At 69.2% G+C, this 226,195-nt stretch carries 225 protein-coding genes and 3 pseudogenes (2 of these 228 only partly in view); 123 read left to right on the top strand and 105 right to left on the bottom strand.

From position 1 onward, the window contains the following. The 5 genes from JOD27_RS14190 to JOD27_RS14170 form a co-directional block, all read right to left on the bottom strand. Positions 1-855 carry the 5' end (the start) of a glycoside hydrolase family 9 protein gene (locus tag JOD27_RS14190; protein WP_204762658.1) on the bottom strand. Its footprint begins 1,788 nt before the window's first position, so 855 of the gene's 2,643 nt are visible here — the first part of the coding sequence; it begins with the start codon at positions 853-855; its stop codon lies off the left edge, out of view. Between the two features lie 734 nt (positions 856-1,589). Beyond that, a complete protein-coding gene (locus JOD27_RS14185; protein WP_204762657.1) occupies positions 1,590-2,882 on the bottom strand; it encodes an alpha/beta hydrolase in 1,293 nt (430 codons plus the stop codon). Between the two features lie 41 nt (positions 2,883-2,923). Continuing rightward, the gene (locus JOD27_RS14180) at positions 2,924-3,895 is read right to left on the bottom strand and encodes a LacI family DNA-binding transcriptional regulator (RefSeq protein WP_307830124.1); all 972 of its coding nucleotides are present in this window, start codon (positions 3,893-3,895) and stop codon (positions 2,924-2,926) included. 236 nt (positions 3,896-4,131) lie between these two features. Continuing rightward, the gene (locus JOD27_RS14175) at positions 4,132-4,884 is read right to left on the bottom strand and encodes an MBL fold metallo-hydrolase (protein WP_204762655.1); all 753 of its coding nucleotides are present in this window, start codon (positions 4,882-4,884) and stop codon (positions 4,132-4,134) included. Positions 4,885-5,243: 359 nt separating this feature from the next. Beyond that, positions 5,244-6,404: an ABC transporter substrate-binding protein gene (locus JOD27_RS14170; protein WP_275591686.1), complete on the bottom strand. Its 1,161-nt coding sequence runs from the start codon at positions 6,402-6,404 to the stop codon at positions 5,244-5,246. Positions 6,405-6,629: 225 nt separating this feature from the next. Between JOD27_RS14170 and JOD27_RS14165 the strand changes: the two genes are divergently transcribed. The 3 genes from JOD27_RS14165 to JOD27_RS14155 all read left to right on the top strand — a co-directional run bounded on the left by JOD27_RS14165 (position 6,630) and on the right by JOD27_RS14155 (position 9,459). Beyond that, entirely contained in the window at positions 6,630-7,886 is a 1,257-nt protein-coding gene (locus JOD27_RS14165; RefSeq protein ID WP_307830123.1) for a sensor histidine kinase, read from the top strand. Next, positions 7,883-8,530 (top strand): response regulator, encoded by a 648-nt coding sequence (locus tag JOD27_RS14160; protein WP_204762653.1) that lies wholly within the window; start codon positions 7,883-7,885, stop codon positions 8,528-8,530. Before JOD27_RS14165 ends, JOD27_RS14160 begins: the two co-directional genes overlap by 4 nt. Before the next feature lie 392 nt (positions 8,531-8,922). Then, complete coding sequence (locus tag JOD27_RS14155) at positions 8,923-9,459, top strand: hypothetical protein (RefSeq protein WP_239566976.1); 537 nt, start codon at positions 8,923-8,925, stop codon at positions 9,457-9,459. A 5-nt stretch (positions 9,460-9,464) separates the two neighbouring features. On the opposite strand, the gene JOD27_RS14150 is transcribed toward JOD27_RS14155, so the two are convergent. Next, on the bottom strand, positions 9,465-10,031 hold the full coding sequence (locus JOD27_RS14150; protein ID WP_204762652.1) for a GNAT family N-acetyltransferase: 567 nt from the start codon (positions 10,029-10,031) through the stop codon (positions 9,465-9,467). Between the two features lie 10 nt (positions 10,032-10,041). Further along, positions 10,042-10,935 carry an RNA polymerase subunit sigma-70 gene (locus JOD27_RS14145; protein WP_204762651.1) on the bottom strand — a complete coding sequence of 298 codons (894 nt, stop codon included), beginning with the start codon at positions 10,933-10,935 and terminating at the stop codon, positions 10,042-10,044. Positions 10,936-10,989: 54 nt separating this feature from the next. Between JOD27_RS14145 and JOD27_RS14140 the strand changes: the two genes are divergently transcribed. The 4 genes from JOD27_RS14140 to JOD27_RS14125 all read left to right on the top strand — a co-directional run bounded on the left by JOD27_RS14140 (position 10,990) and on the right by JOD27_RS14125 (position 13,916). After that, complete coding sequence (locus tag JOD27_RS14140) at positions 10,990-11,616, top strand: maleylpyruvate isomerase family mycothiol-dependent enzyme (protein WP_204762650.1); 627 nt, start codon at positions 10,990-10,992, stop codon at positions 11,614-11,616. 9 nt (positions 11,617-11,625) lie between these two features. Then, a complete protein-coding gene (locus JOD27_RS14135) occupies positions 11,626-11,766 on the top strand; it encodes a hypothetical protein (RefSeq protein ID WP_204762649.1) in 141 nt (46 codons plus the stop codon). Between the two features lie 15 nt (positions 11,767-11,781). After that, a complete protein-coding gene (locus tag JOD27_RS14130; RefSeq protein WP_204762648.1) occupies positions 11,782-12,885 on the top strand; it encodes a winged helix DNA-binding domain-containing protein in 1,104 nt (367 codons plus the stop codon). A 68-nt stretch (positions 12,886-12,953) separates the two neighbouring features. Then, the gene (locus JOD27_RS14125; protein WP_204762647.1) at positions 12,954-13,916 is read left to right on the top strand and encodes a zinc metalloprotease; all 963 of its coding nucleotides are present in this window, start codon (positions 12,954-12,956) and stop codon (positions 13,914-13,916) included. A 1-nt stretch (position 13,917) separates the two neighbouring features. Here the strand turns inward: JOD27_RS14125 and JOD27_RS14120 are convergent, their stop codons facing one another. Continuing rightward, the gene (locus tag JOD27_RS14120; RefSeq protein WP_204762646.1) at positions 13,918-15,408 is read right to left on the bottom strand and encodes a hypothetical protein; all 1,491 of its coding nucleotides are present in this window, start codon (positions 15,406-15,408) and stop codon (positions 13,918-13,920) included. A gap of 73 nt (positions 15,409-15,481) precedes the next feature. Here JOD27_RS14120 and JOD27_RS14115 point away from each other — a divergent pair, with 73 nt between their 5' ends. Continuing rightward, positions 15,482-15,871 carry an ANTAR domain-containing protein gene (locus JOD27_RS14115; protein ID WP_204762645.1) on the top strand — a complete coding sequence of 130 codons (390 nt, stop codon included), beginning with the start codon at positions 15,482-15,484 and terminating at the stop codon, positions 15,869-15,871. Between the two features lie 43 nt (positions 15,872-15,914). After that, complete coding sequence (locus tag JOD27_RS14110) at positions 15,915-16,319, top strand: ANTAR domain-containing protein (protein ID WP_204762644.1); 405 nt, start codon at positions 15,915-15,917, stop codon at positions 16,317-16,319. Here JOD27_RS14110 and JOD27_RS46005 read toward each other — a convergent pair. The 4 genes from JOD27_RS46005 to JOD27_RS14095 form a co-directional block, all read right to left on the bottom strand. After that, positions 16,295-16,423 carry a hypothetical protein gene (locus JOD27_RS46005; protein WP_275591650.1) on the bottom strand — a complete coding sequence of 43 codons (129 nt, stop codon included), beginning with the start codon at positions 16,421-16,423 and terminating at the stop codon, positions 16,295-16,297. The two genes, JOD27_RS14110 and JOD27_RS46005, sit on opposite strands and share 25 nt — an antisense overlap. Before the next feature lie 131 nt (positions 16,424-16,554). Further along, on the bottom strand, positions 16,555-17,286 hold the full coding sequence (locus tag JOD27_RS14105; protein WP_204762643.1) for a hypothetical protein: 732 nt from the start codon (positions 17,284-17,286) through the stop codon (positions 16,555-16,557). 96 nt (positions 17,287-17,382) lie between these two features. Further along, positions 17,383-17,538, bottom strand: a complete 156-nt coding sequence (locus tag JOD27_RS14100; RefSeq protein WP_204762642.1) for a hypothetical protein — start codon at positions 17,536-17,538, stop codon at positions 17,383-17,385. 15 nt (positions 17,539-17,553) lie between these two features. Beyond that, complete coding sequence (locus JOD27_RS14095; protein WP_307830122.1) at positions 17,554-18,183, bottom strand: nucleoside/nucleotide kinase family protein; 630 nt, start codon at positions 18,181-18,183, stop codon at positions 17,554-17,556. Positions 18,184-18,356: 173 nt separating this feature from the next. On the opposite strand from JOD27_RS14095, the gene JOD27_RS14090 reads away from it, so the two are divergent. The 3 genes and pseudogenes from JOD27_RS14090 to JOD27_RS47140 form a co-directional block, all read left to right on the top strand. After that, positions 18,357-19,637 (top strand): SWIM zinc finger family protein, encoded by a 1,281-nt coding sequence (locus tag JOD27_RS14090; protein WP_204762640.1) that lies wholly within the window; start codon positions 18,357-18,359, stop codon positions 19,635-19,637. After that, the gene (locus JOD27_RS14085) at positions 19,634-22,129 is read left to right on the top strand and encodes a DUF6493 family protein (RefSeq protein ID WP_204762639.1); all 2,496 of its coding nucleotides are present in this window, start codon (positions 19,634-19,636) and stop codon (positions 22,127-22,129) included. Before JOD27_RS14090 ends, JOD27_RS14085 begins: the two co-directional genes overlap by 4 nt. 131 nt (positions 22,130-22,260) lie before the next feature. Further along, positions 22,261-22,365 (top strand): annotated as a pseudogene (locus JOD27_RS47140) (hypothetical protein); the annotation flags it as partial. Positions 22,366-22,437: 72 nt separating this feature from the next. On the opposite strand, the gene sph reads toward JOD27_RS47140, so the two are convergent. From sph to JOD27_RS14070, 3 genes are all read right to left on the bottom strand, one after another. Next, on the bottom strand, positions 22,438-23,361 hold the full coding sequence (sph, locus tag JOD27_RS14080) for a sphingomyelin phosphodiesterase (protein WP_204762638.1): 924 nt from the start codon (positions 23,359-23,361) through the stop codon (positions 22,438-22,440). Between the two features lie 76 nt (positions 23,362-23,437). Further along, positions 23,438-23,593, bottom strand: a complete 156-nt coding sequence (locus JOD27_RS14075) for an FCD domain-containing protein (RefSeq protein ID WP_204762637.1) — start codon at positions 23,591-23,593, stop codon at positions 23,438-23,440. A 29-nt stretch (positions 23,594-23,622) separates the two neighbouring features. Continuing rightward, positions 23,623-24,222 (bottom strand): bifunctional 4-hydroxy-2-oxoglutarate aldolase/2-dehydro-3-deoxy-phosphogluconate aldolase, encoded by a 600-nt coding sequence (locus JOD27_RS14070; protein WP_204762636.1) that lies wholly within the window; start codon positions 24,220-24,222, stop codon positions 23,623-23,625. 15 nt (positions 24,223-24,237) lie between these two features. On the opposite strand from JOD27_RS14070, the pseudogene JOD27_RS44905 reads away from it, so the two are divergent. The 3 genes and pseudogenes from JOD27_RS44905 to JOD27_RS14060 form a co-directional block, all read left to right on the top strand. Continuing rightward, positions 24,238-24,333 (top strand): annotated as a pseudogene (locus tag JOD27_RS44905) (enolase C-terminal domain-like protein); the annotation flags it as partial. An 85-nt stretch (positions 24,334-24,418) separates the two neighbouring features. Beyond that, the gene (locus JOD27_RS14065) at positions 24,419-25,513 is read left to right on the top strand and encodes an FAD-dependent oxidoreductase (protein WP_204762635.1); all 1,095 of its coding nucleotides are present in this window, start codon (positions 24,419-24,421) and stop codon (positions 25,511-25,513) included. Positions 25,514-25,534: 21 nt separating this feature from the next. Then, positions 25,535-26,077 carry a ribonuclease FAU-1 family protein gene (locus JOD27_RS14060; protein WP_204762634.1) on the top strand — a complete coding sequence of 181 codons (543 nt, stop codon included), beginning with the start codon at positions 25,535-25,537 and terminating at the stop codon, positions 26,075-26,077. 203 nt (positions 26,078-26,280) lie between these two features. On the opposite strand, the gene JOD27_RS14055 is transcribed toward JOD27_RS14060, so the two are convergent. From JOD27_RS14055 to JOD27_RS14030, 6 genes are read right to left on the bottom strand one after another with little or no spacing between them, the layout of a single operon-like run. Further along, the gene (locus JOD27_RS14055; protein WP_204762633.1) at positions 26,281-27,540 is read right to left on the bottom strand and encodes a sensor histidine kinase; all 1,260 of its coding nucleotides are present in this window, start codon (positions 27,538-27,540) and stop codon (positions 26,281-26,283) included. After that, positions 27,537-28,229, bottom strand: a complete 693-nt coding sequence (locus tag JOD27_RS14050) for a response regulator transcription factor (RefSeq protein WP_204762632.1) — start codon at positions 28,227-28,229, stop codon at positions 27,537-27,539. Before JOD27_RS14050 ends, JOD27_RS14055 begins: the two co-directional genes overlap by 4 nt. Then, positions 28,229-28,708: a DUF5666 domain-containing protein gene (locus JOD27_RS14045; protein ID WP_307830120.1), complete on the bottom strand. Its 480-nt coding sequence runs from the start codon at positions 28,706-28,708 to the stop codon at positions 28,229-28,231. Before JOD27_RS14045 ends, JOD27_RS14050 begins: the two co-directional genes overlap by 1 nt. Before the next feature lie 11 nt (positions 28,709-28,719). Further along, on the bottom strand, positions 28,720-29,910 hold the full coding sequence (locus JOD27_RS14040; RefSeq protein ID WP_204762631.1) for an ABC transporter permease: 1,191 nt from the start codon (positions 29,908-29,910) through the stop codon (positions 28,720-28,722). Continuing rightward, positions 29,907-30,587 carry an ABC transporter ATP-binding protein gene (locus JOD27_RS14035; protein ID WP_204762630.1) on the bottom strand — a complete coding sequence of 227 codons (681 nt, stop codon included), beginning with the start codon at positions 30,585-30,587 and terminating at the stop codon, positions 29,907-29,909. Before JOD27_RS14035 ends, JOD27_RS14040 begins: the two co-directional genes overlap by 4 nt. Further along, complete coding sequence (locus tag JOD27_RS14030) at positions 30,584-31,684, bottom strand: efflux RND transporter periplasmic adaptor subunit (protein WP_204762629.1); 1,101 nt, start codon at positions 31,682-31,684, stop codon at positions 30,584-30,586. The genes JOD27_RS14035 and JOD27_RS14030 overlap by 4 nt, the downstream gene beginning before the upstream one ends. 133 nt (positions 31,685-31,817) lie before the next feature. On the opposite strand from JOD27_RS14030, the gene JOD27_RS14025 reads away from it, so the two are divergent. Both JOD27_RS14025 and JOD27_RS14020 read left to right on the top strand, forming a co-directional pair. Then, complete coding sequence (locus JOD27_RS14025) at positions 31,818-32,666, top strand: helix-turn-helix domain-containing protein (protein ID WP_204762628.1); 849 nt, start codon at positions 31,818-31,820, stop codon at positions 32,664-32,666. Further along, the gene (locus tag JOD27_RS14020; RefSeq protein WP_307830119.1) at positions 32,581-32,814 is read left to right on the top strand and encodes a DUF397 domain-containing protein; all 234 of its coding nucleotides are present in this window, start codon (positions 32,581-32,583) and stop codon (positions 32,812-32,814) included. Before JOD27_RS14025 ends, JOD27_RS14020 begins: the two co-directional genes overlap by 86 nt. Here JOD27_RS14020 and JOD27_RS14015 read toward each other — a convergent pair. From JOD27_RS14015 to JOD27_RS13995, 5 genes are all read right to left on the bottom strand, one after another. Then, positions 32,798-33,808 carry a gamma-glutamylcyclotransferase gene (locus JOD27_RS14015; RefSeq protein ID WP_204762626.1) on the bottom strand — a complete coding sequence of 337 codons (1,011 nt, stop codon included), beginning with the start codon at positions 33,806-33,808 and terminating at the stop codon, positions 32,798-32,800. The two genes, JOD27_RS14020 and JOD27_RS14015, sit on opposite strands and share 17 nt — an antisense overlap. Next, positions 33,805-34,236: an HflX-like GTP-binding protein gene (locus JOD27_RS14010; protein WP_204762625.1), complete on the bottom strand. Its 432-nt coding sequence runs from the start codon at positions 34,234-34,236 to the stop codon at positions 33,805-33,807. Before JOD27_RS14010 ends, JOD27_RS14015 begins: the two co-directional genes overlap by 4 nt. A gap of 170 nt (positions 34,237-34,406) precedes the next feature. Continuing rightward, positions 34,407-35,990: a Na+/H+ antiporter gene (locus JOD27_RS14005; protein WP_204762624.1), complete on the bottom strand. Its 1,584-nt coding sequence runs from the start codon at positions 35,988-35,990 to the stop codon at positions 34,407-34,409. 18 nt (positions 35,991-36,008) lie between these two features. Beyond that, on the bottom strand, positions 36,009-36,317 hold the full coding sequence (gene trxA / locus JOD27_RS14000) for a thioredoxin (protein ID WP_307830118.1): 309 nt from the start codon (positions 36,315-36,317) through the stop codon (positions 36,009-36,011). Beyond that, positions 36,308-36,694, bottom strand: coding sequence for a MerR family transcriptional regulator (locus JOD27_RS13995; protein ID WP_204762622.1), 387 nt, complete (start codon positions 36,692-36,694; stop codon positions 36,308-36,310). The genes trxA and JOD27_RS13995 overlap by 10 nt, the downstream gene beginning before the upstream one ends. 146 nt (positions 36,695-36,840) lie before the next feature. Between JOD27_RS13995 and JOD27_RS13990 the strand changes: the two genes are divergently transcribed. The 14 genes from JOD27_RS13990 (at position 36,841) to JOD27_RS13925 (ending at position 58,311) form a co-directional block, all read left to right on the top strand. Then, positions 36,841-37,686: an LLM class flavin-dependent oxidoreductase gene (locus tag JOD27_RS13990; RefSeq protein WP_204762621.1), complete on the top strand. Its 846-nt coding sequence runs from the start codon at positions 36,841-36,843 to the stop codon at positions 37,684-37,686. An 11-nt stretch (positions 37,687-37,697) separates the two neighbouring features. Then, positions 37,698-38,969 carry an LLM class flavin-dependent oxidoreductase gene (locus JOD27_RS13985; protein ID WP_204762620.1) on the top strand — a complete coding sequence of 424 codons (1,272 nt, stop codon included), beginning with the start codon at positions 37,698-37,700 and terminating at the stop codon, positions 38,967-38,969. 256 nt (positions 38,970-39,225) lie between these two features. Further along, a complete protein-coding gene (locus tag JOD27_RS13980) occupies positions 39,226-40,080 on the top strand; it encodes an amino acid ABC transporter permease (RefSeq protein ID WP_307830117.1) in 855 nt (284 codons plus the stop codon). Continuing rightward, the gene (locus tag JOD27_RS13975) at positions 40,077-40,799 is read left to right on the top strand and encodes an amino acid ABC transporter ATP-binding protein (RefSeq protein WP_204762618.1); all 723 of its coding nucleotides are present in this window, start codon (positions 40,077-40,079) and stop codon (positions 40,797-40,799) included. Before JOD27_RS13980 ends, JOD27_RS13975 begins: the two co-directional genes overlap by 4 nt. A gap of 12 nt (positions 40,800-40,811) precedes the next feature. Beyond that, complete coding sequence (locus JOD27_RS13970) at positions 40,812-41,741, top strand: ABC transporter substrate-binding protein (RefSeq protein WP_204762617.1); 930 nt, start codon at positions 40,812-40,814, stop codon at positions 41,739-41,741. A 13-nt stretch (positions 41,742-41,754) separates the two neighbouring features. Then, positions 41,755-42,207, top strand: coding sequence for a winged helix-turn-helix domain-containing protein (locus JOD27_RS13965; RefSeq protein ID WP_204762616.1), 453 nt, complete (start codon positions 41,755-41,757; stop codon positions 42,205-42,207). A 51-nt stretch (positions 42,208-42,258) separates the two neighbouring features. Next, the gene (locus tag JOD27_RS13960; protein WP_204762615.1) at positions 42,259-43,128 is read left to right on the top strand and encodes an aminoglycoside phosphotransferase family protein; all 870 of its coding nucleotides are present in this window, start codon (positions 42,259-42,261) and stop codon (positions 43,126-43,128) included. Between the two features lie 328 nt (positions 43,129-43,456). Next, the gene (locus tag JOD27_RS13955; RefSeq protein ID WP_204762614.1) at positions 43,457-49,996 is read left to right on the top strand and encodes a type I polyketide synthase; all 6,540 of its coding nucleotides are present in this window, start codon (positions 43,457-43,459) and stop codon (positions 49,994-49,996) included. Then, positions 49,984-53,649, top strand: coding sequence for a beta-ketoacyl synthase N-terminal-like domain-containing protein (locus tag JOD27_RS13950; RefSeq protein ID WP_204762613.1), 3,666 nt, complete (start codon positions 49,984-49,986; stop codon positions 53,647-53,649). Before JOD27_RS13955 ends, JOD27_RS13950 begins: the two co-directional genes overlap by 13 nt. Continuing rightward, a complete protein-coding gene (locus JOD27_RS13945) occupies positions 53,649-53,909 on the top strand; it encodes an acyl carrier protein (RefSeq protein WP_189256896.1) in 261 nt (86 codons plus the stop codon). Before JOD27_RS13950 ends, JOD27_RS13945 begins: the two co-directional genes overlap by 1 nt. Then, positions 53,902-54,669, top strand: a complete 768-nt coding sequence (locus JOD27_RS13940; RefSeq protein ID WP_204762612.1) for an alpha/beta fold hydrolase — start codon at positions 53,902-53,904, stop codon at positions 54,667-54,669. Before JOD27_RS13945 ends, JOD27_RS13940 begins: the two co-directional genes overlap by 8 nt. Next, positions 54,666-55,793, top strand: a complete 1,128-nt coding sequence (locus JOD27_RS13935) for a glycosyltransferase (protein ID WP_204762611.1) — start codon at positions 54,666-54,668, stop codon at positions 55,791-55,793. Before JOD27_RS13940 ends, JOD27_RS13935 begins: the two co-directional genes overlap by 4 nt. Further along, complete coding sequence (locus tag JOD27_RS46605) at positions 55,790-57,523, top strand: methyltransferase domain-containing protein (RefSeq protein ID WP_204762610.1); 1,734 nt, start codon at positions 55,790-55,792, stop codon at positions 57,521-57,523. The genes JOD27_RS13935 and JOD27_RS46605 overlap by 4 nt, the downstream gene beginning before the upstream one ends. Beyond that, on the top strand, positions 57,520-58,311 hold the full coding sequence (locus JOD27_RS13925; RefSeq protein ID WP_204762609.1) for a hypothetical protein: 792 nt from the start codon (positions 57,520-57,522) through the stop codon (positions 58,309-58,311). Before JOD27_RS46605 ends, JOD27_RS13925 begins: the two co-directional genes overlap by 4 nt. Here the strand turns inward: JOD27_RS13925 and JOD27_RS13920 are convergent. From JOD27_RS13920 to JOD27_RS13910, 3 genes are all read right to left on the bottom strand, one after another. Further along, a complete protein-coding gene (locus JOD27_RS13920; protein ID WP_204762608.1) occupies positions 58,289-60,523 on the bottom strand; it encodes an exo-beta-d-1,3/1,6-glucosidase in 2,235 nt (744 codons plus the stop codon). The genes JOD27_RS13925 and JOD27_RS13920 overlap by 23 nt on opposite strands. A 174-nt stretch (positions 60,524-60,697) precedes the next feature. Beyond that, positions 60,698-61,264 carry a hypothetical protein gene (locus tag JOD27_RS13915; RefSeq protein WP_204762607.1) on the bottom strand — a complete coding sequence of 189 codons (567 nt, stop codon included), beginning with the start codon at positions 61,262-61,264 and terminating at the stop codon, positions 60,698-60,700. After that, positions 61,261-61,599: a hypothetical protein gene (locus JOD27_RS13910; RefSeq protein WP_204762606.1), complete on the bottom strand. Its 339-nt coding sequence runs from the start codon at positions 61,597-61,599 to the stop codon at positions 61,261-61,263. The genes JOD27_RS13915 and JOD27_RS13910 overlap by 4 nt, the downstream gene beginning before the upstream one ends. 149 nt (positions 61,600-61,748) lie before the next feature. Between JOD27_RS13910 and JOD27_RS13905 the strand changes: the two genes are divergently transcribed. Together JOD27_RS13905 and JOD27_RS13900 are read left to right on the top strand one after the other, a co-directional pair. Then, positions 61,749-63,638, top strand: coding sequence for a sensor histidine kinase (locus JOD27_RS13905; RefSeq protein ID WP_204762605.1), 1,890 nt, complete (start codon positions 61,749-61,751; stop codon positions 63,636-63,638). Then, positions 63,635-64,276, top strand: coding sequence for a response regulator transcription factor (locus JOD27_RS13900; RefSeq protein WP_189256887.1), 642 nt, complete (start codon positions 63,635-63,637; stop codon positions 64,274-64,276). The genes JOD27_RS13905 and JOD27_RS13900 overlap by 4 nt, the downstream gene beginning before the upstream one ends. Here JOD27_RS13900 and JOD27_RS46600 read toward each other — a convergent pair. From JOD27_RS46600 to JOD27_RS13880, 4 genes are all read right to left on the bottom strand, one after another. After that, positions 64,273-64,776, bottom strand: a complete 504-nt coding sequence (locus JOD27_RS46600) for a COG4315 family predicted lipoprotein (protein WP_204762604.1) — start codon at positions 64,774-64,776, stop codon at positions 64,273-64,275. The genes JOD27_RS13900 and JOD27_RS46600 overlap by 4 nt on opposite strands. Positions 64,777-64,810: 34 nt before the next feature. Further along, the gene (locus tag JOD27_RS13890) at positions 64,811-66,235 is read right to left on the bottom strand and encodes a hypothetical protein (RefSeq protein ID WP_204762603.1); all 1,425 of its coding nucleotides are present in this window, start codon (positions 66,233-66,235) and stop codon (positions 64,811-64,813) included. 10 nt (positions 66,236-66,245) lie between these two features. Beyond that, positions 66,246-66,863, bottom strand: a complete 618-nt coding sequence (locus JOD27_RS13885; protein ID WP_204762602.1) for a TetR/AcrR family transcriptional regulator — start codon at positions 66,861-66,863, stop codon at positions 66,246-66,248. Positions 66,864-66,954: 91 nt separating this feature from the next. Then, positions 66,955-67,509: a D-alanyl-D-alanine carboxypeptidase family protein gene (locus tag JOD27_RS13880; protein ID WP_307830116.1), complete on the bottom strand. Its 555-nt coding sequence runs from the start codon at positions 67,507-67,509 to the stop codon at positions 66,955-66,957. Between the two features lie 301 nt (positions 67,510-67,810). Between JOD27_RS13880 and JOD27_RS13875 the strand changes: the two genes are divergently transcribed. The 3 genes from JOD27_RS13875 to JOD27_RS13865 all read left to right on the top strand — a co-directional run bounded on the left by JOD27_RS13875 (position 67,811) and on the right by JOD27_RS13865 (position 70,609). Continuing rightward, positions 67,811-68,173 (top strand): SSI family serine proteinase inhibitor, encoded by a 363-nt coding sequence (locus tag JOD27_RS13875; RefSeq protein ID WP_204762601.1) that lies wholly within the window; start codon positions 67,811-67,813, stop codon positions 68,171-68,173. 130 nt (positions 68,174-68,303) lie between these two features. Next, positions 68,304-69,401: a calcium:cation antiporter gene (locus JOD27_RS13870; RefSeq protein WP_204762600.1), complete on the top strand. Its 1,098-nt coding sequence runs from the start codon at positions 68,304-68,306 to the stop codon at positions 69,399-69,401. A 77-nt stretch (positions 69,402-69,478) separates the two neighbouring features. Beyond that, entirely contained in the window at positions 69,479-70,609 is a 1,131-nt protein-coding gene (locus JOD27_RS13865; RefSeq protein ID WP_204762599.1) for a lipase family protein, read from the top strand. A 110-nt stretch (positions 70,610-70,719) separates the two neighbouring features. Here the strand turns inward: JOD27_RS13865 and JOD27_RS13860 are convergent, their stop codons facing one another. After that, positions 70,720-71,175: a DUF3291 domain-containing protein gene (locus JOD27_RS13860; RefSeq protein ID WP_204762598.1), complete on the bottom strand. Its 456-nt coding sequence runs from the start codon at positions 71,173-71,175 to the stop codon at positions 70,720-70,722. A 25-nt stretch (positions 71,176-71,200) separates the two neighbouring features. Here JOD27_RS13860 and JOD27_RS13855 point away from each other — a divergent pair, with 25 nt between their 5' ends. From JOD27_RS13855 to JOD27_RS13835, 5 genes are all read left to right on the top strand, one after another. Then, on the top strand, positions 71,201-72,133 hold the full coding sequence (locus JOD27_RS13855; protein ID WP_204762597.1) for a D-2-hydroxyacid dehydrogenase family protein: 933 nt from the start codon (positions 71,201-71,203) through the stop codon (positions 72,131-72,133). Between the two features lie 29 nt (positions 72,134-72,162). Next, on the top strand, positions 72,163-72,615 hold the full coding sequence (locus JOD27_RS13850) for an SRPBCC family protein (protein ID WP_204762596.1): 453 nt from the start codon (positions 72,163-72,165) through the stop codon (positions 72,613-72,615). Between the two features lie 88 nt (positions 72,616-72,703). Beyond that, on the top strand, positions 72,704-73,294 hold the full coding sequence (locus tag JOD27_RS13845; RefSeq protein ID WP_204762595.1) for a hypothetical protein: 591 nt from the start codon (positions 72,704-72,706) through the stop codon (positions 73,292-73,294). Between the two features lie 324 nt (positions 73,295-73,618). Then, positions 73,619-74,407, top strand: coding sequence for an SCO2207 family protein (locus tag JOD27_RS13840; protein ID WP_239567121.1), 789 nt, complete (start codon positions 73,619-73,621; stop codon positions 74,405-74,407). A gap of 110 nt (positions 74,408-74,517) precedes the next feature. Further along, positions 74,518-75,777 carry an MFS transporter gene (locus tag JOD27_RS13835; RefSeq protein WP_204762594.1) on the top strand — a complete coding sequence of 420 codons (1,260 nt, stop codon included), beginning with the start codon at positions 74,518-74,520 and terminating at the stop codon, positions 75,775-75,777. A 3-nt stretch (positions 75,778-75,780) separates the two neighbouring features. Here JOD27_RS13835 and JOD27_RS13830 read toward each other — a convergent pair whose 3' ends face one another. From JOD27_RS13830 to JOD27_RS13795, 8 genes are all read right to left on the bottom strand, one after another. Then, complete coding sequence (locus JOD27_RS13830) at positions 75,781-76,614, bottom strand: XRE family transcriptional regulator (protein WP_307830114.1); 834 nt, start codon at positions 76,612-76,614, stop codon at positions 75,781-75,783. Between the two features lie 172 nt (positions 76,615-76,786). Then, positions 76,787-78,730, bottom strand: a complete 1,944-nt coding sequence (locus JOD27_RS13825) for a phage tail tape measure protein (protein ID WP_204762592.1) — start codon at positions 78,728-78,730, stop codon at positions 76,787-76,789. Then, on the bottom strand, positions 78,730-79,041 hold the full coding sequence (locus tag JOD27_RS13820; protein ID WP_204762591.1) for a type VII secretion target: 312 nt from the start codon (positions 79,039-79,041) through the stop codon (positions 78,730-78,732). Before JOD27_RS13820 ends, JOD27_RS13825 begins: the two co-directional genes overlap by 1 nt. A gap of 25 nt (positions 79,042-79,066) precedes the next feature. Next, the gene (locus JOD27_RS46000) at positions 79,067-79,615 is read right to left on the bottom strand and encodes a YbaB/EbfC family nucleoid-associated protein (RefSeq protein WP_204762590.1); all 549 of its coding nucleotides are present in this window, start codon (positions 79,613-79,615) and stop codon (positions 79,067-79,069) included. A gap of 44 nt (positions 79,616-79,659) precedes the next feature. Further along, positions 79,660-80,418, bottom strand: a complete 759-nt coding sequence (locus tag JOD27_RS13810; protein ID WP_204762589.1) for an ESX secretion-associated protein EspG — start codon at positions 80,416-80,418, stop codon at positions 79,660-79,662. Then, the gene (locus JOD27_RS45995; protein WP_204762588.1) at positions 80,415-82,046 is read right to left on the bottom strand and encodes a PPE domain-containing protein; all 1,632 of its coding nucleotides are present in this window, start codon (positions 82,044-82,046) and stop codon (positions 80,415-80,417) included. Before JOD27_RS45995 ends, JOD27_RS13810 begins: the two co-directional genes overlap by 4 nt. A gap of 49 nt (positions 82,047-82,095) precedes the next feature. Beyond that, positions 82,096-82,473: a hypothetical protein gene (locus JOD27_RS13800; protein ID WP_204762587.1), complete on the bottom strand. Its 378-nt coding sequence runs from the start codon at positions 82,471-82,473 to the stop codon at positions 82,096-82,098. Positions 82,474-82,822: 349 nt separating this feature from the next. After that, a complete protein-coding gene (locus tag JOD27_RS13795; RefSeq protein WP_307830113.1) occupies positions 82,823-84,643 on the bottom strand; it encodes a hypothetical protein in 1,821 nt (606 codons plus the stop codon). 125 nt (positions 84,644-84,768) lie between these two features. Here JOD27_RS13795 and JOD27_RS13790 point away from each other — a divergent pair, with 125 nt between their 5' ends. Both JOD27_RS13790 and JOD27_RS13785 read left to right on the top strand, forming a co-directional pair. Then, the gene (locus JOD27_RS13790) at positions 84,769-86,226 is read left to right on the top strand and encodes an FG-GAP-like repeat-containing protein (RefSeq protein ID WP_204762585.1); all 1,458 of its coding nucleotides are present in this window, start codon (positions 84,769-84,771) and stop codon (positions 86,224-86,226) included. Positions 86,227-86,442: 216 nt separating this feature from the next. Beyond that, entirely contained in the window at positions 86,443-87,438 is a 996-nt protein-coding gene (locus tag JOD27_RS13785) for a hypothetical protein (protein ID WP_204762584.1), read from the top strand. Between the two features lie 46 nt (positions 87,439-87,484). Here the strand turns inward: JOD27_RS13785 and JOD27_RS46595 are convergent, their stop codons facing one another. After that, positions 87,485-90,133 carry a helix-turn-helix transcriptional regulator gene (locus tag JOD27_RS46595; protein ID WP_204762583.1) on the bottom strand — a complete coding sequence of 883 codons (2,649 nt, stop codon included), beginning with the start codon at positions 90,131-90,133 and terminating at the stop codon, positions 87,485-87,487. A gap of 299 nt (positions 90,134-90,432) precedes the next feature. Between JOD27_RS46595 and JOD27_RS44875 the strand changes: the two genes are divergently transcribed. Then, positions 90,433-91,035 (top strand): AAA family ATPase, encoded by a 603-nt coding sequence (locus JOD27_RS44875; RefSeq protein ID WP_307830112.1) that lies wholly within the window; start codon positions 90,433-90,435, stop codon positions 91,033-91,035. Positions 91,036-91,167: 132 nt separating this feature from the next. Next, positions 91,168-93,705, top strand: coding sequence for a helix-turn-helix transcriptional regulator (locus tag JOD27_RS46590; protein WP_204762582.1), 2,538 nt, complete (start codon positions 91,168-91,170; stop codon positions 93,703-93,705). Positions 93,706-94,023: 318 nt separating this feature from the next. Here JOD27_RS46590 and JOD27_RS13765 read toward each other — a convergent pair whose 3' ends face one another. Further along, the gene (locus JOD27_RS13765; RefSeq protein WP_204762581.1) at positions 94,024-95,007 is read right to left on the bottom strand and encodes a LacI family DNA-binding transcriptional regulator; all 984 of its coding nucleotides are present in this window, start codon (positions 95,005-95,007) and stop codon (positions 94,024-94,026) included. Positions 95,008-95,080: 73 nt separating this feature from the next. On the opposite strand from JOD27_RS13765, the gene JOD27_RS13760 reads away from it, so the two are divergent. The 4 genes from JOD27_RS13760 (at position 95,081) to JOD27_RS13745 (ending at position 100,695) form a co-directional block, all read left to right on the top strand. Then, a complete protein-coding gene (locus tag JOD27_RS13760; RefSeq protein ID WP_204762580.1) occupies positions 95,081-96,274 on the top strand; it encodes an MFS transporter in 1,194 nt (397 codons plus the stop codon). A gap of 39 nt (positions 96,275-96,313) precedes the next feature. Continuing rightward, positions 96,314-97,423 (top strand): sulfite oxidase, encoded by a 1,110-nt coding sequence (locus JOD27_RS13755; protein WP_204762579.1) that lies wholly within the window; start codon positions 96,314-96,316, stop codon positions 97,421-97,423. 77 nt (positions 97,424-97,500) lie between these two features. Continuing rightward, a complete protein-coding gene (locus JOD27_RS13750) occupies positions 97,501-99,078 on the top strand; it encodes an MFS transporter (protein WP_204762578.1) in 1,578 nt (525 codons plus the stop codon). A gap of 270 nt (positions 99,079-99,348) precedes the next feature. After that, positions 99,349-100,695, top strand: a complete 1,347-nt coding sequence (locus JOD27_RS13745) for a collagenase (RefSeq protein ID WP_239566972.1) — start codon at positions 99,349-99,351, stop codon at positions 100,693-100,695. Here JOD27_RS13745 and JOD27_RS13740 read toward each other — a convergent pair. Then, positions 100,682-101,623, bottom strand: a complete 942-nt coding sequence (locus tag JOD27_RS13740) for a LysR family transcriptional regulator (RefSeq protein ID WP_204762576.1) — start codon at positions 101,621-101,623, stop codon at positions 100,682-100,684. The genes JOD27_RS13745 and JOD27_RS13740 overlap by 14 nt on opposite strands. A 170-nt stretch (positions 101,624-101,793) precedes the next feature. Here JOD27_RS13740 and JOD27_RS13735 point away from each other — a divergent pair, with 170 nt between their 5' ends. After that, positions 101,794-103,170: an aminopeptidase P family protein gene (locus tag JOD27_RS13735; RefSeq protein ID WP_204762750.1), complete on the top strand. Its 1,377-nt coding sequence runs from the start codon at positions 101,794-101,796 to the stop codon at positions 103,168-103,170. A 28-nt stretch (positions 103,171-103,198) separates the two neighbouring features. Here the strand turns inward: JOD27_RS13735 and glpK (JOD27_RS13730) are convergent, their stop codons facing one another. Together glpK (JOD27_RS13730) and JOD27_RS13725 are read right to left on the bottom strand one after the other, a co-directional pair. Beyond that, the gene (gene glpK / locus JOD27_RS13730) at positions 103,199-104,749 is read right to left on the bottom strand and encodes a glycerol kinase GlpK (protein WP_204762575.1); all 1,551 of its coding nucleotides are present in this window, start codon (positions 104,747-104,749) and stop codon (positions 103,199-103,201) included. Next, positions 104,715-105,479 carry an IclR family transcriptional regulator gene (locus JOD27_RS13725; protein ID WP_204762574.1) on the bottom strand — a complete coding sequence of 255 codons (765 nt, stop codon included), beginning with the start codon at positions 105,477-105,479 and terminating at the stop codon, positions 104,715-104,717. Before JOD27_RS13725 ends, glpK (JOD27_RS13730) begins: the two co-directional genes overlap by 35 nt. 256 nt (positions 105,480-105,735) lie before the next feature. On the opposite strand from JOD27_RS13725, the gene JOD27_RS13720 reads away from it, so the two are divergent. Genes JOD27_RS13720 through JOD27_RS13700 form a run of 5 tightly spaced genes read left to right on the top strand, consistent with a single transcriptional unit; the run spans position 105,736 to position 110,970 of the window. After that, positions 105,736-106,506: an MIP/aquaporin family protein gene (locus tag JOD27_RS13720; RefSeq protein ID WP_204762573.1), complete on the top strand. Its 771-nt coding sequence runs from the start codon at positions 105,736-105,738 to the stop codon at positions 106,504-106,506. 23 nt (positions 106,507-106,529) lie between these two features. Next, positions 106,530-108,047 (top strand): glycerol kinase GlpK, encoded by a 1,518-nt coding sequence (gene glpK / locus JOD27_RS13715; RefSeq protein ID WP_204762572.1) that lies wholly within the window; start codon positions 106,530-106,532, stop codon positions 108,045-108,047. A 33-nt stretch (positions 108,048-108,080) separates the two neighbouring features. Further along, positions 108,081-109,688 carry a glycerol-3-phosphate dehydrogenase gene (gene glpD, locus JOD27_RS13710; RefSeq protein ID WP_204762571.1) on the top strand — a complete coding sequence of 536 codons (1,608 nt, stop codon included), beginning with the start codon at positions 108,081-108,083 and terminating at the stop codon, positions 109,686-109,688. Position 109,689: 1 nt separating this feature from the next. Then, positions 109,690-110,013 carry a hypothetical protein gene (locus tag JOD27_RS13705; protein ID WP_204762570.1) on the top strand — a complete coding sequence of 108 codons (324 nt, stop codon included), beginning with the start codon at positions 109,690-109,692 and terminating at the stop codon, positions 110,011-110,013. 24 nt (positions 110,014-110,037) lie between these two features. Further along, entirely contained in the window at positions 110,038-110,970 is a 933-nt protein-coding gene (locus JOD27_RS13700) for a glycoside hydrolase family 6 protein (protein ID WP_204762569.1), read from the top strand. A 44-nt stretch (positions 110,971-111,014) separates the two neighbouring features. On the opposite strand, the gene JOD27_RS13695 is transcribed toward JOD27_RS13700, so the two are convergent. Together JOD27_RS13695 and JOD27_RS13690 are read right to left on the bottom strand one after the other, a co-directional pair. After that, entirely contained in the window at positions 111,015-111,863 is an 849-nt protein-coding gene (locus JOD27_RS13695; RefSeq protein WP_204762568.1) for a helix-turn-helix domain-containing protein, read from the bottom strand. A 61-nt stretch (positions 111,864-111,924) separates the two neighbouring features. Next, on the bottom strand, positions 111,925-112,842 hold the full coding sequence (locus JOD27_RS13690; RefSeq protein WP_204762567.1) for a DUF6891 domain-containing protein: 918 nt from the start codon (positions 112,840-112,842) through the stop codon (positions 111,925-111,927). Between the two features lie 85 nt (positions 112,843-112,927). Here JOD27_RS13690 and JOD27_RS13685 point away from each other — a divergent pair, with 85 nt between their 5' ends. After that, positions 112,928-113,827, top strand: a complete 900-nt coding sequence (locus JOD27_RS13685; RefSeq protein WP_204762566.1) for a lysyl endopeptidase — start codon at positions 112,928-112,930, stop codon at positions 113,825-113,827. On the opposite strand, the gene JOD27_RS13680 is transcribed toward JOD27_RS13685, so the two are convergent. After that, positions 113,824-114,225: an SsgA family sporulation/cell division regulator gene (locus JOD27_RS13680; RefSeq protein ID WP_204762565.1), complete on the bottom strand. Its 402-nt coding sequence runs from the start codon at positions 114,223-114,225 to the stop codon at positions 113,824-113,826. The two genes, JOD27_RS13685 and JOD27_RS13680, sit on opposite strands and share 4 nt — an antisense overlap. Positions 114,226-114,757: 532 nt before the next feature. After that, on the bottom strand, positions 114,758-115,699 hold the full coding sequence (locus tag JOD27_RS13675) for a pirin family protein (protein WP_204762564.1): 942 nt from the start codon (positions 115,697-115,699) through the stop codon (positions 114,758-114,760). 32 nt (positions 115,700-115,731) lie between these two features. Here JOD27_RS13675 and zapE point away from each other — a divergent pair, with 32 nt between their 5' ends. Then, entirely contained in the window at positions 115,732-116,685 is a 954-nt protein-coding gene (zapE, locus tag JOD27_RS13670; RefSeq protein ID WP_204762563.1) for a cell division protein ZapE, read from the top strand. 97 nt (positions 116,686-116,782) lie between these two features. Further along, the gene (locus tag JOD27_RS45985; RefSeq protein ID WP_275591649.1) at positions 116,783-116,914 is read left to right on the top strand and encodes a hypothetical protein; all 132 of its coding nucleotides are present in this window, start codon (positions 116,783-116,785) and stop codon (positions 116,912-116,914) included. On the opposite strand, the gene JOD27_RS44865 is transcribed toward JOD27_RS45985, so the two are convergent. After that, on the bottom strand, positions 116,904-119,705 hold the full coding sequence (locus tag JOD27_RS44865; RefSeq protein WP_239566971.1) for a right-handed parallel beta-helix repeat-containing protein: 2,802 nt from the start codon (positions 119,703-119,705) through the stop codon (positions 116,904-116,906). The genes JOD27_RS45985 and JOD27_RS44865 overlap by 11 nt on opposite strands. 455 nt (positions 119,706-120,160) lie before the next feature. Between JOD27_RS44865 and JOD27_RS13655 the strand changes: the two genes are divergently transcribed. Together JOD27_RS13655 and JOD27_RS13650 are read left to right on the top strand one after the other, a co-directional pair. Continuing rightward, positions 120,161-121,003: a geranyl diphosphate 2-C-methyltransferase gene (locus tag JOD27_RS13655; RefSeq protein ID WP_204762562.1), complete on the top strand. Its 843-nt coding sequence runs from the start codon at positions 120,161-120,163 to the stop codon at positions 121,001-121,003. A gap of 17 nt (positions 121,004-121,020) precedes the next feature. Next, on the top strand, positions 121,021-122,085 hold the full coding sequence (locus JOD27_RS13650) for a family 2 encapsulin nanocompartment cargo protein terpene cyclase (RefSeq protein WP_239566970.1): 1,065 nt from the start codon (positions 121,021-121,023) through the stop codon (positions 122,083-122,085). On the opposite strand, the gene JOD27_RS13645 is transcribed toward JOD27_RS13650, so the two are convergent. Beyond that, a complete protein-coding gene (locus JOD27_RS13645; RefSeq protein WP_204762560.1) occupies positions 122,082-122,360 on the bottom strand; it encodes a hypothetical protein in 279 nt (92 codons plus the stop codon). The genes JOD27_RS13650 and JOD27_RS13645 overlap by 4 nt on opposite strands. Before the next feature lie 70 nt (positions 122,361-122,430). Between JOD27_RS13645 and JOD27_RS13640 the strand changes: the two genes are divergently transcribed. From JOD27_RS13640 to JOD27_RS13630, 3 genes are all read left to right on the top strand, one after another. Then, positions 122,431-123,438, top strand: coding sequence for a Ppx/GppA family phosphatase (locus JOD27_RS13640; protein WP_204762559.1), 1,008 nt, complete (start codon positions 122,431-122,433; stop codon positions 123,436-123,438). 206 nt (positions 123,439-123,644) lie between these two features. Continuing rightward, a complete protein-coding gene (locus tag JOD27_RS13635; RefSeq protein ID WP_204762762.1) occupies positions 123,645-123,812 on the top strand; it encodes a hypothetical protein in 168 nt (55 codons plus the stop codon). 80 nt (positions 123,813-123,892) lie between these two features. Further along, on the top strand, positions 123,893-124,714 hold the full coding sequence (locus JOD27_RS13630) for a mechanosensitive ion channel family protein (RefSeq protein WP_204762558.1): 822 nt from the start codon (positions 123,893-123,895) through the stop codon (positions 124,712-124,714). 43 nt (positions 124,715-124,757) lie between these two features. Here JOD27_RS13630 and JOD27_RS13625 read toward each other — a convergent pair whose 3' ends face one another. Next, entirely contained in the window at positions 124,758-125,114 is a 357-nt protein-coding gene (locus JOD27_RS13625; protein ID WP_204762557.1) for a DUF6401 family natural product biosynthesis protein, read from the bottom strand. A gap of 112 nt (positions 125,115-125,226) precedes the next feature. On the opposite strand from JOD27_RS13625, the gene JOD27_RS13620 reads away from it, so the two are divergent. Together JOD27_RS13620 and JOD27_RS13615 are read left to right on the top strand one after the other, a co-directional pair. Then, positions 125,227-125,556, top strand: coding sequence for a hypothetical protein (locus tag JOD27_RS13620; RefSeq protein ID WP_204762556.1), 330 nt, complete (start codon positions 125,227-125,229; stop codon positions 125,554-125,556). Positions 125,557-125,663: 107 nt separating this feature from the next. Then, positions 125,664-125,798, top strand: a complete 135-nt coding sequence (locus tag JOD27_RS13615) for a DUF3072 domain-containing protein (protein ID WP_229812235.1) — start codon at positions 125,664-125,666, stop codon at positions 125,796-125,798. On the opposite strand, the gene JOD27_RS13610 is transcribed toward JOD27_RS13615, so the two are convergent. After that, the gene (locus JOD27_RS13610) at positions 125,758-127,230 is read right to left on the bottom strand and encodes an aminotransferase class I/II-fold pyridoxal phosphate-dependent enzyme (protein ID WP_204762555.1); all 1,473 of its coding nucleotides are present in this window, start codon (positions 127,228-127,230) and stop codon (positions 125,758-125,760) included. The two genes, JOD27_RS13615 and JOD27_RS13610, sit on opposite strands and share 41 nt — an antisense overlap. Positions 127,231-127,266: 36 nt before the next feature. Then, the gene (locus JOD27_RS13605) at positions 127,267-127,944 is read right to left on the bottom strand and encodes an AfsR/SARP family transcriptional regulator (protein ID WP_204762554.1); all 678 of its coding nucleotides are present in this window, start codon (positions 127,942-127,944) and stop codon (positions 127,267-127,269) included. Between the two features lie 167 nt (positions 127,945-128,111). On the opposite strand from JOD27_RS13605, the gene JOD27_RS13600 reads away from it, so the two are divergent. The 4 genes from JOD27_RS13600 to JOD27_RS13585 are packed head-to-tail and all read left to right on the top strand — an operon-like array spanning position 128,112 to position 130,964. Continuing rightward, a complete protein-coding gene (locus JOD27_RS13600; RefSeq protein WP_204762553.1) occupies positions 128,112-128,867 on the top strand; it encodes a manganese catalase family protein in 756 nt (251 codons plus the stop codon). 13 nt (positions 128,868-128,880) lie between these two features. Next, positions 128,881-130,095, top strand: a complete 1,215-nt coding sequence (locus JOD27_RS13595; protein WP_204762552.1) for an Nramp family divalent metal transporter — start codon at positions 128,881-128,883, stop codon at positions 130,093-130,095. After that, positions 130,095-130,505: a DUF2243 domain-containing protein gene (locus JOD27_RS13590; RefSeq protein WP_204762551.1), complete on the top strand. Its 411-nt coding sequence runs from the start codon at positions 130,095-130,097 to the stop codon at positions 130,503-130,505. The genes JOD27_RS13595 and JOD27_RS13590 overlap by 1 nt, the downstream gene beginning before the upstream one ends. A gap of 9 nt (positions 130,506-130,514) precedes the next feature. Continuing rightward, on the top strand, positions 130,515-130,964 hold the full coding sequence (locus tag JOD27_RS13585) for a YflT domain-containing protein (protein WP_204762550.1): 450 nt from the start codon (positions 130,515-130,517) through the stop codon (positions 130,962-130,964). A gap of 59 nt (positions 130,965-131,023) precedes the next feature. Here the strand turns inward: JOD27_RS13585 and JOD27_RS13580 are convergent, their stop codons facing one another. Further along, positions 131,024-131,959 (bottom strand): anti-sigma factor RsbA family regulatory protein, encoded by a 936-nt coding sequence (locus JOD27_RS13580; protein ID WP_204762549.1) that lies wholly within the window; start codon positions 131,957-131,959, stop codon positions 131,024-131,026. A 47-nt stretch (positions 131,960-132,006) separates the two neighbouring features. Further along, on the bottom strand, positions 132,007-132,216 hold the full coding sequence (locus JOD27_RS13575; protein WP_204762548.1) for a hypothetical protein: 210 nt from the start codon (positions 132,214-132,216) through the stop codon (positions 132,007-132,009). Between the two features lie 168 nt (positions 132,217-132,384). Between JOD27_RS13575 and JOD27_RS13570 the strand changes: the two genes are divergently transcribed. After that, complete coding sequence (locus JOD27_RS13570; protein WP_204762547.1) at positions 132,385-132,762, top strand: STAS domain-containing protein; 378 nt, start codon at positions 132,385-132,387, stop codon at positions 132,760-132,762. A 51-nt stretch (positions 132,763-132,813) separates the two neighbouring features. Continuing rightward, positions 132,814-133,986 (top strand): PP2C family protein-serine/threonine phosphatase, encoded by a 1,173-nt coding sequence (locus JOD27_RS13565; protein ID WP_204762546.1) that lies wholly within the window; start codon positions 132,814-132,816, stop codon positions 133,984-133,986. On the opposite strand, the gene JOD27_RS45980 is transcribed toward JOD27_RS13565, so the two are convergent. The 3 genes from JOD27_RS45980 to JOD27_RS13555 all read right to left on the bottom strand — a co-directional run bounded on the left by JOD27_RS45980 (position 133,983) and on the right by JOD27_RS13555 (position 135,040). Continuing rightward, positions 133,983-134,111 carry a hypothetical protein gene (locus JOD27_RS45980; protein WP_275591648.1) on the bottom strand — a complete coding sequence of 43 codons (129 nt, stop codon included), beginning with the start codon at positions 134,109-134,111 and terminating at the stop codon, positions 133,983-133,985. The two genes, JOD27_RS13565 and JOD27_RS45980, sit on opposite strands and share 4 nt — an antisense overlap. A 20-nt stretch (positions 134,112-134,131) precedes the next feature. Continuing rightward, complete coding sequence (locus JOD27_RS13560) at positions 134,132-134,503, bottom strand: PRC-barrel domain containing protein (RefSeq protein ID WP_239566968.1); 372 nt, start codon at positions 134,501-134,503, stop codon at positions 134,132-134,134. Positions 134,504-134,701: 198 nt separating this feature from the next. After that, a complete protein-coding gene (locus tag JOD27_RS13555; RefSeq protein WP_239566967.1) occupies positions 134,702-135,040 on the bottom strand; it encodes a hypothetical protein in 339 nt (112 codons plus the stop codon). Positions 135,041-135,221: 181 nt separating this feature from the next. On the opposite strand from JOD27_RS13555, the gene JOD27_RS13550 reads away from it, so the two are divergent. The 7 genes from JOD27_RS13550 (at position 135,222) to JOD27_RS13520 (ending at position 139,892) form a co-directional block, all read left to right on the top strand. Beyond that, the gene (locus JOD27_RS13550) at positions 135,222-137,450 is read left to right on the top strand and encodes an ATP-binding protein (protein WP_204762545.1); all 2,229 of its coding nucleotides are present in this window, start codon (positions 135,222-135,224) and stop codon (positions 137,448-137,450) included. Further along, complete coding sequence (locus JOD27_RS13545) at positions 137,432-137,797, top strand: hypothetical protein (RefSeq protein ID WP_204762544.1); 366 nt, start codon at positions 137,432-137,434, stop codon at positions 137,795-137,797. The genes JOD27_RS13550 and JOD27_RS13545 overlap by 19 nt, the downstream gene beginning before the upstream one ends. 44 nt (positions 137,798-137,841) lie before the next feature. Continuing rightward, positions 137,842-138,267 carry a hypothetical protein gene (locus JOD27_RS13540; RefSeq protein ID WP_204762543.1) on the top strand — a complete coding sequence of 142 codons (426 nt, stop codon included), beginning with the start codon at positions 137,842-137,844 and terminating at the stop codon, positions 138,265-138,267. Next, entirely contained in the window at positions 138,267-138,692 is a 426-nt protein-coding gene (locus tag JOD27_RS13535) for a hypothetical protein (protein ID WP_204762542.1), read from the top strand. The genes JOD27_RS13540 and JOD27_RS13535 overlap by 1 nt, the downstream gene beginning before the upstream one ends. A 242-nt stretch (positions 138,693-138,934) precedes the next feature. Then, positions 138,935-139,279 (top strand): VOC family protein, encoded by a 345-nt coding sequence (locus JOD27_RS13530; protein ID WP_307830111.1) that lies wholly within the window; start codon positions 138,935-138,937, stop codon positions 139,277-139,279. 61 nt (positions 139,280-139,340) lie between these two features. Next, a complete protein-coding gene (locus JOD27_RS13525; RefSeq protein WP_204762540.1) occupies positions 139,341-139,646 on the top strand; it encodes a nuclear transport factor 2 family protein in 306 nt (101 codons plus the stop codon). After that, entirely contained in the window at positions 139,647-139,892 is a 246-nt protein-coding gene (locus tag JOD27_RS13520; RefSeq protein WP_204762539.1) for a DUF2630 family protein, read from the top strand. 2 nt (positions 139,893-139,894) lie between these two features. Here the strand turns inward: JOD27_RS13520 and JOD27_RS13515 are convergent, their stop codons facing one another. Then, positions 139,895-140,365, bottom strand: a complete 471-nt coding sequence (locus JOD27_RS13515; RefSeq protein WP_204762538.1) for a GtrA family protein — start codon at positions 140,363-140,365, stop codon at positions 139,895-139,897. Between the two features lie 75 nt (positions 140,366-140,440). Further along, positions 140,441-141,349: an AraC family transcriptional regulator gene (locus JOD27_RS13510; protein WP_204762537.1), complete on the bottom strand. Its 909-nt coding sequence runs from the start codon at positions 141,347-141,349 to the stop codon at positions 140,441-140,443. 70 nt (positions 141,350-141,419) lie between these two features. Between JOD27_RS13510 and JOD27_RS13505 the strand changes: the two genes are divergently transcribed. The 5 genes from JOD27_RS13505 (at position 141,420) to JOD27_RS46580 (ending at position 146,203) form a co-directional block, all read left to right on the top strand. Then, entirely contained in the window at positions 141,420-142,040 is a 621-nt protein-coding gene (locus tag JOD27_RS13505) for a class I SAM-dependent methyltransferase (protein ID WP_204762536.1), read from the top strand. A gap of 123 nt (positions 142,041-142,163) precedes the next feature. After that, a complete protein-coding gene (locus JOD27_RS13500) occupies positions 142,164-144,119 on the top strand; it encodes a WD40 repeat domain-containing serine/threonine protein kinase (RefSeq protein ID WP_204762535.1) in 1,956 nt (651 codons plus the stop codon). Between the two features lie 53 nt (positions 144,120-144,172). Next, complete coding sequence (locus JOD27_RS13495) at positions 144,173-144,331, top strand: PNPOx family protein (protein WP_239566966.1); 159 nt, start codon at positions 144,173-144,175, stop codon at positions 144,329-144,331. A 92-nt stretch (positions 144,332-144,423) separates the two neighbouring features. Next, positions 144,424-145,005, top strand: coding sequence for a TetR/AcrR family transcriptional regulator (locus JOD27_RS46585; RefSeq protein ID WP_204762534.1), 582 nt, complete (start codon positions 144,424-144,426; stop codon positions 145,003-145,005). Positions 145,006-145,078: 73 nt separating this feature from the next. Next, positions 145,079-146,203, top strand: coding sequence for an alpha/beta hydrolase family protein (locus JOD27_RS46580; RefSeq protein ID WP_204762533.1), 1,125 nt, complete (start codon positions 145,079-145,081; stop codon positions 146,201-146,203). 190 nt (positions 146,204-146,393) lie between these two features. Here JOD27_RS46580 and JOD27_RS13480 read toward each other — a convergent pair whose 3' ends face one another. Further along, a complete protein-coding gene (locus JOD27_RS13480; RefSeq protein WP_204762532.1) occupies positions 146,394-146,861 on the bottom strand; it encodes a hypothetical protein in 468 nt (155 codons plus the stop codon). A 79-nt stretch (positions 146,862-146,940) separates the two neighbouring features. Here JOD27_RS13480 and JOD27_RS13475 point away from each other — a divergent pair, with 79 nt between their 5' ends. Continuing rightward, positions 146,941-148,545, top strand: a complete 1,605-nt coding sequence (locus JOD27_RS13475) for a purine-cytosine permease family protein (protein ID WP_204762531.1) — start codon at positions 146,941-146,943, stop codon at positions 148,543-148,545. Positions 148,546-148,590: 45 nt separating this feature from the next. Continuing rightward, the gene (locus JOD27_RS13470; protein ID WP_204762530.1) at positions 148,591-150,291 is read left to right on the top strand and encodes a cation:proton antiporter; all 1,701 of its coding nucleotides are present in this window, start codon (positions 148,591-148,593) and stop codon (positions 150,289-150,291) included. On the opposite strand, the gene JOD27_RS13465 is transcribed toward JOD27_RS13470, so the two are convergent. The 5 genes from JOD27_RS13465 to kstR all read right to left on the bottom strand — a co-directional run bounded on the left by JOD27_RS13465 (position 150,288) and on the right by kstR (position 155,121). Beyond that, entirely contained in the window at positions 150,288-152,432 is a 2,145-nt protein-coding gene (locus JOD27_RS13465; RefSeq protein ID WP_204762529.1) for a xanthine dehydrogenase family protein molybdopterin-binding subunit, read from the bottom strand. The two genes, JOD27_RS13470 and JOD27_RS13465, sit on opposite strands and share 4 nt — an antisense overlap. Continuing rightward, positions 152,429-153,406 carry an FAD binding domain-containing protein gene (locus tag JOD27_RS13460; RefSeq protein ID WP_204762528.1) on the bottom strand — a complete coding sequence of 326 codons (978 nt, stop codon included), beginning with the start codon at positions 153,404-153,406 and terminating at the stop codon, positions 152,429-152,431. Before JOD27_RS13460 ends, JOD27_RS13465 begins: the two co-directional genes overlap by 4 nt. Then, a complete protein-coding gene (locus JOD27_RS13455) occupies positions 153,406-153,975 on the bottom strand; it encodes a (2Fe-2S)-binding protein (protein WP_372441688.1) in 570 nt (189 codons plus the stop codon). Before JOD27_RS13455 ends, JOD27_RS13460 begins: the two co-directional genes overlap by 1 nt. Positions 153,976-154,068: 93 nt before the next feature. Next, positions 154,069-154,470, bottom strand: coding sequence for a hypothetical protein (locus JOD27_RS13450; RefSeq protein WP_204762527.1), 402 nt, complete (start codon positions 154,468-154,470; stop codon positions 154,069-154,071). A gap of 75 nt (positions 154,471-154,545) precedes the next feature. Beyond that, a complete protein-coding gene (kstR, locus tag JOD27_RS13445; RefSeq protein WP_239567104.1) occupies positions 154,546-155,121 on the bottom strand; it encodes a cholesterol catabolism transcriptional regulator KstR in 576 nt (191 codons plus the stop codon). Positions 155,122-155,280: 159 nt separating this feature from the next. On the opposite strand from kstR, the gene JOD27_RS13440 reads away from it, so the two are divergent. From JOD27_RS13440 to JOD27_RS13415, 6 genes are read left to right on the top strand one after another with little or no spacing between them, the layout of a single operon-like run. Beyond that, positions 155,281-157,176, top strand: coding sequence for an acyl-CoA dehydrogenase family protein (locus JOD27_RS13440; protein ID WP_204762525.1), 1,896 nt, complete (start codon positions 155,281-155,283; stop codon positions 157,174-157,176). Between the two features lie 14 nt (positions 157,177-157,190). Further along, entirely contained in the window at positions 157,191-158,153 is a 963-nt protein-coding gene (locus JOD27_RS13435; protein ID WP_204762524.1) for an acyl-CoA dehydrogenase family protein, read from the top strand. Next, positions 158,143-159,270 carry an acyl-CoA dehydrogenase family protein gene (locus tag JOD27_RS13430; RefSeq protein WP_204762523.1) on the top strand — a complete coding sequence of 376 codons (1,128 nt, stop codon included), beginning with the start codon at positions 158,143-158,145 and terminating at the stop codon, positions 159,268-159,270. The genes JOD27_RS13435 and JOD27_RS13430 overlap by 11 nt, the downstream gene beginning before the upstream one ends. Further along, a complete protein-coding gene (locus JOD27_RS13425; RefSeq protein WP_307830130.1) occupies positions 159,270-160,154 on the top strand; it encodes a Zn-ribbon domain-containing OB-fold protein in 885 nt (294 codons plus the stop codon). Before JOD27_RS13430 ends, JOD27_RS13425 begins: the two co-directional genes overlap by 1 nt. Then, a complete protein-coding gene (locus JOD27_RS13420; protein ID WP_204762521.1) occupies positions 160,141-160,524 on the top strand; it encodes a MaoC family dehydratase in 384 nt (127 codons plus the stop codon). The genes JOD27_RS13425 and JOD27_RS13420 overlap by 14 nt, the downstream gene beginning before the upstream one ends. Next, positions 160,521-161,663, top strand: coding sequence for a lipid-transfer protein (locus tag JOD27_RS13415; RefSeq protein ID WP_204762520.1), 1,143 nt, complete (start codon positions 160,521-160,523; stop codon positions 161,661-161,663). Before JOD27_RS13420 ends, JOD27_RS13415 begins: the two co-directional genes overlap by 4 nt. Here the strand turns inward: JOD27_RS13415 and JOD27_RS44855 are convergent. Both JOD27_RS44855 and JOD27_RS44850 read right to left on the bottom strand, forming a co-directional pair. Beyond that, positions 161,649-162,173: a Clp protease N-terminal domain-containing protein gene (locus JOD27_RS44855; protein ID WP_275591675.1), complete on the bottom strand. Its 525-nt coding sequence runs from the start codon at positions 162,171-162,173 to the stop codon at positions 161,649-161,651. The genes JOD27_RS13415 and JOD27_RS44855 overlap by 15 nt on opposite strands. 6 nt (positions 162,174-162,179) lie before the next feature. Further along, positions 162,180-162,599 (bottom strand): annotated as a pseudogene (locus JOD27_RS44850) (Clp protease N-terminal domain-containing protein); the annotation flags it as partial. A gap of 65 nt (positions 162,600-162,664) precedes the next feature. Here JOD27_RS44850 and JOD27_RS13405 point away from each other — a divergent pair. Further along, positions 162,665-163,030, top strand: coding sequence for an excisionase (locus JOD27_RS13405; RefSeq protein WP_239566965.1), 366 nt, complete (start codon positions 162,665-162,667; stop codon positions 163,028-163,030). A 484-nt stretch (positions 163,031-163,514) separates the two neighbouring features. Then, on the top strand, positions 163,515-164,966 hold the full coding sequence (locus tag JOD27_RS13400; protein WP_204762517.1) for an arabinofuranosidase catalytic domain-containing protein: 1,452 nt from the start codon (positions 163,515-163,517) through the stop codon (positions 164,964-164,966). Here JOD27_RS13400 and chsH3 read toward each other — a convergent pair. The 5 genes from chsH3 to JOD27_RS13375 are packed head-to-tail and all read right to left on the bottom strand — an operon-like array spanning position 164,953 to position 169,698. Then, on the bottom strand, positions 164,953-165,780 hold the full coding sequence (gene chsH3, locus JOD27_RS13395) for an enoyl-CoA hydratase ChsH3 (RefSeq protein ID WP_204762516.1): 828 nt from the start codon (positions 165,778-165,780) through the stop codon (positions 164,953-164,955). The two genes, JOD27_RS13400 and chsH3, sit on opposite strands and share 14 nt — an antisense overlap. A 10-nt stretch (positions 165,781-165,790) precedes the next feature. Further along, positions 165,791-166,759 (bottom strand): ferredoxin--NADP reductase, encoded by a 969-nt coding sequence (locus JOD27_RS13390; RefSeq protein ID WP_204762515.1) that lies wholly within the window; start codon positions 166,757-166,759, stop codon positions 165,791-165,793. Further along, positions 166,752-166,991 (bottom strand): hypothetical protein, encoded by a 240-nt coding sequence (locus JOD27_RS13385; RefSeq protein WP_440590317.1) that lies wholly within the window; start codon positions 166,989-166,991, stop codon positions 166,752-166,754. The genes JOD27_RS13390 and JOD27_RS13385 overlap by 8 nt, the downstream gene beginning before the upstream one ends. Beyond that, positions 166,988-168,130, bottom strand: a complete 1,143-nt coding sequence (locus JOD27_RS13380) for a 3-ketosteroid-9-alpha-monooxygenase, oxygenase component (protein ID WP_204762514.1) — start codon at positions 168,128-168,130, stop codon at positions 166,988-166,990. The genes JOD27_RS13385 and JOD27_RS13380 overlap by 4 nt, the downstream gene beginning before the upstream one ends. Continuing rightward, the gene (locus tag JOD27_RS13375; protein WP_204762513.1) at positions 168,127-169,698 is read right to left on the bottom strand and encodes an FAD-dependent oxidoreductase; all 1,572 of its coding nucleotides are present in this window, start codon (positions 169,696-169,698) and stop codon (positions 168,127-168,129) included. The genes JOD27_RS13380 and JOD27_RS13375 overlap by 4 nt, the downstream gene beginning before the upstream one ends. Positions 169,699-169,812: 114 nt before the next feature. On the opposite strand from JOD27_RS13375, the gene JOD27_RS13370 reads away from it, so the two are divergent. From JOD27_RS13370 to hsaB, 8 genes are read left to right on the top strand one after another with little or no spacing between them, the layout of a single operon-like run. Further along, the gene (locus JOD27_RS13370) at positions 169,813-171,303 is read left to right on the top strand and encodes an FAD-binding protein (RefSeq protein WP_204762512.1); all 1,491 of its coding nucleotides are present in this window, start codon (positions 169,813-169,815) and stop codon (positions 171,301-171,303) included. Beyond that, the gene (locus tag JOD27_RS13365) at positions 171,297-172,067 is read left to right on the top strand and encodes a 2-keto-4-pentenoate hydratase (RefSeq protein ID WP_307830110.1); all 771 of its coding nucleotides are present in this window, start codon (positions 171,297-171,299) and stop codon (positions 172,065-172,067) included. The genes JOD27_RS13370 and JOD27_RS13365 overlap by 7 nt, the downstream gene beginning before the upstream one ends. A gap of 9 nt (positions 172,068-172,076) precedes the next feature. Continuing rightward, positions 172,077-172,955 carry an acetaldehyde dehydrogenase (acetylating) gene (locus JOD27_RS13360; RefSeq protein ID WP_204762511.1) on the top strand — a complete coding sequence of 293 codons (879 nt, stop codon included), beginning with the start codon at positions 172,077-172,079 and terminating at the stop codon, positions 172,953-172,955. Continuing rightward, positions 172,921-173,931 carry a 4-hydroxy-2-oxovalerate aldolase gene (gene dmpG / locus JOD27_RS13355; protein ID WP_204762510.1) on the top strand — a complete coding sequence of 337 codons (1,011 nt, stop codon included), beginning with the start codon at positions 172,921-172,923 and terminating at the stop codon, positions 173,929-173,931. Before JOD27_RS13360 ends, dmpG begins: the two co-directional genes overlap by 35 nt. Next, complete coding sequence (hsaA, locus tag JOD27_RS13350; protein ID WP_204762509.1) at positions 173,928-175,094, top strand: 3-hydroxy-9,10-secoandrosta-1,3,5(10)-triene-9,17-dione monooxygenase oxygenase subunit; 1,167 nt, start codon at positions 173,928-173,930, stop codon at positions 175,092-175,094. The genes dmpG and hsaA overlap by 4 nt, the downstream gene beginning before the upstream one ends. Before the next feature lie 10 nt (positions 175,095-175,104). Further along, a complete protein-coding gene (gene hsaD, locus JOD27_RS13345) occupies positions 175,105-175,914 on the top strand; it encodes a 4,5:9,10-diseco-3-hydroxy-5,9,17-trioxoandrosta-1(10),2-diene-4-oate hydrolase (protein WP_204762508.1) in 810 nt (269 codons plus the stop codon). Between the two features lie 17 nt (positions 175,915-175,931). Beyond that, a complete protein-coding gene (gene hsaC / locus JOD27_RS13340; protein WP_204762507.1) occupies positions 175,932-176,834 on the top strand; it encodes an iron-dependent extradiol dioxygenase HsaC in 903 nt (300 codons plus the stop codon). Further along, positions 176,798-177,385 (top strand): 3-hydroxy-9,10-secoandrosta-1,3,5(10)-triene-9,17-dione monooxygenase reductase subunit, encoded by a 588-nt coding sequence (gene hsaB / locus JOD27_RS13335; RefSeq protein WP_307830109.1) that lies wholly within the window; start codon positions 176,798-176,800, stop codon positions 177,383-177,385. Before hsaC ends, hsaB begins: the two co-directional genes overlap by 37 nt. Here hsaB and JOD27_RS13330 read toward each other — a convergent pair. Continuing rightward, positions 177,371-178,192, bottom strand: coding sequence for a class I SAM-dependent methyltransferase (locus tag JOD27_RS13330; RefSeq protein ID WP_204762506.1), 822 nt, complete (start codon positions 178,190-178,192; stop codon positions 177,371-177,373). The genes hsaB and JOD27_RS13330 overlap by 15 nt on opposite strands. 42 nt (positions 178,193-178,234) lie before the next feature. Here JOD27_RS13330 and JOD27_RS13325 point away from each other — a divergent pair, with 42 nt between their 5' ends. Beyond that, entirely contained in the window at positions 178,235-178,621 is a 387-nt protein-coding gene (locus tag JOD27_RS13325; RefSeq protein WP_204762505.1) for a helix-turn-helix domain-containing protein, read from the top strand. 284 nt (positions 178,622-178,905) lie between these two features. Here JOD27_RS13325 and JOD27_RS13320 read toward each other — a convergent pair whose 3' ends face one another. From JOD27_RS13320 to JOD27_RS13275, 10 genes are read right to left on the bottom strand one after another with little or no spacing between them, the layout of a single operon-like run. Beyond that, the gene (locus JOD27_RS13320; RefSeq protein WP_204762504.1) at positions 178,906-179,511 is read right to left on the bottom strand and encodes a hypothetical protein; all 606 of its coding nucleotides are present in this window, start codon (positions 179,509-179,511) and stop codon (positions 178,906-178,908) included. A 5-nt stretch (positions 179,512-179,516) separates the two neighbouring features. Beyond that, positions 179,517-180,269, bottom strand: a complete 753-nt coding sequence (locus JOD27_RS13315) for a hypothetical protein (protein WP_204762503.1) — start codon at positions 180,267-180,269, stop codon at positions 179,517-179,519. Positions 180,270-180,275: 6 nt separating this feature from the next. Further along, positions 180,276-180,977: a WXG100 family type VII secretion target gene (locus tag JOD27_RS13310; RefSeq protein ID WP_204762502.1), complete on the bottom strand. Its 702-nt coding sequence runs from the start codon at positions 180,975-180,977 to the stop codon at positions 180,276-180,278. Then, the gene (locus tag JOD27_RS13305) at positions 180,974-181,285 is read right to left on the bottom strand and encodes a type VII secretion target (protein WP_307830108.1); all 312 of its coding nucleotides are present in this window, start codon (positions 181,283-181,285) and stop codon (positions 180,974-180,976) included. The genes JOD27_RS13310 and JOD27_RS13305 overlap by 4 nt, the downstream gene beginning before the upstream one ends. Continuing rightward, positions 181,282-181,728: a YbaB/EbfC family nucleoid-associated protein gene (locus JOD27_RS13300; RefSeq protein ID WP_204762500.1), complete on the bottom strand. Its 447-nt coding sequence runs from the start codon at positions 181,726-181,728 to the stop codon at positions 181,282-181,284. The genes JOD27_RS13305 and JOD27_RS13300 overlap by 4 nt, the downstream gene beginning before the upstream one ends. A gap of 27 nt (positions 181,729-181,755) precedes the next feature. Continuing rightward, positions 181,756-182,757 carry an acyl-CoA dehydrogenase family protein gene (locus tag JOD27_RS13295; RefSeq protein ID WP_204762499.1) on the bottom strand — a complete coding sequence of 334 codons (1,002 nt, stop codon included), beginning with the start codon at positions 182,755-182,757 and terminating at the stop codon, positions 181,756-181,758. Further along, positions 182,754-183,605, bottom strand: a complete 852-nt coding sequence (locus tag JOD27_RS13290) for an acyl-CoA dehydrogenase family protein (protein WP_204762498.1) — start codon at positions 183,603-183,605, stop codon at positions 182,754-182,756. Before JOD27_RS13290 ends, JOD27_RS13295 begins: the two co-directional genes overlap by 4 nt. Further along, complete coding sequence (locus JOD27_RS13285; RefSeq protein WP_204762497.1) at positions 183,602-184,693, bottom strand: acyl-CoA dehydrogenase family protein; 1,092 nt, start codon at positions 184,691-184,693, stop codon at positions 183,602-183,604. The genes JOD27_RS13290 and JOD27_RS13285 overlap by 4 nt, the downstream gene beginning before the upstream one ends. Continuing rightward, positions 184,693-185,523, bottom strand: a complete 831-nt coding sequence (locus JOD27_RS13280; RefSeq protein ID WP_204762496.1) for an enoyl-CoA hydratase — start codon at positions 185,521-185,523, stop codon at positions 184,693-184,695. Before JOD27_RS13280 ends, JOD27_RS13285 begins: the two co-directional genes overlap by 1 nt. After that, positions 185,520-186,995: a FadD3 family acyl-CoA ligase gene (locus JOD27_RS13275; protein WP_204762495.1), complete on the bottom strand. Its 1,476-nt coding sequence runs from the start codon at positions 186,993-186,995 to the stop codon at positions 185,520-185,522. Before JOD27_RS13275 ends, JOD27_RS13280 begins: the two co-directional genes overlap by 4 nt. Before the next feature lie 43 nt (positions 186,996-187,038). Here JOD27_RS13275 and JOD27_RS13270 point away from each other — a divergent pair, with 43 nt between their 5' ends. The 4 genes from JOD27_RS13270 to JOD27_RS13255 are packed head-to-tail and all read left to right on the top strand — an operon-like array spanning position 187,039 to position 190,613. Beyond that, positions 187,039-188,118 (top strand): acyl-CoA dehydrogenase family protein, encoded by a 1,080-nt coding sequence (locus tag JOD27_RS13270; protein WP_204762494.1) that lies wholly within the window; start codon positions 187,039-187,041, stop codon positions 188,116-188,118. Continuing rightward, complete coding sequence (locus tag JOD27_RS13265; protein ID WP_204762493.1) at positions 188,115-188,858, top strand: SDR family oxidoreductase; 744 nt, start codon at positions 188,115-188,117, stop codon at positions 188,856-188,858. The genes JOD27_RS13270 and JOD27_RS13265 overlap by 4 nt, the downstream gene beginning before the upstream one ends. A gap of 14 nt (positions 188,859-188,872) precedes the next feature. Further along, positions 188,873-189,469 (top strand): TetR/AcrR family transcriptional regulator, encoded by a 597-nt coding sequence (locus JOD27_RS13260; protein ID WP_239566964.1) that lies wholly within the window; start codon positions 188,873-188,875, stop codon positions 189,467-189,469. Positions 189,470-189,482: 13 nt separating this feature from the next. After that, positions 189,483-190,613 (top strand): acetyl-CoA C-acetyltransferase, encoded by a 1,131-nt coding sequence (locus JOD27_RS13255; RefSeq protein WP_204762491.1) that lies wholly within the window; start codon positions 189,483-189,485, stop codon positions 190,611-190,613. Here the strand turns inward: JOD27_RS13255 and JOD27_RS13250 are convergent. From JOD27_RS13250 to JOD27_RS13235, 4 genes are read right to left on the bottom strand one after another with little or no spacing between them, the layout of a single operon-like run. After that, the gene (locus tag JOD27_RS13250) at positions 190,597-191,646 is read right to left on the bottom strand and encodes an NAD(P)H-dependent flavin oxidoreductase (protein ID WP_204762490.1); all 1,050 of its coding nucleotides are present in this window, start codon (positions 191,644-191,646) and stop codon (positions 190,597-190,599) included. The genes JOD27_RS13255 and JOD27_RS13250 overlap by 17 nt on opposite strands. Further along, entirely contained in the window at positions 191,643-192,356 is a 714-nt protein-coding gene (locus JOD27_RS13245; protein WP_204762489.1) for a CoA-transferase subunit beta, read from the bottom strand. Before JOD27_RS13245 ends, JOD27_RS13250 begins: the two co-directional genes overlap by 4 nt. Next, on the bottom strand, positions 192,353-193,150 hold the full coding sequence (locus JOD27_RS13240; protein WP_204762488.1) for a CoA transferase subunit A: 798 nt from the start codon (positions 193,148-193,150) through the stop codon (positions 192,353-192,355). The genes JOD27_RS13245 and JOD27_RS13240 overlap by 4 nt, the downstream gene beginning before the upstream one ends. Continuing rightward, positions 193,125-193,892 (bottom strand): enoyl-CoA hydratase family protein, encoded by a 768-nt coding sequence (locus JOD27_RS13235; RefSeq protein ID WP_204762487.1) that lies wholly within the window; start codon positions 193,890-193,892, stop codon positions 193,125-193,127. Before JOD27_RS13235 ends, JOD27_RS13240 begins: the two co-directional genes overlap by 26 nt. Positions 193,893-193,962: 70 nt before the next feature. Between JOD27_RS13235 and JOD27_RS13230 the strand changes: the two genes are divergently transcribed. Beyond that, a complete protein-coding gene (locus JOD27_RS13230; protein WP_204762486.1) occupies positions 193,963-194,712 on the top strand; it encodes an SDR family oxidoreductase in 750 nt (249 codons plus the stop codon). Continuing rightward, positions 194,709-195,572: an SDR family oxidoreductase gene (locus tag JOD27_RS13225; protein WP_204762485.1), complete on the top strand. Its 864-nt coding sequence runs from the start codon at positions 194,709-194,711 to the stop codon at positions 195,570-195,572. Before JOD27_RS13230 ends, JOD27_RS13225 begins: the two co-directional genes overlap by 4 nt. A 27-nt stretch (positions 195,573-195,599) precedes the next feature. Here the strand turns inward: JOD27_RS13225 and JOD27_RS13220 are convergent, their stop codons facing one another. Then, entirely contained in the window at positions 195,600-196,727 is a 1,128-nt protein-coding gene (locus tag JOD27_RS13220; protein WP_204762484.1) for a steroid 3-ketoacyl-CoA thiolase, read from the bottom strand. Between the two features lie 124 nt (positions 196,728-196,851). Between JOD27_RS13220 and JOD27_RS13215 the strand changes: the two genes are divergently transcribed. Beyond that, positions 196,852-198,078, top strand: a complete 1,227-nt coding sequence (locus JOD27_RS13215; RefSeq protein WP_204762483.1) for a cytochrome P450 — start codon at positions 196,852-196,854, stop codon at positions 198,076-198,078. A gap of 422 nt (positions 198,079-198,500) precedes the next feature. Here JOD27_RS13215 and JOD27_RS13210 read toward each other — a convergent pair whose 3' ends face one another. From JOD27_RS13210 to JOD27_RS13185, 6 genes are all read right to left on the bottom strand, one after another. Then, a complete protein-coding gene (locus JOD27_RS13210) occupies positions 198,501-199,712 on the bottom strand; it encodes an HNH endonuclease signature motif containing protein (protein WP_204762482.1) in 1,212 nt (403 codons plus the stop codon). 480 nt (positions 199,713-200,192) lie between these two features. Then, positions 200,193-200,633 (bottom strand): nuclear transport factor 2 family protein, encoded by a 441-nt coding sequence (locus tag JOD27_RS13205; protein WP_204762481.1) that lies wholly within the window; start codon positions 200,631-200,633, stop codon positions 200,193-200,195. After that, the gene (locus tag JOD27_RS13200) at positions 200,630-201,490 is read right to left on the bottom strand and encodes a TIGR03619 family F420-dependent LLM class oxidoreductase (RefSeq protein ID WP_204762480.1); all 861 of its coding nucleotides are present in this window, start codon (positions 201,488-201,490) and stop codon (positions 200,630-200,632) included. Before JOD27_RS13200 ends, JOD27_RS13205 begins: the two co-directional genes overlap by 4 nt. After that, positions 201,487-202,629 carry a thiolase family protein gene (locus tag JOD27_RS13195; protein WP_204762479.1) on the bottom strand — a complete coding sequence of 381 codons (1,143 nt, stop codon included), beginning with the start codon at positions 202,627-202,629 and terminating at the stop codon, positions 201,487-201,489. The genes JOD27_RS13200 and JOD27_RS13195 overlap by 4 nt, the downstream gene beginning before the upstream one ends. Beyond that, a complete protein-coding gene (locus JOD27_RS13190) occupies positions 202,630-203,685 on the bottom strand; it encodes a thiolase family protein (RefSeq protein ID WP_204762478.1) in 1,056 nt (351 codons plus the stop codon). Between the two features lie 7 nt (positions 203,686-203,692). Continuing rightward, a complete protein-coding gene (locus JOD27_RS13185) occupies positions 203,693-204,637 on the bottom strand; it encodes a Zn-ribbon domain-containing OB-fold protein (protein WP_204762477.1) in 945 nt (314 codons plus the stop codon). A 45-nt stretch (positions 204,638-204,682) separates the two neighbouring features. Here JOD27_RS13185 and JOD27_RS13180 point away from each other — a divergent pair, with 45 nt between their 5' ends. Genes JOD27_RS13180 through kstD form a run of 3 tightly spaced genes read left to right on the top strand, consistent with a single transcriptional unit; the run spans position 204,683 to position 208,954 of the window. Continuing rightward, positions 204,683-205,711, top strand: a complete 1,029-nt coding sequence (locus JOD27_RS13180) for an LLM class F420-dependent oxidoreductase (protein ID WP_204762476.1) — start codon at positions 204,683-204,685, stop codon at positions 205,709-205,711. A gap of 25 nt (positions 205,712-205,736) precedes the next feature. Then, positions 205,737-207,248, top strand: coding sequence for an acyl-CoA synthetase (locus JOD27_RS13175; RefSeq protein WP_204762475.1), 1,512 nt, complete (start codon positions 205,737-205,739; stop codon positions 207,246-207,248). Next, positions 207,245-208,954 carry a 3-oxosteroid 1-dehydrogenase gene (gene kstD, locus JOD27_RS13170; RefSeq protein WP_204762474.1) on the top strand — a complete coding sequence of 570 codons (1,710 nt, stop codon included), beginning with the start codon at positions 207,245-207,247 and terminating at the stop codon, positions 208,952-208,954. The genes JOD27_RS13175 and kstD overlap by 4 nt, the downstream gene beginning before the upstream one ends. Positions 208,955-208,993: 39 nt before the next feature. Here kstD and JOD27_RS13165 read toward each other — a convergent pair whose 3' ends face one another. The 3 genes from JOD27_RS13165 to JOD27_RS13155 form a co-directional block, all read right to left on the bottom strand. Then, the gene (locus tag JOD27_RS13165; protein WP_307830107.1) at positions 208,994-209,479 is read right to left on the bottom strand and encodes a roadblock/LC7 domain-containing protein; all 486 of its coding nucleotides are present in this window, start codon (positions 209,477-209,479) and stop codon (positions 208,994-208,996) included. Beyond that, positions 209,476-209,850, bottom strand: a complete 375-nt coding sequence (locus tag JOD27_RS13160; RefSeq protein WP_204762473.1) for a hypothetical protein — start codon at positions 209,848-209,850, stop codon at positions 209,476-209,478. Before JOD27_RS13160 ends, JOD27_RS13165 begins: the two co-directional genes overlap by 4 nt. Positions 209,851-210,338: 488 nt before the next feature. After that, on the bottom strand, positions 210,339-211,130 hold the full coding sequence (locus JOD27_RS13155; protein WP_204762472.1) for a crotonase/enoyl-CoA hydratase family protein: 792 nt from the start codon (positions 211,128-211,130) through the stop codon (positions 210,339-210,341). 74 nt (positions 211,131-211,204) lie between these two features. Between JOD27_RS13155 and JOD27_RS13150 the strand changes: the two genes are divergently transcribed. Next, positions 211,205-212,791, top strand: coding sequence for an acyl-CoA synthetase (locus JOD27_RS13150; protein WP_204762471.1), 1,587 nt, complete (start codon positions 211,205-211,207; stop codon positions 212,789-212,791). Beyond that, on the top strand, positions 212,772-213,860 hold the full coding sequence (locus tag JOD27_RS13145) for an NAD(P)H-dependent flavin oxidoreductase (protein ID WP_204762470.1): 1,089 nt from the start codon (positions 212,772-212,774) through the stop codon (positions 213,858-213,860). Before JOD27_RS13150 ends, JOD27_RS13145 begins: the two co-directional genes overlap by 20 nt. Here JOD27_RS13145 and JOD27_RS13140 read toward each other — a convergent pair. Next, positions 213,844-214,737 (bottom strand): acyl-CoA dehydrogenase family protein, encoded by an 894-nt coding sequence (locus JOD27_RS13140; protein WP_204762469.1) that lies wholly within the window; start codon positions 214,735-214,737, stop codon positions 213,844-213,846. The genes JOD27_RS13145 and JOD27_RS13140 overlap by 17 nt on opposite strands. 24 nt (positions 214,738-214,761) lie before the next feature. Then, on the bottom strand, positions 214,762-215,922 hold the full coding sequence (locus JOD27_RS13135) for an acyl-CoA dehydrogenase family protein (RefSeq protein WP_204762468.1): 1,161 nt from the start codon (positions 215,920-215,922) through the stop codon (positions 214,762-214,764). Positions 215,923-215,967: 45 nt separating this feature from the next. On the opposite strand from JOD27_RS13135, the gene JOD27_RS13130 reads away from it, so the two are divergent. From JOD27_RS13130 to JOD27_RS13105, 6 genes are all read left to right on the top strand, one after another. Next, positions 215,968-216,159 (top strand): ferredoxin, encoded by a 192-nt coding sequence (locus JOD27_RS13130; protein ID WP_204762467.1) that lies wholly within the window; start codon positions 215,968-215,970, stop codon positions 216,157-216,159. A gap of 78 nt (positions 216,160-216,237) precedes the next feature. After that, entirely contained in the window at positions 216,238-217,323 is a 1,086-nt protein-coding gene (locus JOD27_RS46575) for a Zn-dependent alcohol dehydrogenase (protein WP_204762466.1), read from the top strand. 9 nt (positions 217,324-217,332) lie between these two features. After that, positions 217,333-218,181 carry a 3-oxoacyl-ACP reductase gene (locus JOD27_RS13120; RefSeq protein ID WP_204762465.1) on the top strand — a complete coding sequence of 283 codons (849 nt, stop codon included), beginning with the start codon at positions 217,333-217,335 and terminating at the stop codon, positions 218,179-218,181. Between the two features lie 8 nt (positions 218,182-218,189). After that, positions 218,190-219,695, top strand: a complete 1,506-nt coding sequence (locus tag JOD27_RS13115; protein ID WP_204762464.1) for an aldehyde dehydrogenase family protein — start codon at positions 218,190-218,192, stop codon at positions 219,693-219,695. Next, positions 219,696-220,442, top strand: coding sequence for a glucose 1-dehydrogenase (locus JOD27_RS13110; RefSeq protein ID WP_204762463.1), 747 nt, complete (start codon positions 219,696-219,698; stop codon positions 220,440-220,442). 78 nt (positions 220,443-220,520) lie between these two features. Then, positions 220,521-222,005, top strand: coding sequence for an alpha/beta hydrolase (locus JOD27_RS13105; protein WP_204762462.1), 1,485 nt, complete (start codon positions 220,521-220,523; stop codon positions 222,003-222,005). A gap of 60 nt (positions 222,006-222,065) precedes the next feature. Here JOD27_RS13105 and JOD27_RS13100 read toward each other — a convergent pair whose 3' ends face one another. Then, entirely contained in the window at positions 222,066-222,503 is a 438-nt protein-coding gene (locus tag JOD27_RS13100) for a MarR family winged helix-turn-helix transcriptional regulator (protein WP_204762461.1), read from the bottom strand. A gap of 59 nt (positions 222,504-222,562) precedes the next feature. Here JOD27_RS13100 and JOD27_RS13095 point away from each other — a divergent pair, with 59 nt between their 5' ends. The 3 genes from JOD27_RS13095 (at position 222,563) to JOD27_RS13085 (ending at position 224,740) form a co-directional block, all read left to right on the top strand. Beyond that, complete coding sequence (locus JOD27_RS13095) at positions 222,563-222,931, top strand: VOC family protein (protein ID WP_204762460.1); 369 nt, start codon at positions 222,563-222,565, stop codon at positions 222,929-222,931. An 88-nt stretch (positions 222,932-223,019) separates the two neighbouring features. Further along, positions 223,020-223,970, top strand: coding sequence for an ATP-binding cassette domain-containing protein (locus JOD27_RS13090; protein ID WP_204762459.1), 951 nt, complete (start codon positions 223,020-223,022; stop codon positions 223,968-223,970). Then, complete coding sequence (locus JOD27_RS13085) at positions 223,967-224,740, top strand: ABC transporter permease (protein ID WP_204762458.1); 774 nt, start codon at positions 223,967-223,969, stop codon at positions 224,738-224,740. Before JOD27_RS13090 ends, JOD27_RS13085 begins: the two co-directional genes overlap by 4 nt. 13 nt (positions 224,741-224,753) lie before the next feature. On the opposite strand, the gene JOD27_RS13080 is transcribed toward JOD27_RS13085, so the two are convergent. Next, positions 224,754-226,195, bottom strand: partial view of an AfsR/SARP family transcriptional regulator gene (locus JOD27_RS13080; RefSeq protein WP_307830106.1) — the end only. It continues 1,588 nt past the right edge of the window; 1,442 of the gene's 3,030 nt are visible here — the last part of the coding sequence; the start codon falls outside the window, past its right edge; its stop codon occupies positions 224,754-224,756.

Raw genomic sequence — 226,195 nt, 5'->3', positions numbered from 1 at the left:
GGTCCACTTGTAGGAACGCTCGGAGCTCTGCGGTTCGGTGCCGAGCTTCTGGTACTCCGTCTTCGCCTTGGTCAGGTAGCTCGCGTCACCGGTCGCGCGGTGCAGCCAGATCGCGCCCCACACCAGCTCGTCCTGGTAACCGCTCCACGAGTTGTAGAAGTTCGCGGCGTCGGTGATGCAGGAGCTGTACTTGCCGCGGTAGGTGTCCGCGAACGAGTAGAGCTGCTTGGCGTGGGTGAGCAGTGTGGCCGCGTAGGTGGGATCGGTGTCCTTGAAGACCATCGAGGCCGACGCCATCGCGGCGGCGTACTCGCCCGCGAGGTCGGAGCCGGGGCAGGAAGCGTCCACTTTGTACGAAGGACGGGCCATCGGCATGACCTCGGCCGATCCCCACCACGCGTGGTCGGGATTGCCCGCGCCGACCTGGCCGTAGACGACGTTCGGTGACGGGTGCGCCTTGATGATCCAGTCCGTGCCCCACCTGAGGTTCGCGAGCAGGTGCTTGAGCTGCCCGGAGTCCGCGTAGGCCGCCCGGTTCTCCACCGCGCCCCAGGCGAGCATCGACATGCTGAACGCGAATGGCAGCCCGAACTTCACGTGGTCACCGGCGTCGTAGAACCCGCCGGACAGGTCGAGCCCGACGTCGGAGCCGTCGCGCAGCGCCGAGTCCGCACGCCAGCTCACGCGGTTGTCCGCCGGGAGCTTCCCCGACCTCTGCGCGTCGTAGAACCAGATCGACTTCTGCAGCGCCTCCGCGTAGTTGAACGCCGGCGCGGCTTCTGCTCGCGGCACCACCAGGGCGGTGAGCACCACGACGATCGCGGTGGTGAGGGCTCGTGACCTGAGACTGAGCACTTGAGCCTCCGATGGCAGGGATTCGGATGCTTATGGGAGCGCTCCCAGTTCGGGCCGACTGTAACGGTCACGAAAACATTCCGGAAGAGGCGCCCTCTGAACGCACTCGTAATGCCGACAGCTGGCCCTGGCGCGTCGGCCGAATGTCGGCGCGGTGTTGTGCCGAACGGGTTCACGATCGTTCAGGTGGCAGAAAGTATCCAGCCGCCGCGACGCTGAGCCGTTCAGCACAACGAATTGTGGCCATTTGCCGTAACTTTTCCGTCGATCATGCCACGGCCGCGGTTGATCACTTTCCGTCGCACCTCACTGGAATGGCGCAGTGAAGCGGAATCGGAGATACGGTGCGTATCGCAGCTGGGCCGTTCCGGTATTGTGCTGACCGGAATGCCGTGAAATCGACCCTTCCGGCGATCACTCCGGGTAAAACCCGAAATTCACTCGGACATCGACTCTTGTTCGACGACGCTTCCCGAAGCCTGTTTCCGGCCGTTACAGTCCGTTTTCACCTGGGAGCGCTCCCAGGTCCCTGACTCGGGGTCGGCAGGGATGCGGACTGACACGGTGCGGCGTCGTGGAGGTCACCTCGCATCCCGCGACGGCAGCGCGGCGGCCTCTCACCGTTCTGTTCCCCGGCGTCGAACGGTGTCACTGCCGCTCGGCCGTCCCGGCCCCGCCGAGCGCTCCCTCCGGACATGAGTTCCGGAGGGAGCGCTCCTGGACAAACCACCTGACTACCTCGTCAGACCCGTTTTCGCGGCCATCCACGGCAACGAGTCGTAGAGCCCCGGCCGCCACACGTTCCAGTCGTGCCCGCCCGGCAGTTCCTTCCACTGCACGTCCATCCCCGCCTTGCGGCAGGCCTCGAACACCTCGGCGTCCGCTTGGTGGTAGAGCGCGTCACCCTTGCCCGCGACGATCACACCCGCGGTCTGCGGGAACCGTTCGCGCGCAAGGATGTCCATCGGGTTGACGCGGGTGAACGCCGCTTCGTCACCACCGAACGCGGCTTTGACCGTGTCCTGGCGGGTGCCGAGCGACGGCTCACGCTGCCCGGTGAGGTCAATGAAGTTCCCGTACACGTCCGGCGCCCGCACGGCGAGCTGCAGAGCACATGTTCCACCCTGGGAGAAACCCGCGATGGTCCACGCTTCACGGCGTTCGTCGACGGTCAGCCGCCGCTTGATCCACTCGGGCACCTCGCGCGCCAGATAGGTTTCGGAGCGGCCCAGCTTCGAGTCCAGGCAGAGCGGGTTCGCCATCCGCGCACCGAGCTGGTCGGCCACGACCACGATCGGCGCAAGACCGTCGTGCTCACGCGCGAACTCGTCGAGCCGCTCGGTGAGCCTGCCCGCGTCGAACCAGTCGCGCGGCGACCCCGGTTGTCCTGGAAGCAACACGACGACGGGCAACCGCGGGCGGGGCGTCGCGGCGTAGGCGGGCGGCAGGTAGATCCACGCCGGGCGCGCCTTGAACACCCCGGGGATGTCCGCCTCCGACACCGTGCCCTTCTCCGGCAGATCGGCGGGCTTGTGCCACACGTCGGCGAGCCTGCTTCCCGCGGGCAGCACGCTGGAAGCAGGCTTCGCGGCCTCGTCCAGGTCGACCCGGTTGTTCGTGAACAGCTCGAGCACAGCACGCGACGTGGGGTAGAAACCGAAGTACGCGTTCGCCGCGGTGAGAGCGCTGGTCATGGCGACCAAGGCGAGCACCACGCTCAGCACCCGTGCGTACCACCGCCCGGCGCGGAGCCGCGCGATCGCCAGGCACCCCGCGAGCAGGGCCACACCCGTCCACACCACGAGGATCGCGGGCAGCGGTTCTGGCCACGGCTTCCACACGTGGTCGACCACGAGCTTCAGACCGATCACGGCCAGCACGCACGCCGGCACGACGGCAGGGAGGATCCGGGTCCACCAGCTCCGGCCGCGCCGGATCGCCAGGGTGAGCAGTGCGAGCGCGCCGGCGACGGTGGCGGCGGTCGGGATCGGCCCGTTCGTCAGCGACAGGTCCAGTGGGTTGAGCATGTGGTCCGTTCGTCAGGAGGTCGACGATCACCAGTATCCCTTCACGCACTCGACTCGCGGATCACCAACCGGCACGGCTGCCGCAACACCCCGGACGCCGTCGTGCCGTCCAGCGCCGCCAGCAGGTGCCGCGCCGCCGTCTCGCCGAGCTGCTGCAGGTTCAGATCAACTGTGGTGAGCGGTGGCTTGCTGTCCGCCGCGAAGATCTCCCAGTTGCCGTATCCGACGATCGCGACGTCGTCGGGCACGCGGCGACCGAGTTCCACGAGAGCCTGGGCGGCGCCGCTGGCGATCTGGTCGTTGCCGCAGAAGATGGCGTCCACTTCGGGCGTGGTGGCCACCAGCAACCGCGCGGCGTGTCTGCCCCAGTGCTGCGACCATTCGCCGTGCAGCGGCTGACCGCCGGCCAGCCGCAGGCCGTGATCGTGCAGGACGGCACGCGTCGCGGTGGCGCGGTCGCGGGCGGTGCGATAGGACTGCGGGCCGGTGATGTGGGCGATGTGCTTGCGGTGCAACGCGATCAGGTGTTCCACGGCGAGCCGCGTGCCGCCCTCGTCGTCGGACACCAGACAGAGGTCGGCCGGGTTGGTGGACCTGCAGTGGACGTACACCGCGGGCACCGGGATGTCGGCGCTGAGCGACAGGTGCGTGTCGTTGCTGTCGCCCACGATGATGAAACCGTCCACCTGGCGCGCCAGCAGGGTGCGGAGGTAGTGGTCGCGGCGGATCGCGTCGCCGCGCGTGTCGCACAGCAGCACCGACATCTCCTCGTGTGACAAGGCGTTCTCGGCGCCCAGCAGGATCGGGATGGCGAAGCGGCCGTCGAGCTCGTCGGTCAGCAGGCCGATGGCTCGGGTGCGGCCTGCCACGAGGCCCTGCGCGAGAACGTTGGGGCGGAAGGACAACTCGGCCGCCGCGCGCAGCACGCGGGCACGGGTCACGGCCGCCACCTCGTCGCGGTTGTTGATCGCTTTGGACGCGGTGGCGATCGACACGCCCGCCAGCCTCGCCACGTCCCTGAGTGTGATCGCGTCCGATCGCCGTCTCCCCATCGAAATCCTTTCGAACGAGATTCGACTGCTCATTCGACGATTTCTGCGACTTCCGGCGCATTGTCGAAATCGTTTTCGATCTCCAGAGTGGGTTAGGCGGCAAAGATGCGCAACACCCAGTCGGGCTCGCTCCATCCACTTAGGACGGACGTGGTGCGGCCGTGCGTGGACCGACGTGCCGTGGGGCATGAGCGAGATCAAGGCGTACTGAACGTGCTTCCCGGGGCCGCGTAGTCGACAGGACCCCGATAACGGGACGACGCGCGTGCGACCGCTTGCTGCGGCGACAGGAAGCGGCCCACGTGCGTCACGATCAACCTGCCCGCGTTCGCGCTCGTCGCCGTGTCGCCCGCGTCCTCCGGCGTGTGATGGGCCATGTCCTGCGTCTTCTCGGCGCTTTCGGCCTCGCACAGCAGCACGTCGGTGTCGCGGGCGAGTTCGACGAGGTTGGGGCACGGCGCGGTGTCGCCGGAATAGGTGAGGGAGACGCCGTCCGCCTCGGCGCGCACGCCGAACGCGGGAATGCCGTGGTGCACGGCCCTGCTGATGAGCCGGAGCTGCCCGATCGTGGTCTCGTGCCCGTCGTGCAGCTCGGTGATCTCGAACGCGTCCTCGACCGGGCTGCGCTGCGGGCCGTTGGTGAGGAAGCCGGCGAGGCGGTCGGCGATGCCGGGCGGGCCGAACAGCGGGATCCGGTCGCGTTCGATGTCCGCGAACAGCAGCGCGTAGTAGGCGGTGAGCAGGTCCGCGCTGTGGTCGGCGTGCAGGTGCGAGATCCAGATCGCGTCGAGGTCTTCGAGCCTCGTGTGGCGCTGGAGCGGACCGAGCGTGCCGGTGCCGGCGTCCATCCACAGTCGAGTGTCGTTGTGTTCCAGAAGATAGCCGGAGCACGGGTTGTCCGTGCTCGGGTACGGCGTCGCGCACCCGAGCACCGTCAGGCTGAGTCCCATGCGGCGACTCTAGTGGTGCGACTCGGAACGTCGGCGAGGTAATTCACGCTCAGCAGGGCACCACGATGCACCGCACCACCAGTAGAGCGGCACGGCTTGGTTGTGCTCCGCTGAGTCGGGCAGGGGGCTGGGCGGTCTGGTGCTCGTCACCGAAAGCCCGGATGGTCGCGCTCTCATGCACGTCGCTGCCGAGTTGGCGGTAGAGAAATGCCGACGCAAACGTTCGCTGATCACCCCAACTGCTGCCAACTGTGCAGTTGGCAGCCATGAGAGCGCGATCTTCATGATCGAAGCGCGGCTGCCTGCCGGCATCACTCTCACGGTCACATCCCAAGAGGTAGCTGCGACACGCTACTGGATCAACGCGCGCGGGTTCCCTTGAGCTTCACCAGTTCCGACTCGTAGAGGTCCTCGACGACCTTGAGCGTGCCCGGCACGCTCGCGTCCGGCCGCGTCATGTACGACTGGGTGCTGGAAGGCCGTCCCACCAACGAGAACTTCAACGGGCCCGTGATGCCCTTGGTGGTCAGGCCTGTCGTGTCGTGGAACGCGCGCAGCACACCGTCGCGCGTCAGATCCTTCTTGCCGCACGCCTTCTCCAGCACGGCCACGAACGCCATCGCGACCGTGTAGCCGTGCACGGTGTTGAGCGTTCCAGCCTCGCCGCGCGAGCGCTCCTGGTAGCCGTCGCGCAGCTCCTTCACGCCCTCGGCGTTGCCGCTCCACGGCGCGACGGGCGTCGGGATCAGCACCTGCTTCGCGAACACCGGCGCGACCGGCGACTGCATGATCGCGGAGTCGTAGCTGACTGCGTTGGCGAGGATCGGCACGGTCCAGCCGAGCTGCGCGGCGATTCCCACCGCGGCGGCGGCCTGCGGCGGCGTCAGGCTGAGGACGAGCACCTTGACGTTCGCGGCCTTGAGCGCGGCGATCTGCTCGGCGAAGTTCGCCGTCGACTCGGTGACCGCCTGCTCGGAGACCTTCATGCCCCAGTTCTCGGCGACGAACCGGCTGCCTTCCAGGGCGTTGTCGCCGAAGCTGCCGCGCAGGTGCACATGGCCGATGGTGTCACCGGCCGCGAGGACGCCGTTGCGCTTGTAGTGGTCGAGCCCATTGATGATGTCGAGGTCGTATGTCGTGCCGACGATCATCATGTGCGGGTTGCCGAGCAGGTCGGCCGCCCACGAGCCGGGCACGGTGAGCGCCCGCGTCTGCATCAGGTCCGGCTCGATGGCGGCGGTCATCGGCTGGCCCAGCACGTCGATGAATCCCAGCACCTGCGGTTCGAGCTCGAAATAGCCGTCGAGCGCCTTCTGCACGTCGTACGCGTGGTCCTTCTGCTTCAGCTCGATGCGCCGCCCGCACACGCCACCGTGTTTGTTGACCTGATCCAGATAGAGTTCATAGCCGCGGATCCGAAAAATCGACGACCCTTTGAACGGGCCTGTCATGTCTGTCAACACGCCGAGCGAGATCGATTCAGTCGAGACGCCAGGACCAGTGCGAACAGGCTCGGTCATCTGGTCATCGGACGCGCACGCCGTGAGCGTGCCGAGCAGCAGGGTGGCGGACAGGGACAGGTGAGGAATGCGCATTCGAGGCCTTGTCGCAGGGGGACGTTACTCGCGGGTAACGCGCAGTATTGGTTAATCCATACCGGGGCGTCCAACCATGTGGCCCGAAACACCCTCCGGGGTGAAACCTTCGATTGACGATGGAAATGTCCCGCCGGGTACCGTGATCGAGTGGAAGAGCCCGTGTGGAACGAATGGCGGCGACCCGGCCCCACTCCCGCCCAGCAACGACGCGACATCGGCATCGCCGTGCTCGTGCTGCTGTGCGCGGTCGAGTTCACCGTGCTGGTCAACAGCATCGGCGCCTTCGCCCAGGGCCGGGCTCCCGATCTGCGCGAACAACTCGCCTGGGTGCTCGCCCTCTCCGTTCCCCTCGTCGTGCGCCGGCGCTACCCGCTGGCCGTCATGCTCGTGGTGTCCGCGTTGTTCATCGCCGCGCAGTGGCGGCAGCTCGGCGACAACCTGGTCCCGTCCGGGATCCTGTTCCTCGCGATCTTCACCGTCGGCGCCTGGGAACAGAACCGCCTCGTCGCCCGCTGGTCCCGCATCGGCGTCATCGCCACGATGTTCTTCTGGCTGGGCTTCAGCCTCGTGCGCGCCCTGCTCGGCCCACCGGGAAATTTCAAGAACGCCGCGGGCCCACTGGACCCGACGCTCGCGACCGTCGTTTATGGACTGGAATTCAACATCTTCTTCTTCGTCTTCGCCTACGTGGTGGGCGAAATGGCCTGGACCGCAGCCCGCCGCCAGGCCGAGCTCTCCTTCCAGGCCGAGGAGTTGCGCCTCTCCCAGGAACAGAACACCCGCGGAGCCATCGCCGCCGAACGCATGCGCATCGCCCGCGACCTCCACGACGTGGTCGCACACCACGTGTCCGTGATGGGCATCCAGGCCGGCGCCGCCCGCCGAGTCCTCGACTCCGATCCCGCGATGGCTCGCGACACCCTGCAAACCGTGGAGGAAACCGCCCGAACTGCGATCAGTGAACTCCGCGGCCTGCTGGGCGTGCTCCGCGCCGACGCCGAACCGGACCTCCGCGCCGCCCCAGGCCTCGACGACCTCCCGGAACTGCTGGAAAACGCCCGTGCCGCAGGCCTCGAGGTCACCCACGGCGTCTACGGCGCACCACGAGAAGTGCCGTCAGCCGTTGCGCTCTCGGCCTACCGCGTAGTCCAGGAAGCCCTCACGAACGTCGTGAAACACGCGGCCGCGCAACACGTCGACGTGCGAATGCGTTACCTGGACAACACCTTGGAGGTCGAGATCACCGACGACGGCCGCGGCCCGTCCACCGCCCCTGTCCCCGGCTTCGGTCTGGTGGGCATGCGCGAACGCCTGGCCGTGCACGGCGGTTCGCTGGAGACGGGCCCACGACGCGACGCGGGCTATCTCGTACGTGCATCACTGCCAACGGGGGAGAAGCCGTGAGCTTGCGAGTAGTGCTGGCCGACGACCAGGACCTGGTCCGCGCCGGCTTCCGCGTCATCCTCGGCACGGAGCCGGGCATCGAGGTCGTGGGCGAGGCGGGCGACGGCGCCGAGGCGCTGGACCTGGCCCTGCGCCTACGTCCGGACGTCGTGCTGATGGACGTCCAAATGCCGCGCATGTCCGGCCTCGAAGCCACTCGCCAAATCCTCGCCGCCGGTCATGGCACCCGTGTGGTCATCCTGACCACCTTCGACCGCGAGGACTACCTCTTCGAGGCGCTGCAGGCGGGTGCGAGCGGGTTCCTGCTGAAAAACGCCTCGCCGGAGGACCTGGTCGAGTCCGTGCGGGTGGTTGCGCGCGGCGACGCCTTGCTGTCGCCCGAGGTGACTCGGCGGGTGATCGCGCGCTTCAGTGCCGCCGGGAAGCAGCGGACTCGGCCGCCTTCGTTGACCGATCGCGAGTTCGAGGTGTTGGTGGAGCTGGCCAAGGGTGCTTCCAACGCGGAGATCGCCGCTGCGTTGTTCCTTGGTGAGACCACTGTGAAGACCCACGTGTCGCGGGTGCTGGCCAAGCTCGGGCTGCGCGATCGGACGCATGCGGTGGTGTTCGCCTATGAGCACGGCATCGTGACGCCCGGCGGTTGAGTTACCGCTTCGCCGAGCCGAATTTCCGTGTCCCGTTTTCGTCGGCGGTTTCTAGTGGCGTCGAGAGAGATGGATGCCATACGGTGCCATAGGTGGTTTGACCTGCGATTTTCAAGAATAGAATTGGGGTATGGATGTCGTCTAGGTTCTAGATGCTCTCATCTATCCGCCTGGGAGGTCGCGCTGCCCACGGAACCGGTCTTCGACGACCCACCACCGTTCTGAACCACGCCCACGCAACCCAGCCACAGAACCCAGGTCGGCGAGCCGCCAACCCAACCACCCCGCGTACGCAATCTGACGTACGCGAGATCAGAACGTGAGCGGATGAACGATCCAGCGGAGGTGGCGAGAGTAAGACCCAACACCACGAGACAAGCGAGTGCACAGCGATGATCACGATCCGCAAGCTCAGCGGCCGCGTCCGCAAAGCAGTTCTGCTGCTGCACATCCTCTCGGCGGCGGTCTGGCTGGGCATCGACCTGGCCTTGGGGATCCTGGTCGCGGTATCTCTGTCCACCGAGGACACCGCAACCGCCGCAACAGCGATCCAGTCGATCGACATCTTCGCGATCTGGCCGATGTTCGGCGCCAGCGCGGTCTGCATGATCTCCGGCGTGGTCCTGGGCCTCGGCAGCAAGTACGGCCTGGTCAAGTACTGGTGGGTCGCGATCAAGCTGTTCATGAACATCGGCATGCCACTGCTGATCGCGTTCGCACTACGCCCAGGCGTGAACGAAGCCGCGGAGATCGGCAAGCGGATGATGGCAGGCGACCCGACCGCGGTGATCCCGTCCGGCCTGATGCATCCGGTCGTGGTCGCGCCGACGTTGCTGCTGTTCGCCTACATCCTGTCGGTGTTCAAGCCGTGGGGCAGGATCCGCAAGGCAGCGCAACCCGCGAAGAACCACGAACTCGTCGGGGTCTAGCGAAGTCAGAAGTCCACCCGCATCACCACACGCCGCTTGGTGGGGTGCGTGACCAGGCTGAACCCAGCCTCCTCGAACACCTGGCGCGTACCGACGTGCATCTCACCCCACGTGACGTACTGGCCGGGCGCGACGATCATCGGGTACGCCTCGATCGCCCGTGCACCGTTCTCACGCGCGTGCGATACCGCCGCGGCGGCCAGTTCGTAGGTGAGACCCTGGCGACGGAAGGCCTTGCGCACCACGAAACACGTCACGGCCCAGACATCGGGGTCGTGCTTGTCCTCGGACCGCCCCTTCCACGGGATGGGCATGTCCAACAACTTCGCATAGTTGCAACGGGGTTCGACGGCCACCCACCCGGCAGGCTGACCGTCCACATAGGCCACCAGGCCACTCCCGCGCGCAGACTGCGAGCAGTGTGCGGCGTAGCGTTCATCGGACGTCGTGTCGCGCCAAAACCAGCCCTTCACCTTGTACCGCTGACAGTGGCACTTCGAGGGCTCCGACCCGTCGAAGATCGCCTCGACGTCCTCCCACGGCACCTCGTCCGACGGCACGATGCGGATCACGACGACCACCCTAGGTGAACAGCGGCAGAAGCTCGTCGACGTTCAGAAACGTCGTGCTGCCCGTGACCAGCCCACCGCGCACGTCGATGAACACCAGCCCGAACGGCCGGTCCAGACCCGGCCGCATCTGCCAGTAGGCGGGCGACGCGTTTGCCTCGACCGGCACCAGCCAAGCGCCGGCACAGGCAGCGTTCGGATCGTTCAACGCGAGAGAAATCGGGCCACGGCCCCGCAGCCACCAGCTGAACGGCGGCATCGACATCGTCGCGTCCTCGTGCAGCAACGCCACCAGGGTCTGCACGTCATGCCGTGAGAACGCCTCGCAGTACCGGCTGAGCAGCGCCTTCTGCGTCGGATCTGCGGGGTTCAGCGGCTCCCCGGGATCGACCGCCTGCAACGTGGCCCGTGCCCGTTGCAACGCGCTGTTGGCCGATGCCACCGAGATCGAGAGCAACGTGGCGACCTCGCCGGCCTTCCACGCCAGCACATCGCGCAGGATCAGCACCGCGCGCTGACGAGGCGGAAGGTGCTGCAGGGCCGCCACAAAAGCGAGCCGCACGGTTTCGCGGCGAATCGCGGTGTCCTCTGGCAGGACCCGAGCATCGGGCACCGGCTGGACGAAGGCCCGCTCGGGCAGCGGCGCGCCGAAATCGCCACCCGCCGGTCGCAGGTCGATGGCCAACGCACGCCGTTGGGCGCTGCGCAGCATGTCGATGCAGATGTTGGTGGCGATGCGATACAGCCAGGTCCGCACTGACGCGCGGTTGGAGTCGAAGCTGTCGTACGCCTGCCACGCGCGCACGAGGGTCTCCTGCACGGCGTCCTCGGCCTCGAAGCCGGAGCCGAGCATGCGGTAGCAGTAGCCGGTCAGCTCGATCCGGAACGGCTCCAGCGTCTCGATCACGCGAAAACCCTACGCGGACCGATGAGTTTTCGTCGGCTGGTCCGTACAACGTGCATGACCGAAGAAATCAGGGCCGCGGTGGCGGCGGAACGACGTGACCAGGCCGAACTTCTCGCAAACCTGACCGAGGAGCAGTGGAACGCGCCCAGCCTGTGCGAAGGGTGGCGCGTCAAGGAGGTCGTCGCGCACACGGCGCTGCCGTTCCGCAGCTCGGGCTGGCGTGTGCTGCTCGAGATGCTCAAGTCGGGCGGCCGGTTCAACCACGCCGCCGACCGCATGGCACGCAAGGATGCCACGACGCTCTCCACGAACGACCTGGTCAAGACCCTGAAAGTCAACGTCGGCCACCCGTGGACCCCACCCGGCGGCGGTCCGGCCGGCGCGCTCTCGCACGACGTCATCCACGGCCTCGACATCACCGTCGCACTGGGACTCGACCGCCGGGTGCCCCACGACCGCCTGAAGCTCGTCCTCGACGGCATGACCCCGCGCAGCGTCAGGTACTTCGGCGCGGATCTCGACGGCAAGAGGCTGGAGGCGACGGACCTGGACTGGACGTTCGGCGAGGGCGAGCCGGTCAGAGGTCTCGCTCAGGAGCTCCTGCTGCTCATCTGCGGACGTCGGCTGCCGGAGGGCTCACCGCTGTATGTACCCGCGCCGTCGCCTTGGTCGCCGTCGTGAGGAACCAAAGTGGACGGCCTGGCCGAAGTCCGGGCCACCGGCACGGCCGACGGGCTCGTCCGCATCGAGGCCACTCTGAAGGACGTACCGGACTCCGACGCGGTGGTGGACGTCAGTGGCCGAATCTGGTGGCCGTCGAAGCTGGGGTGAGCCAGGATCTCGGGCATGACCTTCTCGGCACGGCAGCTCAACCGCGCGACGCTCGACCGGCAGATGTTGCTACGGCGCGAACCGGTGGACGTGCTCACGGCGATCGAGAGGGTCATGGCGATCCAGGCGCAGGAACCACCGTCGCCGTACATCGCGCTGTGGAACCGGATCGAGGGCTTCGACCCCGCCGACCTGGACGACGCGTTCACGAGCGGTGCGGTGCGCAAGGCGTCGCTGATGCGCATCACGCTGCACGCGGTGACAGCGGCCGACCACGAGGTCTTCCACCACGCGATGCTGCCAGCGCTCAGGGCGTCCAGGCTGAACGACCGACGGTTCAGGAACATGGGTCTCACGATCGAGCGGGCCGACGAGGTGCTCACGCACGTGCTGGAGTTCGCGGCACAGCCGAGGACCAAGCCGGAGCTGGAGGAGTTGCTGCACTCGCACGTCGGCGAGGTGGGGGAGCCTGGCCTGTGGTGGGCGCTGGCGACCTACGCGCCACTGGTGCGGGTGCCGACGGGCGGGCCGTGGGCGTTCGGGCCGCGGCTGTCGTTCCAGACCGCGGTGATCGAGCCGAGGGAGCGGATGGCGGCGCTGGCCGAGCTGCTGCGCCGCTACCTCACCGCGTTCGGGCCCGCGACCATTCCGGACATGAACCAGTTCACGATGCTGCCGCGCGCCACGATCCGGGAAGCACTGGAGCTGCTGGAACTGGTGCGGGAAGGTCACTACTACGACGTTCCGAACCAGACGATCCCGGACGAGGACACCCCGGCACCGCCACGGCTGATGGCCATGTGGGACAGCACGTTGCTCGCCTACGCCGACCGCAGCCGGATCATTCCGGAGCAGTACCGCAAGGTCGTCATCCGCAACAACGGCGACACGCTGCCGACACTTCTCGTCGACGGCCACGTGGCGGGAGTCTGGCGTCCGCACGAGGACGGCGGCATCGAGGCGACCGCCTTTCACGCCTTGAGCAAGCGCCAGTGGGCCGGCCTCGCCGAGGAGGCCAAGGCGTTGCACAAGTTCCTCGGCGACCGGGAACCGCAGGTCTACCGGCGTTTCGCGCGCTGGTGGACCGGTCTGCCGGCCGATCATGTTCGAATTCTGTGAATACGTCAAGATCCACAAAGGACCATGCATGAGTCACTATTCCTCCACCCTGCATGGAGGAAAGCTCAATGTTCCAAACGAAAAAGCGCTCCCACGCGGCCCTCGCGGCCGGTCTGCTCGCGGCGGGCGCGATCACCCTGCTCGGCGGTGCTCCCGCTACTGCGGTGAACACCGCTTCGGAGTGCGTTGACACGCACGCCGGCGAGCACTCCGCAGCGCGCGGCCTGCCTGGTGTGAAGGGGCACGACCGCAACGAGATCTCCGACGCTCAGGCGGAGGCGATGAACGCGGACCTGCGCAAGAAGGTGATGGAGGCCAACCAGCGCGGCGCTGTGTCCGCGTTGGCGGCGGGCGGCACGATCAACGTCGTGTTCCACGCCGTGAGCACCACGTCCGGCACGGGCAAGATGACCGATGCCACCATCGCCAAGCAGATCAAGGTCCTCAACGACGGCTTCGCCGGTGCGGAGTCCAGCGTTGCGGCCAAGACCGGGTTCACGTTCGTGCTGCAGCAGACCAAGCGCTACACGAACGACAAGTGGTTCAACAAGGGCGCGGACGACGCGGCCATCGAACGTGAGATGAAGACCCAGACCCGCGTCGGCACCGCCGCGACGCTCAACGTCTGGTCGGTCGACATCGATGGTCTCGGCTTCGCGACCTTCCCGAACTGGTACGCGGGCGAGCCGAAGCTCGACGGCGTCGTGATCGACTACTCGAGCGTCCCAGGTGGTTCGGCGACGAACTTCAACCTGGGCAAGACGCTCACGCACGAGACCGGCCACTGGATGGGCCTCTGGCACACCTTCCAGGGCGAGTGCACGAAGAAGAACGACGAGGTCGCTGACACCCCGGCGCAGTCCGGTCCCACCAGCGGCTGCCCGGAAGGCCAGGACACGTGCCCTGCCTCGGGAGTCGACCCGATCCACAACTACATGGATTACTCGTACGACTCCTGCTACAACCAGTTCACGCCCGGCCAGAACACCCGCATGCAGAACGCCTGGACGGCGTACCGCAGCGGCAAGTGATCTAGCGTGACGACGGGATCTGGGCCGCGACGCCACGAGCGCGGTCCAGGTCCCGTCGGTAGCGGCCGGCGTTGACGGCGGCGAGTTCCTGGTGCAACACAAGGGATTCGCCGATCGCGGCCTCGGCTTCCGCGCGTTCGGCCCGCAACACGCGGATCAACGCGTGATCGGTCAGCGCGTCGGCCAGCAGCGGCGCGTACTCGTACGGATCGTGCGCGAGCCACTCGCGATACTCGGCGACCGACTGCAGTGACGCCTCCAGTGCGACGTCGTACTGGCGCAAGTGAGCCGAGGCCAGCGCGAAGGTGTTGCGTGCCATGGCTTTCCCGTCCGCGGTCTGGTACAGATCGAGGCCTTTCGCCGCCGCGGCAACAGCTTCGGCGTACGAACGGCGCGAGATCAGCAGGCTGGCTCTGTTGGTCCACGCCCGCGCCAGCTCGGCGCGGCCGAGCTCGCGGTCGGCATACGTCCCGGCGAGGCCGATGGCCTCGTCGCTGGCCGCGAGCGACTCGTCGAGCCTGCCCACGTCGTGCAGGCGGCTGCCGAGACTGACGAGCACGAGCGCGAGCCGCAGCTCCATCTTCATGACCATCGCCCGGCCAGAGGCCTGAGCCGCGATCACCCGGTACCGGTCGACCGACTCCCGCGACGCCGCGAGCGCCTCCTCGTCGAGTCCCATGGCGTGCAGGCGGTTGGCCTGGTTGGTGAGGGCTGAAGCGAGGTTGGGGTCGGCGCGCTGCCGGAAGGCGTTGACAGCCTCGGCCGCGGTGTCCACGGCCTCCTCGAACCTGCCGAGGCGGATCTGCAGGACGCTCAGCTCGTCGAGCGTGGTGTAGAGACTCACACCGCTGTCGCCGGGCTGCTGCCGCCAGAACGCCACCGCCTCCGACGTGACGTCCGCCGCCTGCTCGTACGAGCCGATGGTGGTGAGGCGACGCGCGTGTTCGAGAAGGGCGTGCGCGAGCTGGTACCCCGCCGAACGGTCCTTCTTGGACGGTTTGTGCGCCCGTTGCTCCGCCACCGCCTCGCCGGCGTTCACGGCCGCTTCCTCGTGCCTGCCGAGCTTGCCGAGCAACGCGGTGATCCAGTACTTGGCGGTGTGGACGATGTCGTGCTCGCCGAGCCGCTTCGCGAGGTCGTACTCCTCGCGCGCGACCGGCAACGCCTCCTCGTACAGCTCCTGCCGGAAAAGATTGGCGCGCAATGCACTCAGGACACGCCGCAGGCTGACGTCCTGACCGGCCTCCCGGCGCAGCTGGAGTTCCTCGTAGTGCGCCCGCCGGGCGAGGTCGTACCAGCCGCACTCGTCGAACGTCTCGGCCAGGTACCCCACGGCCGTGGGCAACGCGTCACGCCGCGGCCACGTCTCGCGCGGCGTGTCCCGCAGCTCCTCCACGACGTCGAACTGGATCCGGATCACCCGCCAGGCCTGGTCCGGGTGGCCGCTCTCCGCCTTGCGATGCCATGTTTCCTCGCGGCGCACTCGCTCCATCACACGCGAGTGGATATCACGCCCGGCAGGTCCAAAGGCCCCGAACCGCGAGGACGTGGGATAGTTCCGGCGGGTGGCCCCGTTTCACCAGGCGGCCGCCGACGCCGGGTTCGCCGCCGTGCACGCACTGCCGTTGCGCCCGCGCGACCGGCGGGCTGAACCTCTTCAGCGGGCGAGCGGGGCGCGCTGCCGGCCGGAGTCCGTCCGGCTCGGGCAGGCGCTGGCCGACGTGGCCACGATCGGAATCGTGCAGCAGCGCACGGTCCGGCCCGGCGAGGTCGTGTTCGAACAGCTGCAGGCCGCGCTGAACAGCCGGATCCTGGCCGAACGGCTGCGGACGTCCGTGGAAGAGGCGTTCACGCTGCTGCGCGACTACGCCCGCGGCGCGCTCAAGCCGCTGGTCGAGGTCGCGGCCACCGTCGTCGACGGTTCGGCGGACGTGGAGGCCATCGCCCGCCGCTGAGTGGTGGTTGCTCGGAGGTCCTCCAATGGGCAAGGTGAGACAGGTGAGTGATCCCGTGCCGCACATGTCAGGGGTCGATCGGCCAGAGCTCGACGAGATGCTCGGCCAGGTCGTGCACCAGCTGTTCGCGGCGAGCCTCGACCTGCACACGGTGCTGGGTCTGTTCAGCAGGCAGCAGGGAGCAGGCCGCGACCGCGTGCACGCCGTCATCGACCGGCTGGACGACACCATCGCCGCCATCCACCACGCGGGCGCGCGCCTGCAGATCTCGCTGGCCGACCACGCCGCGATCAACCAGGCCAGGGGAGTGCTCGCCGAGCGACGGAACATCTCCGTCGCGGCCGCGTCCGAGGTGATCAGCGACCACGCCTCACAGCACGCGCTGGACGTCTCCGCCGTCGCCCGCGCGGTGCTGGCCGGTGATCAGCTGTCCGCCACCAGCTCGTAGCCGTTGACCAGCTGCGGGCTAATGCGGACGACCTGGTTCACGTCGCCTGCCGGCCACGGCGCCAGCACCTGCTCGTAGCACACGACGTCGGCGGGGTCGGCCACCCGTTCCGCGAGGCCGGATCGCCGGGAGCGCCCGCTCGGAGAACACCATGCGTCCGAACGACACGCTCGCGAGCAGCCGCATCGCCCTGTCGCCCATTCGGAGAACGCTACCGCCAGGGACGAGGGACCATTCAGACCTTCTGGTGCTCTGCCTCGGCGGGTCGCATTTCCGGAACCACCCCGTTGGGTGACGCCGCGGGCTTTCCCTCGGGTTCCGCCAGCCGGTCCGCCATGCTGCCGCCCTCGGGAACACCGGCGGGCGACGGGATCTTGCCCAGCAGGTAGCCGGCGTGGCTCACCGCGAGCAGCACGAGGAACGTGTCCGAGAACGCCGGCAGCCCACCGATGCCCGCGGGGTTGTTGACGGCCTTGAGCGCCGCCACCGCCTGCGCGACGTAGGCGAGCAACAGCAGGATGGTGATGAGGAAGTTCTGGAACTTCGACAGGTCGATCGACTTGCCGGCCGACGCACCCTCCTCGACGGTCAGCATCTCCCACAGCGGCCCGCCTTTCCGCCCCTTCGGGTAGGCAGCCACGGAACCAGGCCGCGTCGTGCTCTTCATGACCTTGATCGCGCCCGCCACCACCGCGGACCCGATCGCGATGCTCAGCAGCATGAGCACCTGACCGGGAATGGTGAACCCGGCGACGTCGACCTGCCCGGCCGCGAACCGCCCGAACGCCATGCCGCTGATCAGCGACAGCAGCACGACGGTCCACGACATCATCTGCAGCCGCGACAGGCTGTAGCGGCCACGCGCGTCCCGCAGGACGTTCTGCGTGCCCAGCCGGCTGGGAAGCACGATCGCGAGCAGCACGATGATGAGAGCGGACACGAGCCAAGCCCAGAACGTGGTCGCCATGGCGGCCTCCTCGTTACGCCTTTCGGACGCTGTGGGGAGTACGTCGTCGCGAGGCGAGCCGGCGTTATCACGCCGGGTAACGATTAGGGGGTCGATCTACCAGGTGCAGGCGGTGTCCGGCTCGCAGCACGGTGCGAGGAACCGGCAGGTCGGGCAGATCCATTTGGAACCGTTGCCGTAGGGCCGCAGGTCGTCGGACTCGCACTGCGGGCACTGGGGGAGTCGCACTGTCTTCTTGGCCGGCTCGGTCACGGCCGACACCGTACTTCAGGTCGCCAGGACGCGCGGCTCGGCGAGGTCGTCGTAGTCGATCACGAGGCTCGCCCGCGTGGCCGGGGCGCACTTCGCGATGTACAGCCGCTGGCCCTCGACGTAGCGGCGGTTGGCCGGATCGTCCGGATCGGACGGACTGCCGTCGCGGACAGCCATGCGTGCCACGGAAACCGCGAAGTCGACGTGGAGGAACACCGAGAAGTCCCAGTGGTCCACGAGCTCGTCGCGGTGCAGGAAGACGCCGTCCACCAACAGGATCGCCGGAGGCTCCACGACCTCGAAGGGCGAGTCGACGTACTCGTCCGTCTCCAGGTCGTGGCTCGCGCGCTGGAACGGCTGCCCGGTGGCGAACGGCACGAGCAGGCGGGCGGCGAAGCGTTCGTGGTCGAAGCTGTCCAGGAAGAAGCCGTCCGGCGACGTCCTGCCGCGCTGGTAACGGATCGCGCGCGGGCGGTGGAAGTCGTCCACGGAGGCACGGACGACCGTGCGGCCGCGGCCGCGCAGCACCGCCGCCAGGTCGTCGCAGAACGTAGTCTTGCCCGCCCCGTCGACCCCGTCCACCGCGACCAGCCCCTCGGTGGGGAGCAGGTCGGCGACGGCGTTCAGCACCTCGTGTCGGCTCACCCGGTCGATCATGCCCCAGCCCACCTGTGAGCCGGGGCACCGCGCTCGTCGTCGCGGTGAAGGACGGGGTGGCGCGGCTGATCGTGCGGCGTGAGACAGAGGAGGACCTGTTGCGCCGCTACGTCTGAGTCGGTTCGGCTGCGGATCGAACGTGTGTTCCCTAGCATGCGCAGATGCACTCGTACGCGTACGTGGCCGACTCACGCCTCGACGAGGCGAAGCGCGCCCTGGGCCTGCAGACTTCCGGCGGCAGGGCGCCGCACCCGCGCTTCTTCACCGGGTTCCTCGGCGACTCACAGCAGGCCGCCACCGCACTGCTCGCCGTCGCCAAGGTCGCGGGCGCGCGGTACTTCCAGCCGACCAGCGAACGCCTGCGCGACCCCGTCGTCACCTGCAACGGTGACCGGCTGCGTTTCGAGTCGTTCTCGGGCTGCTGCGGTGTCTACGCCCGGCTCGACGTCCTCTCCGGAGCGCTCGACGGCGAGGTCCACGACCGCGGCACCACGAACGTCGACGTCAACGAACCGCTCCGCCGCGCGCTCGCCCGCGTCACGAAGGGCGATCCGCTGCACCTGACCGTCGGGCCGGATCAGGTCGAGGTCGGCACTCTCGACGGCGCGGTCGTCGAGAAGAAGGTCCCGCTGCCGCCGCGCTGGCTGCGCGGGTTCGCCGAGACCCAGGTCCTGACCTCGCGCTTCGACCTGAGGGCCGAACTGTCCGCCGCCGACGCCCAGCGGTTCCTCAAGACCCTGCCCAAAGGCCGCGCGGCGGTGTGGGCGGTCCCGTCCGGCAGGTCGCTCAGGCTGAGTGGAACGGCGTCGGCCAACGCGGTGTGCCTCGCCGGACCGAACCGCCTGGAAACGCTGATCCCGTTGCTGCGCTTCGCGAAAACCGTCCGGCTGTACGGGCCACCGCCCGACGGCAAGCCCGTGGCGAGCGGCTGGGAGGTCGACCTCGGAGCGCAACGCCTCACGCTCGTGCTCTCCCCGGAGGTCACGCGCGGCCTGTCCGGTGAAGGCGCGGTCCTCGACGGACTCGCCGCCGGTGACGCCGACACCGACGCCGAACTGATCGGCGCACTGCTGGACTTCGAGCCCCGAGTGGACATCGCGGACCTCGCCGACCGGTCGGGGCTCGCCCCTCAGCGCGTGAAGGACGCGCTGGCGCAACTCGGCACCGCCGGACGGGTCGGCTACGACCTCGCGGAAGCGTCCTACTTCCACCGCGAACTGCCGTACGAGGGCACGGACGTCCAGGCGATGAACCCCCGGCTGCGCAACGCGAAGGCGCTCGTCGAGCAGGGTGCGGTCAGGTGGGACGGCGACACGGCCGTGGTCGGCGACTACCGGGTCAACGGTGACGCGTGCACCTGTCAGTGGTGGGCCGAGTACCGGGGCGGGCGCGGCAAGTGCAAGCACGTGCTGGCGGCGGACATGGTCAGGAGCAGGGCGTGACCTTCCAGAGAATCCAGGCGCTGATCGAGTCGGACGAGGTGCTGCCGCTCGGGGAGGTGCTGAACAGCCTCACGCCCGAGGAGCGCAAGGAGGCCGCGAAGGACCTGATCGCGTACGAGAAGAAGCACCGGGCGGGCGACCGGCGCTGGTTTCACGGCGAGACGCTCGCGATCGCGGGAGCCGGGTTGCTGCCGAACGCGTCGACGCTCACGCCCTGGCTGGTGCGCTACCGCATCTGGCACAACTGGACGAGCCACGCCGGCAGCACCAGCGTGGTGCTCGACGTGCTGCGGCACCGTGAGCTCACGTGGCTGCCCGACCTGGTGGCGCGGCTCGGCGCCAAGATGCCGACGCGCGATCTCTCCCGCCGGGACCTGCTGGTGATCGTCCTGGAGTTCTGCGGGGACAACCCGCCGGACTCGGACGGGTTCCTGATCCACTTCATGGACTTCGGCGGCCACACCAGGTGGCGGCCTGCCTTCGACGCGCTCATCCCGCGCCTGCTGGAGGTCGTCGGCGCCGGTGCGATCATCGCGAACACCCGGCAGTGGCGGACGTTCCTGCGCGACAGGGCAGACCGCCAGGTGCTGCTCGACGGGTGCCTCGCCCGGCTCCAGCAGGGCGGCAGCGCCAAGGAGATGGAGGGTTTCCTGGCGCTGCACGAGGTCGTGCAGGTCACGATGGACGAGGCGGCCGAGCACGCGCGGGACTACGTCGCGATGCTGCCGGACTCACGGTCCACTGTGGCCACTCTCGCGCAGGACCAGCTGAAGCGGCTCGACGAGGCGCGGCGGCTGGACTTCGACCTGCTGTGCGACGCGAGCCGCTGGGTGTTCGGCCGTACCGAGAAGAAGCTCATCCGCACCCAGCTCACCTGGCTCGGCAAGCACGCCAAGGAGAATCCGGACGAGGTCGTGCTCACGGCCGCGGAACTGTTCGCGCACGAGTCCGACGACCTGCGCGGCCACGCCGTCAAGCTGGTGACCAAGCACCTCGCGAAGATCAGCGACGCCACGAGGACCGAGCTGCTGGCGTTGGCTGAACAACTGCCGCCCGACCTCGCGGCACAACTCGGTGCCACCACGGCACAAGAGGACACCGTCGCGCTCGCGCCGTTCACGCGGCGCCCGTGGCCGGAGCCGATCGCCACGATCGACGAGCTGACGGGCGAGGTGCACGCGCTGTTCGGCCGCAACGCCGGGCACGTCGAGGCGGTCGTCGGGGAACGGATCATCGAGGCCGTGGTCCGGTTCGCGTGGCAGGACAGGGAAGCGGTCGCCAGGGCGTTCGCGCCGATCTACGACAAGTACCAATGGATCCAGAACCGCGCCTACTACGGCTACTCCGAGAACGCGGACCGTGCTCCCTGGGAGGAACTGGTCGGGATCATCGCCGCCGTGGCCGAACCCGCGACGTCGGCTGGGCCGATCGAGTCGATGCTGAGCTCCGCCCGCACCTGGCTGAAGCAGCTCAAACGCGCCCCGTCAGTTTCGGTCAGCGAGCAGCTCGCCTTGCGGCTGCGCGAGATCACGAAGGGGCTGGCGCAGTCGCCGCGCCCGGCCCTGGTCTCCTTCCCGACCGAGATGTCCGGCCTGCTCGACGCCGCCACGCTGCTCGAACGGCTCGCCAAGGCAGAGGCGGAGGGCTGGGAACCGTGGCCGCGCGACCTGCAGCAGGCCTACCACCGGCTTCCGCGTGACGTGACGCCCGAGGCGTTCACGTCGTTGTCCGGCAACACCGGCCGGCTGCTGCGCGAGTGGCTGAAGGACCGCTCGGACCCACAGGTCACACTGGTCGAACGGATCCGCACTTCAGAGAACTACGGCTACTACCGCCCGTCGATGACGGAGAAACGACTGCTCGTCACCGTCGATCCAGGGCTGCCCGAGCCGGAGAAGCACTGGTACGGCCACAACGAGTGGGGCCCGATGATCGAGTGGTGGCCCGCCGTCCTGCCCGTGCAACGCGAGGTCGTGGCCGCTCACCTCGTGCCGCACCTCGCCCACCGGCGCGACTCGAGGGGCGGCGACGGCCCGCTGCTGCCGCTGCTCGCCGAGGCGGACGGCCCGATCGGCGTCGCGATGAACCTCGCGCTCGCGTACGGGCTCGGCGCCGAGCTCACGGTCAACCGCGCCCATGCCGTCGACGCCCTGCTGATCCTCGCTTCTCGCGACCAGTTCGACGGCAAGGCGCTCGGCGAGATCATCGGCCTGCTGGTGCAGCGCGGCGAGCTCGCCCTGAACCGGATCGTGCCTGGACTGCGCGACGCCGCCCGGTCCGGTGCGTCCACCCAGGTCTGGGACATCCTGGCCACCGCGCTGCCGAAGCTGTGGACGCACAACCGGGTCGCGGACGTGATCGAGCTGGCCGTCGAACTGGCACAGCAGTGCAGGCCGCGTGGCGAGGTCGAAGGACTCGCGGAGGTCGCTGGACGCAAGGGCTCCAGCAAGGCCGTCGTGCAGGCGAAGCGGCTGGTGACGGCACTGGGCTGACGGCATGGAGCTGGGAGAGATCGTCGCGGAACGGCGGATCGGGGGCGTGGCACCGGACGGATCGCACTTCGAGGTGGTGATCAGGTTCGGTGCCCCGCGCCCCGATCCGTTGAGACCGCAACGGCGACTGGGTCTGTCCACATCGGATCGCCGGTCTCGGCGACGACGAGGTCGGTGCCGCGTACGGAGTGGACTCGCTGCAGGCGTTGCTGCTCAGGTGTACGCGGTCAGGGTGAAGCTGGCCGAGTCGGGCGGCACTCTCGACTGGCTGGGCATGCCCGAGCTCGGCCTGACCGTCGCTCCCGTGCTCAGCTAGCGAAAACGGGGTAGTGGTCGGAGAAGTCGGTGTAGGTGTACTTGCGCCCCCACGACCAGGTCGACCACTCGGGACTCTTCACCCGCCGGGTTTCGTTGCGCAGCACCGGACCCTGGATCGTGAGCACGTAGTCGAGGTGCTCGGACGCGTACTCGGGCCCGTACTGGTCTCGGCAGATGCTGTTGTCCGCGCAGTCCCACGAGAACGGGTGCCCGGTCACCTCGGGCGTGGCGGCGCCGAGATCGGCGATCATCCGCGGGAACTCGTCGCTCGCCTTCACGACGTTCATGTCGCCCACCACGTAGACCGGTTCGGACGCAGGGATGTTCCGCGCGGTCAGAAACGCCCTGATCTCGGCCCGTTGCTTCGTCCGGTAGCCGGCCGGAGCGCTCGTGCAGCTGGAGTCCTCCGCCTGCATGTGGGTGCCGATCACGTGCAGCGGGCCGGTCGGTGCCTCGATCCGCACGTACGCGAAACCCTTGTTGGAGAACCAGTCCGCGCCGCACGCGTCGCGGTAGATGTGCTGCATGCGCGTCGTGATCGGCCACCGGCTCAGCACCGCGACCCCACCGTCCTCCGGCGTCGAGTCGCGGTACGCACCCGAGGTGACGTCCCATCCAGCGGTGCTGCGGCCGAGCACCGGCGTCTGGTGCGGGTAGGTGTCGCGGAGGTTGGCGAGCAACCGGTCGGAGGCGGTGTTGTCGAACGCCTCCTGCAGCACGACGACGTCCTGACCGTTCAGCACGCCGGTGCTGTCGATCAGGTCGGCCCGCGTCACCTGGCCCCAGTTGGGATAGAGGTTGCGGGACAGCATGAACACGTTGTGGGTGGCGATCTTCGGGGCGGCCGGGGCCGCGACCGCGGGTGCGGCCGGGATCGTGAGCGCGACGGCAGCGGCGAGCGTGATCAGGCGCATGGGGCCCGATGGTGAAGGACATGAGAATCATTCACAACCGGGCGGGCGTGTCGTATCGATCAAGCGTTGACGAACATCAGCGCAACCGACCGAGATCCGCGCCCGACTTGTCGACCAGCGCCCGCATCGCGGCGTAGGCGGCCTCGGGGTCGCGGTCCGTGATCGCGTCGAGAACGGCACGGTGGGACGGCACCCGGTCGTCCCCGTGCACGAGCTTGTCCTGTTCGGCCACGCAAGAACCAGCGACCCAAACCGCCCCGCTCAAGACCGCGAAGCGCGAACCAACCCCTGAATCTCGGCAAGAGGAGTGCGAGCAAGCGCCGACCCGACTCCGCAAGCCACCGCACCCGCCGCCAGCCAGCCGGGAACATCCGCAGGCGCCACTCCGCCGGTAGGCACCAACGGCGCATGGGGCAGCACCGCCAACACATCCTTGACCCACTGCGGCGTAGGCGCCGGAAACACCTTCACCGCATCCGCTCCGGCCTCCATCGCCTGCACGATCTCGGTAACGGTCCCAGCGCCGGGGAGCACAGCTGCCCCATACCGATGCCCCGCCCGGATCACCGACAGCTCGAGGTTCGGCGCCACGAGGAACTGTGCCCCAGCCCGCACCGCGGCGACCGCGGAAGCCGAGTCCAGCACCGAGCCCGCACCGATCACGGCGTCCGGGTACTCACTTCTGAGGTGCGCGATCGCCTTCAGCGCCTCGGGGTTCGTGAGTGGCAGTTCCAGTGACGTCAGGCCGGCGTCCAGCAGCGGAACGGCGGCCGCAACGGCCGAGGACGCATCGTCGGTGCGGATGATCGCGATGATGCCCTGCCGCACGACTGCCTGGGTGATCTCGTAGCGGTAGCCCACGCGCGCCAGCCTAGGGCTTCGATCGCACCGCATTGTCCACTCGGGCCGATCTCGCTGGCGGCGGCGTTGCAGGTCGACTTCACGGCGCCGAGCTTGCTCATCCAGGAACGTCGGCGAGCGGTAGCTGACAGCGCCTGCCAGCCGCGTGCCAGCGGTGTGTGCGGCCGGTGCCAGCGGTGTTCGTCAGTGTTGCCTCATGCACAAACCAGTCACGATCATCGGCGCCGGTCTCGGCGGTCTCACCCTCGCTCGCGTGCTGCACGTCCACGGCATCCCGTCCGTCGTCTACGAGGCGGAGGAGTCGCCGTCGGCGCGGTCGCAGGGTGGAATGCTCGACATCCACGACTACAACGGCCAGCTCGCCGTCGAGGCCGCGGGGTTGACGGAGGAGTTCCGCGGCCTGGTGCTGGAAGGCCGACAGGCGATCCGGGTGTTGAGCCCCGAAGGCGAAGTCCTGTTCGAGAAGAACGACGACGGCACCGGCGGGCGTCCCGAGGTGCAGCGCGCCGACCTGCGGCGGATGCTGCTCGACTCGCTTCCAGCGGGCACCGTTCGGTGGGGCCACAAGGTGACCGGGGTCCGAGGCCGTGAGGTGACGTTCGCGAACGGCAGCACGGTGGAAGCGGAGTTGCTGGTCGGCGCGGATGGTGCGTGGTCGAAGGTCCGCGCGGTGCTGACCGACGCCAAGCCCGAGTACGCGGGCCTGACGTTCGTCGAGACCTACCTGTATCACGCCGACACCGCGCACCCCGCCGTCGCGAAGGCCGTCGGTGGCGGTTCGATGTTCGCTCCCGGCCAGGGCAAGGGAATCTTCGCCCACCGGGAGCGCGGCGACACCCTGCACGCCTACGTGGAGTTCAACCGGCCGTTGGAGTGGTTCGACGGCATCGACGTCACGGACCCCGCGCAGGTCGTGCGGGAGTTCGAGGGCTGGGCTCCCGAGCTGACCGCGCTGATCAGCGAGACCGACACGACACCGGTGTTCCGGCCGCACTACCGGCTGCCGTCCGGACTTCGCTGGGACCGGGTGCCGGGGGTGACGCTCCTCGGTGACGCCGCCCATCTGACGGTGGCGAACGGTGAAGGCGCCAACCTGGCCATGCTGGACGGCGCCGAGCTCGCCAAGGCGATCGCCGCGCGCCCCGGTGACGTCGAGCGGGCGCTGGTCGAGTACGAGGAGACCATGATCGTGCGCGCGGTGAAGACCGTCGAGGACACCGACGGCATCGCCGAGAGCCTGTTCGGGGACGAGCCGCCGGAGAAGTTGGTCGAACTGCTCGACCAGCAGTGATGAACCGGTAGAACTGATCGCGTGGAACGCATCGAGGTGTGGCGCGAGTCGTTCGGTCCGTTGCCCGGCGTGCGGGACGGCGACGCGCTGGCCTACGAGTTCCAGCTGCCCGACCGGTTCGTGCCGTGGCGGGGCGGCACGTTGCTGGAGCGGGTGTTCGTCCTGCTCGATCTCGGCGTCAGCATGTCCGTGCCCGTCTGGCAGCGCAACGACCGCACCGACCGGTCCGCCCAGGGCCCGACCACCTGGTACGTCGACCTCGTGCAGATCACTGCCGAGCCTCATGGGTTCGTCATCCGTGACCTGTACGCCGATGTCATGGTGCCCGTCGACGGCCGCCACCAGCGCTTGCTCGACCTCGACGAGTTCGCCGACGCGATCGAGTCCGGGGAGCTGTCGGTGGCGGAGGCCGTCGACGGGTTGCGGCGCTGGCAACGGTTCCAGGACCGCCACCTGCACGCCGCCCGCGAACCGCAGGGGTACTGGACCGACTTCCCGCCCCGCGCTCTGCGGGCCCTCGCCGCCCTTCCCGCCCCGCTCGGGCCTGTCGTCACGGCCCAGTGATACCGCTCCGATTGGACTAACGTGCGGTTCATGGTCAACTGAAGCTGGTCACGGCGGTGCTTCGCCGCCGCCATGACGACCGTCACCACACGGTCCGTTCACCACCTACCGCGGCTGGGTCTACCCGCGACGGTACTTCCCGAGCCAGACGCGGATCTGCGTGGAGGGCTTCAAGAGCGGCGGCAGCTACGGCCTGCTCTGCTTCACCGTGGCATAGTCCCGAACAGCACTCGGAACACCGCGCCCTCACCCGGCGCGGTGTCCACCTCCACCCGCCAGCCGTGGGCCGTGACCAGCGCCGCCACGATCGCGAGCCCCAGCCCGGTGCCGCCGGGTCCACGCGCGGGATCCACGCGGTAGAAGCGTTCGAACACCCGAGCGGCCTGCTCGGGTTCCATCCCGGGCCCGTGATCAGCCACCTCGATCACGTCCGGCGTGAGCCGCACCTCGATCGGCGATCCGGTGGGCGTGTGCGTCAACGCGTTGTCGAGCAGGTTCGTCAGCACCCGCCGCAGTCGCGCATCGTCACCGTCGACCAGCACGGGCGCACCGGGAAGTTCCAGCGACACAGTGCGTTCCGGGTCGCGCACCCGCGCCTCGTGCACCGCGTCGGTCACCAGCACCACCAGGTCCACAGTGGACAGCGTCAGCGGCTGCTCCGAGTCGAGCCTGGCCAGCTGCAGCAGGTCCTCGACGAGCACTCCCATCCGGGCGGCCTGGTCCTCGATGCGCCGCAACACCTCGCCCGCGGCCGAAGCGGCACCCTGCCGGTAAAGCTCTGCATAGCCCCGAATCGACGTCAGCGGCGTGCGCAGCTCGTGTGACGCGTCGGCGACGAACTGCCGCATCCGGTTCTCCGAGCTGACCCGCACCGCGAACGCCTGCTCGATCTGCCCGAGCATCGTGTTCAACGCCGACGCCAGCTGCCCGACCTCGCTGCCCGGCCGCCGCACCGGCACCCGCCGCGAGAGGTCGCCGGCCGCGATCTCGCCGGCGACCTGCTCGACCTCCTCCAACGCCCGCGTGGACGCCCGGACGAGCGCATACCCCGCCATTCCCACCAGGATCAGCGCGCCGAGGCTGATCAGCAGGAACGCCACCCGCAGGTCGTCGACCGCCCGGTTGACCTCCGACTGGTCCGCCACCGCGATCAGCTCGACGTCGTCGAACTTCCGCATCGCCACCCGGTGCGTGCCCACCGTGACGTGCTCGCCCGGCGTCAACGTCCCGTACGCGGGCAGGCCCTCGAACGGTGTGCCCGCGACAACGCCCTGGGCGTCGCGCAGCAGCATGTTGTCCCGCAAGGGGAACGTCCTCGGCGTCGACACCGCCCGGTCCAGCCGCGCGTCGAGCTGGCCCAGCAGGTAGTTCTCCATCACCTTCGACCCGATCAGCCATGTGCCGAACAGGCCCGCGGCCACCAGGGCGACGAGCACGACCACGAGCCGCAGGCGCAACGTCATGGGCGGATCATGTAACCCAGGCCGCGCACCGTGTGGATCAGCCGCGGCTCCACGGCGTCCACCTTGCGCCGCAGGTACGAGATGTACGACTCGACCACGCCGACGTCGCCGTCGAAGTCCTGCGACCACACCTGGTCGAGGATCTGCGCCTTGGACAGCACCCGGCCGCTGTTGCGCATCAGGTAGTGCAGCAGCCGGAACTCGGTCGGCGACAGCTCCACGACCTGCGTGCCGCGCCGCACGATGTGGCTCTCCACGTCCAGCGAGAGATCACCGCACGTCAGCTGCTCGCTCTCGTGGTCAGGCCGGGTGCGCCGCAGCACGGCCGTGACGCGGGCGATGACCTCCTCCAGGCTGAACGGCTTGGTGATGTACCCGTCGCCGCCGATCGTCAGGCCGGTGATCCGGTCGTCCGGGCTGTCGCGCGCCGTCAGGTACAGCACCGGCACCCGCACGCCATCGGCCCGCAGCCGCCTCACCACCTCGAACCCGTCGCGGTCGGGCAGCATCACGTCGAGCAGCACGAGGTCCGGCCTGTCCGCGCGGGCCGCCTGCAGGGCCTCGCCGCCGGTTGCGGCGCTGGACACGGTGAACCCCGCGAACCGCAGGCTCGCGCACAGCAGTTCGCGGATGCTGGGTTCGTCCTCGACGACGAGCAACCGGCCACGTTCCACCCGTGAATCCTGCATCAGCCGTTGGGCGGCCGCTGGGTCAGCGTCTGCGCGGTCACCGTGCCGTCCGACCCTGCCTGGCCCTGCACGACGACCTGCTGTCCCGCCTTCAGGTCGGTCAGCTTGCCGTCGGAGGTGATCTGCACCTTCGTGGAGTCCGAAGTGGACACCTTGATGACCTGGCCGTTCTGCGTCTTCACGTACACGGTGGTGCCGTCGACGTGGTCGATCGTGCCGATGGTGCCGCGGCCGAAGCCGCCGTTCGGCCGCTGCTGCGAACCGGACGGCGGGGTGCCGTTGAACTGCCGGGCGGCGTTCTGGCGGGTCGGGGTCCGCGTGGAGCCGAAGGACTTCTGCACGAACACCCCGCCGACGAACGCGACGATGGCGAGCACCGCGACCCCCAGGATGATCGTGGTCTTGCCGAAGCCGGTCTTGCGCTCCTTCAGCTGCGCCGACAGGTCGTTCTCGAGCGGCTGGTCGAGTGGGCTGGTCACTTGCTGCACTCCTATTCGTGCCTGAGAGCTTCGATGGGACGGAGCTTCGCCGCGCGCGAGGCCGGGTAGCTGCCGAAGAACAGGCCGATCAACGCCGACACCGCGAAAGCGAGCAGCACCGACGACGGCACGAGCACGGGCTTGATGCCCGCGATGGTGAACTGGGTGCCGAGCATCCCCGCGGCCACGCCCAGCGCACCGCCGAACAGGCTCAGCAGCGTCGCCTCGATCAGGAACTGGCCGAGGATCGACGAACGCGGCGCGCCGACGGCTTTGCGGATGCCGATCTCGCGGATCCGTTCGGTGACGGTCACCAGCATGATGTTCGTGATGCCGATTCCGCCCACCAGCAACGAGATCGCCGCCACCGACGCGAGCAGCACGGTGAACGTCTCCGTCGTGGCGGTCCGCGCGGTGAGCAGCTGGTCCTGGCTGAGGATCCGGTAGTCGGCGGTCTGGCTGACCTTGTGCCGTCCGTTGAGGATCGTCGTGACCTGGGCCTGCGCGTTCGGCAACGCGTCGGCGCTGCGGGCCTGCACGACGATCTGGGTGAGGCTGCCGTAGCCGGTCAACGCGTTCTGCGTGGTCGTCAGCGGTGCCACGGCCATGTCGTCGGCGTCCTGCAACCCGCTGGAGCCCTTCGCCGCGAGCACTCCGACGACGGTGAACGGGATGTTGTTGACCAGCATGGACTTCCCGACCGGATCGACGCCGGGGAAGAGCTGCGTGGCGACGGTCGCGCCGATCACGACGACCTTGCGCGCCTGCTGGATGTCGTTGTCGGAGAACAGGTTCCCTTGCGCGACACCGCTGTTCGTCGTCTCGAAGTAATGCGGGTCGGTGCCGATGAACTGGCTGATCGCGTAGCTGGTGCCGCCGTACCCCGCGGTCGCCTGCGCGGACACGACCGGCGACGCGTACTTGACGTCGGGGGAGTCGGGGCCGACCAGTGCCGCCGCGTCCGCCGTCGTCAGCGGCTTGACCGTGCTGCCCTGCTGGGCGCGCTGCGGGCTGATCGTCAGGATGTTCGTGCCGAGCCCCGCGATGCTCTGCTGCACCGCGCTCGACGCGCCGTTGCCGACCGCGATCAGCAGGATCACCGACGCGACACCGATCAGGATGCCCAGCGTCGTGAGCCCCGACCGCATCTTGTTCGCCGTCAGCCCGCGCACCGCGAACGCGGCGATTTCGACCAGTCTCACACCAGCACCCCCGCGACGCGGCCGTCAACCACGCGAATCGTGCGCATGGCGTGGGCGGCGACCTCGTCCTCGTGCGTGATCAACACGACCGTGCGGCCGCTGGCGTGCAGGCGGTCGAGGATCGCCATGACCTCGCGGCTGGAGTCGGTGTCGAGGTTTCCGGTCGGCTCGTCGGCCAGCACGATCGCGGGCGACGTGACGAGCGCGCGGGCGATGGCGACGCGTTGTTGTTGCCCGCCGGACAGTTCGTTGGGCCGGTGGTGCGTACGTTCTTTCAGACCAACGAGATCGAGCGCTGCCAACGCGCGTTCACGGCGCTGGGCACGCCGCACGCCCGCGTACACCAAGGGAAGTTCCACGTTCGCGAGCGCCGTGGTTCGCGGCACCAGGTTGAACGACTGGAAGACGAACCCGATCTTGCGGTTGCGCAGCAGGGACAGCTGCTCCTCGTCGAAGTCACCCGTGTCGATGCCGTCCAGCAGGTACGTGCCCGATGTCGGGATGTCGAGGCAGCCGAGGATGTTGAGCAACGTCGACTTGCCGGACCCGGACGCGCCCATGATCGCGATGTACTCGCCCTTCTCGACGGTGAGATCGAGGCCTCTGAGGGCGTGCACGGCCGTGTCGCCTGCTCCGTAGGTCTTGCGGAGGTTCCTGACCTCGATGACCGGGCTCATCGGCCGAACCCGCCACCGTTGCGGTTCCCGGTGCCCGGGAAGTTTCCTTGCTGCGGCTGGCGGTTCGTGCTGGTCGACGTGGTCACCGGCGGCAGCACGACCTCCTCACCCGCGGTCAGGCCTGACTTGATCTCCACGTACTGGTCGCCGCGCACCCCGACCTCGACGGTTTTGCGGGTCTCGGCGCCGTTCTCGAGCACCTGGACCGTGCTCTGGTTGTTCACGGTCTGCACGGCGGCCGCGGGGACGGCGAGCACGTTCGACACCTGGCTGACGGTGATCTCCACGCTCGCCGACTGACCGGGCCGCAGCCCGGCCGGCGGGTCGGTGAGGCTGAGCGTCACGCCGTACTGGACGACGTTGTTCGACGTGGTGGGGGTGAGGTCGACCTGGGCGACCTTGGCCTGGATCGGCTGCGTGGCCATGGCGTTGACCGTGACGGTCGCCGCCTGGTCGACCTTGAGCTTGCTGACGTCGGACTCGGAGACGTTCGCGTGCAGCACGAGGTTCTTCAGGTCGGTGACGACGACGAACCCAGATGTCGTCGTCGTGGTGGTGGTGCTTGTGGTCGACGCGGTGTTGTTGCTGCTGCCGACCTTCTGCCCGACGGACCCGGTGATCGACGTGATCGTGCCGTCGCCGGGAGCGGTCAGCGTGGTTGAGGCGAGCGTGTCCTGGGCCTGCTTGAGCGCGAGCTGCGCCTGCCGGTAGGCGGTGAGCAACGCAGTGGTGCCCGTGCCCTTCGCGGCGGCCGCGTCGAGGTTGCCCTGCGCGATGTCGACCTGCAGCTGCGCCTGCGTCGAATCCAGCCTGGCGAGCTGCTGCCCCTTGGTGACGGCGTCGCCGACCTTGACGTCGACCTCGGTGACGGTGCCGCTCGTGCCGAACGACGCCGCGGCGCTGAACGAGCTCTGCACCGTGCCCGACGCCGTGACCACCTCGCTGACGTCGCGGTTCGCGGCGGCCGCCGTGCGTGCGGCGGTGGGCTGGGCGTTGCCGGAGGAGCCGAAGAACACCAGGTAGCCGGCCACGCCGGCACCGAGGAGCACCACCACCAGCAGTCCGTTGATCAACAAGGATCTGCGACGTCGAGTCATGGAGACGGATCGTCGTCTGCCAAGCTGTAGACCGGCTGCGAGATTCCTGGCAGTTTCCTGATGATCCCGGCCAATACGTTTTCACCCGAATGAGCATCTTGTTGCTTTTCGAGCAACCCCTAGCGTCGATGGCATGGCAACGACCACTCCATCCACCGCATACAGCCGGGATCTGGGCGACGAACTGCGCCGCTTGCGCGAAACCTGCACCGGGCTGACCGGCAACGCGCTCGCCGTCAAGCTCGGCTGGGATCCGAGCAAGGTCTCGACCGTCGAGACCGGCAAGTACCGCGCCAGCGAGATCGACCTCGTGCAGTACTTGTCCATGTGCGGCAAGGACATCGACTTCTTTGAGGACTTCAAGCGGCGCTACCGGTACGCCTTCGAGGAGTACATCGTCCAGGTGTCGGACAACCTCCGCACGCTCGCGATGGCGGAGTCGACCGCCAAGACGATCATGCGGTACGACGCGCAGTCCGTGACGGGTCTCCTGCAGACGCCCGAGTATGCCGACGCCTGGTACCGGATGGGTGGGTTCGTCACCGAAGATCGCATCCCGTCGCTCGTCCAGTTCCGGACGGACAGGCAGTCGCTGTTGCGACGACACGATCGGCCGATTTGCTGGTTCTACATCCATGAGCACGCGTTGCAGCTGCAGGTCGGGGACAGCGACATCATGGCGGACCAGTACGCACGCCTGCTGTTCAGCGCGCAGCTCATCCGGATCATTCCTGCGAACGCGCCTGTGGTGGCCACGAACTGCACCCTGTGGGAGTTCGAAAAGGCGATGCCGGTGGCCTTCATCGAAGGCGACCTGGTGAACGTGTTCGTTCAGGATCCTGGTGCCATCGTGAGGGCCCGTCTGCTGTTCGACCGTTTGGCTGAGGTCGCCTTGGATGCGGAACAATCGCGGAAGAAGCTGGCTGAGTACGTCGGCCGACCGCGAGAGGACCACGATGACGCAGGAACGCGTTTGGCGTAAGAGCAGCTACAGCGGTGCGACGGAGGACGGCGACTGCGTCGAGGTGTCACTGGCCCACGACGCACTCGTCCGTGACTCGAAGAACCCCTCCGGAGGCGTTCTGATCTTCACTTCCAGCGCCTGGAAGAACTTCATCGAGAATCGCTAGCCAGGTACACCCAGGCCTCGCTGCCCGAACCGAGCCGCACCAGCGCACGCCGGTAGTCGTCGACCTCGTAGAGGTCGGCCGCAGCAAACTCCGCGGTCGTGACCTCCAGCATCGTGCCTGCGGTCGTGTCGGCGGGATCGCCGGTGTGCCGGACGATCGGGTGCCGATCCGTGCCGCTGACCTCGATCACGGCCGGATCGGTGATCGTCACCCACTCCTGCCGATAACCGGGCAGCACGTCCTCCTTGCCCACCAGCGTCCGCCCGAAGTGCTCGATCTGCACCGACGGCGTCTGCAGGGTCCCGTACGAGAAGAGGTTGACCACCGCATCGGCGGGCCCGCCGATCCGCCGCAACACGGGGTTCGCGACGTCCTCGTTGCCGATCACGACGGTGGCGCGCCGTTCGGGCCCGACCTCGTCGAGGTAACGGCGGCTGGCCGCGTGATATCGCCGGTCGAACGCACGCTGAGCCTGCTCCAGCCCGCCGAGCAACTCCGTGTCGCGGCGTGCCCCGCGCTCCCGCGCAACCTCGAACGGCGTGTCGACGAAGACCACCTCGTCCCACACCAGGTCCCGCTGCAGGAAGCTGCCGTCGACCACCAGCACCTCCGGCGCCTCGACTGGCGGCTCGTCGATCGGGGTGTCCGAGGCCAGGTCGATGATCCGCTCCCGGTACTTCCGATCCCCGCCGGGTCCGAGCGGTTCGAGCACGAGCCGGGAGAACGACGCGAAGTCGTAGGCGTCCGCGTAGTACCCGTCCGCCGAGTCACGCCCTTGCCGGTGCCGGATCGCGCGTGGGTTGTGGAACCCGTCCATCGACAGGTGCGCCGCCACGCGGCCACGTGCGGAAACCGCGGCCGCCAGCTCACGGGCCAGCGTCGTCTTGCCTGCCGCCGTGATGCCGTCGACGGCCACCCGCAGTGGATGGCCTGGAAGCTGAGCGACGAGGTGGTCGGCGATCCTGCCCAGCACGCGGTCCCGTGGAGTGATCATGAGACCGACTCTATGTCAGGAAGACCCACCGCAGGCCGGCCGAGCATGATCGTCAGCGTGCGTCGTTGCCGCTCGGTCAGCGAGGCAACGAAGATCACCGCATCGGCGTCAGCCTGCTCGCAGGCCTCGGCCACCTCGCGAACCTTCCCGTAGCTGAGCAAGGTCCGCGAGGAGAAGGGCAGGCTCATCTTCCTGACCCCGCCGTGCGAGACGCCCCGTCGTTGCACGATCTGCCTGACGACGTGAGCGCCGCGTGCCGCCAGTTCGTCGGCAGCCGACGCCATGAGCTCCGCGAGCTTCTTCTCCTTCGCGGAGAAGTAGCCCACCAGCACCACGTCGGCTCCGGCGAGGTCGAGCCGCTGACGCGGAGCGTGCCCCGGTGACACCCTGCGGGCCGGGCGCCGGTCGCGCCTTCGGGGCTGATGCACGCAACGCAGACTAGATGCCGAGTGAGCCGGGGCGAGAAGCGTTTTCACTGTTACCAGGAGATGCGGTTGGACATCGGGCTGACCCCACGCCGTCCACCTCCCCCTGTTGGTGGTAGGAAAGCGCCTGTTGATGTTGAGTTGGTGGTACTTGCAGACGCCATCAGAGCAGGTCAGTCCTCCTCGATCTCCCGCCGCGAGAGCCGCACCTCCTCGATGTCGAGCTTGCGCTGCACCGCCCGCAGCACGATGTCGTCGATGGCCTGCTCGTCCCGCAGCCGCACCACCGTCGCCCGCTTGTGCCCGATCAGCTCCAGCCGCAGCGCGTTGTATTCGACCTCGGACTGCACCACCTCGAGGTCGCCGGCTTCCTTGGCCCGCCTGACCTCCAGGTGGTGCTCGTACTCGGCGAGCACGCGTTTGTAGACGACGTCCGACACACCGACCTTGTCGGCGAGGCGTGGCAGGGCCTCGTAGGCCTCCTCGGACGCGGTCACCTGGGCCAGCCGGAGTTCCTCCTCCACCGCCGTGTCCTCTGGCAGCTGCGAGAAGCGGAGGATCGACGGCAGCATCAGCGACTGCACGACCAGCGTCAGCACGACCACGCCGGACGTGATGAGGATGATCTCCTCGCGGAACGGGAACGGCCCGCCGCCGACGACTGTCTCCGGCACGGCCAGGGCGGCGGCCAGCGACACCGCGCCGCGGAACCCGGCCGCCGACGACACCAGGCGTTGGCGGGCGCCCACCCGGCGCAGCCGTTGCTGTGGCCGGCGGTCGATCGCGCGGATGATGTACGGAGTGGTGTAGCTCCACAGCAACCGGGTGCCCGCCACCGTCAGCGCGACGAGTCCGATCGCACCGAACGACTTCCAGATCTGCGAGCCGTCCAGCGAGCGAACCGCGCTGTTGGCCTGGAGTCCGATCAGGACGAACAAGGCACCGTTGAGCACGAACGTCGCGATGCCCCAGAACGCCGTGGTCACCTGGCGGGTGTCGGCGCGCACGATGCGTGGGCCGACCCTGGCCAGCGCCAGGCCGCACGTCACCACCGCGATCACGCCGGAGCCGTGCACCAGCTCGGCCAGCAGGAACGCGGTGAACGGCGTGAGGATGCTGACGACCGTCTCATGGAGCGGGTTGTCGAGGCGCTTGCGCACCTGGACGGAAAGCCACGCGATCGCCAGACCGGCCGCCGCGCCACCCGCGTACGACAGGAGCAGCCGCAGCCCGACCAGGCCGGTGCTGAACTGCTGCTCACCGGTCGTGATGGCCACCGCGATCGCGTAGATCACGAGCGCCGTGCCGTCGTTGATCAACGATTCGGCGCGCAGGATCGTGGTGGTGCGGCGCGGCATGCCGCGGGCGATGGCCGAGACCGCGGTCGCGTCGGTGGGCGCGAGGGCCGCGCCGAGCACCCACGCGGGGCCCCAGTCGAGGCCGAGCGCGTGGGCCACCGAGGCGACCGCGGCCGCCGTCGCGAGCACCAGCAACGTGCTGAGCAGCACGATCGGGCGCAGGTTGCTGCGGATCTCCCGCAGCGAGGTGTTGAGGCTCTCCCAGTAGAGCAGGGCGGGGAGGAAGATCAGCAGCATCGCCTCCGGCGGCAGGCTGACCGACTCCAGGGTGGGCACGAAGCCGAGCAGCGCGCCGCACAGCACCAGCAACACCGGGGCCGCGAGGCGTAACCGTCCTGACACGACACTGCTCGCCAGGATGCACACGCCCAGCACCACTACGAGTTCGAGACCGAGCATGCGCTCAAGATAGGCGGCTCACGCGCTCAACGCGTCATCCAATTCGGCGAGCAACCGCGACTTGGGGCGCGCTCCCACGATCTGCCTGATCGGCACACCGTCGCGGAACAGCAGCATCGTCGGCAGCGACATGACCTGGTAGTCGCGTGCGGTGGCGGTGTTCTCGTCGGCGTTGATCTTCAGCACGGTCAGGTCGTCGCGTTCGCGGTCGATCTCGTCGAGCACGGGCGAGAGCATGTGGCACGGTCCGCACCACTGCGCCCAGAACTCGACGAGCACGGTGCCTGTCCGCGTCTTGTCGGCGAACGTGGCGTCGGTCAGCTGCACAGGAACTCCTTGGGTTCGGGCACGAGGCACGGATCTTGGAAGGCGAGTCTGGCCAGCAGGAACTCCCGGACGGTGTTCAGCCGCTCCAGGCACGCGTCCACCTCGGCGAGCTTGCGCCGGTAGACCTCGCGCGAGTCCGGGCACGAGTCGCCGGACTCGTGCCCCGCGCGCAGGCACGCCACGAACGGCCTGGTGTCCTCGAGTGACAGCCCGACCGCCTGCAGCGACTGGATCTCCTTCACCAGCCGCAGGTCGTGCTCGTCGTACTCCCGGTAGCCGTTGGACGTGCGCTGCGCGTCCAGCAGTCCCTGGGACTCGTAGAAGCGCAACGCACGCGTGGTGGTGCCGGCTCGCTTGGCCAGTTCGCCGATCCTCATGCACCGAACGCTAAACCTTGACGCGCACGTCAAGGCAAGCCGCGCGAAATATTCCCGCTCCAGCGACTTTTCCCACCCTGTGGCCGTCCCAGCACAGGTTCCCGCGGCCCGCACAGAATGCGAGAACCCGACGAGAGGGGGGACCGGTGGGATCACCACTGCACCTTGCCGTCGCCTTGCAGGCGACCGGCGACGAAACCTTCAGCGCCGAGCACTGGGTGGAACAAGTCCGCGAGGCCGAGGAGGCGACGCTCGACTTCGTCACGTTCGACGACTCACTGGCCGGTGAGCCCGGCCTCGACGCGGTGCTGACCGCCGCCCGCGTCGCGCCGCTCACCACGCACATCGGCCTGGTGCCGACAGCGGTCGTCACGCACACCGAGCCTTTCCACCTGTCGAAGGCGATCGCGACGCTCGACTACGTGAGCAAGGGCCGCGCGGGCGTCCAGCTCACGACGGATTCGTTGGCCGCCAAGCACTTCGGCCGCCGCGACGACTTCACCGACCTGTGGGAGGAGGCCGCCGACTACGCGGAGGTCCTGCGCAGGCTGTGGGACAGCTGGGAGGACGACGCCGAGATCCGCGACGTCGCCACCGGCCGGTTCATCGACCGCGAGAAGCTGCACTACATCGATTTCGAGGGGCGCTGGTTCAACGTGCGCGGCCCGTCGATCACGCCAAGGCCACCGCAGGGCCACCCGCCGATCGCCGCCACCGAACCGGGATTCGCGGACGTCGTGTTCGCGGACGACCCGTCGGTGTCCGACAAGCTCGTGTTCCGAGACGTGGACGGCACAGCTGATCCGCAACAGCTGATCACCTGGCAGGACCAGGGCTTCGCCGGGTTCCGCTTCCACGTGGCGGATCTGCGCGAGATCACCCGCGGCCTGGTTCCCGAGCTGCGCCGCGAAGGCCTGTTCCGCACGGCCTACGAGCACCCCACCCTGCGCGGGCGCCTCGGCCTCGCGAAGCCCGCTGACCAGTACGCCTGAAGGAGCGCGAGATGACCAAGCAGATCCACCTCGCCGCGCACTTCCCCGGCGTGAACAACACGACGGTGTGGAGCGATCCGCAGGCGGGCAGCCACATCGAGTTCGACTCGTTCGTCCACTTGGCACAGACGGCGGAACGGGCGAAGTTCGACTTCTTCTTCCTGGCGGAGGGGTTGCGGCTGCGCGAGCAGGGCGGCCAGATCTACGACCTCGACGTCGTCGGCAGGCCGGACACGTTCACGGTGCTCGCCGCGCTCGCCGCCGTGACCGACCGGCTCGGGCTCGCCGGCACGATCAACTCCACGTTCAACGAACCCTACGAGGTGGCCAGGCAGTTCGCCTCGCTCGACCACCTCTCGGCCGGCCGGGCCGCGTGGAACGTCGTCACCTCGTGGGACGCCTTCACCGGCGAGAACTTCCGGCGCGGCGGGTTCCTCGCGCAGGAGGACCGCTACACGCGGGCCGGGTCGTTCCTCCGCACCGCGTGGAAGCTCTTCGACACGGGCATCGGCGAGTTCGAGCACAAGGACCAGCACTTCGACATCAGCGGCAGGTTCGGCGTGCCGCGGTCTCCGCAGGGCCGCCCGGTGATCCTGCAGGCGGGGGACTCGCACGAGGGCAGGGAGTTCGCCGCCGCCACGGCCGACGCGATCTTCTCCCGGCACGGGACGCTGGAGGCGGGGCAGAAGTTCTATCACGACGTGAAGGGCAGGCTGGCGAAGTACGGCCGCACACCCGAGCAGCTCAAGGTGCTGCCCGCCGCCACGTTCATCCTCGGTGACACCGACGCGGACGCGCAGGAGAAAGCCGCGCAGGTGCGGCGGCAGCAGGTCAGCGGCGCGACCGCGATCCGTTTCCTGGAACAGGTGTGGAACCGCGACCTCAGCGGCTACGACCCGGACGGCCCGCTGCCCGACGTGGAGCCGTTGACCGGTGAGAACTCCATCGCGAAGGGACGCGCCAGCGTCCGGATGTTCAAGGATCCGGCGGCCACGGTGAAGGAGTGGCGCGAGAAGGCCGCGGCCAAGAACCTCTCCATCCGCGACCTCGTGATCGACGTCAGCGCCCGGCAGACGTTCGTCGGGTCGGCGGACAGCGTCGCCACCCAGATCGACGACCTGGTGCAGCAGGACGCGGCGGACGGGTTCATCCTCGTGCCGCACGTGACGCCGGGCGGACTCGACGAGTTCGCCGACACCGTCGTGCCGCTGCTGCAGGAACGCGGCGTGTTCCGCACCGACTACACCGGTCCGACCCTGCGCGATCACCTCGGTATCCGATAGTTGTTCAGCACGTGGACGTCCTTGCCGGGCAATCGTGTGCTCCCTAACGTGAGCCGCGTTCTGCAAGTGCTCTCATCGGAGCGCAGGGAAGGGGGGACAGGAATGGACGGCTTCGCCCTGTTCCTGTCCTCCCGCAGGCACATCGACCACGGGCGCGTGTCCACCACCGCCTGTCGCGGCTGACCTCTCTCAGCCCCTTCCTCTCCGCCTGGCCCGACAAGGACTCGCCATGCCGCCTTCCGGCACCCTCACAGTTGTGTCCACAAAGGACAGATCGGTCGTTCTGGCCTCGTTGCCGGTGGTCGCCGCCCGCCACCCGTGGCGGTGGGTCGGCGTCGCCGCGGTGCTCGTGCTCGCGGCGCAGTTCGTCCACGGCCTGGTCACCAACCCCGCCTGGGACTGGCCGACGTTCGCCCGCTACTTCACGGCACAGTCGATCCTCACCGCGGTCGGCACGACCATCTTGCTGACCGTGCTCGGCACGGTGCTGGGGTTCGCCCTGGGCATCGTCGTCGCCGTCCTGAGGCTCTCGAAGAGCCCGTTCCTGCAGGCCGTCGGCTGGACCTACGTCTGGGCGTTCCGGTCGATCCCGCTGATCGTGCAGCTGTTGTTCTGGTTCAACATCTCCTACCTGTACCAACGGCTCAGCCTCGGCATCCCGTTCGGGCCCGAGTTCGTGAGCTTCGAGACCGTCGAGCTGATCAGCCCGATGGGCGCGGCCGTGCTCGGTCTCGCGCTGCACCAGGCCGCGTACGCCGCGGAGATCGTCCGTTCCGGCGTGATCTCCGTCGACCGCGGCCAGCTGGAAGCCGCCGCCGCGCTCGGCATCCCGAAGTTCCGGCAGTTCCGCAGAATCGTGCTGCCCCAGGCGATGCGGGCGATCCTGCCGAACGCCGCGAACGAGGTGATCAGCCTCTTCAAGGGCACGTCCGTGGTGTCCGTGATGGCGATCGGCGAGCTGTTCTACCAGGTGCAGGTGATCTACGGTCGCAACGCGCGGGTCGTGGCGCTGCTGATGGTCGCCACCGTCTGGTACATCATCCTGACCACGCTGCTCTCGATCGGCCAGCACTACGTCGAGCGCTACTTCGCCCGAGGAGACCGCCGGTGATCGAGGTTCTGGGCGTGCACAAGAGCTTCGGCTCCAACGAGGTGTTGCGCGGCGTGTCGCTCGACGTCGCGGCGGGTGAGGTCGTGGTGGTGCTCGGCCCGTCGGGCTCCGGCAAGTCGACGTTGCTGCGCACCATCAACCACCTGGAGAAGGTCGACCGCGGGTTCGTCAGCATCGACGGCGACCTGGTCGGCTACCGGCAGCACAAGGGCAAGCTGCACGAGCTGAAGGAACGCGAGATCCTCAAGCAGCGCAGGCACATCGGGTTCGTGTTCCAGAACTTCAACCTGTTCCCGCACCTGACCGCGCTGGAGAACATCGCGGAGGTCGCGCCGCTCGCGGACGCACGGCAGTTCCTGGCCCGTGTTGGCCTGGCGGACAAGGAAGACTCCTATCCACGCCAGCTGTCCGGCGGTCAGCAGCAACGCGTCGCGATCGCGCGAGCCCTGGCCACGCGGCCGAAAGTCGTGCTGTTCGACGAGCCGACGTCGGCCCTCGACCCCGAACTGGTCGGCGAGGTGCTGGACGTGCTGCGCGACCTCGCCCGCACCGGCACGACGATGATCGTGGTCACCCACGAGATCGGCTTCGCCCGTGAGGTCGCCGACCGGATCGTGTTCATCGACCAGGGCGTGATCGTCGAACAGGGAACGCCCGCCGAGGTACTCGACCACCCGGCCCACGAACGCACCCGCGCGTTCCTGTCCAAGGTTCTCTAGAAGGAGTCCGTTGTGCGCAAACCACTTCTCGCCGCCCTCGCCCTGCTGCTCGCCGCCTGCGGAACGGCGGAGAGCGAGCCCGCCGCCCCCGGCGGCCTCAACGTCAACGTCGGTCCGAACCAGAACCGCGTGACGGCCCAGAAGGACGACAAGATCGCCTCGAAGGTGCCGGAGAAGTTCCGCACGAAGGGCGAGCTCGTCATCGGCGGATCCGCGGGTACAGCACCACCACTGCGTTTCTACGCCACCGACGACAAGACCGTGATCGGCGTCGAGACCGACATCGCGACGCTGGTCGCCGACGTCCTCGGCCTCAAGCCCCGCCTGGAGGTCGCGTCCTGGGAGAACCTGTTCGTCGGCCTGGACAGCGGCAGCTACGACGTGGGCCTGTCGAACATCACGGTCACCGAGGCGCGCAAGGAGAAGTACGACTTCGCGACCTACCGGCTCGACACGCTGGCGTTCGAGGCGAAGAAGGGCGGCAGCTGGCGGGTGAGGGAACCGAAGGACGTGGCGGGCAAGGTCGTCGCCGTCGGCTCCGGCACCAACCAGGAGAAGATCCTCGTCGACTGGAACACGAAGAACGTCGCCGCAGGGCTGCCGGCCACGGACATCAAGTACTACCAGAACTCCTCGGACTACTACCTCGCGCTGCAGTCCGGCCGCATCGACGCCTACCTCGGCCCGAACCCCACGTCCGCCTACCACGCGGCGACCTCGGGACAGACCGAGGTGATCGGCACCTTCTCGGGCGGCGCGTCCGTCCAGGGCAAGATCGCCGTGACCACCAAGAAGGACAACGGTCTCGTCGGTCCCGTGCAGGAGGCGTTGAACCAGCTGATCGCCAACGGCAAGTACGCGGAGGTGCTGGGGCGCTGGGGCCTGTCCGGCGAGGCCGTGCCGACGTCGGAGATCAACCCCCAGGGCCTCCCCAAGACCTGAGCGAGGGAGCATCATGCGGTTCAGCATCACCATCGACACCGAGGACGAGGAAGTCGCGCTGCGGCTGCTCGGCGCGTTGAAGGACGTGGGTCTGGTACAGGCCACGGAAGCCGTGGTCGAGGACGCTGTCGTGCGAATCCTGCCGGACACGAGGCAGGTCCTGCTCAGAGACGAGCCCGTCGAGCTCACCAGGCTGGAGTTCGAGCTGCTGCTCCACCTGTGCGAGCACCCCGACCGGGTGCACCGCCGTCGTGACCTCCTGGCGGCGGTGTGGGGAGTCAACGACGACTACAGCGGTGCCAGGACAGTCGACGTGCACGTCCGGCGGGTGCGGCAGAAGCTCGGGGACGCGGCGGACGTGATCCAGACGGTGCGCGGGGTCGGCTACCTCGTCGCGCCGAGCGGCCGGGTGCGGGTCGACCGGACGCCGAACATCGTGCAGCTGGCTGATCGACGGGCCGGGTGACGGAGGTAAAAGCGGTTGCTCCCGGCCGTCGCGCCCGTGTTGCATGCGAGCATGCACGACGGCGAGGTCGCGACGAATGTGTCCCTTGTGGACGAACTGATCCGCACGCAGTTCCCGCGGTGGCACGGCCTCCCGATAACCCACGTCCGGCACGGCGGCACCAGCCACGCGATCTACCGGCTGGGCGACGAGCTCGCCGTCCGATTGCCGCATCGCGACTGGTCGACCGGTCAGGCCGAACGCGAGACGGCCGTGCTGCGGCTGCTGACCCGCCATCTCCCGATCGCCGTGCCGGAACCGGTCGGCCTCGGTGAACCCGGCTCCGGCTTTCCGAGCCGCTGGACGGTCGTGCGCTGGCTGCCCGGCGACACAGCGACCGTCGGCGCGGTGCGAGAAGACACCCCGGTCCGCCTGGCGGAGCTGATCCACGCGTTGCAGGGCATCGAGGTGAACGGGCAGCAGTGGGTTCCGCACCGCGGCAACGCACACCAGGAGAAGGGCGACGACCGGGTGCGCGAGTGCATCGCCGAGCTCGGTGGTGATCAAAGGCTCGTCGACCTGTGGCAGGAGGCGCTCGACGCACCGCGCTGGGACGGCCCCGGCCGCTGGCTGCACGCGGATCTGCACGGGGGCAACCTGCTGTTCACCGACGGCGAGCTGACCGGGGTGGTGGACTGGGGCTGTGCCGGTGTCGGCGACCCCGCCGGTGACCTGATGCCCGCGTGGTTGTTCTTCGACGAGCCGGGGAGGCGCGCGTTCCGGCGTGAGCTGAGCTTCGACGACGCCACCTGGAGGCGTGCCCGTGGCTGGGCGCTGCACCTCGCGGTGCTCGGCCTGCCCTACTACCGCGACACCAACCCGGTGTTCGCGGACATCTGCCGGCACACGCTGCACCAGCTACTGGCGGAACGCGCCGGGTGACACGCCTGGACTGCCGGAGGTTTCCGTTCGATGAACTTGTGATCCACTCCTCGAGCGGCCGAATCGGCGGTGCGACGGGGAGGCCTGCTCGACCGGCAAACCCGTGCCGCGTATGCCATAGCACGCCGCGCCATCCGCGAACCGGCGTAATGGCCCCCGCCATTCGGGGCCATTCGTCAGGTTACGCACATGAGAAAGTTTCAGCACCCCTCTCGACGGCACCCGTGGTTTGTGCGTACGGTGAGCCCACTAACGTACTGGCCAGTAGGTAGCGAACTGAATTCCTTTCTCCCCACCCCTGCACGGTGAGGAAGCGAGCGCAGTGGACATGCTGTCGGATCGAGAACGGGTGCTGTGCCTGAGTCCCTTCGGCACCCCGAACCCGGCCCTCGTGGTCGCGGCTGAACGAGCGGGTGGACTGGGCGTGCTCGATCTCGGGCCGCGTGCTGCCCGTGATCTGGAACGCGTCGTCAAGCGGCACACCGGCTCGTTCGCGGTGCGGCTGCACGGGCCACTCGCCGTGCCGTTGCCGGACGCTGTTGACGCTGTCGTAGTCGATCTCCGCCAAAATGATCTGACACGGCATGCGCCGAACCTGGCTGAGCTGGGTGAACGCCGCGTGCTCGCCGTGATCACCTCGGTCGCAGAGGCCGTCGAAGCGATCGCGTTCGGGGCCACCGGACTGATCGCCAAGGGTGCCGAGGCGGGCGGCCGGGTGGGTGGCTCGCCCGCGTTCGTGTTGCTCCAGCAGGTGCTCGCGCTGACCGATCTGCCGGTCTGGCTGGCCGGGTCGATCGGGCCCGACACGGCCGCGGCGGCGGTCGCGGGCGGGGCGCGCGGGGTCGTGCTGGAAGGCCAGCTCACACTGGTCGCGGAGGCGCGAAAACACATTTCCGGTGAAATTGTGAACGTCGTCCGCGCGATGGACGGGGCCGACACCGTCGTGAACGACGGCGTACGCGTGCATGTTCGTCAGAACACGCTCGAAATTGGCCAGGAAGGCGCGTTCGCGGAATTCAATCGAGTCTCGTTCGGGACCGTCGGCGGCGTCGTCGGCGCGATTCGGCGGGCCATTCGCGACAATGTCGCGCTGGCGGGCGAGCATCGTTCGATCCGCGTCGGGGGGCCGTTCTGCGAGCGTGTGCCGGGCCTGCGCTACCCGATCGCGCAGGGGCCGATGACGCGCGTCAGCGACCAGCCCGCGTTCGCCGCGGCCGTCGCCGAGGGTGGTGCGCTGCCGTTCCTCGCGCTCGCGTTGACGGAGGGCCAGGCGGTCCGCGAACTCCTCGACGACACCGCCGAGAAGCTCGGCGACCGGCCGTGGGGCGTCGGACTGCTCGGGTTCGCGCCGCCGGAGCTGCGGGCGCGGCAGCTGGAGGCCGTGCTGGCGGTGCGGCCGAAGTACGCGATCGTCGCCGGTGGCACGCCCGCGCAGGCGCGCGAGCTGGAGGACGCCGGGATCGAGGCGTTCCTGCACGTGCCGTCACCGGCGTTGCTGCGCCGCTTCCTCGACGAGGGCGCGCGCAAGTTCGTCTTCGAGGGCTCGGAGTGTGGCGGTCACACGGGCCCTCGAACCAGCTTCACGTTGTGGCAGCAGCAGATCGACGTGCTGCGCGGCCGCGAGAAGGACGTCACGGCGCTCTTCGCGGGCGGCATCCACGACGCGCGGTCGGCCGCGATGATCTCCGCGCTGACCGCGCCACTCGCGGCACGCGGTGCGGCGATCGGCGTTCTGGTCGGCACGGCGTACCTGTTCACCGAGGAAGCCGTCACGCACGGCGCGATCCAGCCGGTGTTCCAGCAGGTCGCCCTGGAGTGCGAGGACACGGCACTGCTGGAGACCTCGCCTGGCCACGCGGTCCGTTGCGCGCAGACGTCCTATGTGGACACCTTCGAGCAGAAGAGGGCAGAGCTCGCCGGCCTGCCGAAGCAGGAGAGCTGGGAGCAGCTCGAACAGCTCAACCTGGGAAGGCTCCGGCTCGCGAGCCGGGGTCTCGTGCGTGCCGACGGCGGCCTCAAGGAGGTCGGCGAGGACGAACAGCGCCGCGAAGGCATGTTCATGATCGGTCAGGTCGCGACGCTGCGGTCCGAGCGCACCACGATCGCCCGGCTGCACGAGGACATCGTCTCCGGCGTGCTGCCGGAGTCCGGCGAGGACGTCGTCGAGCGGGAACCGCTGGACATCGCCATCGTCGGCATGGCCGCGATCATGCCGGGCGCGCGGGACGTGGCCGAGTTCTGGGCGAACATCCTCAAGGGCACCGACTCCGTCACCGAGATCCCGCCGGACCGCTGGTCGCCCGAACGCTACGACAGCCCGTTCAAGTGGGGCGGGTTCATCCCGCGCACGGCGTTCGACCCGCTCGCGTACGGCATCCCGCCCGCGTCGCTGACCTCGATCGAACCCGCGCAGCTGCTGGCGCTGGAAGTGTCGGCCCGCGCGCTGAAGGACGCCGGGTACGCCACGCGGGTGTTCGACCGCGAGCGTGCTTCGGTGATCTTCGGCGCCGAGGCCGGTGCCGACCTCGCGAACGCCTACACCGTCCGCTCCGCGTTGCCCGCCCTGGGAATCCGCGGCCTCGACGACCACCTGCCCGCACTCACCGAAGACTCGTTCCCCGGCGTGCTGGGCAACGTGATCTCCGGCCGCGTGGCGAACAGGCTCGACCTCGGCGGCGCGAACTACACGGTCGACGCCGCCTGTGCGTCCAGCCTCGCCGCGCTCGACGTGGCGTGCAAGGAACTCGTCGGCGGCACCAGCGACATGGTGTTGTGCGGTGCGGTCGACCTGCACAACAGCGCGCACGACTACCAGATGTTCGCCTCGGTGAAGGCGTTGTCCGCGAAAGGACGTTGCGCCACGTTCGACTCCGCCGCGGACGGCATCGCGCTCGGCGAGGGCGTGGCGTGTGTCGTGCTGAAGCGGCTCGCCGACGCCGAACGGGACGGCGACCGGGTCTACGCGGTGATCAAGGGCATCGGCGCGTCGAGCGACGGCCGGTCGCTGGGCCTCACCGCGCCGCGTCCGGAAGGCCAGCAACGCGCGCTGCGCCGGGCCTATGCCTCGGCGGGACTGCCGGTCACGTCCGTCGGCCTGGTCGAGGCGCACGGCACCGGAACCGTGGTGGGCGACCGGACCGAGCTGGCGTCGCTGACCGAGATGTTCTCCGGCGTCGAGCCCGGCACCTGCACGATCGGCTCGGTCAAGTCGCAGATCGGGCACACGAAGTGCGCGGCGGGCCTCGCGGGCGTGATCAAGGCGGCGCTGGCCGTGCACACCGGGCTGCGGCCCGGAACGTTGCACGTCAAGCAGCCCAACGCCTTCTGGGACGCGCGGACGAGCCCGTTCGCGTTCGGCCACCGCACCTGGGCCGCACCGGTCGAGCAGCGCGTCGCGGGCGTGAGCGCGTTCGGCTTCGGTGGCACCAACTTCCACACCGTCGTCGCCGGATACGCCGGTGCCGACGAGCCCCGCCACGGCCTGACCGCCTGGCCCGCCGAGCTGTTCCTGATCCGCGGTGACGATCAGGCTGCCGCACAACGGGAAGCGGCCCGGCTGAGGGCCTTGGTCGACGAACGCACACCGCTGCGCTCGCTGGCCGCGGCCTGTGGCGTCGGGACGATCCAGGCCGCGTTCGTCGTCAGTGACCACGAGAGCCTGCGGAAGGCGCTCGCGGACGTCGAGGTGTGGCGCGCATCGGACGTCGTGCGGTTGCGCGGGGGAGAGCGGCCGAAGATCGCGTTCCTCTATCCAGGACAGGGCAGCCAGCGGCCGGGCATGCTGCTCGACCTCGTGACGGCCTTCCCGCGGCTGCAGGAGTTCGTGGACGCACGGTACGAGCGGGTGATGTACCCGCCGACCGCACTGACGGCCGAGGACGTCGCAAAACAGCGCGCCGAGATCACCGACACGCGGATGGCCCAGCCGACGCTCGGCATCGCGGGCCTGATGGTCACCTCGCTGCTGGACTCCGTTGGTGTGCGGCCGGATCTGGCCGGTGGCCACAGCTACGGCGAACTGGTGGCGCTGGCGGCCGCGGGTGTCTTCGAGCCCGCTGACCTGCTCGCGCTGAGCGCCGCCCGTGCCGAGGCGATGCTGGACGCGGTCGGCGAGGACCCCGGCACGATGGCCGCGGTGTCCGCGCCGCTGGCCGACGTCGAGGCGCTGCTGCCGGCGGATGTCGTGGTGGCCAACCACAACGCGCCCGACCAGGTCGTGATCTCCGGGCCTACCAGCGCCGTCGGGAACGCCGTCGAGGTCCTCCGCGACGCCGGCCTGAGCGTGAAGACCATCCCGGTCGCCGCCGCGTTCCACAGCCCGCTGATGGCCGGTGCCCGCGACAGGTTCGCGGCTCGTCTCGCGGCCATGTCCATTGGTGAGACGGCTTTCCCGGTCTGGTCCAACGTCACCGCCGCACCCCACACCGACGTACGCGAAGGACTGTCCGCGCAGCTCGCGGGCCGGGTGCGGTTCGTCGACCAGATCGAGTCGATGTACGCGGCGGGCGCGCGGATCTTCGTCGAGGCAGGGCCGGGCGGCGTGCTGACGTCGTTGGTGGGCAAGACCCTCGGCGACCGGCCGCACCAGGCGTTGCGCTGCGACGACCACGAGACGTTCCTGCGCACGCTCGCGGAACTCGCGGTCGCCGGTGTCGAGGTCGACGCCGCACCGCTGTTCGAGGACAGGGCAGAGCCGGCGACGGCCGTGCCGCAACGACCCGGCTGGTACGTGGATGGAGGTCTCGTGCGGGACGCGAACGGCGACGCACTGCCCGGCGGGCTGCGGCCCGCCACGGAGTTCCCGACTGTCGACATCATTTCGGGCAGGATCGGCTCGGGGCCGGGGCGTGACGAGATCGTCGAGAAGTTCCTGGACGGCATGCGGGACGCGGTCAGCGCCCAGCGCGACGTCCTGCTGAGCTACCTCGGCAACGCGCCGGTGGCTCCGGCGCCGCTGCCGGTCGTCGAGCACGTGAAAGCACCCGAACCACAGGCCGAACCGCGGCAGGAGGACGTCGCCACCGTGGTGCTGCGGACGATCAGCGCCCGCACCGGCTATCCGGTGGAGATGCTGCAGCCGGGTCTGGACCTGGAAGCCGACCTCTCGATCGACTCCATCAAGCGCACCGAGATCGTCGGCGAGCTGGCCCAGAGCCTCGGCGCACCCGGTTCGATCGACGAACTCGCGCAGCTCAAGACGATCGACGGCATCGTCGGCTGGTTCGGTGCCGCACCAGCGCCCGCGCCGGCGGGCAAGGACGTCCGGGCGGTCGTGCTGCGGACGATCAGCACACGCACGGGCTATCCGGTGGAGATGCTGCAGCCGGGGCTGGACCTGGAAGCCGACCTGTCGATCGACTCCATCAAGCGGGCGGAGATCGTCGGCGAGCTCGCGCAGGAGTTGGGTGCGACCGGCTCGGTGGACGAGCTGGCTGCGCTGAAGACCATCGACGGGATCGTCGGCTGGTTCGGCGTTGGGCAAGTGGCGTCTGCAAGTACCACCAACTCGAAGGCGGTAGTACTTGCAGACGCGCCAACGACGGGCCGGCTCGTCCGGCTCGTTCCCCAGGTCGTGCCGTGCGAGCCCGCCGAACCCGCGGACCTCGCTGGCAAGACCGTCCTGATCGTCGACGACAACGGCATCGGCCTCGAACTCGCCGATCTCCTCGAACGCCACACCGCCCGCCCGCGCATCGAGCCGACGTTCCCGGACGACCTGACCGGCATCGACGTCGTCGTCCGGCTCGGCGGACGGCTCCCGGAGGCGTTCAGCGAGGTCAAAGCCTGCGTCACCAACGGGGTGAGCCTCCTCGTGGTCACCACGGGCGGTGGCACGTTCGGCTTCGACCACACCCCGGACGAGCTGCCCGCGGACATCGGCCTGCACGGCCTGATCCGCACGGCCGCTCTCGAGTACCCCGACCTCGTGGTGCGCGCGGTCGACGTCAACACCAAGGAAAGCCATCGCGACATCGCCACCGCGCTGCTCACCGAGATCGGCCCCGGCCCGGCCGTCGTCGGCTACCACGCGGGCAGGCGCCAGGTCATCGAGGCGGTGCCGGCGGAACTCGGCACCGCGGCCCTCGACCTCGACGCCGACAGCGTGGTGCTGCTGACCGGCGGCGCCCGCGGCATCACCGCGCTGGCCGCGACCGCGCTCGCCGAGCGCACCGGCTGCCACGTCGAGCTGATCGGCCGCACGCCCATCACCCCGGAAGACCATCGACTCACCCACGCCACGACCGAGCCCGAGCTCGTCAAGGCGCTGTTCGAACTGGGCGAAACCGAGGACGTACCGGCGAAAGCACGCAAGGTCCTCGCCGAACGCGAGGTCCGCCGGACCATGGAACGGTTGCGCGCCAAGGCGTCCAGCGTCCGTTACCACGAGTGCGACGTCACCGACGCTCAGGCCGTGGCCAAGGTCGTCGACGACATCAAGGCCCGGTTCGGCAGGCTCGACGGCGTCATCCACGGCGCCGGCGTGCTCGACGACAAGCTGATCGCGGACAAGACCCAGGAGTCGTTCGACCGGGTCTGGGCCACGAAGGTCAACGGCGCCAAGGCGTTCCAGGACGGCTTCCTCGTCCTGTTCGGCAGCGTCAGCGGTGTGTTCGGCAACCGCGGCCAGGCCGACTACTCGGCCGCGAACGACGCCCTCGACCGGATGGCCAGGTTCTGGGGCGTGCAACGCCGGGTCGTCGCCGTCGACTGGGGACCCTGGGCCGGTGCGGGCATGGCCGTCGGGCTCGCCGGTGAGTACGCGCGCCGCGGCATCCCGTTGATCGACCCGGAGCAGGGTGTGGACGCGCTGCTCAACGAGATCGCCAGCGGCTCGGACGTCCAGGTGGTCTACCGATGGGAGGCATAGCGATCGTCGGGATCGGCGCCGTCTTCCCCGGTGCCCCCGATGCCACGACGTTCTGGCGCAACATCGTCACCGGCGTCGACGCCATCGGCCAGATCCCGGCAGGACGCTGGGACCCGGCCACCTACTACGACCAGGGCAGCACGACCGGCGACCGGTTCTACTGCCGCAAGGGCGGGTTCGTCGACGACCTGGCGGAGTTCGACCCGACCAGGTTCGGCATCATGCCGTCCACTGTGGACGGTGCGGAGCCCGACCAGCTGCTCGCCCTCGCCACGGCCGCCGAGGCGATCGCGGACGCGGGCGGCGAGTCGGCGCTGCCTGACCGGAACCGGGTCGGTGTCGTCGTCGGCCGCGGCGGTTATCTCACGCCCGGCTGCGCCCGCCTCGACCAACGGGTGCGGCTCGCCGACGAGGTCGTGTCGGTCGTCCGCGACCTCTTCCCGAACCTCGTCGGCTCGGACCTGACCGCGGTCCGCCAGGCGATCAGGGAGAAGCTCGGGCCGGAGCAGCCGGAGTCGTCGATCGGGCTCGTGCCGAACCTCGCGGCGTCGCGGATCGCCAACCGGTTCGACCTCAAGGGCACCGCCTACACGGTCGACGCGGCCTGCGCGTCCGGGCTGGTCGCCGTCGAGCACGCCGTCCGCGAGCTCCAGGAGGGCCGCGCGGACGCCATGCTCGCCGGGGCCGTGCACGTGTGCCACCACCCGACGCTGTGGAGCGTCTTCACCCAGCTCAGGGCGTTGAGCCCGAGCGAGCGCATCCGGCCGTTCGACGCGAGCGCGGACGGAACGCTGCTGTCCGAAGGCGTCGGCATGGTCGTGCTGAAGCGGCTGGAGGACGTCGGCGACGAGCGCGTCTACGCGGTGATCCGCGGCATCGGCACCGCGAGCGACGGCCGCGCGACCAGCATGATGACGCCGAACCCCGAGGGCCAGTTGCTTGCCGTGCAACGGGCTTGGGCCAACGCCGGGCTCGACCCTCGCGTCGACGGGCTCGGCCTGATCGAGGCCCACGGCACCGCGACGCCCGCCGGTGACGCCGCCGAACTGCAGACGATGATCAACGCGTTCGGTGAGCAGGGCGACGAGATCGGCATCGGCACGGTGAAGTCGATGATCGGCCACGCGATGCCGGCGGCGGGCATGGCCGGGCTGATCAAGGCCGCGCTGGCGTTGCACCACAACACGTTGCCACCGACATTGCACGTCGAGAAGCCGCACAGCGCGTTGCGGGGAACCAGGTTCACGCCGATCCAGGAAGCCCGCGAGTGGAGCGGGCCGCACCGGGCGGTCGTGAACGCGTTCGGGTTCGGCGGGATCAACGCCCACGCCGTGCTCGACGGCCACACCGTCGCCAAGCCGCGCAAGCCGGTCGTGACGTTCGCCGCGGACACCGCGGAAGAACTGGCCAGGGCGCTGCGGGAACGCCGCACGTCGAACGCCGACCGCGCGTTCCGACTCGCCATCGGCAACCCGGACGAACGCAAGCTCAAGCTCGCCGAACGCGTGATCGCCCAGGGCAAGGCGTGGCCGGGCAGACACGACATCTGGTTCGCCCACGAACCGCTGCTGACCAGCACCGACCAGGTCGCGTTCGTGTTCCCGGGCTTCGAGCGCGAGTTCAGCGGCGAGGTCGTCGACCACGCCGTGGGGCTGCTGCGGGACGGACGGCGTGAGGCCCGCGAACTGATGGCGCTCGGCATCACGCCCGGCGCGCTCGCCGGGCACAGCATGGGCGAGTGGACGGCGATGGTCGTCGGCGGGATCTACCCGACGGTCGACGAGTTCGTCGACGCCCTCGGGCCCGGCGCGGTCGCCGTCGTCGACATCGCCTACGCCGCACTGGGTTGTTCGGCCGACGTGGCCGAGCAGCACCTGATCGACGGTGTCACGATCAGCCACGACAACTGCCCGCACCAGTCGGTCATCTGCGGCCCGATCGACCAGCTCGAACTCGTCCTGGAACGCCTCAAGGCCAACGGCGTGATGGCCCAGCTCATGCCGTTCCGCACCGGCTTCCACACCCCGGCGCTCACCCCGCATCTCGGTCGCGCCAAGGAGATGCTCGACCAGCTGCCGGTCCGCGCGTCGGACATCCCGGTGTGGTCGGCGAACTCCCTGGAACCCATGGCCGTCGACGAGGTTCGCGATCTGGTGCTGCGTCACCTCGTCGAGCCCGTGCGGTTCCGGCCGCTGCTGGAGCGCCTGCACGAGGCCGGCTTCCGCGCGTTCGTCCAAATCGGACAGGGCAGTGTCGCCGGGTTCGTCACCGACACGCTGTCCGACCGGCCGCACCTCGCGGTGAACGCCGACATCGCACCGGAAGCGCTGTGGGCGTTCGGGCTCAAGCGCGGCACCTCGCACAAGGTCAAGCTGCGGCTCGGCACCCCGAAGATCAAGGTCGACCCGCTCGGCACCGAACCCGTGCTGGTGGCCGACGACAGCCCGATGTCCGCGGCCGTCAACGCGTTGCTCGCCCACACCAACGCCGTGGCGCGCGAGGTCGTCGGCGCGCTCAGACCGAACGAGGCCGGGTTCACCCGCGAGTTCTCGTTGCGCACCATGCCCGAGCTCGTGGACCACTCGGTGTTCCCGCAGCCACCCGGCTGGCCCGACCTCGCGGACGGCTTCCCGATCGTGCCCGCGACCGGGCTGCTGGAGGTGTTCGCCGACGCCGCCCGCAGGCTCACCGGCGGCACCGTCCACGGGTTCACGCAGGTCAGAGCCAAGCGCTGGCTGACGGCGCTGCCGGCGACGACCGTGAAGATCTCCGCCCGCGCGGAGGGCCCGAACCGCGTCGTCGTGAAGGTCGGCGACTACGCCGAGGGCGTCGTGCTGATGGCACCGGTGGCCGCGCAACCGGTCGGCACGAACCTGCAAGGCGTTCGTGAGGCACCGGTCACCGCCGAGGAGCTGTACCGGGACAACTGGATGTTCCACGGACCGGCGTTCGCGGGCGTGACGAAGATCGACTGCCTGGCGGACAACGGGATCGCCGGTGTGCTGACGCCGTTGCCCGCGCCAGGAGCGCTGCTCGACAGCGCGGGGCAGCTGATCGGGCACTGGATGCAGGTCACGCACACCGTCGACCAGACGGTCCTGCCGACCGGCATCGAACAGGTGTCGTTCCACGGACCGGTGCCCGTGGGCGATGTCCAGTGCACGGCCTGGATCCGTTCGGTGACCGCCCAGGAGATGGTCGCCGACGCCGAGCTGACCGTGAACGGTGAGCTGTGGTGCCGGATCACCGGCTGGACGACCCGCCGGTTCACCACGGACGACCGGATCTGGCAGGTCAAACTCCGCCCCGGCACCGAGATGCTGTCCACAAGGGACGGTGAATGGCTGCGGGTCGAGGAGAACTGGTCCGACAGCGCGACCCGCGACCTGATCATGCGCCGCTACCTGAACTCCGCGGAGAGACAGCACTACGGCGGGCTGGACGTGCCGGCCCAACGGGCCTGGCTGCTGCGCGTGATCGCGGTGAAGGACGCCGTCCGGGCGTGGCTGTGGGACCGCGGTGCCGGGCCGATCTATCCGGCGGAACTGACGGTGACACCGGAACTGCGGGTGCGCGGTGCGTTCTCCGTGCCGCAGCTCGAAGTCGTTTCAGAACAAGGCAAAGCCGCCGCGCGCGTGCGAACGGAGAAGTGATGGACGAGGTGCTGCAGCAGGTCGCCAAGATGATCACCGAGGTGGTCGGGCCTGACTTCCTGCTGGGCGTGGAGATCACCAGGGACACCACGTTCAGCGACGACCTCGGCCTGGAGTCGATCGAGTTCGTCGCACTGGCGGACAAGCTCAACGCCCACTACGGCGTCGACCTGGTGGCGTTCCTGGCGGACATGGACATCGACGAGATCATGGCGATGTCCGTCGGCCGTCTCGTCGACCACATCACGGCTCGTGTCTGACGTTCACGCCCGAGGGCTGCGCTTCCACGTGCAACGGCTCGGGCCAGAGGACGCGCCGACCGTGGTGTTCGTGCACGGCCTGGTGATGGACAACCTGTCGAGCTTCTACTACACGCTGGCCGCGCCGCTCGCCAAGGCCGGGTTCGGTACGGTGCTGTTCGACCTGCGCGGACACGGTCTGTCCGAACGTCCGCCCTCCGGTTACACGCCGGAGGAGAGCGCGCTCGACCTCGTCGCCGTGCTGGACGAGATCGGCGTGACCGAACCGGTTTTCCTGCTGGGCAACAGTTACGGCGGGGTGGTCGCGATGCACGCGGCCGTCCAGTCCCCCGAACGGGTTGCCGGCGTCGTGCTCGTCGAGTCGGCGTGCGGGGGAGTGGTCGGCGACGCGTGGTTCGAGGACATCACCAACACGCTGACGGTCGCCGCGCTGGGCCTGGAGTTCGACCGGACGCAGGACCAGTTGATGGCCCTCGGTCAACGCAAGATCGCGCGGCTCGCCGTGAACGCCGACGCGTTGCTCAACGGGACGACGTTGATCGACGACCTCGGCTCCGGCGCGAAACTCGACCTGACCCAGGTGCAGTGCCCGGTGCTCGGCGTGTTCGGTGCCGAGTCCGAGCTGATCGGCGCGGCCGCGGAACTGCGGGAGCGGATCCCGTCGTGCCGCCTGCACATCGTGTCCGGGCTGGGGCACACGGTGTTGCGCGAAGCCACGGCCGAGCTGCTCGACGTGCTGCTGGACTGGTTGCCGTCATGAGCCGGTTCCTGTTCGTGGTGCCGCCGCTGACCGGCCACGTCAACCCGACCGCGTCCGTCGGCGGCGAGCTGCTGGCGCGTGGGCACGACGTCGCGTGGGTCGGGCATCCGGGCACTCTCCGGCCGTTGCTGCCGGACAACGCGGTCGTCTTTCCCGCGATCGACGACGTGCTGGAGGCGGATATCCGGGCCAAGCGGGAGCGGTGGCTCGCGTTGCGCGGAATGGCCGTGCTGAAGTTCTTCTGGGAGGAGTTCCTCCTCCCGCTCGGGCACTCGATGGTGCCGGGAGTCTCGGACGCGGTCAGGTTGTTCGCGCCGGACGTGATCATCGCTGATCAGCAGGCGCTCGCCGGGCCGCTGGTGGCGCGGCACGCCGGTCTGCCGTGGGTGACCTCGGCGTCGACCACGGCCGAGCTGGTCAATCCACTGAGGACGATGCCGAAGGTCGACGCGTGGGTGCGGGACCTGCTGCACGACTTCGCGGGTGGGGACATCAGGTTCTCCGATCTGCTGGTGCTGGTCTACAGCTCGGCGGCGCTGGTGGGGCAGGAGTTCGGCGAGGAAGTGGCCTTCGTCGGGCCCGCGCTCACGCACCGGGTGGAACGGGTTGACTTCCCGTGGCGACGACTCACCGGACAGCGCCGGGTTCTCGTGTCGCTGGGGACGTTGAACGGCCCGGCGGGCGAGCGTTTCCTCGGCCAGACCCTGGACGCGGTGGCGGATCTCGACCTCCAGGTGATCATGGTCGCCGAGCCGCGCCCAGCATCCCCGAACGTCCTCATGCTCCCGTCCGTGCCGCAACTCGCGTTGATGCCGCACCTCGACGCGGTCGTCAGCCACGGCGGCCACAACACGGTCTGCGAGGCGTTGGCGCATGGATTGCCGCTGGTCGTGGCCCCGATCCGGGACGACCAGCCGACTGTTGCCGGCCAGGTCGTCGCAGCGGGCGCGGGCGTGCGGCTGACCTACTCGCGGGCACGCGCCGCGGATATTCGCAGTGCACTGGAATCCGTGCTGGACGAGCCGGAGTACGCGGCCGCCGCGGAGCTGGTGCGCGAGTCGTTCTTGGCGGCAGGCGGCGCAGCGGCCGCGGCCGACCGACTGGAGAAGGTGGTGGCCGGGTGATCCTCAGCGTGTTGGTGGTGCTCGTCGTCCTGCTGGACGTGCTGCGCCTGCGTTCCCGCGCGTCCAAGCTGCGAGTGCTCGCCAAGGGCGCGGGTGGGCATTCGCTCCTCACCGCGACCGGTGTGCGTCCCGAGGGCTCGTGGGAAACCGACGCGGACCTGGTCGACCTCGTGCCGCCCGACCTGCCGACGGTGGCCGCGATCGACCTGCTCGGGTCGGTCGACCCGGCCGAGTACCGCACCGACCAGTGGGCCCGCGGGATCAGCGCCTCGCAGGCCGTCCTGGTGCGCGAGCCGTACGTCGAGAAGATCAACACGGACGACCCGACCGAGTTCGTCGCGTACGTGCGCAGGGTCAAGGACCACGTGCGGGCACAGGTCGACATCGCGGTGGCACCGGGGCTGAAGGCCGGGCCGTACGACCTCGGCTACCGCGCGGCGACGTTGCGGCAGCTCGGGAAGCGGCCGTCGCTGTGGATCGCGGGCTCGGTCATCGGGTACGCGGCGGTCGTCGCGGCTCTGGTCACGGCGTGGCCGTGGGGGCTCGTCGCGGTGGCCGCGTACTGGGCGCACCCGATCCTGGTGTTCGCCGGAACGCCGTTGCGGCCCCGCGACCTGTGGGTGCCGCGGGTCCTGCGCACCCCGTACCTGTGGGTGAAGACGGCCGGTGGCAAGAAGTCCACGGCCGAGAAGCGCCAGGCCGAACACCTCAGGCAGGCCACGCCCTGGTACGAGCAGAACCGGGACAAGAACTTCCACGAGGCCCGGCGCGACAACTGCCCGTCGTGTGGCAGCACCGACCTGCGCCGCTGGGTGACGGCAACGGACCTGGTGCAGCGCAAGCCCGGCAGGTTCACGATGGACCGCTGTGTCCGATGTGGACACGTTTGGCAGAACCCGCGGCTTTCGGAAGAGGGCCTGGGCTTCTACTACCGCGACTTCTACGACGGCCTCGGCGAAACCTCGGCGGAGGCGGTGTTCTCCGGCAAGACCGATCCGTACTACGGCCGGGCGCGCATGGTCGAGCCGTTCACGAAGCCGGAGCGGTGGCTCGACGTCGGGTCCGGGCACGCGCACTTCTGCCTGGGCGCCAAGGAAGTGCTGCCGCAGACCGTGTTCGACGGGCTGGACCAGGGCGCGGCCATCGAGGACGCGGCGCGGCTGGGCCGGATCGAGCACGCCTACCGGGGCAGCTTCAAGGAGTTCGCGGGCGAGCTCAAGGGCCGTTACGACGTGATCAGCATGCACCACTACCTGGAGCACGTGCGCGATCCGTGGGAGGAGCTCGACATCGCCGCGGACGTGCTGCCAGAGGGCGGTTACCTGCTGATCGAGCTGCCGGACCCGGAGTGGCGGCTCGGGCGGTTGTTCGGGCAGTACTGGATGCCGTGGTTCCAGCCGCAGCACCAGCACATGATGCCGATCGACAACCTGGAACACGCGCTCGCCGACCGCGGACTGACCACAGTGGCCAAGGAACGCTCGAAAGCCCACCTGTGCAACGACTTCACGCTGGCGTTGCTGCTGTTCCTCGGCAACATCGCGCCCCGCACACCGGCTCCCTGGCGTCCGGAACGGGTGCGGCTGCGCAGGACCCGCAGCTTCCTGGTGTGGTCGCTGGGAATTCCGGCGTTCTTCGTCGCGATGGCGCTGGACCAGACCGTGAACCGGTTCCTCGCCCACCGCAGCGACCGGGGCAACGCCTACCGGCTGCTGGCCCGGAAGTCATGACCGACATCGCGGATCGGCCGGAGATCGCGCCGGAGCTCAGGCTGGTGCCGCACGCGTTCCGGCGCACGTTCGGCCGCCCCGCCGAGGGCGTCTGGTACGCGCCGGGCGTGCTGAACCTGCTCGGTGGCGCCGTGAAGGTGCACGCCAAGTGGGGTGCGATCGTGGCGGGGGACCGGCGAGACGACGGCAAGCTCGAACTGGTGTCGGTGAACCGGCCGACCGAACGCGCTGTGCTGCCTTCCGACGACGTCCCAGCCTGGGCAGCCCCGCTGGCCGCCTTCCCCGGCGGCGCCACCCTGATGTGCAGCGTCGACCTGCCCCAGGGCAGCGGCCTGTCCGCCGGCGAAGCGCTACGCACAGCCGTGACCCTGGCGCTCCGCGACCTCGCACGGCCCCCCACCGCTTGCGATGAAGGGAACGTTCATCCACCTCACAAGGATGAAGGTTCCCTTCATCGTTTTCTGGTGGTTGACACGCGGGTGCGGAGGATGGAACCGCAGGTGGAGCGGCCGTACGTGTGGGACGGTGAGGATCTCGGGGCGGCTTTGACCGCGTACCACCAGACCCAGGATCCGGATCCCGTGCAGGACGCGGTGGTCCGTGCCGCGCTGGCCGCCGGCGCGCGCGGTGCGAGCATGCTGGTCGACCCGCCGGGCAGGCCCGCTGTCGCGCTGGTCGACGCGGACCTGGTCCCCGCGGTGAAGAAGGCGATCACGAAGGCGGTGGAGACCCCTCCCCGCTACCTCACGATCACCCCTGCTTCCTTCAGAACTGAGGCTTTACGGTGAACTCCGCCCGGCGGAGGTCCTTCGAGCTCGGACCCACCAGGAGGACGAACTCGCCGGGCTCGACCACGCGGCGGCCGTGCTGGTCGACGATCGTGCAGGCCGACACCGGCAGCTCCAGGGAGACCTTCGCCGACTCGCCGGGTTCCAGGTCGACCTGCTTGAACGTCTTGAGCTCCTTGTCGGCCCAGCTGACCGACGTGACGGCGTCGCTCACGTAGACCTGCACGGTCTCGCGGGCGGGCCGGGAACCGGTGTTGGCCAGCGTGATCGAGGCCCGCACGGTCTCGTCCGGCCGCAGCACTGCCGTCTCCACGTGCAGGTCGCCGTACTCGACGGTCGTGTACGACAGGCCCTCGCCGAACGCGAACGCCGGCTCCTGCGTGAGGTCGGCGTAGCGGGAGCCGTGCTGGCCGCGGATCTGGTTGTAGTACGTCGGCTGCTGCCCCGCGTGCGCCGCGAACGAGATCGGCAGGCGGCCGCTCGGCTCGATCAGGCCGTGCAGCAGCTCGGCGATCGCACGACCGCCCCGCATGCCGGGGTTCGCGACCCACAGCAGCGCGGCGGCGTTGCGGGCCGACTCCGGCAGCACCAGCGGCTTCGAGGCGAGCAGCACGACGATCATCGGCTTGCCGGTCTCCGCGAGCGCGTCCAGCAGCGCGATCTGGCCGCCGATCAGGTCGAGCGTGGCGGTGGACCGGCCCTCACCGACGAGTTCGATGCGGTCGCCGACGACGGCCACCACGTAGTCCGCCGCTTCCGCGGTCGCAACGGCTTCGGCGATCAGCGCGGCGTCCGGCGGGCACGGCTGGACGATGCGCGGCCGCGGCTGGCCGTCCGGGAACGTCTCGCCCTCGGGGTCCGGTTCGAGCGTCAGGATGTCCGCGCCGCGCGCGTACGTGACCTCCTGCGAGGAGAGCTCGCGCAGGCCGTCCAGCACCGTCGTGATCATGTCGCGCGGCTGGCCGTCGGGCAGCCAGTCGGCCTGGCCGGACGAGCCCGCCCAGTCGCCGAGCTGGGTCTGCGCGTCGTCCGCGAGAGGACCGACGACCGCGATCTTGCCCTTGCCGAGCGGCAGCACGCCCTCGTTGCGCAGCAGCACCAGTGAACGCCGCGCCACCTGGAGGTTCAGCGCCACGTGGTCCTCGTGGCCGATCACGACCTGCTGGCGTCCGAGGTCGGGCCTGCGCGGGTTCTCGAACAGGCCCAGATCGAACTTGAGCGTCAGGATCCGGCTGACCGCCTGGTCGAGGTCCTTCTCGTCGAGCAGACCCTCCTCGACGGCCTGCAGCGCGCCCTCGAAGAACTGCGGCGTCGTCATGATCATGTCGTTGCCCGCCTTCACCGCCGCCGCGGCGGCGTGCGCGTAGTCGGGCTGCAGCTTCTGCTCCCAGACCATGCGACCCACGTTGTCCCAGTCGGTGATCAACGTGCCCTGGTAGCCCCACTCGCCGCGCAGCACCTCGTCCAGCAGCCACGAGTTCACCGTGATCGGCACGCCGTCGGTCGTCTGGTAGCCGAGCATGAACGTCGCGCAGCCCTCCTTCGCGACCCGCTCGAACGGCGGCAGGAACCACGACCGCAGCTTGCGCCGCGACAGGTCGGCCTCGCTGGCGTCCCGGCCGCCCTGCGTCTCCGAGTACCCGGCGAAGTGCTTGGCGGTGGCGAGGATCGCCGTCTCGTCGGTGAGGCCGTCGCCCTGGTAGCCGCGCACCATCGCCGCCGCGAGCTCACCGATCAGCACAGGGTCCTCGCCGAACGTCTCGTCGACGCGGCCCCAGCGCAGGTCCCGCGCGATGCAGAGCACCGGCGAGAACGTCCAGTGCACACCCGTCGCCGCGGCCTCGACCGCGGTGACCCGTGCGACCTGCTCGACGAGACTCGGGTCCCACGTCGCCGCCATGCCGAGCTGGGTCGGGAAGATCGTGGCGCCCTCGTGGAACGAATGACCGTGGATGCAGTCCTCGGCGATCAGCAGCGGCACCTGGAGCCGCGTCCGCGCCGTGAGGTCGTGCGCGCGCAGCACCCGCTCCGGCGAGGTGTGCAGGATCGAGCCGACGTGCTTGCGCAACACGTGGTCGTCGAGGTCCTCCCTCGAGTCCAGCTGCATCATCTGCCCGATCTTCTCCGGCAGCGTCATGCGGCCGAGGAGGTCGGCGACCCGCATCGCGGTGGGCAGCGTGGCGTCGAGGTAGGGCACGTCGTCGCGATCCATGTGGTCTCCGAGAGGGCTCGTGCGGCGGCAGCGTCTGTGGGAGCGCTCTCACAATGTCTAGCCGAAACCGGTTCCGCGCGAAACCGGTTTCCCGGATTCCGGTACAACGGATCGGTCGAGTTGCGGCGAACGCGACAAACCGGCTGCCCGTCAGGACAGCCGGCGACATACCGGTCAGACGTGGACGCGTTGTCGCGCGGTGATCGCCAGTGCCGCGAACCCGGCGGCGTTCAGGCCCCATGCCGCGAAGTCGAGCTCGTGACTGGTGATGATGACCGCGGCTACGAAGTGCAACGGCTGGGAGACCGCCGTTGCCACCGCCGCCCAGCGGGGGAGGCCCGCCTGCCACATCGCGGCGCCCAGCAGCACCGTGCCGATCACGTGGCCCGCCACGAAAACCGCGGTGGCGGAGGTGAGAACGGGGTGCGTGATCGTGTCGCCGTTGAGCGCCGCGGCGTCCTCCGCGACGAGCAGGCCGATCGACAGATAGGCGGGGACGAGCAGGACGACGGCCGCCGTCGTGAGCTTCGGCGCGTGCTCGCGGGTGACGTTCGCGATCCAGAGCACCGCCGGCGCCAGAGTCAGCATCCCGACGAAACCCAGCCAGACCACCCAGTTCTGCGCGTCGGGTGCCGCGGCGACCTTCTGCAGGACCGTTGCCGGGTCGTCGGTCGTGTCGTACGGGAGGATCAGCCGGAGGATCGCGATCGCCGCGGGGCCGATCGGGAGCAGCCATCTCATCGCGCCACCGCCGTGCGGCCCTTGAGCACGAGTGTCGCGCCCACGGCGGTCAGCAGCACGACGACGCCGGCCGCGGCGATCGCGGGTGCGGGAACTGCGGGTTCGAAGAACGCGGGCAGGGCGGCGGCCGCGGAGAGGGCGCGGAGGAGGATCAGCGGGAGGACCGCCTTGCGGGCGCCTCGCCAGGCCGAGATCACGAGGATCAGGCTCGCGAGGCCGAGGGCGGCGGCGGCGATGGCCACGGCGATCGGTGGGGTTTCGCCGTCGGTGAGCAGCGGGAGCAGCAGGTCTGCGACGGAGAGCAGACCGAGGACGAGCAGGCCGGCGCGGTACATGGGCACCTCCAGGTTGGCTGGAGGCAACTGTCGGTGCGGGAGTGTTCCTCGGTCAGGGGTGCGTGGTCCGCTGTGGGCGGGAGGCTTCCCGGACCTGCCGGGAACACCTTCCCGGGACAGCAGGCGCCCGGCGCCCCACACTTACCGGCATGACCCTCGGTCGCGTGCTCGCGTCCGGTCTCGGCGCACTGGTGGTGGCCGGGACCGGCGCCGCCGTCGTGATCGTGTGGCGGCTGGGCTGGACGTGGCAGCACGCGCTGGACGCGTTCGTCGTCACCAACTCCGCGATGGCGCTGACGTTCGCGATCTGCGGCGCGATCCTCGCCTGGCACCGGCCGCGTAACCCGATCGGCTGGCTGTTCCTCGCCGACGGCCTCGGGCACGGCACCACCGCGCTCGGTGCGCCGTTCATGGCCGACCGGCTGATCGCCACGATCGCGGCGTACGCGTGGCCGTGGTCGATCGGGCTGTTCCTGCCGATGGCGCTCGTGCTCTTCCCGGACGGGCGGCTGCCGTCACGGCGCTGGCGGCCGGTGGCGGTCGCGATCGTGGTGACGGCGCCGTTGTTCGTGATCGAGGTGGCGGCGGATCCGGCGAACCCCGGTTACCTGACCCTGCCTGGGTTCGCCTCGCTCGGTCCACTGTGGATCGTGTCGGAGTTGCGGACGCTGGGCGCGTTGCTGTCCGGGATCGTCGCGCTCGCGGTGCGGTACCGGCGGGGCGAGGACTCGGTGCTGTGGTTGTTGCTCGCGGCTTCGGTGGCGGCGGTGTTCGTGGTGCCGTGGTCGTTCGTCGCGGGCACGCCGGTGTTCGTGTTGCTCGCCATTCCGTTGATCCCGATCGCGGTGACCATCGCGATCGTGCGGCACCAGCTGCTCGACATCCGGCTCGTGGTGTCGCGGGTGCTGGCGTGGCTGCTGCTGTCCGCTGTGGTGCTGGTCTTCTACGGTGTGCTGGTCGCGGTGCTGGACCGGTTCGTGTCCGCGCAGCTCGGCCGGTCGGTCGTCGCCACCGTCGTGGTCGCGCTGCTCGTGGCGCCGGTGTTGCCTCGTCTGCAACGGCTCGTCGACCGCGCGCTCTACGGCGATCGCGGCGATCCGGCGCGGGTGGTCTCGCGTGTCGGGGAGCATCTGGCGGGTTCCGGGTTGGACGGTGTCGTGTCCGCCGTGCGGGTCGCGTTGCGGGTGCCGCACGTGGCGCTGATGGCCGGTGATGTCTCGTTGGCCAGTGACGGCACACGGCCCGAGAACGTGGTCGTGGTGCCGTTGGAGTACGACGGCGCGGTGGTCGGTGAACTGCACGTGGGCGTGCGCACCGGCGAGAGTTCGCTCGGTACGGCCGATCGCAACGTCTTGAGCCTGGTGGCAGCTCCTCTGGCCGTAGCCGTGCATGCGACGTTGTTGTCGTCGCAGCTGCAGGCATCACGAGAACGCCTCGTCACCGCACGCGAAGAAGAACGCCGCCGCCTCCGCCGCGATCTGCACGACGGTCTGGGCCCGACGCTGACCGGCGTGGCGCTGAGCGCGGATGCCGCCACGAACCTGCTGGCCGGCGACCCCGAACGCACCCGCAGCCTGATCATGGGCGTCAGCGCGGACGTGCGTACCGCGATCGCCGACGTGCGCAGGCTCGTGGAGGACCTGCGTCCGCCCGCACTGGACGAGCTCGGCCTGCTCGGCGCCCTGCGGCAACGCGCCGAACACCTGGTCCGCTCACCGCTGCAGCTGCGGCTGGACGTTCCCGAGACGGTTCCTTCGTTGTCCGCCGCGGTCGAGGTCGCCGCCTACCGCATCGCGATCGAAGCGCTGACCAACGTGGTCCGCCACTCTCGCGCGTCCTCGGTGGTGGTGCGGCTGCGGTGTGCCGAAGAGCTGGAAGTGGAGGTCACCGACGACGGACCGCCCAACGGTCCGTGGAGTCCGGGCGTCGGGATACTGGCCATGCGCGAGAGGGCCGCCGAACTGGGCGGTGGGTTCGAGGCCGGACCGACGGCCGAAGGAGGACGGGTGCGCGTGCGCTTGCCGGTGGAGGTGCCGTGACCGACATCCGCGTCGTGATCGCCGATGACCACCCCATCGTCCGCGAGGGCATGAGCGCGTTGCTCACCTCGTTGGACGGCTTCGTCGTGGCCGGTGTCGCCGCGACGGGACGCGAGGCGGTCCGCGAGGTCGTCACCACCCGCCCCGACGTCGCGGTGCTCGACCTGCAGATGCCCGACCTCGACGGCATCGCCGCGACCAAGGAGATCGCCCGCGCCGCACCGGGCGTCGCGGTCCTGGTGCTCACGATGTTCTCCGACGACGACTCGGTCTTCGCGGCCATGCGCGCGGGCGCCCGCGGCTACCTGGTGAAGGGCGCCGAACAGGACGAGATCGCCAGGGCGATCCGCGCGGTCGCGGCCGGCGAGGCGATCTTCGGCCCGGCCGTCGCCCAGCGCGTGCTCGGCTTCCTGACCGGATCGTCCACACCGGACGTTCCGTTCCCCGAGCTCACCGCACGCGAACGGCAGATCCTCGACCTGCTCGCCGCCGGCCTGTCCAACGGCGCCATCGCGGCGAAGCTGGGCGTGGCGGCGAAGACCGTGGCCAACAACGTCTCGGCGATCTTCGCCAAACTCCAGGTGGCCGACCGCGCGGCCGCGATCATCCGCGCCCGCGACGCCGGCCTCGGTCGCTAGCGGGCCGCCTTGGCCCCGTTCGGCGCGATGGCGAACCGGCCGTCGACCCCGTGCCCCGTCGTGTCGCCAGCCTGCTCGTCGTCGACATAGCGGTAGACGGGATGACCGCCGATGGTGACCTGCTCGAGGCCGTCGGGGCGCTTGAACGTGCCGACCAGCTTCGCGTCGAGCTCGGGCGCCTCCACCTTGCCGCCTGCGGCCAGCAACGGCACCCAGACCAGCGTGCACTCGGCCTCGAGGCACGTCGACGACGACGGGTTGGTGCCGTCCTTCTCGTGGAAGTACAGCGTGTAGTGGTCGCGATCGGCGACGACGGGGCCGACCTCGGCCGACTGCTCGACCCGCAGCTTCGCGATGTCTCCCGGCAGCACCGGCGTGGGTCCGGCGGCAGGACCGGAGGCGGCCTCCAGTTCCTCCAGCGTGGCGGTCTCCTCCGGATCTGCCTTCGCAGAGCAGGCACCGAGCAGCAGGACCAGTGCGAAAACGGCGAAACGGATCACATCAAGGGACTACGGACGCGGGCACGGGTGCGGTTCACCACAGGAAGATCAGCCTGAGCAGCCCGACGACCAGGAACAGCCCGGGCACCAGCAGCAGGACCTTGCCGATCGTCGCGAGCATCCTGCTGTTGATCCGGTAGCCCATCGCCCGCCGGCGCGCCCCGATCTCCATCAGGGCTTTCTGCATAGCCCTGGCGACGTAGAAGGCCGGGGCGCCGTACTTGTTCCGCTCACCGGGAAACGGCCCGACCGGCTGCACCCGCGGCGTCCAGTCCTGGTCGAAGACGACCACGGCCGTCGTCCACTTGTCGTTGGTCACCGCCACTTTCGCCGGCGTGGGCAGGTGCGCGTCGAGCCGTTCGGCGAGATCGGGCCTGCCACCGGGCATGAGCAGCACGAGCTTGCCCGGCGGCTGTGTCGCCCGCGCCTGGTCGACCTCCCACCACAACCCGTCGCCCTCGCCGAGCCGCAACACGATCAGCTGCGACAGCTCCATCAGCTTGAGAACGCCCGGCTGCCAGTCGTCGCCCGGCAGGTAGAACCGCGCCGCGCCGAGCTGGGGAAGTTGCTCACCCGGCTGTCCCACGGCGATGACCGGCCCGAACGCCCCGAGCGCGCCGATGAGCTGCTCCTCGCGCGTGTGCACGCTGAGCAGCCCCGCTGACAGCGCGCCCGGCAGTTCGTCCACGACCGCCGAGTCCGGGTCGTCGCCGAAACCGCGCAGGTAGAGCACGGGTTTGCGGGAGTCGTCTCGGAGCGTTTCCGCCGCGCCCTTCGCCGAGCGGGGCCGTGAGTAGCGCAGGACGTAGTAGGCAATGGGCAGCGCGATGACGCCCACGGCCAGGACGACTCCTCTTGCGGCCCACGGGAGCTCATTGGCGCGCGTGGCCGCGACGACCGCGAGGAAACCGACCACCAGCAGCGTGTAGCCGATGCCGGTGACCACCATGAACACCGGACGCCGCCATGCGGGACGTGGCGGCACGTAATGGTTGACCAGTGCGACGACCTCGGCGTTGGCCTGGCGTTGTCGTCGGCGCAGGACAACTGCGATGGCGGCCAAGATTGTGCCGATGACCAGCCACGGTGTGGCGCGCCCCCACGACGCTGCTGATTCCGCGTCGAGGACCTTGCGGTCTTCCTCGATGTTCGCGTCCACGTCGGCGACGAACCGTTTGGCGAGGTCGAACTCGCCGGTCTCGGCTGAGCCGGTCGCGAGCGAGATCGAGGCGCGGGAGCTGCTGCGGGACGGAGTGCGGTCGACGAACCACCGGTATTCCTCGGAGACCTGGGTGGTGTCACCGCGGTCGAGGGCCTGGCGGAAGGCGGCCAGGTGGGCGGGAGCGTCGTCGAACTCGATGGCCTCGCGGAGATCGGTGGCTGCCGTGATCGCCAGAAGTGCTGCCACGTAACCGATGACGACCGCTACTGCTGTGACGAGCCGGGCCACCGTTCGCATCCGGTCGATGCTACGGGCGTGTGATCGCCGCCAGCATGAGTTCGCGAATCTCCGCGGCGATCTCATCCACCGCGAGCGGCGGCTCGTGCGCCTGCCACTCCCGCAGCAACCCGGTGATCGCCCCCACCAGCGCGATCGCCGTCAACCGGTACGACCGCCGCGGTGCCACTCCCGCGGCCGCCGCCCGCAGCGCCTCCGACTCGATGAACTCCGCCCACGTGTTCACCCACCGCACGTGCTGTTGCTCGATCTCCGCGTTGACCCCGACGGCTTCCACGTAGTTGAGGCGCGGCGCACGGGGGTCGGCGGTCACGGCGTGCACGAACACGTTCAGGAGCGTCGCGATCCTCGTGCGCACGTCGGCCGTCTCCAGCGACGTGAGCGCGGTGCGGACCTCCGCGAACGCCGTGGCGTTGATCAGGTCGTGCAGCTCGCGCAGCAGGTCTTCCTTGGAGGCGAACTCCTCGTAGAAGTTGCGGGTGGAGACGCCCGCTTCCGTGCACAGCTCGGAGATCTTGGTGGCCGCGAAGCCCGTGGTGGTGAAGAGCGCGAGGCCTGCCTGCAGCAACCGGGCGCGGCGCTCGGCTCTGCGCTGCTCGGGTGACACACCGGCGTAGGCACGGGCCACGGAACGGACTCCAATCCGGTAATCGACGTTGTCAGATTACGTCGGCGCAACCTCGTGCGCACCCCAGGCGTCTAGACCTTTACACGGGCACTCAGCTGCCGGTCGCGCTCTTCTCCAGCGGGGGACAGCCGCCCGTGGAGTAGGTGGCGTTGTACTCGAAATGCCACTGCTCGTTTTCGTAACGGCGGCACCAGCCGAGGGTGCTGCCGTTTTTCTCGACCCATTTCGCCGATTCGATCGGCTGAATGTCGACGGCGAATCCGCGCACGTGCATCGACCTGTCCGGCGGGTTCAGGACATAGCGCGAGGCGAGCTCCGCTGTGCCGAACTTCTGCACGGCCTCGTCGAACTCCTTCTGCTGTTGCTGCCTGCTGCGCTTGCCGTCGTTCAGGCAGAGCTGAACGCCCTGCTCAGAGGCCTTGGTGCGCAACGACTTCCAGGCCTGCAGCACCTCCGGGCGCAGGCCTTGCGGCGACTCGTCGAGGTAGCGGGCGTCGATTGCGCACTTCGGTCCGTCCGCCGGGCCGGGCACTTCCTCGAGAATCGCGAGCGGCTTTCCGGGGTGCCGGTCGAACACGAGCGTCAATCTGCCCAGGTATCCCAGCGCGCCGCCGGTTGAAACCACGAGTGTGACGATCAGCAGCACGCCGAACACGACGCGTCTGGAGGTCTTGGACATGAATCGAATAATACGTCCGCGCGCAACGGTGTCTGTCAGCGTCCCGTAACAGTCTCTCGGCAGCTGTGTCCCCGTGTGCGTGGCGGAGAACACATCCATTCGGCCCAATCACGCTTTCGGCGGAGCAGACAAATGTGATCGGTGAACGAATCCTGGCCCCTTTCGCGGCCACGAAACATGCTGGCAACATCTGCGGCGGCCGAGAACCGGCCCGTTTTTGTGAGGTCTCAGGAGGACCGCTTTCATGTTCGGCCGCATTTTTGCGATCGTGTTCGTATCAGCTCTCGCGTTCGCCGGCACCGCGCAGGCCGCCCCGGCCGCAGCCGGGAACACCGCGCTCGTGCTGACGGTGCAGTACTCGGACGTCGAGGACAACGCCTTCAAGGCGACCGTCCTGACCTGCGGACGAGGCGATTCGCACCCCCGCAGGGCCCAGGCCTGCGCCACCCTGGCGTCCGCCGGGGCCGACCTGCAGTCCATTCGGTCGGACGACCGCGCGTGCACGTTCATCTACGCGCCGGTCGAGGTCACCATGTTCGGCTTCTGGCGGGGCAAGCCCGTCTCGGAGGTCCAGACCTACCCGAACTCGTGCGTCATGCTGGCGCACACCGGTGCTGTTTTCGATTTCTAGGGTTCGATCACGGCACCGGAAATAATGTGCGGCGGGGCGCGGCAGGGGCGCTCCGCCGCACATTTTCTCGTACCGAAATCAGTTGTGAGCCGAATGGCGGAAGCGCCGCCGGACGTGCGAGGGTGTGATCATGGCCGCCACCTCGCGCTTCTCGCTGCTGTCCTGGACGACCATCGCCCCCGTGTTCGGCGTGCTGCTGCTCGCCCTGGCATGGGGACGTGACCTCGCACCGGTGCTCGTCGCGCTGGTCGCCGTCGTCCTCGCCGTCACGGTGCTCGCCGCCGTGCACCACGCGGAGGTCGTGGCGCTGCGGGTGGGGGAGCCGTTCGGATCACTGGTCCTGGCGGTCGCGGTGACGATCATCGAGGTGGCCCTGATCGTCACGCTGATGGTGTCCGGCGGCCCCGAGGCGTCGTCACTCGCACGCGACACCGTGTTCGCCGCGGTCATGATCACGACGAACGGCATCGTCGGCATCGCGTTGCTGCTCGGCGCCCTGAAGCACGGCACGACCCTCTTCAACGCCGAGGGCAGCGGCGGCGCGCTGGCCACGGTGATCACGCTCGCCACCCTCACGCTGGTGCTGCCGACGTTCACCACGACCACGCCCGGCCCCGAGTTCTCCGGCCCGCAGCTCGCGTTCGCCGCGCTCGCCTCCCTGGCCCTGTACGCGATGTTCGTGTTCACCCAGACCGTCCGCCACCGCGACTTCTTCCTGCCCGTCACCGAGGACGGCGTGATCGAGACCGAGGAACACGCCGAGGCGCCGTCCGGGAAGGCCGCGCTGGCCTCGCTCGGACTGCTGCTCGTCGCCCTCGTCGCGGTGGTCGGCCTCGCGAAGATCGAGTCACCGGCGATCGAGGCCGGTGTGCGGGCCGCCGGTTTCCCGCAGTCGTTCGTCGGCGTCGTCATCGCGCTGCTGGTGCTGCTGCCCGAGACCATCGCCGCCTCCCGAGCCGCGTTGCGCGACCGCATCCAGACCAGCCTCAACCTCGGCTACGGCTCGGCGATCGCGAGCATCGGCCTCACGATCCCGACGATCTCGCTCGCCACCGTGTGGCTCGACGGACCGTTGATGCTCGGCCTCGGCCCGATGCAGATGGTCCTGCTGCTGCTCACGGTTCTCGTCAGCGTGCTGACCGTCGTGCCCGGCCGCGCCACCCGGCTCCAGGGCGGTGTGCACCTGGTGCTGCTGGCGGCCTTCCTGTTCCTCGCTGTGAATCCGTAAACCCGAAGAGGCTCTTGCGACGTTACGACGTTCGGCCCTACATTGCGGTAACGCCGGTTACCAAAAAGGGGTCCACGATGCAGTTCCGCACCGTGCTTGCCGCCGTTCTCCTGTTATCAGCCCTGGTCACGCCCGCCGCCGCGGCCGCACCGGGCGATCTGGTCAGCAGTCGGGAGGTGGCGTGGCATCCGGAGCCCCTGGGGGTGCTGCCGGCACCCGTGAAGGCCTACGACATCCGCTACCGCTCGACGTCCGCGACGGGCACGGGCAACGTGGTGTCCGGCATGGTCCTGGTCTCGCCGCTGCCGTGGACCAACGGCCCGCGCCCGATCGTCGCGTACGCGATGGGCACGCAGGGCATGGCCGACCGTTGCGCGCCCTCGCAGCAGTTGCAGAACGGCACCGAGATCGAGATCGCGTTCCTCTCGCAGGCCATGTTCCACGGCTGGGCCGTCGCGATCACCGACTACGAAGGCCTTGGTACGCCTGGAGATCACACCTATGCCGTCGCCCGTTCGGAAGGCCGGGCGCTGCTCGACGTCGCACGGGCCGCGAGTCACATCCCCGGCCTGTCCGCGGCCGCCCCGGTCGGCGTTTTCGGTTACTCGCAAGGTGGTCAGGCCGCGTCGGCAGCTGCTGAGCAGTGGAAGGCCTATGCGCCAGAGCTGAACGTCGTCGGTGCCGCGGCCGGTGGTGTGCCGGCCGACGCCAACGCGGTCGCGAAGTTCAACGACGGCAACGCCGGTTCGGGCCTGGCTTTCGCGGCGGCGGCGGGGTACGCCGCGGCCTATCCCGAACTGCCGCTGGCCGAGGTCCTGAACGAGCGGGGCAAGCAGGTCGTCGACCGGATCCGCAACTCGTGCGTCGCCCGGATCGCTTTGGTGGCACCGTTCACGCGACTCAACTCGCTGACCACGCGGCCGGACGTGATCCAGGACGCGGTGTGGCAGAAGCGGCTGGTGGAGAACACGCTCGGGTCGGTGAAGCCTGCCGCGCCCGTATACCTCTACCACGGCACGATCGACGAGCTCATTCCGTTCGCCGTCGGGCAGAAGCTGCGTTCACAGTGGTGCTCGCTGGGTGCTGACGTGCAGTGGACCGCGCTTCCATTGCTCGCTCACATCGCCGCGGTCAGCGCGTGGGGTTCCAATGCCCTGAACTGGCTCGGTGATCGCTTCGCCGGCAAGGTCACGCACCCCAACTGCTGATCACCGCGGCGGCGAGAGCCGGCGAACCCGATCCACGCCAACACCGCGGAACCCGCTGCCGTGAAAGCGAAGTGAGGAGATCGATCCGCGGCCGCCAATGGAGATCGTCGTCAGAGAGGCTCTGGCGCCGGGAACCTCCGCTGGAACGTGAACCCCTCCGGCGTCGGGCCTTCCCGCCGGACCAGGTCGAGCTTCGCGAGCCCTTCCTCGGTCGTCGGCTGATACCCGGCGGGTACCCACCACATCACGTCGAGGGCGGTGGCCGGGTCGAACCACTTCGCGCTGCGCTGCACCGCCTCCAGGTGGATGCCGCCGAACGTGAAGGCCCACAACGACTCGACCGACTCCCACACGCTGAGGTTGAACGCCTCCAGCATCGGGTCGCGCCCCAGCCGGCGCAGGTCCTCCATCATCCGCTCCGACGTCGGCCGCCACACGAAACCGGGCGCCTGGTGCGCCAGCTCGTTGATCGGGTCGACCCTGCTCGCGAACCCGCGCATCCGCCAGTGGTCGAACGGCCAGAGCCCGGTCGAGATGTTGGCCTGTGCCAGGTGGAAGTCCCCCATGCCACCACTCTGACATGATCACCCCATGAGGTGTGTGGTGCTGGACGACTACCAGGGTGTGGCTCTCGCGAACGCGGACTGGTCGGGCCTCGACGTGACGGTGCTGCGCGAGCACCTCGACGACCCGGCGGACGCGCTGGCCGACGCCGAGTGCGTCGTGATCATGCGCGAGCGCACGCCGTTCACCGCTGAGCTGTTCGCCCGGCTGCCGAAGCTGCGACTGCTGATCACCAGCGGCATGCGCAACGCCTCGATCGACCTCGACGCCGCCAAGGCACACGGCGTCACGGTCTGCGGCACCGGCAGCGCGAAGACCCCGCCGACCGAGCTGACCTGGGCACTCATCCTCGGCCTCGCCCGGCACATCGCCGTCGAGAACGCGGCCTTCCACGACGGGGGACCGTGGCAGAGCACCGTCGGAGTCGACCTCGCCGGTGCCACCCTCGGCCTCGTCGGCTTCGGTCACCTCGGCAAGGCCGTCGGCCGCATCGGCAAGGCGTTCGGCATGGACGTCGTGGCGTGGAGCCAGAACCTGAAGGCCGAGCGCACGGAGGCCGAGGGCGTGCGCCTCGCGTCCTCCTTGCACGACCTGCTCGGCCAGTCGGACTTCGCGTCCGTCCACCTTGTACTCGGCGACCGCAGCCGGGGCCTGGTCGACGCCGCCGCGCTCGCGACGATGAAGCCCACGTCGTTCCTGATCAACACCTCGCGCGCGGCCATCGTGGACAACGCCGCACTGCTGGAGGCGTTGCGGGAACGCCGGATCGCCGGCGTGGGCCTCGACGTCTTCGAGATCGAGCCGCTGCCGCTGAACGACGAGCTCAGGACGTTGCCGAACGTGCTGGCGACCCCGCACCTCGGCTACGTCACGGCCACGAACTACCGCACGTACTTCACCGAAGCCGTCGAGGACATCCACGCCTTTCTCCGTGGCACGCCCGTCCGTGAGCTGTCGTAACGGACCCTACTCGTAGTAAGTTCTGCGGCATGACGCCTGACGCTTCCGCGCACGTTGACGTGGCGGCCTCGCCGCAGCGGGTGTTCGAGCTGATCAGCGACCTGCACAGGCTGGGTGGCGTCGCAGAGGAGTACGCGGGAGGCCGGTGGCTCGGTGCCGCCGGCCCTTCCGTGGGAGCCCGGTTCCGCGGGGTGAACCGGCGCGGATGGCGGGTGTGGCCGACGGTCTCCACGGTCACCGACTGCTCGGTTTCGCGGTTCGCGTTCGAGGTGAAGTCGCTCGGCATGGCGGTGTCGCGGTGGCAGTACGACATCGAGGAGACTCCTTCCGGCTGTCGTGTCACCGAGTCCACCTGGGACCGGCGGCCTGCCTGGTACAAGCCGATCACGGTGCTGGCGACCGGGGTGAAGGACCGCGCCGTGACGAACCAGCGCAACATCGAGGCGACGCTGGAGCGGTTGAAGCAGGCCGCGGAGGCCTGATCCGCTGTCCGCTGGACCGGATGTAGCCAGGCGATCGGCACCGTTCAACCGATTGCGGTGACCTGGGTGCTCCGGCAGTGTTCAGGACATGGTCGTCCTCGCTGATGCGGGCTCGCAGGTGTGGTTCTTCGGCCCGGTCAACGCCGACGTCTTCGCGGCGTGGGGTCAGGTGATCGGTGCCGCGGGCACGCTTTTGGCGGTCGTCGTGGCGGCCTGGATCGCGATTCGTGACGGCCGGTACCGAGATGCGGAACGCCGGGACAACGAGGCAATGCACGCGCGGCTGGTCTCCGGTTTCCGCGCGTCGAATCCACCACACCTGACCATCAGCTATTCGAATTACGGAAACTGCCCGGTGACCAGTGTGCGGGTCGTCGACGTCGTCGGACGGTTCGGCGAGACGCATTCCATCGGCTGGTCGATCGACGGCTCGGCCGAACCGTACGTGCTGGGTGCCATCGGGCCGGGGCAGACGGTGACCACCCCGCCGATTTCCCTCACCTGGCCGGAGGGGCACCAGGTCGACGAGACGGCGGCGCTGTACTACCCGACCATAGTTTTCTTCGACACCAACGGTCGCTGGTGGGAACGCCGGGCCCACGATCAGCCCCGGCGCCTGCTCAGTTCCCCGGCGGTGGTTCCCCGGCTGCCGTCGCGGAACGCGCCAGGTCACGTGTAGCTGTCGAACGGCGAAGCCGGCCCGCGTCGAACGCCGTCGAACGGCAGAGGTGCCGACCACCCCGCTCCGCCTGTCGGGGCGGCCCCGCTCGGTCTGTTCACGATTCACGAACCGAACCGCGGTCACCATCGGGAAAACCGGCTCTGACCAGCAAGATCACGAACGCCGCAAAACCTTAAACGCATTTAAAAACCCATGTGGTCTAGTCCGATTTGAACCCCGTCCGTGACCTCCCCGTAGTCATCGGTACAACACCGATCGACCCCCGAGGAGAATCGAATGGGCGCTCGACACCGCAAGCCCGCCATGATCGGCGCGGGCGCCATGCTCGCGGTCGCTGCTGTCGCCGGTGGCTTCTTCGCCTTCAGCGGCACCGACTCGAACGCGGCTGAGGACTGCGGCGGTCTGGACAAGGCCCTGCAGAACAACCTGAACTTCATCGCCGGGCAGCAGGCGAACCCCGACGCTCAGTCGGACGCTCGCATCGCCAACCGGCAGGCGGTGGTCAACCTGATCAACCAGCGGCGTCAGGCGGCCGGCTGCGGCAGCAAGGTCGAGGCGAAGGCCGAGAAGGGCCAGGCCGCCACGTCCGGAGAGGACTGCGGCGGGCTGGACAAGGCGCTGCAGAACAACCTCAACTTCATCGCGGGCCAGAAGGCCAACCCGGACGCGCAGTCCGAGGCCCGCATCGCGAACCGGCAGGCCGTGGTCGACCTCATCCAGCAGCGACGCAAGGCGGCGGGCTGCAAGGGTGACGGCGGCGCGGCGCAGGGCAACGCCAACCAGGGCAACGCCAACCAGGGCCAGAACACGGCTCAGCCCCAGAAGCCCGACGCGAACCAGGGCAACACCGGCGGCGCGTCCGGCCAGCAGGTCTGCAAGGGTTCGACGGTCACGCTGTCCGGTGAGGGCGGCGCGCCCGCCGCGTCGAGCGGCGAGTTCCCGATCGGCACCACGCTGAAGGTGACCAACCTGGACAACAACAAGTCCACCACCGTGAAGGTGGCCTCGGTGTCCGGCAGCTGCGCGCTGCTGAACAACGCCGCCTTCGAACAGGTGCGTGAGCCCGGCAAGTTCCTGATCCGCAACGCCAAGATCGAGAAGATCGGCTGACGACTGTCCACAACGGACGGGCACATCCGCGTGGCGCGGGGTGTGCCCGTCCGTTGTGTTGTGCGGACGATTCCGGCTGACGGAGAAACGGTTCCGCGGGCGACGCTTGGATGAGATCTTGGTCTTCAGGCCAGCTGTCGAACAGTGCCGGAGTGAGCCAAGTGACCGAGAAAACGCAGTCACAGTCCGTCTTCCGGAGCGTGTCGTTCGTGCGCTTGTGGACAGGCACGACCGCGTCGGGGCTCGCGATGTGGGCCCTGCCGTTCGTGCTGGGCCTGGCCGTGCTCGAACGCTCGATCACCGCCGTCGAGCTGGGTGTCGTGCTGGCCACCAGAACAGCGGGATTCCTCGCCGCGGTTCCCGTCGCCGGTGTGCTCGCTGACCGGTATCCCCGCCGTCGTGTGGTCTTCTGGTCCTGCGTGACGGCCGCGGTCACGACACCGGTCATCGCCACGGGCATGGGCAGGTCCCTGGTGCTGATGGCCGTCGCCGCCGCGATCGTCGGAGCGGGCCAGGGCGCGTGCCGGCCCGCGTTCCAGGCGCTCGTGGCCGAGGTGGTGCCGGAGTCGCAACGACAGCAGGCCAACGCGGCGACCACGCTGGCCGTGCGGGTGACGACGTTGGTCGGGCCCAGCCTCGCCGCGCTCGCCGCGGTGCTCGTGGACGCCCGCACGCTGCTGGCGGTGACGGGGGTGGTGTGGCTGTGCGCGGCGCTGGTGCCACCGGCGGGGGCGGGCAAGCCGCATCCGGGCTCCACTCGAACGGGTTTCGTCGCCGATTTCGTCGAAGGCATCAGGGAGGCCCGCCGCCACCCGTGGTTCCTCGCCGGGCTCGGCGCGTTGAGCGTGGTGATCGCCACCGGCTACTCGGCGTCTGCCGTTCTGCTGCCGGTCGTGAGCAGGGATCGGTACCACACGGAGGCGGTGCTGGCGGCCGCGACGACCGCGCACACCCTCGGCGCACTCGCGGGCGCGGTGCTGATCGCCCGCTGGCGGCCGCGTGCGGCCGGATGGGCGGCGCTGGCCGGACTCGGCTGCTACGCGCTCATCCCGTTGAGCCTGTTGCTGCCGGTGCACCTCGTCGTCGTGGTCGCCGCCTACGCCGTCGCGGGAATCGGCATCGAGCTGTTCAACGTGCCGTGGTTCACCGCGACCCAGCGCGAGGTCGAGCCTGCCAAGCTCGCCCGTGTGTCCTCTTTGGACTTCCTGCTGTCGTACGGGCTCGCGCCGGTCGGCCTGGCCCTCGTCGCGCCGGCGGTCGACCAGCTCGGTGTGGGCGTCGTGCTCGGTGGCTGTGCGCTGATCTGCCTCGCGGCTCCCGCCGCTGCCGCGCTGGTCCCGTCATCGCGCGGGTTCAGCGCCAGGACGTGACCCTCACCAGTCCCAGCGAAACCCGCGAATCCCCGGCTGCACGTCCAGTGCGACGTCCAGCAGGGTCTGGCTAGGCTCCACGCGCGAGTTGTCGGCGAGCTGGACGACCGAGGCCGGTGGCGCCCCCTCGAAGGTCACCTCCAGCACGTACTCTCGCGTGGGCAGCCGGAACTTGCGCTCGTAGCTGAAGGCTAGCGGGCTCAGCTCGGAGTTGACGAGCTCGTGCTCGACCACGATGCTCTCACCCTTGCGCAGCACGCGGTCGAACAGCAGTTCGGCGACCAGGAAACCCTGTTCCTCGTCGCGCACCAGCTGCCCGATCCGGCAGTTGCGCAACGTGCGCACCTCGGGCAGTGGCCGGTCGTACTCGTCGCTGTGCATGATCACGACCCACCGGTCGGGCCCGTCCATCGCCGCGGACAGCACCTGGCGCGACCGGAAGGACCGCTCGCTCCGGTCTGCCCCGATGGTCACGAAGTCCTGCTGGCTCACCCGGATCAGCTGGTCGTCCCACCGCGTCTCCAGGTCGAGCAGCGCGTGCTCCACGCAGGACGGCTCCGGCCAGAACTCAGGAGCCCTGCGCAGCCACCGGCCACGCGGCCGGGACGACCCGAGGAGCTCGGAGAGGTGGCCGGGCGGCACCTGCAGGATGTGTTCCAAGTGGACGACGGCCTGCAGGGACTTCTGGCGCTCCGGCCGGCTGCGGCCGGTCTGCCAGTAGCTCAGCGTCGCCATCGAGACGGACACGCCGTGCTGCGAGAGGTGTTCGCGGAGGCGCTCCAGACCGAGACCGCGATTCGTGATCGCCGTTCGGAGCGCTTCCGCGAACTCGTTCACATCCCTCAAGCTAAAGCATCACTGCCGGGGGCGGTAGGTCACCTGACCGTTCACCACGGCCAGGTCGAGCTCCACGGCGACCTGGGCCTGGGCGCCAACCAGCACTGGCCGGAGCCGGCGCGGGAGTTCCGCGCCGACTCCGACCAGCAGACCTGCCGCGAGGTGATCGACCTCAGTGCTGTGCGTTGTAGTCCCTCAGGTCACCCATGAAGCCCTCGGTCCCCTTCCGGGTGGCGGTGTCGGGTGCCAGCTCCTTCCACAACTCGTGGGCGTAGTGCAGAAGCGTGCCCGTCGCGAACGCCTTTCCGGCGATCATGAAGTGGCCACCCGGTGCGGCGAGCTCCTCGAAGTTCTTGATCCACTGGCTGATGCCGGCGGCCTCCTCGGGAGTCTTGCCGAACTTGGTCTTGAGCACGTCGTCCAGGTGGTCCTTGCCGTACTTGCTGAAGTCGTCCATGTGGTTCTTGACCTCGGCCCACGACAGCTTGTTCCACGGGGTGGAGCCACCGCCGGCGCCGCCCGCGCCGCCCGTGCCCGGCGCGTTCGGGTCCGGTGGCTTGGGCGCGGCGGGGTCCGGTGGCTTGGGCGCGGTGGCGTCCGGCGGCTTCGGTCCACCGGTCGGTGACGGGGGCAGCGGGATGTCCTGCGGCGGTCGCGGTGATCCGGCACCCGGTGACGGGGGCAGCGGGATGTCCTGCGGTGGCCGCGGTGATCCGGCACCGGGTGACGGGGGCAGCGGGATGTCCTGCGGCGGCTTGACGTTGGTGTTGATCGGCGGTGGGGTCACCCCCGACGTGCTCGTCGAGCCACCACCTCCGCCCGACGGCTTCGGTCCACCGGTCGGTGACGGGGGCAGCGGGATGTCCTGCGGCGGTCGCGGTGATCCGGCACCCGGTGACGGGGGCAGCGGGATGTCCTGCGGTGGCCGCGGTGATCCGGCACCGGGTGACGGGGGCAGCGGGATGTCCTGCGGCGGCTTGACGTTGGTGTTGATCGGCGGTGGGGTCACCCCCGACGTGCTCGTCGAGCCCCCACCGGTCTCCGGTGGTTTCGTCACCGGTGGGCCGTCGGGCGTCGTGTCCGTCTTGCCCGCGCCGCCTGCGGCACCTCCGCCATTGGGCTCCGGTGGCTTCGTCACCGGTGGGCCGTCAGGCGTGCCCGTCTTGCCGCCACCACCGGCGGCGCCCCCGCCATTGGGCTCCGGCGGCTTCGACACCGGCGGGCCGCTCGGCGGCGGCGCACCGCCGCCGGAGGGTCCGTCGCCGCCCTTGATGGTCGGCGCGTCTCCTGCCGGGCCCTTGACCGGCGGCGGGGTCGGCACGGTGGCCGAACCGCCACCCTTGCCGGCGGCGGCGGTGTTGTCGCCCATCTTCGCCAGCGCCGAACCGAGCTCGTCGGTGGACTTCGCGGCGCCGGTCAGGAACCCCTTGAGCTTGGTGATGTGGTTCAGGATCCGGCTGAGAGCCTGCAGAGCGGTGGCGACCGCGGTACCGATGAACGCGACGATCGACGCACCGAACGTGATCGGCGCCAGGCCGGCGGCCACCAGCGCGCCACCGATCAGGTTGCCGACCACCATGGCGATGATGTCGCGGACCAGGGACCTGGTCGCGGTCACGCAGGCGCCCATCGTGCCCATGATCTTGCCGGCGGCGTTCATCGCCTCGCCGACGGCCTGGAGCTCCTTGCCGACCTGGAGCATGATCTTGCGGAAGCTGTCGGCCGCCTCGCCGGCCCAGCCGTCCAGCTTCTTCAGAGCCGCCACGTGCGCGGTGGCGAACTCGTCGTACTTCTTGGCTTCGTCGGTGATCTTCGCGGTCTCCTGCCGGATGGCGATGTTGTCGCCCATCAGCAGGTCGAGCGGTTCACGCAGGAAGAAGATGTGGTCGATCAGCCAGCCGACACCGGCACCGATGACCGCGCCCAGCGGGTTCAGGGCGGCACCGACGACGTCGAACGCGAGACCGACGCTGTACGCGGCGATCGCCGCGTCGTTCTTGTCCTGCACGGCCTTCGTCAGACCGGCCACGGTGTCGACCATGCCGGCGCCGGAGAAGCCGTCCGTCCACTCGGTACCTTCGCCGAAGCCGGGAGTCAGGGTGAGTCCCCGAGCCATCACGCCCTCCCGCTGAAGGTGTTGGCGTTGCCCTCTTCAGTACCGGCGTACGTGTCCGCGGTCTGCTTCGTGTTCTTCGCGGCCTCGTGCAGACTCGCCTCGTACTTCCCGATGCACGACGAGGCGTCCCTCAAGTTCTTGTCGACGGCGATGTAGAAGAGCCCGCCGACGATGCCCCACACCGTGGGGGTGTATTTGACGCTGTCGATGACGCTCTTCGACGATCCGAGCTGGTCGGCGATCGACTGCACGTGCGTTGCGAACGTCCGGAGATCTTCCGGGGCGACCGTGAACTGCCCACCGCTGGTCATCGGCGCCTCCCTCGGTCAGTTGAGATCACCACGGGTTGTTGTCCTCGTCCATGTCGTCGTTCGCCGGGCGGGGTCGCCGGGCGGGAGGTGCGGGAGGTGCTGGAGGTGCGGGAGGCGGTGCGGCGCCCCAGGAAGGGGCCGGCGGCCGGGGCGGAGCGGGCGCGGACGGCGGCTCGTGCTCGTCCACGGCGGCCGCGTACGGGTCGTGGTCGTCCTCCTCTTCCTCCACGGCCGGCGGGAGGTAGGACATCACCAGGTTCATCGACTCGGTGCCCGCGCCGAGCGGCTGGAACGCCTCGAGCATCTTCTCCGAGGCGGCGCGCTGCGCCTTGCCGACGGCCTCCATGATCGACGCTTGCAGTCGTTGCGGACTCATGCCCGCCGCGCGCTCGGTCAGCTCGATGCCCTGCAACGCTCCGGTCGGCGCGATCGTCACCCGCACCGCGTGGTCCTTCGACATCGCGGTCGCCGACGAGTGCGCCAGGTTGTCCTGCAGTTCAGCCGTCTTCACCGAGAGGTCGGCGATCTTCGCCTGCATGTCCTGCATCCAGCGGTCCGGATCGACTCCGGCCATCCGCTGTGCGTCTATTGGTCCCAACGGGTCCACGAAATTCCCTCTCATGCCAGCACGGCGTTGATTCGAGTTGCGATGCGATCGTTGTCTGTGGGCGAGAGGCTCAGCCAGCCGTTCGCGTTCACCATCAGATAGCGGCCCTGGTGGGTGTCGAACCAGTTGATGACCACGTCGGCACGTTGCCGGCCGTGCGTCACGCCGAACTGGCCGCCCGCGACGCGGTTCGCGGTCAGCTCACCCACCTGCGCCGCGTCCTGAGGGGACAGACCAGACCGCTGCAGCGCCTTTTTGTCGTCGAGCTCGTCATCGGCCGCACCCCACGGGTCCTCCGACTCCTCGTCGTCCGCCTCCTGCAGCGCCACGGCGTCGACGAGCGCCTGCAGCCGCACGGAGAGGGCGGTGCCCGGCCCGGGCTTGCCGTCGGGCAGCACCTCGACGATCTCGCGCGCGAGGCCGGTCGGCCTGATGCCCGTCAGGCCGACGCGGCCGTCGTCGATGATCGCCAGCACGGCCAGGTCGCCGTTCGACGCGGCGAGCGCGCGGACGAGCCGGTCGAGGCCAGCGACGGCGTCCACGGACACCTCGTGGTCGTCGAGCAGGCGCAGGTAGTCCTCGAGCTGTTCGTCGTCCGCCAGACCCCGTTCGCGCAGCCCTGCAAGCGTCTGTTCCTGCAGCGCCTTGCGTTCCGACTCGGTCGCGCCCTCGGTGGGCACGTCGAGCGGGTAGGGCATGCGGCCGAGGCGCAGGGTGTGCCACAGCACGTCGAACTCGCGCGGCGACAGCAGGTACTCGGGCGTGATCAAGACTGCTCGGGCCCCTTCTGCTTCTTCGGCTTGGTGCCACCGATCACCGACGGCGGCAGGTTCTCGCCCGGCACCTCGAACAGGTCGCCGCCCATGATGTAGCTGGCGGACTTGCGTTCCTTGTCCTCGCCGCCGCGGCCGCCGGCGGCACCGGCACCCGCGCCCATCCCGGCCCCGCCCGCCGCGCTGCCCGCCGCGGCGGAGGCACCGGGCAGCGTCATGCCCGTGGGCATCGCGCGGCCACCCTGAGCCACACCTGCCGCACCACCGGACTGCATCGCGCCGCCGCCACCCGCGGCACCGGCGCCGCCGAAACCGCCACCGAAACCGCCGGCGCCGCCCTTCATGGCCGCCGCCGCGGCGGCCGCGGCACCGGCGCCACCACCAGCTGCAGCACCGCCGCCGCCACCGCCGCCGCCACCGGTGACTCCAGGAGTCATGCCCTTGGGCAGGTTCGTGTCCTTGGGGAGGTAGGTGTTCGGATCGTTGAGGCCGGGTGGGATCGTCGGTTTCGGCGTGGTCACGTTCGGCCGCGGCGTCGAGCCGGGCCTGTTGATCGGTCCTGCGCCGGGATAGGGCGTGCCACCACCGGAGAACTGCGGCTTGTAGTCGGTGCCACTGGTGTAGGTGTTGCCGCCACCACCCGAGAAGGACTGCGGCGTGTACGAGGAAGGCTGCGGCGTGTACGTCGCGGCCGCCGCGGCCGTGAGGTCCGGCCGGATCGGCGGGGGAGGCGTGGCCCAGCTACCGCCTCCGGAGCCACCGGCCGGAGTCGCGGCGGCGGCGGGTGTGTAGGAGCCACCGGTCGGCATTGCGGCGGCGTCGGGAGCGTAGGAGCCACCAGCCGGCATCGCGGCGGCAGCGGGAGTGTAGGAGCCGGCGCCCGGCGGAACGGCGCCCGGCGAGAGCGCGGTGCCGGTCGGAGCGGTCGCGGTGCCTGCACCGGCGCCCTGCGGGTGCGTGGACGTCAGCGCGTCCGCGCCCCTGAGCGTGCTCACGGGAGCCAGGCGCCGCGTCGCCAAGACCGGCTCCTCGACCTTGCCGGTGGTCGGGTTGAACGGCGGTTTGAAGGTCGGCGTCGACGTGTCGATCTGCCGGGAGTTGGCCTCCATGTTGGTCATCACGGCGATCGCCTGGTCGTGCGCCGCACGCGCCTTCGCGTTGGTGACAGCGATGTCAGCGGCCGCCATCACGAAGGCGGGCGTGCCCGGCCCGGCGAGGACCGTGGCGACCTTGGCCCAGTCGAACTGGACGGGCGCGGGCATCTGCGCCCGCGCGGCCTCCATGACGTTGCCCTGCTCGGAGACCTTCTTGCCGACGTCGACGGCCGTGCGGGCGGTCTCGTCGACCCAGTCGCCGAGCTTCTTCATCGCGTCGCGGGCGGCTTCGGCGGCACCGCCCGTCCACTTGGACTCCGACGCGGTGATGACGGCGTTGATGGTGCGAGCGGCCTCGGTCAGCTCGGAGCCGTACTTGCCCCACTCGGAGCTGATCTGGCCGGCCTGACCGGGGTCGTTGTTGGTGTGCACAGCGGCGTAGAGCTCTTGGTGTGAGCGCGACGCCCAGTTCTGGGGGTCCGTGAGGACGGGCTTGTTCTCGAACTCGCTGGGGTCGGTCTCGGGGGGCATGACCGGCTCGCCTCTCGCGTCGGTGGAGTCAGCTGGATCCGAGCCGGGATCAGCTGTTCATGATTTTCTTCAGTTCGGCTTGCTTTTCCTCGTCGAGGCGGGTGAAGTTCTCGATCGCCTCGACGATCGAGTTCTTCGTCTGCTCCAGCACTGTGCGGTACGCGGTCATGACGCTGACGAACGAGTCCTGCTCACCCTCGGCCCGCTGGGTGAACTTCTCCCGCATGGCGTCGCCGACCGGGTTGGCGCCCAGCGGCGCGGGAAGGGCGATGCTGTGGTTGGCGCGTTCGATCCACGAGTCGACTTGGTCGATCTGAGCCTGGAACTGCTTGCGGAGCTCCTCGCCCGCGGCCGGGTCGAGTTGCACCTCACCCGAGCTGACCGTGTCGCGCAGCGGGACGGCATCGTTGTCACCGACGATGTACATGTGTGCAGTATCAAGTAGCTTTAGGGAGAAATCTCGTATTCCGGTTCACGGGTGACCAATTGAGATCCACTGTTCACAATCCCTTGCCGTGCACGGAAACGGGCGCCCGGCCCAGGGGTGACCGGTGATCAGGAAGATCGTTTTCCCAGGTCGTGGAAGCGCTCTCGGCCATCTGCCCGTTCGGGCATCGGATCTTTGTTCACACCGGCGGGACGGCTCTTGACTCAAACTTTCCGTGTTCTAAATCACACCGGATTGGAGCTTGCTCTTAGGCTTGGCTTGAGGGTGTGACCGTTGTTCATCACTGACCAATATTGTGCGATTTCCGTTGCTGGAGCGGCAAAGCGGCTCACGGCGCGGGTGTGTAGCTGCACCGCCTGCCCGTTCGGACGTGGTCGCGCACGTGGTCGCCGATCATCGGGTCGGCCGACGCCAGTGCGGTCACCGCGCGCCGGATCGCCTTGCCCACAGCGATTCGGGCACGTTCCCCGGAGTCGGGGAACGACCGGGGTCTGCCGCCCAGCCCGGTGGCCGCCGCGATCTCGCCCGCGAGCCAGTCGTGCTCTGCCCGCTCGGCCTCGCCGAGATCGCGTTCACGCAGCTCCGCGAGCCTGTTCCGGTACTGCCGCAACGCTTCCGGGTCGAGCCGGTCCTGCGCCGTGACGTCTCCGGTGAGCGCGTTCGTGCCCGCGACGAGCTCCGCCGCGTCGATCTCCCTGCCGGGGTTGGCGACGAGTACCGCGAGGTGCGCCATGCCGATCCCGCCGTCGACGAGGACGCTCCGGCCGCCGAGGCGGACGAGCCATTTCCTGCCCTCGCGCCGCACCGACAGCTCCGCGTCGGGAGGTGCCGCGACACCGAGTTCCGCGGCCTCCTGGGCACAGGTGGCGAGCTGGCGGCGTGCTTCCTCGACCTCGCCCGCCCGTTCCAGCGCCTCCGCGTACTTCCGCCGTGACGACAGCACCGCGGGCCAGTGCCCGAGCGCCAGGTTGTCGCGCACCGCGGATTTGAGGTGCGCCACCGCCAGATCGACGTCGCCGAACGTCAGCGCCGCGAGCCCGAGCGGGTGCTCCGCAGAGCCGAAGCACGTGACGGCGAGGCTCGCCATCAACGGCAGCCGCGCGAACGGCAGCAGGATCTCGTAGACCTCGCGGGCGACGTCGGCGTCACCGAGCAGGTGCGCCGCGTCCGCCACCCCGCTCATCGTCACGAGCCACGTGCTGGAACGGGGCAGCGACGCGAGCCCGTGCCTGCACAGCATCGCGAGGGCGCCCTGGGCCTTGCGCCGGTCGCCGGACAACGCGGCGGCGACCGCGAGCGCGGCGAAGAACGAGTTGTCGACCGTGCTCAGGGTCGGCGAGTGCACCAGGTGGTCGAGCAGCGGGAACAGCTCCGCCGTGCGGCCCTGGTACCAGCGGATCGCGCAGAGCTGGGCTCCGTACCAGGCGGTGGCGTCCACGTCGCCGACCTCGGCACCGAGCTGGGCGCTCGCTCCCGCCAGCTGCTCGGCCTCGGCGAACCGGCCGTCGCGGATCGCGAGCATCACCTCGACCGCGCTCACCACGAACCGCACGGCGAGGTGATCCTCGTGCTTGAGCCGCTCCTGTAGATCTGTGAGACGGCGGACGGCGTGCGGGTCGGCGGCGAGGAAGTGGTCGACCACCTGCCACAGCAACGCCATCATCAGGTCGCCCTGGCGTCCGCTGCGCAGGCTCTCGGTGATCATCTCCGCGGCGAGTTCCTTGCGCAGCTCCACGTGGCCCGGCCCGAGGACGCAGTGGTGCGCGAGGCTGAGTGCCTCCACGCGGACGACCGGGTCGGCGACCTGCCGGGCCTCGTCGAGCAGTCCGAGGACGTTCGAGTGCTCGTTGGCCTGGTAGTCGCTTTCGGCGGTGAGACGCAGCCGCAGTCGCAACGCGATGGCGGACTTCGGTTCCACCAGCGTGAGCGCGTGCCTGATCCGCGACCGCACCAGCTCCGCCTCGGCGGCGGTGCGGTGCTCGTGCACCCACACGCCACCGGCGCCGAGTGCCGCCGCGACGAGCGTGTGCACGTCACCGGCGCGTTGGGCGGCCTCGTAGGCCTCGGCGAACCGTTCCCGGCTGGTGCGCAGGTCCCCGTTCTCCGCCAGCGCTCGGGTGCCTGCTGCCAACAACGACTCGGGCGTCACGCCGCACACCCAAGCAGACGCGTGGAACTGAGGTGGAACGGGGTGGAACGCCTCAGATCGTGAACCGTCGAACAGGATTTGCTTTAGGGGGCAATGCTTTGAGGCGCAATGCGTGGAGACGCGCGGTGGGTGCCGTCGCCGTGGTGCTCGCGGGTCTGCTGCCCGCGGCACCGGCGGCCGCGGCGCCCGTTCCGACCGCGAAGTACGCGCTGGCGGCGTTCGGGTACGACCAGGGGTGGCGAACCGACCGGCACATCCGCACGCTCGTGGACGTCACGCGCGACGGCAAGGCCGACATCGTCGCGTTCGGCGACGACGGCGTGTGGACGTCGATCGCACTGGGAGGCGGCGGTTTCGCCCCACCCAAGTTCGTCCTCGGGGGCTATGGCTACAACTCCGGCTGGCGGATCGGCAAGCATCCGCGCTGGGTCGCGGACATCACCGGGGACGGCTTCGCGGACCTGGTGGGGTCCGGGCCCGACGGCGTGTGGACCGCGGTGGGCAAGGGGGACGGGTCCTTCGGCCCGATGCGGTTCGTCGCGGGGATCTTCGGTTCCAACGGGCGGCCGGGCCCGCTGAGCGTGCAGCTGGGCGACGCGAACCTCGACGGACGCGCCGACCTCTACGCGTTCGCCGACGGACGGGTGGACGTCTCACTGGCCACCGGCGACGGCGGTTTCGCCCTGCCGTACCTCGCGACCGCCGAGTTCACCCTGGACCGCTTCGACTTCACCCAGTTCAAGCTCGCGAACATCGGCGGTGACAAGCGACCGGACATCCTCTCGGTCCGCTACAGCCCCTCTGTCGTGCCGATGTCGGCGATCGCCCGCCCGGACGGCACCTACGGCGTCTCGCAGACGTCGACTAGCAACGCCGACCAGTCCGCGAACGCCGTCTTCAGCGTCGCCGACATCACCGGTGACGGCTTCGCCGACGCGATCCGCTTCGGCTACGACGCCAACACCTACACCGGCCGTGCGACCGGCGGCGGCACCTTCACCACGTTCGGCGTGGGCGTCGGCTACTTCGGCTACAACAACGGCGCCGGTTACGGCACCTCGTCGCAGCCGTCGCCGTCGATCGGAGATGTCACGCACGACGGCCGCGCGGACATCGTCGGCTTCGGCTCCAACGGCGTGGTGTCCGCGGTGTCTCGCGGTGACGGCACGTTCGGCCCGGCCCGCCGGGTGAACGCGGACTTCGGTTCCGAGAGCGGGTGGACGGTCGCCCAGCATCCGAGGGTCCTGGCGGACATCACGGGTGACGGCGCCGCGGACGTCGTGGGCTTCGGCAACAAGGGCGTGTTCGTCGCGATCGCCGACGGGAGCGGCGGGTTCGGCGGTGGTCCCGCGGTTGTGGCCGTGCCGGGGTTGCGCGGCCTCACCTACGACGAGGCGCTGGCACGACTCGGCGCGGAGGGCCTGAAGGCCGGTACCACCACCGGGGTCGCGGCACCTGCCTGCGGTGACATCGACCGCGTGGTGAGCAGCAACCCGCCGGCGGGCAAGGAGGTCGCGGCCGGGTCCGTCGTGAATCTGACGATCGGCAAGCAACCGCCAGGAAGCTGCCCGGTCCCGTCGTAAGGGAGGCGGTGGGACCGGGACGAGTGGGACCCCCAGCCCGCTCGTGAGGGGGAGAGGCCGTGTACGGCTCATTTGAGCCGTACACGGCCTCTGTCGCATTGGTCCCGAGCGTGCCGTTCTGGATGGCCGACCGCCGAGATCACGGCTCGGCTGGCGCCGGTAACTGTCTCACCGCTCGCCGGAATCCCTTCCGCGCCACCGGTTCCGGTTACCACCGTGTCTGCCCCGCGTTCGAGGCCGAAGCCCGCGCCGGTATCAGCGTCGTCCACACCAGAAGCCGCACCGGCACCTTCGGCCGATGCCGTCGTGGTCGACCTGCCCGCCACCCGACCGCAACCGCTCGACGTCGTCGACCGGCCCAGCACCCCGGCGGAGCAGACGCTGTTCGGCCAGAGCGCCGGATCCGCCTACACCGAGCCGCTGGCCTCGGTGAACGTCGCCCTGTCGGCGCGGCCGATGCTGCGCACCGACGCCAAGGCAGACCTCGTCGCCGTCTGCCTGTACCTCGGCCGAGGGGCCTGCCTCGACCAGTTCGACGGCTACCTGCCGTGCCTGGTGTCCGGGTTGCGACGGCTGCCGACGCATCGCAAAGTCGTGCTGCGCCAGATGAACCAGCACGACGCGGACAAGGGCGCGATCCTGTGGGAGCCCGGCTTCCTCGACGCGAGCACCCAACTCGACATCACCACCGCGGCCGCCGGTCTCGACCTGCTGATCTGGCCGGTGTCCGCCCGGCGCACGACCGAGCTGCTCGCCGGACGTGTCGTCGAGGAGGCCGTGTTCCCGGCAGGGCCGCGATTCAAGGTGCTGGCCGTGCGCACCCGCGAGGACGAGGGTGGCCCGCAGCGGGCGTTCCTGGTGCGCGAGCTCGCCAAGGACGAGGACCCGGAGTCGGTGGAGGCGCTGGCACGGGACGCGGCCGCGTTGTCCCGCCTGGAGCGCGCGTGGGAGCAGCGGCAGCGGGCCGAGCTGCGGCTGGTCGAGGACGAGGACGTGGTGGCACGGCTGGACCGCGCCGCTGTCCGTGGCCGTGCGCGCGCAGGTGCACGAGACGTTCGAAGCGGCGTCCTAGGTGTCCCGCGCCGGAATTCCGTAGCAGAAGTCCAGTCTTGTTTCTTTTGGCACGCGGGGGCCTTTCGTCCGCTCCGAGAGTACGAAAGCTCCCCGCGTACTGTTCAGCACCGGCGTGTCGTGGCTGGACACGCCGGGTAGTGAGGAACGACTTCGTTGCCGGATTTCCAGCGCAGGACACTGGCGCTCATTCCCGGAAGCGTCCGGTGAGCATCGCCGACGCCAGCTCGACCCTCGACCGGTACCCGGTGCGGGAGAACAGCCGGGACAGACGGCCCTCGACGCTCTTCTCGCTCGCGCAGAGCAGGGTCGCGATCTGCTTGTTGCCGAGGCCGTCTGCGACCAGGACGGCCAGCAGGCGTTCGTTCTCCGCCACGGTCGCCTGGCGGCCCGGTACGGGAATGCTGTGTGCGCGCATGAGGTTGCGCAAAGCCGCACGGAACATCAACGCGTCCAACTCGCCCGCCGCGGTGTAGGCCTCCAGCAGCAGTTCCGGTGCGGCGACGGAGAAACGCACGAGGCGTTCGAGCCCGCTCGCCAGTTCCAGCGGCTGGGCGCGCTCGCGCAGCAGGGCCACAGCCTGGTCCGCCACATCCCGATCGGAGTCGACCACCGCGCGCAGCGTCAGCCGGTGCACCTCGGCCTGCTCGGTGCCCATGCGCTTGGCCACCGTCTCGACCCGTTCCAGGTAACCCGGCAGGAGATGCCGCTCGCCGAGGTCCACGGCGATGTCCGCCAGGGCCGTCCACAGTGGATCGGTCAGCGCGACGACACCGGCCTCCTCCGCGTGGCGCAGCGCCGTCTCCAGCATCTGCCTCGCTTCCAGGTCGCGCTGGTACAGCCGTTCGTGCGCGGCCTCGGCCAGCACCAGCAGGTGCGGCAGGGCGGGCGTGCGGTCACGTGCCGTGGTGACGAGTGCGAGCGCACGGGAGAGCTTGCCGCGGTGCAGCTGCAGGGTCGCCGCGACGTGGAACATCGTGGTGTGCTCGGCGTCGCAGCCGTTGTTCGGGCCGGTGGCGATGCTCTTGCGGGTGAGCGCGAGCGCCTCGGTCGCGCGGCCCTCCGCCGCCGCCAGCGTGGCCTGGCAGGCGGACGTGAGCCGGATGTGCACGCGGTTCGACAGGGCGAGCAGGCCCCGTGCCCGGCGCAGCTCGCCGAGCGTCACCAGCACGCTGGTGCGGGTGTGCAGGTCGTCGTGCGGCTTCTCGCCGGCCTCGACCCTGGTGACGAGCTCCGCGACGTCGTGGTCGAACTCCGTCGCGTCGCCCAGCCACAGGCTGATGATCGGGCTGATGGACCGGACGTACGACTCGACCAGCGCGCCGTCGGGGTCGCGCCGGATCTCCTCGAGCAGGTCGTGGGTCTGCCGCCACCGACCGAGCGTCGCCAGTGCGAACGCGCGGCCCACGGCGCGTTGCAGGTCGGTGCCCGGCCACGGCCACCAACCCTCCCGCGCCACCCGTTCGAGCGTGGTGATCTCACCGGACTCGTGCAACGCGGTGAGGTGCAACAGGCAGACGGCCATGACCTGGTCGTCGGGGATCTCCTCGACGTACTCCCGCAGCACGGCGCCGGTCGACTCCAGCGCCTGCCTGGCCTCGCCGCACATCAGGCAGGTGCGGGCGTGGGTGAGGAAGATCTGCACGCGCTCGGCCCGGCACGTCGTCAGCTCCGCGGCGGCCCGCAGCCACGACAGCGACCGGTCGGCCTCGCGCCACGCGGCACGCCCGGCGGCGGCGAGCAGCTCGGAACGGGCCCGCTCGGGGTCGACCAGCCTGCCCGCGCTGAGGAGCTGGTCGGTCAGGTAGTGCGGCTGCTCCCACCGCGCGGTTCCCTGCCAGACGGCCGTGACCGCGATCTGCGCGAGCCTGCGGCGTTCGTACGGCCCGCACGCCGACTCCAGCGACAACCCCACGAGCGGCACGCGGAACCGCCAGGTCGAGCTCGCCCTCGCGTACCGCAGCACACCCGCGCGGGCCAGGCCCGCGAGCTCCGCCTCCACCTGCGCCTCGGTCAGTCCGAGCGCGTCGCCGACCAGCCCCGGCGCGGCCGCGCCGAGCGGGCCGAGCACGGCGATCGCCTTCGCCACCTGCCACGCCGTCGGCCCCAGCGCGCGGACGTCCGCCAGCAGCTCGTCGTCCTCCACGACCCGGAACTGCCTGCGCCACGCCGTGAGGTAGGCGTGCCGGTCCACCACGGTCAACAGGTCGTGGTCGCGGCCGATCCGCAGCGCGGTCGTGAGCACGTTGGGCCAGCCCCGCGTCGTCAGCCAGAGCGCGTCGCGCAGCTCCGGCTCCGGCACCGCGCCGATCAGCGACGTGACCAGGTCGGGAATCTGCGGCAGCGGCACCGGACGCAGGGTCACGAGCCGCACCAGGCCGTCGCCGCGCAGCCGGTCGAAGCTCGCCAGGAAGGCGGCCCTGGTCTCGGGCGGCAGCGGCAGCGCCACCGCGCACACGCAGCGCGTCCCCGTGGCCGCGATCTGGCGCACCAGCGCCTCCAGCGCTCCCACTGAGTCGGCCGGCAGCCGGTGCGTGTCCTTGAAGAGCAGCAGCGTTCCCGGCGCCGCGCGTAGCACCGACAGCGGCGGAACCTGGCTCATCAGGTCGAACCCCGTGCCGGGTTCGCTGTAGGAGAGACTGACGACCCTGACCCTGCGGCCGTGCTCGGCCGTGCTCGCGGCGAGTGCGCGGCCGATCTCGTCGACGGCGGTGCGGGACTCCACGCCACTCGGTCCGGCGATGATCGTCAACGGTGGGTGATCGGCCTGGCCCATCCAGTCCAGGACGTCGGCGGCGAGAACTTCGGCGGGCGCGACAAGTCGTTCTGACGGCACGGAAGTGGCTCCGCCCTGTTCTTCTTCACGACCTCGTGAGGGAACTCCCCCATTTGGTCTCCGGCAGGGGTGGGACCGCCGTTCGGCGGTCCAGGGCCGCGCCAGACTAGCCGGACCAGCTGGGTACCGCCGTCTGGGCGCCTCGCGACGTCCCGTGGCGTGCGAACGGGACGGATCAGCGCGGAGACGGAAGGAATCCAGGTGGCCCGGGACGTGATCACCGTCAACCCCGCGACGGGGCAGGGACACAGGACCATCTCGGACGCGCTGACCTCTCCAACGCCGGTGACGGCATCACCGTGAACAGCGAGAACCAGGTTCGCGTCGTCGAGTGCCTGGTCCGCGACAACCTCGGCACCGGGCTGCGGCAGACCCGGCCGAGCAAGGACCACGGAGTCTTCACCAGCGCGCTCGGCGGTGTGCTGTTCATCGACGAGGCCTACACGCTCAGCGCGGGCCAGAGCGGCACCGGCCCGGACTTCGGCAGGGAAGCGATCGACACGCTGCTGAAGCTGATGGAGGACCACCGCGAGGACGTGGTCGTCATCGCGGCGGGCTACTCGCAACAGATGATCGAGTTCCTGCAGGCCAACCCCGGCCTGGAATCGAGGTTCAGCCGCACCATCGAGTTCGAGAACTACACGCCGGCCGAACTGGTGACGATCGTGGGCCTGCACTGCCGCCGGCACGTCTACCGGCTCGACGAGGGTGCGGCGGAGGTGCTGCACGACTACTTCGACCGCATCCCGAAGGACGGGACCTTCGGCAACGGCCGCACCGCGCGCAAGGTGTTCGAGGTGATGGCCGACCAGCAGGCGACCCGGCTCGCGATGGCCCACTCCGTGTCCGCCGCCGACATGACCCTGCTCGTGGCGGAGGACTTCGCGGAGTCGATGGCCTGAGCCGCCGTTCACCTCTCCGTGCGAACTTCATCCGCACCGGCACGACCCCGCCTCCGTCGCGTGCCTACGATCGGGCATTAGCCCGAATGGCGCAGCGGTGGAGGTCTTGTGTCGAGCGAGCGCAGACCGTTCGTGGGTCGGACCGCGGAGACGACGGCCCTCGACGAGTTCGCCGGCACACCGGCTCTCCTGGTCGTGCGAGGTCGCGGTGGCATCGGCAGGACCGCGTTTCTGCACGAACTGCGCCGCATATGGCGGGAACGCGGCATCACGGTCCTGTCCCTGCCGGTCACGGCAGGCGAGCCGCCGGATGACGTGTTCCGCGCCCAGGCCGTCGTCGACGCGGTTCGCGAGTCGTTCCACGAGTACGACGGCCCGGAGCTCGCGTGCTCCGTGGCGCTGCTCAGCAGGCTGCCGCGCAACACCGTCTTCACCGAACTGGTGCGCCTGTTCACGAGACTGCGTGCCACGAGGCCGGTGGCGGTGCTCGTCGACAACGTGGACACCGCGCCCGACCCGCTCAGGGCGATCGCCGCCGCACACCGCGCGGGCTGCACGGTCGTCGTCACGTGTCGCGACAACGGCGGTTTGGCGCCGCTGGCCGACCGGGTGCTCGACCTCGGCCCGCTGCGGGAGGCCGAGATCGGGGAGTTGCTCGCGCGCGTCGCCCTCATGCCGCTGGACGAGGCGGTCGTTCCCGCCGTGCGTGCGGCGCTCGGTCCTCTCGCGGGTCATCCGGGCACCGTGATCGCGACCTTCGAGTCGTTGTGCCGTGAAGATGCGTTCGCGGAGGTGCTCGGCCATCTGTGCCTGCGTGCCGAGGTCGCGCTGCCCCGCGACCACTTCCTCGTCCGGTACGTGGAAGGGCTCGGCGAGGTGGCTGTGCGGATCGTGGCGGTGGCGGCGGGTGCGGCGCGGCTCGACCTCGACGACGTGCTGGGGGCTGCTGCCGCGTTCGGGCGCGAGGTCGGCGGTCCTGGCGGCCCCGTGGATGCCGTCGCGCCGGGGCACGGACTCCGCCGCTGCGGCGATGTCGTGGACCGGCTCGTCGCGGCCGGTGCGCTGGCGTGCGACGAGAACGGGTCTCTCACCGTGCCGTGCCTCGCGCTGGCGACCGCGCTCGTGCGCGGGTTCGGCGCGGACCGGCTGCGCGCGGTCCACGGCGCGATCGCCGGCCAACTGCTGGGCGACATGTCGGTCGCCGCGGACCACATCGCGTTGGCGGGCAACGCTCTGCTCAACGACCCCGCGCTCGTGCCGCTGCTGGAACGCGAGGCGACCCGGATCGTCCAGGTGAACCAGGAGCTGGCCGCGCGGTGGTTCCGTGCCGCGCTACGGCACGCCGAGCCAGCCGATCGCGTCCGGCTGCTGCGGATCGTGCTGCACCTGCTGGTGCGCACCGCGCAGTACGCCGACCTGGCCGAGGTCGTCGAGGCCGAGGTCGCCGCGGGTGTCCCGGAGTGCTGCCGGTACGAGCTCGCCGCCGCGGCCGCGCTGGTGACCATCCACATCGGACAGCCGCTCTCGGGCACCGTGCGCGACGCGCTGGCGGACGACCCGCGTGCGCTGGTGCCGCTGCGGTTCGCCGCACGCTGGTTCGACGAGCACCACCCGGTGCGCGCCGCGGACGTGGCTGCCGCGTTCTCCGGTTTCCGGGTCAACCGGCTGCCCGACTGGGAGCACGACACAGCCGAGCAGGTCGCGATCGCCGAGGGGCGCTACGACGTGGTGGCGATGCTGCGACTCGTGCTTGGGCCCTGCTACGGCCTGCCCCGGACCGGTCCGCTCGGCGTCTACCACCGGCTCCTGCGCGACTACGCCGCCGGCGAGTGGTCGCGCGTCGTCTCCGGCGCCCGGCGGCTGGAACTGAGTGGGGCGCCCACCGCGATGCACCACGTCGCCCGGCTGCTGGCCGCCGAGGTGCACTCCTCGTCCGGTGACGTCCTCCCTGCCGCGCAGTGGTTCGGCCTGGTGGACGAGAACTGCCCGTTCGCGGGGCTGCGGGCGTGGGTGGATCTCGGTCTCACCGGGCCTGACCGCGGCTGGTCCGGCTACGACCTCGTCCGTGCCGCAGCCGAGAACGGCGACGACGTCGGCCTGTCCTGCCTCCTGCTGCGGCTCGGCCTCGTCGAGAACGGCCTGGGCAACGACACCGGGCTGGCGCGAGCTGCCGGTGAGGCGAGGCGGTGGTACCAGCGCTTCGGCGGTGCGAGCCTGCGTGCGACGGAACTCGTCCTGCGTGGACTGTCCGAAAGGGACTATCGAACCGCGGCCTCGGCCGTCACCCTGCTGCGCCGCACCGGCAACGCGGCCGAACTGATGCGGACCTGCCTGGCGATGGCCTCGCTCTGCGACGACCCCGCACCGTGGTACGCCGAGGCGCTGGAGTTCGCCGAACGGCTCGGAGATCTGCACACCAAGGAGACGATGCGCAAGGTCGGCGTCGCTCTGCCGCGTGCCCGCGTGGCCCGTGACGACTTCTCCGACGTCGAACTGCGGATCATCGACCTCGTCCGGCAGGGCAGGACGAACCGGCAGATCGCGTCGAAGGTGCGGATGAGCGAGAAGACCGTGGAGAACTACCTCACCCGGCTGTTCGTGCGCACCGGCTGCCGGTCGCGGCTCGACCTCGCCAAGGCGAGTCTCGAAGGCAGGCTGGCCGGCACGTGAGGGATATCCCCGCGGATCGCCCAGAGCGCGCCTGTCACGGCCTGCCCCGGCGGTCGAGTTTGTGACGATGCGGTGCCGGAGGAGTCGCGTCAGGCCCACGAACAGGAGGGCGCACCTTGGCAGCACCGGCCACCGGCGCTCCGCTACCGTCCCGGCCCCGCGAGCTGGCGGCACGTCCCAGCGCACGCAGGGCGAGTTCTTCAACACGCCACGGGCGGAAACGCGAACCCGCGTCGAAGTCCTGCACCGCGAATTCCTCGTCCATGCGGCTGATCGCGGCGACGCTGCGGGAGGTCGCCGCGAAGAACGCCTGATTGCTCAGGCGCTTTCGCGCACGACGAGCGTGGAGGGGAAGAAGGTGGCGGGGGCGCTGCCGTCGCGGTCGAGCACGGCGCGTGCCGCCGCCGTGGCGATCTCCTCCACCGGGTGAGTGGACGTGGTGAGCGCCGGGCGGCTGAGCGAGGCGAAGGCGATGTCGTCGAACCCGGCGACGGCCACGTCTCCCGGCACCGAGACGCCGAGGGCGTGCAGTCCGTCGAGGACGCCCAGCGCCGTGAGGTCACTGAGCGCGAACACCGCGTCGGTGTCCGGCCAGCGGGTCATGATCTCGGCGGCGGCCGCGGCTCCGCGGGCCGCGGTGAAGTCGCCCGGAACGACCCTGGTCTCGCCGCCGCTGTCCCGCATCACCCGCTGGTAGGCCTCGACGGCGCGGTCGCCGCACGGCAGCCACGACGGCCCGGTGACCATCGCGATCCGGCGCCGACCGGTGCTCACCAGGTGGCGCACGACGCCTTCGGTGCCGGTGCGGTTGTCCACGTCGAACGACGGCACGTCGCGCGTGCCCACCCCGATCGCGGCGACCCTGCCGCGCAGGTCACGCGGCACGGTCTCCAGTGCCGGACGTGTCGGGTTGACCACGAGCAGCCCACCCAGACCGCGGCTGCCCGCCAGCCCGGCGAGTGTCACCGGCTCGTTCAGGGGTAGCCAGTGCAGGGACACACCGACCTCGCGCTCGGCCGCGATGTGCGCGGCGGTGGTCAGGACCCGGCCCACGTAGGGGTCGTCGAGCACGGCGGCGGTGTGGCCGATGACGGCGATCGCGAGGCGGGTGCCGCTGCGGGAAGCGAGTGCGCGGGCGGCGGCGTCCGGCACGTACCCCAGTTCGATCACGGCCGCGGCGACCCGGTCGCGCGCCCGCGATGACGCCGGGCCCTGACCGGTGACCACACGTGAGGCGGTCGCCCTGGAGACCCCTGCGGCCCGTGCCACGTCGTCCAGCGTCGCGCTGCGTTGTCCCTTCATCTCCACAGTATTGCGGTGGAAGCGCTTCCATGTGTGGGGTATGTACTTTGTGTATCGAGAAAGGGGGACCGGGATGACGGTCACGTTGCCACGCAAGCAGGTCCGAGCCGCCGCGGCCGGGGTCGCGGTGACCTTCGGGCTCAACGGCGTCGCCGTGGCGACGTGGTTCGCCCGCGTGCCCGCCGCCCGCGACGCGCTCGGCCTGACCGCGGGTGCGCTGGGTCTGCTGCTGTTGTCGATGTCCCTGGGCGCGTTCCTCGCGATGCTCACCGCGGGCGAGGTCACGCACCGGCTGGGAGCCCGGCGCACGGTGTGCGTGGCGGCGATCGTGGTCTCGGCGGGTCTCGCGGTGGCGGGAGTCGGCATCGGAGCCTTCCCGTCGGTGGCGCTGACCGCGATCGGGATCTTCGTGCTCGGCTACGGGTCGGGCCTCTGCGACGTGGCGATGAACGTCGAGGCAGCGGAAGTGGAACGCGCGCTCGGGAAGACCGTCATGCCGCGCTTCCACGCGATGTGGAGCCTCGGCACCGTGGCCGCCGCCGGGCTCGCCTCCCTGGCGGCGTGGGCGGTTCTGCCGGTGACCGCGCACCTGGCCACCGTGGCGGCGGTGGTCGCGGGCGGCACGGTGCTGGCGGCGCGGACGTACCGGTTCGGCGGCGAGGCGGAGCACGGTGGCGGCAGCGGGGTCATGGCGGCGTGGAGGGAACCTCGCACGCTGATGGTCGGGTTGCTGGTGCTGGTGCTGGCGTTCACCGAGGGCACCGCGAACGACTGGGTGGCGGTCGCGTTCATCGACGGCTACGCCTTCGAGCCCGCGATGGGCGCGGTGGTGTTCGCGGTGTTCGTCACGACGATGACGTGCGGCCGGATCTTCGGCACGATCGCGCTCGACCGGTGGGGCCGTGTGCCGGTGCTGGTGGGCACCATGCTGCTGGCCGCAACCGGCGTGGCGCTGGCGGTGTTCGGCGGGTCCCCGGTGGTGGCGGTCGCCGGTGTCGCGGTGTGGGGCCTCGGGACGGCGCTGGGCTTCCCGGTCGGCATGAGCGCCGCGGCGGACGACCCCACGCACGCGGCCGCTCGGGTGAGCGTGGTCGCGGTCATCGGCTACACGGCGTTCCTCGCCGGTCCGCCGCTGGTCGGGCTGCTCGGTGATCAGGTCGGTGTGCTGCGGGCGCTGCTCGTGGTGCCGCTGTTGCTGCTCCCGGCGCTCGCGCTGGTGCCGGCCCTGCGGCCCGTGGATCGCTCTGGGGCCGACACTTCTCGCTGAGTGGGATGGCCCCTTGTGAGGGCCGATAGCGTCGAACGCATGATCTCTCGGCGCGGCGTCCTGATCGCGGCAGGACTCACGGTGCTACCGTCCCGGGCTGTGGCAGCGACGGCTTCACCGATCGTGAAGCCGTTGCCCGCCAGCGACTTCATCGTGCACGGCACCAACGCGGAGACCCGCTGGGAGGCGTTGCGCGACGTCGGTTCCCTGGTGCCGGTGTCGAAGTTCTTCGTGCGCAACCACACCTCGACGCCCGTGCTGGACGGTTCCGCGTGGCGGCTGCGGATCTTCGGGTCCGGGGTGTCGCGGCCGTTGTCGTTGTCGCTGCGGGACTTGCGGGCGCTGCCGTCCTGCACGGTCGAGGCCGTGATCGAGTGCGCGGGCAACGGCCGCAGCTTCTTCACGTCGCAGCAGGGCCAATCGGTCCCGGGCACACCGTGGAAGCTCGGCGCGGTGGGCAACGCCCGGTGGCGCGGGGTGCCGCTCGGGGTGTTGCTGCGGCTGGCCGGGGTGCGGCGGTCCGCGGTGGACGTCATGGCGGCAGGGCTGGACGACGAGTACGTGGCCGGTGGCGTGAACCACGGACGGGTGCGGCGGCCGTTGCCGGTGTCGAAAGCTCTGGACGACGTGCTGGTCGCGTACGAGATGAACGGCGTCGACCTGCCCGTGGATCACGGGTATCCGGCGCGGCTGGTGGTGCCGGGGTGGGTGGGGATCGCGAGCATCAAGTGGCTGGGGTCGCTGGAGGTGTCCGACTCGCCGCTGCACTCGCCGTGGGACACGCAGTTCTACCGGCTGCTCGGGCCTTCCTACCCGGCTGACGGGACGCTCGTGACCACGCAGGTCGCCAAGAGCGCGTTCGAGCTGCCGTGGGAGGCGACTCTGCCCGCTGGGCGGCAGGTGCTGACCGGGCGGGCGTGGGCTCCCGGTGGGGTGCGGCGGGTGTCGGTGTCCACGGACGGGCGGACGTGGCGGCGGGCCACGCCGGTGTCAGGTGGCGGGTGGACCCGGTGGCAGATCCCTTGGCGGGCAACGCCAGGTTCGCACGTGCTGCGGGTGCGGGCCGATGATCAGCCGGAGTCGTCGCCGTACAACACGCAGGGGTATCTGTTCGGGGCCGTGGTCGAGCATCCGGTGACGGTTGTGTGAACCGCTCTCAATAGCTTCAGTGTTGACCGAAGTCAAAGCGCTCGGCAGACGACCCCCGCAGGTGTGAAGATCGGGCGGTGACTGTCTCCGCGTGGGCACCCCTGCGCCGCAGTGCCTTCCGGGCGCTGTGGCTCGCCCAGTTCGCCTCCAACATCGGTACCTGGGCGCAGACCGTCGGCGCCCAGTGGCTCATGGGCGACCTCGGCGGCACGGCCCTGCAGGTCGCGCTTGTCCAGACCGCCACCACGCTGCCGGTGTTCCTGCTGGTGGTGCCGTCCGGAGCGCTCGGCGACATCCTCGACCGGCGGCACGTGCTGATGTCCGGGCAGGCCCTGATGCTGGTGGGTGCGGCGGGCCTGATGCTGCTCGCGGGTACCGGCAGGGCGACGCCGGTGAGCCTTCTCGGGTTGCTGGCGTTGATGGCCGTCGGCCAGGCGTTGTCGATGCCGTCGTTCCAGGCCATCCAGCCGGAACTGGTGGCGCGGGAGGAGATCCCGCAGGCCGCGTTGCTCAACGGCGTCAACATGAACGTCGGGCGCGCGATCGGGCCCGCGCTCGGCGGGGTGCTGATCGCCCTGGCAGGGCCCGAGGCCACGTTCGCGTTCAACACCGTGTCGTTCGTCGGCGTGATGATCGTGCTGGCGCGGTGGCGCAGGCCGTCGGACAACCGTCCACTTGGGACTGAGCACATCGCCACCGCCGTGCGGACCGGGGCGCGGTACGTGGGCAGTTCGCCGTTGTTCCGGCGGGTGCTGGTCCGGCTGTTGCTGTTCATCGTGTTCGGCAGCGGGTTGTGGGCGTTGTTGCCGGCCATCGCGCGTGGGCCGCTCGAACTGGACGCCAGCGGGTACGGCGTGCTGCTCGGAAGCGTGGGTGCCGGGGCGATCGGTGGCGCGTTCGTGGTGCCGAAGTTGTTGCAGCGCATGAGCAAGAACCGGATGGTGCTGCTCGCGACCTGGCTCTACGCGGTGGCCACCAGCACGGCGGTGCTGACGGAGAGCTTCGCGCTGGTGATCGTGGCGATGTTGCTGACGGGCGCATGCTGGATCGCGACGCTGTCGACGTTCAACGCCACGGCGCAGGTGTTGCTGCCGTCGTGGACGAGGGCTCGGGCGTTGGCCTACTACCAGCTGATTCTCATGGGCGGGCAGGCGTTGGGCGCGGTGGTGTGGGGTGCCGTCGCGGACGCGTACGACCTGCGGGCGGCCATGATCTTGCCCGCGGTGGGCATGGCGGTGGGGGTGCTCGCGGCGACGAAGTGGTTGCCATTGCTGGATCGTCCGCTCGACGTCACGCCCGCCACGTACTGGGACGCGCCGCCGGACCTCGACGACACGAACGCCGGACCGGTGCTCGTCACCGTCGAATGGCCGGTGGCCAAGGAGAACGAGGACGACTTCATCGACGCCATGCAACGGGTCGGGCGGGCGCGCCGGAGGACCGGGGCCACGATGTGGGGGTTGTTCCGCGACACCGAGAAGCCCGAGACGTTCCTGGAGACCTTCACGGTGGCGACGTGGCAGGAGCACCTGAGGCAGCACCTCGAACGCGGCACCGTCGTGGACCAGAAGAACCAGGAGGCCGCACGTGCGCTGGCCAAGGACGACCCGCACGTGCGGCACCTGATCTTCGCTGAGCCGACCAAGCCCGAGTAGGCCTCGCCGGGCAGCAGCCACAGCTGGTTGCCACGTGTTGTGACATCGTTGTCAGCTCTCACCTTGAAGGTGCGCGACACCGGCAAGATCGTGGCGGCGATGACCCGCATCGGTTGCGCGACAAACATTCCGGCGGGCGCGTACTGCCGACCCGGCACAGCAGGATGACAAGGTTGTCCATAGCGGCGGGCTATGAGCGGAAGGGATGCTCGCGCACCCGCGGACGGTGTGACGCTCCTGGGCACCTCATTCCCCTGCGGAGGACACACGATGCGATTAGCGGCACTTGTCCTGGCCCTGCTGGCCGGACTTCTCGTCCCGACCGCGGCGCAGGCCGCTCCAGGGACCGGTTCGCCGAACAGCCCTTTGCTGCCACCAGAAGTGGCGCGGAACCTGCACCACGCGACACCTGAGTCGACGATCTACGCGACCGTCACCGACTACCCGGCCGAGCTGCGCGCGTTGACCCACGTGCTGGACAACTACACCAACGCCGACGACGCCAAGGTGCACGCCGGCATGATCATGCTCTTCCAGGGGCACGGTCAGCCCGAGTTCCTGGCGGCGGTGAAGGCCGATCCCGCGATCCTGCGGGCACTGCGCCGGTTCGTGGTGCGGCACCTCGACTTCTTCGGCACCGACCGCGCCTACCTGGTCCACAACGCGACCCGCGAGCTCGGCCGGTTCCTGCAGCACCGCGACCTCGCGTCGCGCGTCCGGCCACTGCTGGTCGACCTGATCAAGCGCGGTGACGTCGTCGGCCGCCTCGCGCCGATGTGGGTGGGCGTGGCCGAGATGGCCGACTGGTACGACAAGGCCAACTGCCGCGCGTACCGCACCTGCGACTTCCGCGAGCAGATCGACCGCAGGGTGCTGGCCATCCGCTACACCTGCGGCACCACGTTGCGCATCCGCGCCCAGCAGCTGACCGCGGACGAGCTCCGCCGGACGTGCACGAGCCTCGCCGGGCAGGACGCGGTCTTCCACGGGCTCGTGCGGGATCCCGGCCCGGTCGCCGGTGACCTCAACACCGCGCTCGAGGTCGTCGTGTTCGACTCCAGCACCGACTACCGCACCTACGCCGGGGTGATGTTCGACATCGACACCAACAACGGCGGCATGTACCTCGAGGGTGACCCGTCGAAGGCGGGCAACCAGCCGAGGTTCATCGCGTACGAGGCCGAGTGGCTGCGCCCGGACTTCCAGATCTGGAACCTCAACCACGAGTACACCCACTACCTCGACGGCCGGTTCGACATGTACGGCGACTTCGAGGAGAACATGAAGACGCCCACGGTGTGGTGGGTCGAGGGCTTCGCGGAGTACGTCTCGTACCACTACCGCGGCGTGACGTACGACAAGGCGCTCGCCGAGGCGAAACTGCGCACCTACGCGTTGAGCACGCTCTTCGACACGACCTACGACCACGACACCAAGCGGGTCTACAACTGGGGTTATCTCGCGGTCCGGTATTTGGTCGACAAGCACCCGGACGACGTCACGACGGTGCTGGCGAAGTACCGCGCGGGCGACTGGGCCGGCGCGCGCGACCACCTGACGCGGATGATCGGCAGCCGCTACGACACCGACTGGTACGCGTGGCTCAGTTCGCTGTAGTGAGCACCGAGCCCCGCTCCTCCCACCACGGCCGGAACACGGGGCTCGCCAGCGCCTGGTCCGCGTAGGCGCCCAGGACCCCGGCGAACACGCGGCTGGCCTGACTCCAGGTCAGCCGCTCCCGCCGCCAGCAGAACACCAGCCGCATCCGCATCGGCGACCCCGCGAGCGGCCGCACCGCCACGCCGGGCCCGCCCTGCGAAGTCGGTTCGACCAGCTGCACGGCCTTGCCCGCCGCGATCAGCTGCCGACCGGCCCCGCTCGGCACCTCGAACCGGATCCGCGGCACGAACCCCGCCGCCCGGCACGCCGCGCGCAACGTCGTCAACGACCCGTCCTCCGCTCCCGGCGGCCCGACCCACGCCTCACCGGCCAGATCGGCAAGGTCCACTTCGGACCGCGCGGCCAGCGGGTGATCGGCGGGCAGAGCGACGTACACCGGCACCCACGGCACGACGATCCGCTGCGCGACGCCGCGCGGCAGGCCCAGGTCGCCCTCCTCGTCGACCGCGATCACCGCCGCGTCGAGATGGCCCTTGCCGAGCGCGAGCGCCAGTGCCGTCGACGACGGGTCGACGTGCAGCGTCACGTCCGGCAGCGTCTCCTCCAGCCGGGAGAACAGCGCCGCCACGCACTCCATGTGCACCGACCCGAACCGTACGGGCCCGTCGACCGGCACCGCGGCGCCGAACGCCTCCAGCTCCACCAGCAGCAGCCGGGCCCGCTGCAGCATCTGCGCACCGAGCGGGGTGGGAGCGGCGCCGGAGCGGCCGCGGTCGAAGAGCCTGCCGCCGACCAGCCGCTCGACCCGCTGCAGCAGCGTGGTGAGCGACGGCTGGGAGATGCCGAGCTGCGTCGCCGCGCGCGATACGCTGCCCGCGTCGCCGATGGCGCAGATCGCCCGCAGGTGCCGGATCTCCAGTTCCATAGCGCGAGGCTATACGCGTCCGGGCCTCAGCAGGAACGAGCGCCGAATACACGCCCGCGGTCCATAGGACGGATCTATGGCCAACTGGGATTGGCGCGGCCGTTCGGGCCGATGCAGTCTGGGCAGCAGCCGCAGCGAGAGGACGAAGAGTGGCCCGCACACGCCGTGACATGGCGAAACTGGTGGACGCGGACGGTTTCCGCACGTACATCCGCGACGGCTGGGGTGACTGGGACAGCCACATCGACCTGCCGAAAGGCACCGCCGAGGCGGCCGCTGCCCATCGCGCCAAGCTCGCCGCAGCCCTCCCCGGCAAGCGGGTCGCGCTGGCCGCCGGGCGCGCGCACGTCCGGTCCAACGACACGTTCCACGACTTCCGCGCCGACAGCGACTTCGTGTGGCTGACCGGCTGCCAGGTCGAGGGCGCGGTGCTGGTGCTGTCGGACTCCGACGCCACGCTGTTCGTGCCGGTGCCGTCGGACGCGCACAGCGTCGACTTCTTCGGTGACGCCGACCGCAGCCCGTTCTGGATCGGCGCCGCCGCCGGGCCGAAGGAGTGGGGCGAGGCGCTCGGCATCACCGCCCGTCCGCTGGAGGACCTCGCGCACGCGCTGCGCGGCCGTCACCCGGAGACGCTGACCGCCAAGGGCGTCGACCCGCTGCTGGACGCGCTCACCGGCTCGCACAGCGACGAGCTGCGCACCACGCTCGCCGAGCTGCGCCGGATCAAGGACGACTGGGAGATCGACCAGCTGCGCCAGGCCGTCGACGCTTCGGTGAAGGGCTTCGCCGATGTCGCCATGGAGCTCGGCCAGGCCGTGCGCGGCGGGGGAGAGCGCTGGCTGCAGGGCACGTTCGACCGCCGCGCTCGCACCGAGGGCAACGGCCCCGGCTACACATCGATCGTCGCCGCCGGCGCCCACGCCCCGGTCCTGCACTGGACGCGCTGCGACGGCCGCGTGAACGAGACCGACCTGCTGCTGCTCGACGCCGGTGTGGAGATGAACTCCCTCTACACCGCGGACGTCACCCGCACGTTCCCGGTCAGCGGCGAGTTCAGCGAACCCCAGCGCCAGGTCTACGACCTCGTGTACTCCTCCCACGTCGCCGCGCTCGCGGAGGTCAGGCCCGGCAACGACTACAGCGCCTTCCACCACACCGCGATGCGCGTGCTCGCGGAGGGTCTGCACGACTGGGGCCTGCTGCCGGTCAGCGTCGACAAGGCGCTCGACCCGAGCGGCCAGCACCACCGGCGCTACATCGTCTGCGGCACAGGGCACTTCCTCGGCCTCGACGTGCACGACTGCGCCGACGCGCGCCAGGAGACCTACCAGCAGGGCATCCTGGAGCGCGGCATGGCGCTGACCGTCGAGCCCGGCCTGTACTTCCACCCCAACGACGAGACGCTGCCGCCGGAGCTGCGCGGCATCGGCGTGCGCATCGAGGACGACCTCGTGGTCACCTCGACGGGCGCCGACGTCCTGTCCGACGCGCTGCCCATCGATCCCGACGACGTGTCCGCCTGGGTCCGCAAACAGCGCTCCTGACTTGCGATGAAGGTTCCCTTCATCGAGATCAGTTCGGGGTGGAGCGGGCCCAGGCGAAGGTCAGTTCCACGGCTCGCTTCCAGTTCGCGTACTCGTCCTCGCGGTGCCGGGCATCCATCACCGGGTTCCACCGCGCGGCCAGATGCCAGTTGCGGCGCAGTCCCTCCAGGTCCGGCCAATATCCGGCGGCGAGGCCTGCGGCATAGGCGGCGCCCAGTGACACGGTCTCGGCAACCAGCGGCCGTTGCACCGGGATGTCCAGCACGTCCGCGATGAACTGCATCAACAGGTGGTCGGCGGTCATCCCGCCGTCCACCTTCAAAACGGGCGTCGGCGCACCGAGGTCGGCGTTCATCGCGTCGACGACCTCCCGCGTCTGCCACCCGGTCGCCTCCAGCACGGCCCGCGCCAGGTGGCCCTTGTTGATGTACGAGGTCAGCCCGACGACGAGCCCACGTGCCTGGGCGAGCCAGTGCGGCGCGAAGAGCCCCGAGAACGCGGGCACGATGTAGCAGCCGCCGTTGTCCTTCACCGTGCGCGCCAGCGTCTCGATCTCCGGGGCGCTGTGGATCAGGCCGAGGTTGTCGCGGAACCACTGCACCAGCGAGCCGGCGACGGCGATCGAGCCTTCCAGCGCGTACGCCGGTTCGCCGCCGATCTGGTAGCCGATCGTCGTCAGCAGCCCGTGCTTGGACCGCACGAGCTCGTCACCGGTGTTCATCAGCAGGAAGCCGCCGGTGCCGTAGGTGCCCTTGATCGAGCCCTTCTCGAAGCACGTTTGGCCGAACAGCGCCGCGTGCTGGTCGCCCAGCGCCGCCGTGATCGAGATGCCCGGCACCACGCGGGTGGTCGTGCCGCGGATCTCGGTCGACGGCCGGATCTCCGGCAGCATCGTCGCGGGCACGCCGAAGAACTCCAGCAGCATCGGATCCCACTGCCGCGAACCGAGGTTCATCAGCATCGTCCGCGACGCGTTGGTCACGTCGGTGACGTGCAGGCCGCCGTTCACGCCGCCGGTGAGGTTCCAGATCAGCCAGGTGTCCATGGTGCCGAACAGGACGTCGCCGCGCTCGGCCTTCGCCCGCAACCCGGCCACGTTGTCGAGCATCCACCGCAGCGACGGCGCGGAGAAGTAAGTGGCCAAAGGCAATCCGCAGCGCTCGCGGACCTCCTCGATGCCGGGCTGTTTCCCCAGCTCCGCAACGAGTTCCTCGGTGCGGATGTCCTCCCACACGATCGCGCGCCCGACGGGGACACCGGTGTGGCGGTCCCACAGCACGAACGTCTCGCGCTGGTTCGTGATGCCCAGCGCGACGACCTGCTCGGCGGTGATCCCCGCCTGCCGCAACGCCTGCGGCATGATCCGGTCGACGTTGCGCCAGATCTCCACGGCGTCCTGCTCCACCCAGCCGGGCCTCGGGTGGTACTGCCGGTGCTCGCGCTGGGCGACCGCGACCAGGCGGGCGTTCTGGTCGAACACGATGCAGCGGGTCGACGTGGTGCCCTGGTCGATCGCCATCACAAACCGTTGCACGGCTCGCCTTTCAGTTCTCGTCGACCAGAGACGTGGTGACCGCATCCGCGGCCTGGGACACCTGACGCACCAGGGTCGCACGTGGCCTGCCCGCTGCGTCGCACAGGCGGTCCACGGGGCCGGAGATGCCGATCGCGCCGACGACCAGGCCGCCGGGGATCCGGATCGGCGCGGCGATGCTCGCCTCGCCCGGCATGTACTCCTCTGCCTCGCCGGCCCAGCCCTGCGCGCGCACCTCGGTCAGCACCCGCTCCAGCGCCTGGGTCCGCGTGATCGTCCTGCGCGTCAACGACGTCAGCTCCCGCCGGCGTGCGGCCGCCGACAGGTCCGGGTCGTAGGCGAGCAGCACCTTGCCCAGCGCGGTCGCGTGCAACGGCAGCATCGCACCGATGCCGAGGGTCTGCACGGAGTCGTCCGGCCGGAAGACGTGGTGCACGACGAGCACCGCGCCGTCGTGGTGCATGCCGATGCGCACCTCCTGGCCCGACCGCGCGGCCAGGGTGTCGGCCCAGTTGATGGAGCGGGACCGCAGCTCGTTCGCGTCGAGGTAGGAGGTGCCGAGGTGCAGCAGGGCCGCGCCGAGCCGGTAGCGGCCGGTCGCCTGGTCCTGCTCGACGAACTCGACCCGTTGCAGCGTGCGGAGAATCCCGTGCGCGGTGCCGCGCGCCAGACCGAGCGAGTCGGCGATCTCCGTGAGACCGTGGTGGCCGGAGCCACGCGCGAGAAGCCGCAGCACCGCTGCGGCGCGTTCGATCGACTGGATGGGTCCCGGCACGGCGAGAAACGTAATTCAGACGACCCGTGTCGGCAATGTCGAACTGCTTCGTCAGCCTGCTGACCTGGGCAGGCGGTGGAAACCCGCTGGAAACGTGGCCTTTGAGCACAGAGTGACCGAATGGTCACAGTTCCGCACCCCGCTGGTGTCGACATTGTCGAAACGTGCGTGTTGAGCAGGCGTGACCTGGGTCATTACGTTCCGCCTCAATCACCGACAGGGTGATCAGCCGTTCAAGGACGAATGGGAGGCCAGCGTGGGTCTCGGGTCAGTGTTCCTCAGCGAGGTGCTCGGTACGGGCGTCTTGCTGTTGCTGGGTGCGGGTGTGGTGGCCAACGTGCTGCTCGCCAAGTCGAAGGGGCTCGACGGCGGATGGCTGTTGATCAACTTCGGCTGGGGCCTCGGCGTCTTCGCCGGCGTGTACGTCGCCTACAAGTCGGGCGCGCACCTCAACCCGGCCGTGACCGTCGGCATCCTCACCAGCGGTGCGGCGGAGTACGCCCCCGGCGTTCCGGTCAGTGCGGGCTCGACGATCGTGTACTTCGCCGGTGAGTTCCTCGGCGCGTTCCTCGGTGCCGTGCTCGCGTGGCTCGCGTACAAGCCGCACTTCGACGAGACGCCCGACGAGGGCCTCAAGCTGGCCGTCTTCTCCACCGGCCCGGCGATCCGCAGCTACACCTGGAACCTCGTGTGCGAGATCATCGGCACGTTCGTCCTGGTCTTCGTGATCCTCGCGTTCGGCAAGACGCCGACCCAGATCGGCCCGCTGGCCGCGGCGCTGCTCGTTGTCGGTATCGGTGCCTCGCTCGGTGGTCCCACCGGCTACGCGATCAACCCGGCTCGCGACCTCGGCCCGCGCATCGCGCACGCCCTGCTGCCGCTGTCCTACAAGGGCACCGACGGTGAGGCCGCCAACACTGATTTGGCTGGCAAGAAGGACTCCGACTGGGGCTACTCGTGGATCCCGGTCGTCGGCCCGATCGTCGGTGGCGCGATCGCCGGTGTCGTCGCCTCGCTCGTGTTCTGACCATCCCGAAAGGACAAACTTCGATGACGCAGTACGTTCTCGCCGTCGACCAGGGCACGACCAGCACCAGGGCGATCATCTTCGACCACAGCGGCTCCATCGTCGCCGTGGGCCAGAAGGAGCACGAGCAGATCTTCCCGCGCGCGGGCTGGGTCGAGCACAACCCGGTGGAGATCTCCGAGAACACCCGGTTCGTGATCGGCCAGGCGCTCGCCGCCGCCGACCTCAACACCGGTGACCTCGCCGCCGTCGGCATCACCAACCAGCGCGAGACCGCGGTGGTGTGGGACAAGAACACGGGCGAGCCCGTCTACAACGCGATCGTCTGGCAGGACACCCGCACGCAGGCGATCGTCGAGGAGCTCGGCGCTTTGGGCGGTGGCGCTGAGCGCTACAAGGCCAAGGTCGGCCTGCCGCTGGCGACCTACTTCTCCGGCCCGAAGATCCGCTGGATCCTCGACAACGTCGAGGGCGCCCGTGAGCGTGCCGAGGCCGGCGACCTGCTGTTCGGCAACACCGACACGTGGACGCTGTGGAACCTCACCGGCGGCCCCAACGGCGGTGTGCACGCCACGGACGTCACCAACGCTTCGCGGACCATGCTGATGGACCTCGACACGCTGCAGTGGGACGCCGAGATCGCCGGTGAGATGGGCATTCCGCTGTCCATGCTGCCGGAGATCCGTTCCTCCTCGGAGGTCTACGGCAACGGCGGTCCCGGCGGGGTGCTGAAGGGCGTGCCGATCGCGGGCATCCTCGGCGACCAGCAGGCCGCGACGTTCGGCCAGGCCTGCTACGAGCCGGGCACCGCGAAGAACACCTACGGCACCGGCAACTTCATGCTCCTCAACACGGGCACGGAGAAGGTCGCGTCGAAGAACGGCCTGCTGACCACGGTCTGCTACAAGATCGGCGACGAGGCCCCCGTCTACGCGCTGGAAGGCTCCATCGCGGTCACCGGCTCGCTGGTGCAGTGGCTGCGCGACAACCTCGGCATCATCGGCTCCGCCCCGGAGATCGAGACGCTGGCCCGCACCGTCGAGGACAACGGCGGCGCGTACTTCGTGCCCGCGTTCTCCGGCCTCTTCGCCCCGTACTGGCGGGCGGACGCGCGCGGCGCGGTCGTCGGCCTCACCCGGTTCGTCAACAAGGGCCACCTGGCGCGTGCCGTGCTGGAGGCGACGGCGTTCCAGACCCGCGAGGTCCTGGACGCGATGAACGCCGACTCCGGCGTGCCGCTGACCGAGCTCAAGGTCGACGGCGGCATGGTCGCGAACGAGCTGCTCATGCAGTTCCAGGCCGACGTCCTCGACGTGCCGGTGGTGCGTCCGGTCGTCGCCGAGACGACCGCCCTGGGTGCCGCGTACGCCGCCGGTCTGGCCGTCGGCTACTGGTCGTCGCTCGACGAGCTGCGTGCGAACTGGGCCGAGGACAAGCGCTGGACGCCCGAGCTGGACGCCGACGAGCGCGAGCGCGAGTACCGCAACTGGAAGAAGGCCGTCACCAAGTCGTTCGACTGGGTCGACTCCGACGTCCGCTGACTCCTGTGTGCTGACTTCTGTTAGGAGCTGAAGTTGTTCGCAAGGCTGGATCCGGCTCGGCGTGCTGACGCGGTGCGTTCGTTGGGCTCGACGGAGTTCGACGTGCTCGTGGTCGGAGGTGGTGTGGTCGGCGCCGGCGCTGCTCTGGACGCGGCGTCGAGAGGCCTCTCCGTCGCGCTGGTCGAGGCACACGACTGGGCCTCGGGCACGTCGAGCCGGTCCAGCAAGCTCGTCCACGGCGGGCTGCGCTACCTGGAGCAGCTGGAGTTCAAGCTGGTTCGGGAAGCCCTGAAGGAACGCGGCCTGCTGCTGCGCCGGCTCGCACCGCACCTGGTGCGGCCGGTGCCGTTCCTCTTCCCGTTGGAGAAGCAGTGGGAACGCGCCTACGTCGGCGCGGGCGTGCTGCTGTACGACTCGATCGGTGGCGCCGGTGCCGTGCCGATGCACCGGCACCTCTCCCGCCGCAAGGCTTCCGAGATCGGCCCGTCGCTCGACCCGTCGAAGTTCGCCGGTGCGATCCGGTACTACGACGCGCAGATGGACGACGCGCGGCTGGTGCTGACCCTGGTCCGCACGGCCGCCCAGCACGGCGCGACCGTGTTGTCACGCGCTCGGGTCACCTCGCTGGTGCGGTCCGGCGGTCGCGTGTCGGGTGCTCGGGTCTCGGTGGACGGGTCCACTGTGGAGGTCCGGGCGCGGCGGGTGATCAGCGCGACCGGCGTGTGGACCGACTCGCTGAACTCGATGTCGCCCGGCACGCCGCCGTTCCACGTGCGGATGTCCAAGGGCGTGCACATTCTGGTGGACCGCTCGAAGATCCAGCTGGACGGCGGACTGATCACGCGGACCGAGAAGTCGGTGCTGTTCGTGATCCCGTGGGGCCGTCACTGGATCATCGGCACCACGGACACGCCGTACTCCGGCGATCCCGCCTCGGTGACCGCCACCTCCGAGGACGTCTCGTACATCCTCGATCACGTCAACGCGGTGCTGCGGTCGCCGCTCACGGTCGAGGACGTCGTTGGCACGTATGCGGGTCTGAGGCCGTTGCTGGACGGCGCGTCCGGCGACACGGCCAAGCTGTCCCGCGAACACGCCGTCGCACAGCCGGAGCCTGGCTTCTTCGTGATCGCGGGCGGCAAGTACACGACCTACCGAGTGATGGCCGCGGACGTCGTGAACGCCGCCGTCTCCGGCCTCGGGCGGGCTGTCGCGCCGTCGCTGACCGCCCGGCTGCCGTTGTGCGGCGCGGTCGGCTACCACGAGCTGTGGGCGGACCGGGCTCGAGTCGCCGCCGAGTCCGGCCTGCCCACGTCCACTGTGGAGCGTCTGCTGCGGCGGTACGGCTCGGCGATCTCCGACGTGCTGGCGCTCGTCGCGCAGGACCCGTCGCTTTCCGTTGAGGTGGCCGGACATCTCGCAGCCGAGATCGTGTACGCCGTGACCCACGAGGGCGCGCTGGACCTGGAGGACGTGCTCGCCCGCCGCACCCGGATCGCGATCGAGCACCTCGACCAGGGCGCGTCCGTCGCCGGCACGGTCGCCGACCTGATCGCCGGCCCGCTGGGGTGGTCTCCCGCCGAACGCGAGGCGGCGGTGCGGACCTACCGGCAGTACGCGACGGAGATGGCGGCGAGATGAGATGGACCCGCGAACCGGTGCTGCGGAGCTGATCGAGCGGTTGCGGCTGGAAGGTGGCTTCCGGCTGTTGCCGCTGCTGGGGAACACCGGGCAGGTCGCAGGGGTGCACCTGACCCGGTTTCTTCCCGGCGGGCACCTCGACGTGATCCAGGCGTGGGACGAGCGGTGGGCGGCCTGGGCTCGGTTGCCGGACGTGCTGGACGCCGGTTCGCCGTTCGCCGGGCCTGCCGGCGGGACGTTCCACAGCGGGCCGTTCGCCCAGGTGGTGGCTCCGCTGCTGCCCATTCAGTCTGGGATCACTTGGCACGGACTTACCACCCCTTAAGCGGCCCGCGCGAGTGTGCGGAGCATGATGAGAGCACTCGCGCTGGCCCTGCTGGCCGTCGTGGCGACCGCCCCGGCCGCGCACGCCGCCAGCCCCGTCAGCCTCACCGACGGCTTCTACGTCGACCCGGACTCGAACCCCGCCGTGTGGGTGCGCACCCACGCGAGCGACGGCCGTCAGGCCGACATCAAGGCGAACATCTCCTCCAAGCCGATGGCCCGCTGGTTCGGCAACTGGAGCGGCGACATCAAGTCCTCGGTGTCGGCCTACGTGAACAAGACCGGCACCAAGCTGCCCGTCCTGGTGGCCTACAACATCCCCGGCCGCGACGCGTGCGGCGGCCACTCCGGCGGAGGCGCCGGCACGCCGGAGGCCTACCGGGCCTGGATCTCCGCGTTCGCGGCAGGCATCGGCTCGCGGCCCGCGGTCGTGGTGATCGAGTCCGACTCGCTGGCGGACTTCAACTGCCTGGACAGCGCCAAGATCGCCGAGCGCACCGCGATGATCAAGTACGCCACCGAGCAGTTCAAGGCCAAGGCGCCCAACACGTGGGCCTACCTCGACGCGGGCAACGCGCAGTGGGTGCCCGCCGCGACGATGGCCGGCCGGCTCGACGCGGCGGGCGTGCGCAACGTCCGCGGCTTCTCGCTCAACGTGTCGAACTACCACACCACGACCGCGTCGACGACGTACGGCAACGCGGTCAGCGCGAGCTTTTCGGGCTACACCAAGCCGTACGTGATCGACACCAGCCGTAACGGCAACGGCCACAACGGCGAGTGGTGCAACCCCGGCGGCCGCAAGCTCGGCACGCCTGCCCGCACCGGCGGTGGCGCGGAGATGTTGTTGTGGGTCAAGGTTCCCGGCGACTCGGACGGCAAGTGCGGCAAGGCGCCGAACGTCGAGGCCGGCGAGTTCGACCCGCAGCTCGCGTACGACCTGATCCACGGTTACTGATCGGCCGGGCTGCCCCAGGGCGTGCCCTGGGGCAGCCGGTTGGGTCAGGTTCGCTGCAGGGCGGGTTTCGCGTGCCCGCGCAGTGCTCTGACGTACTCCATCAGCTTGTCCTTCGATTGCTCCTGGTCCAGGGAGATGGCGTCCAGGCGTTCGAACAACCGCCTGGCGCGGCTGACGGCGAGGTCGTTCTGCGCGAAGACCTGGGCCGTGTCGGACTCGCCGTACGTCACGGGCGCGGCCTTGTCGAACTCGTACAGCGTGCATTTGTCGTGCGTGGCAATGGTTCTGAAGTGCGCGGGCACGATGCGCAGGACGTGCGTGTTGAACAGCAGCCGGAGGTACTGGTCCTCCATCAGCTTCGCGTCGCCGACGCGCAGTTGCAGGGCCAGCTCGTGGACGAAGAACAAGCACTCGGGCCGGAAAGGCCGCCGCAGCACCGTCTGCCGCTCCATGCGGAGGTCGACGAACCTGTCGACCTCGTCCGGGGTGTTGAACGCCGACTCCGCGATCAGGTGGTGGGCGTACTGCCGGGTCTGCAGGAGGACCGGCGGCTTCAGCACCTCGTAGCTGGTGATCTTCGTGGCCATCGACTCGGTCATGGCCAGTGTGCGGAGATTGTCGGGCACCTGCGCGAAACAAGTGTCGAAGGCGTTGCAGTAGCGGCGGCGGAAAGCGTCGATGGCGTCGATGTCCTGACCGCACACCGTGAGGTACTGAACGAGGTCGATCTCGCTCGCGCGCACCTTGCCGTGCTCGATGTTGGAGACTTTGCTCGGATCCCAGCCGAGTTGGATGGCGAGCGCGCGTCCTCTGAGGCCGGTGTAGCGCTGCCGCAGCCGGCGCAGCTCGTCGCCGAGATCCCTGCTGTAGGGCGTCGAAGTCGTCACTGTCACGTCTTCGACGCTATGGCTTGTTTTTAGTCCATGATACGGGCTCGTTCGGGTGAAAACGCCGCTAGCCGACCAGGCGGCGGCGCCAGTCCAGGGGAGTGACGGTGATGGAGCGGCCGGGGTCACCGTCCCACTCGGCACGAAGCCCGGCTGCCGCGAGGGCTGCCACGACTTCGTGGCCGACGGCCGTGGTGGTGTCGGACGAACCGTCGAAACCACCGTAGTAGAGCGCCAGTCCGTGGCCGGCCGCGGCGGAATCCGTGCACTGGCTGTGGAAGTAGACGAAGCCGCGAGCGTCCGGCTCGGCTTCACCGCCGATCTCGGCCTGGCCGCAGCTGCGGCAGCAGGTGAAGTTCTCGCGGGCGGTGATTCCGTTGTCCTGCAAGGCCGTGAACGCGCGCGTGAGTCGCTCGGGATCGGTCTCGCCTTGCCACGATTCCTGCTCCGCGACCCGCTCCAGCCACAACCGGTCGGCCAGTACCCGTGCCTGTTCGCGCGACACGGGCCGACTGTCCTCAGTGGACAGACGGTCCTCCGCGAGCTCGGTCAGTTCGGCGCGGGTGGTGTAGCCGCCGGCAAGCACCTCGCGCAGCCGTTCCTCCAGCTGCTCGCGTTCGTCGTCGCCGAGGTCGAGCGGCGGCACCTCGCGGGCGGGCCCCAGGTCCAGCGGCGTCCAGGCCAGAGCACCGTCCCACCCGGCCTGTCCGCGGGCCCAGCCGGCGATCGCGGCGACCACGGCCTCCGTGCTGCCGGTCGTCGCCTGGAAGTGCCGGCCCGGCCCGCCGTCGCGGTGCTCGACCGTGTAGTCACCACCGGCCTCGTGCCAGATCTGGGCGAAGAAGTCGGGCAGATCGGGCACCCGCTGGACCACCAGGAACCGGTCGCCGTCACCACCGATCCGCCGGACCAGCCCGGCGAGATCCTCGGCGGACACGCGGACGTGCCGTTCCCCGTTCTCGGTCTGCACCACGATCTCGAGCATGCGCAGACTCTGGCACACCCAGACCGGCCCTTGATCAGCTGGCTATGGTGGGAGCAGGCCGCCACCTGACGAAGGGACATTCGTGATGAGGCGGCCCTGGTTCCCCGCTCTCCTCGCCGCTGTGCTGGCCCTGTGTGGCCTGACAGCTCTCGACCCCGCACCGGCCTCGGCCCAGTCGCCGCGGTCGGCGGTGTACGGCGGCGGTCCGTTCTACGCCGACGGCCAAGCCGTGATGAACACCCTGCGCGCCTCCGGGTTCACGACGGTGATCCTCTGGAGCATCCACGTCCACCCCGACGGCGACCTGTACTACAACGACGTCCTGATCGTGCGGAACGGCCGCTACGTCGGCGACCCCGGCTGGCCCGCACGCCTGAAGACGCTCAAGCAGGCGCCCACGAGCGTCAACCGCATCGAGGTCAGCATCGGCGCCTGGGCCGTGCCGGACTGGGAGAACATCGCCAAGCTGATCGGCTCGCAGGGCACCGGGTCGTCGAGCGTCCTGTACCGCAACTTCCAGGCGCTGAAGACCGCCACCGGCGCCGACGCGATCAACAACGACGACGAGTCGTACTACCAGGTCGACGCGACCGCCAAGTTCGCCAGGATGGCGGCCGGGCTCGGGTACTCGAAGTTCACGTTCGCGCCGTACACGAACCAGTCGTTCTGGGGGAACCTCAAGAACAACCTCGGCGCGCTCGTCGACCGCGTCTACCTGCAGGGCTACGCGGGCGGCGCGGGCAACAACCCGGCCACGTGGAACCGCGCGCTCGGCATGACGGTGGATCCGGGCCTGTGGAGCAGGCACGGGTCGGGGTGCTCGGCGGGTGACTCGCCCGCGACCGTCGAGAGCAAGATGAGGTCGTGGCACGGGTCGGCCGGAATCGTCGGCGGCTTCATGTGGCTTTACGACGACATGAAGACGTGCTCAGCCCAGGGGACCGCGGCGGCCTACGCGCGCGCGATCCGCAACGGCGTCAGTTAGTCCAGCAGCTTGCGCAGTTCGGCGTCGAAGTCGATGTAGTCGTTCTCGTGTCCGGGGGCGACTACGTCGTAGGTGGAGTTCAGGAACTCCTGCAGTTCGGAGGACCGCACGTGGAACACCGCCTGCGACACGTCCGACCGCAGCTCGAGCACGGCGGTCGTCGAGTTGTGCGGCCGCAGCCGCACGTCACCGGCACCGCTGGTGGTGATCAGACCGTCGGCGAGCAGGTCGCGGCTCACCAGCCACACCGTCTCCTGGCGTCCCATGCGGAACGTCATGGTCACGGCGTGCGGGTCGTCAGCGCGGTAGCCGAGCTCGACCTCGACGGGCAGGGGGCGCCCGGAGGGAGCGATGAAGGCGAAGACGGACTCGGCGCCCACTCGTGTCACGTTCGTCATGCCCTCCTAGACGCGTGGCAACCGCCGTGGATGCCTCGCTCAGGAAAAGCGATCGGAACGTGATTTTCAACGGTCTGGAACTATGACTTTTGACAACAATTTGCGCTGGGCGCTTTCCGTGACCGTGCTGGCACGCTAGGTGAGAGGGCGTCTCATGTCGCTGCAGGCAGCGTTCAGGGCGGCGCTTCGAGACGTGGTCGGTCCCATGGCCAGGGCAGCGGGCTTCAAAGGCTCCGCGCCCACCAGCAGCAACCCGCACCGCCCAAGGCCGGTCCCGGTTCGGTCCGATTACCCGCGGGCGGCACCGCCATGCTGGTGCTGGGAAGCGTGCCGAAGCCCGTCTCCGAGGCCGAGGAACTGTACCGGGACAGGCTGCACTCGGACCGCCGTGACGGGTGGTGGGAGGTCAACAGTGAACAGGACGCCCGCGCCATCGCCGTGCTCGCCGGTGCAGGACCGAGCCGCCCGGCTGGACGAACTCCTCGGTGTCCTGGCTGCGAGGTCAGGCGCCGAGGAGTTCGTGGACTGGGTGCTACGCCGGATTGCCGCGCGGGCGTAGCCGGCCGCCGGGCAGCGGTGGAGGGGGCAGCCGCGCGCCTGCGTAGCCCTCGACACGGCCGAACCTGTCGGTCTCGGCCTGCCACTCGTCTCGGAAGGCGACGATCTCGTCGTGGGTGCGGCCCACGAAGTTCCACCACATGACGATCTCCTCGCCGAACGGCTCGCCGCCCAGCAGCACGACCCTCGCGCCGTCGCGAGTCGTGAGGCGCAGCGTGGCGCGGCCGGTGCCGACGTAGCCGAGTGCGCCGGGGTCGAGAGCGGTGTCGCCGACGGTCACGTCGCCGGTGTCGAGCAGGACGCCGTGTTCGAACTCCGGTGTCACGTCGAGGTCGATCGTCGTCCCCGCGGGCAGGACGATCTCGCTGCCGAGCAGCGGTGTGAACGTGGTCACAGGGGACGTGGAGCCGGCCAGCGAGCCGAGGAACACCCGGATCGCGGCACCGTCCAGCGTCACCGTCGGCGGCGCGTAGTGCTGGAAGTCGCGCGGGGCGTCGCGGTGGGCGTCCGGCAGGGCGAGCCACAGCTGCACGCCGTGCAGGACGGTGGAGGACGGCGTCGAGACCTCGGAGTGCGCGATGCCGCGGCCGCCGGTCATCAGGTTCAGCTCGCCCGGCCGCACGAACGCGTGCACGCCGAGGCTGTCGCGGTGCTCGATCTCGCCGGTGAAGAGCCAGCTGACGGTCTGCAGTCCGGTGTGGGGGTGCGGGGCGACGTCCATCTTCACGTTGTCCGGGCCGTAGTGGTCGCAGAAGCACCACGCGCCGATGAACGATCGCTGTTTCTGCGGCAACGTCCGGCGCACCGACATGGCGCGCGGGCCGCCCAGCGGGACGTCCCGCGGCTCCAGGACTTCCACCCCGCCGGGGGTGGAGGCGCACGTCACTTCCGCGGGCTCGGCCTCGACATTGCTCACGGGTGCGATCGTAAGCTGGCGCGGGGGGAACAGTGGATCTTCGCGCCAGTCTGCTCGCACACGTGTCCCGCAGCGGCTACGTCCTGGACGACGCACAGCTCCGAGCCGTCGATCGGCTCGCCTCGCTGGGGGAGCGGCGCCGGGGCGTCTACCTGCACGGGCCGGTCGGCCGGGGCAAGAGCTTCCTCGCGGACGCGTTCTTCGACGTCCTGCCCGTGCGCCGGAAGCGGCGTGTGCACTTCCACTCCTTCTTCCAGGAGTTGCACGCGCGCATCTCGGCGCGTTTGCACATGCCGGGTGCGGTGAAGAAGGCGGTCGACGAGCTGATCGGCCGGTGCGACGTGCTGGCGTTCGACGAGTTCCACCTGCACGACGTCGGCGACGCGATGCTGATGACGCGGCTGCTGGAGGTGTTGAAGGCACGCGGGGTCATGGTCGTCGCCACGTCCAACTACCCGCCGGACGGCCTGCTGCCCAACCCGCTGTACCACGACCACTTCCTGCCGGGCATCGCGTTGGTCCACGAGCTCATGGACACCGTGGAACTGGCCGGACCCACCGACTACCGGTACCTGCACGGCCGTCCGCGTTCGCGGTTCGAGACCGGCTCGATCGTCGGGTTCGCCGAACTGCCCGTCACCCCGGTCGTGCTGGAGATCAACGGCAGGCACGTCACGGCACTGGGCACCGACCGCGGCCGCGTCTGGTTCGACTTCGGCGACCTGTGCGAGAAGCCGACGTCCACGCAGGACTACCTGGTGCTCGCCGATCGCTACGACGACTGGGTGATCGCCGCCGTGCCGCGCCTCGACACGTGCGATCGCGAGGCGCGGCAACGGTTCGCGAACGTCGTGGACGTGCTGGTCGACCGCGACGTCCGGCTGACACTGGTGAGTGACCACCCGCTGGCCGAGATCGTCGGCGGCGAGGCTCTCGACGTCGCCCGGACCGCGAGCCGCCTGGAGCTGATCAACACGACCGGGTGATCAGCTGGGGTCTCGTCCGGCCGACAGTGCCCTTGTCCCGCGGCAAGGAGTAGCACGGCACGACCTCTGCTACCTGCTGGTCGTCTTCATCGCCGTCGTGTGCAGCGCGATGGAGGCGGACGTGCAGCAGGTGCCCGCACCCCGCGCCGCGACGCACTACGACCTGTTGTTGCAGGAGGTCCGGGCGTTGCGGGACGAGGTGCGGGCACTTCGTTCTCTCACGGGGTGACCGGGACGTTCGTCAGGCCTTTCTTCGCGCGGGTGACCGTGTTCGAGGCGTGGACGACGTTCGGGTTCGCCGAGCACCTCGACGTCGACGTGATCTTGATGGCGTACTCGCCGACACCGCCGAGGTCGGAGGAGTTGCCGCGCCACACGTTGCCGCAGCCGTTGGCGAACGACGGCGTGGTGCTCGGGTTGTGGGTCTCGTAGCCGTTCGCGAACGTGCCCGGCGTGGTGAAGGTGCCGGTGTTGTTCTCGATGCGGTAGCCGATGCCCTTGATGTCGATCCACGAGTCGGCGGAGTTCTCGCCGGTGATGCCGCGGCCGTCGAACGTGTTGCCCTGGATCAGGCCGTTGTGCGTGCCTTCCTTGACGTCGATCGGTTCCGCCGCGATGCCGGGGCCGATCCTGTTGCCGATCACCTGGACGCGGTCGGAGCGGTCGACGCCACCGGAGTTGCCGTGGCAGGACCAGTTCGAGTTCGCCGATCCGATGTAGACGCCTTCACCGTAGCCCTTCTGCACCAGACCCGTGTCGGTGATCGTGGAGTTCCTGACGACGCCGTCGGCCGACGAACGCCGGAAGTGCACGGCCTCCTCGTCGGTCTTGGTCACCGTGACGCCGTCGATCGTCACGTGGTGGGAGTTGTCGAGGACGATGCCCTTCTTGGACTCCTTGACGGTGAAGCCCTTGAGGTTCCAGTACGGCGCGCCGAACAGCCAGAGGCCGTACCCCGAGTCCCAGCCCGCCGTCGGCGCCGGGCAGGACGGTGCCTCACCCGACGGGCCGTCGTTGATCAGGATCGCGGTCGACGGGCCGGTGAGCGTGATCGGGGCGCTTGCAGTGCCTGCCTTGGTCGTCACGAACGAACCGCGGTAGGTGCCGGGCGCGAGCGTGATCGTCTCGCCCGGTTTCGCGTTGGCCAGCGCGGTTTTCAGCTGGTCCGCGGTCGTCACGGTGCCTGGCGTCTCGCTGGGCGGTGGGTCCGTCGGCGTGCCGGGGACGTTCTTGAGGAAGAGCGAGCGGGCCGGGTCGGTCCTGGAGTCGTCGACGCCGTGACCGCCGGTATAGTCGCGCTGCTCGTTCTTCGCCCAGTCCGCGATTGCGGTGCCGCCGATGTCGAGGTGCTGGTAGGCGGTGCCGTTCCAACCGAACTGGTAGATCCGCTGCCGGTCGTCGTAGAAGGGCTCGTAGGCGCCGCCGGTCGACAGCTGCTTCGTCATCTCGTTGTTGAAGAAGACGTTGCGCGGGCCCGACGCGCCGGACCACTTCACGGCTTTCTTGCCCGCGCCCCACCAGATCGGGAACCAGTTGGAGTCGTCGGGCCCGCCGCCGCCTTCCTCGCCGCAGTTGGCGCGGCAGTTGCCGGAGCGGTGGGCGTAGGGGACGCGGACCGTGTTGAGCTCGAAGAGGTTGTTGCGTTCCCAGCCGCCGTGCAGGTTGAGGTCGGAGTCGAAGTCGTTGCCGATCACGACGTTGCCCGAGGCGGACCACTGGAACGTGAAGTGGCGCAGGTTGCGCGACGTGTTGCCCGCGTAGAGCGAGTCCCACACGCGCGAGCCGCGGAAGTAACCGTTGCCGCCCTTGCCTTTGTTCCACGAGCCGTCGAGGTAGTTGTCGACGATCTGCAGGTTCTTGGCCTCCTCGGTGACGATCGGGTGCGAGCCCGTCATCTCCGCGCGGATGCCGCGCACCCACGAGTTCGCCGCCCACTTGAACACGATGCCGTGCATCTCGTCCGCGGGGGCCATGTTGCCGTAGTTGTGGACGGCCTCGGCGGGGTCGAGGTTCGGCATCGCCTGCGTGAAGCCGAAGTTCTCGAACCCGACGCCGAGGACCGGGTCCACCAGCGGCGACACCTTCGAGTCGTAGGTCGCCCCGGCTATCGCCGGTGAACCGTCCGAGGTGGAGTTGACCGGAACGTCGAACTCCAGTGGTTTGTCGAGCGTGACGGTAGTGCTCGACACCGAGGCGACGGTGAAGATCTGCTGGCGCATGTGCATGTTCAGATACGGCCACTGTGTGCCGTTCGCGAACTGCTGCTCGTAGAACTTGACCGAGTTCGCGGCGCGGACGTTGACCAGCATGCCCGCCTTGATGTTGGTCGTGGACTGCACCTGGATCGCGCGGTCGCCGGCCTTCGCGGCCGTCCTCACCTTCGCACCCGCCTTCCAGTGCACGTTGACGGTGCCCTCGAAGATGTCCTTGCGGTTGGCCGGTGCCGACGCGTAGTCGTTCGCGTAGGCGGTGTGGACCCCGCGCGACTGGACGCGGAACAGGCCGCGGCCCGGCCACAGCCAGCCGCCCTTGCCCTGGCCGTACGTCATCCCGTCCTCGTCCCAGTGCGAGCCGTCGGGAGTGATGGCGTCGTAGCGGGTGATGGCGTCGGGCGTGTAGACGATCTTCGTCGCGGTCGCGCCGGCACCTCTGATGATCAGGTAGTCGGCGTCGGCATGCAGCTCCCTGGACACCTTCAGCTCGCCGGCGGGCAGCGTGATCAGGCTGAGCTTGGAATAGCTCGCACTCGGTGAACACTGCGTCCTGATGGCGTCGATCGCGGCCTGCAACCCGGCGCTGTCGTCGGCGGGGTCATTCGGACGGACGTTGAACTGGGAAGCGAGTTCCTCTGCCGTGATCTGACAACTCGCACTCGGGTTCACGTCATTGTTTCCGGGCAGCACGCCATTGCCGCGATACCCCGCCTTCGACCAGTCGTAGAGGCCGGAAACAGGGGGTCGGCGGTTGCCTGACGAGACATCCAGGCCGGTCAGTGCCGGTGTGGCGGCCGCCGTGGTCACGGGTACGCCGAGTGAACCGATTAAGAGCAGTGTGAGCAGGGCTGGGGAGGTTCGCGTCATTGACAACCCTCTTCGGCAGGGCGGGGCTATTTCTTTGTAGTCGAAGGGTGCATATGTGTCAAACATTCACATTCCTGAATCAGGTAATCCTGAAACGGTTTTCAATGACGGTTTTCCGCCTGTTCGGACGGGCTGGTCGTGGCGGCGGCGTGCCGAATTTTCCAAGCGAGATGGAATCTGCGCTTTTTGTCAGCCGGATGGACGCGCGAATCCCACGAAAGTGGGGGTACCGCGCCGGTTGCGCGAGTTAAGGGATGTACCGGAGTGCACCATCCGGCGCACCCGTTCGTGTCCGAACCAACCCCTGAACGGCGGATCGCCCGCTGCGCCGACAGCTGCAAGGGTCGAATGCTGTTCGGCAGTGAGCGTTCCAACGAACAGGAGCACCACAGGTCATGGCGAGCCCCACTGTGAAGCCGGTTCTGCGCACCGACTACCAGCGTTCCGTCGCGGACTACTGGAACAGGGAGAAGGACCCGGTCAACATCAAGCTCGGTGAGGTCGATGGGCTTTACCACCACCATTACGGGCTCGGTGCCTACGACCCGGCCGTGCTGGAGATGGGCGACGAGGCGATCATCGCCGAGATGCACAGGCTGGAGACCGCGCAGGCGGAGGTACTGCTCGACCACTTCGGCGACATCCCGCTGGGCGGCAGGCTGATGGACGGCGGTTCCGGCCGCGGCGGCACGAGTTTCATGGCCAACGCCCGGTTCGGCTGCGAGGTCGACGGCGTCAGCATCTCCGAGCAGCAGGTGGCGTTCGCCAACCACCAGGCGCGGGAACGCGGTGTCGCCGACCAGGTTCGGTTCCACTTCAAGAACATGCTCGACACAGGCTTCGAGACCGGAGCGTTCGACGGCATCTGGACCAACGAGACCACGATGTACGTGGACCTCCAGCAGCTGTACGGCGAGTTCGCCCGGCTGATCGCGCCCGGCGGCCGGTACGTCTGCATCACCGGCTGCTACAACGACCTGACGGGTGGCCGCTCGCGGGCGGTCAGCCAGATCGACCAGCACTACATCTGCAACATCCACCCGCGCAGCGAGTACTTCAAGGCGTTGGCGGACAACGGTTTCGTGCCGATCAGCGTGGTCGACCTGACGCCGGAGACCATCCCGTACTGGGAGCTGCGCGCGAAGTCGTCGGTCGCGACCGGCATCGAGGACCCGTTCCTCACCGCGTACAAGGAGGGCTCGTTCCACTATCTGCTGATCGCCGCCGACAGGATCTGATGGAGTTCGTGTCTGACATGAGGGAGCTGCTTTCCGGGCCGTCCGGGCTGGGCACGTCTGCTGCCCGCCTCGGGCGGCCCGAGGCGGTCGAGCTGCCACCGGAACCCGGCTATGCGGAACGCCCGTGGGGCGACGGCACGGCGCCGCCGTTGTACGTGCCGGTGGTCGAACGCGAGGACGACCTGCTGGCCGCCGCCGTCGACGAACGGCTCGTCGCGTGGGCGGGGGACTGCGGTTTCGCGGAGCCGGAACGGTTCCTGGGCGGCATGTTCGGCCGCCTGGCCGTGCTGACCCACGTCGACACCGACGACGTGGAGCAGCTGCTGATCGCCGCGAAGCTCAACGCGGCGTGGTGGGCGGCCGACGACCTCTACGCCGACAGCACCGAGATGGGCGCGGTCCCGGCGGAGCTGCCGCCCAGACTGGCGCTGGCGATGGCCGCGATGGACCCGGTGGCGCCCGCCGCCGAGTTCACCGAGGAGCTGGAGGAGGTACTGGCCTCGGACCCGGTGCTCGTCGGCCTGCGGTCGGGCATCACGCACCTGTCGTCCCGCAGCACACCCACTGTGGTGCAACGGGTCTGCTACTCGACGTTCGCGATGTTCGTGTCGTGGAGCGCCTACGCGGCATGGCGGCACACCGGCGACTACCCGCCGGCGTGGCAGTACCTCGCGACGCGCCAGCACGACACCTTCTACACGTCGATGACGCTGGTCGACGCCGTCGGCGGGTACGAACTCGCTGCGCCGCTGTACTACGACCCGCGCGTGCGGCAGCTGCTGACCGCGGCGGGCACGGCGTCGGTGATGGTCAACGACCTGGTGTCGGTGGAGAAGGACGCCGCCGACGAGAAGCCGGTGTGCAACATGGTGTTGCAGATCGCGGCGGACCGGGAGTGCTCGATCGCCGAAGCCACAGCTCGGACGGTGGAGCTGCACAACCAGCTGGTGCGCGACTTCGAGGCGGGGCACAAGGCGCTGCTGGCCGTGCCGTCGCTGGAGCTGCACCGGTTCCTGAAGGGCACCAAGGCCTGGATGGGTGGCGGCTTCGAATGGCACACCACCCATCCCCGCTACCGCTAGGTGAGGCGCCGCCGCAGCTCAGGCAGGAACTCCGGGTCCTGGCCCACGAGCGCGGCGGCGTCCAGCTCGTGCGGGACGGCCGTGTTCGGCTCGCGGTCGAGCAGGTACCGGATGATCTCGCCGACCAGCGCGGACTCGTCGGGCTCGACCAGCGCGAGGTCGTCGAGGAACGCCTCGGAGAGCACGACGTGGTGCGTGGTCGTCTCGGCGCCCTCGTGCACTTCGGCGGCGTACTCGTGGTCGGTCAGGGTCATGACGCGGACATCCGTGCTCATGGCGGTCGGCTACCCGTGAACCCACCGCGGAAACCGGTGTGAGACGGCCGGATCCGGGTATGCGCGGTAGATGCGTCTTGGTGTGCTGGACATCGGATCGAACTCCGCGCAGCTGCAGATCGTCGACGTGCGGCCGGGCGCTCCGCCGCTGCCCGCGCACGCGGTGAAGGAACCCACCCTGCTCGGCGAGGAGGTCCTCCCGGACGGGGCGATCAGCGACGACGGCGTCGAACGGGTGGTGCGGGCCGTGGCGGACGCGGTGACCGCCGCCGCCCAGCACGGTGTCGACCAGCTGTACCCGTTCGCGACGTCCGCGGTGCGCGACGCCACGAACCGGGACGACGTCGTCGACCGCATCCAGCGGATCGTCGGCATCCGGCCGCAGTTCCTCGACGGGGAGCAGGAGGCCAGGCTGACGTACCTGGCGGCGCACCGCTGGTACGGGTGGTCTGCCGGGCGGCTGCTGCTGTTCGACATCGGCGGCGGGTCGATGGAGATCGCACTCGGCCGCGACGCCGACCCGGACCTCGCGTTGTCGCTGCCGCTCGGTGCCGGGCGGCTGACGCGCGCGATGCTCGCCCACGACCCGCCGAAGCGCTCCGAGGTCAAGGCGCTGCGCCGGTACGTGCGCGAGACGCTGAGCGAGGTCGTCGACCGGTTGAGGTGGGAGAGCGTGCCGCGCAACGTCGTCGCGACGTCCAAGACGTTCAAGCAGCTCGCCCGCCTCGCCGGCGCGCCGCCGCAGCGGGAGGGCCCGTTCGTGCGGCGCATCCTGACGGTGAACGACGTCCGCGACTGGATTCCGCGGCTGGCCTCGATGTCCGCCGCGCAGCGGGCGCGTCTGCGGGGCGTGTCGCAGCCCAGGGCGAGACAGATCCTCGCCGGGGCCGTCGTCGCGCACGCCGTGATGACCGCGCTGGGTGTCGAACGGCTGCGGGTGTGCCCGTGGGCGCTGCGTGAGGGGATCATGCTGCGGCACCTGGAGGCCAACGCGAGCGGCAGTGTCGACCTGCCGTTGCAGCCGCTCGTGCGGCTGAATGGCCAGACCGACGCGACGGTGACGCCGTTGCACCACTAGCGGTCGCCGGACACGACGGTGGCCTGCCTCGCTGTGCCGTAGTTCCACAAAGGACAGTTCCGGAGCGTTAGTCCACAGTGGACGACCGATTCACTCTTATGTCGCAGCGGTAGAACGCATGTTCGCGCTGCTCGCAGGGTATTCGGTGATCCCGAACTTCCGGCTGATGGCCGCTCACACGCGAGGGAGTGGTTGTGATGGCACACGTGCGTCGTCTGGTTGACGTCCGGACCGGTGACGAATTCGATCAACCGGTTCCCTTCGGTCTGGTGTACCCGGTGTGCACCGCGGACGGGTCGGCCCCTCCCAGTCAGCGCGGCCGGACGTGGGAGCACCTCGTCGCGAGCGACCGCGAGCTGCGTCCGGTCAGCTGAGATTCGTGTGAAGGGTGCGCGCGCCGGGTATTGCGTGGTGCGGGTGGCCCGGCTGGGCGCCCGTGCGAAGGGAGCTCGACATGGACTTCGGACAAGGGCTGACGGACGCCTGGCGCGCGGTAGCGACGTTCGTGCCCAAGCTGGCGGTCTTCCTGCTGATCCTGTTGGTCGGCTGGTTCGTCGCCAAAGCCGTGGCCAAGCTGGTCGACAAGGTCCTCGAGCGGGTCGGGTTCGACCGGCTCGTGGAGCGCGGCGGCGTGCGGCAGATGTTGTCGCGGAGCAAGTACGACGCGTCTGATCTGCTCGCGAAGCTGGTCTACTACGCGCTGATCCTGATCACTCTGCAGATCGCGTTCGGCGTGTGGGGGCCGAACCCCGTCTCCGAGTTGCTGACCGGCATCGTGGCGTGGCTGCCGAAGGCCGCCGTGGCGATCATCATCATCGTGGTCGCGGGCGCGATCGCCAATGCCGCCAAGGACTTCATCAGCGGCGCGCTCGGTGGCCTGTCCTACGGGCGGGTGCTCGCCAACATCGCGTCGATCTTCATCTGGGCGCTGGGCATCATCGCCGCGCTCAACCAGATCGGTGTCGCCACCACGGTGACCACGCCGGTGCTGATCGCGGTGCTCGCGACGGTCGGCGGCATCCTCGTCGTCGGTGTGGGCGGTGGCCTGGTGCGGCCGATGCAGCAGCGGTGGGAAGGCTGGCTGGGACGGGCGGAGCAGGAGCTGCCGCAGGCCCGGGCTCAGGCCGAGGCGTACCAGCGCGGCCGCGAGGACGCGGTGCGGGCCGCAGCCGAGACGACCACGCCGGTCGCGCCGGCCGAGCCGGTCACCTCGACCCGGCGCCAGGTTCCGACCGAGGACCCGGTGCTCGGCGCGCGGAGGCCAGAGGACCTCTGAACGATCTGAACGCGAGGCGCACCCCCTGGGGTGCGCCTCGTTCTCATGTGAGCTCGGGGAGCGCGTACGCGTCGGCGGTCAGCGGCTTCGCGTCGTGCGCGTGGGCCAGCTGACAGATCGCCATCAGCCGGACGCCCAGCCACGACCTCGGGGTCCACTCCAGGCCGACGGCGTTGTCCAGCAAACCCCGCCCGTACGCGGCGAGCAGCACCACCGCGCCCACCGTGCCGGCGCCCTCGACGCCGAGCACCAGGATGTCCCGCACCGCCGCGGCGTGCTGGTCGACCTCGGCCGCGAGCGCGGGCGTGACGGCGAGCGCCGCCCATCCGGCCATCCCGATGCGGTCGGACAGTTCGGCGATCCACCGCCGCGCGTTGTTCTCACGCCAGGTCGCACGCATCCCGACACGGTAACCGCCGCTGGTTAAGTCCTGGTTTCAGGGTGCTCGAACCGGGTACTCGGTCCCGATGCGTCAAGCAGTCGGCGCCAGGATTCGGCTGTGGAGGCGAGAGATGACCCTCAACGACATGTCGTTGCGACAGCTGCACGCGACCGCGTTGGAGAAGCTGGACAACGCCGTCTGCACGGCCCTGACCAACATCGATGCCGACGAGGCGCGCAGGTGGCTGAGCGAGGCGCTGGCCGACTGCGCGGCGACCGACACCGCTGTTCCTGCCCACGTCATGGCGTGCGTCGAGGCCGCGGACGAGCACTTCTCCTACAGCGAGCGGATGGAGGCGCGGACCCTGCTGACCGTCGCCCACCGCCTGCTGGCACGTCTGCGGCGCCCGATGGCCGTGCCGAACCCGTCGAAGCCCGGTGACGTCACGTTGCGTGCATGATTCCGGGGCGTTCCGGGTATCTCGAACGTGCGTTCGAGTGAAAGGGGACGACCGTGAACCGCACGCCGGAGAAGGACCCGCGGGACTGGACGACCGGTGACGAGCCGATGACCGGCCCACAGGAGTCCTATCTGCACACACTCGCCCAGGAAGCGGGCGAGGAGGTGCCGGACGACCTCACCAAGGTCGAAGCCTCGCAGCTCATCGACCGGTTGCAGCAGAAGACCGGGCGCGGGAGCTGACGACCCGCACGGTCTTGAGCTCCGGGTCGGCCGGATCCGGCAGCTGCATCCCGGCGGCCAGTCCGCTGCGCACGTAGTCCAGCACGTCGTCGGTGATGACCTCACCGGGCAGCACGGCCGGCGCGCCCGGCGGGTAGGGCGTGATCATCTCGGCGGAGATCCGCCCGGCCGCCCGCTGCGCCGGCACCTGCTCGACCTCGGCGAAGAACGCGTCGCGCGGCAGCATCGCCGTCTCCAGCTGCAGCTCCTCCGGCGACGGCAGGTCGACCGGCTTCGGCGAAGGCAGGTCGGCCTCGGTCAACGCCAGCAACGCCTCGACGAGCTTCCGCGCCGAGCGGTGGTCGTCGGCGTGGGTGAACTGGGCGACGACGCGCCGGTGGTCGGACAGCCCGAGCGTGACGCGCTGGTGCTCGCGCAGCCAGTCCGTCGCCTGGTAGCCGCTGATGTCGAGCCCCGACACGTCGATGACGATCTTCAACGGGTCGAAGGAGTGCACGAGGTCACCGAACTCCATGACGTGCAGACCCGGCAGGGCCTCGATGGCCGATCGGACGGACTCGGCCAGCGCCAGCGCGGCGGTCAGCAGGAGTTCGCCGTGCTGCACCATCTGGCGGCGCCACCCGTCGAGCGTCGCGTAGACGAGCGAGGTAGGGCTGGTCGTGCCGAGCAGGTCCTCACGGGCCTTCAGCACCTTGGGGTCCACGAGGTTGCCCTGCAGGTGGAACACCGAGCTCTGCTCCACCGCGGCACCGGACTTGTGCACGCTCGTCACGACGACGTCCGCATCCGCGTCCATGCCCCACGGCGGCAGATCCTTGTGGAACGGCAGATGAGCGCCCCACGCCTCGTCCACGATCAACGGCTTGCCGAACTCGTGGCACACGTCGGCGATCTCCTTGATGTCACCGCACGTTCCGTAGTCGGTCGGCGTCACCAGCAGCATGCCCTTGGCCTCTGGTTCGGCCTCGAACAGCTCGCGCACCCGGTCCGCGCCCGGCGGGTGGGCCAGGTGCCGTTCGGCGTCCCAGTTCGGACTGATCCACACAGGACAGACACCGCTCAGGATGAGCCCGGACACCACGGACTTGTGCGCGTGGCGCGGCACGATCAGCTTCTCGTGCGGCCCGGCGACCGACAGCATGGCGCTCTTGACCGACAACGAGCTGCCGCACGTCGAGAAGAACGCCTGCTCGGCGTTGACCGCGTGCGCCATCAGCTCCTGGGCGTGCTCGATCACGCCGCCGCTCATGAGCCGGTCGTCCAGCCCGTTGAGCGCGATGACGTCGGCCTCGAACACCTCCCGGCCGAGCACGTCGAGAACCCTCGGGTCGACGCCCCTGCCCTGACGGTGGCCGGGCGGGGTGAACGGGACGTAGCCGCGTTCGCGGAACTCCTGCAACGCTTCCAGCACCGGTGCTCTGCTGTGGTCCATGCATTTGGAGTAGCCAGGACGGAGGGTTCTCGAACCTCACCGCAGCAGCGGCCGCACGAGCTCGTGGATGTGCCTCGACGGTTCCAGGCCCAGCTCGGCCCGCAGCCGGGCGCGGTAGCTCTGGTACTGGCGCACGGCCTGCGCCGGGTTGCCGTCGGCCAGGTGCAGCTCGACGAGCGTACGGTGCGCGCTCTCGCGCAACGGGTCGGTGTGCACGGCGGCGAGCGCGGCCTGATGCGCGTGGTGATGATCTCCGCACGACCGGAACCGGTCGCTGAGCACCTCCAGCGCGCGCAACCGTGCCTGCCGCCACCAGTCGCGCTCGGCCAGCACCCACGGCTGCCACCAGCCGGGCAGCAGGTCCGCTTTGAGCATCGCCACCGCCTCCGGGCTCGCGCCGGGTGCGGCGGCGAACGCGCACGCCCGCCTGAAGTCGACCTCGACGTCGGACCCCAGCGTCAGGGTGTCCTCAGTGGCCACGACCAGCGGGGTCGAGAGCTTCACCAGCCGCCACAACGACGAACGCAGGCACGCGCCCGCCCTGCGTACGGTCGTGTCCGGCCAGAGCAGTGCCGCCGCGACCGGGCGCGGCACCGGTGAGTCGCGCAACGCGAGCAGCGCCAGCAGCCTGCGCGCGCCGGGCACGACGTGGACTCCTGTCCCGCCGCAGTCCAACCGGAAGCCGCCGAGCAGCTGGATGTGCACCCGCGTCATGGTTGCCCGAGTGCCCGGTAGTTGCGGGCTCACACACCTCCGCGACGAAATTGCTCCGTCCTGACCAGCGACGGTGACGCGGTCGTGTCGCGCGGGTGGCCGCACCGCGCCGTTCGCGTCACGGGCGCTGCCTAGCTTCGCCGTGAACCCCGAGCAAGGGAGGCGAGATGTTCCTGCACACCAGCAGGTTGCAGTTCGAGGCCAAGCCCGACCGCCCGGACGCGCACTACGCCCGCAAGCTCCAGGAGCTCATCGGCGGCGCGTACGGCGAGATGACCGTGACGATGGTCGCGCGCCTGCTCGACAACGCGCCGTCCGAGGTGACCGCCCAGGCGGTGGCCGGCGACCCGGTCGTGGCCGCGGTGATCGGCGGCATGGACCCGCAGCAGGCGATCGTGAGCGGCGGCGGGCCCACGCTGTCCGACAGCAACGGCGTTCCGTGGAACGGCCGCTACATCGTCGCGAGCGGCAACCTCATGGCCGACTTCCGGGCCAACGTCGCGGCGGAGGCGCAGGGCAGGTTGCAGACCGCGCGGCTGTACAACATGACCGACGACACGGGCGTGCGCGACATGCTGAAGTTCAACCTCGCCCGCGACACGGCGCACCAGAACATGTGGCTCGCCGCGATCGAGGAACTGCAGGAGGACGGCCTCGAAGGCCCGATCTCGCCGAGCGCGCTGTTCGACGAGGAGCACGCCGAGCACGCGGGCACGATCTGGCACAACTCCGACGGGCCCGCGGGCGCCGAGGGCGGCTGGGCGTCCGGCACCGCACCGGACGGCGTGCACGAGTTCTCCTACGTGATGAAGCCGGAACCGCTGGGCGGCAAGGGATCCACGCCGAAGCCCGATCCGCTGCTCTACGCCACCAGCCCGGCGAACCTCGGGCTGATCGAGAAGGCGATCCGCAAGCTCACGTGAGGGGGTGTGGGTGATGGTCGGAATCACGGTGCCGGCTCGCGTCCGGTCGGCCGCCGTCGTCATGGGGCCCGCGTTCGTCGTCGCGGTCGCCTACGTCGACCCCGGCAACTTCGCGACGAACATGGCGGGCGGCGCGGCGCACGGCTACCTGTTGCTGTGGGTGATCGTCAGCGCGAGCCTGCTCGCGATGTTCGTCCAGTACCAGTCGGCGAAGCTCGGCATCGTGACCGGCCGCAACCTGCCGGAGCTCTGCCGCGAGCACTACCCACGGCCGGTGACGGGCCTGCTGTGGGTGCAGGCGGAGCTGGTGGCCATGGCCACCGACCTCGCGGAGTTCGTGGGCGCGGCGGTGGCGCTGAACCTGTTGTTCGGCGTGCCGCTGCTGCCCGCGGCCGGCATCACCGCCGTGGTGTCGTTCGGGATCCTCGCGCTGGCACCGCTGCGGCGGCGCCGGTTCGAGTCGGTGATCATCGGCCTGCTCGCGATCGTGCTCGGCGGGTTTCTCTACCAGACACTGCATCTCGGCCCGCTCACCGGCGCGGCGGCCGGGCTGGTGCCGGGGTTCGCCGGGGTGGACAGTGTGCTGCTCGCGACCGGAACGCTCGGCGCCACGGTCATGCCGCACGTGATCTACCTGCACTCCGCGCTGACCCAGCGGCACCACAGGCCCGGCGACGTCCGGGACGTGTTGCGGGCCAGCCGCACCGACATAGTGGTCGCGCTGGGCATCGCCGCGATGGTGAACGTGAGCATGCTCGTGGTCGCGGCCGGTGCCTTCCACCAGGTGGGCTCGCCACGGGAGTCGTTGGAGGACATGCATTCCGGGCTGGGCAGGCTGCTCGGACCGGGTGCCGCGCTCGCGTTCGCGCTGGCGCTGCTCGCGTCCGGGCTCGCCGCGTCCAGCGTCGGCACCTACTCCGGCCAGGTGGTGATGGAGGGGTTCCTGCGCCGCCGGATTCCGTTGTGGCTGCGGCGATCCGTGACGATGGCGCCCGCACTCGCGGTGCTCGCGCTCGGGGTCGACCCGACGAAAGCGTTGGTGCTCAGCCAGGTCGTGCTGTCGTTCGGCATCCCGTTCGCGTTGGTGCCGATGGTGCTGCTGGCCAGGCGCCGGGACGTGATGGGCGCGTCCGTGAACCGGCGTGGCGTGACGGCGGCCGGTGTGGCGGCGGCGCTGGTGATCTCCGCGCTGAACCTGTTCCTGCTCGTGCGGACGGTGGCCGGCTGATGATCGCGGCACTGGTGCTGGGGATCGGGATCGGCGGTTTCCTCGACGGGATCGTGGCGCATCAGCTGCTCGGCTGGCATCACATGCTGTCCGGCTGGTATCCGCGCGAGGACATGCGGCTGATGATGGTCGGCGACGGGCTGTTCCACCTGTTGTGCCTGGTCATCGTGCTCATCGGGGTGGCGCTGCTGAACCGGCGCGCCCCGCTGCCGGAACGGGTGTTGCTGGGCGGGATCCTCGCCGGGTGGGGTGTGTTCAACCTGGTCGAGGGGATCGTCGACCATCAGGTCCTCGGGCTTCACCACGTCCGCCCCGGACCCGACCAGCTGGCCTACGACCTGGGCTTTCTCGCGTCGGGGGCGGTGCTGCTGGTGATCGGGTTCCTGTTTGCGCGTCGTGCGCGCGGGTAGCCGTTTCGGGTGGACATCGAACAGAGGGTGACCGAGTCGAGCCTGCTGGCGAGCTTCTCCGACTACGTGGAGGCCCAGCGGCTCGTCGACCGGATGTCGGACGACGGGTTCCCGGTCGAGAGCGTGCGGATCGTCGGCGAAGGCGTCCGGACCGTCGAACAGGTGACCGGGCGCATGACGCGGGGCAGGGCGGCGGCCATGGGCGCGGCGAGCGGAGCGTGGTTCGGTGTACTGGTCGGGCTGCTGTTCGGCCTGTTCACCGCCGGTGCGGCGTGGATGTGGCTGTTGCTGGTCAGCCTGGCGATCGGTGCGTTCTGGGGCGGTGTCTTCGGGTTCGTCGCGCACTGGAGCACGCGCGGGCAGCGCGACTTCTCCAGCGTGATGACGTTGCAGGCGCAGCGGTACGAGGTCCACGTCGACAAGGAACAGGCCGCGCGGGCCGCTCGGTACGTGCTGTAGACGCAGACGTTCCTGCCGTACTCGGCCAAGGACATCGCCGTCGTGCCGGACGATCTGCCTTACCTTTGGCCGGAACCGCCGACGCTCACGCGGACCGTGAACCCGTCCTCGTCGCGGCCCATCGACACGTAGTCGCACGTGCGGTGCAGGATCCACAGTCCCAGACCGGCCGAGCGGGTCGCGGTGGTCGGCATCAGGCCCGCCATCGGATCCGCCGGGCCTGATCCCTGGTCCGTCGCCGTCACCACCACGCGTGACCCGTCCGCCCACAGCCGGAACCGCACCGGGCCGACGCCGTGGCTCAGCCCGTTCGTGACGATCTCGCTCGCCGCGTACACGACGTCGTGCGCGTCGTCCTCGCTGAGCCGGATGCCGCTGATCGACGCGTTGACCGCTTCCCGCACCGCAGCCGGCGTCGGGTCGACCAGGAAGACCAGCGGCGGGCCTTGTTCGAGCACGTCGGGCACGGGACGGCTGAGCGGCGGGCCGTTGCCGAAGTCGGGGTTGGGCAGGTGGTCCCCCGCGGTCGTGGCGACGTACTCGTGGGTGCGCGCCACGTCGGCGAGCACGTCCGCCGGCGTGATCCTGGTGTCGTACGGGCACAGGCCCCACAGCGGGAACTCCGCGAACGCCTGGTTGACCGCGTGCTCGTAGCGGCCCCACCAGTCCCACGGCACGCCGAAGCCGGGGTGCGGGACGTCGCCGACCGTGCGGATCTCGGTCGCGCCGCCCTGGGCGAGGCCGCCGAAGATGTCGCGGTAGCTCGCGATCGCGTCCGCCGGCCGGGCGTACTGGTCGGCCCCCGGCAGGTAGGTGACGGCGCCGTCGTCGCCCAGCGCGTCGCGCAGCAGTGTCGTGTTCTTCTCCGCGCAGGCGATCAACGTCGGCTGGCCCGCGCGCAGACCGCCCTCGACGAACGGCACCGCGATCGCCAGGAAGTCGTCGTCCGAGTCGTAGAACGCAGTCTCGTGGTAGAAGCCCGTCGTCGGACGCACTCCGCCAGGCCGTGGCGGTCGATGAACCGCGGAGAACGGTTCCGTGGTCATGTGAAACCGTCCCGCATCGCCGCGCGCGTGGTCGCGGGTTCCTCCGCCGGATGGGTGGCAAGGTGGTCACACCGTGCGACGTGGCAGGCGCGCTGACCGAGCTGCGTACCGTCGGCGGGGAGGTCGGCGAAACCGTCGAAGGACCAGCGGAGATGGTCGTTCGGAGACAGCCCGACGACGACGTCGGTGACACCGGACGTGCGCATGACGACCGATCCTACGCTCGCATTGTGTGGTCCATCCGAGGGAAGATGCGGCACGATCGACGATGCCTGGTCCACCAGACCGCACACCCACGTGTACTGCGCTACGGTCGTGTCGGGTTGAGCAGCCAGCCCGTGACGGTCGTGCCCGCCCCGGCGAGAGGTTGCCGTATGTGTGCCGACGAGCTTCTGTTCCACGCCTCGTGTGAGGACATCGGCGCGGCGGTCGTCGTCCACGTCACCGGTGAGCTCGACGTCAGAACGGCCGACGAGTTGTCCGACTGCCTGGGCGGCGCGGTGCGGTCGGTCGACCCGCCCGCGTCCGTGGTGGTGGACCTGACCTCGGTGGACTTCCTCGGTGCCTGCGGCATCGGGTTGTTGCTCGACCACCGGGACCTGTGCCGGAGCAAGGGCAGCGCGTTCGTGGTGGTCGCGAACACGTCCGTGGTGCTGAGGCCGTTGCAGGTGCTGGACCTCACGGGGCCGCTGGGCGTGCGGTCGTGCGTGCCGGACGCGCTGGCGTCTCCCGAGGTGTCCGACCTGGTGTGATCCGTCCACACCGGACTGAGAGGAGGAGCGTCCACGGACCCGGCCTTCGCCATGCTCGCGAACCTGCTCGAGGACAGCCACCTCGTCACCCTGGAGATGCTCCCCGAGCTGGTAGGGGAGCGTGCGGCCGCCGTGGGGTTCTCCGAGGTGGTGATCCTGCTCGCGGACCTGCGGGAAGAGGTGCTGGTCGCGCTCGCTCCGGATGGCATGCGGTCGTTCCCGATAGACGCGAGCCTCGCCGGCAGGGCGTTCCGCGACATCACGCTGGTCTCCACCACGCGGGCGACCGGTCATCACTTCTGGATCCCTTTGCTCGACGGCACGGAACGACTGGGCGTGCTCGGCGTTGGCGCACCCGACGACTCGAAGTGCACCGTGGACAACCTGAAGGCGTTGGCATCGTTGCTCGCGCTCATGCTGGTGAGCAAACGACCGCACAGCGACACCTTCCAGCGCCTGGTGCGCACCCGTCCGATGACCGTGGCGTCCGAGGTCGTCTGGCCGTTGATGCCGCCGCTCACGTTCGCCACGGACAGCCTCGTGCTCACCGCCGTCCTGGAACCCGCGTACGACATCGGCGGTGACGCCGTCGACTACGCGATCGAGGGCGACGTGGTGCACCTGTCGATCTTCGACGCGATGGGCCACGACCAGTCGGCTGGCCTGACCGTCGCGCTGGCCACCGGCACGTGCCGCAACCACCGCCGCCGCGGCCTGAACCTGGTCGACACCAGCGTCGCCGTGGACGAGGTGATCGACGAGCAGTTCGGCGGCCTGCGGTTCGCCACCGGCGTGCTCGCCGCCCTCGACTACCGCACCGGCGTGCTGAGCTGGGTGAACCGCGGCCATCCCGCGCCGCTGCTGATCCGCCAGGGCCGCTGGCTGCGGCAGTTGCGCTGCCGTCCGGCGCCGCCGATGGGCTTCGGTCTGCCCGCGAAACCCGTGCTGTGCCACGAACATCTCGAACCGGGCGACCGCCTGCTCTTCTACACCGACGGCATCGTCGAGGCGCGGGACCCCCACGGCCGGCAGTTCGGCCTGCGGCGGTTCGCGGACTTCGTGATCCGCCGCGAGGCCGACGGGTGCGCTGCGCCCGAGACGTTGCGGCGCCTGATGCGCACGGTGCTCGAGCACCAGAACGGGCGGCTGCAGGACGACGCGAGCGCACTGCTGGTGGAGTGGCAGCACGACCGCGGGAAGTCGTTGGTCGTGCAGGGGCTCTAGCCGTGCCTGATCCAGCGCAGCACCACCCAGATGACGGCGATCCCGGCCAGCACGCCGAGGCCCGACCGCGCGGTCACGACGCGCTCGATGTTGGTCTGCCTCTTGAGGTCCTCGTCCTTCTTCATCGGGCGGCCCCCTTCGGTGCCTAGAGCAGCGGCGGCATCGCGCGGTAGCTCTCGGTGTAGTACTCGCCCGTGCGACGCCGGTACTCCTCGTGGTCGTCCGGGTCGTACTCGGGCGCGTTCTTGATCTGCTCCTTGGTGCGGTCGACGTAGACCTTGCGTTCATTGTGGTCCACGCGCTGCACCGTGCCCACTGGCAGAACGACGGTGCGCCCGAAGATCCATGGGCCCGTGGAGATCATCAGGCAGTCGTTGGGCACCTTGGCGTTGTCGTCGTCGATCTTGCCGAGGCTGCCGTCGGTCGCCTCGACCTCGTAGCCGATCAGGCCGGTGTCAGGGCGCCGGGCGAGCTCGGCCTCGTCGGGCCTCGACTCGTCGGGTACGGGCTCGTTCATCCAGGACGGATCTCTCCAGACCCACGGGACGAACGGGACTGGTTGCATCTCAGCCTCCCTGGTCGTCTGCGGTCACACGAATCGGCTACCCGGCTTGTTCACGGATCAACCGGGGGTCAGTCCCGCGTCACGCCGTCGAGCACGAGGGACAGGCCGATGCCGAGCATCCACACGTCCTTGGCGAGCCCGATGCCCTGCTCAGTGGGCCAGAATGCTGCCCTTGCGCCGCATTCCCGGCGTCGTCGCGTACAGGCCGAGCAACGCCCCGGAGAACCCGGTGAGCACGGCACCGGCGACGACCGCCGGCACGAACGGCATCAGCAGCGCCGCACCGGTCGCCATCTCGCCGGCGGCGAGCAGCCTGGTGAACCGCCGTGCGTCGAGCTTGCCGAGCACCGGGTAGGTGCTCGAGGCCCAGCCGTGCAGCTTTCCCGCCGTGTCCTCGTCGGCCTTGCGCTTGCCGAGCCCTGAGTGCAACACGAACGCCCCGGCGGCGACGCGTGCGGGCAGTTGCCGCAGAAGCGAGCGGCTGATCATGTCGTGGCCTCCTCCGTGCCTGGGGAAACCGCCGGGTACCCGTGAGCGCGGACTTCAGACGCGCGGGATCTTCAACGGGAAGGCGTTTCTGCGCGGGTCGTCGGATGCAGCTCAGAGGGATGGCCGACCGCTGTGAACGCCAAACACCACGCCACGATCGCGCGATCATTAGGCTTCAAGCATGTCCGCCGGCCCGAGACCTGACGAGGCGCACGCGCTCGACGAGCTGATCGCTCAGCTGCGTGCGTTGAAGGTGTGGGCGGGAAATCCCTCGTTGCGGCAGATGGAGAAGCTGTCCGGTCTCGCCCGCAGCACCCTGGCCGACGCGCTCAACCCGCGCAGGAAGACCGCGCCGACGCTCGAGGTGTTCCGCGGGCTGCTGCGGGCGTTCAGCGTGCGGGAGGACGAGATCGCGCCGTGGCTCGCGGCCTGGCGCCGGGTGCAGGCCGAACCTGCCCGCGTTCCGGTCGCCTCGGCCGTGGTGCCGCGCCACCTGCCGGCGGTCGTGCCGGGTTTCACCGGGCGTGCCAAGGCGTTCAAGGAGCTCACCGCGCTGCTGGAGGGTGGCAACAGGCTCGCGGTGGTGTGCGGGATTCCCGGTGTGGGCAAGACGGCGCTGGCCGTGCAGTGGGCGCACCAGGTGGCGAACCGGTTCCCGGACGGTCAGCTGTACCTCGACCTGCGCGGCTACTCGTCGGGTCCGCCGGTCACCCCGGACCAGGCGCTGGCGCTCGCGATCCGCGCGTTCGGCGTGCCCGGCGAGGACATCCCGCTGCAGCAGGACGCGATGATCGGCATGTACCGATCGATCACGTCGGACAAGCGCGTTCTCGTCATGGTGGACAACGCGCCGAGCGCCGCGCACGTGCGGCCGCTGGTGCCCGGCGGGCCGGGCTGCATGACGGTCGTGACGAGCCGGCATCGCCTGGCAGGGCTCGTCGCTCGCGATGGCGCGCACCGGCTGGAACTCGGTGTGCTCACGCCGGAGGAAGCCCCGGCCGTGGTGATCGGCGTGCTCGGCCCGGAACGGGTGCTGCGCGAGGAAGCGACCGTCGAGGAGCTCGTGCGGCTGTGCGGCTATCTCCCGCTGGCGTTGCGGATCACCGCAGCGAACCTCGCCGACCGTCCACATCAGACGATCGCGGAGCTGATGGCGGAGCTCACCGCGGGCGACCGGCTCACCGCGCTGGAGGTGGAGGGCGACTCCGACGCCGCGGTGCGCACGACGTTCGACCACTCCTGCGCGGCGCTGGACCCGGTGGCGCGGATGTTGTTCCGCCGCATGGGAATGGCGCCGGGACCGGAGCTGCCGGCCCGTGCCGCGGCGGCGTTGCTCGACGGCAGGGACGCCGAGGCCGCGCTGCGTACGCTGGTCACCGCGCACCTGGTCGAGGTGAGGTCAGCGGGCCGGTACGGGCTGCACGACCTGCTGCGCCTCTACGCGCGTGAACGGTATGCGGCAGAGGAAAACGCCACCGACGAGTCGATCGGCCGTCTCTACGCGCAGTACCTGGACCTGGCCGTGGCGGCGGCACGCGCTGTGCGCCCGGATTTCTCGGTGCTCGCGACCATCACTCCGCGGCACACGTTCGCCAATGCCACCGAAGCGTTGCAGTGGTTCGACGTGGAACGGTCCACTTTGGTCACTGCCGTCGAACGGGCGGAGTCGCTGGGACAGGCACCGATGGCGTGGCTGCTGACCGACGCGCTGCGCGGCTGCTACTGGTTGCGCCGCCACACCGCGGAATGGCTGGCCGTTGCTCGGGTGGGCCTGGCCGCTGCGGCGGGGAATCCGAGCGCGTCCGCCGCGATGCACCTGTCGCTGGGCACCGCGCACTGGGGCGCGGGCGATCACCGGTCCGCCGCCACGCACTTCGAGCGCGCCGTCGAGTTCAGCCGGGCGGCGGGGGACCGGTTCCGCGAGTTCAGCACACTCGGCAACCTGGGCGGCGTCTACTCCGAGCTCGGCTCGCTGGAGGAGGCGGCCGACTGCCTGCGCCGCGAACTGGCCTTCTACACCGAGATCGGCGACACGGCGAGGCGCGCGCGGTCGCTGGGCAACCTCGGCCTGACCGAGATGCGGCTGGGCCGGCTGGTCGAGGCCGCGGCCGACCTGAAGCTCGCCGTGGAGCTGCGGGAGGAGATCGGCGAGACCCGTTCCGCCGCGAACTCGCTCGGCGCGCTCGGTGTCGTGCACCGCTACCTCGCGACCTCGACCAGGCCGCGCACTTCCTGGAACGGGCGCGGCAGCTCAACCACGACCACGAGGACCGGGTCAGCGAGGCCGCGGCGTTCGACGACCTCGCCCGCGTCCACCGCGACGCCGGACGGCCAGAGGAAGCGCTGCGGTGCGCGGACCAGGCGCTCGCCCTCGCCAAGGGCTCCGGCCGGGTGGAGATCGACGCGCTGATCACGGTCGCCGCGATTCGTGGCCGTACGGATGACCTGCGCAGGGCGTGGCGGATGGCGGTCGAGATCGGCTACGGCCACGGCGTGGCCGACGCACTGGTCGAGCTGGCCTGGCTGGACCTCGCCGCCGGTGACGCCGAGGCCGCCGTGAGCGACGCTTCCCAGGCGCACGAACGTGCGGACGCCACCGGTCAGAGCATCCTGGCCGGTCTCGCGCTCGTGGCTCTGACCAGGGCGTACGAGGCACAGGGCGATGCGGCCGCGGCGTCGGAAACACGGCTGCGGGCAGAGGAAGTGCTGGCGAGGGCCGGATATCGGGGTGTCCGGGATCGTCCGAACGGCTTGTGAGGTGCCACGGCACTTGGTACATCCGTGGTCAGAGGGGGGAACTCATGAAGAGGTTTGCTGTGTCGATGGCTGCTGCCCTGGCCCTCGGCGTGCTCGTCGCGCCGGCTGCGAGAGCGGCGTGCGATCCGGTTTACGATCCGGGCTCGCCGTGTCCGGGGAAGTTCGTGATCAAGGTCGACCTGCCCGGCGGTGAGACGGAGGTGCACGGCAAGTGGGTCGAGCACTCGGTGGCGTTGCGTGCGCCGTCGTACGTGAAGGACACCGCCGACGACGACCTCGACGCCAGGCTGTGGGTGCTCTACGGCAAGTACAACGGCGTTCTCTACAAGGAACAGATCGCCACCGCCTCGGGCCTCGGCGCGAAGACGGACGTCGTGTGGACAGGGCCGGCCGATGTGGTGGTCAACTGGTTCCAGGTGCGCGTGTGTCTCGGCACTGGTGAGGACCGCTGCACCAGGTGGGTGGGCTGATGATGAGGATGTCCGCGGCTGTCGCCGCCGCCCTGGTCCTCGGTGTGCTCGTCACGCCCGCAGCGGACGCGGCCCGTGATCCCGTTTACGATCCCGGTGCGCCACGGCCGGGAACGTTCGTGCTCAAGGCGGGCCTGTCCGGCGGCGAAACGAGCGTGGACGGCAGGTTCGCCGAGCGTTCGGTGACGTTGCGCCTGCCGTCGTACGTGAAGGACACCGCCGACGACGGCCTCGACGCCAGGCTGTGGGTGCTCTACGGCAAGTACAACGGGGTCAGTTACAAGGAACCGATCGCCATCGCATCTGGTGTCGGCGTGAAGACTGACGTCGTCTGGGCCGCGCCGGCCAACGTGGTGGTTGACTGGTTCGAGGCGCGCGTGTGTCTCGGCCCCGGTGAGGACCGTTGCTCCAAGTGGGTGGGCTGACCGGCTGACCGGCTGTCCGGATCTGTCCGGGGTCGTCCGAACGTCTTTCCCGGTGAGGGGCCTGGGACAACGCTCGACAGGTGGGGATTTCGCGGACGTGCCGCCGGTCCGGCCTGGGGGTCTGGACCGTCGGCACCACCGTTTCAGTTCCTTCGACCGTGATGCTGCCTCGCACGAGCTGACGCGATGAGTTCGGGGCCTTGGCCCGGTCCACCCTCCCGAACACGGGAGGAGTGGACCAGGTGGACCTGTACAGCGTGATGTGTGTGAGCGACCTCGCCAGGTCGATGGAGTGGTACGAGGTGTTCTTCGGCCGCAAGGCGGACGAGATCATCGGTGAGGAACACCTCTGGCAGGTGGGGGAGAACGCGTACGTCGTCATCGACGCCCGAGAGGTGCGGGCGCAGCGCGTCGGCGGGTCGATGATCACGTTCGGGGTGAGCGGGACGGAGTTCGACGAGGCCATGGCCCGGATCGCCCGGCACGGTCTGCGTCACGGACCGACGGAGACGTATTCCAACGGTGTCCGGCACGTCGAGGTGCTCGACCCGGACGGCAACAGCCTGTCCCTGGCCGCCGTGCCGTAGTCGTTCCACGTGCGGTGTAGGTCGGTTTGCGACAAGACTGTTTGCTACCAGACTGGGCACCATGACCAGCGACCCGACCGTGAGCGCCTTCATCGCCGCGGTGAACGCGGGCGACAGAACCGCGTTCTTCGACCTGCTCACGCCGGAAGCGACCATGTCCGACGACGGCACGGACCGCGATCTCCGCGCGTGGACGGACAAGGAGATCTTCGACGACAACGGGCACATGGAGGTCGAGTCCGAAGCCGACGGTGGGAAGTCGCTGATCATCCGGTACCGCAACGACACCTGGGGCGAGATGCGCACGTACTGGCGGTTCGTCGTAGAGTCGGGGAAGGTCAGCCGATTCGAGACGGGACAGGCGTAGATGAGCGACGAGAACGTGCTCGGCCGCATCAACGAACTGGTCGACGAGGAGCACAGGCTGCGTGAGCAGCTCGCGGCCGGCGAGATCACCACGGACGAGGAGCACGCGCGGCTGCGCGCCCTGGAGGAGGCCCTCGACCAGTGCTGGGACCTGCTGCGGCGCCGGCGGTCGGCTCGCGATCAGGGCGAGGACGCGGAGGGTGTCGCGGCTCGTTCGGTCGGTGAGGTCGAGGGCTACCTGCAGTAGCTCTACCTCGGGTCGCGGAAGATGATCCAGCGCATCACGCTGTACATGAAGGCGGCCTCGCAGGCGCCGGCGACGACGCGCGACACGAGGTACTGCACGCCGATCGCGGTCAGCGCGCTGCCGAGACCGAGGATGAACGCCAGATAGTTGATCACGATCGCCACCGCGTAGAGGCCTGCCTGCGGGCCGACGGGGGCGTGCGAGCGGAAGTTCAGCGCGCGGTTGAGCACGAAGCTCAGGCCGAACGCGAGGACGTACGCCACGGTGAACGCGAGCGGCACCGGCAGACCCAGACCGCTGCGGAACGCCGTGAGCAGCAACAGGTCGACGGCGAACGTGAACCCGTTGATCAGCGCGAAGCCCAGGAAGCTCGGCGCGACGACCTCCGCGAGACCGAACGGCAGCCACCTCACGACGGCTTCCATCAGCGCGTGGAACCGCTGTCCTTTGTCTGCCAAGGTGTTGCCGGTCATGGTGTCGACATTGCCATGATCGAGAAGGACGAACCCGGCGAACCGGTACTGCCTCGCCGGGTCGTTCGCAGGAGTTCAGCCCACGTTCACGCGACGCCACCGCGTCGGGCTCATGCCGTGCACCTTGCCGAACGTGCGGGCGAAGTACCCGGCGTCCGGGAAGCCCACCTGCCGCCCGATGTCGCTGATCGTCAGCTCGGTGACGGTCAGCAGGCGCCTGGCCTGGACCATCCGGCGTTCGGTGATCCACTCCTGCACGGTCCGCCCGGTCCGCTTGCGCACCGTGGACGTCAGGTGGCCGGGGGAGATGTTCACCGCCGCCGCCACCTCGCGCAGCGACAACGGTTCCCGGTAGCGCCGTTCGATCACGTCGAACACCTCGGCGAGCAGCGGTTCGGCGTTCTCGCGCAGGTCGCCGACCACGTCCGCGGCCAGCCGGGACACCCCGACCAGCAGCAACACGAGATGCGCCGACACGGCCTCGCGGTAGCCGTCGCGGCGGTGCGTCAACTCGTCGTGCAACGCCTCGATGCGGGCGGTCCAGCCGTCACGGTCCGGTGGTGGCACCTTGAGCCGCAACGCACCGATCGCGCCGCCGCGGACGAACGGGAACAGCAGCGGATGGGTGCGCCACGCCAGGTGGGCGCCAGGGGTGTCCGGGCCGAGCGCGTCGGCGGTGAAGAACACGCCCCAGCCCTGCGCGCCGACGAGATCGTCGCGGTCGGACCGGCCCATGACGTCACCGGGTGCGATCACGAACAGGTCGCCCGCCTCGACGTGCCTGACCTTCTTGCCGTAGCGAACGATGCCGCCGTCCGCGCGGAAGTAGGCGATGCCGGGGAAGTCGTGGGAGTGCGCCTCGAACGCGCCGTTGATCTCGGCGTCGTGTTCCAGTCGCATGGCCGATACGGCCAGCTCACCCGGCGCCGGTCGCCACCGGTAGGTCGCGGGCTCGCCGTTCAGCGGTGATCGCCGGGTTCGCACCGTCAAATCGTCCCACTCAAACCGCGAATCGGCACAGAAACCATGCAGAAATCCCCGCCAGAATGGGTTCATGACCGAAATATCGTCCCAGGAGCGAGACTATCTGCCGGGCATGGGGAAGCACTACCTGCTGCCGCTCTACGACGTGGTGCACCGCGTGTCCGCGTTGCGCGGAGTGCACGAACAGATGATCGCGCTGGCCGGCCTGAGGGACGGCCACCACCTGCTCGACATCGGCTGCGGAACGGGAAACCTGTTGCGCGCCACGGGGAAGCGGCATCGCAACGTCGAGCTCTTCGGCCTCGATCCCGACCTGAAGATGCTCGCCAGAGCCGAGCGGAAGTTCCGGCGGGACGGCCTGACGGTGCGGCTCGACCGCGGCTACGCCCAGGAGCTGCCGTATCCAGACCACTCGTTCGACCGGGTCTTCTCCAGCCTGGCGTTACACCACCTGGACACCGCGTCGAAGGACGAGATGCTCGCCGAGGTGCGCCGCGTGCTCAAGCCCGACGGTGTGCTGGTGCTCGCCGACGCCGTGCTGCACGACCACAAGCACGAACACCTGCGGGACAACGTCGGTGACGCGGTGTCGAAGCGCATCGCCGCGGCGGGGTTCACCGTCGAGCCGACGCGGACGAAGAAGCTGCGGTTCTTCGGCGAGGTCGGCATCGAGGTCGCGAGAGTCCACTAGCGACAGGTCCATTGTCGACCGATTGAGCGCGCATGATGTTGCTTGTGCGCCAACATTTCCCGTGTTTCCCGAACTTGAGAGACCCGCGCGAAAAGCGGTTCGTTCTCATCTACGCTGCGCGCCGTGACAGATGCGACGGGAAGCCTGGTGGCCCACCGCTACCGGCTCGTTCAGGTGATCGGCACCGGCGGCATGGGCCGGGTGTGGCTCGGCCGTGACGAGGTCATCGGCCGTGAGGTGGCCATCAAGGAACTGCTGCTGTCCGCCGGTCTCGACGCACAGGAGCGGGCGTTGCTGTGCCGTCGCGCGATGCGTGAGGCGCAGCTGGCCGGTCAGCTGAACCACCCCGGCATCGTCACGGTGCACGACGTCGTCGAGTACAACGGCACGCCCATGATCGTGATGGAGTACGTGCGGGGCGGGTCGCTGTCCGACGCGATCAAGGCTCACGGCGCGCTGCCCGTCGACCAGGTCGCCCACGTCGCGAACGCGATGCTGGGCGCGTTGCGGGCGGCGCACCAGGCCGGGATCGTGCACCGGGATCTCAAGCCCGCCAACGTGTTGCTGTCCGGCGAGCGCGTGGTGATCACCGACTTCGGCATCGCGCGGCTCACCGGCGACGTCCCGCTGACCACCGACGGCTCGATCGTCGGCACGCCCGCGTACATGGCGCCAGAGCAGGGCACCGGCGCGCCGATCACCCCGGCGACGGACATGTGGTCGCTCGGCGCCACCCTGTACGCCGCCGTGGAGGGCAGACCCCCGTTCCAGGGCCAGGACTTCATGACGACGCTGTCGATGCTGCTGACCCAGGAGCCGCCGCCTCCGGTGCGCGCCGGATACCTCTCGTCGTTGCTGGGCGGGTTGCTGCGCAAGAACCCCGCCGAGCGCGCGTCGGTGGACCAGGCGCAGGCGTTGCTCGCCGGTGCGCCTGTCGTGCTGCCGGCGGCGAAGTCCGGTGTCAGCAGACGCACGATGCTGCTCGCCGGCGCGGGTGCGGTCGCGGCGATCGGCGGCGGCACCGCGTGGTGGCTCAGCTCCCGGAGCAACAAGGGTGACGCGGCGGAACTGCCGACCAGCAACGACAAGAAGGCCTCCACCAAGGAAGGCGGCTCCGAGCAGTCGACGCCTTCGTCAGGAGCCCGGCCCGAGGACATCACCGAGCACATCCAGCTGTCCGACCACAAGGACACGGTCACGTCGATCGCGTGGACCCCGGACGGCAAGATCCTGGTCAGCGGCGACGACGGCATCGACGGTGCCGTGGTCCGCATCTGGGACACCGGGACCGGCAAACTCATCGGCACGGTCCAGAACCCGGACGGACCCGGCGGCGCCTCGTCGTGCGCGGTGGCGATCAGCCCCGACGGCAAGATCCTCGCGGCGGGCGGCAACCGTACCGGCGACAGCACCACGTTCCTGTGGAACCTCGCCGACCGCACGCAGATCGGCACGCTGGAGGACGCCAGGTCGATCATGAAGTGCCTGCGCTTCCACCCGGACGGCAACACGATCGTCGGCCTGACCCACACCGGCGGCCTCAAGGTGTGGGACGTGGCGACCCGCAAGGTCAAGATCGGCCTGACCGACGCCCACGGCGGCGACGACCTCGCGTTCAGCCCGGACGGCAAGCTGCTCGCCTACGGCGGCACCAAGTTCCAGGAGATCAAGCTCGTCGACCCGGCCACCGGCAAGACGGTCAGGACCATCAACGACTCGACCGCGAGTGGCGTGGCGTTCTCCCCGGACGGCAAGACCCTCGCGGTGCCCGACGACGACGGCACGAACAGCATGCAGCTCTGGGACGTGGCGACCGGTCAGAGCAAGGTCGTCCTCGACCGCACCGAGGGCGACGACATCATCACCAAGGCCCTGTACCACCCGGACGGCAAGACCATCGCGACCTGGGGCCACGGCAACGCCGTGCAGTTGTGGGACGTGGCGTCGAAGTCCGTGCGCGCCATGGTCGTCGGTGCCGCCGGCCGGATCGAGACGGTGGCGTTCGACCCGAAGGGGGAGCGGATCGCCTGTGCCGGTGCGGACAAGTCGATCCGGATCTGGAAGCTGAAGCAGCGGTAGCCGCAACGGAACTGCATCTGCCTCGGGGTTTCCCGTGGTATTCGGGTTGATCCGTGGAGGGCGAGTACGGGTCGAGCCCGGCGAAGTGGATCCGCGACCAGGTCGAGCTGTACGAGAGTTCGGGCGGTACGCAGGGCACCACGCTGTGGGACACGGGCCTGCCCGTCGTCATCCTCACGACGCGAGGCGCACCCGTGCCGCATAACCGGTGAACGCCCGAGTTCGCCACCGTGATGGCCCGGCCCCGCAGGCCGGGGCGTCGACGCCAAGCTGTACACCGTAGATTCCCTATACAGTGTAGATCGTGACCGCAGAACGGACAGCCGACCGGATCGCCTCGGCGGCAAGGGCGATTCTGCTCGCGGAGGGCGCCGCCGCGGTGAGCATGCGCCGGGTGGCCGAGGCCGCCGGCATCACGCCGATGGCGATCTACACGCACTTCCCGAACCGGGACGCGCTGCTGCGCGAGGTCGCCGAGGCCACTTTCGCCGAGCTGGCCACGAGCTGGGGGCGGCGCGGCGAACAGGGCGGATGGGAGGAGCGGTTGTTCGGGCAGTTGCAGGACTTCCTTGATTTCGCGCTTGGCCAGCCGCACCTGTATGCCTTCCTGCTCACCGAGCAGCGGGCGCAGGCCAGGCGCTTCCCCGAGGATTTCCGCGATGGCGGCTCGCCGATCTTCACGCCGGCCGCCCAGGCGCTGGAGCAGGGCATGCGGGAGGGTGCGCTGCGCCGCGACGACCCCCTCGAAATGGCGCTGACCCTCACCGCGCAGACGCAGGGCCTGGTCCAGCTCTACCTCGGCGGCCGGATCGGTCTGTCCGAGCAGGAATTTCGCGCACTGTGCGAGCGAACCGGACGGAGGGTCCTCGATGGGCTCAGAGCCTGATCATCCAGAACCCGAGCCCGCGGGGGCATCGGAACCGGCCAGGCCGGGGATGCGGCGGCGCTGGCTTCGGATCGTGATCCCCTCCGCAGCCGCCCTTGTGGTGTTGCTGGTCGGCGGGACCTTCTGGGTCTCGTGGTGGGCCTCGAGCCAGCAGATCGTGCCGGACCATGGACAGCACCTGGAGACCGTGCTGGCCGTGAAGGACGCCGGGGCCGGGAAGGACGTGGTCGTCACCGCCAACACCAAGACGGCACGCCACCGGGGCACGTACTGGCTGTCCTGGGACGGCGGCTGGGCGCTGATGGGCGACATCGTGTCCCAGACGGCGGATTCGGTGGAGCGCCGACTGCTGGACGGCGCGCTCCCGACCATCGGCGCGGGTGTGTACGTGGGCGGGGCGATGCCCTCGGATCCGAAGACCACGCTCGGCTTGGACTACTCGGAGGTGATGGTGCCCACCGAGCTCGGCCCGGCTCCGGCCTGGTACGTGCCGGCCACTGGCCCGGACGACTCGACGTGGGTGATCGGGGTGCACGGTCAAAACGGGCGCCGCAAGGCGGTGATGCCGATCGCCCCGGTCGTGCACCGGCTCGGCCTGCCGATGCTCGCCATCACCTACCGCAACGACGAGGGAGCCCCGGCCTCCCCGGACGGACTGCTGCACCTGGGCGGATCCGAATGGCAGGACGTCGAATCGGCGGTCCGGTTCGCCCAGGAGCACGGCGCGCGGAGGGTGGTGCTGCTCGGCGAGTCCAACGGCGGGCAGATCGTCGGCCAATTCCTCGCCCGCTCCCCGCTGGCCGGGATGACCGCCTCGATCGTGCTGGACGCGCCGACCACCAGCATGCTCGCGGTGTCCGCCTACGTCGGCGGCGAGCAGTACGGCGCGCCCCGGTTCGCAGTCCATCTGACCGACGCCATGATGGGCTGGCGCACCGGCGTCGACTTCGAGCACCTCGACTTGATCAAATACCCGCCGGCCGTCAAACCGCCGGCGCTCGTCCTCCAGGGCGACGCCGACACCGAGGCCCCGGCCCAGATGAACCGGGACTTCGCCGAGGCGGGTAAGACGACGGGCTGGCAGATCCAGTACGAGGAATTCCCCGGAGCCGACCACGTCGAGTCGTGGAACTCCGACCGCCAACGCTACGAGAACCTGGTCGCTGACTTCCTCACCCGCACTATCCACACACCCTAGGTCGTTGACCGCTGTGCGGCTCGGGTGGCGACACGCGCGAAGGCACCACGGCGGCCGCCTTCCGGTCGGACTCTGGACCCGTATCGTGCAACCCGATCTGGCACAACTGGACGATCGGCGCACCCGTCAAACGATCCTTGACCGCATACGATCACCAGGCTGTGACCAGCAGCCTTTCCCGGTCAACGATCTAGAGCTCTTCGAGTTCGGCCACGTCGATGCCGTGCCGATCGAGCGCGTCCGCGAAGGCCTCGATGACGTTGTCGAGGATCCACTCGCACCTGGCCTTCAACGCGGCACCCTCGGCCGTGCGGAACGCGGGGATCGTCGCGGTGAGGCGGGCGGACATGGGCCACTCGTTGTCGTACTGCCAGAGCTCGCCGCTCGGCGTCAGGAGGATCCCGGCGTCCTTGAGCACGCCGGGATGCGCCGCGCTCGGCGTCCTCGTCGTCAGCACGAGCCAGCCGGACGCGATCCGCACCTTGTGCTCACCGGCCCTGTCGAACAGCGTCTGGTCAGCCGGGATCTCGTGGCGCGTCAGCAGGGTCGCGACCTTCTTCGCCCACGCCGTGATCGTCGCCGAGCGCTCCGCCCACGCCGCCGCGGCGGCCTCGTCGGCACGCCTGCGTTCCCTCATGAAGGCCACCAGATCGTCCATGACCCCAGACCGTAGCGTCACGAGGTCGTCACAAAAGGTGGTGATGGACCGAAACGCGGCGTTCCTAGCGTCAGGGTTCATGACCGTTGACGAGGTGCGCGCGCCGGTACGCGAAGCGTCCAACGAGACGCTCGAGGACTACACCCTGCGGTTCGCGCCGCGCACCTATCGGCGCTGGACGCCAGCGGTGGTCGGGGCGTCGGCGCTGGGCGGCATCGCGTACATGGCGGACTTCTCGATCGGCGCCGGCATCGGTCTGACGCACGGCACCGGAAACGCCTTGCTGGCCATCGTGTTCGCCGCGGTCGTCATCTTCGTGACCGGGTTTCCGCTGGCCTACTACGCGGCCAGGTACAACATCGACCTCGACCTGATCACCCGCGGCTCCGGGTTCGGCTACTACGGGTCGGTGCTCACGAGCGTCATCTTCGCGAGCTTCACGTTCATCTTCTTCGCGCTCGAAGGCTCGATCATGGCGCAGGGCCTGCGGTACGCGCTCGGCCTGCCGCTGTGGCTGGGCTACGCGACCTCGACGCTGGTGATCATCCCGCTGGTGATCTACGGGATGAAGGTGCTGGCGAAGCTGCAGAGCTGGACGAACCCGTTGTGGCTGCTGCTGATGGTCGCGCCGCTGATCTTCCTGATCGTCAAGGACCCGGACTCGGTGCAGCGCTGGCTCTCCTACGGCGACAACGGGGTGAGCACGGCCGCGGTGATGCTGGGCGCCGGTGTGTGCCTGTCGTTGATGGGGCAGATCGGCGAGCAGATCGACTACCTGCGGTTCATGCCGCCGCGGACCGACGAGAACCGGCGGGTCTGGTGGACCGCGACGATCCTGGCCGGGCCCGGCTGGGTCGTGTTCGGCGCGCTCAAACAGGCGATCGGCGTGTTCATGGCCGTCTACGTGCTCGACGCCGTCGGCGCGGTCGCCGCGGTCGAGCCGATCGAGCAGTTCACCGGTGTGTTCAAGCAGTTCATGCCGCCGTGGCTGGTGGTGCCGCTGGCGCTGGTGCTCGTCGTGCTGAGCCAGGTGAAGATCAACGTCACCAACGCCTACTCCGGCTCGCTGGCCTGGACGAACTCGTTCACCCGCGTCACCAAGCGGTATCCGGGGCGGCTCGTGTTCGTGCTGGTGAACCTCGCGATCGCGCTGGTGCTGATGGAAGCCGACATGTTCAGCTTCCTGAACAAGCTGCTGAGCTTCTACTCCAACTGCGCGATGGCGTGGGTCGTCACCGTCGCCACCGACATCGCGATCAACAAGTACGTGCTGAAGCTGTCACCGAAGCAGCCGGAGTTCCGCCGCGGCATGCTCTACGCGGTCAACCCGGTCGGTGTCGGATCGTTCCTCGCGTCGTCGATCCTGTCCATCTCCGTCTACTTCGGACTGTTCGGTGCCGCGATCCAGCCGTACTCGCCGCTGGTGGCCGTCGGCATCCCGGTCGTGCTGACGCCGCTGCTCGCCGTGCTCACCCGCGGCCGTTTCTACCTGCGCCGCACCGACGACGGCATCGCCGAACCGCTGCTCGACGCCGGCGGCAACCCGAGCGGCACGACCTACGACTGCGTGGTGTGCGGGGAGTCGTACGAGCGGCCGGACATGACGGCCAGCGCGCTCGGCGGCACGATCTGCTCGTTGTGCCTGAGCACCAACCGCGACGGACGGCACGTGCTGCCGGCCTGACCCCTGCACGGGCGAGGGCCGTCCTCATCAGACAAACTGCACGTCATGCAGGAACTGGCTTTGCTCGCGGTCGCGGCCGTGCTGATCATCGTGGCGGTGTCGTACCTCGCGCCCAAGCTGGGTGTCGCGGCGCCCGTGCTGCTGGTGCTCGTCGGCATGGGGTGCAGTCAGCTGCCCGGCGCGCCGCGGGTGTTCGTCGAGCCGGAGCTGATCCTGGTGGTGGTGCTGCCGCCGATCCTCTACGCGGCCGCGGTGAACGTGCCGGTGGTGGACTTCCGGCGCAACGCCAAGACCATCGGGGCGCTGTCGGTCCTGCTCGTCGCGGTGTCGGCGTTCGGGACGGGCCTGCTGATCTGGTGGCTGCTGCCGGACATCGGCTTCGCGGCGGCACTGGCGCTGGGTGCGGTGATCAGCCCGCCGGACGCCGTCGCGGCGACGTCCATCGGCAAGCGGCTCGGGTTGCCGCCGCGACTCGTGACGATCCTGGAAGGCGAGGGTCTGGTCAACGACGCGACCGCGCTGGTGTTGATGCGCACGGCCATCGCCGCGATCGCGACGACCGTGTCGTTCGGCAGTGCTCTCGGCGACTTCGCGTTCGCCGTGGCCGTTGGCATCGCGATCGGCGCTGTGGTCGGCGTCGTGTCGGTGTGGGTGCGGTCGAAGATCCAGAGCCAGCCGGTGCTCACCACCGCTATCTCGTTCGTGGTGCCGTTCCTGGCGTTCATTCCGACCGAGGAGCTGCACGCGTCCGGTGTCATCGCGGTCGTCACGGCCGGTCTGATCACCGGTCATCAGAGCGCCAGTAGGTTCGCGGCACACGACCGGATCTCCGAACGCACGAACTGGCGCACGATCCAGTTGCTGCTGGAGAACGGCGTGTTCCTGCTGATGGGCTTCGAGCTCACGTCGGTGGTGAGCGACGTGGCGGACGAGGGCCTGAGCCGGACGCTCGTCCTCGGTCTGCTGGTGACGGCGGCGCTCGTCGTACTGCGCGTGGTGTTCGTGGTCCCACTGATCGGGTTGCTGCGCCACCAGCAGAAGCGCGCGGACCAGCTGTCCGGGCGCATGGAGTCGTGGGTGGGCAGCTTCACCGCGCGAGGGCCGCGCCCCGGCGAGGAGGAACGGTTCGACCGCGCGGCGCGTGCCCTCCAGCGTCGCCAGGCCGACATCAACTTCTACGCGAGCGAAGGCCTCGGGTGGCGCGGTGGCGCGGTGCTCGCCTGGTCGGGCATGCGCGGCGTCGTCACCCTCGCCGCGGCCCAGTCGTTGCCGACGTACGTGCCGCACCGCGCCGAGCTGATCCTGGTCGCGTTCACCGTCGCGATCCTCACCCTCGTCGTGCAGGGCGGCTCACTGCCGTTGGTGATCAAGTGGCTCGGCGTCCGCGGCAACGACGAGGAACACGAGCGCCGCGAGTACGCGCGGCTCGCCGGTGAGCTGATGACGGCGACGCAGGCGTTGCTGGAAAGCCCGTCGCTCCAGCGGGAGAACGGCAAGCCGTTCGACGACGAGATCCTCGAGAAGGCCAGGAAACGCAGCCTCGTCATCAGCGAGGTGATCGACAAGATGGTCAACGAACGCGACCCCGACAGCCACCTGAACCAGCAGCGCGAGCTGCAGCGGTTGATGATGGAGACTCAGCAGAGCGCGCTGCTGGACGCCCGCGCGGGCGGGACGTACGGCTCGCACACCCTGGAACGCGCGCAGATCTTCATCGACGGGGCGTCCACCCGGTTCACCGCCTAAAGCAGTTTGTCCAGTGTGATCGGCAGATCGCGAACCCGGACACCCGTCGCGTGGTGGACGGCGTTCGCGATCGCGCCGGCCACGCCGACGATGCCGAGCTCGCCGATGCCCTTGGCGCCGAGCCCGCTGACCAGCGGGTCGGGGTGGTTCAGGAACCGGACGTCGATCTTCGGGATGTCGGAGTGCACCGGCACCAGGTAGGAGGCGAGGTTGGCGTTGGCGAAACGGCCCGTGGCGTGGTCGACCTCGGTGGCCTCCAGCAACGTCTGGCCGATGCCCATGACCACCGCGCCCTGGATCTGGCTGCGGGCTGCTTTGGCGTTCACGATCGTGCCCGCGTCGCACACGGACCGCCAGCGCGTCACGCGTGGTTCGCCGGTCAGCCGATGCACGCGCACCTCGCAGAAGTGCGCGCCGAACGACCGGTAGCCGTGCTCGGGGTCGACGAGCCGGGGCGAGGTGCCGACCGCTTCGACGCCACCGACGTCGCACGTCGTGAGCAGCGTGCCGAAGCTCATCGTCACGCCGCCGGACGAGATGCTGCCGTCGCGGTCGACGACCGTCGCGGGATCCTTGCCGTGGAACGGAGAACGCGGGTTCGAGACCGCGAGGGTGATCAGCTCGGTCTGCACCGCCTTGGCCGCGACCTGGACCGCGGGGCCGTTGGTGCCTGTCGATGTTGAGCCACCCGCGTTCGCCGCGGCGGGGGAGGTGGAGTCGCCGAGCTCCGGCCGTACGCTGGAGACCGGGATGCCCAGCTCGTCGGCGACCAGGATCGCGAACACGGTGTATTGGCCGGTGCCCAGGTCGGCGGCGGTGCCGGAGACGGACGCGGTGCCGTCCGGGTGCAGCCGGACCTTGACCGACGCCTGGCCGCGGCCCGCGCCGTAGGTGGCGGTGGCCATGCCGGTGCCGACGAGCCAGTCGCCGTCGACGGTCGCGCGGACTCCCTTGGGCCGCTCGGCCCAGCCGAACTCCTCCGCCCCGATCCGGTAGCACTCGTCGAGATGCTTGCTGGACCAGGGTTTCCCGGTGTTGGGCACGAGGGTCGCGTAGTTGCGCAGCCGCAGCTCGACCGGGTCGACGCCGAGCTGCTCGGCGAGCTCGTCCATCGCGCTCTCCAGCGCGAACGAGCCGTTGGCCTCGCCGGGTGCCCGCATCACGGTCGCCGCGCCGAGGTTGAGCGGCACGATCTTCTTGGTGACGCGGATGTTGGGGCTCGCGTAGGTGGTGAGCGTCCAGTTCGCGACGGACTCGGACCAGTTGCCGCCGAGGCCGCGGCTCGTCACACCGTCGTTGACGATCGACGTGAGCTTGCCGTCGGCCGTGCACGTCATTGTGAGAGTTTGCTCGGTCGTCGGCCGATGTCCGGCCATCGCGAACACCTGCTCGCGCGTGAGCACGGCCTTGATCGGCCGGCCCAGTGCTTTGGACGCGGCGCACGCCAGCGGTACCTGCGCCCAGTTGCCCCACTTGCCGCCGAACCCACCGCCCACGTGCGGGCTGAGCACGTGGATCTTCGCCGCGTCGATGCCGAGCGTCTCGGACAGCCTGCGCTGCACCAGAAGCGCGCCCTGCGACACCGTGTAGACGGTCAGGTGGTCGCCGTTCCAGGTCGCGACAGTCGCGTGCGGTTCCATCGCGCAGTGGTGCTGGAACGGCGTTGTGTAGGTGGCGGTGAAGGTGATGTCGCCGAGGGCCTGGGTGCCGACGACCTCTTCGACCTCATCGAACCTCCGCGCGGTCCGGCCGGGGAACTCCGTGGCCGGCGGCTGCTGCTGGTAGGTCGCGGTGACCAGGCCGGCGGCGTCACGGGCCTGCTCCCAGGTCTCGGCGACGACGAACCCGATGGCCTGGCCGAAGAACCGCACCTCGTTGTCCTGCAGCGGAGGGAAGCGCTCGTCGTTCTGCTCCTGGACGTACGCGAAGAGCTTGAGCGGGTTGAACGGTGTGTACACGGCGAGCACGCCGGGGGAGGCCAGCGCCGCGGCCGTGTCCATCGCGGTGACGGAGCCTTTGCCGATCGTGCTCGTGACGAGGTAGCCGTAGGCGACGCCGGGGACCTTGGTGTCGGCGGCGTACGGTGCCGCGCCGGTGACCTTGATGCGGCCGTCGACCCGGTCGACGGGCTGGCCGATCATCGCACACCTGCCGCGTCGAGCAGGGCGCGGACGATCGAGCGCTTGAGCAGGCTGGTCTTGAACGCGTTGTGCGCCAACGGCCGTGCTCCGTCCACAGCGGACTCGGCGGCATCGGCGAACGTTCTTTCCATCGCCACGCCGCCTTTCAGGGCTTCCTCGACGGCTCGCAGCCGCCACGGTTTCGTGCCCACACCGCCCGCCGCGAGCCGGACGTCCTGCACCACACCGCGCTTGAGGTCGACCGCCGCCGCCACGGACGTGAGCGCGAACTCGTAGGACTGCCGGTCGCGGATCTTGAGGTAGGTGGAGTGCCGGGCCCAGGGCAGCGTCGGCACGACCACCTCGGCGACCAGTTCGCCGGGTGCGAGCGCGTTCTCCCGTTCCGGCGTGCTGCCCGGCAGGCGGTAGAAGTCGTCGAGCGGGATGGTTCTGTCGCCGTCCTTGCCGCGCACCACGACCTGGGCTTCCAACGCGACGAACGCGACGGCGACGTCACTGGCGTGGGTCGCGACGCACGAGTCGCTGGTGCCGAGGATCGCGTGGCCCCGGTTGACGCCGGTCAGCGCGGGACACCCGCTGCCCGGCCGCCGCTTGTTGCACGCCGACGTGACGTCACGGAAGTAGTCGCACCGCGTGCGCTGCAGGAGATTTCCGCCGATGCTCGCCATGTTCCGCAACTGCCAGGAGGCGCTGAGCAGCAACGCGCGGGAGATCATCGGGTGAACCGCCGTGACGACGGGATGCGCGGCGACGTCGCTCATCCGTTCCAGCGCCCCGATCCGCAGCGCGCCCGCGTGCAGCCGGATGCCCTTGAGCGGCAGGGAGTTGACGTCGATGACCCGGTCGGGCGTCAGGACGTCGAGCTTCATCAGGTCGACGAGCGTCGTGCCACCGGCGAGGAACGCGGAGCCCGGCCGCGCGAGCTTCAGGGCGTCGTCGACGGTGGCCGCCGCGGCGTAGTCGAACGCGCGCATCAGCTCTCCTTGACCTGCTTGATCGCCGCGAGGATGTTCGGGTAGGCGCCGCAGCGGCAGATGTTGCCGGACATGGCTTCGCGGATCTGGTCGTCGGTGCGGACCTCGCGCTCCTCGACGACCTTGACCGCCGACATGATCTGCCCGGACGTGCAGAACCCGCACTGGAACCCGTCGTTCTCGATGAACGCCCGCTGGACGGAATGCAGCTCGCCGCCGTCGGCGATGCCCTCGATCGTCGTGACTTCCTTGCCCTGCACCGTCACCGCGAGCGTCAGGCACGACAGCACCCGACGGTCGTCGACGTGGACCGTGCACGCGCCGCACTGGCCGCGGTCGCAGCCCTTCTTCGTGCCGGTGAGCTGCAGCCGCTCCCGCAGCGCGTCGAGCAGCGTGACCCGCGGGTCGACGCCGAGCTTCCGGCGTTCGCCGTTGACCTTGAACGCCACCTCGACGACGCCGGAGTCGTTCTCTGGCGCGGCGACGGCCTCTTCCAGTGGTGAGGTCAGCGCGACTCCGGCCGAGACCGCCGCCGCCCGACCGAAGAACTGCCGCCTGCTGGTTGTCACGTGACCCCCTGTGCTCGGAGCCACACAATCAGTATCGATTCGAGCGGTCAATCCCTACCGAAGTTCCGGTTCGAGGTTCATCAACCTGAACGCCTAGCTGGCGGTCGTCGCCTCACACGTCACCTTCTGGCCGCGCGGTGCGGTGGCGCTGGCCAGCTCCTTCACGCCGTCGAGCAGGATGCGGCACGACAGCACCTCGTCGCCGTTGGGTGTCGCCGCGACCTGGGCCTTCTCGCCGTAGTTGATGACCACCTCGTGCGTGAAGGGAACGGGAGCGTTCTTGGTGACGGACTGCGGGGTCTGCTTCTTGTACCTGTCCGGGTTCTCGAGGTACTGGACCTGCACGAGACCGTTGACGGCCGGCTCGGTCCGCACCTCGTAGGTGATGGCCCAGGCCTTGCCGATCAGCGTGTTCCAGCCGCCGAAGTGGTTGACCAGGACGACGGTGCCGGTGCCGATCACGGCCAGCACCGCCAGCACGACGAGCGTCTTCATAGGACAGACGTTAGGGCATGGTTCGGGGGTGTGACTCCGGGGTCATCCCGCAGAACCGGTGCGAGGACTGAAGACTCACTTGAGCAGCAGGCGCACCGTGAGCTCGAGCCGGTTCGCGACGTCCGTGGCCGTGGCGCGTCGGGTGACCCAGGCGACCAGGTTGGACAGCCACACGTCGCCGATCACGCGGGCGATGGCCTTCTGCTCGTCGGTCGGCTCCTCGGCGCTCATGGCGCGGGTGAACATGCTCTCCATCAGCCAGGCCACGCGGTCGACCTCGGCGCCCGCGGAGGCGTCGGCGAACGTGAACGCGCGCGTCATCGCCTCGGTGAGGTGCGGGTTGCGCTGCAGGCCCCTGGTGATGCGGCCGAGGACGAACAGCACGCGCTCGTAGGCGCTGTCGCCGGGCACAGTGGTGCGGTCCATCTTCTCCTGGGCGCGCTCCAGTTCCACCGCGAGGCTCGACACGAGCAGGTGGACCTTCGACGGGAAGTAGCGGTACAACGTGCCCAGCGCGACGTCCGCCCTGTCGGCGACAGCGCGCATCTGGACGGCGTCGAAACCGCCCTTGGACGCCAGCGCGATGGTCGCGTCGACGATCCGCTTGCGCCGTTCGCGCTGGGCCGCGGAGCTGAGCTCCTCGCCCGCCATCAGCGCGTCCGTGCGGGACTTCGAGGGTGACACGGAGATGATCCTCCTGGAACGTGTTGCAGCTGCGCCTCCATCGTACTCGATCGGTTTGGCGGCCATGATCTGTTGCCCGAATTAGAACACGTTCTATAAACTCCTTCACATCTTGGAGGAGGTCGTATGCCGATCGCCACGACCGGGGAACAACGAGCGCTGCGGGACAGCGTGGACGCCGCGAAGGGTGAGTGGGCCGACCTCGTCCGGGTCGGGTTCTTCGAGGTGGTGCGGGAGGGCGGCACGGTCGTCGATCTCGCGGTGATGCTCGAACGGGCCGCGGAGAACCTCGTGCCAGGGCCGTTGCTGCCCACAGCGCTGGCGTCCGTGCTGGTCCCCGAGTTCGAGGGGATCGCGGGATTCGGGTTCTCGTCTCACCACGTGGTCGGCGCGGCCGAAGCCACGCATGTGCTGGTCAGAACGGACTCCTGGCGGCTCGCGCCCGTCGGGCAGGTGACCGAGCTCGACGCCGTCGACCTCTCGCGGTCGCTGGGCTCGGTGGTCGTCACCGAACCCGGCGTCGAGGTCGATGATCCGACGGATCTCGCGATCACGTTGATGGCGGCCGAGGCGAGCGGGATCGCCGCGTGGTGCCTGAACACCGCGGTCTCGTATGCCAAGCAGCGTCAGCAGTTCGGCCGGGCGATCGGGTCGTTCCAGGCCGTGAAGCACCTGTGCGTCGAGATGCTGTGCCGGGCGGAGCAGGCCAGTTCGGTCGCGTGGGACGCGGCAGGGTCGGTCGGGGAGGACGAACACCCGCTGGCGGCGGCGGTCGCGGCGGCCGTGGCGCTGGACGCGGCGGTGCGCAATGCCAAGGACTGCATCCAGGTACTGGGCGGCATCGGGTTCACCTGGGAACACGACGCCCACCGCTACCTGCGCCGGGCGTTGTCCCTGCAACAGCTCGCCGGTGGGACGACCCGGTGGCGGCGGCGGGTCGCGGAGCTGGCTCTGCAAGGCATGCGTCGCTCTCACGCTGTGGAGATCACGGGCGATCCGGAGGTGCGGGCGTTCGCCGAGGGGATCGCCGGGCTGGATCCCGCCGCCCAGCGGGAACGGCTGGCGGACAGCGGTTTCCTCGTCCCGCACTGGCCACGTCCGTACGGGTTGGACGCCGACCCCGCGCGGTTGCTGGTGATCGACGACGAGTTCGCGCGTGCCGGGGTGCGCAGGCCCGACCTGGTGATCGGCGGCTGGGCGGGGCCGACGATCCTCCGGCACGGGACCGCCGAGCAGCAGGAACGGTTCGTGCGGCCGACGTTGCGCGGCGAGATCACGTGGTGCCAGCTGTTCAGCGAACCGGAGGCGGGCTCGGACCTGGCGTCGTTGCGCACCAGGGCGGTCCGCGTGGACGGCGGCTGGCGGATCACCGGGCAGAAGGTGTGGACGTCGCTCGCGCACCAGGCCGACTGGGCGATCTGCCTCGCCCGCACGGACTCCTCGGTGCCCAAACACAAGGGCATCACGTACTTCCTGGTGGACATGCGCTCCGAAGGCGTCGACGTGCGGCCGTTGCGGGAGATCACCGGCGATGCCCGGTTCAACGAGGTCTTCCTGGACGACGTGTTAGTGCCCGACGACTGCGTGGTCGGCGAGGTCAACGACGGCTGGCGGCTGGCCCGCACGACGCTCGCCAACGAACGGGTCGCGATGGGGTCGTCGCTGGGTGAGTCGCTGGAACGGGTGCTGGCTTCCCAGGCTGCGACCGACCGCCCGGAACGGCTGGGCGAGCTCGTGGCGCAGGGGCTCGCGGTCGCGGCGCTGGACCTGCGGGCGAGCCTGCGCGTGCTGAGCGGGCAGGAGCCGGGGGCGGAGTCCAGCGTGCGCAAGCTCGTCGGGGTGCGGCAGCGGCAGGACGTCGCCGAGTTCGCGGTCGAGCTGCTCGGACCGGAGGCGAGCGTGCACAGCGACGTGGTCCACGAGTTCCTGCTCACCCGGTGCCTGAGCATCGCCGGCGGGACGACCCAGGTGCTGATGAACCTCGCCGGCGAACGGATTCTCGGTCTACCCAGGGAAATTTGACGCAGGGAGCCCTGATGGATTTCGAGCTCGACGAGACCCAGCGGGAGATCGCCGCGCTGGCGGCCGACGTGCTGGGCAGGGAGAGCGACACCCCGTGGAAAGCCTTGGGGGAAGCGGGTTTGCTGGCCCTGGCCGTTCCGGAACGACTCGGTGGCGATGGGCTCGGCGTCCTGGAAACCGCCGTCCTGCTCACCGAGGTCGGGCGGCGGGCCGTGGACGTGCCCGCGCTGGCGACACTCGCGTTGGGAGTGCTGCCAATCGTCGCGCACGGGACTCCCGAGCAGCAGGACGAGCTGCTGCCGCTGATCGTGGAGCAGCACGGCGTGTTCACGGCGGCGCTGAGCGAACCGTCCGCGCCTCTGCCCACGCTGCCGAGCACGAAGGCGGGGCCGGACGGGATCTTCGGCATGAAGATCAACGTGCCGCACGCCGCCGAGGCGCGGCGGATCCTCGTGAGCGCCGACACCGGGGTCTACGTGGTCGATCCGGCGCAACCCGGTGTGTCCATTTCGGACGGAACCGTGTGCTTCGAAGGCGCTCGCGGCGAAGAGCTGCGCGGCGCGGCCGAGAACCTGCGCCGATTCGCGCTGGCCGGTGCGTGTGCGATCGCGGACGGTGTGCTGGCAGGAGCGCTCGACCTCACGGTGCAGCACGTCGGCACCCGTCACCAGTTCGGCAAGCCGTTGTCGACGTTCCAGGCGGCCGCGTGCCAGGTCGCGGACGTCTACATCGCCTCCCGCACCCTCCACCTCGCGGCACTGACCGCCTGCTGGAGCCTCGACGACTACGACCTCGCCACGGCCGCCTACTGGCTGGCCGCCGAAGCGCTCCCGGCCGTCCACACCTGCCACCACCTGCACGGCGGCCTGGGGCTCGACATCACCTACCCGATGCACCGCTACTACGGCATGGCCAAGGAGCTGACGCGGTTCGTCGGCGGAGTGGAGCACCGCTTGGGGGCCATCGATGTTCATTGACCTCACCGCGGACCAGCGCAAGCTGCGCGACGAGCTGCGCGAGTACTTCGCGAACCTCATGTCACCCGAGGAACGCGAGGCCATGCTCACCGAACGTCACGGCGCGACCTACCGCGAGCTCGTGCGCAGGCTCGGCCAGGACGGCAGGCTCGGCGTCGGGTGGCCGGTGGAGTACGGCGGCAAGGGGTTCGGGCAGGTCGAGCAGCAGATCTTCGTCAACGAGGCCGCGCGCGCCGACGTCCCGCTGCCGTACGTGACGCTGCAGACGGTCGGCCCGACGTTGCAGGCGTTCGGAACCCAGGAGCAGAAGGACTTCTTCCTGCCGCGCATCCTGAGCGGCGACCTCCACTTCGCCATCGGCTACACCGAGCCGGACGCGGGCACCGACCTCGCCGCGTTGCGCACCAAGGCCGTTCGCGAAGACGATCACTACGTCGTCAACGGGCAGAAGACGTTCACGACGGGCGGCCACGACGCGGACTACGTGTGGCTCGCCTGCCGCACCGGAGCGCCGGACTCGCGGCACAAGGGCATCACGATCCTCATCGTCGACACCAAGGATCCCGGTTACTCGTGGACGCCGATCATCACGTGCGACGGCGCACACCACGTCAACGCGACCTACTACAACGACGTGCGTGTACCCGAGGGCATGCGGGTGGGCGAGGAGAACAAGGGCTGGCGGCTGATCACCACCCAGCTCAACCACGAACGCGTGATGCTCGGCCCGTCCGGCCGGATCGGCGCTCTGGTGGAACGGGTCCACCGCTGGGCCGCCGAACGTCAGCTCCTGGACGAACCGGACGTGCGGCGGGCGTTGGCGGAGGCCGGAGCGGTGCACCGGGTGAACGAACTGCTCAACTGGCAGGTCGCCGGCGGCGAGGTCTCGGTCGCGGACGCGTCGGCGACCAAGGTCTTCGCCGCAGACCGCACCCAGCGCGTCGGACGGCTGCTGGAGGAGCTCGTCGGACGCCACGGCGCCGACGCCGAGCTGGTCCGCTGGCTGGACGTTCAGGCACGGCGCAACCTCGTGCTGACGTTCGGCGGGGGAGTGAACGAGATCCAGCGCGAGCTGATCGCCAACATCGGGCTCGGACTTCCACGGGTGGTGCGATGATCGACATCGAGAAAGAGGCCGCACGCGTCGCCGAGCAGGGCGAATCCGCGCCGAGGCTGGCCCGCGACCCTGTCAACCTGCCGATGATCAACAACTGGCTGGAGGCGATCGGCGACCAGCACCCCGGCTACACCGAGGTCGCGCCGCCCGCGATGGTCCAGGTGTGGACGATGGGCGGCCTGCACGGTCAACGTGCGCTGGACGACCCGCTCGGCGCGATGATGAAGATCCTGGACGAGGCCGGGTTCACGTCCGTTGTCGCCACGAACAGCGACCAGACCTACCACCGCTACCTCAAGATCGGCGAGCACGTCTCGGTGACGTCGACACTCGAGGACGTGACGGGCCCGAAGAAGACGGCGCTCGGCGAAGGGTGGTTCGTCACGACCAGGAGCACCTGGTACGTGGGGGACGAGGCCGTGGCGGAGATGCGGTTCCGGGTGCTCAAGTTCCGCCCAGCGGAGAAACAGGAACCCAAACCAGAGCCGCGGCAAGCTCAGGCGATCCGCCCTTCGATCAACCGCGACACCGAGTACTTCTGGGAAGGCTGCCGAAACCAGGAACTCCGCATCCAGCGCTGCGGCGGCTGCGGCCTCCTGCGCCACCCACCGGGCCCGATGTGCCCGGAATGCGGTGCCACCAAACCGAAGTACCTCGTGTCGGACGGCCGAGGCGTCGTCTACAGCTACGTCGTGCACCACCACCCGCAGGTGCCCGGCAAGCAGACACCGTTCGTCATCGCCCTGGTCGAACTGGACGAGGGCGTGCGCATGCTCGGCGAACTGGACGGCGAACCGAGCATCGGGCTGCCGGTCGAGGTCGTGTTCACGAAGGTCGACGACGAACTGACGATGCCGAGCTGGAGGCCCCGTGCGGATCGGTGATTCCCTGCCGGAGTGGCACGTCGAGGCCACCCCGACGTTCGTGATCAGCACCGCGATCGCGACGCGTGACTTCCAGGACGTGCACCACGATCGCGACCTGGCGGTGAAGCGCGGCTCGAAGGACATCTTCATCAACATCCTCACCACGACCGGGCTGGTGCAGCGGTACGTCACGGACTGGGCGGGCCCGGAAGCGCTGGTGCGTCAGGTGAACATCCGCCTCGGCGCACCTTGCTACGCCTACGACACGCTGAAGTTCTTCGGCCAGGTCATCGAACGCGAAGATCAGAACCTCACCATCGAGGTCGTCGGCAGGACCGGGCACGGCGACCACGTCACCGGCATCGTGAAGATCGAGGTAATGGCATGAACGCCGCGATCGTGGGCGTCGGCGCGACCGACTTCTCCAAGAACTCCGGCCGCAGCGAACTCCAGCTGGCGGCGGAGGCGGTGCGGGCGGCACTCGCGGACGCGGGCCTGGAACCGTCTGATGTGGACGGTCTGGTCAGCTTCACCATGGACACCAACGCCGAGATCGCCGTCGCGCGCGAGCTGGGCATTCCGGAGCTGACGTTCTTCAGCCGCGTCCACTACGGCGGCGGCGCGGCGTGCGCGACCGTCCAGCAGGCCGCGATGGCCGTCGAGACCGGCGCGGCGAAGGTAGTCGTGTGCTACCGCGCCTTCAACGAACGCTCGGGCCACCGGTTCGGCCAGGTGCAGACTGCGGCCGCCGTGAACATCGACAACAGCTGGTCGTACCCGATGGGCCTGGGCACTCCGGCCGCGATGGTCGCGATGTTCGCCCGCCGCTACATGCACGAGTACGGCGCGACCTCGGAAGACTTCGGCCGGATCGCGGTGATCGACCGCAAGCACGCCGCCACGAACCCGCACGCGTGGTTCCACAACAGGCCGATCACCCTCGATGACCACCAGGCCTCCCGCTGGATCGCCGAACCGCTCAGGCTGCTCGACTGCTGCCAGGAGACCGACGGCGGCGTCGCCCTCGTCGTCACCTCGGCGGAACGCGCCCGCGAGCTGCCGCAGAAGCCGGCGCACATCAATGCGGCCACGCAGGGCAGCGGCGTCGACCAGTTCACGATGACGAGCTACTACCGCGACGACCTGACCAGGCTGCCCGAGATGGGCGTGGTGGCACGCGGGTTGTGGGAGAAGTCGGGCATCGGTCCGTCCGATGTGGACGTTGCTGTGCTCTACGACCACTTCACGCCGTTCGTCCTGGTCCAGCTGGAAGAACTGGGCTTCTGCGGCAGGGGAGAGGCCAAGGACTTCGTGGCGTCCGGTGCTTTGGAACTGGACGGTGATCTGCCGCTCAACCCGCACGGCGGCCAGCTCGGCGAGGCCTACCTGCACGGCATGAACGGCATCGCCGAGGCTGTGCGCCAGGTGCGCGGCACGGCGGTGAACCAGATCGCGGACGTCGAGCACGTCCTGGTCACCGCCGGCACCGGCGTGCCGACGAGCGGTCTTGTGCTAGGCGCGTCGTAGCCGGTCGCGCATGACCTTGCGCACCATGGTCACCAGCCCCTTGGGTTCGTTCTCCTGCTCCGGCTGGAGGTACCCGAGCAGTTTGTGCAGCAGCTCGTTGGTCGACGTCCACAGTGGAACGAAGTCGCCTGCGACGGGACCGGTGCCGCGAACAGGGCCGCCGGTCAGCTCGGTGACACGCCGCACCAGGTCGAGGGTCTGCTCGTCGCGGAACACGAGCTGCACCTCGTCCTCGGCCAGCCGCAGCTCCATCCTGCGCGCCGCGGCCTCCTCGGGGGTGGCGTCCGTGGTGCTCTCCGGGTCGAGCTCATCGATCTTCGCGGCGATGGTCTCCGGATCTACACCGAGATCGGCGAGCACGCGAGCCGCCATGCTGCCCTCGGACCTGACCAGGGCCTCCAGCAGGTGGTGGCTGCCGACCGGGCCCGCGCCGGCCAGCGCCTCCGCGGCGGAGAACGCCTCCTCCGCCGCCGTGGTGGACTTCTGCGTGCGGGTGGCCGGTTCGGTCATCTCGGCCAGCACGAGTCTGCGCAGGCGGTCGAGGTCCTCGGCGTGCCGCACGAGGATCTTGGCAGCGACGCCCTCGCCCTCCCTGATCAGCCCGAGCAGCACGTGTTCCGGCCCGATGTGGTTGTGGTTCAGGCTGAGCGCCTCCCGCAACGACAGCTCGAGGACCTTCTTCGCCCGCGGCGTGAAGGGGATGTGCCCCTCCTTCTTCGGCTCGGTGCCGGCGCCGACGATCTCGATCACGTCCGCCCGCACCGTCTCCTTGGTGAGCCCGACGCGGTGGAGCACCTTGGCCGAGACGCTGGCCGGCGCGTCGAACAGGCCGAGCAGCACGTGCTCGGTCCCGATGTAGTTGTGCTGCAGTTCCCGCGAGGCCTCCTGTGCGCGGACGACGACCTGGCGGGCTTCCCCCGTGAATCGCTCGAACATGAAGCCAGCGTGCGCGCCTATGATTGACCATGTCAATGCAGTGTCACTGACAGGGTGGGATGCCAATGTCAGGCGAGTGGGAAGACCGGCTTTCCCGGTGGCAGGACGAGCTGCGGCTGTTCGCGCAGCTGGAGGACACCCCGTGGGTGTCGCTCGCCCAGGCCGAGGCGGAGACCGGAGTGTCCCGCTCGGCCCTGCGTTCCTGGTACCGCAACGGTGAGATCGAGTCGCGCCTGGTCGACGGGCCGAACGGCCCGCAGCGGCTGGTGCCGCTGGACGCCGTGGTGGAGCGCGCCGCGAAGTCGCCGCGGATCCAGCGCCGGGCCGAGCGCGAGATCGGGCTCGAAGCGCAGGTGACCCTTCTGCGGCACCGGGTCGACCAGCTCGAGCTGCGGCTCGCGGCGCTGGAACGACGGCCGCCGGCGGATTGATCGCGGCGGCCCGGCATCAGCTGCTCGCCGACCAGTCCGCGCTACGCCAGCAGGTCGGTGGTCCGCGTGGCCCCCATCCGAGGCAATGTCGGCAGGTGACCGCCGGGCCTGCACTGATGGCGTTTGCAAGTACCACCAACTCAAGATCAACCTGCGTCTTTCTACTACCAACCGGCCCGCAGGGCGCCGTATGGCCACGCCAGCGACCAAGCCGCTTCGCAGGACATCGAACCAGTTGGGTGCAGTCAGCGGCGATTTGATCAAGAGTTGGTGGTACTTGCAGGCGCCTTGCCAGGCGTTCCGGCCAGTGGCCTGGCACTGGCCCACTCTGTCGAACCGGTTCGACCATGGCGGCGGCTTGTTCGACGAACCTTCTTGCCGAACATCGACACCTGCGCAATGTTGTGCAGTTGTCGGTATTCAGCCTCGCCCTCAGGTGTGACGAACCGGTTCGACCTGGGGCACCCACGGAAGGCACGACAGCATGAAAGGTCGATCACGCCGCCTCATCGCCGCAGCGACGACAACACTCGCCCTCACCGCAGCTGTCTCCCTCGCCCCTCTGCCCGACGAACCGAGCGCACACGCCGCGGGATCGGGTCCCTGCGACATCTACGCCTCAGGCAACACGCCCTGCGTGGCCGCGCACAGCACCACGAGGGCGTTGTACGGCAACTACAACGGCCCGCTCTACCAAGTCAGAAGATCCTCGGACAACACCACGCGGGACATCGGCGTGCTCAGCGTGGGCGGCGTGGCCGACGCCGCCGCCCAGGACTCGTTCTGCGGCACCGCGGCCTGCCTCATCACCGTCATCTACGACCAGTCCGGCCGCGGCAACCACCTCACCCAGGCACCCCCTGGCACCTGGAAAGGCCCAGAGCCGGGCGGATGGGACAAGCTCGCCGACGCGAAGGCGGCACCGGTCACCGTCGGCGGCCAGAAGGCCTACGGCGTCTTCATCTCGCCGGGCACCGGCTACCGCAACAACAAGACCAACGGTGTCGCGACCGGTGACCAGCCGGAAGGCATCTACGCAGTCGTCGACGGCCAGCACTACAACCAGTGGTGCTGCTTCGACTACGGCAACGCGCAGACGAACAACGCCGCCGACAGTCCCGCCATCATGGAGACCGTCTACTTCGGATCCAGCAAGCAGTGGGGCTACGGCGACGGCCCCGGCCCGTGGGTCATGGCCGATCTGGAGTGGGGCCTGTTCTCCGGCGTGAACCCCAAGTACAACAGGAACCCGACCATCAACCACCGCTTCGTGACGGCGATCGTCAAGGGCGAGTCGAACCACTGGGCTATCCGCGGCGGCAACGCGCAGTCGGGCGGCCTGTCGACCATGTTCGACGGTCCGCGTCCCAACGGCTACCACCCGATGAAGAAGCAGGGCGCGATCCTGCTCGGCATCGGCGGTGACAACAGCGTCACCGGCGCCGGCACCTTCTTCGAGGGCGTGCTCACCTCCGGCTACCCGACGAACGCCACCGAGGACGCCGTGCAGGCCAACATCACCGCGGCCGGCTACACACCAGCCGCCTCGCAGCCGGGTGTGCAGATCGTCGGTAGCCAGTCCGGCCGCTGTGTCGACGCTCCGGCCACCACCAACGGCACCCAGGTGCAGCTGGCGGACTGCCAGAGCGCCGACCGGCAACGCTTCACCTACACCGCCGACAAGAGGCTGCAGGTCTACGGCAACAAGTGCCTCGACGCCAACGGTCAGGGCACCACCAACGGCACCCAGGTGATCATCTGGGACTGCCACGGCGGTGCCAACCAGCAGTGGAACGTCAACTCGAACGGCACCATCTCCGGCGTGCAGTCAGGGTTGTGCCTGGACGCCAACGGCGCCGGCACGGCCGCAGGCACGAAGCTGATTCTCTGGTCGTGTCACGGCGGCACCAACCAGCAGTGGACTATGCGAGGCTGAGCACGGCGTCAGCGAGAACGGGACGGTCCGCGGCGGACGTCGTCAGCAGAAGCCGCGCACCGTCCCGCCACACCCGTGTGGTCAGGGTTTCTCCCGGGAACACCACACCCGCGAACTTCGCCCCGAACGACAGCACCTGCTCCGGCCCGTCGAGCAGCGCGTCGATCACGGCCTTGCACACCACGCCGTACGTGCAGAGCCCGTGCAGGATCGGCTGGTCGAACCCGGCCCGCCGCGCGAACTCCGGATCGGCGTGCAGCGGGTTCCGGTCGCCGCACAGCCGGTACAGGTAGGCCTGCTGCGGCAGAGTCGCGGTCTCGATCACCGCGTCCGGTTCACGCGAAGGCATCTCGACCTTGCCCGAAGGCCCGCGTTCGCCGCCGAACCCGCCCTCGCCGCGCGCGAAGATGCTCGACCTGGTGGTGTAGAGCGAAGTCCCGTCCGGAGTCACGGCCGTCGACTCCTGCACGATGACCGCGGCCTTCTCCTTGTCCCACACGTCAGCGATCCGGGTCCGCAGCACGGCCTCGCCCTCGGCCGGGATCGGCGCGTGCACCGTGATCTCCTGCGTCCCGTGCAGCACCCGAGCCAGGTCGATGTCGACACCGGGAAACGACACGACGGGCGGCGCGGTCTCGTGGAACCGGGGGGCGACGACGCCGAACGTCGGCAGCACCCGCAGCCCCTGCTCGTAGACGTACCGGAGTTCGGTGGCCCCCAGCGCCAGGTGGTAGAGCAGCACGTCCGACTGCGTCCAGGAGAACTTGACCTCGGGAAGTTCCGCTCCCACAGCAACATCAGGGTCGATCGGCATCCAGTGCCCCTCACTCGTAGGTGATCTTCACGATGTCGGTGACCGGAACCGACTGGCACGCCAGCACGATGCCGTCGGCGATGTCCTCGGAGTCGAGCACGTCGTTGTTGAGCATCTTGACCTCGCCCTCGACGAGCCGGCACGCACAAGCGCTGCACGCCCCCTCCCGGCACGAGTACGGCGCGTCGAGCCCCTTCTCCAGCAGCAGATCCAGCAGCTTCGTCCGCGCGGGCCACGGAAACCGGTGCTGCTCACCGTCCAGGTCGACCTCGACGACGGCGTCCGGGCGATCGTCCGCCACCGGTTCGGCGTTCGAAAACGGATCACTCGACAACGACACGAACTTCTCGATGTGCACGACCGGAACGTCCTGCAACGCCTTGCGTGCCGCCTCCATGAACGGCGCGGGCCCGCACACGAACGCCTCGTCGCACTCCCGCACGAGCGCCCGCAATCCATCTACGTGCGGCAACCCCTGCACCGACTCCAGCCAGTGCACGACCACCAGTCGATCCGGATGCGCCCGCGCCAGCTCGTCGAGCTCGCGCGCGAAGATCACCGAGCTCTCGTCCCGGTTGGCGTACACCAGGAACACCCGGCCGAACCCCTGGGTGAGCACCGCCCGGATGATCGACATGACGGGCGTGATCCCGCTCCCGGCCGCGAACGCCAGCAGCGAGGAGTCCAGCGACGAAGGGGTGAAGACCCCGGCCGGTGCGAGCACGTCCAGCTCGCACCCCTCGCTGAGCTCGTCGCACATCCAGTGCGAGCCGTACCCGTCCGGCGTCCGCTTGACCGTGATCTTCAACGGCTCACCCGGCGCACTGGACAGGGAGTAGCAGCGCGCCACGTCACCCGCCCGCACGGTCAGGAACTGCCCGGGCTTCACCGGGAAGTCCACTCCGGACAGCACGAACGACCGGGCGTCGGACGTCTCCTCGATGACGGCGTCGATCCGCAGCCGGTGCACCTCAGCCATCGGCGACCTCCAGCGTTCCATCGCGCACGGCCTTCTCGATGCTGTCCCGCAGCCGCAGACACGTCGGCACGAACGCCGACCGCGGCCCGCACAGCTCAGGACAGGAACTCGTGTCGGCGAGCCACTGCACGCTCGTGTGCTGCGGGCTGTTCTTCTTGACCAGCACCCGGTTCCCGCAGTCGCATCTCACCGGCACCATCCCGCCGACGAGGAACTCGTCGCGCTCGTTCACCTCGCCTGCTCCTGAGGTGCCGGTTCCCTCCTGGCCAAGTTCTCGGCAACTTCCTTTTCCCACACCTCGATGGCACGACTCGTGTCGACCTCGAACTCGAAGCGCCGCACCATGTCGTCGGTGACGTCCTCCACGTCGACGTAGAACTGCTCGTACCACCGCCGTAGCTGGTAGACGGGCCCGTCCTCCTCGCACAGCAACGGGTTGTCGATCCGCGTCTTGTTCTGCCAGATCTCCACGTCCTGCAGGAACCCGACCCCGATGCCACGCGCGAACTTCGCCGCGATCTTGTCGGCGTGCTCGTCGGAGACACCGGGCAGCTTCTTCACGATCGCGCCCCACTGCAGCCGGAACGACGTGGGCGTGATCGGGTAGTGGCAGTTGATCAGCACCGTCTCGATCTCGATGCCCTTGTAGTCGTTCCACAGGTAGTCGATCATGTACGACGGTCCGTAGTACGACGCCTCCGAGCGCACCTCCACGTCACCGGTGTAGTTCGAGCCCATCGCGACGTCCGGCCGCCCGCGCGTGGTCAGGTACTGCGAGGCGACGTGGCCTTCCATCACGTTCTTGAAGTACGTCGGGAACGCGAAGTGGATGTAGAAGAAGTGGGCCATGTCCACGACGTTGTCGATGATCTCGCGGCAGTTCGCGCCGTCGATCACCACCGAGTCCCACGTCCAGTTGCTCCACTCGTCGCTGAACGCCGCGTCGATGCGCGGGATCGTCACGTGCTCGGGCGGCGGGTTGCCCTGGGGGTCGTTCCACACGAAGAGCTGCTTGTTCTCCTCCATCGTGATCCACGACCGGGTGCGTGCCCGCAGCGGAACCCGTTTGGCGTAAGGGATGTCGATGCACTTGCCGTTGCCCGCCCAGCGCCAGTCGTGGAACGGGCAGGCCACGGTGTTGCCCTTGATCGTGCCCTGGGTGAGGTCGCCGCCCATGTGCCGGCAGTACCCGTCGAGCACGTTGAGCTTGCCGTCCTCCGTGCCGAACACCACGAGCTTCGTGCCGAACGCCTCGACGGCGTGGGGTTTGCCGTCGCGGAAGCTGTCGGCCAGACCGAGGCAGTGCCAGCCGCGCGCGAACCGCGCTGGAGGTGCGCCGGTGTCGATCGTCCGCACGCTGTCCTGCGTCATCGCATTCCTCCACTGATGTCGAGTCCGGCGAGATAACCGAACGTCATCGCCGGTCCGAGGGTGGCGCCCGCGCCCGCGTAGGTGTGTCCCATCACCGACGCCATGGTGTTGCCCGCGGCGTAAAGGCCTTCGATCACCGAACCGTCCTCGCGCAGCACCCGCGCGCGGGTGTCGGTGCGCAGGCCGCCCTTGGTGCCGAGGTCACCGGGCACGATCTTGACCGCGTAGAACGGGCCGGTCATGAGTGGCGCCAGGTTCGGGTTGGGGTGGTTGCGCGGATCGCCGTAGTAGCGGTCGTACGCGCTGTCGCCGCGGTGGAAGTCGGTGTCGTCGCCGTCCACGGCCAGGGTGTTGAACCGCCGCACGGTGTCGGAGAGTTCGGGCAGATCGGCTTCCTGGGCGAGTTCTTCGAGGCTGGGAGCGGTGAGCACGACATCCCGCCAGCGCCGGGGGAGAGGACGGCGCGGCGGGACGCCGCAGAACGGGTAGCGGCTGCGGTAGGCGTGGTCGAACACCAGCCAGGTCTTGCCGCTCATCGCCTTCACCACGTCGATGTAGGGCGCCGCCTCGTTGACGAACCGGCGCCCGGTGCTGTCGACCAGCACGCATCCGGGCAGTGAGCGTTCGGCGAGCAGGAAGTACGGGCCGCGCGGCAACGGGACGGACGGGCCCCACCAGGCCTCGTCCATCAACCCCAGCGTGCCTCCCGCGCGGAGCCCCGCCTCGATGCCGTCGCCGGTGTTGGCCGTCGCGCCGACCGTCCACTCCGTACCGATGTCCTGGTGTTGTTTGCGCAGCTGTTCGTTGTGCTCGAAGCCGCCGGACGCGAGAACGACGTGGTTGGCCGTGATCAGCTTGTCGCCCGCGACGATTCCGGCGACCCGGCCGTTCTCGAAGTGCAGGTCCGTCATCGCGGTGTTGAGCCGGACCTCGACGTTGAGCGCTTTCAAACCAGCACGAAGTCCTGCTGCCAGCGCCTGGCCCATCGTGAGGCGCCTGCCGGGCAGGAACCGGCGGGCGAACACCTTGGCTGCCGTGACCATGCCGCGCGGGTGCCGTCCGATCAGCGTCAGCCAGCGGTAGTCGGTCTGGGTGATCACGATCCCGGCCGGTGTCGGCACGTACGGCGGTTCGAGGTCCTTGATCTCCTCGCCGAGGAGCTTCGTGTTGAACGGCAGGGGCTCGACCGAGCGGCCACGCGGCCTGCCACCCGGCGCCTCCGGGTAGTAGTCGGCGTAGTCGCGCACCCAGCGGAACTTCAACGGCGTGTGCGCGCAGACGAACGCCAGCATCGCGGGTCCGGCGTCGAGGAACGCCTCGCGCAGGTCGGCGGGCACGTCCCCGGCGATGTGCTCCAGGTACGCGGCGGCCTGCTCCGGCGAGTCCTGCTGGCCGGCCGCGGCGACGACGTGGTTGTTCGGCACCCAGATGCCACCGCCGGACCGCGCCGTCGAACCGCCGAAGTGCTCGGCCTTCTCGACGACGAGGGTGCGCAGGCCGTTCCCAGCGGTGCAGAGCGCGGCTGTCATGCCTGCCGCGCCGCTGCCGACGACGATCACGTCGTACATCGCACCTCCCAGAGGCTCAGACTAGAACAGGTTATAGTTCTGAGCCGGTTTGGCGCTATGGTGTAGGAGTTCCAGGCAAGTCGACTCACCGAGAACACGTTTCGGGAGGGATGCGTGGACGGCACCGCTGACGTGGTCGTCATCGGCTTCGGCGCGGCCGGCGCGTGCGCCGCCCTCGAAGCCGCGGCGGCCGGTGCGTCCGTGGTGGTGCTCGACCGGTTCGCCGGCGGTGGCGCCACCGCGTTGTCCGGTGGCGTCGTCTACGCGGGCGGCGGGACGGGGCAGCAGGTCGAGGCCGGGATCACCGATACACCCGAGGCGATGTTCTCCTACCTCAAGCACGAGGTTCGGGACGCCGTCTCGGAGGCGACGCTCCGGCGGTTCTGCGAGGACAGCCCCAAGATGCTGGCCTGGCTGGAAGACCAGGGCGTGCCGTTCGACGCGAGCCTGTGCCCGTTCAAGACCTCGTACCCGACGGACGACTACTACCTCTACCAGTCCGGCAGCGAGGACGCCGTGTTCGATCATTCCGGGCCGAGCCCCGCGCCGCGCGGTCACCGGACCAAGGCGAAAGGAACGTCGGGCAGGGTCTTCTTCGCCCGGTTGGCCGAGGCGACCCGGCGGGCGGGCGCGAGGATCATGACCCAGACCCGTGCTGAAGAGCTGATCACCACCGACGGCCGGGTCACGGGCGTGCGCTGCCGGACGCTGACCGGGCTGCCGCGAACCCTGCACGGCGTGTTGTCCAAAGCAGGCGCCAAGCCGTGGATCTACTACCCGCCTTTGGGGAAGAAGCTGTTCGCGCTGGCTGAGTGGCTGGAACGGCGCTTCGCCCGGCCGATCACGGTGACCGCGCGGCGAGGAGTCGTCATCTCCGCGGGCGGGTTCATCGCGGACCGGGAGAGCGTGCGGCAGCTCGGCCCGGAGTACCGGGGTGGCCTCGCACTCGGCACGCCCGGCGATGACGGAACCGGTATCCGCCTCGGTGTCGCCGCTGGTGGGAAGACCGCGCGGATGGACAAGATCTCGGTGTGGCGGTTCATCACGCCGCCCAGCGCACTGCAGCGCGGTGTGCTCGTCGATTCCGCCGGCCGGAGGTTCGGTGATCCGACGAGGTACGGCGCGGCGATCGGCAGCGAGATCATCCAGCGCGATGGCAAGGCGTGGCTGCTGATCGACGACGACATCCTGCGGGTGGCGCGGGCCCAGGTGACGACGCAGGCCGCGCCGTTCCAGCGGTGGCAGGTCCGCTACCTCCTGAACCGGGGCATGGTCACCGCACCCACGATCGAGGAAGTGGCGGCCAAGGCCGGCATCGGCACGCCCCAAAACGACTCAACACAGCCGTTTGGGACGCCGCCGTACTCGTTGATCAACGTGAGCGTGCGAGCCGGGTTTGGTTACCCGTGCCCGATGCTCACGCTCGGCGGACTCGTCGTGGACGAGGAAACCGGGCAGGTGCAAGGAGTTCCCGGCCTGTACGCGGCCGGCCGATCGGCGGTCGGGGTGTGCTCGGAGTCCTACGTCAGCGGGCTCTCGCTCGCCGACTGCGTCTTCTCGGGCCGCCGTGCAGGGCAACACGTCGCGAAGGAGGCCAGGTGCTGACGATTCAGAAGAGGGAAGCGGCGGCCGAGCTGCTGCGCGTGGCCGAACGCGACCGCGTGCCGATCAAGCCGCTGGTCGAGCTGTATCCCGAGATCGACGTGGTGGACGCGTACGAGATCCAGCTGCTCAACGTCCGGCACCGCAACCGCGACGTGATCGGCCACAAGGTCGGTCTGTCGTCGTTGGCGATGCAGCAGATGATGGGCGTCGACGAACCTGATTACGGCCACCTGCTCGACGACATGCAGCTGACCGGAACCGCGGACGCCTCCGCGTACCTGTACCCGCGGGTCGAGGTGGAGATCGCGTTCCTGCTGAGCGCCGACCTGCCGGGCGAGGGCTGCACGGTCGAGGACGTCCTCGCGGCCACGGAGTTCGTCGCGCCGGCCATCGAGCTGATCGACAGCCGGATCATCGACTGGAAGATCGGGTTGCAGGACACCATCGCCGACAACGCGTCGTCGGCCGGGTTCGTGCTCGGTACCGAGCGGGTCCGACCGTCCGAACTGGACATCCGTGCGGTGCGGGCGACGTTGCGCCGCAACGGTGAGGTCGTCGCCGAAGGCCGGGGCGACGCGGTGCTGGGTGATCCGGCGATCGCGGTCGCGTGGCTCGCGGAGAAGGTCGCTTCGTTCGGTGTCCGGTTGCTCGCCGGTGACATCGTGCTTCCCGGTTCGTGCACGCGGGCGATCGACGCGCGGCCGGGTGACGAGTTCCACGCCGAGTTCGCCGGACTCGGTTCCGTAGACCTGAAATTCGATTGAGGTGACTGCGTGAAGGCGGCCATCGTCGGATCCGGCAACATCGGCACCGACCTGCTCTACAAGCTCCTGCGCTCGCCGGTGCTGGAGCCGCGCTGGATGGTGGGCATCGACCCGGCCAGCGAGGGGCTCAAGCGCGCGGCGTCGCTGGGGCTCGAGGTGTCGGTCGACGGCGCGGAGTGGTTGCTGCGTCAGGACGAGCTGCCGGACATCGTGTTCGAGGCGACGTCCGCGGCGGTGCACCGGGCCAACGCGCCGCGCTACGCGGAGGCCGGTATCCGGGCGATCGACCTGACACCGGCCGCGGTCGGGCCGTACGTGGTGCCGCCGGTGAACCTCGGTGAGCACCAGGACGCGCCCAACATCAACCTGATCACGTGTGGTGGCCAGGCCACGATTCCCATGGTGCACGCGGTGTCTCGCGTTGTCCCGGTGCCGTACGCGGAGATCGTCGCCAGCGTGGCGTCGGTGTCGGCGGGGCCGGGGACGCGAGCCAACATCGACGAGTTCACCCGCACGACCAGCAAGGGCATCGAGGCGATCGGCGGGGCCGAGCGCGGCAAGGCGATCATCGTGCTGAACCCGGCGGACCCGCCGATGATCATGCGCGACACGATCTTCTGCGCGATTCCCCAGGACGCCGATCCGGACCTGATCACGGACTCGATCTCACGCATGGAGACAGACATCCGTTCGTACGTCCCGGGTTTCCGGTTGCTGAGCGACCCGCAGTTCGACGACGGCCGCGTGTCGATCTTCGTGGAGATCGAGGGCGCGGGCGACTTCCTGCCTGCCTACGCCGGAAACCTCGACATCATGACGGCCGCCGCGACGAAGGTGGGGGAGGAGATCGCGAATGCAGCTGCGGCTGACCGACACGTCACTGCGTGACGGCTCGCACCACAAGCGGCACCAGTTCACGGTCGAGGACGTCCGGTCGATCGTGGCGGCGCTCGACGGCGCCGGGGTGCCCGTCATCGAGGTGACGCACGGCGACGGGCTGGGCGGGTCGTCGTTCAACTACGGCTTCAGCCTCACGCCGGAACAGGAGCTGATCAAGGTCGCGGCCGAGACGGCGCGGCAGGCCAGGATCGCGGTGCTGATGCTGCCGGGTGTCGGGGTGAAGGACGACATCCTGATCTCGCAGGACAACGGTGCGTCGATCGTCCGGATCGCCACGCACTGCACCGAGGCGGACGTCTCCGTGCAGCACTTCCAGCTGGCCCGCGAGCGCGGGCTGGAAACCGTCGGGTTCCTGATGATGGCCCATTCCCAGCCGCCGGAGGCGTTGGCTCGTCAAGCAAGGATCATGGCGGACGCCGGCTGCCAGTGCGTGTACGTGGTGGACTCGGCAGGAGCCCTTGTGCTGGAACAGGTTTCCGACAGGGTGTCCGCGTTGGTGGCCGAGCTGGGCGACGACGCCCAGGTCGGGTTCCACGGGCACGAGAACCTCGGGCTGAGCGTGGCGAACTCGGTCGCGGCGGCCCGCGCGGGAGCGAAGCAGATCGACGGCAGCGTGCGCGGATTCGGTGCGGGCGCGGGAAACACGCCGCTGGAGGCGTTCGTCGGCGTCTGCGACAAGCTCGGGTTCGAGACCGGCGTCGACTTCTTCAAGATCGTGGACGCGGCCGAGGACGTCGTCCGGCCCGTCATGCCCGAGGAGTGCCTGCTCGACCGGATGGCGCTGATGATGGGGTACGCGGGCGTCTACTCCAGCTTCCTCAAACACGCGTACACGCAGGCGCGACGCTACGGCGTGTCCGGCGCGCAGATCCTCGTCCGCGCGGGCGAACGCAAGCTCGTGGGCGGGCAGGAGGACCAGCTGATCGACATCGCACTGGAGCTGAGCAGGGAGAAAGTCCGATGAGCGAGGAAATCCTCGGCAAGGTGCGGGAACTGCTGCCCAGCCTGCGGGAACGCGCGGCGGAGGCGGAGGAACTGCGCAAGGTGCCGCCGGAGTCGGTGAAGGCGTTGCAGGAGACCGGGTTCTTCCGGATGCTGCAGCCCACACGGTACGGCGGCTTCGAGTCGCACCCGCTCGACTTCTACACGGCCGTGAGGCTGATCGGGAGCGCGTGCGGGTCGACCGGCTGGGTCGCGTCCGTGCTGGGCGTGCACCCGTGGCACGTCGGGCTGTTCGACCTGCGGGCTCAGGACGAGGTGTTCGGTGAGGACCAGGACACGCGTATCTCGTCCTCGTACGCGCCGACGGGCCGGGCGACACCGGTCGAGGGCGGTTTCCGGTTCAGCGGCAAGTGGAGCTTCTCGTCCGGCTGCGACCACGCGACGTGGGTGCTGCTCGGCGGCCTGGTGATGAACGACGAGGGCAAACCCGTCGACTTCCGCACGTTCCTGCTGCCGATCGCCGACTACACGATCAACGACGTCTGGGACACCGTCGGACTGCGCGGCACCGGCAGCAACGACATCGTGGTCTCCGACGTGTTCGTGCCGGAACACCGCACGCTGAGCATGATGCACACCGCGCGGTGCGTCTGCCCGGGCCAGGACGTCAATCCTGGGCCCTTGTTCCGCATGCCGTACGGGACGATCCACCCGTACGCGATCACCGCGCCGATGATCGGCATGGCGTACGGCGCCTACGAGGTGCACGTCAACGCCACCCGTGAGCGCGTCAGGGCCGCCTACCTGGGCGAGAAATCCGTCGAGGACCCGTTCGCGCAGGTGCGGATCGCCCAGGCGTCCAACGACATCGACACCGCGTGGTGGCAGCTGGAGAAGGACATCAACGACGAGTGGGAACACGCCGTCGCCGGCACGAAGATCCCGATGGAGCTTCGCCTGCGGGCGCGCAGGGATCAGGTTCTGGGCAGTGCGAGGGCGATTTCCGCGATCGACCGGCTCTTCGAGAGCGCGGGCGGCAAGGCGATCAACGGCGGCCTGCCGCTGCCCCGGTTCTGGCGCGACGCGCACGCCGCACGGGTGCACGCGGCCAACGACCCGGAGCGCGTGCTCGTCATGTACGGCAAGGGCGAGCTCGGCATCCAGGTCCGCGACGGGCTGTTCTGAGGGGGCGGTGATGAACGTGCGGCTGCACTACCACGAGGCGGGCACCGACCACACCGAGACGCTGGTCCTGCTGCACGGCGGCGGGCCGGGCGCGTCGGCGATGAGCAACTTCGCCCGCAACATCCCGGTGTTCGCGAAGTCGTTCCGCGTGCTGGCCGTCGACCTGCCGGGCTACGGCCAGTCCGACAAGCCCGCCGAGCACGGCCAGTACTTCACCTTCGCGGCACGGGCGTTGAGGGACCTGCTCGATGAGTTGGGCGTCGAGCGGGCACACATCCTGGGCAACTCGCTCGGCGGCGGCACCGCGGTCCGGTTCGCGCTGGACTACGGGAAACGGGCCGGGCGGCTGGTGCTGATGGGGCCGGGCGGGTTGTCGCTGAACGTCTTCTCGCCGGACCCGACCGAGGGCGTGCGCAAGCTCAGCGCGTTCGCGCGCACACCCACGCGGGAGAAGATCGAGGCGTTCCTGCGGATCATGGTCTTCGACCAGTCGCTGGTCACCGACCAGCTGATCGACGAACGGTTCGAGGCGGCCAGGCAGCCGGAGTCGTTGCGCGCCATGGCCGCGCTCGGCAAGTCGTTCGCCGGACCGGACTTCGAGCAGGGGATGCTCTGGCGTGAGGCCTACAAGTTGCGCCAACGGGTGCTGCTGGTGTGGGGCCGCGAAGACCGGGTGAACCCGCTGGACGGCGCGTTGCTCGCGTTGAAGCTGATCCCGCGGGCGCAGCTGCACGTGTTCGGCGGCTGCGGGCACTGGGCACAGCTCGAGAAGTTCGACGAGTTCAACCGGCTTGCGACTGACTTCTTGGCCGACAGGTGAATGGGGGCTGAGGTGTGATGGGGATCCGATCACTGGGATATCTCCGGATCGAGGCCACCGACATGGACCGGTGGCGCGAGTTCGGGCTGAAGGTCCTCGGCATGGTCGAGGGCAAGGGCTCCACTCCCGGCGCGTTGTACCTGCGGATGGACGACTTCCCGGCACGCCTGGTGATCGTGCCGGGCTCGCACGACCGGTTGCAGGTGTCGGGCTGGGAGGCAGCCACCGAGGCCGAGGTGGAGGAGGTGGCAAAGCGGCTGGCTTCGGCCGGTGTCTCCTACGTCGAAGGGACCGCGGAGGAGTTGGCGGAACGCCGGGTCAACGGGCTGATCCGCTTCGACGACCCGTCCGGCAACACCCTGGAGGTCTTCCACGGTGCGGCCTTGGAGCACCGGCGGGTGGTGTCGCCGTACGGGCACCGGTTCGTGACCGAGGAGCAGGGCCTCGGCCACGTCGTCCTGTCCACTTCGGACGATGAAGCGGCGTTGCGCTTCTACCGGGACGTGCTGGGCTTCCGGCTGCGTGACTCGATGCGCCTGCCTCCGCAGTTCGTCGGGCGTCCTGCCGACGGGCCACCGGCGTGGCTGCGGTTCTTCGGCTGCAACCCGCGCCACCACAGCCTCGCGTTCCTGCCGATGCCGACGCCGAGCGGGGTCGTGCATCTGATGGTCGAGGTCGAGAACACCGACGACGTCGGCCTGACCCTGGACCGGGCGATGCGCCGCAAGGTGCCGATGTCGGCGACGCTGGGCAGGCACGTCAACGACCTGATGTTGTCGTTCTACGTGAAGACGCCCGGCGGGTTCGACGTCGAGTTCGGCTGCGAGGGACGGCAGGTGTCCGATGAGGACTGGATCGCACGCGAGAGCACGGCGGTGAGCCTGTGGGGACACGACTTCAGCGTGGGCTACCAGAAGTAGCTCCCCAAATAGACTCAACACAGTTTCGATCCGTACTCGGTCACTTCTGCACGGGGGTGACCGTGGTGACCGGCATGTCCCCGGACGGGCCTGTCGGCTTTGCCTGCCAGGCGTTCGCGGCGTTGTCGCTCGACCCGCCGCTGGTGCTGTTCTGTCCACAACGGACGTCGCGCAGCTGGACCGCGATGGCATCCTCGGGTGCGTTCTGCGTGAACGTCCTCGCGGAGGACCAGAGGGAGATCTCGACGGTGTTCGGCAAGGCCGGGGCCGACAAGTTCGCCGGCGTGGCCTGGACGCCGTCGGCCACCGGTGCCCCGGTGCTCGACGGCGCCCTCACGTGGGTCGACTGCCAGGTGTCGGCGGTGCACGACGCCGGCGACCACCACATGGTCGTCGGCTCGGTGGTCGAGCTCGGGCCGGTGCGCGACGCCCAGCCGTTGCTCTTCTACCGCGGCCGCTACGCCGTGCACGCCGAACTGGACACCCGCGGCTGGTCCGGTGAGGTGCTCGACAACCTGATGACCTGGCAACGCCAATCAGAGTGGAGTTAGCGCCCTGATCTCCCACGACGCGGTGGGGAAGCGGACTTCTCCGTCGTGCACGAACTCGTCGAACGCGCGCAGAACGGTGTCGAGGACCTCTTTGCGCTCGTCTTCCGGCATGGGCTGGAGTGCCCGCCCCACCGGCCCGAGCATCGTGAGGTACGTCGGCAACACGCGCTCCGGCATGGCGCAGGTCAGGTCGACCTTCCGCAGGTCGATCGCCGTCCAGCCGCTGTCGTCGAGCACCTTCCGCGCCCGGTCGGGGTCCGCGAGCCCGTACGGCCCCGGCGCGTCGGCCTCGAACGTCGGCAGGTCCGGCATCAGCGGCGCGACGGCTCGTTCCGCCGCCGTCATGAACGGGTTCTCCTCCTTGTCGCGCCACACGACGACACGCAGCTCGCCGCCGGGCATAGCGGCCTTCCCGAGGTTGCGGAACGCCGCCACCGGGTCGTCGAAGAACATCACCCCGAACCGCGAGACGATCAGGTCGAACTCGGGCTCGAACGGGTGCACCTGGGCGTCCGCGTGCACGAACCGCACGTTCGGGCCCTCCTGCGCCACGGCGATCTGCGGCCCGGAGATGTCGACGCCGACGCACGGCACGTTGCCGAGCGCCGCCGCGATCGCCCTGGTCACGCCCCCGGTGCCGCACCCGACGTCGAGCACGCCGGTGCGCGGTTGTTGTGTCGCCGCCGCGACGAGCAGGTCCTCGTACGGCTGGAGAACCACGTCGACCATGTCGCGTGCGGCGGCCCACCCGTGCCCGCCGGGGCCGTTCCACAGGGCCGCCTGTTCGCTGTTGACCTCTGGTGTCATGCTCCTACCGTCCTACTTCAAGTCGGCTTGAGGTCAAGTGTCATGCACGAACTCGGCATCGGCGAGGTGGTCCGGCGTTCCGGCGTCCCCGCCTCCACCCTGCGCTACTACGAGGAGCGCGGCCTGATCGGCTCGGTCGGTCGGCGCGGCCTCACGCGGGTGTTCGGCCACGACGTCTTCCAGCGGCTGGCGCTGATCTCGGTCGGCCGCGCCGCGGGCTTCACCCTCGACGAGATCGCGCGGATGTTCGCGCCGGACGGCCGCCCGCAGCTCGACCGCGCGATGCTCGCCGGGAAAGCCGACGAGCTGGACGCGACGATCCGCAGGCTGACCGTGATGCGGGACGGGCTGCGGCACGCGGCGGCCTGCCCGGCGCCGAGCCACCTGGAGTGCCCGAGGTTCCAGCGACTGCTGGAACGCCTGACCTAGTAGCGTGTCGCAGCTGTCTCTTGGGATGTGACAGTGAGAGTGATGCCGGCAGGCAGCCGCGCTTCGATCATGAAGATCGTGCTCTCATGGCTGCCGACAGCACAGTTGGCAGTAGCTGGGCTGATCAGCGAACGTTTGCGTCGGCATTTCTCTACCGCCATCGACGTGCATGAGAGCGCGATCATCCGGGCTTTCGGTGATGAGCACCAGACCGGCCAGCCCCCTGCCCGACTCAACGGAGCACAACCAAGCCGCGACGCTCTACCAGCCTCGACAGCCGCCGTTCATCGGTTGCGCTGGACGCTCCAGATCTGCGGTGCCACGGTGACGGCCGCGGCCTGGTAGGGCGGCAGCGGCCTGCCCTCGACCACGACCTCCAGCGGCCACTTCTCCTTCAGCACCACCCACAACCGGCCGGAGAGCCCGGCGAACGCGCCCAGCAGGTTCGCGGTGTCGGACGTCTGCAGCACGTACACCCACTTCGCCCCGTCCGGCGCGCCGTCGAGCGGCTCACGCCAGGCGCGGCGCAACCGGCGGCCACCGTGCCGCGCGGCGTCGGCGGACAGCACGACGTCAGCCTTGCTCGGGTCCGGCGCACCGGCGGGAGCGGTGGCGCTGAAGCGGTAAGGCACTGGCGGCACCTCGTCGATCACCGGCACCGCGGCGAGGTCCTCGTTGTCCGGATCATCCAATGTGGACGCGATGAGCTCGCGCTCCTCCGCCGTGATGCCGACGTTCTCGTACGCCATGCTCATCAACAGCGTCGCCTCGGCCTGCGCGACTTCGCCACCGAAGTAGTCCTCGCGCACCGAGCGCAGGGTGTCGTCCTCCAACCGGCCCGCGAGCCGCGCGCACAGGTCCGTGACCGTGGCGTAGGTCTTCACATCCATGAGCTTCACTTCTTCTTCGTGTACGGGCCGAGATCGGTGGTGGTGACGTTGCCTTGGGCGTCCTGGACGACTCTGATCATCCGGTTGCCCTTCGGTCCCTCCCAGGTCCAGCTGCCGTTCCCGCCGACGTCCGGGTGACTGTAGCGAGGCGGGGTGCTCTGCGGCACGCCCTGCGGTGCCGGGTTGGGCGCGGCCGGGTTGAGGATCACACCGGGGTTGGTGGCATCGGGCGGGAACGACGTGCGGATCTCGCCGGTCGACAGCACCGTCGTGCGCACCAGAACGCCGTCGACCATGCCCTCGTAGTTGTACGCCCACGCGGGGTTACCGTCGGCGTCCTTGGTGGGTTTGGGCCCGGACACAGGTGGTCCCATCTGGGTGACCTGGTAGGCCGCGTCCATGATCTTGGGTTCTTTCCAGCTCTGCGGGAACTCCGTCTTGGTGGAGAGCCCGGTGCCCGCGATGTGACCGCCCTGCTTGCCGCCCTCGCCCTCGATGATGTGCGTTCTGGACTTCTCGCTGTGGTGGATGTCCTCCGGCTTGGGCGGTGCCGTCGGCTTGGGAGGCATCGGCTTCTTGCCGGGCTTGTTGCTGCCCTGCTGCTGACCGGGCTTGCCGGCCGGGGTGCCCGGCTGGTTCCCGCCGCCCGGCGTGCCCGCCTGCGCGGTCGCCTTGGCCGCCTTCGTCGCGCTGGACAGACCGGCGCCCGCGTTGATGTGGCCGTGCTGCTGGGACGGCTTCTTGGGTTTCGGGGTCATCGAGCCCTATCCGTTCAGCAGCTTGGTGAGGTTGGTCAGACTGGAGATCAGGCCGGTGGTGTAGGTGAGGATGCGGCTCGCCCACTTGACCACGGCCGCGGTGATCTGGGCCGCGATCACCGGGATGGTGACCACGAAGATCGCCTCCACCGCCCACACGATCACCCTGGCCACGAGGTCGGCGATGAGGTCGCGGACGATCTCGCGGGTCATCTCGACCAGCCCGCCCGCGCCCTCGGTCGCGGCCGCCATCGCCGCCGCGATCGCGGACAGGCCACCGATGGCGTCCACGTTGTTGACCATCAGCCGCTGGTAGGCCTCTGACGCCTCGCCGTCCCAGCTGATCAGGTCGCTTTCCAGGTCCGCGCGCAGGTCGGTGGCCATGTCGGCGAGCTCGGTCGCCATGTTGTTCCAGGTCGCGGCGTGCGCTCTGACGACGTCCGGTTGGCCGGTGAGCTCGTCGAGCATCTCCCGCAACGGGTCGAAGTACTCGATCGCCCAGCCGAGCCCGTTGGACAGCAGCGCGCTGATCGGGTCGAGCACACTCGCCGCGACGTCGATGCCGAGCGACGCACCCGCGAGCACGTCGTCGACCCAGCCCTCGCTCTTGATCGCCTCGACGAGCCCCTCGATGCCGTCCGCGAGGCCGGCCCCGGTCCAGGCCTCACGGGACGACTGGACCGGCGCGACCAGTGAACCCTCCGTCACCGGTCACCTCCCGCCGACGTGATGCGGTCGACGTTGTCCTGGTCGGCCGTGACGTAGGTGTCCGCGCTGGCCCGCAGTTCCTTCGCGACGAGCTCGAGGTTGTGCTCGACGGTGGCGATCACGTCGTCGATCTCGGTGTGCCTGCCTTCCAGCACGCCGGAGATCCACCCGCACAGCGCGCCGTACGCCTGGTCGTCCCCGATGATGTGCGCGCTGGCGGCCTTGACCTTGGCGAACCGCTGCCTGATGGCGTCGATGCTGCCCGCGTGCGCCCGCAGCTGCTCAGCCTCGACGTTGAACCCGCTCACCACCGCTCCTCGGTGTAGGTCCGGCCGCCGTTGTCGTCGTCCTGGGCAGCGGGCCTGACAGCCGGTTTCGCGTCGTCGAGCTGGCGGCCGACGCTCTCCACGATGGCGCGCCCCGCCGCCGTCTCGGTGCCGATGGTGTCGGAGAGGATCTCCTTCGACCGCTCCGCGAGCTGCCTCCGCGCGTCCGCGAGCGTGGCCATGATCGTCGCCGCCACGGTCTCCGGGCGGGCGTTGCTCATCCGGTCGGTGAGCTTCAGGTCCGTCATCGCGCCGGTCGAGTCGATCGTGACCTCGGCCATGCCGGCGGGATCCTTCGCGACGATCCGCAATCCTCGCAGCTGCTCACTCATCGACTTCGTGTCGGCGGCCAGCTTGTCGATCCGGCCTTTCCACGCGGCCAGCCGGTCCCGCGCGCCGTCGGGATCAAGGATTCGTTCGTCCACGGGGCGGGAGCATAGGTACCGGAACGATCACCGGTGGGCGAAACGGGAGAGCCGCTCGATGTGATCTTGAGGACTGCCGAACAGCTGCGCGCTGCCGTGCGCCCGCTTGAAGTACAGGTGCGCGTCGTGCTCCCAGGTGATCGCGATGCCGCCGTGCAGCTGGATCATCTCGGCCGCGACCTTGTAGAACGCCTCGGAGCAGTACACCTTCGCGACGGCAGCGGACACCTCGTCCGTTGCGGCCAGCGCGGCGGATCGGGCCGTCTCCACCAGCACGTGGAGGTCGGCCATGCGGTGCTTCAACGCCTGGAACGACGCGATCGGCCGTCCGAACTGGACACGCGTCCTGGTGTACTCGACGGTGAGTTCCAATGCTCTCGCCGCCGCGCCGACCTGTTCCGCGGCCAGTGCGGCCAGGGCGATGTCGCGGATCTCGGGTGACCAGCGGCCGAGGCGGGTCGCGGGAGCGTTGGTGAGGTGGATCGTGGCGAGCCGACGGGTCTGGTCCAGCGTCGGCGTGTGCTCGCGGGTCACGCCGTACAGGTCCACCTCGTACACCCAGGCGCCGTCGCTGACCAGGAGAACCTCGGCCAGGTCGCCGTCGAGGACGTAGCGTGCGGTGCCGCCGAGGTAGTGGCTGGCGGCGTTGACCTCCGGGTAGTCGAACGCCTCGGTCGACGTGACCTCGACGGAGTCCCAGGCGAGCGTCGCGACGGCGCCGTCGGCGATCCGGCGCAGCAACCGGCCTGTGTCGTTGAACCTCAGCAGCGCTCGGGCGGCGATGGTCGAGGCCAGCAGCGGCGACGGCGTGAGGGTGCGACCCAGTTCTTCCAGCACGACACGGGTTTCCGCGAGCCCGGCGCCGGATCCGCCGTACTGCTCGGGGATCGGCAGCACGCCGATGTCGCACAACCTCGCCCACAGGTCCTTGTCGTAGCCGTCCGGGGTCTCGATCGCGGCCCTGACGTCGGAGTGCTTGGCGAGCAGGCTGCGGACGGCGTCGCGGAGTGCTTCCTGTTCCGGTGTCACAACGCCTCCAGTACGCGCGCCCGGTGCATCGAAGGACTGCCCCACGCGGTGCGCAGGGCGCGTGTCTGCAGCAGGAAACGGCCGAGCTCGTGCTCGGCGGTGTAGCCGATCGCGCCGTGCACCTGCAGTGCGGTCCTCGCAGCGGCCCAGGCGGCGTCCGAGGCGGCGACCTTGGCGGCGGAGACGTCGCGGGTCGTCATCGTGATGGCGGCGCCGAACACCAGCGGGCGGGCCAGCTCCAGTCCGATCAGGACGTCGGCGAGGTGGTGTTTGACGGCCTGGAACGAGCTGATCGGCTTGCCGAACTGGGTGCGGGCCAGCGCGTGGGCGGTGGTCATCTCCAGCATCGCGCGGCCGAGGCCCAGGAGCTGGGCGGAGCAGGTCAGGACGCCGAGGTCGAAGGCTTGGGCGGCGGGGATCCCGGTTGCGACGACGGCACCGGCGGTCAGTTCGACCAGGCGGCGAGCGGGATCCACTGAGGACAGTTCGGCGGTGGCGACCGCCTCGCGGAGGCTGTCGCCCTCGACCAGGAGGTAGTGGTCGGCCTCGACGGCGTGGGGGACGGCGGGCGGGAAGGCGACGGACCAGGTCCCGGCTCCCACCGCCGTGCCGATCGACGCGCCTGGTCCGCTCCCGGCAGCACCCACCAACGCCGGCACCACGGCCAACGTCTCGATCAGTGGCCCACCCAACGCGTGATGCCCCAACTCCTCGAACACGACCACCAGATCGACCGGGTCGGTGACCTCCGCGATTCCCACCTCGTCCAGGTCCCTCTTCCCGGCCGCGAGAAATCCGTGCAGCACCCCGGCGAAGTCCGCCTGCTCCGGCGACAGAGTCAACATCATCGCGGCAACCCCAGAATCCGCTCGGCGATCACGTTGCGCTGAATCTCGTTGGTACCGGCATAGATCGGCCCCGCGAGCGAGAACAGCCACCCGTCCCGCCATCCCGGCGCGACCTCCCCGAGCAGGTCCAGCGCGGTCTCGTGCAACGCCACGTCCAACTCCGACCAGAACACCTTCGTCACGCTCGCGGCCGGCCCGGCAGGAGGGTTGGCCAGCGACCCGAACGTGTGCAGCCGATATGCCTGCGCACCGATCCACGCGTCCACGACCCGATCACGCAACGCCGGATCGGGGTTCTTGCGGTACAGCTCCACCAGCCGACCGGCCGCGGCGACGAACCGGCCAGGACTGCGCAACGACAGCCCGCGCTCGTTCCCGGCGGTGCTCATCGCCACGCGCCAGCCGTCGCCGACGGCGCCGATCACGTCGCGGTCCGGCACGAACACGTCGTCCAGGAAGATCTCCGCGAAGCCCGGTTCGCCGTCGAGCTGGTTGATCGGACGCACGGTCACCCCGTCGGCGCGCAGGTCGAACATCAGATAGGTCAGGCCGCGATGACGCCCTTCCGCGGACGTGCGGAAAAGGCCGAACGCCCGGTCCGCGAACGCCGCCCGCGAGCTCCAGGTCTTCTGCCCGCGCAACAACCAGCCGCCTTCGCCACGAACGGCGGTGCTGCGCAACGACGCCAGGTCGGAGCCGGCCTCCGGCTCCGACCACGCCTGCGCCCACACCTCGTCACCGCGTGCCATCGGTGGCAGGATCCGCGCACGCTGCTCGTCCGTGCCGTGCGCGAACAGGGTCGGTGCCAGCAGGAAGATGCCGTTCTGCGAGACCCGGCCTGGCGCGCCCGACGCGTGGTACTCCTCCTCGAAGATCAGCCACTGCAGCAACGAGGCATCGCGGCCGCCGAACGAAGCAGGCCACGAGACCACCGACAGCCGTTCCGAGGCGAGCAGCCGTTCCCACGAGCGGTGCTCCTCGAAGCCCTCTGCGGTGTCCATTGAGGACAGTGGGCGAACGTGCGCGGCCAGCCACGACCGCACCTCGGCCTGGAACTCCAGCGTCGCGGCGTCCAGATCGAGATCCATCAGCTGGAGGCCTTCTTCATCGAACGGGCGTCCATGCCCGCCAACGCGTCGGGGCTCACCTCGGCGTTGTGGGCGTGCGCGAAGTGGTGCAGTCCGAACACCGAGTCCATGCCGGCCCGCATACCCATGAGGTCCTCGGCCTGGTTGACCGCCTTCTTGGCCAGCGCGAGCCCGAACTGCGGCATCGCCGAGATCCGCGAGGCCAGCTCGAAAACGGACGACTCCAACGAGGAGCGTGGCACGACGCGCGAGACCATGCCCCACTCGTAGGCGCGCTGGGCCGAGAAGCGGTCGCCGGTGAACAGCACCTCCTTGGCGGCACGCGGACCGAGCACCCACGGGTGGGCGAAGTACTCGACGCCGGGAATTCCCATGCGCACCACGGGATCCGCGAAGAACGCGTCCTCGGCGGCCACGATCAGGTCGCACACCCAGGCGAGCATCAGGCCACCCGCCACGCACGCGCCCTGCACCATCGCGATCGTCGGCTTGGGGATCTCCCGCCACCGCCGGCACATGCCGAGGTAGACCTCCATCTCCCGGGCGAAGCGGAGATCACCTCCGGCCCGGCCGACGTGGTCCCACCACAGCACGGCCTTGCGCTCGAACGACACGTCGACGTCCCGGCCGGGCGAGCCGATGTCGTGGCCGGCGGAGAAGTGGTCGCCGGCACCGGCCAGCACGATCACCTTGACCTCGTCGTCGTCGACGGCGCGCGTGAAGGCCTCGTCCAACGCGTAGGTCATCGCCGAGTTCTGCGCGTTGCGGTATTCCGGGCGGTTCATGGTCACGACGGCCACCGCGTCCCGCCGTTCGTACGAGACTGTCACGCGTTCTCCTTGCGCAGTAGGTTTTTCATGACCTTGCCGCCGGCGTTGCGGGGGAGCGCGGGGTGGAACTCGACGGCCCGCGGCACCTTGTAGTTGGCCAGCCGTTCCCGGCAGAACTCGATCACCCCGGCCTCGGTCAGCTCGAACCCCGGCGACGTCACGACGTGCGCGACGCCGACCTCGCCCAGCCGTTCGTCGAACACGCCGACCACGGCCGACTCGGCGACTCCCGGCAGCCGGGCCAGCGCCTGCTCGATCTCCGCGGGGTAGACGTTGAACCCGCCGCAGATGTACATGTCCTTGAGCCGGTCGGTGATCGAGAGGTAGCCGCGTTCGTCGACGCGCCCGACATCGCCCGTGTGCAGCCACCCGTCCGCGTCGATGGCCGCCGCGGTCGCGTCCGGGTCGTCGAGGTAGCCGAGCATCACGTTCGGGCCGCGCAGCAGCACCTCGTCCTTCTCACCCAGCCGGAGCTCGAAGTCCGCCATCGGCCGCCCGCACGTGTGCGCGACGGTCTCGGGGGAGTCGTCGGGACGGCACATCGTGGCCACCACGGCCTCGGTGAGCCCGTACGCCGTGAGCACCGTCGAGAACGACAGCTCCGACTGCATCCGCTCGACGAGCGCCACCGGAACCACGGCCGCGCCCGTCACCGCGAGCCGCAGACTCGACAGGTCGTACGACCCGCGATCCGGGTGGTCGAGCAACGACTGGTAGATCGTCGGCGGGCCGGGCAGCACGGTGATGCGTTCCCGCTCGATCAGCCGCATCGTCTCGGCGACGTCGAACACCCGCTGCGGCACGATCGTCGCGCCCCGCAGCAGGCTGGCGAGAATCCCCGCCTTGTAGCCGAAGGTGTGGAAGAACGGGTTGACGATCAGATACCGGTCGCTCGACGACAGCTCGCCGCACGTCGCCCACGCCTCGGCCACCCCGAGCGACTGCCGGTGCGCGCTCATCGCGCCCTTGCTGCGCCCCGTCGTGCCCGATGTGTACATGACGTCGCAGAGCTGGTCCGGATCGAGCGACGGCAGGTTCGTCGCCCAGTCGACCCAGTCGGCGGGCAGTCGCACGATGATCTCGGGCAGGTCCTCGCCGCGCAGCTCGGCGAGCCGGTCGCGGCCGAGGAACTCGCCCTCCACGACGAACGCGCGCGCCTTGCTGCGCCGCAGCACGTCGAGCGTCTCGGTCGCGGTGAACCGGGTGTTGATCGGCACCAGCGCGGCGCCCGCGTGCAACGCGCCGAGCGCCGCGACCACCCAGTGCCGCGAGTTCGGTGCGCACAGCGCGACCCGGTCGCCCGGCTGCACACCCATCCCGACGAGTGCGCGCGCCGCGGTGTGCACCTGCGCCCGCAGCTCGGTGTAGGTGAGGCGAACGTCCCCGTCCACCAACGCTTCCGCGCCGCCGAAGAGCGAAGCAGCGCGGTCGAGCACCGCTGAAACCGTTTGCCTGCTTGGATCGCCGCCCATCACGTCCTCCAAAGCAAGTGCTTGGTAGGTTAGAGTATGGCCCATGGAGTCCTTCCGGCGCGAGGTGCGGGAATGGTTGTCCGCCAACCTCGTCGGTGAGTTCGCGGAGCTGCGCGGCCTGGGCGGTCCCGGTCGCGAGCACGAGGCGTTCGAGGGACGGCTGCGATGGCACCGGCACCTGGCGGCACACGGGTGGACGTGCCTCGGCTGGCCCGGCGAGCGGAGCGTGGAGGAGCAGGTCGTCTTCCACGAGGAGTACGCGGAGGCCGACGCGCCCGCGAAGGTCGACATCGTGGGCGAGGGGCTGCTCGGTCCGACGCTCATCGCGTTCGGTACTCCGGAGCAGAAAGAACGCTTCCTGCCCAAGATCCGCAGCCTCGACGAGCTGTGGTGCCAGGGCTACTCCGAGCCGGGCGCGGGCTCCGATCTCGCGTCCGTCCAGACGAGGGCCAGGCTCGACGGCGACCAGTGGGTGATCGACGGCCAGAAGATCTGGACGTCGAACGCGCACCACTCGGACTGGATCTTCGTCCTGTGCCGCACGGAACCGGGATCGCAACGCCACCAGGGCCTGTCGTACCTGCTCGTCCCGATGCACCAGGCCGGTGTCGAGGTCCGGCCGATCCGCCAGCTGACCGGCACGTCCGAGTTCAACGAGGTCTTCTTCGACGGCGCGGTCACCGCCCGCGAGAACGTCGTCGGGCAGCCGGGCGAAGGCTGGAAGGTCGCCATGGCCACGCTCGGCTTCGAACGCGGCACGGCGATGCTCGGCCACCAGGTCGGCTTCCGCCGGGAACTCGACGCGATCATGGCCGACGCTCCCGATCGCATGCGGGAGAAGCTCACCAGGGCGTGGCTCGAACTCCACGTCATGCGCTCACACACGTTGCGCACCCTCAACGACGAACCAGGTCCGGAGGCGTCCGTGCTGAAGCTGTTCTGGGGCGGCTGGCATCGCAGGCTCGGTGAGCTCGCGATGGAGTCGCTCGGCCCTGAGGCGATGCTCGACGGCACCGCGTGGCGGCGGATGTTCCTGTTCAGCCGCGCGGAGACGATCTACGGCGGCTCGGACGAGATCCAGCGCGAGATCATCGCCCACCGCGTCCTGGGGTTGCCGCGATGACCGGCCACGACCTGCTCAAGGGCAAAGTCGTCGTCGTGACCGCGGCGGCGGGCACGGGCATCGGTTCCGCCACCGCGAAACGCTGCCTCGAAGAAGGCGCCACGGTGGTGATCAGCGACTGGCACGAGCGCCGGTTGAATGAGACCCACGAGGCGATCGGCGCGGATCACGCCATCCCGTGCGACGTCACGAACGAGCAGCAGGTGCAGACGCTCGTTGACGAAACAGTCGCGCGCTACGGCCGCATCGACGTGATGGTCAACAACGCGGGCCTCGGTGGAGAGAAGTCCGTCGTGGACATGACCGACGACGAGTGGTCGCGCGTGCTGGACGTGACGTTGAACGGCACGTTCCGCTGCACCAGGGCCGTGTTGCGCCAAATGGTCGCCCAACGAAGCGGTGTTGTCGTTAACAACTCGAGCGTCGTCGGCTGGCGCGCCCAGCGCGGCCAGGCCCACTACGCGGCGGCGAAGGCAGGAGTCATGGCGCTCACCCGGTGCGCCGCGATGGACGTGGCCGAGCACGGCATCCGGGTGAACGCGGTGGCGCCGAGCTTGGCGGCGCACCCGTTCCTGGCCAAGGTCACCAGTGAGGAGTTGCTGACCGAACTGGCGTCCCGCGAGGCTTTCGGGCGCGCCGCCGAGCCGTGGGAGGTCGCGAATGTGATCGTGTTCCTCGCCAGCGACTACTCGTCCTACCTGACGGGCGAGGTCGTCTCGGTGAGCAGTCAGCACCCATGAGGAAGGAAAGACCGATGAGCAACCGCAGGACGGAGCTGCTGGAGCTCGCCGCACGGATGTTCGCCGAACGTGGGTACGGGCAGACCACGGTCAGGGACATCGCGGACGCGGCGGGCATCCTGTCCGGCAGCCTCTACCACCACTTCGACTCGAAGGAGTCGATGGTGGACGAGATCCTGCGGACCTTCCTCGACGAGCTGTTCAGCAGGTACCGGGAGATCGTCGACGCCGGCCTCGGGCCGAAGCAGACGCTGAAGGCGCTGGTCGTGGCGTCGTTCGAGGCGATCGACACCCGGCACGCCGAGGTCGCGATCTACCAGAACGAGTCCAAGCACCTCATGCCGCTGGAGCGGTTCTCGTACCTGGACGACCGCAACGTGGAGTTCCGCAAGCTCTGGACGGTGCTGCTGGAGGAGGGCATCGGCGCGGGCGTGTTCCGCGCCGATCTCGACGTGGATCTCGCCTACCGGTTCATCCGCGACACGGTGTGGGTGGCCGTGCGCTGGTACCGGCCGGGCGGCGGACTGTCCGCGGACGCCGTGGCAGACCAGTACCTCGCGATCCTGCTCGACGGCATCGCCACGGGACGCCGTAAGAACTCGAAGACCTAGAAGGAGGGCCCTCGTGGCCGAGGCGTACATCATCGAGGCTGTGCGGACTCCGGCGGGTCGGCGTGGAGGCGAGCTGAGCCACGTGCATCCCGCCGATCTCGGTGCACACGTGATCACCGCGCTGCTCAACCGCGTCGACGTCGACCCGACGGACGTGGACGACGTGATCTTCGGCTGCGTGGACACGGTCGGGCCGCAGGCGGGTGACATCGCGCGGACGTCCTGGCTGGCGGCGGGTTTCCCGGAGCAGGTGCCGGGCGTGACGGTCGACCGGCAGTGCGGGTCGAGCCAGCAGGCGCTGCACTTCGCGGCGCAGGCGGTGATGAGCGGGACGGCCGATGTGATCGTCGCCGGTGGCGTGCAGAACATGTCGCAGGTGCCGATCAGCTCGGCCATGACGGTCAGCCCGTTCGAGGGCTGTGAGGGCTGGCAGCACCGGTACGGCGACGAGGAGGTCAACCAGTTCCGCGCCGCCGACCTGATCGCCGTGCGGTGGGACCTCTCCCGGCGCGAGATGGAGGAATACGCGCTGCAGAGCCATCTCCGGGCGATCACCGCGATCAAGGAGGGCAGGTTCGACCGGGAGATCGCGCCGGTCGACGGTGTGGTGCACGACGAGTGCCCGCGCCCGGACACGAGTGCGGAGAAGATGGCCGCGCTGCAACCGCTGCGGCCGGGCGGGCGGACGACGGCCGCGTTGTCCTCGCAGATCTCCGACGGCGCTTCGGCGGTTCTCGTCGTGTCGGAGCGGGCGTTGCGTGAACGGAAGCTGACGCCGCGAGCTCGGGTGCACCACCTCTCCGCTCGCGGGTCCGACCCGATCTACATGCTGACCGCGCCGATCCGCGCCACCCGGTTCGCGTTGGAACGAGCCGGGATGTCCATTTCGGACATCGACCTGTTCGAGATCAACGAGGCGTTCGCGTCCGTTCCGCTGGCGTGGGCCAAGGAGTTGCGCGTGGACCTGGCGAAGGTCAACGTCAACGGGGGAGCGCTCGCTCTCGGTCATCCCATCGGCGCGACCGGCACCAAGCTCTTCACGACGTTGCTGCACGAACTGGAGCGGTCCGGCGGCCGTTATGGGCTCCAGACCATGTGCGAGGGCGGCGGTCAGGCGAACGTGACGATCATCGAACGTCTTTGAGCCGGTCGATGATCGCCTCGGCGTCCTCGACGATGCCGGTGATCAGCTCTTCGCACGTCGGCAGGTCGCCGAGGAGACCGGCGACCTGACCCGACGCGAGCACACCCGCGTCTGTCCTGCCCTCGACCAGACCGGCGCGCAGCAGCATCGGCGTGTTCGCGGCCATGATCACCTGCGACCAGGTGAGATCCTTGCCGTGCCGCAGGGCCAGGCCCTCGCGGATCATCGCGCGCCAGGTCAGCCCGGTGTGCCGGCGGAACCTGGCCGCGTTCGTGATCGCGCGCACCAGACTGCTGACTTTCCCCGACTGCTCCAGGTGGTTCACGAGGTCGGTGCGCAGAACTCGGTGCGGCAGACCGTCGACGCGGGTGGTCACGACCGTGCCGTTCAGATCTCGTTGCAGGTAGGCCTGTTTGACCGCGTCGGGAACCGTGCTCTCCTGGGTGAGCAGGAACCTCGTGCCCATCGCGATTCCGGCCGCGCCGTACGCGAGCGCCGCCGCGAGCCCTCTGCCGTCGAAGAAGCCGCCCGCGGCGATCACCGGGATGTCGACGGCGTCCAGCACGCTCGGGAGCAGCAGGGTCGTCGCCACGCCGCCGGTGTGGCCGCCGCCCTCGCCGCCCTGCACGATCACCGCGTGCGCGCCCCACTTCGCGACCTTCTCCGCGTGCCTGGCCGCGCCGATCGACGGGATCACGACGACGCCGGCGTCGTTCAGCTTCGCGATCATGTCCGGTTTCGGGGCCAGCGCGAAGGAAGCGACCTTGACCTGTTCGCGGATCAGCAGGTCGACCCGGTCCGCCGCGTCCTGGGCGTCGGCTCTCAGGTTGACGCCGAACGGTTGTGCCGTCCGGGAGCGGGTCTCCTTGATGGCGGCTTCGAGTTCGGCGTAGGTCATCGTGGCCGACGCGAGGATGCCGAGCCCGCCCGCTTCCGCGGTCGCGGAGACGAGGCGTGGCCCGGCGACCCAGCCCATCCCGGTCTGCACCACGGGATGGCGGACGCCGACGAGCTCGGTCAGCGCGGTCCTCATGCCGGGACTTCCTTGTCGCGCTTGCCGTCCGGGTCGAGCACGGTGCGGATCAGGTCGAGCTCCTCGTCGGTGGGCAGCCGGGTTTCGGCGACGTCGTCGGCCACGAGCGGGAACGACGTCTGCTTCTGGACCTCGTCGATCGAGACACCGGGATGCACCGAGAGGATGCGCATCGAGTGGTCGGGGGTGTCGAAGCCGAGCACGGCCAGGTTCGTGACGACGCGATGGACGTCGTGGAACGGGCCCACGGCGTGGTCGTAGCCGACGCCGGAGACCACGTCGACGGCCTCGACCAGCACGCGTGGGCTGTGCCGCGGCACCCAGTAGCTGGTGCGGTGGTTGATCGTGTTGCCGGGCGCTCCGCGGAAGCCGAGCAGCTGGCGGGTTGGCCTCGCGTGGTCGCCGATCGCGGAGATGTTCTGGTTGCCGAACCTGTCGACCTGGTTCGCGCCCATCACGACGTGCCGGCGGCCGTGCGCGACGACGTCGAACACCTTCCGGTACGGCAGCCATCCCTCCACAGTGGACCCCGGAGTGAGCAGGAAGGCCTCGCCGTCGCTCAGCAGCAGGTCGGGCTCTGTGGTGAGGCGGGCGAGTTTCGCGCCGAGGGACGGGATGAGCCCCATCGGGCTGGCGAGCGTCTCACCGGCGCCCAGGAACAGGTCCGCGCAGGCCGTGACGCAGATCTCGGCCCTGGTGATGTCGCTCATCCCAGCAACCTCTCGTAGAAGTCCGGCCATTTCTCCAGGTCGGCGGCGGCTTCGGCGTACTCGCGCTGGAGCTTCTCGTCGCGGGGGTAGTCGGGGACGCAGCTCGTGAACCCCGCGCCACCTGGTGCTTCCACGACGCCGTCGACCATCATCCGGTTGAGCAGCAACGTCTGCGGCGGCCCGTCGAACGTCTCCACGATCCGCTCGCACGAGACGTAACGCCGGTCCGCGGCGAGGCAGAAGAGGTCGTCGAAGTACGGGTCGGGCCCGAGGTACTGGGCGTTGCCGTGCCGGTCCGCGCGGTTGAGGTGCACCAGTGCGACATCGAGCTTCAGCGCGGGCATCGCGACCAGCTCTTCGCCGTCGTCATAGGGCGAACGGACGGTCTTGATCCCGGGCGCGTACTTGAGCACGTCCGAGCCCAGGCCCGCCCTGATCGGCAGGAACGGCAACCGGTGCCCGGCAGCCCTGAGCCCCGCCTGGAACATGCCCTCGTCCAGCTCCAGCACCTCGATCCCACCGGCCTCGCGGACCCGTTTGAACCACGGGTCGTACGGGATGGTGTCGAGCGAGACGAACCCGTAGACCAACCGGCGGACCTTGCCCGCCGCGCACAGCAGTCCGACGTCGGGGCCGCCGTAGGTGACCACTTCGAGGTCTTTGAGATCCGTCCGGAGAATCGCCTGGACCAGGGCCATCGGCTTGCGCCGCGAGCCCCAGCCGCCGATGCCGACGGTCATGCCGTCCTTGATTCCGGCAACGGCCTCGTCAGCTGTCATTCGCTTGTCGCGCATGGTTTCCGTCCAGGAAGGCCTGCCGGGCGTGATCCGACACGCCGGTGAGGTTCAGCTCGAAGGTGAAGCCCTGCTCGTAGCGGTAGCTCGTGTGCACGCGCTGCGGGTCGATGCCGTTGATCGCCTCCTTGGCCGCGCGGATCACCGTCGGGTCCTTCTTGGCGATCTCCTTGGCGACCTCGCGGGCCGCCTCGTCGAGCTGCTCGCGCGGCACGACCTCGTAGACGCTGCCGTGGTGCAGCAGCGTCCGCGCGCTGACGTTGCGGGCCGTGTAGTACAGCGTCCGCATCAGGTGCTGCGGCACGAGCCTGGCCAGGTGCGTCGCGGCGCCGAGAGCGCCCCGGTCGACCTCGGGGAGGCCGAACGTGGCGTCGTCGGACGCGACGATGATGTCCGCGTTGCCGACCAGCCCGATGCCGCCGCCGAGGCAGAACCCGTTGACCGCGGCGACGACCGGCACCTCGCAGTCGTACACGGCCGCGAAAGCCTTGGCGCAGCCCCTGTTCGCGGCGATCAGGGCGTCGTAACCGGGCGTGCGCTGGAGTTCCTTGATGTCGACACCCGCGCAGAACCCCCTGCCCTCGGCCCTGAGGATCACGACCCGTGCCTCCGGATCCCTGCCCGCGTAGGTGATCGTCTCGGCCAGCTCGAACCAGCCGCGCGCGGGGATGGCGTTGACAGGAGGGAAGTCGACCGTCACCTCGATGATGCCGTTTTCGGTGTGGCTGCTGGAGATTCCCACGGCGCCGCCTTCCGAACCAAGCGATTGCTTGGTAATTTAGCAGCGCCGGAGCGACCGGGGTAGGTGCGGAGTGGAACTCTCCCTCGACGGAAGCGTCGTCCTCGTGACGGGCGGCGTGCGGGGTGTCGGACTCGGGATCACCCGCGCGTTCCTGTCGGCTGGTGCGACGGTCGTGACCTGTGCGCGGCGTCCCGCTTCCGTGCCCGGTGCGTCGTTCGTGCAGTGCGACGTCCGGGACGTTTCGCAGGTTTCGGAGCTGATCTCCGGGATCGTCTCGCGGTTCGGGCGGCTGGACGTGCTGGTGAACAACGCCGGCGGGGCGCCGTTCGCGTTGGCGGACCAGGCCTCGCCGCGGTTCCACCAGAAGATCGTGGAGCTGAACCTGCTGGCGCCACTGCTGGTGTCGCAGGCCGCGTACTCGGTGATGTCCAGTGGCTCGATCGTGATGGTCAGCAGCGTCTCCGGGCGCCGCCCGTCACCGGGCACCGCTGCGTACGGCGCCGCGAAGGCCGGGCTGGACAGCCTTACTTCGTCTTTGGCTGTCGAGTGGGCGCCGCGCGTGCGGGTCAACGCCCTGGCCGTCGGCATGGTGCGCACCGAGCAGTCCCACCTGCACTACGGCGACGAGGCCGGGATCGAAGCCGTGTCGCGCACCGTGCCGCTCGGCCGGCTCGCGTCGCCCGACGAGATCGGCGCGTGCGCGGTCTTCCTCGCCTCTCCGCTGGCTTCCTACGTCACCGGTGCGACCTTGGTCGTGCACGGCGGGGGAGAGGTGCCCGCGTTCCTGGCCGCCGCCAACACGAACGGGAGTTCTTCATGAGGTTGTGCGAGGACCGCGTCGTCATCGTCACCGGTGCCGGTCGCGGCATCGGGCGCGCGCACGCTCTGGCGTTCGCCGCGGCCGGGGCTCGGGTCGTGGTGAACGACCTGTCAGCGGAGCCTGCTTCGGAGGTGGCCGCGTTGATCGGGCCGCGTGCTGTGGTGAACACGGACGACGTGGGAACGTGGACCGGTGCCGCGCGGGTGGTGTCGGCCGCCGTGGAGACGTTCGGCGGGCTGGACGTCCTGGTCAACAACGCCGGGATCGTGCGCGACCGGATGATCGTGAGCTGCGGCGAGGACGAGTGGGACGAGGTCGTGCGCGTGCACCTCAAGGGCCACTTCGCACCACTGCACCACGCCGCCGCGTACTGGCGCGGCGTGCACAAGGCGGGTGGCGCGGTGTCGGGCCGGGTGATCAACACGTCGTCCGGCGCCGGCCTGTTCGGGAGCGTCGGCCAGGCGAACTACTCCGCGGCCAAGGCGGGAATCGCGGCGATGACCCTGGTGGCGGCGGCCGAACTGGCGCGGTACGGCGTGACGGTGAACGCGATCGCGCCGGCGGCGCGGACGCGGATGACCGAGCAGATGTTCGCCTCGACGATGGCGGCACCGGACGACGGGTTCGACGCGATGGCGCCGGAGAACGTGTCGCCGCTCGTGGTGTGGCTGGGCAGCGCGGAGGCCGCGGACGTGACCGGGCGGATGTTCGAGGTCGACGGCGGCCGGATCTGCGTGGCCCACGGCTGGCAGCGCGGGCCGGAGATCGACAAGGGGGCACGGTGGTCGCCGGACGAGCTGGGCGAGGTGGTCCGCAAGTTGGTCGCCGCCGACCACCCGGTCCCTGTTTACGGCGCCTGAAGCTTGAGCAACACACCGGCCCAGTCTTCAGATGCGTTCGATGATCGTTCCCGTGGCCAGTGCACCACCGGCGCACATGGTGATGAGGGCGGTCGTGGCGTCCCGGCGCTCCAGCTCGTGCAACGCCGTCGTGATGAGCCGCGTGCCCGTGCTGCCCACGGGGTGACCGATCGCGATCGCCCCACCGTTGACGTTGACCCGGTCGAGGTTCGGCCGGTGCACGGCGGCCCACGACAGCACGACCGACGCGAACGCCTCGTTGACCTCGAACAGGTCGATGTCGCCCATCTTCATGCCGCTGCGTTCCAGCAGCCGGGTGGTCGCGTCCACCGGGCCGTCGAGCAGGTAGTACGGGTCGGAGCCGACGAGGCACTGGGTCACGATGCGCGCGCGTGGCGTGAGGCCGTGTGCGCGCGCCCAGCCCTCGTCCACAACCATCACGGCCGACGCACCATCGGAGATCTGCGACGACGTTCCTGCCGTGTGCACGCCGTCGGGGAGAACCGGTTTCAACGCCGCCAGTGCCTCGAGTGACGTCTCCCTGAGGCCCTGGTCGGTCTCGACGAGCTCTTCGCCGACCTTCACCGGGACGACCTCGGCGGTGAACCGTCCCTCTGCCCAGGCCCGCGCCGCCCGTGTCTGCGACTGGACGCCGAACCGGTCGACCTCCTCACGCCCGATGCCACGGCGCGCGGCGACCCGTTCCGCACCGACGAACTGGTTCGGCTGGTCGATGCTCCACGAGTCGGGCCGCGGTGAGCCGGCGTCACCGATGTTGCTGCGCAACGGCACCCGGCTCATCGCCTCGACCCCGCACGCGATGCCCGCGTCGATGGCACCGGCCGCGATCAGCCCGGCGACGAGGTGCGTGGACTGCTGCGCCGACCCGCACTGGGCGTCGATCGTGGTGCAGCCGGTGGTGTGCGGCAGGCCCGCGTGCAGCCAGGCGGTCCTGGCGATGTTGTTGGACTGCTCGCCCGCCTGGGTGACGGTGCCGCCGATGACTTGTTCGACAGTGGACGGATCGACACCGGTCCTGTCAAGCAAACCCCGTTGCGCCGCACCGAGGAGCTCGGCGGCGTGCAGCCCTGACAACCAGCCGTTGCGCCTGCCGATGGGCGTGCGCACCGCTCCCACGATCACCGGACTGCCCACGCGAGCCTCCTAGAAACTAGAACACGTTCCTGTGCATGACCAGATTGGCTGCCTGGGGGCTTCAACACAAGGCGCAACCGTGTTTGAATCAGGTAGAACGTGTTACATCAAGGAGGTGGCCTCCGTGGGCAAGCCGCGCATCCCTGAGGGCTTCGACTTCACCGACCCCGACATGTACGCGAAACGCTTACCCCTGGAGGAGTTCGCCGAACTGCGCCAGACCGCACCGATCTGGTGGAACTCCCACCCGACCGGCCAGGGCGGCTTCGAGGACGACGGCTTCTGGGTGGTGACCAAACACGCCGACGTCAAGGAGGTCTCCCGCCGCAGCGACATCTACTCGAGCTGGGAGAACACGGCGATCATCCGCTTCGCCGAAGGCATGACCCGCGACCGCATCGAGATGCAGCGCCTCCTCCTGCTCAACATGGACCCACCGTTCCACACCAAGCAACGCGGCATCATCTCCCGCGGCTTCACTCCGAAGTCGATCAACGCCCTGCGCGACGCCCTGAGCGCGCGAGCCGAGAAGATCGTCGCCGAGGCCGTCGCCAAGGGCCAGGGCGACTTCGTGACGGACGTGGCCTGCGAACTCCCGCTGCAGGCGATCGCGGAACTCATCGGCATCCCGCAGGAAGACCGTCGCAAGATCTTCGACTGGTCGAACCAGATGATCTCCTACGACGACCCCGAGTTCGAGGGCGACCCGATGGCCGCGGCCACCGAACTCCTCGGCTACTCGTGGACGATGGCCGAGGACCGGCGCGCGTGCCCGCGCGCGGACATCGTCACGAAGCTGGTACAGGCCGATGTGGACGGTGCCGGCCTGGCGTCCGAGGAGTTCGGGTTCTTCGTGCTGCTGCTGGCCGTCGCGGGGAACGAGACCACTCGTAACGCGATCACCCACGGGATGAAGGCGTTCTTCGATCATCCTGAGCAGTGGGAGCTGTTCAAGGCCGAGCGACCGGCTACCGCTGCTGATGAGATCGTCCGGTTCGCCACGCCTGTCGTGGTGTTTCAGCGGACGGCCACACAGGACACCGAGTTGAGCGGGGTGGAGATCAAGAAGGGGCAGCGGGTCGGGCTGTTCTACTCGTCTGCGAACTTCGACGAGGAAGTGTTCGAGGAGCCTGGGCGGTTCGACATCACTCGGGATCCCAACCCGCATCTCGGGTTCGGCGGGAGTGGGGCGCACTTCTGCATCGGGGCCAACTTGGCTCGGTTGGAGATTGATCTGATCTTCAACGCCATTGCTGACCACATGCCTGGGATTCGGCAGGTGGCTGAGCCTCGGCGGTTGCGGTCCGGGTGGTTGAACGGGATCAAGGACTTTCAGGTGCAGTATTCGTAGGCGGTTGCGTGGGCCGTTGACGAGCCGGGTCATTTCATCGCCGCTTCGCGACGATTGCGATTGGCGCTTGACTTCGGGGCCCTTGCGAGGCGCTGGTCGGCCTCTAAAAGCCGGGCAGGTAAAGCGCCCGGCCGATCCGAACAGGGTAGCACCTCGCACCCAAAGTCAAGCGCCAATCGCGAGCGTGCGTGGTTGCGTTAGGCGGTCGGGTTCCGGAAATTACCGCTTCCCATCGCGGCATTAGGTGTGTACGGGCTCGCTTCGCATTGCCATAGTGGGATCGGTTCTTGTCTTCGTCTTTGCCGATGCCGCTGCTGGCCGTCCCGCGTTTTGGGCATGGTTGTGCCACGGCCGTGGTGGTGCTGCACGGCCGTGGCGGTGGAGGTGGTGGTGGGGTCCGCTCGCGTCTCTCGTGGTCGGGGTTAGGCGGCGGTGTGGAGCTGGTTGTGTCTGGGTCTGCGTTCGGGGTCGAGCCAGGCGGGCGGGTAGAAGACCGGCATGCCGTGTTCGATGGTGACGTCCCAGCCGCTGCGGTGGATCAGGGTGTGGTGGTGGCGGCACAGCAGGACGCCGTTGTCGAGGGAGGTGTCGCCGCCGTCGGCCCAGTGCTGGATGTGGTGGGCGTCGCAGTGTTTCGGCGGACGCCCACAACCCGGGAACGCGCAGCCGTGGTCGCGGGCGACCAGGGCGCGGCGGATGCCGGAGGTGAACAGGCGGGACCGGCGGCCGACATTGAGCGGCTGGGAGCGGCTGCCCAGCACGATCGGGAGGATCCCGGCGCTGCAGGCGAGCTGGCGGACCTGGTCGGCGGGGAGGTGTACGCCGTTGTCCAGCGTCGCCGCCCCGGCCTGCTCGGCCAGGTCGTCGTAGTCCACGGTCACCGTCAGCGCGACCGCTTCGCCGCCGTGCTCGGGCAGCACGTCCGCGCGCAACACCAGATCGAGCAGCTCGGCCAGGGCGTCGCCCTGCCGCTCGTCCAGCGTGCGCGGGTCGGGGCCTTCGGCGGTGGCGGGGCGGGGTTTGGCCAGCGGGCCCAGCGCCGCCATCAACGTCGCGCCGGTCACCGGGTCCATCGTCCCCGAGTACTTCACCACCCCGTCCTTGGTCTGGCGCAGTGTGAGCCGGTTACGGGAGCAGGCGGGCTCGGGCTGGGGGTCTGTGGGTTCGGGGTCGTTCTGGAACAACCCGTAGATCAGCTTCTTGCCCAGGGCACGGACCAGGGTGGGCTCGAACTGGCGGGCGTAGTCCACCAGTTGCGCCTCACGGTCGGCGGGCAGGGTCTGCATCGCCTCGGCGACCACCGCGACGTGGTCGATCGACAGGGCGCCCTCGGCGGCGGCCGTGGCGGTGATCGGGAGCCGGGCGGTGATCTCGCTGCCGGTCGGGGTGATCTCACCGCTCAGCTTCGCGGCCTGTTCGACCCACCGTGTGGCGGTGTTCTTGTCCCAGCGGACCGCGTCGCGCAGCACGAGCGGAAGGTTTTTGTAGCCGAGTTCGGTGGCGGCGCCGCGCCGGTTCAACTCGGCGATTTTCTGCATGATCGCATAATCGCGGGCCCGGGATTCCGTCACCTCGTCGACGATGCCGCGCAGCAGCTCGCCGGTGGAGAGGAGGGGAAGGCTGGGGTCGCTCACGTGTTCTAATTTACCGCAAGATCACGTGAATATCGGGGTCGAAAATGAACACCATCGAGTGAATCGCCAGCTCCAGACTGGCGTGGCGAAGCGGAGCGAGCCGGACAGGGCAATGCAAAACCGGGAAGCGGTAATTTCCGGAACCCGACCGCACAAACTCAACCACGTACGCACCGCGATTGGTGCTTGACTTTGGGTGCGAGGTGCTACCGTGTTCGGATCGGCCGGGCGCTTTACATGCCCGGCTTTTTGAGGCCGACCAGCGCCTCGCAAGGGCCCCGAAGTCAAGCGCCAATCGCAATCGTCGCGAAGCGGCGATGTCGAAACCAACGCTCGTCAAGGCCCGCGCAAGCACGCTGGAACCGCAACGGAACCCGCACTGGTGACCCCTCCGCTGGAACCGCAACCGACGGTGCCAACCGGACCAGCCCGCCCAAGCCGGACCAGCCCGCCCAAGCCGGACCAGCGAGCAAGCCCGAATCAGGGTTCGGCGCGGAACGTGGCCATCGCGCGTTCGGTTTCCCAGAAGGCGCGCATCGAGCGGATCAGGCCGTCCTCGCCCACGTTGTAGACGAAGACGCCCTCGGTGTCCACGCGGGCGCCGCCGGGCAGGAAGGCGGTGATGACGCCTACGTTGGCGCACTCGGAGCCGGCGGCGAAGGAGTCGTGCATCGCGAACTCGAAGCGTTCGACGTTGGCGATGGCCAGGTCCCAGAAGGCGGCGATGGCCTCCTTGCCGTGGTGGCCCTTGCCTTCCGCGTCGAACATCGACGGGCCCACCGGGTCTTCCACCACGGCGTCTTCGGCGAACAGGGCCAGCCACTCGTCTTTCGCGCCGCGGGTCACGGCGTCCATGGAGCGCCAGGAGGCCACGCGGGCCGGGGTTTCGGTGCGGGAGGCGTTCCATGTCACGGCGGTCATGCGAACTCTCCGATCACCTCGTCGGCGAAGCGCCGAAGGCCGTCCTTCTTGGCTTCCAGGCTGCCGTCGAAGCCGACGCCGTAGAACAGCCAGGGAACTACGATCACGTCGGTCACGCCGATCTCGTCGAGCTGGCGGTAGCCGTCCAGGCCGAAGCGGTCGATGCACACGGCCTGGATTTCGAACGGGCGCTCGAAGGCGCCCAGGTCCGCGAGCTGGGAGATGACCGAGCGAAGGTCCGCGAACTTGATCATGGCGGACGTCCAGCCGTCGCCTACCCGTGCGGCGCGCTTCAACGCGGCAGGGGAGTGGCCGCCCACGTAGAACGGGACGGGGGCAGACGGAGCCGGCGACATCTGGAGGCGGTCGAAGTCGAAGTATTTGCCGTGGTACTCGACCATGCCGCCGGCCAGGACGAGTTTCAGGATGTCGATCATCTCGTCGACGCGGGGGCCGCGGTTCTTGTACGGAGCGCCGCACCACTCGAACTCTTCCGGGGACCAGCCGAGGCCCACGCCCAGGCCGAAGCGGTTGTCGGTCAGGTGGGCGACCGAGCCGATCTGGCGGGCCAGGAGCAGCGGGTTGCGGGAGCCCAGTTTCAGGACCTGGGTGTAGAAGTGGATGCGGGACGTCACGGCGCCCATTGCCGCGGCGGCCACGAACGGGTCCACCCACGGGGTTTCGGCGTTCCACATGCGGGAGCCGTCCGGGGTGTAGGGGTAGTCGGCGGAGACCTTTTCGGAGAAGAACAGGGAGTCCGGCAGGGCGATGGAGGCGTAGCCGCACTCCTCGGCACATTGGGCCAGTTCGGTCAGCTGGTCGAGTGGGCTCATGGCGATGCCGACGGTGAACTTCATGGCGTCTCCGATCCGACTACCCACATGGCGAAGAACTGCGAACCGCCGCCGTAGGCGTGTCCCAACGCGACTCTTGCGCCGTCCACCTGGTGGTCGCCGGCCGTACCCATGACCTGCATCGCGGCCTCGGCGAAGCGGAGGAGGCCCGAGGCGCCGATCGGGTTGGACGAGAGGACGCCGCCGCTCGGGTTCACCGGGAGGCGGCCGCCTATCTCGGTTTCGCCCGCCTCGGTGAGTTTCCAACCCTGGCCGATGTCGGTGAAGCCGAGATTTTCCAGCCACATCGGCTCGAACCAGGAGAACGGGACGTAGATCTCGGCCGCGTCCACTTCGGACAGAGGATCGGTGATCCCCGCCTGCTTCCACAACGCGCGGGCGGCGTCGCGGCCGGCCTGCGGGTTGACCTGGTCGCGCCCGGCGAACGTCGTCGGCTCGGTGCGCATCGCGGTCGCGCGGATCCACGCGGCACGACCGGACGTCGGTTCCGAAGAGATCACCACCGCGCAGGCGCCGTCCGACGAAGGACAGGTCTCGTCGTAGCGGATCGGGTCCCAGAGCATGGTGGACGCGCGGACCGACTCGACGGTGATGTCCGGCTGCTTCAAATGCGCGTACGGGTTCAAGGCGCCGTTGCGGCGGTCCTTGGCGGCGACCATCGCGCCCACGTGTTCGGGGGCGCCGGCGCGGCGGATGTAGGCGCGGACGTGCGGTGCGAAATAGCCGCCCGCGCCCGCGTGGACCGGCATGGTGAACGGGGTCGGCACGGACAGGGCCCACATCGCGTTGGACTCGGACTGCTTCTCGAACGCCACGGCCAGCACGCGGTTGTGCACGCCGGACTGGACGAGCGACGCCGCCACGTTGCCGGTGCTGCCGCCGACGGAACCCGCGGTGTGCACGCGCAGCAGCGGTTTGCCGACGGCGCCGAGCGCGTCGGCCAGGAAGAGCTCGGGCATCATCACGCCCTCGAACAGGTCCGGGGCCTTGCCCAGGACCACGGCGTCGATGTCCTGCCAGTCGACGCCCGCGTCGGCCATCGCGCGGTCGATCGCCTCGCGGCACAGGCCTGCCATCGACACGTCGAGGCGCTTTGCGGCATGGTGCGTCTGGCCGGTGCCGACCACTGCTGCCGGTCGCATCTACTCCCGCCCTTCCATCACGCAGACGAGGTTCTGTTGGAGCAGCGGGCCACTGGTGGCGTGGCCGAGCACCTTCGAGGCCGAGCCGTCGTGCACGCGCCGGGCCGCCTCGCCGATGCGAGCAAGTCCCGCCGCGAACATCGGGTTGCCGGCCAGGACGCCGCCGGACGGGTTCACCACGACGTCGTCGCCGAGCCCGAGTGCCTGGCGCAGCAGGATCTCCTGGTGGCTGAACGGCGCGTGCAGCTCCGCCACCTCGATGCCCTCGGCACCGGCCGCCTTGCCCGCGGCCACCGTGGACGGTGACGTCAGCAGATCGCGCGCACCGAACGACGGCGAGTCCACCCGGTGTTCGAAACCGGTGATCCACGCGGGCCGTTCGCAGAGCTCTCGCGCACGATCACCGGCCGCCAGCACGATCGTGGCCGCGCCGTCGGTGATCGGCGCGCAGTCGTGCCGCCGCAACGGATCCGCCACGTACGGAGTGGCCAGCAGGTCCGGGATCTCGAGGGAACCGGAGAGCTGCGCCATCGGGTTCGAGACGGCCGCGGCGCGACTCCGTGCGGCGACGGACGCCATCGCTTCCTCGTCCCAGAGCCCGGCCTCGATCCCCATCCGCGCCTGAATCCCGGCCAGGCCAACGGAATCCGGCCACAGCGGCGTCACGACGTACGGATCGAGCTGCATCGCCATCACACGGCGGAGCTGTCCGGCCGACGACTTGCCGAACCCGTACACCAAAGCGGTGTCGACCTCACCGCACAGCAGCTTCACCCAGGCTTCGTACAACGCCCAGGCCGCGTCCATCTCGACGTGCGACTCCATGATCGGTGGAAACGCGCCGATCGCGTCGACGGCGGAGACGAACGAGAACGCACGCCCCGCCAGGTAGTCCGAGGAACCCGAACACCAGAAGCCGATGTCGGACTTCGTCAGCCCGAGCGAGCCCAGCACCTCGTGGAAGATCGGCACCAGCATCTCGACACCGTTGGTGGTGCCGTCGGTCTCGCGCACGCAGGGCGTCTGCGCGAAACCGACTACGGCGATGTCCCGCATCAGGGCCTCACAGGTGCTGGGAGTAGGAGTCGAAGGGCGCGTCCGGCTCGCCGGAAGGCCTGAAGTGGTCGATGTTCTGCATCGTCGGGCCCCACTCCTGGCGCGGTTTCCACACCGCCTCCACGCGCATGCCCATCCGCACGTCCTCGGGCGCGACACCGAGCAGCAGGTGCAGGAACGGGATGTCCGCGCCGTCCAGCAGCACGTAGGCGGAGACGTAGGGAGGCGGGATGCGCTGGCCGAGGAACGGCACGTTGACCACGCAGAACGTCGTGACGGTCCCGCGGTCGGACAGCTCGATCTGGTCGGTCGTCGGCACGCCGTCCGTGGGGCATGCAGGCCGCGGCGGGAAGTAGACCTTCGAGCACGCCGGGCAGCGCTGGGCGATCAGTCGCCCCTCCATCAGCCCGCGCAGGAACGGATCCTCGGTCGGCGACGCGGAATGCGTGTAATGCAGGTGGACCGGCGTGGTCACCATCGTGACCTCGTCCGCGTCGACCGGATCGTCCGCTGGCTCGTCGGAGAGCTCGAAGCACTCGATGTCGGTGATCGCACCGACGCGCTCGGCACGCCATCGCACCCGGACCCGCGCGCCCGTGGCCATCCGGTCCGGCGAACCCGCGTCGACGGCGTGCAGCAGCGTGGTGTCGGCACCGTCGAGCTGGATGAGCGCCCACGCGAACGGCCGGTCCAGCGGTTGACCCTCCAGCGGTTCGGGGATCCACGACCACCCGCGGACGACACCGGTGGACGCCACCTCGACGAACTCCGACAACCGCTCGGCGGTCACCGGGTCGTACTCGAGCGGCGGCACGTGCACACGGCCGTCGGAACCGCGGATCCCGGTCACCTTCCGGCGGCGCAGATCCGTCAGGAACCGGCCCAGGGTCGGGCCGAGCGAGCGCGTGTAGTCGAAGCCGACGTCAAGTGGAGCACTCAGCGGCTTGGTCACAGATCAAAGTGAAACAGGTTCTCGAAATGGTGGCAAGATGGCGGCATGAAGCTCGGTCTGCAGCTCGGGTACTGGGGTGCCGCGCCACCCCCGAACGCCGCCGGACTCGTGGCGGCGGCAGAGGAATTCGGCTTCGACGCGGTGTTTGCCGCCGAGGCGTGGGGATCGGACGCCTTCACCCCGTTGGCGTGGTGGGGATCCACGACGCAACGCGTCCGGCTGGGCACGTCGGTCGTGCAGATGTCGGCGCGCACACCGGCCGCCTGCGCCATGCACGCGCTGACCCTCGACCACCTCTCGGGTGGACGGTTCGTGCTCGGCCTGGGCGTGTCCGGGCCGCAGGTCGTGGAGGGCTGGTACGGCCGCCCGTTCGCGAAACCCCTTGCCAGGACCAGGGAATACATCTCGATCCTGCGTCAGGTCATGGCCCGCGAGGCGCCGGTCACCAACGATGGTCCGCACCACCCGTTGCCCTACCGGGGGCCGGGAGCGCTCGGGCTCGGCAAGCCCCTCAAGCCCATCACCCACCCGCTGCGCGCCGACCTGCCGATCTGGCTCGGCGCCGAGGGTCCCAAGAACGTGGCGCTGGCCTCGGAGATCACCGACGGCTGGCTCGCCATCTACTACGCGCCCCGGCTGGCAGGCATGTACGACGAATGGCTGGAGGAAGGGTTCGCGAAGTCCCGTCGTAGCAGGGAGAACTTCGAGGTCGCTGCCACGTGCCAGGTCGTCGTGACGGACGACCCGGTGTCCGTCCGCGCCATGCTCAAGCCGTTCGTCGCTTTGTACATCGGCGGAATGGGCGCGCCCGGCATGAACTTCCACGCGGAGGTCTTCACCCGCATGGGATACGGAGAGGTCGTTCAGGACATCGGCAGGCTGTTCCAGTCAGGACGCAAAGACGAGGCGGCACAGGCGGTTCCGGACGAACTGGTCGCCGAGATCACCATCGTCGGCACCGCCGAGCACGTCCGCGAGGAGGTCGGCCGGTGGGAGAAGGCCGGCGTGACGATGTTGCTCGTCGGGTGTCGTGACGTTGCCTCGATCAAGGCGGTGTCTGAGGCTTGTCAGTAGGTGAAACGCGTTCTACTTTGAGGGTGTGGTCACTGGACTCTGGAACATCGCCACCGATCAGCCGGACCTGACCGCGCTGGTCGATCCGAGCGATCGCGAGATCACCTACTCGGAGCTCGCGGCGTCGGCGAACAGGTACGGGCGCGGGTTCCAGGCCCTGGGGCTGGCACCCGGCGACAGCATCGTGCTGATGCTGCCCAACAGCGCCGAGCTGGTGGCGGTGTACTTCGCCGCCTTCCAGACCGGCCTCTACGTCGTCATGGCGAACTGGCACCTCACCGGCGCGGAGGTCGCGTACCTCGTGCAGGACAGCGGTGCCAAGGCGTTCGTGGGACACGAACGGTTCGCCAAGGCCGCCACGGAGGCCTCGGCGAGCCTGCCGGCCACCGCGCGGTTCTCCGTCGGTGACATCGCGGGGTTCGAGCCGCTGAGCAAGCTCGGCGAGGGCGAGCATGGCCGCCCGGACGTCCGCACGACCGGGTCGCCGATGCTCTACACCTCGGGCACGACCGGCAGGCCCAAGGGCGTGCGCAGGCCGTTGACCGGCGCCGATCCGGACGTGGTGCCGCCGTCGGCCCCGTGGTTCTTCGGCATCTTCGGGATCAAGCCGCACGACGGCCACGTGCACCTGTGCGGCTCACCGCTCTACCACACGGCGGTGCTCAACTTCGTCGTCATCTCCATCCAGCTCGGCCACACCGCCGTGCTCATGGACCACTGGGTGCCGGAGGAGATGCTGCGGCTGATCGAGCGGTACAAGGTCACCCACAGCCACATGGTGCCGACCCAGTTCCACCGCCTCCTCGCGCTGCCCGACGACGTCAAGACGAAGTACGACCTGTCGTCGCTGCGGGTGATGATCCACGGTGCGGCCCCTTGTCCGATCGAGGTCAAGCGCAGGATGCTCGACTGGTGGGGTCCGGTCGTGACCGAGTACTACGCCGCCACCGAGGGCGGCGGCACGGCGATCAGCGCCCGGGAATGGCTGGAGAAGCCGGGATCCGTCGGCCTGCCGTGGCCGACGTCGGAGATCAAGATCCTGGACGAGGACGGCAACGAGCTCCCGGTGGGCGAGCGCGGCCTCGTCTACATGCGCATGGGCGACGCGACCTTCGAGTACCACAAGGACGCCGAGAAGACGAAGGCAGCGCGCGTCGGCAGGCTCTTCACGTTGCAGGACATCGGTTATCTCGACGAAGACGGCTACCTGTTCCTGTGCGACCGCAAGAACGACATGATCATCTCCGGCGGCGTGAACATCTACCCGGCGGAGATCGAGGGTGAGCTCGTGTGTCACCCCAAGGTCGCCGATGTCGCCGTGTTCGGTGTGCCGCACCCGGACTGGGGCGAGGAGATCAAGGCGGTCGTGCAGCCCGCGGACGGTGTCGAGCCCGATGACGACCTGACCCGCGAGCTGCTGGAGTTCGCGGGCACGCGGCTCGCGAAGTTCAAGCTTCCGCGCACGATCGAGTACCTGGCCGAACTGCCTCGTGACCCCAACGGCAAGCTGTACAAGCGAAAGCTGAGGCACCCATGACCCTGAACCGCCGTCAGGTGCTCGCCGGAGCCGGTCTCGCGCTGGCCTCTGGACTCGTGCAGACCTCTCGTGCCTCCGCAGATCCGCTCGGCGAGTTCGACGTCGTGGTGGTCGGCGCGGGCGCGGCGGGCATGACCGCCGCCCTCACCGCGGCCAAACGCGGCCTGAGTTGCGTGGTGCTGGAGAAGGCGCCGACGTTCGGCGGTTCCGCCGCCAGATCCGGTGCCGGGATCTGGGTTCCCAACAACGAGATCATCCTCGCCGCCGGCGTGCCCGACACGCCGGAGAAGGCGCGGCAGTACCTCGCGGCCGTCGTCGGCGACATCCCGGTCGTGCGGCAGCAGGCGTACCTGACGTACGGGCCGCAGATGATCTCGTTCGTGATGCGCAACAGCCCGCTGCGCTTCCGGCACATGGACGGCTACAGCGACTACTACCCGGAGCTTCCCGGCGGCATCGCCAAGGGCAGGTCCATCGAGCCGGAGATGCTCGACGGCCGCGTCCTCGGCGCGGAACTGGCGAACCTGAACCCGCCCTACCTCGCCACCCCGGCGGGCATGGTCATCTACGGCGCCGACTACAAGTGGCTCGCACTCGCTCTGGTCAACGCGAAGGGTGCCGCCACTGCCGCGGCCGCGCTGGCCCGTGGAACCGCGGCCGCGCTCGCGGGCCAGAAGCCGCTCACGATGGGGCAGGCGCTGGCCGGTGGTCTGCGGGCGGGCCTGCTGCAGGCCAACGTGCCGGTGTGGCTGAACACCCCGCTGGAAGACCTGCACGTGGAAAACGGCGCTGTCAAAGGCGTGCTGACCTCGCGCGGGCTTGTCAAAGCGCGGCGTGGCGTGATCATGGGCTCCGGTGGCTTCGAGCACAACGCGGCCATGCGCGCCCAGTACCAGCGTCAGCCCATCGGTACACAGTGGACGGTCGGCGCGAAGGAGAACACCGGCGACGGTCACCGCGCCGGCCAGCGCGTCGGCGCCGCGTTCGACCTCATGGACGACGCCTGGTGGGGCCCGGCGATCCCGGTGCCCGGCTCGCCGTACTTCTGCCTCGCCGAACGCACCCTGCCCGGCGGCCTGATGATCAACGCGGCGGGCCGGCGGTTCGTCAACGAGGCCGCGCCCTACAGCGACGTCGTGCACGTCATGTACGACAAGAACCCCGCCGACCCGTGCATCCCGGCGTGGCTGATCGTCGACCAGAACTACCGCAACAGGTACCTGTTCTCCGACGTCGCACCGACGCTGCCGCTGCCGGACGCGTGGTACCAGTCCGGCGCGGTCGTGAAGAACTGGTCGCTCGACGGCCTGGCGTCGGCGATCGGCGTGCCGGCGACCGCGCTGAAGGCCACCGTCAGCCGGTTCAACAACCAGGCGCTCACCGGCAGGGACCCGGACTTCAAACGCGGCGACAGCGCCTACGACCACTACTACACCGACCCTGCGGTGATCCCGAACTCGTGCCTCGCGCCGCTGTGGGTGGCGCCGTACTACGCGTTCAAGATCGTGCCCGGCGACCTCGGCACCAAGGGAGGCATGGTCACCGACGCGCGCGCCCGTGTGCTGCGGCCGGACGGCTCCGTGATTCCCGGGTTGTACGCGGCGGGCAACGTGAGCTCGGCCGTGATGGGCCACAGCTACGCCGGTGCGGGGTCGACGATCGGGCCCGCCATGACGTTCGGGTACATCGCGGCCAACGACATCTGATCGGGACCGGCCGCGACCCGTGGGTCGCGGCCGCATCACTCAGCGCTGTCCGGCGATCGCCTGCTGCAGCAAGGCCAAGGCCTGCTTGGCGGCGACGTTGAACATGCCCATGGTCGTGTTCCTCTCGCTGAACACGACCAGCAGGGTGTCGGGGTCCACGGAGAACACGCCGACCTGCCCGGCGTCCCCCTCGAAGAACACCACGCGCGGGTCACCGACGCTGGCCCTGGCGATGAACTGCGCCGCCAGCCCGGCCGCGGCGGCCGCCATCGCGGCAACACTTTCGTTCTCGATGTCGCGAGTGTGCGCGCACAGCACCAAGCCGTCCCGCGTCGCGGCCAGCACGCCGCTGATCGCGACGGGATCGATGCGATCGCGGATTTCCTGCAGCGCCTCGGTCACCGTCTTCTTACCGGCATCGTCCGGCGGCGGCGCCACCGCAAGCCCGATCGGCAATGCCGAACCGCGCTTGCGCATGGGCAGCACACCGGAGTCCGCCGATGCTCTGCCGGTCACCTCGCTCACACGACCAGGCCGGCTTCGATGGCCTTGAGGCCGTGCCTCGCGAGCGCGAGGTTGGACCGCTCCCTGTCCAGGACGAGGTAGAGGAACAACGTCGAGGCGCCTCGGCTGTTCGCCTTCAGCAGGCGGATCAGGTGGTACTGGCGGCCCAGTGTGATCAGGATGTCCTCGATCTCGTCGTTCAGCTTGAGCGCGGAGACAACCCGCTGCTTCGCCCGCACGACCTCGGTGTTGCCGGCCGCGGCCACCTCCAGGTCCAGCCAGTCACCACCTCCGACCGAACCGAGCGACATCCCGCTCTCGAAATCGACGAGCGCGGCTCCCACCGCACCGGAAATGGTCATTGCCTCTTTCAAGGCCGTGTCGATGTTCATTCGACAGTTGCTCCTCGTATCCGCACGATTGCGCGCAAAGACAATTCTTCCGGCGGTATCCCCCGAATTCACCGGCCGGGTCGCGTGATCGGCATCACCCTATGTCGCGCGGCGAAGTGCGTACATGCCCGTTCGGAGCAACGTGCGTGAGCTGGCGAGTCCACTGTGGCCGGCGGTTGTCGAACGCTGTCGAACGCATAGTCGAATCTGATCGAACGTTAGTAGAGCGTCGCGGCTTGGTTGTGCTCCGTTGAGGCGGGTAGGGGGCAGCGGTCCGGTGCTCGTCACCGAAAGCCCGGATGGTCGCGTTCCCATGCGCGTCGCTGCCGAGACGGCGGTAGCGAAATGCTGACGCAAACGCTGATCACCCCAACTGCTGCCAACCGTGCAGTCGGCAGCCATGAGAGCGCGATCTTCATGATCGAAGAGCGGCTGTCTGCCGACATCACCCTCACTGTCACATCCCAAGAGACAGCTGCGACACGCTTCTAGCGGCCCTTGAACTCCGGCTTGCGCTTCTCCGCGAACGCGCGCGGCCCCTCCTTCGCGTCCTCGCTGCGGAAGACCTCCATGCCGAGCCGGGCGTCCACTTTGAACGCCTCGTTCTCGTGCATCGCCTCGGTCTCCCGCATGGTCCGCAGGATCGCCCGCACGGCCAGCGGTCCGTTGGCGGTGATCAGCTCGGCCAGCTCCATCGCCTTGTCGAGCGCCTGACCGTCCGGCACGACGTGACCGATGAGGCCGATTTCCTTGGCCTCGGCGGCCCTGATGTGGCGTCCGGTCAGCAACAGGTCGGCCGCGACGGTGTACGGGATCTGGCGCGGCAACCGCACGGCTGATCCGCCGAGCGGGAACAGGCCCCACCGCGCCTCGGACACACCGAACCGCGCGCTCTCGCCGGCCACCCGGATGTCGGTCGCCTGAAGGATTTCGGTGCCGCCCGCGACCGCAGGGCCTTCCACGGCGGCGATGAGTGGTTTCGTCAATCGACGACCTTTGAGCAGTGGTTCGATGACGGAGAAGTCGTAGCTTCCCGCCGTGTCACTGGGATGGTTCGCCGTCATCGCCTTGAGGTCGGCGCCCGCGCAGAACGACCCGCCCGCGCCGGTCAGGATGCAGACGCGCACGTCGGGATCGTTGTCCACGCGGTCCCACGCCTCGCGCATGATCGCCATCATCGGGCCGGACAAGGCGTTGCGGACCTCGGGCCGGTTCATCGTGACGACCAGAACGTTGCCGACCAAGTCCACCAACGCGTGGGGTTCTGTCGTGGTCGTCATTCGCGCGCCTCCTGGATCGAGTTTGACCGCACGGGGGATTGTCCAGAACAGTAACACGTTCTACTTTGCCTACCATGGCCCTCAACGTCGCAGACCTCGTTGAACACGCCGCGGACACCGTGCCCGACCGGACCGCCCTCGTGTGCGGCCCGAAGCGGGTCACCTATGCCGAGCTCGAGTCACGAGCCAACAAACTGGCTCACCACCTGGCAAAGAACGGCGTGACACAGGGGTCGCACGTCGGGCTCTACGCACGCAACTCCATCGAACTCGTCGAAGCCCTGCTCGCGGTCTACAAGCTGCGCGCGGTGGCCATCAACGTCAACTACCGCTACACCAAGAACGAGTTGCAGTACTTGTTCGGAGAAGCGGATCTGGTCGCTCTCGTCCACGAACGGCGGTACTCGCCGCTGGTCGCGGAGGTCGGGTCCCCCGGCCCCACCGTCGTGATCGACGACGAGTCCGACGAGGAGTTCGCCGGCGTCGAGTACGAGGCCGCGCTCGCCGAGCAGTCGGGGGAGCGGGACTTCGGGCCGCGCAGCCCCGACGACCTCTACATCCTGTTCACCGGCGGCACGACCGGCATGCCCAAGGGCGTGATGTGGCGGCACGAGGACGTGTGGCGCACGCTCGGCGGCGGCATCGACTTCGTGACCGGTGAACGTCTCACCGACGAGTGGCAGCAGGCCAGGTCCGGCAAGGACTACGGCCTCGTCCGGCTCTGCCTCCCGCCGCTGATCCACGGCGCCGCGCAGTGGGCCGTGCTGGGCGCGCTGTTCTGCGGCAGCACCGTCGTGCTGGTGCCGAAGTTCGACCCTGCCGAGATCTGGCGGGTCATCGAGCGGGAGAAGGTCCAGGTCGCGGCGATCACCGGCGACGCGATGGGCCGGCCGTTGATCGAGGAGTTCCAGCGCGGCGGCTACGACGGCTCGTCGCTGTTCATCATCAACAGCAGCGCAGCCCTGTTCTCCTACCCGGTGAAGAAGATGTACCAGGAGCTCCTGCCGCACACCACGTTGCTGGAGTCGATCGGGTCGAGCGAGACCGGGTCCACCGGCATCGGCGCGGTGCCCAAGGAGATCGTGCAGACCGACGGCACGAAGGTGAAGCTCAACGAGGACACCATCGTCATCGACGACGACGGCAACAAGCTCGAACCGGTGCCGGGCGTCATCGGCAAGCTGGCGCGCGGCGGGCACATCCCGCTGGGCTACTACAAGGACCCCGAGAAGACCGCGCGGATGTTCGTGGAGGTCGACGGCAAGCGGTTCACGGTGCCCGGCGACTACGCGCGGTTCGAGGAGGACGGCGACATCACGTTGCTCGGCCGCGGCAACACCTGCGTCAACACCGGTGGCGAGAAGGTGTTCCCGGAAGAGGTCGAGGGCGTGCTGAAGTCGCACCCGGACGTGTTCGACGCCCTCGTCATCGGTATCCCGGACGACCTGCTCGGCCAACGGGTCGGTGCTCTCGTGCAGCCACGCGACGGTGCCCGGCCGACACTGTCCGAACTGGACGCTCACGTGCGCCTGACGCTCGCGGGGTACAAGGTGCCGCGCTCGCTGTGGCTGGTCGACGAGATCGGCAGGACGCCGAGTGGCAAACCCGACTACCAGTGGGCTCGCGCTCACGTGGAGGAACATGCGCACCAGCCTGTGTGACCGGTTCGGCATCGAGCACCCGATCTTCGGCTTCACGCCGTCCGAGCACGTCGCGGCGGCGATCAGCCGGGCGGGCGGCCTCGGAGTGCTGGGATGCGTGCGGTTCAACGACGCGGAGGACCTCGACCGCACCCTGACGTGGATGGACGAGAACACCGACGGCAAGCCGTACGGCGTCGACATCGTGATGCCCGCCAAGGTGCCGACCGAGGGCACGCAGATCGACCTGGACAAGCTGATTCCGCAGGGCCACAAGGACTTCGTGCAGCAGACGCTGCTGAAGCTCGGCGTGCCGCCGTTGCCGGAAGGAGAGGACAGCCAGGGAGTGCTCGGCTGGCTGCACTCCGTCGCGCGGTCGCACGTCGACGTGGCGCTGGAGCACCCGATCCGGCTCATCGCCAACGCCCTGGGCTCGCCGCCGACCGACGTCATCGAACGCGCGCACGCGGCCGGGGTTCCGGTCGCCGCCCTCGCGGGCAAGGCCGAGCACGCCCGCAGGCACGTGGAGAACGGTGTCGACATCGTGGTCGCCCAGGGCTACGAGGCCGGTGGGCACACCGGCGAGGTCGCCACGATGGTGCTCGTGCCGGAGATCGTGGACGCGGTGGACGTTCCGGTGCTCGCTGCGGGTGGCATCGGTTCGGGACGTCAGGCCGCCGCGGCCATGGCGTTGGGCGCCTCGGGCGTGTGGATGGGCTCGTACTGGCTGACCACCGCAGAATACAAGCTCGGGAACTCCAGCACCCAGGACGCGCTGCTGGCCGCCGGATCCAGCGACACCGTCCGCACCCGCATCTACACCGGCAAACCGGCGCGGCTGCTGAAGACCCGGTGGACCGAGGCGTGGAATGCAGACGCCGCACCGGAACCGCTGCCGATGCCGTTGCAGAACCTGCTCGTCAGCGAGGCGCACCAGCGCATCGCCCGGTCCGACGACCCGTCCGTGGTGTCGATGCCGGTCGGTCAGGTCGTCGGGCGGATGAACGAGGTCCGCCCCGTCGCCGACGTGATGACGGACCTGCTGCGGGAGTTCGAGGAGACCGTCGAACGTCTCACCAAGCTGCGCTGAGCTTCAGAAGCTGGGCGGTCGCCCCGCCCAGCTCGAACTCGGCCCGCTTCGCCGCGGTGAAGTACCTGTGCACCTCGTGGCTCATGTCGATGCCCGTGCCGCCGTGGACGTGCACGGCCGTGTGCGCCACCCGGTGCCCGGCATCGGCCGCCCAGAACTTCGCCGTCGCCACCTCGGCCGCCGCGTCCAGCCCCTCGGAGAGCCGCCAGGCCGCCTGCCACAGCGTCAACCGGATCGCCGCCACGTCGATGTACGCATCAGCAAGACGTTGCGCCACGGCCTGGAAACTGCCGATCAGCCGGTCGAACTGCACACGGGTCCGCGCGTACTCGGCCGTCAGCTCCAACGCGCGTTCGGTCACACCGAGCTGGAAGGCGCACAGCCCCACCGTGTACCGGGTGATCAACCAGTCCGGGGTGAGCCCCTCGATCAGGCGTCCGCCGGTGAACTCGAAGGTGCCCGCGTCCGAGCCGTCGACCAGCTCCTGCGCGCTGATGTCCAGGTCGCCGGCCTCGACGAGGAAGACCTGGTCGTCGTGCACCACGAGGAACGCCGAGGCGGTCGTGGCGAACGGGACGGTCGTCTTCGCGCCGTTCTGGTCCTCGGCCAGCGCCACCGAGAGGACGGCGCCGGGGCGAGGGGTGTCGAACTGCGCCAACGCTTGCTGGGCGAGCATGGTCGGCAGGTACGGGACGGCCGCGACGGCGCGCCCGAGCTCGACCTGGACCGCGCAGTGCTCCAGCACACCGAACTCGGCGGGATCCTCCGGCACGACCCCCGACTTGACCAGGTCGGGCCACGGGTGGTCGGACGAGTCGAGGATCTTGCGGGTCAGCGCGGCGAGCTCGCGTTGTGCCTCGGTCAGTGTGAAGTCCATGGAAGTCTCCGTTGTCGAGGCGATCTATCTGGGCACGGCAGGCAGTCCGAGGCCCACCCGCGCGATGATGTCCCGCTGGATCTCGTTGGTGCCGCCGCCGAACGTGAGGATGAGCGACGAGCGGTGCATGCGTTCCACCCGGCCCTGCAGTAGTGCTCCCGGCGATCCGGTGCGCACGATTCCGTTGGCGCCCAGCACTTCCATCAGCAGCCGGTAGCCCTCGGTCGCGAACTCGGTGCCGAACACCTTGGTGGCCGAGGCTTCCGCGGGTGAGGGCGCCTCGTCACCGCCGGACGCGATCCGCCAGTTGACGAGCTTCAGGAACTCGGTCTTGGCGTGCACGCGGGCGAGGTGCAGCCGTACCCACTCGTGCCGGGACGCGCCCGTTTCGTCCGCCCATTGACGAACTTCGCGCAGCGCGGTCTGCAGCGGCGCGGCCGAGCACAGGGCGACGCGTTCGTGGTTGAGCTGGTTGGTGATGAGCTTCCAGCCCTTGTGCTCCTCGCCGATCAGGTTCGCCGCCGGCACGCGCACGTTGTCGTAGAAAGTCGCGCTGGTGGTCGGCCCGGACATCGTCGGCACCGGTGTCCAGGAGAAGCCGGGGGAGGTGGTCGGCACGATGATGATGCTCAACCCCCTGTGCCGCTGCGATTCCTGGTCGGTGCGGCACGCCAGCCACACGTAGTCCGCGTACTGGATGAGGCTCGTCCACATCTTCTGGCCGTTGACGACGTAGTCGTCGCCCTCGCGGACCGCCCGAGTGCGCAACCCCGCCAGGTCCGTACCTGCCTCCGGCTCGGAGTAGCCGATGGCGAAGTGGATCTCGCCGGAAGCGATTTTGGGCAGGTAGAACGCTTTCTGCTCGGCGGTGCCGAACGCCATGATGGTCGGCCCGATCGAGTTCAGCGTCAGGAACGGAACCGGCGCACCGGCGGCGGACGCCTCGTCGAGGAAGATCAGCTGCTCGATCATCGGGCGGTCACGGCCGCCGTACTCCTCCGGCCAGCCGATGGTGAGCCATCCGTCCGCGCCCATCCGGCGGACGGTGTCCTTGTACACCTCGGCGTCACCGTAGTCACTGCCGCCGACGAGCCCTGCCCGGCGTTCCGGCGTCATGAGCGCGGCGAAGTACGCCCGCAGCTCCTGGCGCAACTGCTCCTGTTCGGGCGTGAAACCGATGCGCATGACCGCTACTCTAGAACAAGTTCTACTTGATGTCAGGAGGCCGCGATGAAGGTGGACGTGGACCCTTCGATCTGCGAGGCGCACGGCGTCTGCACGTCGGTCCTGCCCGAGGTGTTCGACCTCGACGACGAAGAGGTTCTGCAGATCCGGGATGGTGAGCTGGCCGAGGACGAGGTGGAGCGGGCGGAGAAGGCCGTCGTGTCGTGCCCGATGGGCGCACTGCGGCTCTCACGCTGATGGACCTTGTCACGAACAGGAACAGATTCTAGTGTGCGACGGTGAGTCAGCCGTGAGCTCAGCGAGGAGTGATACCGGGTGAAGGCAGCCGTGCTCAACCAGGTCGGTGACGACAAGCTCGAGCTCCGGGACGACGTGACGACCACCGCGCCGGGGCCGCAGGAAGTCCGCATCAGGATCAAGGCGTGCGGAGTGTGCCACAGCGATCTGTCCGCGATGGACGGAACGTTGCCCGCGCTCGCGCCCGGTGTCATCGGCCACGAAGGCGCCGGTGAGATCGTCGAGATCGGCAGCGCCGTGACGTCGCTCGCGGTCGGTGACCACGTGGCGATCACGTTCGTGCCGCCGTGCGGCAAGTGCCCTCAGTGCGTGACGGGCCAATCGCACTTGTGCCTCGTGCACACGTTGTCCGCGTTCACCTCGCCGCGGTTCGTCGTCGGTGGCAATCCCGCGTTCGGCTACGCGGGTCTCGGCGCGTTCGCCGAGGAGATGGTCGTCCCCGCCGACGCGGCGATGAAGGTCGACAACGACGTGCCGTGGGAGATCGCGGCACTGCTGTCGTGCGGCATCCTCACCGGTGTCGGTGCCGTGCTGAACACCGCGAAGGTCGAACCGGGTTCCAGCGTCGCCGTGATCGGCTGCGGTGGCGTGGGCGTCGCGGTGATCCAGGGTGCGCGGCTCGCCGCTGCCGCGCGGATCGTCGCGGTCGACCCCGTCACAGAGAAGCACGACGTGGCCAGGAAGTTCGGCGCGACGCACGCGACGACACCGGACGGCATCGCCGACCTCAACAATCAGCTCAACGGTGGCATGGGCTTCGACTACGTCTTCGACGTGGTCGGCCTCGCGGCCACCATCCGCCAGGCTTGGGACCTGACCCGGCGCGGTGGCCACACCGTGGTCGTCGGCGCGGGCAGGGCCGACGCGATGGTGTCGTTCAGCGCGCAGGAACTGTTCCTGCACGACAAGACTTTGCACGGGTCGTTCTACGGAACGGCGAACTTCCGCCGGGACGTGCCGCGCATGATCGCGCTGTGGCGGGAAGGCAGGCTCGACCTCGAAGGCATGATCAGCAAACGGATCAGGCTCGAGGACGTCAACGAAGGCCTCCAGGCCTTGCGTGGCGGAGGTTCCCTCATCCGCCAGGTCATCCTGTTCGACTAGGAGTCTCAAGTGGACCTCGCGGGGAAGGTCGCCGTCGTCACCGGCGCCGGCGCCGGACTGGGCAGGGCGGAAGCACTGGAACTGGCTCGGGCCGGTGCTTCTCTCGTTCTCAACGACCTGCCGGGCTCGGCCGAGGCCGCCGCGGCCGAGATCGAGCAGCTGGGCGGGAAGTGCGTGGTGGTCGAGGGCGACGTGGGGGAGCGGACCACCGCGGACGCCCTCGTCGCCGCGGCGCTGGAGGAGTTCGGCGGGCTGCACGTCGTCGTGAACAACGCCGGCGTGCTGCGCGACCGAATGCTGTTCAACATGACCGACGAGGACTGGGACCTCGTCGTGAAGGTGCATCTGCGCGGCCACTTCCTGTTGTCGCGCAACGCCGTGTCGTTGTGGCGGCAGCAGTCGAAGGCGTCCGGCGAACCGGTCTACGGACGGATCGTCAACACCTCGTCGGAGGCGTTCCTGCTCGGCTCGGAAGGCCAGGCCAACTACGCGGCCGCCAAGGCCGGCATCGCCGCGCTGACGGTCGCGACCGCGCGCGGCGCGTCCCGCTACGGCGTGCGCGCCAACGCGATCTGTCCACGTGCCCGCACCGGCATGACCGCCCACGTGTTCGGCGAGGCACCGGAGGGCGATGACTCGCTCGCACCCGAGCACGTGGCGAGGTTCGTGGCACACCTGGCGGGCCCGTCCGGGGAGAAGATCAACGGCCAGGTCTTCGTCGTGCACGGCGGCATGGTCGCGTTGATGGCGCCGCCCAGCGTGGAGCAGAAGTTCGACGCCTTCACCGATCTCGACGGCTACTTCGCCGACCGGGATCCACAAAGGACTTTCGCCTGTACTGAAACGATGTCTCTGTAGGAGGAGCTGTGACGCTCACCGTGCAACCGCACCGCGAGACGCTCGGCCTGAAGGACGGCCGGCTCCTCATCGGCGGCGAGTTCCGCGAGACGGACGAGACCTGGACCCACCACCACCCCGCGACGGGCGAGGTGATCGGCAGCTTCGCGGTCGCGTCGGCCAAGGACGTCGACGCCGCGGTCCTGGCCGCGCGCAAGGCGTTCGACGAGGGTACGTGGGGCCGGTCGAAGGCGGGCGAGCGCATCAGGGTCCTGCGCCGGTACAGCGACCTGCTGCGGGAGCACTCGGACGAGCTGCGCGGCCTGCAGGCGCTCGACAACGGCGTGCCGCTGTCGTTCGGCCAGATCTACGCCACGTCGGTCGGCATCGCGGCCGACATCTTCGACCACCACGCGGGCTGGATCGACAAGGTCGGTGGCCAGACCCTGCCGCCGTACCAGGGCGGCGACCACCTGGCGATGACGTTCCGCGAACCGGTCGGCGTCGTCGCGGCGATCCTGCCGTGGAACGCGCCGTTCGTGCTGTTCGCCCAGAAACTCGCGCCCGCGCTGGCCGCCGGGTGCACGGTCGTCGTGAAACCGTCCGAGTACGCGTCGTTCTGTGTGATCCGCATGGTCGAGCTGCTCATCGAGGCCGGTCTGCCCGAGGGTGTGATCAACCTCGTCACCGGCCCCGGCGACCCGACCGGCGAAGCGCTGATCACCCACCCCGCCGTCGACAAGATCAGCTTCACCGGCAGCCGCGCGGTCGGCCGCCGCATCGTCGAGGCCTCCGCGGGCACGATGAAGCGCGTTTCCCTGGAGCTGGGCGGGAAGTCGCCCGCACTCGTGTTCGCGGACGCCCCGAACGTCGGCCTCGCCGCGATGACCTGCATGGGCATGGTCACGATGGGTCTCTCTGGCCAGGCGTGCGTCGCGCACACACGGGCGTTGGTGCAGCGGGACGTGCAGGAGGAGTTCGTCGCCAGCGCGTCGATGCTCGCGGGCGCGGTCACGTTCGGCGACCCGTTCGACCCCGCCGTGCTGGCCAGCCCGTTGATCAACTCCAGGCAGCTCGACCGCGTGCTCGGCTACATCCAGCGCGGCCAGGAGGACGGCGCTCGCCTCGTCACGGGCGGCACGCGGCTCGAAGGCGACCTCGCGTCCGGCAACTTCGTGGCACCGACGGTCTTCGCCGACGCCCGCAACGACATGACGATCGCGCGAGACGAGATCTTCGGCCCGGTGCTGACCGTCGTGCCGTTCGACGACGAGGAAGAAGCCATCCGCCTCGCCAACGACACGGAGTACGGCCTGGGTGCGGGTGTCTACACCAACGACGTCCGCCGCGCGTTCCGCGTCTCGAAGAGGCTGCGCGTCGGCATGGTCGGCATCAACGGGTTCCAGCTCGAACCGCACGTTCCGTTCGGCGGCTACAAGCAGTCCGGGCTGGGCCGTGAGGGCGGGCAGAGCGCCTACGAGGCCTACACCGAGCTCAAGACCGTGATGATGCCGCTGACCGACGAGCTGATGTAGATGCGGCTGGACGGCAAGATCGCCCTGATCACCGGTGCGGCCCGCGGTCAGGGCGCGGCCGCCGCCCGCAGGTTCGCCGCGGAGGGTGCGAAGGTGATGCTCACCGACGTCCTCGACGACCAGGGCAAGGAGCTCGCGGCCGAACTGGGTGCCGAGTACTGCCACCTCGACGTGTCGGACGAGGACGCGTGGGCCGAGGCTGTCGCGTTCACGGTCGGCACGTTCGGCGACATCACCGTTCTCGTGAACAACGCGGGCATCCTGCACTTCTCGGCGCTGGCGGAGACCACGCTCGCCGACTACCAGCGGGTGATCGGCATCAACCAGGTCGGCACGTTCCTCGGCATGCGGGCGGTCGTGGAGTCGATGACGCGCGCGGGCGGCGGCTCGATCGTCAACGTGTCGTCGGTCGAGGGCCTGGGCGGCATGCCGTACCTCGTCGCCTACACCGCGTCCAAGTTCGCCATCCGGGGAATGACCAAGGTGGCCGCGATGGAGCTCGGCCAGCACGGCATCCGCGTCAACTCCGTGCACCCCGGCGCGATCAACACCCCGATGGTCGGCGAGGCGCTCGGCCGTCCGATCGACATCTCGCCGATCGGCAAGAAGGTGGCCCTGCGCCGCGTCGGTCAGCCCGACGACGTCGCGAACGTCGTGTTGTTCCTGGCCAGTGATGAAAGCGCTTACTGCTCCGGTGCCGAGTTCGTCGTGGACGGAGGAGCGACGGCCACGCACGCTCTCAGTTGATCTGTGGTCCCCGGATGCAACCTCGGGGGTGGCGATAGCGTCTCCCTGACCGAGAGGTTGAAAACTGGGGAGCTACATTTGAAATCACTACTGGTCACGGCGGCGCTGCTGATCGGCCTCGCGCCGGCCGCCGTCGCGGAGCCCGACCTGGAGACACCGGCTCTGTCCTGGCAGGACTGTCAGGACGGGTTCCAGTGCGCGACGGCGAAGGTGCCGCTCGACTACGACCAACCGGCAGGCACGAAGATCGACCTCGCGGTCATCAGGCTGCCCGCGACCGACCCGTCGAAGCGGATCGGCTCGCTGTTCGTGAACTTCGGCGGTCCCGGTGCGTCCGGTGTGGACAGGCTGCGGGGCCGCGCCAAGTGGGAGTGGCTGTTCTCGGCCGAGCTGCGGGCGCGGTTCGACCTGGTGTCGTGGGATCCTCGCGGCATCGGGCGTTCGGCCACTGTTCGGTGCTTCGACAGCGTCGAGGAGCAGCAGAACTTCCTCAACTCGATTCCGGTCTACCCCGACACCGCCGCGCAGGAACCGGCGTTCTACGAGGGGTACCGGGAGTTCGTCCGGCGGTGCGAGGCCAAGTCCGGCGACCTGCTGGACCACGTCTCGTCCGCCAACACGGCGCGTGACCTCGACCAGCTGCGCAAGGCCGTCGGCGACAAGAAGCTGACGTACCACGGCATCTCGTACGGCACGCACCTCGGCGCGATCTACGCGAACTTGTTCCCGGACAAGGTCAGGGCACTCGCGTTCGACGGCGCGCTCGACTTCGTCGGCAACGCGACCGGGCACGGCAACCAGGGCACGACGGTGCCGCTGGACACGCGCCAGGACGTGCCGCGCGGTGTCGCGGAGACGTTCGACCAGTTCCTGAAGCTGTGCGCGGCTCCGGGAGCGAAGTGCGCGTTCGCGGGCGGCGACCTCAAGAAGAAGTGGGCGGACCTGGTCGCCAAGGTGACGGCCTCGCCCGTCACCACGCCGGACGGCCGCTTCGACCGCGTCACGCTGATCAGCACCGTCTGGGACGCGCTGGCGCAGCCGGAGACCTGGCAGGACACCGCCAGGATCCTGCAGGGCGTGTGGGAGGCACCGGCGTCGCTGCGCGCGGCGTCCGCCGACTACATCACCAACCGGTTCGAGGCGTACAACGCGATCCAGTGCGCGGACAGCGACTTCCCGCGTGACACCGCCGCGTACACCAAGTACGGCAAGAGCGAGGACGAGCGCGTGCCGTACTGGGGCCGTCCCGTGGTCTACGACATGATGGCCTGCGCGTTCTGGCAGGGCCGTGATGCCGACCGCTACACCGGTCCGTGGAACCGCCGGACGTCGGCGCCGATCCTGTTCATCAACAACAGGTTCGACCCGTCGACCCCGCTGCACGGTGCTCAGGACGGCGCGGCGGAGATGTCGCGCACCGGGTTCCTGACCGTCGAGGGTTACGGCCACACCTCCATGTACGTGCACAGCACGTGCGCGGAGAAGGTGAAGCGGGAGTACCTCTTCACCGGTGTCCTGCCCGCGCAGAAGACGTGCGGCATCGACAAGTCGCCGTTCGCCTGAGATCGGTCGTCAGAGAGGGACCCCACCGCGTGTGGGGTCCCTCTATGCTTTGTGAACGAGCTAGGCGCGCAGAGAACGGATCATGCTCTGCAGGATCCGGAACGCGCTTGCCTGCTCACTCTCCGTCAGATCGGCCAGCATCCTGACCTCGACGGACCGGACCGCCGCGCTCGCCTTCTCCAGGCGCCGCCGTCCGCGCGGCGTGAGCCGGGTGGGCAGCACCTTTCCGACGGGTGCTTCCGCGGGCCTCGTCACGTCGCCCTCTCGCTCCAGGGCCTGGAGCAGTACGTTCATCGTCTGCCGGGTCACGAACGCGCCGCGCGCGAGCTCGGAGTTCGACAGGCCTGGTCGTTGGGCCAGCAGCTCCAGGCAGGCGTAGTGCGTCACGTTCATCCCGAGTGGACGCAGCACCTCCTCCATGGCGGCGCGGAGCGCGCTCGACGCCTCCTTCAGCAGGTAGCCCAGCGACTTCTCCAGGTCGACGCCGTCTTGACTCATGTCAGTATTCTGACATAGCGTTGGCCGTGTCAGGAAACTGACACGAAACGAGGAGCATCATGCCCGCCACCGGTCCCGACTTCATCTCGCTCCAGGCACGCGACCTGGACGCTTCGCAGGCGTTCTACGAGCAGTACCTCGGCCTCGTCCGTTCGCCGGCCGGACCCCCGCACGCCGTGGTCTTCGAGACGAAGCCGATCGCGTTCGCACTGCGCGAAGTCATTCCCGGCACCGATCTCGACTCCGCCGCCCACCCCGGCGTCGGTGCCGCGATCTGGCTGCACGCCACCGAGGTCCAGGCCATCCACGACGCCCTCGTCGCCGACGGCCACACCATCGTCTCCGCGCCGATCGACGGCCCCTTCGGCCGGACGTTCACCTTCGCCGACCCCGACGGCTACCGGATCACGCTCCACGACCGCGTCTGACAGCCGCTGTCAGGGGCTGACAGCGCTTTGTGCGCGTCCTGTCAGCCGCCCGGCGCACAGTTCGTTCCGACACAGGGAGGAACGGACGATGTCGCTGGCGATCAGGGCAGAAGGCCTGGTCAAGCACTACGGGGACACCAAAGCGCTGGACGGTGTCGACCTGGAGGTGCCGGAGGGGAAGGTCGTGGGTGTGCTCGGGCCGAACGGCGCGGGCAAGACCACGGCGGTGCGGGTGCTGGCCACGTTGCTGCGGCCCGACGCGGGGCACGCCACGGTCGGGGGACACGACGTGGTGAAGGACCCGCGGGCGGTTCGGTCGCTGATCGGGCTGACCGGGCAGTACGCGTCGGTGGACGAGGACCTCTCCGGCACGGAGAACCTCGTGCTGCTGGCCAGGCTGCTCGACTACTCGCGTGCGGGGGCGCGGGCCAGGGCGGCCGAGCTGCTGGAGCAGTTCGAGCTGACCGACGCCGCGGGGCGAGCCGCGAAGACGTATTCCGGGGGTATGCGTCGGCGGCTCGACCTCGCGGCGAGCCTGGTCGGGAACCCGTCCGTGCTGTACCTGGACGAGCCGACCACCGGGCTGGACCCGCACGCCCGCAACGAGGTGTGGGCGGTGGTGCGCAAGCTCGTCGCCAACGGGGTGACGGTGCTGCTCACCACGCAGTATCTGGAGGAGGCCGACCAGCTCGCGGACACGATCACGGTGTTCGACCACGGGCGGGTCGTGGCGCAGGGACGCCCGGACGAGCTCAAGCGGCGAGTCGGCGGGCAGACGCTGCAGGTGCGGCCGACGTCGTTGCGCGATCTCGATGCCGTGCAACGGATTCTCGGCGACCTCACCGGCGTGCGGCCGACGCGGGACGAGGACACGGGTCTGCTGACCGCGCCGGTCAACGATCCGGTGCTGCTGTCCACACTGGTCCGCAAGCTCGACGACGCCGGGATCACCGCGGACGAGCTGGCGCTGCGGCTGCCGTCGCTCGACGAGGTCTTCCTGGCGCTGACCGGCAAGCAGACAGAGGGGAGCCTGGCATGAGCACCATCGCGTTGGACAGGGGCATGCGCCACGGGTTCTCGCTGGCCTGGCGCGGAATCCTGAAGATCCGCAAGAACCCCGAGCAGCTGATGGACGTGACGATCGCGCCGATCGTGTTCCTGGTGATGTTCACCTACCTCTTCGGCGGCGCGCTCGCCGGCAACACCGACGCGTACCTGCAGATGCTGGTGCCGGGGATCATGGTGATGAACATCCTGCAGGCCAGCATGACCGCGGGCGTGCAGCTGAACACGGACGTCTCCAAGGGCGTGTTCGACAGGTTCCGGTCCATGCCGATCGCGCGTTCGGCGCCGTTGATCGGCGCGGTGCTGGCGGACATCGTGCGGTACGTGGTGTGCATCCTGGTGCTGCTCGTGGTTGCCACGATCATGGGCTTCCGGGTGCAGACCGGGCCGGCGGAGCTGCTGGTCGCGGTCGGGCTGACGATCGCGTTCGGGTTGTGCTTCTGCTGGGCGTCGGTGTTCGTGGGCATGCTGCTCAAGACGCCGCAGGCGGTGCAGGGCATGATGTTCGTGCTGATCATGCCGTTGACGTTCGGCAGCAACGTGTTCGTCGGGACGTCCACGATGCCGGGCTGGCTGAAGGCGTGGGCGGACATCAGCCCGGTCACTCTGATGGCGGACGCGTTGCGCGGGCTGCTCAACGGCGGTGCGATCGCCGGGCCGCTCACCGGATCGCTCATCTGGATGGTGGCGGCGGTCGCGATGTTCTTCCCGCTGGCCACGCTGGCCTACCGCAAGAGGGTGTGAGAAGAGGCGGGCATCAGGTGCTGGTGCCCGCCTCCGCACGAATCCGTTGCAGCGCCTCGGCTTTGGTGATCGAGAGCCGTTCGGGCTCGCCGAGCAGGGCGACGAGGTCCCGCACGTCGGGGTCGCCCAGGTCGAGCCGCCCGCGGATCACCTGGGCGAGCGCGAGGGAGCGGGCCGCGGCGTCGTCGCGGCCCTGCGCGTGCCGGACGAGCGCGAGCAGTTCCGCCACCGTGGCCAGATCGGGCATGTCACCGCGTTCCGACGTCGTGGTGATCGCCACCGCCACGCAGGACTCCGCCTCGTCCGGGATGCCCTCCGCGATCGCGATGCGCGCGTCGAGCATCGACGACCACTCCGCGACGAACGAGCCGAGCACGGTCGATTTGGCGGCCTCCTCCTTGAACCGGGCGCTCAGCTCCCGGGCCTCGGCTGTGTGGCCGGCCCGGAGCCTGACCTCGGCCTTCGCGTAACCGACCATGATGGACATCTGGTCGTTGCCGATGTCGCGGATGTACTCCTGCGCCGCCACGACCTCACGCGCGGCCGACTCGTGATCGCCTGACCGGGCGTACTCCACCGCGAGCCGCCACCGCTGCTGCACGGCGTCGTCCAGGGAGCGCAGCTCCAGTGCCACGTCCAGGCCTCGCCGGTACAGGTCGATGGCCGCCTGGTTGTCGCCGGTGTGCGAGACGAACGCGGCCTTCATGCCGAGCGTCATCGCCGAACCCCAGCGGTCGCCCACCGCCACGAACTGGTCGTACGCGCGGTCACGGGCCACTTCCGCACCGTCGAGATCGCCCTCGTCGACGAGGATGAAGCTCAACGCCCAGTCGGCCGCGGCTCGCGCCCACGCGTCCTCACTGGTCGCCGCACGTGCCACTTCACGGCGCGCGATCTCGGGATTCTGGCTCAGGAACGCGAGCATCGGCAGCGCGATCGACAGCGCCGGGTACTTCTGCGTGGCACCGGTGCGCACGCAGTCCTCGATGACGGACGAGGCCTCCCCGATCTCCGGCAGGCCGGGAATCGCTCTCATGATGAGGTGCATCGCCCGGAACGAGGCCGCGAGGTCGTCCGGCAGGTCGCTGCCGAGCGCGAGCACCTCGCGCACCGACAGCTCCGCGCGTTCGTTGTCGCCCTTGATCAGCCAGTACCAGAAGACGCCGATCAGCAGGTCCGCCGCCAGCCCGACCTGCCGGTCGTCCACCGCGCCGCGCAGCGCGGCCGCGATGTTGTCCTGCTCCGCCTCGAACACCCCGATCGCCTCGAGCTGGCGGGACGTGCGGGTGAGCGGCTCCCACTTCTTGGTCAGGTCGCGGTAGTACCGCCGGAACCGGTCGAGGACCTCGGGCTTCTCACCCGACGCGTCGAGCTGTTCCGCCGCGTAGACCCGGATCGTCTCGAGCATCCGGTAGCGCGGCTCGTCGGTCTCCATCACGTCCACAATGGACTTCT

This window comes from Lentzea nigeriaca (assembly GCF_016907955.1).
GTDB lineage: Bacteria > Actinomycetota > Actinomycetes > Mycobacteriales > Pseudonocardiaceae > Lentzea > Lentzea nigeriaca.
This window is presented reverse-complemented; position numbering and strand designations above follow the sequence as displayed.

Excerpts from the sequence above, each read along its gene's own strand:
- JOD27_RS14185 (WP_204762657.1), bottom strand. The coding sequence starts at position 2,882 with ATGCTCAACCCACTGGACCTGTCGCTGACGAACGGGCCGATCCCGACC.
- JOD27_RS14175 (WP_204762655.1), bottom strand. The coding sequence starts at position 4,884 with ATGGGACTCAGCCTGACGGTGCTCGGGTGCGCGACGCCGTACCCGAGC.
- JOD27_RS14170 (WP_275591686.1), bottom strand. The coding sequence starts at position 6,404 with ATGACCGAGCCTGTTCGCACTGGTCCTGGCGTCTCGACTGAATCGATC.
- JOD27_RS14155 (WP_239566976.1), top strand. The coding sequence starts at position 8,923 with ATGATCACGATCCGCAAGCTCAGCGGCCGCGTCCGCAAAGCAGTTCTG.
- JOD27_RS14140 (WP_204762650.1), top strand. The coding sequence starts at position 10,990 with ATGACCGAAGAAATCAGGGCCGCGGTGGCGGCGGAACGACGTGACCAG.
- JOD27_RS14130 (WP_204762648.1), top strand. The coding sequence starts at position 11,782 with ATGACCTTCTCGGCACGGCAGCTCAACCGCGCGACGCTCGACCGGCAG.
- JOD27_RS14125 (WP_204762647.1), top strand. The coding sequence starts at position 12,954 with ATGTTCCAAACGAAAAAGCGCTCCCACGCGGCCCTCGCGGCCGGTCTG.
- JOD27_RS14120 (WP_204762646.1), bottom strand. The coding sequence starts at position 15,408 with ATGGAGCGAGTGCGCCGCGAGGAAACATGGCATCGCAAGGCGGAGAGC.
- JOD27_RS14105 (WP_204762643.1), bottom strand. The coding sequence starts at position 17,286 with ATGGCGACCACGTTCTGGGCTTGGCTCGTGTCCGCTCTCATCATCGTG.
- JOD27_RS14090 (WP_204762640.1), top strand. The coding sequence starts at position 18,357 with ATGCACTCGTACGCGTACGTGGCCGACTCACGCCTCGACGAGGCGAAG.
- sph (WP_204762638.1), bottom strand. The coding sequence starts at position 23,361 with ATGCGCCTGATCACGCTCGCCGCTGCCGTCGCGCTCACGATCCCGGCC.
- JOD27_RS14065 (WP_204762635.1), top strand. The coding sequence starts at position 24,419 with ATGCACAAACCAGTCACGATCATCGGCGCCGGTCTCGGCGGTCTCACC.
- JOD27_RS14055 (WP_204762633.1), bottom strand. The coding sequence starts at position 27,540 with ATGACGTTGCGCCTGCGGCTCGTGGTCGTGCTCGTCGCCCTGGTGGCC.
- JOD27_RS14050 (WP_204762632.1), bottom strand. The coding sequence starts at position 28,229 with ATGCAGGATTCACGGGTGGAACGTGGCCGGTTGCTCGTCGTCGAGGAC.
- JOD27_RS14035 (WP_204762630.1), bottom strand. The coding sequence starts at position 30,587 with ATGAGCCCGGTCATCGAGGTCAGGAACCTCCGCAAGACCTACGGAGCA.
- JOD27_RS14030 (WP_204762629.1), bottom strand. The coding sequence starts at position 31,684 with ATGACTCGACGTCGCAGATCCTTGTTGATCAACGGACTGCTGGTGGTG.
- JOD27_RS14025 (WP_204762628.1), top strand. The coding sequence starts at position 31,818 with ATGGCAACGACCACTCCATCCACCGCATACAGCCGGGATCTGGGCGAC.
- JOD27_RS14020 (WP_307830119.1), top strand. The coding sequence starts at position 32,581 with ATGCGGAACAATCGCGGAAGAAGCTGGCTGAGTACGTCGGCCGACCGC.
- JOD27_RS14015 (WP_204762626.1), bottom strand. The coding sequence starts at position 33,808 with ATGATCACTCCACGGGACCGCGTGCTGGGCAGGATCGCCGACCACCTC.
- JOD27_RS14005 (WP_204762624.1), bottom strand. The coding sequence starts at position 35,990 with ATGCTCGGTCTCGAACTCGTAGTGGTGCTGGGCGTGTGCATCCTGGCG.
- JOD27_RS13995 (WP_204762622.1), bottom strand. The coding sequence starts at position 36,694 with ATGAGGATCGGCGAACTGGCCAAGCGAGCCGGCACCACCACGCGTGCG.
- JOD27_RS13985 (WP_204762620.1), top strand. The coding sequence starts at position 37,698 with ATGACCAAGCAGATCCACCTCGCCGCGCACTTCCCCGGCGTGAACAAC.
- JOD27_RS13965 (WP_204762616.1), top strand. The coding sequence starts at position 41,755 with ATGCGGTTCAGCATCACCATCGACACCGAGGACGAGGAAGTCGCGCTG.
- JOD27_RS13960 (WP_204762615.1), top strand. The coding sequence starts at position 42,259 with ATGCACGACGGCGAGGTCGCGACGAATGTGTCCCTTGTGGACGAACTG.
- JOD27_RS13955 (WP_204762614.1), top strand. The coding sequence starts at position 43,457 with ATGCTGTCGGATCGAGAACGGGTGCTGTGCCTGAGTCCCTTCGGCACC.
- JOD27_RS13950 (WP_204762613.1), top strand. The coding sequence starts at position 49,984 with ATGGGAGGCATAGCGATCGTCGGGATCGGCGCCGTCTTCCCCGGTGCC.
- JOD27_RS13945 (WP_189256896.1), top strand. The coding sequence starts at position 53,649 with ATGGACGAGGTGCTGCAGCAGGTCGCCAAGATGATCACCGAGGTGGTC.
- JOD27_RS13935 (WP_204762611.1), top strand. The coding sequence starts at position 54,666 with ATGAGCCGGTTCCTGTTCGTGGTGCCGCCGCTGACCGGCCACGTCAAC.
- JOD27_RS13925 (WP_204762609.1), top strand. The coding sequence starts at position 57,520 with ATGACCGACATCGCGGATCGGCCGGAGATCGCGCCGGAGCTCAGGCTG.
- JOD27_RS13920 (WP_204762608.1), bottom strand. The coding sequence starts at position 60,523 with ATGGATCGCGACGACGTGCCCTACCTCGACGCCACGCTGCCCACCGCG.
- JOD27_RS13915 (WP_204762607.1), bottom strand. The coding sequence starts at position 61,264 with ATGAGATGGCTGCTCCCGATCGGCCCCGCGGCGATCGCGATCCTCCGG.
- JOD27_RS13910 (WP_204762606.1), bottom strand. The coding sequence starts at position 61,599 with ATGTACCGCGCCGGCCTGCTCGTCCTCGGTCTGCTCTCCGTCGCAGAC.
- JOD27_RS13905 (WP_204762605.1), top strand. The coding sequence starts at position 61,749 with ATGACCCTCGGTCGCGTGCTCGCGTCCGGTCTCGGCGCACTGGTGGTG.
- JOD27_RS13890 (WP_204762603.1), bottom strand. The coding sequence starts at position 66,235 with ATGCGAACGGTGGCCCGGCTCGTCACAGCAGTAGCGGTCGTCATCGGT.
- JOD27_RS13870 (WP_204762600.1), top strand. The coding sequence starts at position 68,304 with ATGGCCGCCACCTCGCGCTTCTCGCTGCTGTCCTGGACGACCATCGCC.
- JOD27_RS13865 (WP_204762599.1), top strand. The coding sequence starts at position 69,479 with ATGCAGTTCCGCACCGTGCTTGCCGCCGTTCTCCTGTTATCAGCCCTG.
- JOD27_RS13860 (WP_204762598.1), bottom strand. The coding sequence starts at position 71,175 with ATGGGGGACTTCCACCTGGCACAGGCCAACATCTCGACCGGGCTCTGG.
- JOD27_RS13855 (WP_204762597.1), top strand. The coding sequence starts at position 71,201 with ATGAGGTGTGTGGTGCTGGACGACTACCAGGGTGTGGCTCTCGCGAAC.
- JOD27_RS13850 (WP_204762596.1), top strand. The coding sequence starts at position 72,163 with ATGACGCCTGACGCTTCCGCGCACGTTGACGTGGCGGCCTCGCCGCAG.
- JOD27_RS13845 (WP_204762595.1), top strand. The coding sequence starts at position 72,704 with ATGGTCGTCCTCGCTGATGCGGGCTCGCAGGTGTGGTTCTTCGGCCCG.
- JOD27_RS13840 (WP_239567121.1), top strand. The coding sequence starts at position 73,619 with ATGCTCGCGGTCGCTGCTGTCGCCGGTGGCTTCTTCGCCTTCAGCGGC.
- JOD27_RS13835 (WP_204762594.1), top strand. The coding sequence starts at position 74,518 with ATGAGATCTTGGTCTTCAGGCCAGCTGTCGAACAGTGCCGGAGTGAGC.
- JOD27_RS13825 (WP_204762592.1), bottom strand. The coding sequence starts at position 78,730 with ATGGCTCGGGGACTCACCCTGACTCCCGGCTTCGGCGAAGGTACCGAG.
- JOD27_RS13820 (WP_204762591.1), bottom strand. The coding sequence starts at position 79,041 with ATGACCAGCGGTGGGCAGTTCACGGTCGCCCCGGAAGATCTCCGGACG.
- JOD27_RS46000 (WP_204762590.1), bottom strand. The coding sequence starts at position 79,615 with ATGGCCGGAGTCGATCCGGACCGCTGGATGCAGGACATGCAGGCGAAG.
- JOD27_RS45995 (WP_204762588.1), bottom strand. The coding sequence starts at position 82,046 with ATGCCCCCCGAGACCGACCCCAGCGAGTTCGAGAACAAGCCCGTCCTC.
- JOD27_RS13800 (WP_204762587.1), bottom strand. The coding sequence starts at position 82,473 with ATGTACATCGTCGGTGACAACGATGCCGTCCCGCTGCGCGACACGGTC.
- JOD27_RS13765 (WP_204762581.1), bottom strand. The coding sequence starts at position 95,007 with ATGAAGGGACAACGCAGCGCGACGCTGGACGACGTGGCACGGGCCGCA.
- JOD27_RS13760 (WP_204762580.1), top strand. The coding sequence starts at position 95,081 with ATGACGGTCACGTTGCCACGCAAGCAGGTCCGAGCCGCCGCGGCCGGG.
- JOD27_RS13755 (WP_204762579.1), top strand. The coding sequence starts at position 96,314 with ATGATCTCTCGGCGCGGCGTCCTGATCGCGGCAGGACTCACGGTGCTA.
- JOD27_RS13745 (WP_239566972.1), top strand. The coding sequence starts at position 99,349 with ATGCGATTAGCGGCACTTGTCCTGGCCCTGCTGGCCGGACTTCTCGTC.
- JOD27_RS13740 (WP_204762576.1), bottom strand. The coding sequence starts at position 101,623 with ATGGAACTGGAGATCCGGCACCTGCGGGCGATCTGCGCCATCGGCGAC.
- JOD27_RS13735 (WP_204762750.1), top strand. The coding sequence starts at position 101,794 with ATGGCGAAACTGGTGGACGCGGACGGTTTCCGCACGTACATCCGCGAC.
- glpK (WP_204762575.1), bottom strand. The coding sequence starts at position 104,749 with ATGCGGTCACCACGTCTCTGGTCGACGAGAACTGAAAGGCGAGCCGTG.
- glpK (WP_204762572.1), top strand. The coding sequence starts at position 106,530 with ATGACGCAGTACGTTCTCGCCGTCGACCAGGGCACGACCAGCACCAGG.
- JOD27_RS13705 (WP_204762570.1), top strand. The coding sequence starts at position 109,690 with ATGGACCCGCGAACCGGTGCTGCGGAGCTGATCGAGCGGTTGCGGCTG.
- JOD27_RS13700 (WP_204762569.1), top strand. The coding sequence starts at position 110,038 with ATGATGAGAGCACTCGCGCTGGCCCTGCTGGCCGTCGTGGCGACCGCC.
- JOD27_RS13690 (WP_204762567.1), bottom strand. The coding sequence starts at position 112,842 with ATGCTCGAGATCGTGGTGCAGACCGAGAACGGGGAACGGCACGTCCGC.
- JOD27_RS13685 (WP_204762566.1), top strand. The coding sequence starts at position 112,928 with ATGAGGCGGCCCTGGTTCCCCGCTCTCCTCGCCGCTGTGCTGGCCCTG.
- JOD27_RS13680 (WP_204762565.1), bottom strand. The coding sequence starts at position 114,225 with ATGACGAACGTGACACGAGTGGGCGCCGAGTCCGTCTTCGCCTTCATC.
- JOD27_RS13655 (WP_204762562.1), top strand. The coding sequence starts at position 120,161 with ATGGCGAGCCCCACTGTGAAGCCGGTTCTGCGCACCGACTACCAGCGT.
- JOD27_RS13650 (WP_239566970.1), top strand. The coding sequence starts at position 121,021 with ATGAGGGAGCTGCTTTCCGGGCCGTCCGGGCTGGGCACGTCTGCTGCC.
- JOD27_RS13645 (WP_204762560.1), bottom strand. The coding sequence starts at position 122,360 with ATGAGCACGGATGTCCGCGTCATGACCCTGACCGACCACGAGTACGCC.
- JOD27_RS13640 (WP_204762559.1), top strand. The coding sequence starts at position 122,431 with ATGCGTCTTGGTGTGCTGGACATCGGATCGAACTCCGCGCAGCTGCAG.
- JOD27_RS13630 (WP_204762558.1), top strand. The coding sequence starts at position 123,893 with ATGGACTTCGGACAAGGGCTGACGGACGCCTGGCGCGCGGTAGCGACG.
- JOD27_RS13625 (WP_204762557.1), bottom strand. The coding sequence starts at position 125,114 with ATGCGTGCGACCTGGCGTGAGAACAACGCGCGGCGGTGGATCGCCGAA.
- JOD27_RS13620 (WP_204762556.1), top strand. The coding sequence starts at position 125,227 with ATGACCCTCAACGACATGTCGTTGCGACAGCTGCACGCGACCGCGTTG.
- JOD27_RS13615 (WP_229812235.1), top strand. The coding sequence starts at position 125,664 with ATGACCGGCCCACAGGAGTCCTATCTGCACACACTCGCCCAGGAAGCG.
- JOD27_RS13610 (WP_204762555.1), bottom strand. The coding sequence starts at position 127,230 with ATGGACCACAGCAGAGCACCGGTGCTGGAAGCGTTGCAGGAGTTCCGC.
- JOD27_RS13605 (WP_204762554.1), bottom strand. The coding sequence starts at position 127,944 with ATGACGCGGGTGCACATCCAGCTGCTCGGCGGCTTCCGGTTGGACTGC.
- JOD27_RS13600 (WP_204762553.1), top strand. The coding sequence starts at position 128,112 with ATGTTCCTGCACACCAGCAGGTTGCAGTTCGAGGCCAAGCCCGACCGC.
- JOD27_RS13595 (WP_204762552.1), top strand. The coding sequence starts at position 128,881 with ATGGTCGGAATCACGGTGCCGGCTCGCGTCCGGTCGGCCGCCGTCGTC.
- JOD27_RS13590 (WP_204762551.1), top strand. The coding sequence starts at position 130,095 with ATGATCGCGGCACTGGTGCTGGGGATCGGGATCGGCGGTTTCCTCGAC.
- JOD27_RS13575 (WP_204762548.1), bottom strand. The coding sequence starts at position 132,216 with ATGCGCACGTCCGGTGTCACCGACGTCGTCGTCGGGCTGTCTCCGAAC.
- JOD27_RS13570 (WP_204762547.1), top strand. The coding sequence starts at position 132,385 with ATGTGTGCCGACGAGCTTCTGTTCCACGCCTCGTGTGAGGACATCGGC.
- JOD27_RS13565 (WP_204762546.1), top strand. The coding sequence starts at position 132,814 with ATGCTCGCGAACCTGCTCGAGGACAGCCACCTCGTCACCCTGGAGATG.
- JOD27_RS45980 (WP_275591648.1), bottom strand. The coding sequence starts at position 134,111 with ATGAAGAAGGACGAGGACCTCAAGAGGCAGACCAACATCGAGCGCGTC.
- JOD27_RS13560 (WP_239566968.1), bottom strand. The coding sequence starts at position 134,503 with ATGAACGAGCCCGTACCCGACGAGTCGAGGCCCGACGAGGCCGAGCTC.
- JOD27_RS13555 (WP_239566967.1), bottom strand. The coding sequence starts at position 135,040 with ATGATCAGCCGCTCGCTTCTGCGGCAACTGCCCGCACGCGTCGCCGCC.
- JOD27_RS13550 (WP_204762545.1), top strand. The coding sequence starts at position 135,222 with ATGTCCGCCGGCCCGAGACCTGACGAGGCGCACGCGCTCGACGAGCTG.
- JOD27_RS13540 (WP_204762543.1), top strand. The coding sequence starts at position 137,842 with ATGAAGAGGTTTGCTGTGTCGATGGCTGCTGCCCTGGCCCTCGGCGTG.
- JOD27_RS13535 (WP_204762542.1), top strand. The coding sequence starts at position 138,267 with ATGATGAGGATGTCCGCGGCTGTCGCCGCCGCCCTGGTCCTCGGTGTG.
- JOD27_RS13525 (WP_204762540.1), top strand. The coding sequence starts at position 139,341 with ATGACCAGCGACCCGACCGTGAGCGCCTTCATCGCCGCGGTGAACGCG.
- JOD27_RS13520 (WP_204762539.1), top strand. The coding sequence starts at position 139,647 with ATGAGCGACGAGAACGTGCTCGGCCGCATCAACGAACTGGTCGACGAG.
- JOD27_RS13515 (WP_204762538.1), bottom strand. The coding sequence starts at position 140,365 with ATGACCGGCAACACCTTGGCAGACAAAGGACAGCGGTTCCACGCGCTG.
- JOD27_RS13505 (WP_204762536.1), top strand. The coding sequence starts at position 141,420 with ATGACCGAAATATCGTCCCAGGAGCGAGACTATCTGCCGGGCATGGGG.
- JOD27_RS13480 (WP_204762532.1), bottom strand. The coding sequence starts at position 146,861 with ATGGACGATCTGGTGGCCTTCATGAGGGAACGCAGGCGTGCCGACGAG.
- JOD27_RS13475 (WP_204762531.1), top strand. The coding sequence starts at position 146,941 with ATGACCGTTGACGAGGTGCGCGCGCCGGTACGCGAAGCGTCCAACGAG.
- JOD27_RS13470 (WP_204762530.1), top strand. The coding sequence starts at position 148,591 with ATGCAGGAACTGGCTTTGCTCGCGGTCGCGGCCGTGCTGATCATCGTG.
- JOD27_RS13465 (WP_204762529.1), bottom strand. The coding sequence starts at position 152,432 with ATGATCGGCCAGCCCGTCGACCGGGTCGACGGCCGCATCAAGGTCACC.
- JOD27_RS13460 (WP_204762528.1), bottom strand. The coding sequence starts at position 153,406 with ATGCGCGCGTTCGACTACGCCGCGGCGGCCACCGTCGACGACGCCCTG.
- JOD27_RS13450 (WP_204762527.1), bottom strand. The coding sequence starts at position 154,470 with ATGAAGACGCTCGTCGTGCTGGCGGTGCTGGCCGTGATCGGCACCGGC.
- kstR (WP_239567104.1), bottom strand. The coding sequence starts at position 155,121 with ATGGCGGGCGAGGAGCTCAGCTCCGCGGCCCAGCGCGAACGGCGCAAG.
- JOD27_RS13440 (WP_204762525.1), top strand. The coding sequence starts at position 155,281 with ATGCCGATCGCCACGACCGGGGAACAACGAGCGCTGCGGGACAGCGTG.
- JOD27_RS13435 (WP_204762524.1), top strand. The coding sequence starts at position 157,191 with ATGGATTTCGAGCTCGACGAGACCCAGCGGGAGATCGCCGCGCTGGCG.
- JOD27_RS13430 (WP_204762523.1), top strand. The coding sequence starts at position 158,143 with ATGTTCATTGACCTCACCGCGGACCAGCGCAAGCTGCGCGACGAGCTG.
- JOD27_RS13415 (WP_204762520.1), top strand. The coding sequence starts at position 160,521 with ATGAACGCCGCGATCGTGGGCGTCGGCGCGACCGACTTCTCCAAGAAC.
- JOD27_RS44855 (WP_275591675.1), bottom strand. The coding sequence starts at position 162,173 with ATGACCGAACCGGCCACCCGCACGCAGAAGTCCACCACGGCGGCGGAG.
- JOD27_RS13405 (WP_239566965.1), top strand. The coding sequence starts at position 162,665 with ATGTCAGGCGAGTGGGAAGACCGGCTTTCCCGGTGGCAGGACGAGCTG.
- JOD27_RS13400 (WP_204762517.1), top strand. The coding sequence starts at position 163,515 with ATGAAAGGTCGATCACGCCGCCTCATCGCCGCAGCGACGACAACACTC.
- chsH3 (WP_204762516.1), bottom strand. The coding sequence starts at position 165,780 with ATGCCGATCGACCCTGATGTTGCTGTGGGAGCGGAACTTCCCGAGGTC.
- JOD27_RS13390 (WP_204762515.1), bottom strand. The coding sequence starts at position 166,759 with ATGGCTGAGGTGCACCGGCTGCGGATCGACGCCGTCATCGAGGAGACG.
- JOD27_RS13380 (WP_204762514.1), bottom strand. The coding sequence starts at position 168,130 with ATGACGCAGGACAGCGTGCGGACGATCGACACCGGCGCACCTCCAGCG.
- JOD27_RS13375 (WP_204762513.1), bottom strand. The coding sequence starts at position 169,698 with ATGTACGACGTGATCGTCGTCGGCAGCGGCGCGGCAGGCATGACAGCC.
- dmpG (WP_204762510.1), top strand. The coding sequence starts at position 172,921 with ATGCAGCTGCGGCTGACCGACACGTCACTGCGTGACGGCTCGCACCAC.
- hsaA (WP_204762509.1), top strand. The coding sequence starts at position 173,928 with ATGAGCGAGGAAATCCTCGGCAAGGTGCGGGAACTGCTGCCCAGCCTG.
- hsaD (WP_204762508.1), top strand. The coding sequence starts at position 175,105 with ATGAACGTGCGGCTGCACTACCACGAGGCGGGCACCGACCACACCGAG.
- hsaC (WP_204762507.1), top strand. The coding sequence starts at position 175,932 with ATGGGGATCCGATCACTGGGATATCTCCGGATCGAGGCCACCGACATG.
- JOD27_RS13330 (WP_204762506.1), bottom strand. The coding sequence starts at position 178,192 with ATGACACCAGAGGTCAACAGCGAACAGGCGGCCCTGTGGAACGGCCCC.
- JOD27_RS13325 (WP_204762505.1), top strand. The coding sequence starts at position 178,235 with ATGCACGAACTCGGCATCGGCGAGGTGGTCCGGCGTTCCGGCGTCCCC.
- JOD27_RS13320 (WP_204762504.1), bottom strand. The coding sequence starts at position 179,511 with ATGGATGTGAAGACCTACGCCACGGTCACGGACCTGTGCGCGCGGCTC.
- JOD27_RS13315 (WP_204762503.1), bottom strand. The coding sequence starts at position 180,269 with ATGACCCCGAAACCCAAGAAGCCGTCCCAGCAGCACGGCCACATCAAC.
- JOD27_RS13290 (WP_204762498.1), bottom strand. The coding sequence starts at position 183,605 with ATGATGTTGACTCTGTCGCCGGAGCAGGCGGACTTCGCCGGGGTGCTG.
- JOD27_RS13285 (WP_204762497.1), bottom strand. The coding sequence starts at position 184,693 with ATGGATCTCGATCTGGACGCCGCGACGCTGGAGTTCCAGGCCGAGGTG.
- JOD27_RS13275 (WP_204762495.1), bottom strand. The coding sequence starts at position 186,995 with ATGGGCGGCGATCCAAGCAGGCAAACGGTTTCAGCGGTGCTCGACCGC.
- JOD27_RS13270 (WP_204762494.1), top strand. The coding sequence starts at position 187,039 with ATGGAGTCCTTCCGGCGCGAGGTGCGGGAATGGTTGTCCGCCAACCTC.
- JOD27_RS13265 (WP_204762493.1), top strand. The coding sequence starts at position 188,115 with ATGACCGGCCACGACCTGCTCAAGGGCAAAGTCGTCGTCGTGACCGCG.
- JOD27_RS13260 (WP_239566964.1), top strand. The coding sequence starts at position 188,873 with ATGAGCAACCGCAGGACGGAGCTGCTGGAGCTCGCCGCACGGATGTTC.
- JOD27_RS13250 (WP_204762490.1), bottom strand. The coding sequence starts at position 191,646 with ATGAGGACCGCGCTGACCGAGCTCGTCGGCGTCCGCCATCCCGTGGTG.
- JOD27_RS13245 (WP_204762489.1), bottom strand. The coding sequence starts at position 192,356 with ATGAGCGACATCACCAGGGCCGAGATCTGCGTCACGGCCTGCGCGGAC.
- JOD27_RS13240 (WP_204762488.1), bottom strand. The coding sequence starts at position 193,150 with ATGCGCGACAAGCGAATGACAGCTGACGAGGCCGTTGCCGGAATCAAG.
- JOD27_RS13225 (WP_204762485.1), top strand. The coding sequence starts at position 194,709 with ATGAGGTTGTGCGAGGACCGCGTCGTCATCGTCACCGGTGCCGGTCGC.
- JOD27_RS13205 (WP_204762481.1), bottom strand. The coding sequence starts at position 200,633 with ATGACCGCCGTGACATGGAACGCCTCCCGCACCGAAACCCCGGCCCGC.
- JOD27_RS13200 (WP_204762480.1), bottom strand. The coding sequence starts at position 201,490 with ATGAAGTTCACCGTCGGCATCGCCATGAGCCCACTCGACCAGCTGACC.
- JOD27_RS13195 (WP_204762479.1), bottom strand. The coding sequence starts at position 202,629 with ATGCGACCGGCAGCAGTGGTCGGCACCGGCCAGACGCACCATGCCGCA.
- JOD27_RS13190 (WP_204762478.1), bottom strand. The coding sequence starts at position 203,685 with ATGCGGGACATCGCCGTAGTCGGTTTCGCGCAGACGCCCTGCGTGCGC.
- JOD27_RS13180 (WP_204762476.1), top strand. The coding sequence starts at position 204,683 with ATGAAGCTCGGTCTGCAGCTCGGGTACTGGGGTGCCGCGCCACCCCCG.
- kstD (WP_204762474.1), top strand. The coding sequence starts at position 207,245 with ATGACCCTGAACCGCCGTCAGGTGCTCGCCGGAGCCGGTCTCGCGCTG.
- JOD27_RS13160 (WP_204762473.1), bottom strand. The coding sequence starts at position 209,850 with ATGAACATCGACACGGCCTTGAAAGAGGCAATGACCATTTCCGGTGCG.
- JOD27_RS13155 (WP_204762472.1), bottom strand. The coding sequence starts at position 211,130 with ATGACGACCACGACAGAACCCCACGCGTTGGTGGACTTGGTCGGCAAC.
- JOD27_RS13150 (WP_204762471.1), top strand. The coding sequence starts at position 211,205 with ATGGCCCTCAACGTCGCAGACCTCGTTGAACACGCCGCGGACACCGTG.
- JOD27_RS13145 (WP_204762470.1), top strand. The coding sequence starts at position 212,772 with ATGCGCACCAGCCTGTGTGACCGGTTCGGCATCGAGCACCCGATCTTC.
- JOD27_RS13140 (WP_204762469.1), bottom strand. The coding sequence starts at position 214,737 with ATGGACTTCACACTGACCGAGGCACAACGCGAGCTCGCCGCGCTGACC.
- JOD27_RS13135 (WP_204762468.1), bottom strand. The coding sequence starts at position 215,922 with ATGCGCATCGGTTTCACGCCCGAACAGGAGCAGTTGCGCCAGGAGCTG.
- JOD27_RS13130 (WP_204762467.1), top strand. The coding sequence starts at position 215,968 with ATGAAGGTGGACGTGGACCCTTCGATCTGCGAGGCGCACGGCGTCTGC.
- JOD27_RS13110 (WP_204762463.1), top strand. The coding sequence starts at position 219,696 with ATGCGGCTGGACGGCAAGATCGCCCTGATCACCGGTGCGGCCCGCGGT.
- JOD27_RS13100 (WP_204762461.1), bottom strand. The coding sequence starts at position 222,503 with ATGAGTCAAGACGGCGTCGACCTGGAGAAGTCGCTGGGCTACCTGCTG.
- JOD27_RS13095 (WP_204762460.1), top strand. The coding sequence starts at position 222,563 with ATGCCCGCCACCGGTCCCGACTTCATCTCGCTCCAGGCACGCGACCTG.
- JOD27_RS13090 (WP_204762459.1), top strand. The coding sequence starts at position 223,020 with ATGTCGCTGGCGATCAGGGCAGAAGGCCTGGTCAAGCACTACGGGGAC.
- JOD27_RS13085 (WP_204762458.1), top strand. The coding sequence starts at position 223,967 with ATGAGCACCATCGCGTTGGACAGGGGCATGCGCCACGGGTTCTCGCTG.